This window comes from Chryseobacterium tructae, from assembly GCF_030409875.1.
GTDB lineage: Bacteria > Bacteroidota > Bacteroidia > Flavobacteriales > Weeksellaceae > Chryseobacterium > Chryseobacterium tructae.
Genome location: NZ_JAUFQR010000001.1, coordinates 3,287,272 through 3,517,957 on the forward strand (window position 1 = coordinate 3,287,272; position 230,686 = coordinate 3,517,957).

At 34.9% G+C, this 230,686-nt stretch carries 193 protein-coding genes, 1 tRNA gene and 34 pseudogenes (2 of these 228 running past the window's edge); 104 read left to right on the forward strand and 124 right to left on the reverse strand.

Annotation, left to right across the window (positions count from 1 at the left end):
• Window positions 1–1,898, forward strand: a pseudogene (locus tag QWZ06_RS16405) (nitric-oxide reductase large subunit); it begins 343 nt to the left of the window's first position.
• Window positions 1,899–1,975: 77 nt separating this feature from the next.
• Window positions 1,976–2,428, forward strand: a complete 453-nt coding sequence (locus QWZ06_RS16410) for a hemerythrin domain-containing protein (RefSeq protein ID WP_290299662.1) — start codon at window positions 1,976–1,978, stop codon at window positions 2,426–2,428.
• A 142-nt stretch (window positions 2,429–2,570) separates the two neighbouring features.
• On the opposite strand, the gene QWZ06_RS16415 is transcribed toward QWZ06_RS16410, so the two are convergent.
• From QWZ06_RS16415 to QWZ06_RS16455, 10 genes and pseudogenes are all read right to left on the reverse strand, one after another.
• The gene (locus QWZ06_RS16415; protein ID WP_494337517.1) at window positions 2,571–5,474 is read right to left on the reverse strand and encodes a DUF2723 domain-containing protein; all 2,904 of its coding nucleotides are present in this window, start codon (window positions 5,472–5,474) and stop codon (window positions 2,571–2,573) included.
• A pseudogene (locus QWZ06_RS28300) lies at window positions 5,475–6,061 on the reverse strand (glycosyltransferase family 117 protein); the annotation flags it as partial. It lies immediately after the preceding gene.
• Window positions 6,062–6,301: 240 nt separating this feature from the next.
• On the reverse strand, window positions 6,302–7,036 hold the full coding sequence (locus tag QWZ06_RS16420) for an SDR family oxidoreductase (RefSeq protein WP_290301377.1): 735 nt from the start codon (window positions 7,034–7,036) through the stop codon (window positions 6,302–6,304).
• Between the two features lie 377 nt (window positions 7,037–7,413).
• Window positions 7,414–8,085 carry a hypothetical protein gene (locus QWZ06_RS16425; protein WP_290299663.1) on the reverse strand — a complete coding sequence of 224 codons (672 nt, stop codon included), beginning with the start codon at window positions 8,083–8,085 and terminating at the stop codon, window positions 7,414–7,416.
• A 351-nt stretch (window positions 8,086–8,436) separates the two neighbouring features.
• Window positions 8,437–8,826 carry a RidA family protein gene (locus QWZ06_RS16430; protein WP_290299664.1) on the reverse strand — a complete coding sequence of 130 codons (390 nt, stop codon included), beginning with the start codon at window positions 8,824–8,826 and terminating at the stop codon, window positions 8,437–8,439.
• Window positions 8,827–8,930: 104 nt separating this feature from the next.
• Window positions 8,931–9,494: a Crp/Fnr family transcriptional regulator gene (locus QWZ06_RS16435; RefSeq protein WP_290299666.1), complete on the reverse strand. Its 564-nt coding sequence runs from the start codon at window positions 9,492–9,494 to the stop codon at window positions 8,931–8,933.
• Window positions 9,495–9,592: 98 nt separating this feature from the next.
• Window positions 9,593–10,183, reverse strand: a complete 591-nt coding sequence (locus tag QWZ06_RS16440) for a hypothetical protein (protein ID WP_290299667.1) — start codon at window positions 10,181–10,183, stop codon at window positions 9,593–9,595.
• Between the two features lie 79 nt (window positions 10,184–10,262).
• Window positions 10,263–10,751 (reverse strand): SMI1/KNR4 family protein, encoded by a 489-nt coding sequence (locus tag QWZ06_RS16445; RefSeq protein ID WP_290299668.1) that lies wholly within the window; start codon window positions 10,749–10,751, stop codon window positions 10,263–10,265.
• Between the two features lie 64 nt (window positions 10,752–10,815).
• Window positions 10,816–11,292, reverse strand: coding sequence for a hypothetical protein (locus tag QWZ06_RS16450; protein ID WP_290299671.1), 477 nt, complete (start codon window positions 11,290–11,292; stop codon window positions 10,816–10,818).
• A gap of 68 nt (window positions 11,293–11,360) precedes the next feature.
• Window positions 11,361–11,948 (reverse strand): TlpA family protein disulfide reductase, encoded by a 588-nt coding sequence (locus QWZ06_RS16455; RefSeq protein ID WP_290299672.1) that lies wholly within the window; start codon window positions 11,946–11,948, stop codon window positions 11,361–11,363.
• Window positions 11,949–12,272: 324 nt separating this feature from the next.
• Between QWZ06_RS16455 and QWZ06_RS16460 the strand changes: the two genes are divergently transcribed.
• The 5 genes from QWZ06_RS16460 to QWZ06_RS16480 all read left to right on the forward strand — a co-directional run bounded on the left by QWZ06_RS16460 (window position 12,273) and on the right by QWZ06_RS16480 (window position 17,158).
• On the forward strand, window positions 12,273–13,637 hold the full coding sequence (locus QWZ06_RS16460) for a TonB-dependent receptor (RefSeq protein ID WP_290299674.1): 1,365 nt from the start codon (window positions 12,273–12,275) through the stop codon (window positions 13,635–13,637).
• The gene (locus tag QWZ06_RS16465; RefSeq protein WP_290299676.1) at window positions 13,568–14,605 is read left to right on the forward strand and encodes a TonB-dependent receptor plug domain-containing protein; all 1,038 of its coding nucleotides are present in this window, start codon (window positions 13,568–13,570) and stop codon (window positions 14,603–14,605) included. Before QWZ06_RS16460 ends, QWZ06_RS16465 begins: the two co-directional genes overlap by 70 nt.
• Window positions 14,606–14,608: 3 nt before the next feature.
• Window positions 14,609–15,412, forward strand: coding sequence for a DUF4249 domain-containing protein (locus QWZ06_RS16470; RefSeq protein WP_290299678.1), 804 nt, complete (start codon window positions 14,609–14,611; stop codon window positions 15,410–15,412).
• A gap of 531 nt (window positions 15,413–15,943) precedes the next feature.
• The gene (locus QWZ06_RS16475) at window positions 15,944–16,630 is read left to right on the forward strand and encodes a Crp/Fnr family transcriptional regulator (RefSeq protein WP_290299680.1); all 687 of its coding nucleotides are present in this window, start codon (window positions 15,944–15,946) and stop codon (window positions 16,628–16,630) included.
• Window positions 16,631–16,759: 129 nt separating this feature from the next.
• Complete coding sequence (locus tag QWZ06_RS16480; protein WP_290299682.1) at window positions 16,760–17,158, forward strand: VOC family protein; 399 nt, start codon at window positions 16,760–16,762, stop codon at window positions 17,156–17,158.
• Window positions 17,159–17,683: 525 nt separating this feature from the next.
• On the opposite strand, the gene QWZ06_RS16485 is transcribed toward QWZ06_RS16480, so the two are convergent.
• The 6 genes from QWZ06_RS16485 to QWZ06_RS16510 form a co-directional block, all read right to left on the reverse strand.
• Window positions 17,684–18,331 (reverse strand): response regulator, encoded by a 648-nt coding sequence (locus QWZ06_RS16485; RefSeq protein WP_290299684.1) that lies wholly within the window; start codon window positions 18,329–18,331, stop codon window positions 17,684–17,686.
• Between the two features lie 5 nt (window positions 18,332–18,336).
• A complete protein-coding gene (locus QWZ06_RS16490) occupies window positions 18,337–20,052 on the reverse strand; it encodes a sensor histidine kinase (protein WP_290299686.1) in 1,716 nt (571 codons plus the stop codon).
• Between the two features lie 365 nt (window positions 20,053–20,417).
• A complete protein-coding gene (locus tag QWZ06_RS16495) occupies window positions 20,418–21,185 on the reverse strand; it encodes a LytR/AlgR family response regulator transcription factor (RefSeq protein WP_290299688.1) in 768 nt (255 codons plus the stop codon).
• Window positions 21,186–21,187: 2 nt separating this feature from the next.
• Entirely contained in the window at window positions 21,188–22,210 is a 1,023-nt protein-coding gene (locus QWZ06_RS16500) for a sensor histidine kinase (protein ID WP_290299689.1), read from the reverse strand.
• Window positions 22,211–22,275: 65 nt separating this feature from the next.
• Entirely contained in the window at window positions 22,276–23,019 is a 744-nt protein-coding gene (locus QWZ06_RS16505; RefSeq protein ID WP_290299691.1) for a hypothetical protein, read from the reverse strand.
• Between the two features lie 201 nt (window positions 23,020–23,220).
• Window positions 23,221–23,805 carry a hypothetical protein gene (locus tag QWZ06_RS16510; protein ID WP_290299693.1) on the reverse strand — a complete coding sequence of 195 codons (585 nt, stop codon included), beginning with the start codon at window positions 23,803–23,805 and terminating at the stop codon, window positions 23,221–23,223.
• Between the two features lie 307 nt (window positions 23,806–24,112).
• Here QWZ06_RS16510 and QWZ06_RS16515 point away from each other — a divergent pair.
• The 15 genes from QWZ06_RS16515 (at window position 24,113) to QWZ06_RS16585 (ending at window position 35,720) form a co-directional block, all read left to right on the forward strand.
• Window positions 24,113–24,197 (forward strand) — tRNA-Ser (locus tag QWZ06_RS16515).
• Between the two features lie 503 nt (window positions 24,198–24,700).
• Window positions 24,701–26,662: a type VI secretion system Vgr family protein gene (locus QWZ06_RS16520; RefSeq protein ID WP_290299694.1), complete on the forward strand. Its 1,962-nt coding sequence runs from the start codon at window positions 24,701–24,703 to the stop codon at window positions 26,660–26,662.
• Between the two features lie 14 nt (window positions 26,663–26,676).
• A complete protein-coding gene (locus QWZ06_RS16525; protein WP_290299696.1) occupies window positions 26,677–26,925 on the forward strand; it encodes a hypothetical protein in 249 nt (82 codons plus the stop codon).
• Window positions 26,918–27,577 (forward strand): cysteine peptidase family C39 domain-containing protein, encoded by a 660-nt coding sequence (locus QWZ06_RS16530; RefSeq protein ID WP_290299698.1) that lies wholly within the window; start codon window positions 26,918–26,920, stop codon window positions 27,575–27,577. The genes QWZ06_RS16525 and QWZ06_RS16530 overlap by 8 nt, the downstream gene beginning before the upstream one ends.
• On the forward strand, window positions 27,577–28,038 hold the full coding sequence (locus QWZ06_RS16535; protein WP_290299700.1) for a hypothetical protein: 462 nt from the start codon (window positions 27,577–27,579) through the stop codon (window positions 28,036–28,038). Before QWZ06_RS16530 ends, QWZ06_RS16535 begins: the two co-directional genes overlap by 1 nt.
• Window positions 28,039–28,264: 226 nt before the next feature.
• Window positions 28,265–29,101: a hypothetical protein gene (locus tag QWZ06_RS16540; RefSeq protein WP_290299703.1), complete on the forward strand. Its 837-nt coding sequence runs from the start codon at window positions 28,265–28,267 to the stop codon at window positions 29,099–29,101.
• A gap of 11 nt (window positions 29,102–29,112) precedes the next feature.
• Window positions 29,113–29,700: a hypothetical protein gene (locus QWZ06_RS16545; RefSeq protein WP_290299705.1), complete on the forward strand. Its 588-nt coding sequence runs from the start codon at window positions 29,113–29,115 to the stop codon at window positions 29,698–29,700.
• Window positions 29,701–29,706: 6 nt separating this feature from the next.
• A complete protein-coding gene (locus QWZ06_RS16550; protein WP_290299707.1) occupies window positions 29,707–29,967 on the forward strand; it encodes a PAAR-like protein in 261 nt (86 codons plus the stop codon).
• Window positions 29,968–30,055: 88 nt separating this feature from the next.
• Complete coding sequence (locus QWZ06_RS16555) at window positions 30,056–30,487, forward strand: hypothetical protein (RefSeq protein WP_290299709.1); 432 nt, start codon at window positions 30,056–30,058, stop codon at window positions 30,485–30,487.
• A 58-nt stretch (window positions 30,488–30,545) separates the two neighbouring features.
• Entirely contained in the window at window positions 30,546–30,806 is a 261-nt protein-coding gene (locus tag QWZ06_RS16560; RefSeq protein ID WP_290299710.1) for a PAAR-like protein, read from the forward strand.
• Window positions 30,807–30,969: 163 nt separating this feature from the next.
• Window positions 30,970–31,386, forward strand: coding sequence for a hypothetical protein (locus QWZ06_RS16565; protein WP_290299712.1), 417 nt, complete (start codon window positions 30,970–30,972; stop codon window positions 31,384–31,386).
• Between the two features lie 355 nt (window positions 31,387–31,741).
• Window positions 31,742–31,960, forward strand: a complete 219-nt coding sequence (locus QWZ06_RS16570) for a PAAR-like protein (protein WP_353959977.1) — start codon at window positions 31,742–31,744, stop codon at window positions 31,958–31,960.
• 1,201 nt (window positions 31,961–33,161) lie between these two features.
• The gene (locus tag QWZ06_RS16575; protein WP_290299713.1) at window positions 33,162–33,989 is read left to right on the forward strand and encodes a class I SAM-dependent methyltransferase; all 828 of its coding nucleotides are present in this window, start codon (window positions 33,162–33,164) and stop codon (window positions 33,987–33,989) included.
• Between the two features lie 2 nt (window positions 33,990–33,991).
• Window positions 33,992–34,225, forward strand: coding sequence for a hypothetical protein (locus tag QWZ06_RS16580; protein ID WP_290299714.1), 234 nt, complete (start codon window positions 33,992–33,994; stop codon window positions 34,223–34,225).
• 874 nt (window positions 34,226–35,099) lie between these two features.
• A complete protein-coding gene (locus QWZ06_RS16585) occupies window positions 35,100–35,720 on the forward strand; it encodes a DUF6134 family protein (RefSeq protein ID WP_290299715.1) in 621 nt (206 codons plus the stop codon).
• 161 nt (window positions 35,721–35,881) lie between these two features.
• Here the strand turns inward: QWZ06_RS16585 and QWZ06_RS16590 are convergent, their stop codons facing one another.
• From QWZ06_RS16590 to QWZ06_RS16600, 4 genes are all read right to left on the reverse strand, one after another.
• A complete protein-coding gene (locus QWZ06_RS16590; RefSeq protein ID WP_290299717.1) occupies window positions 35,882–37,009 on the reverse strand; it encodes an agmatine deiminase family protein in 1,128 nt (375 codons plus the stop codon).
• Window positions 37,010–37,080: 71 nt separating this feature from the next.
• Window positions 37,081–37,905, reverse strand: coding sequence for an AraC family transcriptional regulator (locus tag QWZ06_RS16595; protein WP_290299719.1), 825 nt, complete (start codon window positions 37,903–37,905; stop codon window positions 37,081–37,083).
• A 168-nt stretch (window positions 37,906–38,073) separates the two neighbouring features.
• Window positions 38,074–38,220 (reverse strand): bacteriocin-like protein, encoded by a 147-nt coding sequence (locus QWZ06_RS28215; RefSeq protein WP_435384123.1) that lies wholly within the window; start codon window positions 38,218–38,220, stop codon window positions 38,074–38,076.
• Window positions 38,221–38,245: 25 nt separating this feature from the next.
• A complete protein-coding gene (locus tag QWZ06_RS16600; protein WP_160138729.1) occupies window positions 38,246–38,389 on the reverse strand; it encodes a bacteriocin-like protein in 144 nt (47 codons plus the stop codon).
• Between the two features lie 529 nt (window positions 38,390–38,918).
• On the opposite strand from QWZ06_RS16600, the gene QWZ06_RS16605 reads away from it, so the two are divergent.
• From QWZ06_RS16605 to QWZ06_RS16615, 3 genes are all read left to right on the forward strand, one after another.
• Window positions 38,919–39,977 carry a serine hydrolase domain-containing protein gene (locus tag QWZ06_RS16605; protein WP_290299724.1) on the forward strand — a complete coding sequence of 353 codons (1,059 nt, stop codon included), beginning with the start codon at window positions 38,919–38,921 and terminating at the stop codon, window positions 39,975–39,977.
• A gap of 263 nt (window positions 39,978–40,240) precedes the next feature.
• Window positions 40,241–40,531, forward strand: a complete 291-nt coding sequence (locus tag QWZ06_RS16610; protein WP_290299726.1) for a DUF1272 domain-containing protein — start codon at window positions 40,241–40,243, stop codon at window positions 40,529–40,531.
• 55 nt (window positions 40,532–40,586) lie between these two features.
• The gene (locus QWZ06_RS16615) at window positions 40,587–41,195 is read left to right on the forward strand and encodes a hypothetical protein (RefSeq protein ID WP_290299728.1); all 609 of its coding nucleotides are present in this window, start codon (window positions 40,587–40,589) and stop codon (window positions 41,193–41,195) included.
• Between the two features lie 66 nt (window positions 41,196–41,261).
• Here the strand turns inward: QWZ06_RS16615 and QWZ06_RS16620 are convergent, their stop codons facing one another.
• The gene (locus QWZ06_RS16620; protein WP_290299730.1) at window positions 41,262–41,633 is read right to left on the reverse strand and encodes a VOC family protein; all 372 of its coding nucleotides are present in this window, start codon (window positions 41,631–41,633) and stop codon (window positions 41,262–41,264) included.
• A gap of 176 nt (window positions 41,634–41,809) precedes the next feature.
• Here QWZ06_RS16620 and QWZ06_RS16625 point away from each other — a divergent pair, with 176 nt between their 5' ends.
• The 3 genes from QWZ06_RS16625 to QWZ06_RS16635 all read left to right on the forward strand — a co-directional run bounded on the left by QWZ06_RS16625 (window position 41,810) and on the right by QWZ06_RS16635 (window position 43,801).
• Window positions 41,810–42,268 (forward strand): HAD domain-containing protein, encoded by a 459-nt coding sequence (locus QWZ06_RS16625; RefSeq protein WP_290299732.1) that lies wholly within the window; start codon window positions 41,810–41,812, stop codon window positions 42,266–42,268.
• A 150-nt stretch (window positions 42,269–42,418) separates the two neighbouring features.
• The gene (locus tag QWZ06_RS16630) at window positions 42,419–42,793 is read left to right on the forward strand and encodes a helix-turn-helix domain-containing protein (protein WP_290299734.1); all 375 of its coding nucleotides are present in this window, start codon (window positions 42,419–42,421) and stop codon (window positions 42,791–42,793) included.
• 117 nt (window positions 42,794–42,910) lie between these two features.
• Window positions 42,911–43,801: a pepsin/retropepsin-like aspartic protease family protein gene (locus QWZ06_RS16635; protein ID WP_290299736.1), complete on the forward strand. Its 891-nt coding sequence runs from the start codon at window positions 42,911–42,913 to the stop codon at window positions 43,799–43,801.
• A gap of 74 nt (window positions 43,802–43,875) precedes the next feature.
• Here the strand turns inward: QWZ06_RS16635 and QWZ06_RS16640 are convergent, their stop codons facing one another.
• Together QWZ06_RS16640 and QWZ06_RS16645 are read right to left on the reverse strand one after the other, a co-directional pair.
• Window positions 43,876–45,552: an alpha/beta hydrolase-fold protein gene (locus tag QWZ06_RS16640; protein WP_290299737.1), complete on the reverse strand. Its 1,677-nt coding sequence runs from the start codon at window positions 45,550–45,552 to the stop codon at window positions 43,876–43,878.
• A 172-nt stretch (window positions 45,553–45,724) separates the two neighbouring features.
• Window positions 45,725–46,102: a VOC family protein gene (locus QWZ06_RS16645; RefSeq protein WP_290299739.1), complete on the reverse strand. Its 378-nt coding sequence runs from the start codon at window positions 46,100–46,102 to the stop codon at window positions 45,725–45,727.
• 450 nt (window positions 46,103–46,552) lie between these two features.
• Between QWZ06_RS16645 and QWZ06_RS16650 the strand changes: the two genes are divergently transcribed.
• Window positions 46,553–46,846: an IS110 family transposase gene (locus QWZ06_RS16650; RefSeq protein WP_290299741.1), complete on the forward strand. Its 294-nt coding sequence runs from the start codon at window positions 46,553–46,555 to the stop codon at window positions 46,844–46,846.
• A gap of 15 nt (window positions 46,847–46,861) precedes the next feature.
• On the forward strand, window positions 46,862–47,329 hold the full coding sequence (locus QWZ06_RS16655; protein ID WP_290299743.1) for a transposase: 468 nt from the start codon (window positions 46,862–46,864) through the stop codon (window positions 47,327–47,329).
• Window positions 47,330–47,768: 439 nt separating this feature from the next.
• Here the strand turns inward: QWZ06_RS16655 and trxB are convergent, their stop codons facing one another.
• Together trxB and holA are read right to left on the reverse strand one after the other, a co-directional pair.
• On the reverse strand, window positions 47,769–48,710 hold the full coding sequence (gene trxB, locus QWZ06_RS16660; protein WP_290299745.1) for a thioredoxin-disulfide reductase: 942 nt from the start codon (window positions 48,708–48,710) through the stop codon (window positions 47,769–47,771).
• A gap of 262 nt (window positions 48,711–48,972) precedes the next feature.
• Window positions 48,973–50,010 (reverse strand): DNA polymerase III subunit delta, encoded by a 1,038-nt coding sequence (gene holA, locus QWZ06_RS16665; RefSeq protein WP_290299746.1) that lies wholly within the window; start codon window positions 50,008–50,010, stop codon window positions 48,973–48,975.
• A 7-nt stretch (window positions 50,011–50,017) separates the two neighbouring features.
• Between holA and QWZ06_RS16670 the strand changes: the two genes are divergently transcribed.
• The 5 genes from QWZ06_RS16670 (at window position 50,018) to QWZ06_RS16690 (ending at window position 53,567) form a co-directional block, all read left to right on the forward strand.
• Window positions 50,018–50,449, forward strand: a complete 432-nt coding sequence (locus QWZ06_RS16670; protein ID WP_290299747.1) for a type I restriction enzyme HsdR N-terminal domain-containing protein — start codon at window positions 50,018–50,020, stop codon at window positions 50,447–50,449.
• A gap of 93 nt (window positions 50,450–50,542) precedes the next feature.
• A complete protein-coding gene (locus QWZ06_RS16675; RefSeq protein ID WP_290299749.1) occupies window positions 50,543–50,962 on the forward strand; it encodes a hypothetical protein in 420 nt (139 codons plus the stop codon).
• A gap of 119 nt (window positions 50,963–51,081) precedes the next feature.
• Entirely contained in the window at window positions 51,082–51,696 is a 615-nt protein-coding gene (locus tag QWZ06_RS16680) for an HAD family hydrolase (RefSeq protein WP_290299750.1), read from the forward strand.
• 72 nt (window positions 51,697–51,768) lie between these two features.
• Complete coding sequence (locus QWZ06_RS27915) at window positions 51,769–52,731, forward strand: thrombospondin type 3 repeat-containing protein (RefSeq protein ID WP_353959978.1); 963 nt, start codon at window positions 51,769–51,771, stop codon at window positions 52,729–52,731.
• A gap of 92 nt (window positions 52,732–52,823) precedes the next feature.
• Window positions 52,824–53,567 carry a dienelactone hydrolase family protein gene (locus tag QWZ06_RS16690; RefSeq protein ID WP_290299751.1) on the forward strand — a complete coding sequence of 248 codons (744 nt, stop codon included), beginning with the start codon at window positions 52,824–52,826 and terminating at the stop codon, window positions 53,565–53,567.
• 95 nt (window positions 53,568–53,662) lie between these two features.
• Here the strand turns inward: QWZ06_RS16690 and QWZ06_RS16695 are convergent, their stop codons facing one another.
• From QWZ06_RS16695 to QWZ06_RS28220, 11 genes and pseudogenes are all read right to left on the reverse strand, one after another.
• Entirely contained in the window at window positions 53,663–53,806 is a 144-nt protein-coding gene (locus QWZ06_RS16695) for a hypothetical protein (RefSeq protein ID WP_290299752.1), read from the reverse strand.
• Window positions 53,807–53,864: 58 nt separating this feature from the next.
• On the reverse strand, window positions 53,865–54,236 hold the full coding sequence (locus tag QWZ06_RS16700; RefSeq protein WP_290299753.1) for a cupin domain-containing protein: 372 nt from the start codon (window positions 54,234–54,236) through the stop codon (window positions 53,865–53,867).
• The gene (locus tag QWZ06_RS16705) at window positions 54,233–54,760 is read right to left on the reverse strand and encodes a GNAT family N-acetyltransferase (RefSeq protein ID WP_290299754.1); all 528 of its coding nucleotides are present in this window, start codon (window positions 54,758–54,760) and stop codon (window positions 54,233–54,235) included. The genes QWZ06_RS16700 and QWZ06_RS16705 overlap by 4 nt, the downstream gene beginning before the upstream one ends.
• Window positions 54,761–54,762: 2 nt before the next feature.
• The gene (locus QWZ06_RS16710; protein ID WP_290299756.1) at window positions 54,763–55,365 is read right to left on the reverse strand and encodes a DUF2911 domain-containing protein; all 603 of its coding nucleotides are present in this window, start codon (window positions 55,363–55,365) and stop codon (window positions 54,763–54,765) included.
• Window positions 55,366–55,394: 29 nt separating this feature from the next.
• Window positions 55,395–55,901, reverse strand: coding sequence for a methylated-DNA--[protein]-cysteine S-methyltransferase (locus QWZ06_RS16715; RefSeq protein ID WP_290301378.1), 507 nt, complete (start codon window positions 55,899–55,901; stop codon window positions 55,395–55,397).
• Between the two features lie 30 nt (window positions 55,902–55,931).
• Window positions 55,932–56,438: pseudogene (locus QWZ06_RS16720) on the reverse strand (bifunctional transcriptional activator/DNA repair enzyme AdaA); the annotation flags it as partial.
• Between the two features lie 2 nt (window positions 56,439–56,440).
• A complete protein-coding gene (locus QWZ06_RS16725) occupies window positions 56,441–57,205 on the reverse strand; it encodes an isocitrate lyase/PEP mutase family protein (RefSeq protein WP_290299758.1) in 765 nt (254 codons plus the stop codon).
• Window positions 57,206–57,410: 205 nt separating this feature from the next.
• The gene (locus tag QWZ06_RS16730; RefSeq protein WP_290299759.1) at window positions 57,411–57,923 is read right to left on the reverse strand and encodes a methylated-DNA--[protein]-cysteine S-methyltransferase; all 513 of its coding nucleotides are present in this window, start codon (window positions 57,921–57,923) and stop codon (window positions 57,411–57,413) included.
• A 43-nt stretch (window positions 57,924–57,966) separates the two neighbouring features.
• Complete coding sequence (locus QWZ06_RS27920) at window positions 57,967–58,218, reverse strand: hypothetical protein (RefSeq protein WP_353959979.1); 252 nt, start codon at window positions 58,216–58,218, stop codon at window positions 57,967–57,969.
• Window positions 58,219–58,223: 5 nt separating this feature from the next.
• Complete coding sequence (locus QWZ06_RS27925; RefSeq protein WP_353959980.1) at window positions 58,224–58,514, reverse strand: hypothetical protein; 291 nt, start codon at window positions 58,512–58,514, stop codon at window positions 58,224–58,226.
• A 53-nt stretch (window positions 58,515–58,567) separates the two neighbouring features.
• Window positions 58,568–59,087 (reverse strand): annotated as a pseudogene (locus tag QWZ06_RS28220) (Crp/Fnr family transcriptional regulator).
• 68 nt (window positions 59,088–59,155) lie between these two features.
• Here QWZ06_RS28220 and QWZ06_RS16745 point away from each other — a divergent pair.
• From QWZ06_RS16745 to QWZ06_RS16755, 3 genes are all read left to right on the forward strand, one after another.
• Complete coding sequence (locus QWZ06_RS16745) at window positions 59,156–60,007, forward strand: hypothetical protein (RefSeq protein ID WP_290299761.1); 852 nt, start codon at window positions 59,156–59,158, stop codon at window positions 60,005–60,007.
• A 19-nt stretch (window positions 60,008–60,026) separates the two neighbouring features.
• Window positions 60,027–61,031: a hypothetical protein gene (locus QWZ06_RS16750; protein ID WP_290299763.1), complete on the forward strand. Its 1,005-nt coding sequence runs from the start codon at window positions 60,027–60,029 to the stop codon at window positions 61,029–61,031.
• A gap of 177 nt (window positions 61,032–61,208) precedes the next feature.
• Window positions 61,209–61,619 carry a hypothetical protein gene (locus tag QWZ06_RS16755; protein ID WP_290299765.1) on the forward strand — a complete coding sequence of 137 codons (411 nt, stop codon included), beginning with the start codon at window positions 61,209–61,211 and terminating at the stop codon, window positions 61,617–61,619.
• Window positions 61,620–61,680: 61 nt separating this feature from the next.
• On the opposite strand, the gene QWZ06_RS16760 is transcribed toward QWZ06_RS16755, so the two are convergent.
• The 14 genes and pseudogenes from QWZ06_RS16760 to QWZ06_RS16825 form a co-directional block, all read right to left on the reverse strand.
• Entirely contained in the window at window positions 61,681–62,736 is a 1,056-nt protein-coding gene (locus QWZ06_RS16760) for an alpha/beta hydrolase (protein ID WP_290299767.1), read from the reverse strand.
• Window positions 62,737–62,817: 81 nt separating this feature from the next.
• Complete coding sequence (locus QWZ06_RS16765) at window positions 62,818–63,993, reverse strand: PepSY-associated TM helix domain-containing protein (RefSeq protein ID WP_290299769.1); 1,176 nt, start codon at window positions 63,991–63,993, stop codon at window positions 62,818–62,820.
• A 303-nt stretch (window positions 63,994–64,296) separates the two neighbouring features.
• A complete protein-coding gene (locus tag QWZ06_RS16770; RefSeq protein WP_290299771.1) occupies window positions 64,297–66,474 on the reverse strand; it encodes a TonB-dependent siderophore receptor in 2,178 nt (725 codons plus the stop codon).
• A 411-nt stretch (window positions 66,475–66,885) separates the two neighbouring features.
• Window positions 66,886–67,380: a hypothetical protein gene (locus QWZ06_RS16775; protein WP_290299773.1), complete on the reverse strand. Its 495-nt coding sequence runs from the start codon at window positions 67,378–67,380 to the stop codon at window positions 66,886–66,888.
• A 116-nt stretch (window positions 67,381–67,496) separates the two neighbouring features.
• Window positions 67,497–67,877, reverse strand: coding sequence for a hypothetical protein (locus QWZ06_RS16780; protein WP_290299774.1), 381 nt, complete (start codon window positions 67,875–67,877; stop codon window positions 67,497–67,499).
• A 26-nt stretch (window positions 67,878–67,903) separates the two neighbouring features.
• A complete protein-coding gene (locus tag QWZ06_RS16785; RefSeq protein WP_290299775.1) occupies window positions 67,904–68,740 on the reverse strand; it encodes a hypothetical protein in 837 nt (278 codons plus the stop codon).
• Window positions 68,741–68,808: 68 nt separating this feature from the next.
• Window positions 68,809–69,600 (reverse strand): hypothetical protein, encoded by a 792-nt coding sequence (locus QWZ06_RS16790; RefSeq protein ID WP_290299777.1) that lies wholly within the window; start codon window positions 69,598–69,600, stop codon window positions 68,809–68,811.
• Between the two features lie 170 nt (window positions 69,601–69,770).
• Window positions 69,771–70,301 carry a hypothetical protein gene (locus QWZ06_RS16795; RefSeq protein WP_290299778.1) on the reverse strand — a complete coding sequence of 177 codons (531 nt, stop codon included), beginning with the start codon at window positions 70,299–70,301 and terminating at the stop codon, window positions 69,771–69,773.
• Window positions 70,302–70,673: 372 nt separating this feature from the next.
• On the reverse strand, window positions 70,674–71,120 hold the full coding sequence (locus QWZ06_RS16800) for a DUF6884 domain-containing protein (protein WP_290299779.1): 447 nt from the start codon (window positions 71,118–71,120) through the stop codon (window positions 70,674–70,676).
• 24 nt (window positions 71,121–71,144) lie between these two features.
• Window positions 71,145–71,966 carry a tetratricopeptide repeat protein gene (locus QWZ06_RS16805; RefSeq protein WP_290299782.1) on the reverse strand — a complete coding sequence of 274 codons (822 nt, stop codon included), beginning with the start codon at window positions 71,964–71,966 and terminating at the stop codon, window positions 71,145–71,147.
• A gap of 137 nt (window positions 71,967–72,103) precedes the next feature.
• A pseudogene (carB, locus tag QWZ06_RS16810) lies at window positions 72,104–75,285 on the reverse strand (carbamoyl-phosphate synthase large subunit).
• 59 nt (window positions 75,286–75,344) lie between these two features.
• Window positions 75,345–75,698, reverse strand: a pseudogene (locus QWZ06_RS16815) (four helix bundle protein).
• Window positions 75,699–75,738: 40 nt separating this feature from the next.
• Window positions 75,739–76,810: pseudogene (locus QWZ06_RS16820) on the reverse strand (carbamoyl phosphate synthase small subunit).
• A 151-nt stretch (window positions 76,811–76,961) separates the two neighbouring features.
• Window positions 76,962–77,852 (reverse strand): aspartate carbamoyltransferase catalytic subunit, encoded by an 891-nt coding sequence (locus QWZ06_RS16825; RefSeq protein WP_290299783.1) that lies wholly within the window; start codon window positions 77,850–77,852, stop codon window positions 76,962–76,964.
• Window positions 77,853–78,092: 240 nt separating this feature from the next.
• Here QWZ06_RS16825 and QWZ06_RS16830 point away from each other — a divergent pair, with 240 nt between their 5' ends.
• Window positions 78,093–78,554 (forward strand): Lrp/AsnC family transcriptional regulator, encoded by a 462-nt coding sequence (locus tag QWZ06_RS16830; protein WP_290299784.1) that lies wholly within the window; start codon window positions 78,093–78,095, stop codon window positions 78,552–78,554.
• 204 nt (window positions 78,555–78,758) lie between these two features.
• On the opposite strand, the pseudogene argH reads toward QWZ06_RS16830, so the two are convergent.
• The 8 genes and pseudogenes from argH to QWZ06_RS16870 form a co-directional block, all read right to left on the reverse strand.
• Window positions 78,759–80,062 (reverse strand): annotated as a pseudogene (gene argH, locus QWZ06_RS16835) (argininosuccinate lyase).
• 297 nt (window positions 80,063–80,359) lie between these two features.
• Window positions 80,360–81,442 (reverse strand): M20 family metallo-hydrolase, encoded by a 1,083-nt coding sequence (locus tag QWZ06_RS16840; RefSeq protein ID WP_290299786.1) that lies wholly within the window; start codon window positions 81,440–81,442, stop codon window positions 80,360–80,362.
• Window positions 81,417–82,211, reverse strand: a complete 795-nt coding sequence (gene argB / locus QWZ06_RS16845) for an acetylglutamate kinase (protein ID WP_290299788.1) — start codon at window positions 82,209–82,211, stop codon at window positions 81,417–81,419. The genes QWZ06_RS16840 and argB overlap by 26 nt, the downstream gene beginning before the upstream one ends.
• A gap of 174 nt (window positions 82,212–82,385) precedes the next feature.
• Window positions 82,386–83,345, reverse strand: coding sequence for an N-acetylornithine carbamoyltransferase (locus QWZ06_RS16850; RefSeq protein ID WP_290299790.1), 960 nt, complete (start codon window positions 83,343–83,345; stop codon window positions 82,386–82,388).
• Between the two features lie 338 nt (window positions 83,346–83,683).
• A complete protein-coding gene (locus QWZ06_RS16855; protein WP_290299792.1) occupies window positions 83,684–84,829 on the reverse strand; it encodes an aspartate aminotransferase family protein in 1,146 nt (381 codons plus the stop codon).
• Between the two features lie 274 nt (window positions 84,830–85,103).
• Complete coding sequence (gene argC / locus QWZ06_RS16860) at window positions 85,104–86,069, reverse strand: N-acetyl-gamma-glutamyl-phosphate reductase (protein ID WP_290299794.1); 966 nt, start codon at window positions 86,067–86,069, stop codon at window positions 85,104–85,106.
• A 54-nt stretch (window positions 86,070–86,123) separates the two neighbouring features.
• Window positions 86,124–87,318: pseudogene (locus tag QWZ06_RS16865) on the reverse strand (argininosuccinate synthase).
• Window positions 87,290–87,928 carry a GNAT family N-acetyltransferase gene (locus tag QWZ06_RS16870; RefSeq protein WP_290299797.1) on the reverse strand — a complete coding sequence of 213 codons (639 nt, stop codon included), beginning with the start codon at window positions 87,926–87,928 and terminating at the stop codon, window positions 87,290–87,292. Before QWZ06_RS16870 ends, QWZ06_RS16865 begins: the two are co-directional and overlap by 29 nt.
• A 160-nt stretch (window positions 87,929–88,088) precedes the next feature.
• Between QWZ06_RS16870 and QWZ06_RS16875 the strand changes: the two genes are divergently transcribed.
• From QWZ06_RS16875 to nhaA, 12 genes and pseudogenes are all read left to right on the forward strand, one after another.
• On the forward strand, window positions 88,089–88,505 hold the full coding sequence (locus tag QWZ06_RS16875) for an IS1/IS1595 family N-terminal zinc-binding domain-containing protein (protein WP_290299798.1): 417 nt from the start codon (window positions 88,089–88,091) through the stop codon (window positions 88,503–88,505).
• Window positions 88,506–88,668: 163 nt separating this feature from the next.
• Window positions 88,669–90,048: a porin gene (locus QWZ06_RS16880; protein WP_290299800.1), complete on the forward strand. Its 1,380-nt coding sequence runs from the start codon at window positions 88,669–88,671 to the stop codon at window positions 90,046–90,048.
• A gap of 207 nt (window positions 90,049–90,255) precedes the next feature.
• Entirely contained in the window at window positions 90,256–91,770 is a 1,515-nt protein-coding gene (locus QWZ06_RS16885) for an MFS transporter (RefSeq protein ID WP_435384124.1), read from the forward strand.
• Window positions 91,771–91,878: 108 nt separating this feature from the next.
• Window positions 91,879–92,106 carry a DUF6814 family protein gene (locus QWZ06_RS16890; RefSeq protein WP_160138782.1) on the forward strand — a complete coding sequence of 76 codons (228 nt, stop codon included), beginning with the start codon at window positions 91,879–91,881 and terminating at the stop codon, window positions 92,104–92,106.
• 80 nt (window positions 92,107–92,186) lie between these two features.
• Window positions 92,187–92,381 (forward strand): hypothetical protein, encoded by a 195-nt coding sequence (locus QWZ06_RS16895; RefSeq protein ID WP_290299804.1) that lies wholly within the window; start codon window positions 92,187–92,189, stop codon window positions 92,379–92,381.
• Window positions 92,374–95,076: an ATP-binding protein gene (locus QWZ06_RS16900; protein ID WP_290299805.1), complete on the forward strand. Its 2,703-nt coding sequence runs from the start codon at window positions 92,374–92,376 to the stop codon at window positions 95,074–95,076. The genes QWZ06_RS16895 and QWZ06_RS16900 overlap by 8 nt, the downstream gene beginning before the upstream one ends.
• 9 nt (window positions 95,077–95,085) lie before the next feature.
• Window positions 95,086–95,445 (forward strand): response regulator transcription factor, encoded by a 360-nt coding sequence (locus QWZ06_RS16905; RefSeq protein WP_290299806.1) that lies wholly within the window; start codon window positions 95,086–95,088, stop codon window positions 95,443–95,445.
• A gap of 74 nt (window positions 95,446–95,519) precedes the next feature.
• Window positions 95,520–97,417 (forward strand): annotated as a pseudogene (locus tag QWZ06_RS16910) (AMP-binding protein).
• A 170-nt stretch (window positions 97,418–97,587) separates the two neighbouring features.
• Complete coding sequence (gene acs / locus QWZ06_RS16915) at window positions 97,588–99,516, forward strand: acetate--CoA ligase (protein ID WP_378171039.1); 1,929 nt, start codon at window positions 97,588–97,590, stop codon at window positions 99,514–99,516.
• 480 nt (window positions 99,517–99,996) lie between these two features.
• A complete protein-coding gene (locus tag QWZ06_RS16920) occupies window positions 99,997–100,362 on the forward strand; it encodes a hypothetical protein (protein WP_290299807.1) in 366 nt (121 codons plus the stop codon).
• A gap of 109 nt (window positions 100,363–100,471) precedes the next feature.
• A pseudogene (locus QWZ06_RS16925) lies at window positions 100,472–102,681 on the forward strand (RelA/SpoT family protein).
• A 2-nt stretch (window positions 102,682–102,683) separates the two neighbouring features.
• Window positions 102,684–103,862, forward strand: coding sequence for a Na+/H+ antiporter NhaA (nhaA, locus tag QWZ06_RS16930; protein WP_290299809.1), 1,179 nt, complete (start codon window positions 102,684–102,686; stop codon window positions 103,860–103,862).
• Here nhaA and QWZ06_RS16935 read toward each other — a convergent pair.
• A pseudogene (locus tag QWZ06_RS16935) lies at window positions 103,859–104,871 on the reverse strand (YihY/virulence factor BrkB family protein). The gene nhaA and the pseudogene QWZ06_RS16935 sit on opposite strands and share 4 nt — an antisense overlap.
• Before the next feature lie 225 nt (window positions 104,872–105,096).
• Between QWZ06_RS16935 and QWZ06_RS16940 the strand changes: the two are divergent.
• Complete coding sequence (locus tag QWZ06_RS16940) at window positions 105,097–105,570, forward strand: 23S rRNA (pseudouridine(1915)-N(3))-methyltransferase RlmH (protein WP_149834933.1); 474 nt, start codon at window positions 105,097–105,099, stop codon at window positions 105,568–105,570.
• A gap of 38 nt (window positions 105,571–105,608) precedes the next feature.
• Here the strand turns inward: QWZ06_RS16940 and QWZ06_RS16945 are convergent, their stop codons facing one another.
• The 4 genes from QWZ06_RS16945 to QWZ06_RS16960 all read right to left on the reverse strand — a co-directional run bounded on the left by QWZ06_RS16945 (window position 105,609) and on the right by QWZ06_RS16960 (window position 107,933).
• A complete protein-coding gene (locus QWZ06_RS16945; RefSeq protein WP_290299815.1) occupies window positions 105,609–106,064 on the reverse strand; it encodes a tRNA (cytidine(34)-2'-O)-methyltransferase in 456 nt (151 codons plus the stop codon).
• A gap of 151 nt (window positions 106,065–106,215) precedes the next feature.
• On the reverse strand, window positions 106,216–107,028 hold the full coding sequence (locus tag QWZ06_RS16950; RefSeq protein WP_290299817.1) for a tetratricopeptide repeat protein: 813 nt from the start codon (window positions 107,026–107,028) through the stop codon (window positions 106,216–106,218).
• On the reverse strand, window positions 107,025–107,591 hold the full coding sequence (locus tag QWZ06_RS16955) for a phosphatase PAP2 family protein (protein ID WP_160138795.1): 567 nt from the start codon (window positions 107,589–107,591) through the stop codon (window positions 107,025–107,027). The genes QWZ06_RS16950 and QWZ06_RS16955 overlap by 4 nt, the downstream gene beginning before the upstream one ends.
• 3 nt (window positions 107,592–107,594) lie before the next feature.
• Window positions 107,595–107,933, reverse strand: coding sequence for a Sec-independent protein translocase subunit TatA/TatB (locus tag QWZ06_RS16960; protein WP_290299820.1), 339 nt, complete (start codon window positions 107,931–107,933; stop codon window positions 107,595–107,597).
• A 343-nt stretch (window positions 107,934–108,276) separates the two neighbouring features.
• Here QWZ06_RS16960 and QWZ06_RS16965 point away from each other — a divergent pair, with 343 nt between their 5' ends.
• A complete protein-coding gene (locus QWZ06_RS16965) occupies window positions 108,277–109,221 on the forward strand; it encodes a hypothetical protein (protein ID WP_290299822.1) in 945 nt (314 codons plus the stop codon).
• Window positions 109,222–109,294: 73 nt separating this feature from the next.
• On the opposite strand, the gene QWZ06_RS16970 is transcribed toward QWZ06_RS16965, so the two are convergent.
• From QWZ06_RS16970 to secD, 7 genes and pseudogenes are all read right to left on the reverse strand, one after another.
• The gene (locus QWZ06_RS16970; RefSeq protein WP_290299823.1) at window positions 109,295–110,095 is read right to left on the reverse strand and encodes an arylamine N-acetyltransferase family protein; all 801 of its coding nucleotides are present in this window, start codon (window positions 110,093–110,095) and stop codon (window positions 109,295–109,297) included.
• Between the two features lie 27 nt (window positions 110,096–110,122).
• On the reverse strand, window positions 110,123–111,553 hold the full coding sequence (locus QWZ06_RS16975) for a helix-turn-helix transcriptional regulator (protein ID WP_290299824.1): 1,431 nt from the start codon (window positions 111,551–111,553) through the stop codon (window positions 110,123–110,125).
• Between the two features lie 183 nt (window positions 111,554–111,736).
• Window positions 111,737–112,956: pseudogene (locus tag QWZ06_RS16980) on the reverse strand (TCR/Tet family MFS transporter).
• Window positions 112,957–113,181: 225 nt separating this feature from the next.
• A pseudogene (locus tag QWZ06_RS16985) lies at window positions 113,182–114,350 on the reverse strand (DUF8696 domain-containing protein).
• A complete protein-coding gene (locus QWZ06_RS16990) occupies window positions 114,263–114,454 on the reverse strand; it encodes a hypothetical protein (protein ID WP_290299828.1) in 192 nt (63 codons plus the stop codon). Before QWZ06_RS16990 ends, QWZ06_RS16985 begins: the two are co-directional and overlap by 88 nt.
• A gap of 84 nt (window positions 114,455–114,538) precedes the next feature.
• The gene (locus QWZ06_RS16995) at window positions 114,539–115,111 is read right to left on the reverse strand and encodes a phage tail-like protein (RefSeq protein ID WP_290299830.1); all 573 of its coding nucleotides are present in this window, start codon (window positions 115,109–115,111) and stop codon (window positions 114,539–114,541) included.
• Window positions 115,112–115,544: 433 nt separating this feature from the next.
• Window positions 115,545–118,438: pseudogene (gene secD / locus QWZ06_RS17000) on the reverse strand (protein translocase subunit SecD).
• A 216-nt stretch (window positions 118,439–118,654) separates the two neighbouring features.
• On the opposite strand from secD, the gene QWZ06_RS17005 reads away from it, so the two are divergent.
• Window positions 118,655–120,034, forward strand: a complete 1,380-nt coding sequence (locus QWZ06_RS17005) for a PQQ-dependent sugar dehydrogenase (RefSeq protein WP_290299832.1) — start codon at window positions 118,655–118,657, stop codon at window positions 120,032–120,034.
• 107 nt (window positions 120,035–120,141) lie between these two features.
• On the opposite strand, the gene hemN is transcribed toward QWZ06_RS17005, so the two are convergent.
• The 5 genes from hemN to QWZ06_RS17030 all read right to left on the reverse strand — a co-directional run bounded on the left by hemN (window position 120,142) and on the right by QWZ06_RS17030 (window position 125,215).
• Window positions 120,142–121,500 carry an oxygen-independent coproporphyrinogen III oxidase gene (hemN, locus tag QWZ06_RS17010; RefSeq protein ID WP_290299834.1) on the reverse strand — a complete coding sequence of 453 codons (1,359 nt, stop codon included), beginning with the start codon at window positions 121,498–121,500 and terminating at the stop codon, window positions 120,142–120,144.
• 220 nt (window positions 121,501–121,720) lie between these two features.
• A complete protein-coding gene (locus QWZ06_RS17015) occupies window positions 121,721–122,089 on the reverse strand; it encodes a hypothetical protein (protein ID WP_290299835.1) in 369 nt (122 codons plus the stop codon).
• Window positions 122,090–122,168: 79 nt separating this feature from the next.
• A complete protein-coding gene (locus QWZ06_RS17020) occupies window positions 122,169–122,621 on the reverse strand; it encodes a hypothetical protein (protein WP_290299836.1) in 453 nt (150 codons plus the stop codon).
• A 16-nt stretch (window positions 122,622–122,637) separates the two neighbouring features.
• Entirely contained in the window at window positions 122,638–123,648 is a 1,011-nt protein-coding gene (locus QWZ06_RS17025) for a WD40/YVTN/BNR-like repeat-containing protein (protein ID WP_290299837.1), read from the reverse strand.
• Window positions 123,649–123,694: 46 nt separating this feature from the next.
• Window positions 123,695–125,215, reverse strand: coding sequence for an amino acid permease (locus QWZ06_RS17030; protein ID WP_290299838.1), 1,521 nt, complete (start codon window positions 125,213–125,215; stop codon window positions 123,695–123,697).
• A 164-nt stretch (window positions 125,216–125,379) separates the two neighbouring features.
• Here QWZ06_RS17030 and pnuC point away from each other — a divergent pair, with 164 nt between their 5' ends.
• The 5 genes from pnuC (at window position 125,380) to QWZ06_RS17055 (ending at window position 131,376) form a co-directional block, all read left to right on the forward strand.
• Complete coding sequence (pnuC, locus tag QWZ06_RS17035; protein ID WP_290299840.1) at window positions 125,380–126,051, forward strand: nicotinamide riboside transporter PnuC; 672 nt, start codon at window positions 125,380–125,382, stop codon at window positions 126,049–126,051.
• 4 nt (window positions 126,052–126,055) lie between these two features.
• Window positions 126,056–126,709 carry a hypothetical protein gene (locus QWZ06_RS17040; protein WP_290299841.1) on the forward strand — a complete coding sequence of 218 codons (654 nt, stop codon included), beginning with the start codon at window positions 126,056–126,058 and terminating at the stop codon, window positions 126,707–126,709.
• Between the two features lie 105 nt (window positions 126,710–126,814).
• Window positions 126,815–127,582: a diaminopimelate epimerase gene (dapF, locus tag QWZ06_RS17045; protein WP_290299844.1), complete on the forward strand. Its 768-nt coding sequence runs from the start codon at window positions 126,815–126,817 to the stop codon at window positions 127,580–127,582.
• 30 nt (window positions 127,583–127,612) lie between these two features.
• On the forward strand, window positions 127,613–128,638 hold the full coding sequence (gene mltG / locus QWZ06_RS17050) for an endolytic transglycosylase MltG (protein ID WP_290299846.1): 1,026 nt from the start codon (window positions 127,613–127,615) through the stop codon (window positions 128,636–128,638).
• A gap of 131 nt (window positions 128,639–128,769) precedes the next feature.
• Complete coding sequence (locus tag QWZ06_RS17055; RefSeq protein ID WP_290299848.1) at window positions 128,770–131,376, forward strand: TonB-dependent receptor domain-containing protein; 2,607 nt, start codon at window positions 128,770–128,772, stop codon at window positions 131,374–131,376.
• Window positions 131,377–131,425: 49 nt separating this feature from the next.
• Here the strand turns inward: QWZ06_RS17055 and QWZ06_RS17060 are convergent, their stop codons facing one another.
• The 4 genes and pseudogenes from QWZ06_RS17060 to QWZ06_RS17075 all read right to left on the reverse strand — a co-directional run bounded on the left by QWZ06_RS17060 (window position 131,426) and on the right by QWZ06_RS17075 (window position 135,275).
• Window positions 131,426–131,878, reverse strand: a complete 453-nt coding sequence (locus tag QWZ06_RS17060) for an adenylyltransferase/cytidyltransferase family protein (protein WP_290299850.1) — start codon at window positions 131,876–131,878, stop codon at window positions 131,426–131,428.
• Window positions 131,879–131,890: 12 nt separating this feature from the next.
• A complete protein-coding gene (locus QWZ06_RS17065) occupies window positions 131,891–132,655 on the reverse strand; it encodes a methyltransferase domain-containing protein (protein ID WP_290299851.1) in 765 nt (254 codons plus the stop codon).
• 20 nt (window positions 132,656–132,675) lie between these two features.
• Window positions 132,676–133,695, reverse strand: a complete 1,020-nt coding sequence (gene galE / locus QWZ06_RS17070; protein ID WP_290299852.1) for a UDP-glucose 4-epimerase GalE — start codon at window positions 133,693–133,695, stop codon at window positions 132,676–132,678.
• Window positions 133,696–134,151: 456 nt separating this feature from the next.
• A pseudogene (locus QWZ06_RS17075) lies at window positions 134,152–135,275 on the reverse strand (DegT/DnrJ/EryC1/StrS family aminotransferase).
• Window positions 135,276–135,362: 87 nt separating this feature from the next.
• On the opposite strand from QWZ06_RS17075, the gene QWZ06_RS17080 reads away from it, so the two are divergent.
• Window positions 135,363–136,967: a S8/S53 family peptidase gene (locus QWZ06_RS17080; protein ID WP_290299853.1), complete on the forward strand. Its 1,605-nt coding sequence runs from the start codon at window positions 135,363–135,365 to the stop codon at window positions 136,965–136,967.
• A gap of 151 nt (window positions 136,968–137,118) precedes the next feature.
• On the opposite strand, the pseudogene QWZ06_RS17085 reads toward QWZ06_RS17080, so the two are convergent.
• Window positions 137,119–139,652 (reverse strand): annotated as a pseudogene (locus QWZ06_RS17085) (phosphoenolpyruvate carboxylase).
• A gap of 435 nt (window positions 139,653–140,087) precedes the next feature.
• On the opposite strand from QWZ06_RS17085, the gene QWZ06_RS17090 reads away from it, so the two are divergent.
• From QWZ06_RS17090 to QWZ06_RS17100, 3 genes are all read left to right on the forward strand, one after another.
• Window positions 140,088–140,654 (forward strand): Crp/Fnr family transcriptional regulator, encoded by a 567-nt coding sequence (locus QWZ06_RS17090; protein ID WP_290299855.1) that lies wholly within the window; start codon window positions 140,088–140,090, stop codon window positions 140,652–140,654.
• 56 nt (window positions 140,655–140,710) lie between these two features.
• Window positions 140,711–141,292, forward strand: a complete 582-nt coding sequence (def, locus tag QWZ06_RS17095) for a peptide deformylase (protein WP_290299857.1) — start codon at window positions 140,711–140,713, stop codon at window positions 141,290–141,292.
• 64 nt (window positions 141,293–141,356) lie between these two features.
• Window positions 141,357–141,962, forward strand: a complete 606-nt coding sequence (locus tag QWZ06_RS17100) for a hypothetical protein (RefSeq protein ID WP_290299858.1) — start codon at window positions 141,357–141,359, stop codon at window positions 141,960–141,962.
• Window positions 141,963–142,912: 950 nt separating this feature from the next.
• Here the strand turns inward: QWZ06_RS17100 and lpdA are convergent.
• Window positions 142,913–144,312, reverse strand: a pseudogene (gene lpdA, locus QWZ06_RS17105) (dihydrolipoyl dehydrogenase).
• Between the two features lie 100 nt (window positions 144,313–144,412).
• Here lpdA and QWZ06_RS17110 point away from each other — a divergent pair.
• The 18 genes and pseudogenes from QWZ06_RS17110 (at window position 144,413) to QWZ06_RS17190 (ending at window position 162,390) form a co-directional block, all read left to right on the forward strand.
• Window positions 144,413–144,823: a winged helix-turn-helix transcriptional regulator gene (locus QWZ06_RS17110; protein ID WP_290299859.1), complete on the forward strand. Its 411-nt coding sequence runs from the start codon at window positions 144,413–144,415 to the stop codon at window positions 144,821–144,823.
• 153 nt (window positions 144,824–144,976) lie between these two features.
• Window positions 144,977–146,139, forward strand: a pseudogene (locus tag QWZ06_RS17115) (iron-containing alcohol dehydrogenase).
• Between the two features lie 721 nt (window positions 146,140–146,860).
• Window positions 146,861–148,633 carry a type VI secretion system Vgr family protein gene (locus QWZ06_RS17120; RefSeq protein ID WP_435384125.1) on the forward strand — a complete coding sequence of 591 codons (1,773 nt, stop codon included), beginning with the start codon at window positions 146,861–146,863 and terminating at the stop codon, window positions 148,631–148,633.
• Between the two features lie 20 nt (window positions 148,634–148,653).
• Complete coding sequence (locus tag QWZ06_RS28225; protein WP_435384126.1) at window positions 148,654–148,944, forward strand: hypothetical protein; 291 nt, start codon at window positions 148,654–148,656, stop codon at window positions 148,942–148,944.
• Window positions 148,945–148,955: 11 nt separating this feature from the next.
• Window positions 148,956–149,129, forward strand: a complete 174-nt coding sequence (locus QWZ06_RS17125) for a hypothetical protein (RefSeq protein ID WP_290299861.1) — start codon at window positions 148,956–148,958, stop codon at window positions 149,127–149,129.
• A gap of 2 nt (window positions 149,130–149,131) precedes the next feature.
• Window positions 149,132–150,673, forward strand: a complete 1,542-nt coding sequence (locus QWZ06_RS17130; protein WP_290299862.1) for a T6SS phospholipase effector Tle1-like catalytic domain-containing protein — start codon at window positions 149,132–149,134, stop codon at window positions 150,671–150,673.
• A 1-nt stretch (window position 150,674) separates the two neighbouring features.
• On the forward strand, window positions 150,675–151,688 hold the full coding sequence (locus QWZ06_RS17135) for a DUF2931 family protein (protein ID WP_290299863.1): 1,014 nt from the start codon (window positions 150,675–150,677) through the stop codon (window positions 151,686–151,688).
• A gap of 223 nt (window positions 151,689–151,911) precedes the next feature.
• The gene (locus QWZ06_RS17140; protein WP_290299864.1) at window positions 151,912–152,934 is read left to right on the forward strand and encodes a DUF2931 family protein; all 1,023 of its coding nucleotides are present in this window, start codon (window positions 151,912–151,914) and stop codon (window positions 152,932–152,934) included.
• A gap of 60 nt (window positions 152,935–152,994) precedes the next feature.
• On the forward strand, window positions 152,995–154,050 hold the full coding sequence (locus tag QWZ06_RS17145; protein ID WP_290299866.1) for a hypothetical protein: 1,056 nt from the start codon (window positions 152,995–152,997) through the stop codon (window positions 154,048–154,050).
• Window positions 154,051–154,055: 5 nt separating this feature from the next.
• Complete coding sequence (locus QWZ06_RS17150) at window positions 154,056–154,547, forward strand: DUF4280 domain-containing protein (RefSeq protein ID WP_290299867.1); 492 nt, start codon at window positions 154,056–154,058, stop codon at window positions 154,545–154,547.
• Window positions 154,548–154,651: 104 nt separating this feature from the next.
• Entirely contained in the window at window positions 154,652–156,736 is a 2,085-nt protein-coding gene (locus QWZ06_RS17155) for a hypothetical protein (protein WP_290299870.1), read from the forward strand.
• Window positions 156,733–157,734, forward strand: coding sequence for a hypothetical protein (locus QWZ06_RS17160; RefSeq protein WP_290299871.1), 1,002 nt, complete (start codon window positions 156,733–156,735; stop codon window positions 157,732–157,734). The genes QWZ06_RS17155 and QWZ06_RS17160 overlap by 4 nt, the downstream gene beginning before the upstream one ends.
• 46 nt (window positions 157,735–157,780) lie before the next feature.
• A complete protein-coding gene (locus tag QWZ06_RS17165) occupies window positions 157,781–158,617 on the forward strand; it encodes a hypothetical protein (RefSeq protein WP_290299873.1) in 837 nt (278 codons plus the stop codon).
• A gap of 13 nt (window positions 158,618–158,630) precedes the next feature.
• A complete protein-coding gene (locus tag QWZ06_RS17170; RefSeq protein ID WP_290299875.1) occupies window positions 158,631–159,668 on the forward strand; it encodes a transcriptional regulator in 1,038 nt (345 codons plus the stop codon).
• A gap of 538 nt (window positions 159,669–160,206) precedes the next feature.
• Entirely contained in the window at window positions 160,207–160,605 is a 399-nt protein-coding gene (locus tag QWZ06_RS17175) for a hypothetical protein (protein WP_290299877.1), read from the forward strand.
• Window positions 160,606–160,615: 10 nt separating this feature from the next.
• Complete coding sequence (locus QWZ06_RS17180) at window positions 160,616–160,999, forward strand: hypothetical protein (protein WP_290299879.1); 384 nt, start codon at window positions 160,616–160,618, stop codon at window positions 160,997–160,999.
• Between the two features lie 195 nt (window positions 161,000–161,194).
• On the forward strand, window positions 161,195–161,668 hold the full coding sequence (locus tag QWZ06_RS17185; protein WP_290299880.1) for a lipocalin family protein: 474 nt from the start codon (window positions 161,195–161,197) through the stop codon (window positions 161,666–161,668).
• Between the two features lie 65 nt (window positions 161,669–161,733).
• The gene (locus tag QWZ06_RS17190) at window positions 161,734–162,390 is read left to right on the forward strand and encodes a GDSL-type esterase/lipase family protein (protein WP_290299882.1); all 657 of its coding nucleotides are present in this window, start codon (window positions 161,734–161,736) and stop codon (window positions 162,388–162,390) included.
• Between the two features lie 36 nt (window positions 162,391–162,426).
• Here the strand turns inward: QWZ06_RS17190 and QWZ06_RS17195 are convergent.
• From QWZ06_RS17195 to QWZ06_RS28310, 3 genes and pseudogenes are all read right to left on the reverse strand, one after another.
• A pseudogene (locus tag QWZ06_RS17195) lies at window positions 162,427–163,778 on the reverse strand (DEAD/DEAH box helicase).
• 127 nt (window positions 163,779–163,905) lie between these two features.
• Window positions 163,906–164,538: a hypothetical protein gene (locus tag QWZ06_RS28305; RefSeq protein WP_494337518.1), complete on the reverse strand. Its 633-nt coding sequence runs from the start codon at window positions 164,536–164,538 to the stop codon at window positions 163,906–163,908.
• 69 nt (window positions 164,539–164,607) lie between these two features.
• Window positions 164,608–165,554 (reverse strand): annotated as a pseudogene (locus QWZ06_RS28310) (ABC1 kinase family protein); the annotation flags it as partial.
• A gap of 446 nt (window positions 165,555–166,000) precedes the next feature.
• Between QWZ06_RS28310 and QWZ06_RS17205 the strand changes: the two are divergent.
• Both QWZ06_RS17205 and QWZ06_RS17210 read left to right on the forward strand, forming a co-directional pair.
• A complete protein-coding gene (locus tag QWZ06_RS17205) occupies window positions 166,001–166,171 on the forward strand; it encodes a hypothetical protein (protein WP_167386989.1) in 171 nt (56 codons plus the stop codon).
• 175 nt (window positions 166,172–166,346) lie between these two features.
• Entirely contained in the window at window positions 166,347–166,517 is a 171-nt protein-coding gene (locus QWZ06_RS17210) for a hypothetical protein (RefSeq protein WP_164975739.1), read from the forward strand.
• A 54-nt stretch (window positions 166,518–166,571) separates the two neighbouring features.
• Here the strand turns inward: QWZ06_RS17210 and QWZ06_RS17215 are convergent.
• A pseudogene (locus QWZ06_RS17215) lies at window positions 166,572–168,079 on the reverse strand (nitrilase-related carbon-nitrogen hydrolase).
• A gap of 237 nt (window positions 168,080–168,316) precedes the next feature.
• Between QWZ06_RS17215 and QWZ06_RS17220 the strand changes: the two are divergent.
• Window positions 168,317–168,619, forward strand: a complete 303-nt coding sequence (locus QWZ06_RS17220) for a hypothetical protein (RefSeq protein WP_290299890.1) — start codon at window positions 168,317–168,319, stop codon at window positions 168,617–168,619.
• Window positions 168,620–168,669: 50 nt separating this feature from the next.
• On the opposite strand, the gene QWZ06_RS17225 is transcribed toward QWZ06_RS17220, so the two are convergent.
• From QWZ06_RS17225 to QWZ06_RS17275, 11 genes and pseudogenes are all read right to left on the reverse strand, one after another.
• Window positions 168,670–169,716, reverse strand: a complete 1,047-nt coding sequence (locus QWZ06_RS17225) for a hypothetical protein (protein ID WP_290299891.1) — start codon at window positions 169,714–169,716, stop codon at window positions 168,670–168,672.
• A 173-nt stretch (window positions 169,717–169,889) separates the two neighbouring features.
• Window positions 169,890–171,418, reverse strand: a pseudogene (gene guaA / locus QWZ06_RS17230) (glutamine-hydrolyzing GMP synthase).
• A 159-nt stretch (window positions 171,419–171,577) separates the two neighbouring features.
• A pseudogene (purD, locus tag QWZ06_RS17235) lies at window positions 171,578–172,815 on the reverse strand (phosphoribosylamine--glycine ligase).
• An 89-nt stretch (window positions 172,816–172,904) separates the two neighbouring features.
• A complete protein-coding gene (gene purH, locus QWZ06_RS17240; protein WP_290299893.1) occupies window positions 172,905–174,422 on the reverse strand; it encodes a bifunctional phosphoribosylaminoimidazolecarboxamide formyltransferase/IMP cyclohydrolase in 1,518 nt (505 codons plus the stop codon).
• Window positions 174,423–174,591: 169 nt separating this feature from the next.
• Window positions 174,592–175,154, reverse strand: a pseudogene (gene purN, locus QWZ06_RS17245) (phosphoribosylglycinamide formyltransferase).
• Window positions 175,155–175,229: 75 nt separating this feature from the next.
• Window positions 175,230–176,221 (reverse strand): annotated as a pseudogene (gene purM / locus QWZ06_RS17250) (phosphoribosylformylglycinamidine cyclo-ligase).
• A gap of 279 nt (window positions 176,222–176,500) precedes the next feature.
• Entirely contained in the window at window positions 176,501–177,052 is a 552-nt protein-coding gene (locus tag QWZ06_RS17255; RefSeq protein ID WP_290299894.1) for an NADPH-dependent FMN reductase, read from the reverse strand.
• A 100-nt stretch (window positions 177,053–177,152) separates the two neighbouring features.
• Window positions 177,153–177,881 (reverse strand): pirin family protein, encoded by a 729-nt coding sequence (locus QWZ06_RS17260; RefSeq protein ID WP_290299895.1) that lies wholly within the window; start codon window positions 177,879–177,881, stop codon window positions 177,153–177,155.
• A 454-nt stretch (window positions 177,882–178,335) separates the two neighbouring features.
• On the reverse strand, window positions 178,336–179,502 hold the full coding sequence (locus tag QWZ06_RS17265) for an MFS transporter (RefSeq protein ID WP_290299897.1): 1,167 nt from the start codon (window positions 179,500–179,502) through the stop codon (window positions 178,336–178,338).
• A gap of 4 nt (window positions 179,503–179,506) precedes the next feature.
• Window positions 179,507–181,036, reverse strand: a complete 1,530-nt coding sequence (locus tag QWZ06_RS17270) for a GMC oxidoreductase (RefSeq protein ID WP_290299899.1) — start codon at window positions 181,034–181,036, stop codon at window positions 179,507–179,509.
• A 210-nt stretch (window positions 181,037–181,246) separates the two neighbouring features.
• Window positions 181,247–181,690 carry a hypothetical protein gene (locus QWZ06_RS17275; RefSeq protein WP_290299901.1) on the reverse strand — a complete coding sequence of 148 codons (444 nt, stop codon included), beginning with the start codon at window positions 181,688–181,690 and terminating at the stop codon, window positions 181,247–181,249.
• A 372-nt stretch (window positions 181,691–182,062) separates the two neighbouring features.
• Here QWZ06_RS17275 and QWZ06_RS17280 point away from each other — a divergent pair, with 372 nt between their 5' ends.
• Window positions 182,063–182,530, forward strand: coding sequence for a lipocalin family protein (locus tag QWZ06_RS17280; RefSeq protein WP_290299903.1), 468 nt, complete (start codon window positions 182,063–182,065; stop codon window positions 182,528–182,530).
• Between the two features lie 258 nt (window positions 182,531–182,788).
• Here the strand turns inward: QWZ06_RS17280 and QWZ06_RS17285 are convergent, their stop codons facing one another.
• The 3 genes and pseudogenes from QWZ06_RS17285 to QWZ06_RS17295 form a co-directional block, all read right to left on the reverse strand.
• Complete coding sequence (locus tag QWZ06_RS17285; protein WP_290299905.1) at window positions 182,789–184,171, reverse strand: MFS transporter; 1,383 nt, start codon at window positions 184,169–184,171, stop codon at window positions 182,789–182,791.
• A 14-nt stretch (window positions 184,172–184,185) separates the two neighbouring features.
• Window positions 184,186–184,707, reverse strand: a complete 522-nt coding sequence (locus QWZ06_RS17290) for a nuclear transport factor 2 family protein (protein WP_290299906.1) — start codon at window positions 184,705–184,707, stop codon at window positions 184,186–184,188.
• Between the two features lie 9 nt (window positions 184,708–184,716).
• Window positions 184,717–186,578, reverse strand: a pseudogene (locus tag QWZ06_RS17295) (glycoside hydrolase family 13 protein).
• 396 nt (window positions 186,579–186,974) lie between these two features.
• On the opposite strand from QWZ06_RS17295, the gene QWZ06_RS27945 reads away from it, so the two are divergent.
• Both QWZ06_RS27945 and QWZ06_RS17300 read left to right on the forward strand, forming a co-directional pair.
• A complete protein-coding gene (locus tag QWZ06_RS27945) occupies window positions 186,975–187,136 on the forward strand; it encodes a hypothetical protein (protein WP_353959985.1) in 162 nt (53 codons plus the stop codon).
• A gap of 17 nt (window positions 187,137–187,153) precedes the next feature.
• A complete protein-coding gene (locus QWZ06_RS17300; protein ID WP_353959986.1) occupies window positions 187,154–187,957 on the forward strand; it encodes a sterol desaturase family protein in 804 nt (267 codons plus the stop codon).
• Between the two features lie 187 nt (window positions 187,958–188,144).
• Here the strand turns inward: QWZ06_RS17300 and QWZ06_RS17305 are convergent, their stop codons facing one another.
• From QWZ06_RS17305 to QWZ06_RS17330, 6 genes and pseudogenes are all read right to left on the reverse strand, one after another.
• Entirely contained in the window at window positions 188,145–189,131 is a 987-nt protein-coding gene (locus QWZ06_RS17305; protein ID WP_290299908.1) for a bile acid:sodium symporter family protein, read from the reverse strand.
• Window positions 189,132–189,210: 79 nt separating this feature from the next.
• A pseudogene (locus QWZ06_RS17310) lies at window positions 189,211–191,365 on the reverse strand (glycoside hydrolase family 97 protein).
• Window positions 191,366–191,446: 81 nt separating this feature from the next.
• Window positions 191,447–191,875 carry a SusF/SusE family carbohydrate-binding protein gene (locus QWZ06_RS17315; protein ID WP_290299910.1) on the reverse strand — a complete coding sequence of 143 codons (429 nt, stop codon included), beginning with the start codon at window positions 191,873–191,875 and terminating at the stop codon, window positions 191,447–191,449.
• A complete protein-coding gene (locus QWZ06_RS17320) occupies window positions 191,821–192,516 on the reverse strand; it encodes a SusE domain-containing protein (RefSeq protein WP_290299911.1) in 696 nt (231 codons plus the stop codon). Before QWZ06_RS17320 ends, QWZ06_RS17315 begins: the two co-directional genes overlap by 55 nt.
• A gap of 18 nt (window positions 192,517–192,534) precedes the next feature.
• A pseudogene (locus tag QWZ06_RS17325) lies at window positions 192,535–194,114 on the reverse strand (RagB/SusD family nutrient uptake outer membrane protein).
• Window positions 194,115–194,119: 5 nt separating this feature from the next.
• Window positions 194,120–196,888: a SusC/RagA family TonB-linked outer membrane protein gene (locus QWZ06_RS17330; RefSeq protein ID WP_290299913.1), complete on the reverse strand. Its 2,769-nt coding sequence runs from the start codon at window positions 196,886–196,888 to the stop codon at window positions 194,120–194,122.
• Between the two features lie 333 nt (window positions 196,889–197,221).
• On the opposite strand from QWZ06_RS17330, the pseudogene metG reads away from it, so the two are divergent.
• A pseudogene (gene metG / locus QWZ06_RS17335) lies at window positions 197,222–199,256 on the forward strand (methionine--tRNA ligase).
• Between the two features lie 206 nt (window positions 199,257–199,462).
• Here metG and QWZ06_RS17340 read toward each other — a convergent pair.
• The 7 genes from QWZ06_RS17340 to QWZ06_RS17370 form a co-directional block, all read right to left on the reverse strand.
• Window positions 199,463–200,167 carry a class I SAM-dependent methyltransferase gene (locus QWZ06_RS17340; RefSeq protein WP_290299914.1) on the reverse strand — a complete coding sequence of 235 codons (705 nt, stop codon included), beginning with the start codon at window positions 200,165–200,167 and terminating at the stop codon, window positions 199,463–199,465.
• Between the two features lie 223 nt (window positions 200,168–200,390).
• Window positions 200,391–201,200, reverse strand: coding sequence for a siderophore-interacting protein (locus QWZ06_RS17345; RefSeq protein WP_290299916.1), 810 nt, complete (start codon window positions 201,198–201,200; stop codon window positions 200,391–200,393).
• 109 nt (window positions 201,201–201,309) lie between these two features.
• The gene (locus QWZ06_RS17350; RefSeq protein ID WP_290299917.1) at window positions 201,310–203,520 is read right to left on the reverse strand and encodes a TonB-dependent receptor; all 2,211 of its coding nucleotides are present in this window, start codon (window positions 203,518–203,520) and stop codon (window positions 201,310–201,312) included.
• 403 nt (window positions 203,521–203,923) lie between these two features.
• Complete coding sequence (locus QWZ06_RS17355; protein ID WP_290299918.1) at window positions 203,924–205,516, reverse strand: MFS transporter; 1,593 nt, start codon at window positions 205,514–205,516, stop codon at window positions 203,924–203,926.
• A 102-nt stretch (window positions 205,517–205,618) separates the two neighbouring features.
• Window positions 205,619–206,737, reverse strand: coding sequence for an HlyD family secretion protein (locus QWZ06_RS17360; RefSeq protein ID WP_290299920.1), 1,119 nt, complete (start codon window positions 206,735–206,737; stop codon window positions 205,619–205,621).
• Between the two features lie 22 nt (window positions 206,738–206,759).
• On the reverse strand, window positions 206,760–208,070 hold the full coding sequence (locus tag QWZ06_RS17365) for a TolC family protein (RefSeq protein WP_290299921.1): 1,311 nt from the start codon (window positions 208,068–208,070) through the stop codon (window positions 206,760–206,762).
• 89 nt (window positions 208,071–208,159) lie between these two features.
• Window positions 208,160–209,005 (reverse strand): helix-turn-helix domain-containing protein, encoded by an 846-nt coding sequence (locus QWZ06_RS17370; RefSeq protein ID WP_290299922.1) that lies wholly within the window; start codon window positions 209,003–209,005, stop codon window positions 208,160–208,162.
• 73 nt (window positions 209,006–209,078) lie between these two features.
• Between QWZ06_RS17370 and QWZ06_RS17375 the strand changes: the two genes are divergently transcribed.
• Together QWZ06_RS17375 and QWZ06_RS17380 are read left to right on the forward strand one after the other, a co-directional pair.
• Window positions 209,079–209,552 (forward strand): Mpo1 family 2-hydroxy fatty acid dioxygenase, encoded by a 474-nt coding sequence (locus tag QWZ06_RS17375; protein WP_290299924.1) that lies wholly within the window; start codon window positions 209,079–209,081, stop codon window positions 209,550–209,552.
• Between the two features lie 87 nt (window positions 209,553–209,639).
• Entirely contained in the window at window positions 209,640–210,497 is an 858-nt protein-coding gene (locus QWZ06_RS17380; RefSeq protein WP_290299925.1) for a DUF4349 domain-containing protein, read from the forward strand.
• Window positions 210,498–210,549: 52 nt separating this feature from the next.
• Here the strand turns inward: QWZ06_RS17380 and QWZ06_RS17385 are convergent, their stop codons facing one another.
• The 6 genes and pseudogenes from QWZ06_RS17385 to dnaA form a co-directional block, all read right to left on the reverse strand.
• The gene (locus tag QWZ06_RS17385; protein ID WP_290299926.1) at window positions 210,550–211,560 is read right to left on the reverse strand and encodes a hypothetical protein; all 1,011 of its coding nucleotides are present in this window, start codon (window positions 211,558–211,560) and stop codon (window positions 210,550–210,552) included.
• A gap of 4 nt (window positions 211,561–211,564) precedes the next feature.
• A complete protein-coding gene (locus QWZ06_RS17390) occupies window positions 211,565–211,855 on the reverse strand; it encodes a hypothetical protein (protein ID WP_290299928.1) in 291 nt (96 codons plus the stop codon).
• A gap of 7 nt (window positions 211,856–211,862) precedes the next feature.
• Window positions 211,863–212,561 carry an SAM-dependent methyltransferase gene (locus QWZ06_RS17395; protein ID WP_290299930.1) on the reverse strand — a complete coding sequence of 233 codons (699 nt, stop codon included), beginning with the start codon at window positions 212,559–212,561 and terminating at the stop codon, window positions 211,863–211,865.
• A gap of 4 nt (window positions 212,562–212,565) precedes the next feature.
• On the reverse strand, window positions 212,566–213,066 hold the full coding sequence (locus QWZ06_RS17400) for a nuclear transport factor 2 family protein (RefSeq protein WP_290299932.1): 501 nt from the start codon (window positions 213,064–213,066) through the stop codon (window positions 212,566–212,568).
• Window positions 213,067–213,068: 2 nt separating this feature from the next.
• The gene (locus QWZ06_RS17405) at window positions 213,069–213,521 is read right to left on the reverse strand and encodes a low molecular weight protein-tyrosine-phosphatase (protein WP_290299934.1); all 453 of its coding nucleotides are present in this window, start codon (window positions 213,519–213,521) and stop codon (window positions 213,069–213,071) included.
• A 115-nt stretch (window positions 213,522–213,636) separates the two neighbouring features.
• Window positions 213,637–215,090 (reverse strand): annotated as a pseudogene (gene dnaA / locus QWZ06_RS17410) (chromosomal replication initiator protein DnaA).
• A gap of 136 nt (window positions 215,091–215,226) precedes the next feature.
• Here dnaA and QWZ06_RS17415 point away from each other — a divergent pair.
• From QWZ06_RS17415 to QWZ06_RS17445, 7 genes and pseudogenes are all read left to right on the forward strand, one after another.
• Window positions 215,227–215,651, forward strand: a pseudogene (locus tag QWZ06_RS17415) (acyl-CoA thioesterase).
• A gap of 141 nt (window positions 215,652–215,792) precedes the next feature.
• Window positions 215,793–216,641, forward strand: a complete 849-nt coding sequence (gene pheA, locus QWZ06_RS17420; protein WP_290299936.1) for a prephenate dehydratase — start codon at window positions 215,793–215,795, stop codon at window positions 216,639–216,641.
• A gap of 349 nt (window positions 216,642–216,990) precedes the next feature.
• Window positions 216,991–217,263 (forward strand): hypothetical protein, encoded by a 273-nt coding sequence (locus tag QWZ06_RS17425; RefSeq protein ID WP_290299938.1) that lies wholly within the window; start codon window positions 216,991–216,993, stop codon window positions 217,261–217,263.
• Between the two features lie 83 nt (window positions 217,264–217,346).
• Window positions 217,347–217,697: a hypothetical protein gene (locus QWZ06_RS17430; RefSeq protein WP_290299940.1), complete on the forward strand. Its 351-nt coding sequence runs from the start codon at window positions 217,347–217,349 to the stop codon at window positions 217,695–217,697.
• Between the two features lie 107 nt (window positions 217,698–217,804).
• Window positions 217,805–219,412 carry a DUF2339 domain-containing protein gene (locus QWZ06_RS17435; protein WP_290299941.1) on the forward strand — a complete coding sequence of 536 codons (1,608 nt, stop codon included), beginning with the start codon at window positions 217,805–217,807 and terminating at the stop codon, window positions 219,410–219,412.
• The gene (locus QWZ06_RS17440) at window positions 219,391–220,035 is read left to right on the forward strand and encodes a DUF2339 domain-containing protein (protein WP_290299942.1); all 645 of its coding nucleotides are present in this window, start codon (window positions 219,391–219,393) and stop codon (window positions 220,033–220,035) included. Before QWZ06_RS17435 ends, QWZ06_RS17440 begins: the two co-directional genes overlap by 22 nt.
• A 113-nt stretch (window positions 220,036–220,148) precedes the next feature.
• Window positions 220,149–220,571 (forward strand): hypothetical protein, encoded by a 423-nt coding sequence (locus QWZ06_RS17445; protein ID WP_290299944.1) that lies wholly within the window; start codon window positions 220,149–220,151, stop codon window positions 220,569–220,571.
• Between the two features lie 48 nt (window positions 220,572–220,619).
• Here the strand turns inward: QWZ06_RS17445 and QWZ06_RS17450 are convergent, their stop codons facing one another.
• Window positions 220,620–221,897, reverse strand: a complete 1,278-nt coding sequence (locus QWZ06_RS17450; RefSeq protein ID WP_290299946.1) for a replication-associated recombination protein A — start codon at window positions 221,895–221,897, stop codon at window positions 220,620–220,622.
• A gap of 103 nt (window positions 221,898–222,000) precedes the next feature.
• Between QWZ06_RS17450 and yidD the strand changes: the two genes are divergently transcribed.
• Together yidD and lgt are read left to right on the forward strand one after the other, a co-directional pair.
• A complete protein-coding gene (gene yidD, locus QWZ06_RS17455) occupies window positions 222,001–222,252 on the forward strand; it encodes a membrane protein insertion efficiency factor YidD (RefSeq protein WP_290299948.1) in 252 nt (83 codons plus the stop codon).
• 446 nt (window positions 222,253–222,698) lie between these two features.
• Window positions 222,699–223,547 carry a prolipoprotein diacylglyceryl transferase gene (gene lgt, locus QWZ06_RS17460; RefSeq protein ID WP_290301380.1) on the forward strand — a complete coding sequence of 283 codons (849 nt, stop codon included), beginning with the start codon at window positions 222,699–222,701 and terminating at the stop codon, window positions 223,545–223,547.
• A gap of 93 nt (window positions 223,548–223,640) precedes the next feature.
• On the opposite strand, the gene QWZ06_RS17465 is transcribed toward lgt, so the two are convergent.
• A complete protein-coding gene (locus QWZ06_RS17465; RefSeq protein ID WP_290299950.1) occupies window positions 223,641–225,158 on the reverse strand; it encodes an NAD(P)H-hydrate dehydratase in 1,518 nt (505 codons plus the stop codon).
• A gap of 245 nt (window positions 225,159–225,403) precedes the next feature.
• Here QWZ06_RS17465 and mscL point away from each other — a divergent pair, with 245 nt between their 5' ends.
• Window positions 225,404–225,784 (forward strand): large conductance mechanosensitive channel protein MscL, encoded by a 381-nt coding sequence (gene mscL, locus QWZ06_RS17470; protein ID WP_068942591.1) that lies wholly within the window; start codon window positions 225,404–225,406, stop codon window positions 225,782–225,784.
• Between the two features lie 74 nt (window positions 225,785–225,858).
• Here mscL and QWZ06_RS17475 read toward each other — a convergent pair.
• Window positions 225,859–226,817, reverse strand: a pseudogene (locus QWZ06_RS17475) (D-2-hydroxyacid dehydrogenase).
• 85 nt (window positions 226,818–226,902) lie between these two features.
• Entirely contained in the window at window positions 226,903–227,313 is a 411-nt protein-coding gene (locus QWZ06_RS17480; RefSeq protein ID WP_290299953.1) for an LNS2 domain-containing protein, read from the reverse strand.
• A gap of 315 nt (window positions 227,314–227,628) precedes the next feature.
• Here QWZ06_RS17480 and idi point away from each other — a divergent pair.
• The 3 genes and pseudogenes from idi (at window position 227,629) to gcvT (ending at window position 229,696) form a co-directional block, all read left to right on the forward strand.
• Window positions 227,629–228,137 (forward strand): annotated as a pseudogene (gene idi / locus QWZ06_RS17485) (isopentenyl-diphosphate Delta-isomerase).
• Between the two features lie 2 nt (window positions 228,138–228,139).
• Window positions 228,140–228,610 carry a hypothetical protein gene (locus tag QWZ06_RS17490; RefSeq protein WP_290299955.1) on the forward strand — a complete coding sequence of 157 codons (471 nt, stop codon included), beginning with the start codon at window positions 228,140–228,142 and terminating at the stop codon, window positions 228,608–228,610.
• Window positions 228,611–228,619: 9 nt separating this feature from the next.
• Window positions 228,620–229,696, forward strand: coding sequence for a glycine cleavage system aminomethyltransferase GcvT (gcvT, locus tag QWZ06_RS17495; protein ID WP_290299958.1), 1,077 nt, complete (start codon window positions 228,620–228,622; stop codon window positions 229,694–229,696).
• Between the two features lie 171 nt (window positions 229,697–229,867).
• Here gcvT and QWZ06_RS17500 read toward each other — a convergent pair whose 3' ends face one another.
• Both QWZ06_RS17500 and QWZ06_RS17505 read right to left on the reverse strand, forming a co-directional pair.
• Window positions 229,868–230,056, reverse strand: a complete 189-nt coding sequence (locus QWZ06_RS17500) for a hypothetical protein (RefSeq protein ID WP_290299959.1) — start codon at window positions 230,054–230,056, stop codon at window positions 229,868–229,870.
• Between the two features lie 123 nt (window positions 230,057–230,179).
• Window positions 230,180–230,533 (reverse strand): arsenate reductase family protein, encoded by a 354-nt coding sequence (locus tag QWZ06_RS17505; protein WP_290299960.1) that lies wholly within the window; start codon window positions 230,531–230,533, stop codon window positions 230,180–230,182.
• A 119-nt stretch (window positions 230,534–230,652) separates the two neighbouring features.
• Here QWZ06_RS17505 and QWZ06_RS17510 point away from each other — a divergent pair, with 119 nt between their 5' ends.
• Window positions 230,653–230,686 carry the 5' end (the start) of an acyl-CoA thioesterase gene (locus QWZ06_RS17510; RefSeq protein ID WP_290299962.1) on the forward strand. 434 nt of this gene lie beyond the right edge of the window, so the window shows 34 of its 468 coding nt (coding positions 1–34); it begins with the start codon at window positions 230,653–230,655; its stop codon lies beyond the right edge, outside the window.

A 230,686-nucleotide genomic window follows, 5' to 3' on the forward strand; every position in this document is an offset into this window, starting at 1 on the left:
AAAATATCAGGTATTGCTGAAAAAGGAACTTCGCACCAATACTTTTGATGAAGGAAAAAATGCAATCATATTCTCCCCGGAAAGAGCAAAAGTACAGAAGCTGCTTTCTCAATATTACTCAAAATTATTCATGAATGACCCTTCCATGGCGCAGCTACGTGATCAGTATGCTATTCCAAAAAATACAGTCAAAGATAGTGGAAGAATGTCTCAAATGAGCGCTTTTTTCGCCTGGAGTACATGGGTATGCATTACAGAACGTCCCGGGGATAATGTCACTTATACCAATAACTGGCCGCACGATGAGTCTGTAGGCAATGTTCCACCACCTTCTTTACACTTATGGTCAGGATTCAGTATATTATTATTGCTGGCTTCCGTCGGGCTGTTGGTGTTCTATCATGCCAGAAATAAAGAAGAAGAAATCAGTGAAGCTCTTCCTATTGAAGACCCATTACGAAATATGAAGCCTACTCCATCTATGAAAGCTACTCTGAAATATATCTGGGTAGTTGCATTACTGATACTGGTACAGATGCTTGCCGGAGTCATTACCGCTCATTATGGAGTGGAAGGAAGCGGATTCTATGGAATTCCTCTGGATGAGTTCTACCCCAGTCAGTTTCCAGAAGCTGGCATGTACAATTAGCCATCTTCTGGATTGCCACTTCATGGCTGGCTACAGGGCTATATATTGCTCCGGCGGTATCCGGACATGAGCCGAAATATCAAAAATTAGGAGTCAATATCCTGTTTGGAGCATTATTAATTGTTGTATTAGGATCTTTAACCGGACAATGGCTTGGGGTCATACAAAAATTGGGACTGGTTGATAATTTCCTATGGGGTCATCAGGGCTATGAATATGTAGAATTGGGAAGAATCTGGCAGATTTTATTGCTTATCGGGTTAATTCTTTGGTTGGTTTTAATGGTAAGAGCTCTTCTTCCTGCACTAAAACGTAAAGATGGTGATCGTCATTTATTGCTTTTATTTACACTTTCTTCTGTGGCAATTGCTATGTTCTATGGTGCCGGACTTATGTATGGAAGACAAACCCATATGGCAATTGCAGAATATTGGAGATGGTGGGTGGTTCACCTTTGGGTAGAAGGCTTCTTCGAGGTTTTTGCCACAGTGGTTGCTGCTTTTCTGTTTACAAGATTAGGGTTATTACGATTAAAGTCTGCCACCAATTCAGTGTTATTTTCCACTATTATTTTCCTGGCAGGAGGTATTCTGGGAACATTTCATCACTTATATTTCAGTGCAACGCCTACCGCAGTACTTGCATTAGGAGCTACTTTCAGTGCGTTGGAAATTGTACCTCTTGTATTGATTGGATATGAAGCTTATCAAAACTACCAGCTAAGTAAATCTACCCAGTGGATCAAAGCTTACAAATGGCCTATCTATTGTTTTATTGCCATGTGCTTCTGGAATTTCCTGGGAGCCGGAATCTTTGGATTCGCCATCAACCCTCCTATTGCCTTATATTATATTCAGGGATTAAACACCACTGCTGTACATGGTCATGCAGCCCTGTTTGGAGTATATGGAATTTTAGGAATCGGATTGATGATGTTTGTACTTCGGGGCCTTTATCCTGATCGTGAGTGGAATGACAAATTAATAGGCTGGGCTTTCTGGTTAACCAATATCGGATTACTGGTGATGGTGACTATCAGCCTTCTTCCGATAGGAATAATGCAATCCGTGGCTTCTATTAAAGAAGGATATTGGTATGCACGTTCTGCAGAGTTTATGCAGACAGACATCATGCATTTCTTACGATGGATGAGGGTTCCAGGTGATATTTATTGGCTGCCGGAGAACTGTTGCTTGTTATTTTCATTATCGGATTAAAATTTGGATGGTCATTGAAAGAAAAACGTTAACTCATCTTCATTAAACCTTCTAGGCTTGAAAATCTACAGGGTTTAATATTTTTTATCTCTTCTAAAATTAAAACAACATGAAACGTAATGAAAATATTGTTCTTCTTTCAAGAGATCATCATTCCGGATTGCTTTGCAGCTGGAAAATAAGACAGGGAATAAAAAAAGAAATTGAATCTAACCGAATTAAAAAGTATATTCTTTATTTTTTTGAAGATCATCTGGAAGATCATTTCAGAGAGGAAGAAGAAATTCTTTGTCCTTATTTTGAGGATGAATATACAGAGCGCATCCGATCAGAACATCAACAGATAAAGGTATTGGTTTGTCAAATTAAAGATTCGGAAGCAGCTCATTTATTTTCTGATTTTGCAGACCTTCTTGAACAGCATATCCGCTTTGAGGAACGGAATTGGTTTCCCCATTTAGAAGAAAAGTTAGATCGTTCTGTACTGAATACGATAGGAAAAAAACTAGATCATATTCATACTGATAAAAAAGATATGTATATTGATGAATTCTGGAAATAGTTTCCATATATTATAATATATAAACCATTAAGGAGATAAAGCTCAGAATGTACAAGGTAAAATCAAAGATTTTAAAACGAAACTATAAAAACAAAATCCTTAGTCCTGAGTATTTATCTGACCTTAATGGTTATATTTTTTATTATTGAGTAGCTTTCATAATCGCTGTGGTGATCTGCTGTTCTTTCTTTTTTGAATAGGTAGAGTCAAAAGGCTCCATTACATTAAACAAATACTGATAAAAAGGAGCAATCTGCTGAACATTTTCAGCTTCTTTCATCGCCTTTTCTTTATCCATCTGCTGAAGCTTTTTAATAAACACATTGAATTTCTTATCTATCGGCTCTACAGACTTCAGTAAATAGTTTTGTGCTTTTTCATTTTGTCCCAACTTTTTGTAAGCTTCTACCACTGCAGAAACCACAAGGGCATATTCCATCGGTTTAGACCTCATCTGCCTTCTGGCTGCTGCGCGAAACTTGGGCGAAAGATTCAGATAATAATCATATTCATTAAAAATGTCCTTTATAAGGTTTGCAGCCATTTGAAGTCCTTTCTGTTCCTGTCCTGCCACAATAGAAGCTGTTATAATGGAACTTAATGTTCGCGGATCATTATATTTTTCAGCAGGAATTTCATTATTAACAAGATCTAGTATTTCCATTGCTTTAGCTTTCTGCCCACTTGCAACCAGTCCTAAAACGGCTCGGTTTGCAGATGTTCTGTACCCTATAATATTGGACGTAGCGGTTTCATCATAATAAATACTCAAATCTTTAAAATTTCCCCATTTAAAATTCTTTACGATATGATAAAGAGAATTAGCATCCACTCTACCTTTATCTCCATCTTCTGCCTGAAGAGTCTGAATAGGAATTAATCTATAACTAAAACCGTCAAACTGTAGATAATTATCAAGATAAAAGATATTCTGACTATCATACATTCCGCCTGAAGAAAAATTAATCGGACGTTTCCAATCGAAATTAGCTAACATATCCAACATAATAAGATGGCTTTTATAAAGAGTATTGGCTTCATAATTAATCGTTATCTGATCTACTGTATTGGGAAGGTCAGACGGATTAATAATTCCCGACTTTACAGCATTCTCCTTATTGACAGGAAGAATAAAATTGTGTACCGGAATAATATTGTATTTTTCATATTCTTTTTCCCCAAAATACATTTTCAACAGCTCGTCTTTTGCCGGAGACTTATATTTAAGAAACTTAAGCGCATCTTTTAATGTCATTGAATCCTGAGTCAGAAATTTTCTGAATTCCTGAAACTCAGTCTCGGGAGCTCCCTGTTCTTTTAACATGGCAAAAAGGCCTTCCCAGTCTTCCTTTTTCATAAGATACACCTGATCATTTACGCCATCTCGGTAATCCTCATGAGTTAATTCACCAGGAACAGCCATAGCATTATATGTTCTTCTTTTTACCTGATCGATGTTCCATGGAGTGGCCAACATGGTGAAATTTACTGTTTTTACATCGTCCCGAAGCCTTTCTGTTTCCTGAATTCCCCAAACCGGATAGGTATCATTATCTCCATAAATGAAAACAATATCATTTTTAGGTAAAGATGCCAAGATAGAATAGGCAGAGTCATATGCAGCAGATTTTCGGCTTCTATCATGGGGAACATAGTTCTGGAAACCCATCATAAAAGGAATTCCCAGCAAGACTATTCCCAATGCAATATTCACTGCATTAGATTTTATTCTGGATTGAATAAACCACAAAATTGATCCTGCCCCCAATCCTATCCAAATAGCAAAAGCATAGAATGAGCCTACCATGGCATAGTCCCTTTCTCTTACTTCAAATGGTTTTACACCCGTATAAAAAACAATCCCTACACTGGTCACGATAAATAGCGATAAAAGTGCATAAAACCTTCCAAAATCTCTGTTCAACTGAAAGAAGAAGCCAACCAGTCCCAAGATAAGGGGAAAAAAGAAGAATTTTACAGTACTTTCATTTTTAAATTTAGCCGGTATATTATCCTGATTTCCTAATAAGGCATTGTCTATAAAAGAAAAACCGGAAATCCAATTTCCATGGGTGTTTTCCAGATGTCCCTGAAAATCATTCTGTCTTCCTACGAAATTCCACATCAGGTATCTTACAAAATAATAGCCATTTTGAAAGGAAAAGAAATAGTTCATATTCTGACTCAATGAAGGTCTTTGAACATTGATAAGGTCATAAGGTTTCACCTTCATATAATCGTCAACTGTGATAGAATCATCTTCATATTTAGCTCTTAATTCATCAAAAATCTGTTTCGCCTGTGGATTGTCTGCTACATCCTCATTAGCATCATTGAACGTAAAATCAGGAGCTCCATACATCGAAATATAATTAGCCATTACCTCTTTATCTTCACTAAACATCCTAGGCATGAAACTTATATGGGACTTATTGTAGACGTAATTAAATCGTTCTCCGGTTTTTCTGTACGTTTGGGTCTTTTCATCCTTTTCGTACATATCTCCGGTTACTTTCCTTTTATAGCTTCCGTCTTCATTCTTTTCCAATCCTTTCTTATCAAGAGCTGCCGTATAATTTTGTCCATAAATAGTAGGCCAGTCTCCGTACTGTTCCCTATTGTAATAGTCCTTCATCCCAATAGCAGTATCAGGATTATTAAGATTCATAGGCGGATTGGCATTTGCCCTGATCGGAATTACCAGCCAGCATGAAAAGCCTATCATCATATATACGATGGATAAAACAATGGTTTGATAAATTTTCTTTTTTGTTTTTCTGGCATACATAATCAACCCATAACAAATGCCCGTCATCACAACAAAAGCGACAATCGTCCCGGAATGGAAAGGAAGTCTTAAACCGTTTACAAAGAAGATCTCCAGCTGCCCAAACAACGTCATAATCAACGGAAAAATAATTTTAAAAACAAATGCAAGAACGCACAATGTAACCAGGTTGGCTATGATAAAACTTTTCCAGGTAAATGTATAGTTTCTGGCGTAATAGATCAGGCATATGGCCGGAATAGCCAACATACACATCATATGTACTCCCACCGAAAGTCCAATAATAAAGAAAATAAGAATGATCCATCTTTCATTATCTGCTGCATTATATTCATTTTCCCATTTCGTAATCAGCCAAATGAGCAATGCAATAAACAGAGAAGCCATAGAATACACCTCTCCTTCTACCGCTGAAAAACCCAAAACGTATCTGAAAAATGTAAAAACATAAAGCTCCTATAACTCCTGCAAAACAGAATCGAAATTTCCTGATGCTTTGTAATTTCTTCAAAATCCTTATTGAGAAGTCTCCTTAAAAAATGAGTAATCGTCCAGAACAGAAACAAAATAGTTAATGCACTGAAAAGTGCTGACATTGCATTGATCACAATAGAATAATTACTGCTATCTCCTAATGCAAAGATACTGGCCACCGCTCCCACAATCTGAAATAAAGCAGCTCCCGGAGCGTGTGTTACTTCAAGTTTTGCCCCCGAAGATATATACTCCCCACAATCCCAAAAACTCAGGAAATGTTCCATAGTGGAGAAATAAGTAATCAATGCAATAGCGAAAAGGAACCAGCCCAGTACGGTGTTCCATTTTTTAAAAGACCAGTTTTTCATATAATATTTTCCAATATTAGTATGACAACTGACAGGAAAGGTTTATTACATCAACCTGTGATTTTTTTTTACAAAATCGTAAATGAGGCATGAGAATGGAAGCGCGGAACTGAAAGTTGTTGACATATAAATTATAGCCCAGCTATTTAAATTGACTCATGCTGACTTATATTAAATATTAAGTCTAATAGTAACTTCCAGCCTCTCACTTCCTGCTTCCAGCCATATCAATTAAACTTTTTAATAGGTATTATTCAGTCCTCCATCCAAAGGAATACTTGTTCCGGTAAGATAAGAGGAATATTCTGAAGCGAGAAAAGCTACCAGATGACCATATTCTTCCGGTTTTCCGAATCTTTTCATTGGAATTTTATTTTCTCGGTTTTTTCTGATGTCTTCCTCAGAAATACCTGACTGTTGAGATTCATGGTTCACGAGCTTTTTAATACGTTCGGTATCAAAATAGCCTGTTAAAATATTATTGACGGTAATATGATGCTGGGCTACTTCGTTGGATAAAGTCTTTGCCCATGCCACTACTGCTGACCGTATGGAATTGGAAAGGGCAAGGTTTCCGATAGGTTCTTTTACAGAAAGTGAAGAAACATTAATGATTCGTCCATTTTTCTGTTCAATCATATGAGGTAAAGCCAATAAGGTTGTTTCACAGACTGTTTTAAATAAGAGATCAAAAGCTTTCTGATAATCCGAGACCTTTTTATCAACAGCAAGTCCCGGTTCCGGGCCATTGGTATTGTTTACCAAAATATCGATGGAGTGTGTACTAAAATATTGTGTAATGATTTGTTGATAGCTTTTAAAATCTGAAAAATCAGCTACCAGATATTCATGTTTCTGATCCGGGTTTACTTTTGGTAATCTTGCTACGAAATCTTGAAGTTTTGTTTCGTTGCGAGCCATGACCGTAACATTGGCACCACATTTAGCCAGCTCAATGGCAATTCCGGCTCCTATTCCTTGTGTAGCTCCTCCTACGAGCGCATTTTTGAAGAAAGTTGAATATTCATATCCTTTATATCATTACAAATTAGCTTATATAAAGGTAAGAAAAGCCTCAGTTAAAAAAAGGGTTACCCATAGAATATTATCATTATAACCTTGATATATAATAAAAACACCAGCTAAAGCCAGTGTTATATTTGTGTTATTAGAATTTTCGTTATTACAACGCCTGATATGTGAGCTTATAAAGAATTAATCTCCTATTCGGAAAACCAACAATTGGGTAGATGTTGCAGCCAGACTCATACCTGCTCCTGAACAGTTACCAGATTGCCCCCTTCCAAGAGTTATTGTCCATGTTCTATTGGCTGGAACTGTGGTGGCGTAAGTTATGGTTCCTCCATGATTGGAAAGAGCTCCCTCAATATGTGAAGCCGTATTATGGATTCTGGTCGTTCCTGTATTGAGAGGAAATCTACAAAGTACGAGCTGATATTGCAACCTGTGGCATTATGTATAGCCTCATACACAAAGGTTATCTGATAAGTTCCTGCCGGAAAAGTAATTGTGCTTGTTCCTGCATTAAAACTCATTCCCGAAATAGAGTTTTTAACGACAGACATAGGAACTACCTGTGATCCTCCGGCACCTTGCGCCTGCAAGAAATTGGCTTGTGCTGTTTCCAGTCGGAAAACTGCCGGGTTGGGAATAGATAAAGCGCCTAATGTACCAATATTTTTTACAACTCCGGTAGCATCCACTACCATTAAGGGATCTGTGGTCGTATTTCCAGTAGTAAGTCCCTGCAAACGTAGAGGATCAGTTCCATTGATATGCAGTTTATTTGTGGGAGCTGTAATACCAATTCCCATATTTCCTGCTGCAGTTACGGCAACATCATTGGCTTGCTGAGCGACAGACGGAACTCCGGTAGCCGGATTATCTTTGGCTGCATCAATGTTAAAAACGCCTTGTGGATTGGAAGTTTGAATCCCTACTTGCGCTTGTAAGAAATAGAGATTCCCAATCAAAAGAAATAAAAGGATGTGTGCTTGTTTCATAATAAATTCTTTTTCTGATTATTATTTAAAATATATTTTACCAAACTAAGGATACAAAATTTAATTAGATACAATTTTAGCGGTATTTTCAAGTAAATCACCTTAAAGAGAATAACAAATTTAATAAATAATATTCAAAAATAATCAAATATAAGTATCAAATTATTTTTAAATAATGTTATTTAAATTTATTTATAACCCCATAAAAACAAGCTAATAAAGCAGTTAAATAAGATAAAAAACAAACAATAACAGAATTAATATAAATGTAACAAATAAACATTATGCCCATAAAAAAATCACAACCTCTGAAACATTCAAAGGTTGTGATTTAAAATATAATTTTATCAATTATTGAACAACTGTAGCTTCCAGTTCCACTTTTAGGGTTTCAAACAGGCCATTGACTTCCAGCATAGTAACCGTCTGTTCAATAGAGTGTAAGGCAATCCACTCCTGGAGAATAGGAAAATGAGGCCATAACTCCTGAGTTGAAGTGGTATAGATATTTAATCTCACAATTCCTTTGCATGCATAGCCTGCTGTTGTGATTACTTCTTCAAGATTGGCTATTGCCTGCTCCAGCTGACTTTTCATATCCTTATTGCTTGAGGTTCCATCAGGATCAATAGCTGCCTGTCCTGAGCAGTATAAAGTACTTTCTACATTTTTTACCTCTACGGCCTGAGCATAGCTTCTTTCATTCTGCCATGTCCACGGGTTGATAATTCTTTTTTCCATTGCTTTTACAGAATTTTATGATCTGTTACATGGCAAAATTGCAGAATAAAGACCTCAAAATTCTGTGATTCCAATCACGATTATAAAGTGACGAATATCACAGCTTATAAAGGTAGACGGCTTAGTGTTTCTCGGGAAACTCCCAGATAAGCAGCAAGTAATGATTTTGGGACACGCTGTACCAGAGACGGATATTTTTCTAATAATTGCTCGTAGCGTTCTTTTATTCCTGTTGTCATTGTGGAAATAATCCGTTGTTGTGCTGAAATAAATCCCAGATAAGCCTTTTCCAGAAAGAAGTGTTCCATTTTAGGATGAATACTACAAATTTTTCTGTAGTTTTCAAGAGTGAGACATAATACTTCAGTATCTTCTACACATTCCAATGACATGGTTGCTTTTTGGTTCTGATAATAAGCTGCAAAATCAGTTTCCCACCAATCTTCCATCGCAAACCCTACGATATGTTCTTTTCCGGATTCATCGGTATAAACCAATTTTAAAAGCCCCTTCAATACAAAGTAATTATAAGGTACAGCCTCTCCTTCCTGTATTAAAAATTGGTGTTTCTTGTATTTTTTATAAGCAAAACAGGAAGATACATATTCAAATTCTTTATCACTGAGAGGAAGTATTTTTTCGATATGGGTTCTTAACTGATCTGACATATTCTATTTCTTGGAACTATAAAAGTACCATTTTTTCATGAAGGAGATCAGCATCAGTATTTGTACATTAGTAATAATCTGTACTGCTTTTATATTCTTTATGTATTGCGCTCCATACAGATATAAGAAAAATTCTTTTTATCATAAAAAACTTCTACAAAAGGTTCATCCTGTAACCCGAACTGGAAAAGAAACTCCAGATCTTCATTCCATTGCATAGGTGCATCATCTTCCGGCCAGGTCATTGCCCATCCCCCCTGAAAAGCAAAAACTCCATCATTGGAGTAAATAGGATGAGAATCCATCCAGATATCAGTGTATTCATCTGTAGAGAAAGCCAACAAGCTGGAAAGATCATTCTTATCACCCTCGTTTTCAATAATCCATTGCTGAACTTCTTGATCTCCATAATGCATTAATGTTTCAAATGGCGGATAGATTTCTATCTCTCTGTTTGTTAAAGCAGTATAAGCATTTAAGTCAATGGAATTTATATTAATCGGTAAAAAAGTGAATTCTTCCTGTTCTTCTATAAGCCCCATCCATTGATCTGAGTGTTTTACGATAAAACGAAGAGAGTTATCTTCATGGGTATAAGCTGTTTTTTCATCCTGATCATTAGCCAAAATAAACAATTGGGCTTTACGGATTAGGGGTTGAGCTTTTTCCTTCAGTTGATTTATATTCATAATAAGGAGTGAAAATGGTATTAAATAATTTTCTTTCGATTCAAAAATAGCGATCTTAAAGTTCTTATTTCAGTTCATGTTAAGTTATAAAAGGATAATTTTCACTCAGCGTAGGATGAATACCATTCAACGCTTTATAAAACCCTTCTCTTATTACTCCTGGAATATCTTCATGTTCATCAAAATATGCGTCCAACTGCTGAATAACGAATGCCATCTGCAGCCACTGCTCAAAATTGATATTCATAGGCTGCAACTTTTCATCGTAATCATGATCATAAAAAAAGACTATCCCTTCTTTATCCATAAACCATTGATCCCCTTGCCCATTTCCTGCAAAGCACCAATGATCGGGCAATACAAATTCTTTATTGTTATTGAAGGCTTCCACTGCATTATATAAAATAGTTTCTGTAGAAATTTCCGTGGTTTTTATTAAAGTAACCAGTTTTTTATAGTATTCAGGGAAAGGAAAATCAACGATTTCAGGAAAGTTTTGTAAGTTTTCTTTTTCTTTGAGAATCTCTAATTCTATTTCTTCAATGGGCACTATTTTAAATAAAATCATGGTTAGGCTTTGTCTGAAGTTTGTAATGTAAATTCAATATTCAAATGGTATTTTTTCACCAGATCTACAAAGGCCTGCGTAACCAATTTAACCCCTTTATTTCATCCTGAACAGCATATTTCACATTCAAGAAAAGCGGATCTTCAAAGGCAAGTCCCATTCCTTCAAAATCTTTTACCATAGATGCTGATTTTAGAAATAAAGCAGCATATACAGGAATCAATTGCCCTTTCAGCAGGCATGGAATAAACTCAATTTCATCCTGAAGCTCGGTTTTTAAAATGGCAACTGCCTTCTCAGAAAACAAATCACCAACACCACCGGTATAGCAGGTGTAGATATCATATTGCTTCAAAAAATCATTCAGATTCAGGAGATACTGATCTGTAAACTCTTCCTTAATAGGGATACAATTGTTTCTCATCGAAAGTTTCCGACATTCAGGAAGTTGAAATTTATCAAAAATATCTCCTTTTTTATCTATCACTGAGAAATAATAATCTTCTTTTGGATGAAAGGAAAACAAGGTATATAAATTCATATTTTTTTTCATGGGTATGAGCCGGATATATTCTCAACTACTCAAAATGCTTATTATATTGCTATTATTTATTTCAATAGTGAATCAATTTGCTCATAAAAAGAGTCTTTGCTGTAATCTGCTACTCCGGTATGGTGAAGGCGGATTTCTCCTTTTTTATCCAGTACAACAGTAGTAGGTAATGAACCATTATAGAGTTCTTCCGGAATACTGCCTGCAGGCGTTATAAAAGGAACGGTAAATCCTTTGTTCTTTATATAATTTTTCCCCAGAGCAAGATTATCATCCAGATTTACCGTAAGAAATACCATATCCGGATGCGATTTATATCGATCATACAATTTCTGAACAGAAGGAAATTCTGCCCGACAAGGAGGACACCATGAAGCCCAGAAGTTGATAAAGACCACTTTATTTTTAAGTTGAGAAGGATCAATAAGAGTTCCATCTTCATTCTTTACCATCAAGCCGCTATAGGCCGCTACGTTTCCAGGCTTATCTACAGATTCGGAAATACTTGAATTAAGAATCCCAGTTGATGCTACCTGCCTCATCAACCATGCTTTGGCATCAGGATTCACCAATATAATGATCAATACAACCACCATAACAACCGTAGACCAATGCGTCCTTATCCATTTTTTTAAATCTTCCATACTTATACCCTATAAACGTATTTAACAAAAATAGAATTTTTATTGCTTTCATAGCCATAGAAAACGATCCATCATCTCTACTTTCTCAAATTAAAAGAAAAAAATAGAACAATTACTCTAATTCATTGCTATGCTTCACATAAGTTACATTATATTTGTTCCCAAATTACTTGAATGAGGATAAGAACGATGAAGCTGAAAATTAATTTATTCAATAACAGCACTTTGTCTGTAACTAATTCTCTATTCTTTCAACTAATCAACAGGAAACAATAAACTCCACTACAATATAGAAGAGATCTACTACTTTTTTAATAAAAACTAATGCAAACATCTTTTTTCAAAATTACTGCCGCCACTGCTGCGCTCTGTTTTAGCACTCTGGTGATGGCCCAACAGCAAACCCGCTCTGTAAGCGGAACAGTGAAGGATAAAAAAAACGGCGAATTGCTGATTGGTGTAACGGTAAAAGTAAGCGATGATCCCTCGATTAACGTTGTAGCCAATGAATACGGATTCTACTCCCTTTCCCTTCCGGAAGGCGACCATACTATTATTATTTCCTATCCCGGGTATCGAGATTTTGAACAGCAGATCAAAGTTGATCAAAATATAAAACTGGATCTTTTCCTTAATCAGGAAGAGCAAAAATCTAATGCTATAGATGAAGTCGTTGTTTCTGGAGTTAAAAAGGATAAGAATCTTTCAAGTGCCCAAATGGGAACGGAAACATTAAACATCAAAAGTATAGAAAAACTTCCTGTATTATTTGGTGAAAAGGACGTTATGAAAACCATACAGCTTCTTCCGGGGATCAAAAGTAATGGTGAAGGAAGCAGTGGATTCAGTGTACGAGGAGGTGCTACAGACCAAAACCTTATCCTTCTGGATGAAGCTCCGGTGTATAATGCCTCACATTTACTTGGTTTCTTCAGTACATTCAACAGTGATGCTTTGAAGGATGCCAGTATTATCAAAGGAAATAGCCCGGCTCAGTATGGAGGTCGTCTTTCTTCGGTGATGGACGTAAAAATGAAGGACGGAAACAACCAAAATTATAATGTCAACGGTGGAATCGGACTGATTAGCAGCAGGCTGAGTGTAGAAGGTCCACTTCAGAAAGAAAAGTCCTCTTTTATTGTATCAGGAAGAAGAACGTACGCGGATCTATTCCTTAAATCTTCTAAAGATTATAAAGACAACAAATTATATTTTTATGATCTTAACCTGAAAGCCAACTATCAGATCAATGAAAATAACCGTATTTATCTTTCGGGGTATTTCGGAAGAGATGTATTAGGATTGGGAGATACATTCAATACCGATTGGGGAAATACGACAGCCACATTACGATGGAACAGTATTATCAACAGTAAATTATTCTCTAATACGTCCTTTATCTACAGCAATTACGATTACAAAATCAGTCTGAAAAATAATGAAAGTGAGTTCAACTTAAATTCAAAGATTCAGGACTGGAATCTTAAGCAGGACTTTACCTGGTTTGCCGGGAATAAGCATTCTGTACGTTTCGGTCTGCAATCTATTTATCATACATTGACACCAAGCAGTGCTTCCGGAACCATTGTCAATTCATATTCAAGAAGCCCTAGATATTCTTGGGAAATGCGGTATATATTAATGATGATTTTAAAGCAACAGAAAAACTTACCATCAATTATGGGATGAGACTTTCTCTATTCAGTGTATTGGGTGGAGATACTTTCAATACGTATGAAAATGGTATACTTACAGGAAGCCAATATTTAGAAAAAGGAAAATTTGGTAAAACATACACCAATCTTGAACCGCGTATTACAGCCAATTACCGAATCAATGAAGTGAGCAGTGTGAAAGGTGGTTATTCCAGAAACACCCAGAATCTTCACCTTCTCAGCAACAGCAGCAGTGGGAATCCTACCGATCAGTGGATTGGAAGCAGCTATTCTGTAAAACCTGAGATTGCAGATCAGATCAGTGTAGGATACAGCAGAAATTTCAATAATAACAATTATGAAGTGAATGCTGAGATCTATTATAAATCCATGCAAAATCAGATCGACTTCAAAAATGGTGCTCAGATTGGGTTCAGTACTGCAGCAGATGTGGAAAGTGAATTACTATTTGGAAAAGGAAGGGCTTACGGACTTGAACTTATTGCCAAAAAGAAAAGTGGAAAGCTAACAGGCTGGATCTCCTATACCCTATCTAAAACGGAAAGAAAGATTGATGGAATTAATGATAATCAATGGTACAACGCCAGAATGGATAAAACCCATGATTTGTCTATTGTAGCGACTTATCAACTTAACCCAAGGTGGACTCTTTCCGGATTGTTCCTTTATAGCACAGGAAATGCAGTGACCTTCCCTGTCGGAAAATATGAACTTAACGGGCAGACCATATTCCAATATAACAGTAGAAATGCTGACAGAATGCCTGCTTATCACAGAATGGATCTTAGTGCTACTTATGAACCGGAATCGAATAAGCGCTTCCGCGGATCATGGACATTCGGAATTTATAACCTGTACGGTCGTGAAAATGCTTACACCATTACTTTCGAAGACAATCCAAACAATCCGGGAACAACACGCGCTATGCAGACTTCCCTATTCCGTTGGGTACCTAACATCACTTACAATTTCAAATTTTAAATCATGAAAAAAACATTCTTTATCATATTATCTGCACTAGCCTTAACCTCTTGTGAAAAAGAAATTGATCTGGATCTCGCGGACCAAAGCGGCAGCATTGTCATTGAAGGAAACGTCACTGATACCAAAGGTTCATATACTGTAAAAATTACAAAGTCTGTTGGTTTTGCTCAGCCCAATCAATATCCGGCTGTTACAGGGGCGCAGGTTATTTTAAGTGATAACGCGGGGCAAACAGAAACGCTGGAATATGCTGGTGGAGGTGAATATAAAACAAGTACTTTTATGGGAGTCCCAGGCAGAACATATACGCTTAAGGTATTGGCAGAAGGAAAACAATATACAGCACAAAGTACAATGCCTCAGGCGGTAGAACTGGAAGGTCTTGTACAGGACACCTTTATGTTTGGGAGCAAGAAAACGTACACGCTTCTTCCTGTATTTACAGATCCTGCAGAACTGGGCAACCGTTATCTTTTCAGCTTTACCATCAATAATTTAAGTAAAAAGTATATCAGTGTACTTTCTGACAATTTAAATAACGGATTACCGAATCAATGGACATTAGGGCTTCCTAATGATGACAATAAAGGCAGAGATCATGAAGTGGTGGTTGGAGATGTTATTCAGGTAGAGATGCAATCTATTGACACCAATATATTTACATATTACAGCGCACTTCTTAAGATTTCAGAGGGTTATGGAGGCAGTGTTACTCCTGCCAATCCGCCAAGCAATATCAGTAACGGAGCTTTAGGATATTTCTCCGCACATACTGTGAGATCTCTTGTTACGCAGATTCAATAGACTTTCTATAATTACCATAAAAACGGTTATTCCAACACTTTGGAGTAACCGTTTATTTTTTTACCCTATAAAGAGTAAGGAACATATTATTTTAATTTCCATTTCAAAGTACAACATTCATCATAAACCTTGCTCTAGAATATCTCTTAAAAATAACTGGATAAAATAAATAAGTAAAAAAAAATAATTTAGAAAAATGTCAGCAACCGCTGTGAAAAACATGTCAACTTAAATTTTTATCCAGTGCTCTTTTACGTTCTTATTATGAGTAAAATTTTATATTTTTATTCTAAGAATCGTCTTAAAATTCATCCAGGGAAGTCATGATTTTAAATAATAATTACCCTTTATTTATAGGGATTATTAGCTGACTTCTGCCAGCCTTACCCATTATCATTCCTAATTCAAAATCTATTTTATTACTTTTGTAAAATTAATTCGTTCAGACAAAAAATAGGGTGATTTAGATCGGTTTAAAATGTGATTTAAGTTACAAACCGGACGTTTATTCAATAGCCTTCGTAAAACATTATGATCTCAAAATTTATTTTCAACAATCAGTATCTTTTTGATGAACTTTCTCAATATGACAAGGATTTACTTCTCAAAGCCATGAAAACCAAAAACTACCGTAAAAATGAGGCTATATTCACGGATGGTACAAAACCTAATGGCATTTATTATCTTAACGAAGGAAAAATAAAAAAATACAAAGTAGATAATGATGGCAGAGAGCAAATCATTTATATCTATAGCTCCGGAGAATTTTTCGGATATTCGGCTATTTTGAGTCAGGAATCATATGGAGATACTACTTCCACCCTTGAAAACTCTGTTGTATCTTTTATTTCAAAAGACAGCTTTCTGGAAATCCTTAGCCAGTCTTCTGTATTTTCAAGACTTTTATTAAAATCTTTGAGTCATGAATTCAGTGTAATGGCTAATCTTATTGCGATTTTATCACATCGTACCGTCCGAGAGCGGGCAGCATTAAGCTTACTGATTCTTCACGACAAATATAAATCCAATGACACTCCTGAAGAAGAAGTATTGATTTCCCTCTCCCGTGTAGACCTCGCCAATATGGTAGGAACTGCCAGAGAAACCCTCGCGCGAATCCTTAATGATTTTAAACAAGAAAAACTCATTACATCGGAGGGGCGAAAATTACGTATCCTTGACTTCAAACAGTTGATTCATATTGCTAACTTTTATTAATCAACTTCCAACTCCATCTAAAGAGTCGACTTTATAAAAAATAAATTCCAATTTCAAAACCCCTACTGACATCCTGTTGTCATATACTCCTCTTAATTTTGTATCAAATTATTTTAAATATAAGATTATATGAAATTAATGTCGTTAAGAATCATTACAAAAGACATCAGCCAATCCGTTGCGTTTTATGAAAAAGCAATGGGGTTAACTGCCCAATGGTATACTGAAGATTTTGCTGAACTTACAACCAATTCAATTACCATTGCTATCGGGAGTACCCGTACCATGAAGATGTTTGGTGGTGAACATCTCACTGAATCCAACGGGCAGATCAGTACAATCATAGAATTTATGGTAGATGATGTAGATAGTGAATATGAAAAGATTAAAAATTTGACAGATCATATTGTACAGGAACCTACAACAATGCCTTGGGGGAATCGGTCGCTCCTGTTTTGTGATCCGGATGGAAACCTGATTAATTTCTTCACCCCTGTGAGTTCTGAGGCAATTCAAAAGTTTAAATAAAGTGGGAAGTTATAAGTAATGTAATGATTATTCATTTAGATTCTATTTTCTGAATCCTTTGATGGCTTTAGATATTGGATGAGAACTAAACCATTGATGATCATAAAAAAAAGGAGGCTTTTATTGCCTCCCTTTTCTTTTGTACTAATAACCAAACCTTGAATTTCTTTATGTTAATTTGTGTTTTTTTCTTTTTCTCATTTGTTTTTTTCAAGAAATCCACGTTTTAAGGTCATTCATACACTTCTATATTAATCTCATCACTTGCTAATTCATTTTCATCACTTGCGTTTTATATAACTATAGTTTATTATTTTTACAGTTATTTCAATTTACCAGCTTTAATGAAGTGAAAAAACTAAAAAAAGCATTAGCAATTCATTTGGTAAATTTTATACTACAAAGTAACGACATCGCAGGATAATATCATCTATAAACCCCGTAGATACATATCGGACGTGATATAGATATTTATCGATAAAATGAATTAGACAATGAAGAAGTGCGGAATAAGACTGCGGAATCCTATATTTTATGATGCGTTTTGATAAGGTCGATCAACTCTACAATATTTTCTATTTTTAGCTTTTCAAAGATATTTTTTTTGATTGTACTTACTGTATTTTGCTTTATATTTAAATTATTCGCAATTTCCAGATTTCCATATCCATCTGCATACATTTCTGCAATCTGCAGTTCTCTTTTGGTTAGGCTGCTTAACGGGCTTATTACATTTGGATCGTAAATAAACTGTACCAATAAATTTCTTGTCAGATCAGAAAAATATTCTCCTTTTTGGATAAAGCTCGAGATCGCTTCTCTTACCTCTTCCTCTTCACTCAGTTTGCTCAAATATCCATTGGCTCCGGCTTTGATAAACTTAAGTGCGTATGAATCCTCTTCAAGTCCCGTAAAAATAAGGATCTTGAGATCAGGGTTTATACTTTTCATTTGGGGTAAAATGTGCAGACTGTTTCCTTCGGGAAAATGCGCATCAATAATAGCCATTTCAATTCCTTTGGTCTCTATCAGTTCTACCGCCTGCTGTAAAGATGAAGTATGATAGACTTTAGCATTGGGAGCAATATCACTAATAACGATCTCCATTCCTTGTCTTACAATACTGTGATCATCGGCTAAAAGGAATATGATTTCCTTATTTTCAATTGGCATTTCCATTATTTATTATTGATATTTAAATTGATCCTGAATGTTACCTGTGTTCCTTTATGCGGTTTGCTGGAAACTGATATTTCCCCATCGAACAGCTCTACAATTTCTTTAACAAGATTCAGCCCTAGTCCTACTCCAAGGTTATCTACCTCATCTGAAACAGTTCCCTGATAATAAGGGTCAAAAATCTTTTTCAAATCAGACTCAGAGATTCCTACTCCGGTATCTGCTACTGTTGTGATCAGCGTAATTTTATCAGCACCTAGCGGTTCTGTTGTCATCGCAAGATCTACCTTTCCATTTTCGGTATATTTGTTTGCGTTCCCAAGAATATTCATAAAGATCTGGTTAATTCTGATATTATCAGAGAATACCACTACCCCTTCGGGAATTCTGTCCGTTACTGCAAATTTATTATTTCTCGTTTCCAGATAAGGAGAAATAACCTTTACAATAGAACCAATCTCATCTTTAAGATTAAAAACAGATTGTATGAGCTTTTTTTCTGCATCCTGGTTCTTAGTATATTCCAGGATCTGGTTAGACTGCAGGAGCAAAGTACTATTGGTAAATTTAATTGATTTTAGATAATCTTTGATTGTTTCATCACCTGTTGTTCTGTAAATCTTATCAATGAAAATATTAATAATTTTCAATGGTGATCTTAAATCGTGGCTCAACATTCCCAATATTCTGTTCTTGAAATTCAGATTGTTCTTGATTTCTTTATTGGCAGCATCAAGTTTTCTTTCATAGATGAAGGCAACTCTCGTAAAGTACATGATCAGAATAGATACAATAAACATTAAAACCATCAGGCCAAGTACCAAATATCTTCTGATTTTATTATTATCAGAACTTTGCTTCGTATACTCCTTTTCAAGTTCTGTTTTGAAATCCTTAATGGCATTTTCATATACATCAATCAGTCCGTTACTATACACCAATAACTTGCTGAAATTGCTATAAAATTGCATATTCTCACGCTGATTTTTGATGGCAAACTGTTGTGCTTTCTTTACTTCAGCAGCATAGTGTTTATCCATCGACTTTAAAGCCTTATCCATTTCATTTTTTACATTAGAAATGTCTATCGTCTTGTGATTCGTTAAAGTAACGACTGTACTTTCCTTTTGAACATTTACCTTCCCTGTTATGGCATCTTTCAAACGCCCCATAAAGCCTTTTTTCTTAATGGTATCAGCATAGGTATGAGTCTGTACGCTTAAGTTTTCAAAGTCATTCTTATATTTTGCAGGCTCGTATTGCTTATCTTCTATCTTTGTAGGAGGTTTCAAAGAAGTTTCGTATACAGAATCAATAAGGGTTTTCAGCTTGGTGACTTTCAGGGTATCCATTTTCTTCTGAGCCAGGCTTTTTTTCAGCCTTGGGCTTGTATTTTCATACTCCCCGATCTTATCAAAATTCTTTTTAAGTTTCCTTAATGATTCAAAATAGAGTTGCAGATCTTTATTATCCTGACTCACCATATACTTTTGGAGATGTTCCTGCGCATCCAAAAAATCTTTTCTTGAATTATCCGTAAGCCCACCCAAAGCTCTACTCTCTTCCAGCTGGGTTTTTATAAACTGCAGTTTTCTCTCATTCACAAACTCATTGTAAAAGAATACACCTATAATAATCTGTATCAATAAAACACACAGAATCAATGAGTAATGAACAACCTTCCTCAATTTAAAATTTAAGAATTTATATTTCATATTTACTGCCAGCTAAATTAACTCCCTATTTTCCTAAGTCTCTTTATTAATTTTAAACAATATAATATTATTAATAAAAATTTAATAATGTCAAAATATCATTCAATTTACAAAGTTAAATTAATTTTTGTCTATATAATAATATAAAATATTTGATAAAATAAGGCAAACCAGACCCTATTTTGCATCAAAAAACCTATAAAACCTCAGTTTTTCATTAATGTAATTCTGTTTTTTTAGAATAGATGTAAAAAACATACCTCTATCAAAAAAAAAATTAAAAGATGATTTTTTAGGGATTGGGACTTTCAATGATTCGATAACATTATTATGATTAATGTTGAATATTGAATTTCACTGATCCACTAGTCTTCAATCCAGATTCGAAAAGCAGCAGTACTTCCCTGGCTTGTAAGCAGATGATGTTTATAACCTTTCAACTGAAGGGCTAGTGTGTTTTTATTGTACCGTTCTATTCTTTCAACATGCTGTTTTTGTACAAGCTCACTACGGTTGATCCTGAAAAATGCTGAAGGATTGAGAAGCATTTCAATATCCTTCAATGTAGATTCATTAAGCAAGTGTTTTTTACCCGAAATATCAATAGCGAAAATTATTCCTTCCTCTGCTGCAAAAAATGCGATATCGTCTGTATTTAAAAAGTAACTTCCTTGATGGGAGCTAATCGTAAAGCGTTTCTTATAGCTTTTCTCCTGCTGACTGTTACTTAGCATCTGTTGAAGCTTCATTAATACATGATGTTCACCAGCATCTGATCTTCTTAGCAATAAAAATTTATCCCAGGCTTTTTTGAAACGATCCTGAGTAAAAGGTTTTAAAAGATATTCAATTCCATTAGTTTCAAAAGCATTCATCCAGAATTGGTTATATGCAGTCGTAAAAATAATCGGACACCTTATATTAACCTGATCATAGATCTCAAAAGCATTCCCATCCAATAGCTCAATGTCTGAAAAAATAAGGTCTACATTGGTGCTTTTCAAAAAGCTAATGGCTGTCTCTACCGTATCAATTTCTGCTACCACCTCTACCGGTGATTTCAACTCACTGATAAAACGCTTTAGTTTGCTTCTGGCAGGAATTTCATCCTCAATAATGACAACTTTTATCATATTTATTCCGGGATTATAGGGATTATAGCGGTGAATTTTGTTTCTGTTTCTAAAATTTCCAATTGCTGATCAGTCAGCACAGAATATTGTTCCTTAAGATTATTTAAAGCTCTTCCTGAAGTTCTTTTAAAGTTTCGTTTAGAAATTCTATTATTCGTTACAGCTATCTTTTCTCCGATACAAATGGTAATCAAAACAGGATTGGATACACTTCCCAAATTATGCTGAACGGCATTTTCCAGCAACAACTGTAAAGAAAGCGGAACTATTTCTCCTTTTATATTTCCATGATCTATATGAAGGGTGTATGCGGTCCCATATTTATATTGCATCAGATTAAAATATTTTTCAGCAAATATTAGTTCTTCTTTTACAGAAATCAGTTTTTTATCAGAAGCCTCCAATACATATCGATAAATTTCTGCAAATTCATTCAGGAAATCAGAAGCTTTATACTTATCCTCTTCTATCAGCTGATCCAAAATATTAAGGTTATTGAATAGGAAATGAGGGTTGAGTTGCGTTTTCAACTGATCAATTTTACTGTCAGATAATGCCTGCTCATAAAGTAACACCTGTTTCTGATATACTACATTCTTCTTATAATAACGGTAAGCCAAGAAGAAACTACCATACACAAATCCATCTATAAGATCTGAAAAAGCGGTAAAAACAAAGGTCTCCCTATTAAAATTTCTTTCAATAGTGCCGAATGCCAAGGCAATTAAAAAGCCGATGGCCTTCATGACCAAAAGATAAACCAACAATGAAGAACTGAAGATCTTAAAAACTTCTTTGCCACTGAAGGTTAACGATCTTTGCCACTTTTGAATAAAGAGATCCATCACAAAAAACAGAATACAAGCACTGATCAAGGTCGCTACGGCTGCTTCGGGAGTGAAAATATATTGATCCACCTTTCCTCTGACAGCAATACGGACATGAATAGACTGTACATAAGCAAACAAAAGGATAAACAGCAGGAAGTACCTGTTTTGATTGATCTGTTTTAAAATGGTTTTCATGCAGTGATCAGAGGTCTTTTTTACAAAAATAGCCCTATATTTTTTACAGGGCTGCTTCTAGGTCATTATTTTTTCTTTTCGGGAAAGGATGCTGTAATATTTCCTTTATCATCCAGGAAATCCAACTTAGCGTCATTGTTTTTGTCTACACAGAATCTGGCACGCGGAAGTCCTTTACTATCAAATAAAAACAATCCGTTATTTTCATCTTTAGTTTTACCCAACATCATTCTTGGGGTTCCCCCAATAAGTCCTTGTTGCTCATATTCCTTGTATTTTTTCTGTAAAGCCTCGGGATTCTTTTCCAATTTATCCAGCTCCTCCATAATTTCACCGGTTCTTACTTGTGATTCTTTTACCGGGCGATCATTAAAATAGATTCCGCTGGATACGGTTCTTTTTTCTCCCTTCATATAGTCTTGCGTCAATAATTGCATCACCTGATCGCCATCGTATTGATCATACGTTAAAGACAAACCCGAACTATGTCCGTTTTTGTTTTTCCTTCCATCATAAATAAAACCGCCACATTCAATTCCTTCTTCGTTGAAGAAAAGCATTCCGGAGCGCTTTTTTCTGGTCTTATTAGGAGCACTTCCATTTACTTTTTCTTCTCCGGACGGAAACCTGTCAACATTAGTAATGATCATTTTTACTGTTCCGTCTTTTTCCACTACATTGATTCTTTCCACATCAATTTCGGTAAATTTTTGATGGCCGTCTGTTTTGAATGCAGAAGCCGTTAAGAAAATGATCCCGATCACTGATGCTAAAGCAAATGTTCTTAAAAAAATTAATTCCCTGTTCATAATGGTATCGTGTTATTTGTTTTATGTTGATGATTCAAAACTATTATAACAGAATGCTTTATTCAAGGAAAAAACAATAAGCCAAGGAAATAAAGGTATGAGTAAAGGAATTTAGAAGATAAATGATCAGGTACATAAAAACAAAGAAAAAGCTCTGACTTATTTTCATAAATCAGAGCTCTATATTGTGATATGATCATATTACAAACTAACGGTATCTAAAAGCTTTTTTAGTTCTTCAAGTGAGATGTTAGTTCCAGAAGCTACTACTCCATATCTGTTTCCTTCCAGATATTGAATGCTTGTCATCTTATCATTTTCGTACATACTGTGATCAAAATAAACCAGCCAACCTTTATAGCTTTTGATGTTTGTCTTATCTTCCGGCTCTTCTACAGCCTTTAATTCCAGATAGCTTAGAAGATTTCCTTTTACCGACTCAGCTCCGGCTCCAGCTCCGTCTGTCACCATTAAATAAACATTCTGAGATCCCTTAGCATAGTTTGCTGTAGCATATGATCCTGTTTCTTTATCTTCAAAAGCGGTCACTTCTGTAAGTTTAAAACCATTGATTTCTTTTTTAAACTTAGCTTTAAAGTCATTAGAACTGATAGGTTTCAGTTTCTTCAGCTCTTTAGCCAGATTCTCAACCTTTAGGGAATCTGAACTGCTTTGTACATGTTCTGCAACTGCAGCCAAAGGCTGATTGGCAAAAACAAGATTAGATCCCAAAGTGAATGTTAATCCAATACTTAAAATACCTGCTCCCAGATAAGATAATTTCATAAATAATTAATTTTTTTTTTGTCTGACAGGGATTGCAAAAAATACACCAAATCAAAAATTCAGCGGCTAATTTGTTTTTTCACATCAATTTTTCTCGAAAAACACAACTGCTTTCCTTTTAAAAATAGGATGAACAGGAGTAAAAACAGAAGAACTCCTTCAATTTTACAAGAATTAATAAAAATAATCAATCTGATTTTTAACCCATTATTAAGTTTTGTTAAAATTTATATTGAAAAAGTTTTGCAGAAATTAAAAATCGTTCTATATTTGCACCACTGAAAACAACGATACAATCGGAGTTTAAGGAGAGTTGGCAGAGTGGTCGATTGCGGCAGTCTTGAAAACTGTTGACTGTAACAGGTCCGGGGGTTCGAATCCCTCACTCTCCGCAAGTATTAAACATAAACCTACTGATAATCAGTGGGTTTTGTTTTTTATTAAAGTTTTCTTCCCCACATTTTCCCTACATTTCTTATATAAAAAAGATAATGATTTCTAACCTCAGTACCTCATTTGGTAAATTTTTAGGCTCAAAACAGACTGCTGTAGCTCTCGAAAAATCTCCAAACTAAAAATATTTTATCTTTTTCCAGATAAATAGAGATAAGTCCGATTTCAAAAAGAGGGGGCACTACCAAGACTGAAACAACGGAGGGGGCTTGTTATTCATATGGTAGCTTGAATTACGTATATAAAGTGGTTTCAGTAGTAAAATAGGGCTTTACATTCTGGATAAAACCAAAGTTCTCTTAATATGGTTTTAGCTATCTTAACGATTAAAACTCAATCGTAGTTCTACTACACTTTTAAAAATTTAACAAAAAACATTATATCTGGCATGATATTTTATCTACCTTTAGTGATATAACATCAAAAACACACAGATATACAAATGAAAAAAAATGTCTCAAATTCTGAGAGGATTTCCGAGAACCATATTGCAGGCATTAACCGTGTGGTTAAGCTTGACATTGTGGTTAATGGAAAACCTATCAGACACTTTAAACACTTCCGTTTACAGCAGAGTGCCAGAAAACACCACTACTTTGAACTTACTTTAGCACATGACTCTCTTGATGAAGTACAGAGCCATAACTTAGAACAGGCACAGCAATTTCTAGGAAAACGTCTGACCGTTACTTTTAAATACAAAGATGCTGAAAACGAAAGTCCCGAAAGAACGTTTGTTGGTGTTGTTACGAAAGTGGCATTCAGTCAGGAAAAAATGAGCCTAGGCAATATTGTACTCAAAGGCTATAGCCCAACTATACTAATGGATTCAGCACCCCATACTCAGAGTTTTGGAGGTACTCAGTCTGTCAACACTTCCATTATTGCTGACAATATCATCAGGGAAACACTGGGAACAACTCAATTTGATTTCAGAATAGACACCCAGAATAAAAGCTACATTAATTACAGTGCTCAATATTGCGAAACTCATTACAATTACCTGACAAGATTAGCAGAAGCCTATGGAGAGCAATTTTACTATGATGGGGATGTGCTACACTTTGGAAAGCTTCCCCCTCATGAAAAGCCTATCCAACTTATTTATGGCAGTAACGTTAACGATGTTCAGGTAGAGTTAAAGGCAGTTCACACAAAACCTGAATACTTTGGCTATAACAGCAGTAGTCATGCTAAAATAAATGGCTCTAACAATGAGATTAAGCATTTAGGAGACCTATCATCCAAAGCCTATGAGCTGAATAACAATATTTTTAAAACCCGTTCACTTACACCCACTCCCATCAATGCCAATATGTTTCTGGATGTGGATGATTCCCAAAAAAGTGCAAGAGGAAGTAAAGCCGTTGAAGTTTTTACTGTATCTGGAAGTACAACAGTTCCTTTTTTATTCATAGGTTGTGTGGCAGATATAGACATGAGAAAACAGGATAGTAATGAGACCTCTCACTTTACAACTTTGATGATAACAGAGGTTAATCACGAAGTTGATGCAAGAGGATATTACACTGGAAGTTTTGAAGCTATAGCCGAGGGAACGGGCTTCATGCCTAAACCTGATTTTGTGATGCCGAAAGCAGAGCCACAGGTAGCCACTGTAGTTTCCAATATCGACCCTTTAAACCAAGGCAGAATACAGGTGCAGTTTGACTGGCAGTTAAATGATACCACTCATTTTATTAGAATGATGAGCCCTGATGCTGGTGGTACAGATGCGATAAGTCAAAATAGAGGATTCGTGGCTGTTCCAGAAATTGGAGACCAAGTAATGGTAAACTTTGAATACCATAATCCAGATTTTCCTTTTGCAATGGGTGGGATGTTTCATGGAGGTATAGGATTGGGAGGAGGTATGGATAATCGTGTGAAGTCTTTACAGACCAGAAGTGGGCACAGATTAGTGTTTACCGAAGATGAGAGTATTTTATTGACAGACAAAAGTGGAAATGAGCTAAGGTTTGATACAGAGGGAAGCAATATTAACATTACAGCTCCCGAAACCATTACTATAAAATCAAAGAACCTGAAATTTGATATTGAAGAGAATATCGAAACCAAAGCAGGAAAGAATATGGATACCAATGTTGGACAGAATATCAAGATTATTGCCAAACAAGAGATAAGCCAAGACAGTGGTAAGAAAACCATTATCAATGCTGGAACTAATACTGAAATATCAGCAAAAGCACACCTTGACCTTTACGGTAAGGAAAAATTCATAGGTTACACAGATGGACAGACTGAGTTCGGAGCAAAGGACAGAATGCATGTGTATGGAGCTAACTCATTATTAACAGCTAAAGATAAGATTGAGTATAAAGCTCCTCAAATGAATAAGCTTCCTGAAATGGGAAATTTGAATACAACAAGGAAAAGCAATTAGTAAACATCCAATGGATGGATGATGTAGTTGAAAATAATATACAACAATCCCATCGAGGAAATAAAGTAAGTGTTTTGGCATATACAAGAAACTATGAGGAAGGAGAAACTGTTAGTTTGAAAGTAATTGATAAAAATGGCAAAGAAATTAAGGATGGAGAAAAGGAGCTTACTTTATCTGGAACAGTTGATAAGGAAGGGTATGTAATACTCAAAGAAGCTGTAGAAATACCTAAAAATCAAAATAGTACACCAAATGGATGATTTAAATTTAATAATATCAGAATTCGACGAAAAGAATATTGTTGATAGAAATATCACTTTGACTGTCGATACATGTGTTTGTGACGATTGGCAGACAATAGCACCTGTAATACCTGCAAATAAATTTGTAGGCTATGCTACAGATTGTCATGTAGCAACTCATAAGCAACTTGATGTTATGGGGTACAAAGAAGGTTTTCCGCGTTACCAAATTGCTAAAGCTATAAGAAATAAAAAGGAAGAATTTATTTCAATGGAATACAATAATGATGAATTTAAGAAAGGGACTTCCTATATAAAATCTGCATTAAAAAATGGTATTCCTGTAACAGTAGGTATTGATAATCATGAAGAAATCACCCCAGGAAATCCTGATTTAACTACAGATCATTTTGTAGTCATTGTTGGCATGGGAGCAGATAGTAAAGGAAATTATTTTTTATTCTATGATAATGCTGATAGTTCTATTGGAACATCATCTGCCAACAAATTATATTGTAATTGTAAGGGAAATAAATTAGAAGGAAATGCTGATCCAAAATCAAGATATTCAACGATTACTGATCGAAGAACAGGTACTAGTACAGTTTTGGTATATACTGTAACATCTATTAGAACTTCAGTAAAAAAAACTATTTTAAAAAAGAAATAATGAAAAAAAGAATTTTATTAATCTTAGCAATTCTCTGTACAGTCATTTTATATTCACAAAAAATTGATAGCCTACAAATTGAAAAAAGCAATCATAAAATAGCCATAGATAATGCCATAATAGAAAAGGATGATATCATTAAAGATGTAATTGTAAAAGAAATCTGTTTTTATTCAAAATTTGAATCAACTGACTATACAAAACCTAGCCCCATTGAAATAGAGATAAAGAATTATATTGGATTAAAAGCAAAAATAGGTGTTAAAAAGTATAAAAAAATGAATTCTGCTATTGCAGAATACTCAATTACCCAAGATGGAAAAGTCTTTAATATTAGATCATTTAAAATATTGAAAATAAAACCAAATGAAAACTTCAAATTAAAAGCTTTACTGTATAAAATTTCAACTAATAATGGGTATAAAAATTTAATTATCATCGAAAATACAATACCAAAATAACATGATAAAATGAATGATTTAAATTTAATAATATCAGAATTTGATGGAAATAGCATCCTTGATTGGGAAGTGACTTTAGATATAAAAGGGGGCAAAAAAATATATTTTAGTCGCAGAAGTAAATTATGAAACAGGTAGTTCTTTTCTAAAATATTGTAATGATTATAAAGCAAAAATTATTGCCAATAATAAGAATAAAGAAGATTTGACATTTATCATTATAGACATGAAAGGCACAATTGAAACTATAGATAATGGAAAATCAATTTCTGTAGAAAACTATGATAAAATTTCTAAAGCAAACTATCCAGCAAGTAAAGGACATGGATTTGACTCGTTAGGTAAATCAAAATACGTTACCAAAAAAAGTATTTATGAGATTGTTGAGAAAATTGGAGCTGATGACCCTAATACATTACAGGAAGTAAATATTTTTTCGCATGCGTATTCAGGTGGACCAATTTTAGCTAATTCATCTGAAACTGATGTAATGGATATAGATATGAGGATAAAAGATATTGAGAATAAGATATTTGATTTTACAAATTTTAAAAATGCATTCACTCCAACAGGAATCTTTAAAATAGGGGGATGTCAAAGCCACCCACCTCTTAATTATATATTAAAAAGAATAATGCAAAGTGTTAATTATAAAAGAGATGGTACTAACAAAGATACTGATGAATTTGTAATTAATGATATAGAAATACCAAAAGGTCATAATCTTGGAAATTATGAGATAGTTTCTCACTATATAGATTCTAAAAACTACACTAAATTACCAAATAATAAGATTAAAATAACTTTATTGCAGGCGAAAAAAATATTTTCTTATCAATATTACACAAATTATGCAGCTTGGTTGGCCTATATGGTTGATGTAAAAGTGCAATATTCTTTACCTGCTACTTATGCATCATTTGGTTCTCCTGAAGTTTTTAGGATTTCAGATGATACCAAAATGAATGTTTCTTTTTTTGAAAAATATTTAGGTATAGCTATTGGAGAGTTACATTATGGTATATATGATAAAACTACTATTGGAAGGTTATTAACTCCGTAAAACATATAAAAATGAAAAATATAAAAATCCTCTTTAATATTTTTTTATTAATCTTTATAAATATAGCTTATGGTCAAAAGTATGATACTTTCAATTATATTGAAAAAAATGTAGATAATATAACGATTTCTACTATTAATTTTCAAGATAAAACAACTTATATTCCTACAGCTAAAGAAGATAGTATTTATCGTAAAAAAGATAGTATTTCTGGATTATCTTACTATGCGGATCCAGAAATTAAAGAAAGCATTTCTTGTACAGGAAAATCAAAATTAAATAAAAAGGAAACTATATTGTTATTTCAAAACTTACAAAAAATTGAATTAGGCCATGCTTTACCATATCAGTATGACATTCAGTTAGATTTTTACAAAAAAAATAAAATTGTTCAAACTGTTACCATTTCTTCTGAAACAAAAAATCTGGTTATAAAAAAAACAGGATGTAAAACCCATATTGATGAAAATAAACAAGAAATTGACCCTTGCTTCTTTAGGGGGATGGTTTCCCAAAGCTTAAAAAAATACATTGTTAGTTTGTTGAAAAGTAAAAAACTTTGGAATAAAGAACAACAATTTATGGAGGATTATAAATGATATACTATGTCTCAATATATAACAGATACCACCCAGTTAAAATGTGACAAAGGAGCTTCACCAGCCCCACTCACGGTGACTAGTCAATCCTTTATGAGTATTGATGGGAAGCTACAGGCTACAGAGGAAGACAAGCAACCTAACAGTAACATTAAACCCTTTGGTGTATGTAGTGTTTTAAGGTCTTCCTGCACTCCCTCACCCGTTAAATGGGACAATACCTCTGATTTTGAAATTGATGGTAAAAAAGAGCTATTGGACAAATAATGCTTCTGAAAAATATGCATTTGGAGGACATCATTATGAAAAAAGTGCTAAGGCAATGTATTTTTGGGAATTAAAGTAAATTTTAATTATGAAATGGATAGTAATTTTTACCGTGTTTTTTATTTCATTAAATGCACAAAAAACGAGATTTGATTCTGTTGTAATTAAATTAAAAAAAGATAGTATTTCTTATAACCAATATATTGAGTTTGGGAAAATTTATTGTTTAAATAGCAAATTATATGCTTTAGATGATGAATATGGTTCAAAATATAATTTATTATTTCCCCTACCCAGACTAATAAGTATTAAAGCAATAAAACAGCAATTTGCCAATTATAATAAAAATCACAAAAAGAAAAAATGTAATTGCATATATCGGTCAAATAGTGACTTGAAAAAGGTGTACATTAATTTAGTAGAAAATAAGAAAAATTACAATAGAGAACCTGAATATGACATTGAAAACTATATGAAAGATTATCTTGAGAACTATTATATAAGAATTCAAACGGAGTAAAAAGTATAAAAATTGAAGACATTAGATACATTATTAAAATCCGAGATAAATTCAAATTATGCACCAACACATCACAGATACAACCCAGCTAAAATGTGATAAAGGAGCTTCACCAACTCCATTCACAGTAACAAGTCAGTCTTTTATGAAGATTGAGGGAAAGCTACAGGCTACAGAAGAGGATAAGCAACCTAACACTAACATTAAGCCTTTTGGTGCATGTAGTATTTTAAGGTCTTCCTGCACTCCCTCACCCTTTAAATGGGACAATACCTCTGATTTTGAAATTGATGGTAAAAAAGAGCTATTGGACAAATAATGCTTCTGAAAAATATGTATTTGGAGAACATCATTATGAAAAAAGTGCTAAAGCAATGTATTTTTGGGAATTAAAATAATTTAGAATGAAATACTTTTTTTTACTTTTTTTTACTTCCGTATTTGTTAGCTGTCAAGCTCAACAAAATGCTAAAATATTGGTTATGAAGAAACTTAGTAATGACCAAAAATCTTATGAACAATATGCATTTTATGGTTTTTCAAATTGTTTAGATGAATCACTCCATCTTAAGACTTTTGATGAAAACTATATTTCAACATTTAATAATTTAGAACCATTCCCAAGACTATTTGAAAAAGAAGATATTTTAATCTCAATTAAGAAATTTCAAGACCCTTATAATTTGGAGCTTAAAAATATCTCAAAAGAAATGAAAAATGGATATTTAATTGTTGAAAAATGTACTGATATCTACAATGTTAAAAATATGAAATTAAAAACCTCATATTTAGAATTGGTGAAAAAAATTAAAGAATATAAAGTAGAGAATGATTCAGATTTAAAAAATTACATGAAAGATTATCTGGAAAGCTATTTTGTAAAGGTTCAAACAGAATAAGAGTATAGGAACAAAAGTGCAATTTTTTAAAAAAAACTTGCTTCATAATAGATGCTTGAAAACAAGCTGTAAACAAGCATATTTGTTATTTATCAGCCATAATTATCCAGTATCTTAAATGCTTCAGACTCAAAATACAAATTAAAATAATCTCAACTTATTAGATGTACCATTCGTTAATAAAACAATTTCAAATAATCATAAAATGGATGTAATGGAGAATCTTGAAGGCAATAAAGCTAACTATATTTTTGGACACTGTATGATATGGTTATATGAATCCAAAGAATTAGATAATTATATAAGAAGGCTATTGGTTTGACACAAAAAAAGAAAATCTCAAAAAAATGACAACATGCCCCAGCACATCATAGATACAACACAGCTAAAGTGTGATAAAGGAAGTTCGCCAACTCCACTCACAGTAACAAGTCAATCTTTTATGAGTATTGATGGAAAGCTACAGGCTACAGAAAAGGACAAACAGCCTAACATTAACATTAAACCTTTTGGAATGTGTAGTGTTTTAAGGTCTTCTTGTGCACCTTCACCTATTAAGTGGAAATACCTCTAATTTTGAAATTGAAGGCAAAAAAGAGCTATTAGACACCTCTACGTGCCAATGTTCTGTTGGTGGCAAAATATCAGTTGTAAAGTCAGCCCAGAGCTTTGTTCAGGAGTAAAAAAGAGTCTAGTTTTTAGCTAAAAACCCAATCTGCCTTTTTTTAATAAATAACTGATAATCATTTAATTAATACATGAAATAAAGCACTTATGTTATTACATATATAAAGAAACAAAAATTCCCTCTAAAATTGGAGGGAATTTGTCTTTTATAAAATCACTCCAAATAAAGATCATTAGCGCTGTCACACCATACTCCCACCAGCAAAGGATCGATTATAGTCATCTTGAAAACTATTGACTGTAACAGGTCCGGGGGTTCGAATCCCTCACTCTCCGCTGAGAGGGTCTTCATCATGAAGACCCTCTTTTTTTTTCGTAAATCAGCAATTTACTTTCTCTTATTCCCAAATGGTTATGCAACAATAAACCGAGCATGGTAGATGTTCGATAAATTCCGTTTTCATAGTACAGATGCTCTCGAACACCCTTTTTACAAATTCTCTTCTTTTTTGCAGGGTATCAAATACCGTATACACATGGTGCATGCCGAAATAGGTTTAACTTACCTTCCAGGACACGAAATGCCTTGTTTGGGTCATTGCTCAACCGTTCTATCACCCCTTTAAGGTTTATTATTTCGTTGTTACATACTTTTTTCTTCGACTTTCTGCATTTGGGTGCTCTTTTCGATGATATTTTTACGATTGCTCTCCATTTCCAAATTATTAATGACAATATGGAATTTTTCAGTCTGTTACCCAAAGCATGGGACAAATGTTATGAAGAAGAACAGTTGCCAAACGAATGAAGAAAAAAGAAAAGAAGGAGATTATAATTACCATTTTTACTGTTCATCAAGACCAAAGGGCATCAGAAAATTTCTATCTAATTAAAAGGAATAAGTTGTGAAAAATTTCTATTTTTGTAGTCTGTTATACTATATCTAACATATTATCTGCGTCTTAATCAAAAAAAGACGGACTCGAAAAAGAGTAATTAATGCGTGAAATCTTTTGATTTTCAATGCACAGATAATTCTATCCACTTATTTTATTAAATCATAAACAAACAATTGATTATCAAGTCGATTGTCTTATCATTTTATAATGTATTCAGCATTCAAAAATGATGATAATACAAGGAATATAATGAATAGTAAACAGTTAATAAGTAGAGAAATAGAGATATTCTACGATAAAGCATCCGAAGAAACCCGACTTGATAAGGGAATGGGTATATTTGAGTTTGAAAGAATCAAATCACTTATAGAAAAACACATTTTCTCTTCACCTTTAACAATAATTGATATTGGTGGCGGTACAGGAAAGTATTCGGAATGGCTTGCAAAGAAAGGACATAAGGTTCATTTGGTAGAGCCAGTTTCAAAACATATAAAAATAGCCCGAAACAGAGCTAATAAATTGAAAAACAAATTTTCGGTACACATAGGAGAATCTCGAAAATTGGAATTCCCAAATAACTATGCAGATCTTATTATACTACACGGTCCTCTTTATCACCTTCAAGAGAAAGAACACAGAGATTTAACCATTTTTGAAGCCAAACGTGTTTTGAAAAACAATGGAATTATATTAGGTTTCGCCATAAATTATACTGCATCAACTTTGGTAGGTCTTTTAAATGGCTTAATTCACAAAAAGTCATTTTTTGAAATGTGTAAAGAAGAACTCACAATTGGCAAACATAACCCGCCCGATGATTTCCCCTGGCTTTTAGCCGAAGCATTTTATCATAAACCAGAACAGCTAAAGGATGAATTTATAAATCAAAAATTAACCTATCTTAATACCTATGCGGTTGAAGGTATGGCGTGGCTGGACAAAGACTTTTTTGCTAATATGATGAACTGCAGAAGGCGGGAAACATTGATGGAACTTATCCAAATAACTGAAAATGACAGCTATCTTCTACCATTCAGTCCACATATGATGATTGCTGTACAAAAAAAGATATAATCATGGAAAATAAAGAGAGATATTACAACGCACTCATAGACAATGCTGGTCACCTAAACGAAATTGACCTCGGAGAAAAAATAGGATTGAACGAAAATGAAACCAACGAAATAATTACACAGCTTCTGTCTGAATATAAAATTGAATATACAGAAAACAAAACCTGTAATTACAGTCTGACAAAAAGAGCGAAGAGAAAAATATTAGTAAGTAACCGAAAGACAATATACCTATAAGAATTCCTGGGGTCGATAAAGAAAGCAATGGTCAAAGATTTGAAAAACGAACCTTTATTAGGAGAAAGAGGTAAATCCTGGTTTTTAATTTTCTTATTATTCTTGTTAAATTTTTCATATTCAGGTTCGGGATGTTCCTGCGGAACATCCCGAACCTGAATACAGCAGGATTTAAAATCTTTAGTATCTTTAGTACTTCGCTAACATGCCAAACAGCAGAGTTTAATGTTTTTAGCGTACACACCTTTAATATACTAAAATTTTAATTTTTGTAAGATGAAGAATTTATTATTACTATTTCTATTTGTGACGATGTCGTGTCAAAATAAAAATGATAAAATGAGTAAAGCGCCAATCACTGACTCAAACCCTACTACAATTACAGCAGGTAATACGCTTTCTGTACAAAAAAAGCAGATCAAGCATTATATAAAAGAACCCTTGTACTATATTTATATCATGGCACTTTTGCAAAATAGATTTTCAATAATTTAAAGCATAAGGTTCGAATCCCTCACTCTTCGCAGACACAAAAAAACCTACTGAATACCAGTAGGTTTTTTATTAGACTTTTTGATCCCGCATTCATCATTATTTCTTCTTACAAAATCACTGTTTAAAATCTTCAAAGTATAAAAGGCGTTCAGAGTTATAAACTGGAACGCAATTTCGATCTAAACACGTGATTTTCAAAACATTAAATCATTTCAATTTAATAAGTTCGTACTTATCTTACAGAACATTTCAGGCTTTTTTCATGCCTAATTTTGCATTAGATATTTCTATTCTATTATCAATCCAGAAAAGGAATACTGGTCAAAATCCATTTCGACCCTTCAACGTACATCAATAATTATTTTAAAGAATAAATACAATGAAAGCATTCCTGATTTTTTCAATATTACTGCCAGGTTATTTTCAATCCAATACCGCAGCGCTCATTACCAAAGAACATCTGAATTATTCTATTATAAAAGATGATAAAACCATTGGTAACATCCGCGTAGAACGTTCTTTGAAAAATGATATCACTGAATATCTTTTTGAATCCCGAGCTAAAGTTAAAATTCTCTACAGCATTGAGATTTATGACAAAATGGGAGTTACTTTTAAACAAAATATTCTACAGCAGGCAAAACTTTACCGGACAATGAACGGAAAACTAAAAGTAAACAATACGGCTACCTGGAACGGGAGTTTTTATAATCTTTCGGATAAGGATGGTGCCAATGGCTTTCTGCAACAATCTATTTCCTGCTCTACCGCAAGTCTCTATTTTAATGAGCCCGGAAATCTAAAATCTGTTTTTTCGGAAAAGTTCCAGAAAATGGTTCCTATTCAGAAGATTGATTCCAAAAGATACAGAATCAATCTGCCCAACGGAAATACTACTACGTATACATACAGCAGCGGAATCTGCACCCTGGTTGAAGCTAATACAGATTTTGCAAACCTAAAGTTTGTTCTTAGCACGAACCCAAATAAAAATCATTAGTACTATCCCACCATACTCCCACCAGCATGGTGGTTGATTACAGTCATCTTGAAAACTATTGACTGCAATAGATTCATGGGTTCGAATCCCTCATTCTCCTCAAAAACACACAAAAACCTACTGAATACCAGCAGGTTTTTTGTTTTTTATTGTAAGATAATCTATTTTGGTTGCTGTTGCGTCACACAATGTACCATTCCACCATTAGCAAACAGGTTACGACAGTCAATTCCAATCACTTTTTTATCGGGATATAATTGTTGTATGATGCGGTTAGCAACGGTATCATTAGGATCATTATAATTAGGTACCAAAACACGGTTATTCGCAATATAATAATTGATATAAGATGCTTTACCTACATTTTTCCCATAGGTGGTCATCACATCATACTTTGTTAAAGGAACTTTCACAAACTGATAGGCTGTACCATTTTTTTGTGTAGCATTATAAAGTTTATCCATATCACTATCCGGAACTTGCCAGTAAGCCAGATCATCAGTATTCATAGTAATAATAGTAGTAGGGTTTGCAAATCTGGCAAATCCGTCAATATGCATATCGGTGATATCAAGATTGGCTTTTCCGTCCAGCCAGATAAATTTTGTAATTCCCAGATTCTTTGTAAAAATAGCTTCTGCCTGCTGTTGGGTCATTCCAGGATTTCTGTTCTCATTAAGAATAGAGCTTTTACAAGCCATTAATACTCCATTTCCATCAATTTCAACACTTCCCCCTTCATTGATCATTACAGAATTAAGATCTATTTTTGGAATTCCACTATCGGCTGCAATTTTAGAAGGAATGGTATTACAGTTAGTATATTGGGCTTTATTTCCCCAACCGTTAAATCCCCAGTCCTGAATAAACAACTTGCCATTTTTATCTTTCACATAGATAGGTCCATTATCTCTTACCCAAACATCATTGGTTGGATATAGTTTAAAGTCGATATTGGTGAGTGGCACGCCTGCATTGGTCAACAACCCCATAATACGATTTTTTTCCGTAGCGTCATAAACAACAAGGTGCACTTTTTCACTTTCTACAAGCGCTTTAGTCATTGCTACCCAGGTAGGATCCAGTCGGTTCTGATAGGTAATACCATATTGATACTTGTGGGGCCACTGAAGCCAGGTTCCTTCGTGTGGAGCTGATTCTTCAGGCATTTTGTAAACAACAGAAGCCGGGTCAGGTGTACCTGAAGTAGGAGAAGTCGTTACCTCATCCTGAGAACAGGAAAACATGATAGCAGGTAACAATAAGAGCATGATTTTCTTTTTTTGCATAAGTGATCTATTTTTTTGATACGGCAAAATTAGATCGATAAACAGCGTCAAAGTTGTCCAAAATTGACAATCTATTTCAAAGGCAATAAAATATAAGTCAATTGTTTCTCCTGATCCTCCATATCCTCTGCGTACCTTTCATATTTTTCTATGATAGGACGATGCGAAAACTCAAGTCCGGAATTAAAAATCCACCGGGAATAAATTTTAGTATAAGTATCATCTATTGTTTCATAGGTTCCGGAATGGATAAAGCGCGCATATTTACCTCCCAATATAGGTTTTGAAGGCAATTTTTTATTCTGAGACTGGATGGTTGAGCAGGCATCATACCGACAGTTTATTTCAGTCTTAATTAAAGGTTCGTCTGCTATGACTCCAAAATATTCGGCATCGAAATTGGGAAATTCATTATGCATAAATCTTTCCCAAAGCCATTCAATTTCTTCATTATTGTAATAGGTTTTAACACTCTGATAATACACCTGTATTGGTTTAAGGTATACAATTTCGGGTTCTAACAAGACATCAGAACTTACCGGAATCAGATCCGGCTCACAAAGTAACTTCTGCTTACTTAGTTTCGCTTCTTTAGGAGATATCCCAAAATGCAGCTTGAATGCTTTTGAAAAAGAAGCTATAGAAGAAAATCCTACTTCTACCCCAATAGACGTAAGGCTTTCCTGAGTATACAATATTCGTTTATACGCATTTTCCACTTTCAGTCTTTGCTGAAAAGCGCCTATGGTTTCCCCACAGCTGTATTTAAAGATACGCTGAATATTTCTGTAAGAGTAATTTGAAATTTCTTCTAAATCTTTTACAGAAATCTGCTGATCATAATTTCTTTCAATGAAATTGATAACTTTATAAATACAGTTCAGGCTGTCTTCCATAAACAATGGCATTTTGAGAAGTAATTGGTCTGAAATAAATTGCAAATAAAGGAAATAAAATAGAGCTAGAATGTATAAATAAAATAAGTAATACCTTATTTTTCATTACAAAAAGCCTTAAATCAATGAATTTAAGGCTTTATTTACTTTGATACACAATTTAAACTATTAGCTCAATATCTCACAGGGTGCTACACAATAGACCCAAGGACATCTTTTTATTCCCGGAGGCGGGCAGCATTCCTCTGAACAACTTACCGCACCTCCGTTGATGCTCTTCAGCTGATCTCTTGAAATTTTTTTACAATTTTTCATAGTCAAGTTGGGTTACGTTTACAATTTAAGGTTGATTTCCACCGCCACATCCATCGTATGGCATACATTGCCATTTTCCGCCGATCAAACATATTTGCCCACCAGGGCAGTTGATACCTCCTTTAATTGATTTCATTTCCTGTCTTTGGATTTTTTGTAAATTTTTCATAATATTTAGATTTAATGGAAATCTAAATTAATTAAATTTTATCAATTCAAATAAATTATACGTAATAAATCATTATTGAAATTTATTATATAAATTCATAAAACACAAATACACCATTTTAAAATATGAAAAATCAGTGTATTAACAGCCTATTTCTTGCAGAAGCAGTTACATGGATCCAATGGAAGAATCGAACAAAATTTAATTCAAAAGGCTAACTCAAAACGAAATGTCTTTTTTAAAAACAAAAAAAACAAGGTAATCATTCTTGAAATTCTGCATGAAGTGGGTTTTAATTCAGAATCATCGTTCAATACTGCTTTTTAAAAAGCACACATAAAACAGGTCTATCAAATATCACAACTCATTACAAACCAATATTTTGTAATTAATCGAACGCCTTTTTTGAACTACTCGAACCTATTTTTCAGGATAAATGAGCCCGAATACTTTTATTCGGTCGCTTAAGATCAAACACTTCCCCATCTTTGTATCGAAATCATTTTTTAACATTAAAAACAACGATACAATGAAAACTTCATTCACCTTCTTTGCAGTACTATTATTCATCAGCAGCTTTTCTTTTGGACAAGATATTACCAAGAAAATAGATTCAATTATTAAAGACAATTATCAAAAAAATCCGGATGTATCCATTAGTGTCGGATTCGTCAAAAACAATGAAACATATTATACAGTTTATGGTAATTTGAATAAAGAAAGCCAGACGAAAGTTGACAAAAACACAGTATTCGAAATTGCTTCCATTACCAAAATTCTGACCTCCAATTTAATTGCTCAGGCTAGTATTGATAAAAAACTAAAACTTGATGATTATATTGATGGTTATTTATCTAAAGACTATATATTACAGAAAAACCTTAAAAACAAAATAAAAATTTCAGACCTGGCCTCCCATCAATCAGGTTTACCAGACATCGATTTTGCAAAGCTGATAGAACTTAATCCACAACAACCTGTAAGCAATGTTACTGAAAAAACACTCACAGAAATCATCAACAATTGTGGTGAGCTTATCGACTATGGAAAATACCGATATTCTACCATTGGCTATACTCTATTGGGGCAGATTCTGGAAAAGGTATATGGTAAAAGCTATGATGAGATTTTAAGAAATAAAATTTTGAATCCTGTGAAAATGAATGAGACTTTGACCAAAAATTTCGATGTAAAAAACAAAACAACGGGTTACAATCCTCAAGGTGGTACTCAGGAATTCTTCAAATGGAATGTGACCGCACCAGCCGGATTGGTAAAGTCTAATGCTTCTGATATGGTTAAATATTTAAAAGCTGTTTTAAGCAAAGGAAATCCAATATCCGAAGCAGAATTGTTGACCGAAAAGATCTACTACAAGGATGAAAAGAGAGAAATGGGACTAGGATTTAACATCAGTACTGACGATCAGAATACCATCTATTTAAAATCCGGTGATTCTATGGGACAATCTTCCATCATTTGCTACAACAGAGCTAAAAACTGGGGAATCATCATTCTTTTAAATCAAAGAAACTCAAAAATGAGACAGAACTTATTGAATGAAATCTACGAAAAGGTTTTAAAATAATCAACAAAAAAAAGAAATTAAGCTTTATATAAACAGTAACAAAAATTCATACTAAAAATGAATTCTTCAACTGGTTCCAAATAAGTTATTTATTGAAACAATACCTCAGAACCTACTGCTTTCAGTAGGTTTTTGTCTATCAGGAAAGTACAGCAATACTACATAATTCAATCAGATAAAAACCGAATAAATCACGAGGAATATCATTGTATGTATCAAATTTAAATTAACTTCGTATCACCAATAATCAGAACAATACATCTATGTTAGAGATCAGAACCAGTTGCGAAAATTGTCAGAAACCTTTACCCTACGATTCTCCTGAAGCTATGATATGTACTTTTGAATGTACATTTTGTAAAGATTGTGTTGACCAGATTTTCAAGAATGTCTGCCCAAACTGTGGTGGTGGATTAGAAAAACGGCCTATCAGACCTAAAAGTCTTCTTGCAAAATATCCTGTGAGTTCCGAAGTGATCTATAAACCAATTAATGAAACTGAGTTCAAAATCAAACAAGAGAGATTAATAGATATTCCTCTGGGACAACGATAAAATTCAAATCATTCACGTTACTGAAGTATTCATTAAGCCAATTTATTATTAAAATATGAAAAAATCATCCCTATATATTGTTTTACTCGTTCTTTTAACAACAGCCAATGCATGTGCACAAAAGACGACTGATAAAAATAATTACACCGCTCAGGTACAAGCCGAAGAAGGAGATCTCAATAACGACACATACAATGACAAAGTCGTTGTAGAAATGGATGTAAAGGACGAGACAAGACCTTTGAGAGTCCAGATATTCCTTTCACAGCCTAATAAAAAACTGCAACTAGCGGTATCTTCTACCAAAATTATTGAAAGCCAATACCCTGCTCATAAAAAGGGAAATCATAACGGAAATAACATTCCGGATTTTATCATTGAAGATGGCAACTTAAAAATACTGACGGATATTAACGACCGCAAGAGCATCTACGAATTCAGATTGAAACAAAATAATTTTGAGCTTATTAAGATCTCACACGTATCCTGGGATGGGAAAAATACGACGTCTGAATCCGAAATTGATTTATTAGCACAAACTCAGGTAGATTTTCAGCGTGATTTAGGTTCTGCTAAAATTTCAAACAAAAAGACAAAAAAGATCAAAGTAAATGCATTACCGAAAATACAGGATTTAAGTTTTGCTGATTTGGAGCGATATTAAATATCCATCACTTTCTTTTAACAAAATAAAAACCTACTGATTGCAGTAGGTTTTTGCATATATATCTTATGATGGAGTTTTCTGTACATTAAACACCGTACCTGCCGGATCAGTGATCCAATGCATATTTTCCGGAAGTTCTTCAATCTCATCACAGGTTTCTACTCCGTTTGACTGCAGATATTTCGTTGCCTCTTCAACATCAGGAACGGTTAACTGTAACCAGGTTTCAGAGTGCGTATAATTATCTACACAATCCAGCCAAATAATATTATGTCCAAACTTCACTTCATGGGTTCGGGAAACCGTAGGATTATCAATCGGCTTCTCCTCCACCGGCAGCTTTAAAATATCTCTGTAAAAAGCAACAGTCTTATCATATTTACTTTTCGGAATTTTAATCGCAATGTTGATTCCAGCTTCAAATTGAGGGGTCATATCTTATATTTTTTTTAGCTTTATAAAATTATTAAAATAATTGTCTGTAAGTCTTGTCGTATGGCAAGATATGATCAAACAAACTCAATGTATTATCTTTAATTTAGTTAAAAAACAGGAGTTCGTCAGATCGTTATTTCAACTTAAGTATAACAAAATGATCTCATTATAATATAATGAAGCTATTTTTAGACATAGATGGCGTGATGGTTCACGCCAATCCTCATAGAACTATTGAGTTAGAGGATGATGGATTTTACAGATTTGCATCTAAAGCAATATCTGTTATTAATTCTATCGAGAATGCTGAAATTATTTTATCAACATCTCACAGACATAGATTTACAATCCATGAGTGGGAAAAAATATTTGAAAAGCGAGGTATTCATTTTGTTTCTATTTCTATAATCGAAACTGAAAACTCGCATAAAATCTCTAGACGAGAAGAAATTGAGAAATGGGTAAATCTTAAAAATTATAGTGTCAATGAGATTATTATTATCGATGATGATAAATCTTTAAATGGCTTACCACACCCCCTCAAAGATAGAGTTGTTTTAACAAGCCCTTATCAGGGATTAGATAATGATAATGAAATTAAAAAAATATTAGAAAAAGGAAGCTCTTTTTTCTAATAGCTTTATCTTAAATACTATCAATAAAATCCACAATATTCTCTATCATTATCATCTGTACAATCATAAAAATTAAACTCAAGAAATGGTTTTCTCCTATAACTTGTTACCGCTATTTTTTCTATATTTGTAAAAACACGCGTGCCCACTATGGAAAAGCTAAAAAATCTAAGAAAACAGAGAGGTTATACACAACAACAGATTGCTGATATCATTGCAACCGATGTCTCTAACTACAGTAGAAAAGAGAACGGAGACGTTAAAATATATGATGAGGAGTGGGAAAAAATAGCTAAGGCTTTGGATGTTTCCGTAGAGGATATTAAAGAGGATAGAACTGCTCAGAATAATCAAAATACTACACTTAATGATAGCGCGAGCTTTAATGATAATGCAAGCATAAACTATAATCAGTTTTGCAATATTCCAAATTATCTATTAGAAAATCAGCAGGAATACATCAAACTTTTGAAAGAACAAATAGAGATTTTAAAAGCTGAAAATGCAAAACTAAAAAAGAAATAATCTTAAATATAAAAAATAAAGAACGGCTTTCAGATGGAAGCCGTTCTTTTGTTTACTACAATAAAAACTTTTCTGCATTCCTACAAGAAAATTTTATATTTGTAACATTCATCATTAATGAAGAATAGTTTAAAAACAATAACCATATTATCCATGTTCAATCAATACTTTATCAAAAAATCGATATTTACCGCATCGGTATTCCTATACTCTATTACTGCATTGGCGCAAAAATCACCGCTCAATATATTACCATCAGGTCACCTTATTGTACAGGCTGAAGTAGAGGGTAAAAAAGGGAACTTTATTTTTGATACCGGTGGCGGAGTCAACCTTTTCCTGAATAACTTCTCTAAAGATCTTAGTCACAAGGATTCCTATAATTTCCTGACCGCTTTCCGTGCTACCGGAGAACAGCTTACGGTACCCATGTTCAAATCGAAAGAGATTGTTTTGAATGGTAAAACATTCAAAGACACTTGGTATGCTACCCACAGCATGGAAATCAAAGGAATTGACGGACTGATTTCCCTGGCGATGCTTTATGACACAGAATTCATCATCGATTATACAACCAAGGAACTTATTTTTCCAAAAGAAAAATTAACCGGAAAAAAAGTAATGGATATTCAATTATCTACGAATGCTGATCAGTCGCTGGATATTACCACCTATGTCCTTCTGGACAATAAATACAAGATCAATGTTCTTCTGGATTCCGGAGCAGGTAATGATTCTTTCTGGCTGAGTGAAAGATTGATGAGTACTTTGGGCATTAAGAAAGAAGGTCTTCAGCCTATCGAAAAGAAAAGCGAGTTTAATCCGACCATTAGCAACAAATTTTACAAGGCAAGTGTAAACTCTGTTTCCAATGCGTTTGCAAAGGTCGATAAACCTAATGTGTTTTTTGTGGAAGGATTAATCTATGAAGGTAAAACCAGTATTAATTGGCTTGGGAAGAAACTTGGGTTTAATTTGAAAGAAAAGAAGATCTATATTTTAGAGTAAGTGTTCTTCAATAACAATATAGCAAAAGACTGCCTTTTAAAAAAGGCAGTCTTTTTATGGAAGATAATGGGATATTATATTTTTATTGCAATATAATTGACCCAAACCTGATCTCTGTCTTTTGTATCCTCAAAATTTTTCAACATAAATTCCCGGTTATATTTAACCTTTTCATTGAAATAAAGCTTTCCGTTGACATACACTTTTACATTCTCTTTCAGGTCAACAGCTTCAGGAGAGATATTGATTGAAAAGGATTTAATATTAGATGCTTCAACCCGGAAAACATTGTGCTCATATTCTGCTTTCATGGCTCCAAATTTTCTCGGAAAATCAAATGCATTCTTATCAACATCTTTTACTTTTAAACTATCATGGTCATCATAAGCCAGCCATTTATTAATTTTAAAATTAAGCGCTTTATGCTCATTGATATTCTTGCTTAGAGTATCTAATTTAATATGGGAAATCCAATCTGCATTTCCATTTCTATCGTCATCCAATTCCCATGAAATTTCTTTCGGGAACGGATTTCTCTTTCGGCCAGCCAGGTCTTTAAAAAGAATCTGATAGGCAGGTTCGGACTCGTTAAACTGAGGAAACCAATGCGGAAACCCATTATAGCGATATTCTTTATAATCTGCAGCTATTCCGTTCATCAATTTTGTAAAATCATTATTGGCATTAGGCGGGTAATAGTAATCCTGATCTGTTGAGAAATTGATAAAAGAACGGTTTTTAATATTATTTACAAAAGTTCCGCCTGTGAACACTTTAGGATAGGCATTAAACCCATAAAATCCAGCAAATTGTGTAGGCTGTTTCATCAGATAAGAAAAAGAGCCAGTTGCTCCATTAGAATGGCCTGATATAAACACTTTATTATCATCAACATTAATGCTCTTCTTGATTTGTTTAAGCATATCCGGAATCATAAAAAAACCATGATCAGACAACATCCAGTTGTATTGTTTGCTCGCTCTTGGAAAAACTAAAATCACATCATTCTGATCTGCGTATTTTGTATAATACCTGTTCCAACCGTCTAAATTCCCATCAGCAAACTGATAATCTATGAGCGTATTATTTCTTACTGCTCCATGAAGAAAAAAGAGCAGAGAATATTTCTTTTGAGGATTGTAGTTTTGAGGCAGGTGAATAAAAAATGAAGTTTTAGCAGAATCATTGATCTTAAATGAAATAGAATAATCACGTTCCTTCTTGGCTTGATATGGATTGAAATTTTTGATTTCTGTATACAAAGCTTCAGTACTTCTGACGTTCTTCAGTATGTTTTTACGGGTGCTGTAAAATTCATTTTCTTTTTCCTTCAATTCCGTATAAAACGTCTTTTTGTATCCGGCCACTTTTTGCTGCAATGTCTTCCATCGTGGATCTGAAAGTAAATTATTATACTCCGTTTCAGAATTCTTTCCAATAATATATGTCCAGCCTGGAAAATTTCCACCATTTCCTTTGATTAAAGAAAGTGAAGTAAGATATTCAAATGCCTTATTATTATTTTTCAATTTTGAAGCCAGAAGTGATGCATTGTAGAGCCCTTCCCCATCAATATCTTTAGGATAAAGCTTAAATGCTTCTTCATACAGATCAAATGCTTTTCTATAGCCTGCATTATCTTTGGATTCTTCCATTAAAGCTGAAGCCTTCTCAGTGAGTGTAGAGTAATTTTCCTGTGCTCTTACAAAAAAACTAAACAAGCCCAAAAGCATCAGCATATAATATTTCATAGATAAAGTTTATCCTACAAAAATAAAGACTACAAATTAAAAAACGCTGTAAAAATGGGACATAAGAATATAAAATTAAAAACAACAGAAAAAATAAATGAAGATCCTCAGCTAAAAAATAAAAACCGCTCCCCTAAGAAACAGTTTTTATCTATTATGATTCATCAACTTTTTATTCTCCTGTCGGTTCAAATAATTCAATTTTATTGCCTTCAGGATCCATAATATGAACAAATTTACCATATTCATAAGTTGCAATTTCATCCAGAATAGTAACCCCTTCCTTTTTTAACTCTTCTACCAATGCTTCAATATTCTCCACATGATAATTGATCATAAAATCCTTTTCTGAAGGTTCAAAATATTGGGTAGATTCCTTAAACGGACTCCATAATGTATATCCTTTTTTCTCTGATTCTGCCTCTCTCCAATCGAATTTTGCTCCATATGGACTGGTTTCTACTCCAAGGTGAGTCTTATACCAATCGTTCACTTGTTCCGGATCTTTACATTTAAAGAAGATTCCTCCAATTGCTGTTACTTTTTTCATGCCTGTTATTTTAAGCGTTATATTTTTTTTGAAATTTCACAAATATATCAATGTTTCATTATACATTTATTAAATTGAATGAAGTTTTCCTATACTTTTATGGCTGGGAAATCACAAAGGCGTAAAATAATATAAAATAACATGCTGTAAGGCACAAATATTAAAATGGTACACTGATGTACTTTTTAAAATCGCCACGAATACACGAATAATCTTATTAGCGCATAAAACCTATGTGCCCTTTAGTTTGTAAAAAGAAATTAAGTTTACAAAATAAAAGCATTCACAAGAAACAGGGTGAACCATTATGTGTCCAAGGATTCGAGGCCTATACATAGATTATGAACCCTGTTTCTTTGAGAATAAGGTCATTATAGAAATTTAGGTTCGAGACCTATTATCAAGGGCTTAGACACGATTCTCAATGTGAATGATAACCTCAAAAAAGTTATGAGACAAAAGTACGTTATCGGCATTGATATTTCCAAATCAAAATTAGATTGTGCTATAATGGATTCTGAGTATAAGATCCAATGTGAGCAGATCATTCCCAACACAGAGAAAGGAATATCTTCATTTTTGAAAGGTATTTTAAAGCTTCTGAAAATAACCAAAGAAGACCTTTTGATTTGCTGCGAAAATACTGGAATTTATAACCGACCATTAGAGAAGTTTTTGTTCAAAAATCAGAGTATCTGCTTTGGGTGGAACATCCTGTTAAAAATCAAAAAAAGCAGCCAGTGATTTAAGAGGAAAAAGATGATCGAAAAAGATGCCAGAAGAATTGCAGAATACGCTGTTCGCTATCACGATAAAATAATGCCTTATGAGGAATCAGAGGAAGTTATACAACGAATGAACGTGCTGGCTAAATCCCGTGATACTTTACTATTGCAAAAAACGGCTTTGGAAAATCAATTAAGGGAAGCCAAAAGTCACGATGTGTATGTGTTTAAGCTATTGACCCAAGCCTTTTCAAAAACGCTGAAAACTCTTACCACATCTATAAAAACAATAGAAAATCAGCTTTCAGAACTTATGGAAATCCAAGATGAGATTAAGAAAAAAACAAAGAACTTTTTGATTTCCATTCCTGGAATCGGAACTCAATGTGCTCTTAATTTGATCATCATTACCAATAACTTCAAATCGTTTGATAATGCTAAACACCTTGCTTGTTATGCAGGAGTTGTTCCGTTCAAAAAAATCAATCAGGAACCATCGTAAAAAAAAAGAACGTGTATCGAAAAATGGCGAATCAAAAAAACTGAAAAAAAGCTGCTTCATTTATCTGCCATGGCAAGTATACGAGCAGACAAGGAATTAAAGACCTATTTTTCTGAGAAAAAGTAGAAGAGGGTAAAAATAAAATGAGTGTTCTTAATGCTATAAGAAACAAATTAGTACATCGAATAATGGCCGTAATCAAACGAAAACAGCCATTTTTTCCAAAAGAAGAATTTTTATCAATAAAAAACACTTATAATACTTGCTTATTAACATAGAAATCTATGTGGTTTTATTTTTACCACATAGGCACATAGAATAATATAAAGTGACAAGCTCTAAATGTTTTTATCTGCATTTTTACATCTCATTCGTGCATTTGTGGCCAACAAAAAAGCGCACCCATCGGGTACGCTTTGTATCATTAAAAGCTGAATAATTAGTGTAATTCAGCTAAATATTTTTCTGCATCCATTGCAGCCATACATCCGCTTCCCGCAGCTGTAATAGCTTGTCTGTAGATATGATCCTGAACGTCACCTGCAGCAAAAACTCCCGGAAGATTGGTTCTTGAAGAACCTTTTTCTGTTACAATGTATCCGTTTTCATCAAGATCTACCTGACCTACGAAGATATCTGTATTCGGTTTGTGACCGATTGCAATGAAGATCCCTTCAACATCTACCTTAGAAGTCTCCTGAGTCTGGTTATTGATAATTACCGCTCTTTCTACTAAGCTGTTTTCGCCTTCAATACCAATTAATTCATGGTGAAATTTCACTTCGATATTCGGAGTATTTTCTACTCTGTGAACCATTGCTTTTGAAGCTCTGAAAACGTCTTTTCTAACCAATAATGTTACCTTTCTGCAAAGTTTAGCAAGATAAGTAGCTTCTTCAGCAGCTGTATCTCCTGCTCCTACTACCACTACATCTTTTCCTCTGTAGAAAAATCCGTCACAAGTAGCACAAGCGGAAACTCCACCGCCTGCATATTTTTTCTCATCATCAAGACCTAAGTATTTTGCTGTAGCTCCTGTAGAGATGATTACCGATTTGGCTAAAATCTCTTTGTTTCCAGCATATAATTTGTGAACACCGCCTACTTCTTTTGAAAATTCAGCTTTAGTGATCATTTCGTAATGTACTTTAGTTTCAAATCTTTCCGCCTGCTTCTGCAGATCCATCATCATTTCAGGGCCTGTAATCCCTGCTGGATATCCTGGAAAGTTATCAACCTCGGTAGTTGTAGTTAATTGTCCGCCCGGCTCCAAACCTGTATATAATTCAGGCTTTAAGTCTGCTCTTGCTACATAGATAGCAGCTGTGAAACCAGAAGGTCCAGATCCAACGATCACACAATCTAAAATGTTTTGCTCCATAACTTACTTGTTCGAAAAGGATTTAATTAAATTAAGACTGCTAATTTCGTAATTTTTGTCGTCTTTTTAAAGTTATTTTAATGATAGTTGTCAATAAGAGATATGCGGATTGTCAATGAAAGTGCGGGATGCAGGTTTCAAAACATTAGATAGATGCTGAGTAACAGTGTTCTAAAGTTCACAACTTGTTGTTAAGTCCCCTTATCCCCTATCTATCATCTCTCAGTCTATCATCTCTCCGTCTATTATCTATCTCTCTACCTTACACCTTCATTTTAATCTTGTCCACATTAATGATCTTATACACCAATTCTTTGATGAGCTCAGCCTCTCCCATATTCACTGCCCCTAATCCTTTTCCTTTCATATCAAATTCTCTCAGAATGGAAATCACTCTTGTAGCATGTTTCAAAGGATATAGCCTTGCACTTTCTGCATAATCTTTAACAAAATAAGGGTTCACGCCCATTTGTGAGGCTATGGTTTGTGGCGATTGTCCCGCCATCGTCTGATAAATGATTACATTGGAAAAATAATTATAAAGACTTGCCAGCATCATCACAAAAGGATTGTTTTTGGGATTCTTACCCATAAAATGAGCAATCTTAAAAGCTGTGTTGGCGTTTTTTGTACCCAAAGCCTTTTGAAGTTCAAAAATATTATATTCTTTACTGATACCAATATGGTTTTCAACGATCGTTCCGTCTAACACCTCTCCTTCTTTAAGGATAATTTTTAGCTTATTCAGTTCATTGGCAATTCTTGAAAGGTCATTTCCAAGATATTCTGCCAGAAGATGAGAAATATTAGGAGCCGTTTTGATCTTAAGTTTCACACATTCATCAGAGATCCATTTCGGAAGATTACTTTCTTTCACAGATTCGCTGAGAAAAAGAGCATTGGCTTTATCCAGAGCTTTAGCAGCTTTTTTTCTACTGTCCAGTTTCTTATGCTTGTGAGCAAAAACCAATACCGTAGAAGGAATAGGGTTTTCAACATAAGCTTCCAGAATTCTGTTCTCCTCTTCATTAAACTTTAGATCCTGAGCTTCTTTCACGATAATTACCTGCTTATCACCCATCATGGGAAACTGCCTTGCCAAAGAAAGCACTTCCTGATAAGAAGTATCTTTTCCGTAGGTAACGGTTTGGTTGAAGGCCTTTTCATCCTCTTCCAAAAAGTTGTGTTCAAGGGCTTTTACGACAACATCAATAAAGTAGGCTTCTTCTCCGTGGAAAAAATAAATAGGTAAAACTTCTTTATTTTTAATATTTTTGAGGATTAAATCTAATTCTTTCATCTTACTAATGGAACTTCCAAAACTGAATTTTCAGGAAACTTTTGATTTTAAATTCAAGAAAGACAAAGATAAGTTTTTTATTTATGATTTAGTTCGCAAAACTTATCTTCTACTCACTCCTGAGGAATGGGTAAGGCAACATTGGATACATTATTATCTTACTGTAAAGTCCTACTCTACCTCTGCTTTAATTACCGAAAAAAAGATTGTTTTAAATGGTCTGACCAAAAGAATCGATCTCTTAGTCACCGAAAAAACAGAGCCTATTATTCTGATCGAATGTAAAGCACCACAAATAAAACTTACGGAAAAAACATTTGAACAAACTGCCAGATACAACTCTATTATCGAAGCTAAGGAAATTATTTTAACAAATGGGCTTCAGCATATTAATGCGTACTATGAAGACGGACAATACCAATTTTACCGCCCTCAATAAAGATTATAAAACAATTATAAATGTATGTTAAAGCAATAGATAATGGTATGCTTTTGGGTATTTTCTAATTAGTTTTAAAATACATTTTTAGTTATGAAAAAGTTATTAATTGTGGCAGCCTTAGGAGTATTCACATTAGGCTTTTCACAAAATTATTACAATGATTACAGAGGAAGCGTTTCTTCTATAAATTGGGGTCAGCTAGCCATTTTTCTGGGCTTAAACAGAAGCCAGATCAATCAACTGACTGTATTGAATAACCGTTATCCGGATTACAACTCATGGAATCGCGTCTATGCTAAAGAACCCAACCGATGGTATAATGACCGATACTATGAAATTGAAAGAATTATGACCCCTGAACAATATAAAAAATTTTATTCAAGGTATTATAACGGACAAAATCCAAGATTAAAATATGATAACGATTACCGAAGATATCAAAACAGACCTCAAATGTATGACAGAAGGTTTGATGACCATCACGACAGACATCGAGAACATCATGGATAAACAATATTATAAACCGGAAAATTTCTTCCGGTTTTTTTATGTTTTTATCATAAAATAAAGTAGACGAATCATTCCTCAGCCCAATAAAAATTATTTAATTTTAAGGCATAATAATGTGTATGAAAATTAAAAATATAGTATTCGATTTTGGCGGTGTATTAATGGATTGGAATCCGAGATATTTCTTTAAAGATTATTTCAGGGATGATGAAAAAATGGAATATTTTCTGGAAAATATTGCTCAGGATGAATGGAATATTGAACAGGACAGAGGAAGAAGTCTTTCAGAGGGCACAGAAATCCAGGTGAAAAAGTTTCCGGAATGGGAAAAAGAGATCAGAGCCTATTACGATAACTGGACGGTAATGCTGAAAAGTGATATTCCTCAAAATGTTGATATTTTAAGAAAACTAAAGAACACAGATTACCATCTATTTGGATTAACCAACTGGTCAGCAGAAACTTTTCCTTATGCATTAGAAAATTATGATTTCTTCCAGCTTTTTGATGGAAAAATAGTCGTTTCCGGAACAGAAAAACTGATTAAACCTGATCCTAAAATCTGGCATGTTTTATTGGAAAGATATAATATCCAAGCGACAGAATCTATTTTCATCGATGATAACTTAAAAAATATTGAAATGGCACAATCTCTGGGATTCAAAACCATTCATATCTTGCCAGATACGGATTTGAAGCAGGAACTAGCCCATCTGGGTATCGAAATCCAGTAGTTTTACCATAAATATTAAAAAAATCCTCAGTTAAGTTATTTTTATTAATTTGGCTGAGGATTTTTTATAAATATGAGAAAAATTTTACTTTTACTTTTATTTTTATTCGCTGCTACAAGCTTTCATACTCAAACTATTGAAAATCAAGAAGCCTTCAAAAAATGTCGCAAAGAATTCAATAAGAAAATCTGTCTTTCGGATGAAGATCAGGACAATATCCCGTTGTATCTTGACAAATGCCCTATAGAAGCCGGTGCAGCAGAAAACAATGGTTGTCCGTGGCCTGATACCGATAAAGATGGCACACTAGATAAAGACGACCAATGTCCCGAAATAGCTGGTTCCACTGAAAATGCAGGCTGTCCATGGCCAGACTATGATAATGATGGCATCCTGGATAAAGATGATGCATGTCCCACAATACCCGGATTACCTGAAAATAGTGGCTGTCCCAGACCTACTCAGCAAGATTGTGGAAGATTTCAAAAGCAACAACAAATAAAATACGAGCAATTTCAGGAAGAACATCAAAATATTGGAGCCATATATAGTCTTCTCAATAAAAAAATCATGGAAGATGTTCTTGCTTCTCATAAAAAAGAGGCACTCAGTCGTGATTTTGGAATCAATATCGGATACATACAATTCACTTCCATATGTGGAGTGGGTTGTGACGATCCCTATCCCAGAAATATCAATAACTTTCTGATTTCAAAATTCTGGAATAAAGATATCTTCGAATACACGTTAAAAAAATACAACAAGGAAATCCTTATCAGAAGAATAGTCTTTCATGAATCTATGAATACTGAACTGGAAAGCTTAATGGGTAAAGAAACTTTTCAGTATCTTCTTCAATATCACGATAAAGAAAGTGACAATATCATCATTCCATCCAAAAATAAAATAAGACCTAAGAATTACATTCCTATATATATACAATTCATAACACCATTTAAAATCAAAGTTGTGGATCCTACCTTTCCAAAAATCTATGAATATAAAAATGGACAATGGGAATCTTATAAAGAGTAAATCCATAACCAAATATTTTTCATTAACTTAGATATCCATTTAACAATTATATCTTTTTATTCATTTTTTAACCCCAGCACAAAATAAAAAATATGATACGTTCAATCCTATTAACCACATGCATTATGGCATCAGGAACTTTTTTTAGCCAAAATCTTAAACAGGTTTCTTATAAAGACGGCTCACAAAAACTGAATGGTTTAGTCACGTCCAACGCAGGACAGAAGCTTCCCGGAGTCCTCATTCTTCCTGCCTGGAAAGGTATTGATGAAGAGGCCAAAACAGCGGCTCTTAAACTTGAAAAACAAGGCTATATCGCCTTCATTGCAGATATTTATGGAGAAGGTAAGATTCCTGCCAATAATGAAGAAGCAGCCAAAAGCTCAGGATATTATAAACAAAATTATAAAGAGTATCAAAATAGGATTGCATTGGCTTTAGAACAACTAAAAAGAGGCGGAGCCATTTCTGATAAAATTGCAGTAATTGGTTATTGCTTTGGAGGAACAGGTGCTCTGGAGTCTGCAAGAGGAAATCTTTCTGTAGCAGGAGTTGTCTCTATTCATGGAAGTCTGGGAAGGGATCAGAGCAGAAAAATTGAAAAATTGAATGCCAAAATTCTGGTAGAAAATCCAGCCGATGACAAAAGTGTAACCCCGGAAGATTATAACAACCTCATCAAGGAAATGAATGATGGAAATGCAGACTGGCAAATCATTACTTACGCGCATTCCAAGCATACATTCACAGATCCCAAATCACCGGATTATAATGAAACGATGGCCAAAAGAGCCTGGAGCCATACCCTATTGTTTTTAAAAGAAATTCTTAGATAATTATACAGGTTAAAAAGGACATCTAAAGAAAAAAGCTATCTCAAAATTGAGATAGCTTTCATTTATTCTTGTATTGTATTACAGGCTGAACACCATCAAAATTCTTTTGAAGGATCTTTCAGTTTTGTTTTTGCTTTAGCACCACAATCATTACAAATACATTCATCCTTTTCATTTTCTAAAGCATTGAAGCCACAGAAATTACAGATCCAATGGGTTACATCTGGTTCATCATCCATATACCATGTAAAAGAATTCTCTTTACATTTAGGGCAAATCTGAGTAGCTATCAATAGATTAATCTACTCCTTCCACTTCCCTATTAACCAATTCCATAGAAAAGGCTGGCAAGCAAATCGCAAGATATTCACAAGGTTCTGAAAATGGATTGCTGTAACGAATTCTCGCTCCTTTTTCAATAAGGATACTGCTTCCTTTTTCCAGAACAACGATTTCTCCATCAATTTCAAACTGTTTCTTCCCTGAAATAATGTAAGTGAATTCATCAAATTGAGGAGTTTGATGGGGCTCACTCCAATCCGGAGGAGCTACCATGTGAGCAATGGAAACAGTAGAATTTCCAGTAGAATTTCCCCAATGCTCTTCAATCAATTTTCCGTCTGTAGTAGGAACTACAAAAGGAGACTGTTGTATTTTATACTTTTTCATACCCAAGCTTCTTTTTTGATTTCGTATACAAAATTAGTTCTTGTAGGCTCTGCAAAATAGGCAACTTCTTCTTCCGCTATTTTTATTCCGCCAAGTTTTTCAAGGGCTTTCTGTGAACGGAAATTTTCTTTTCCAATATGAAAATGTACTTTATCTACATATTGCAAGATATAATCCAGCATCAGTTTCTTAACCTTTGGGTTAATTCCCTTTCCCCATGATTTTGTACCATAGAAAGTATAGCCTATAAAAATATGACTGTCTTTTTCATCAAAATTATAATAACGGCTGCTTCCTAATACATCTCCGGTTGCTTTTTCTACAATTTTAAAAGCACCTTTGCTTTCCATAGCTCCTCTAAAGAAATTTTCAAAAACTTCTCTTTGATAACGATCCTTGTTCGGGTGTTGTTCCCATACTTTAGGATCTGAGGCTACTTCATATAAAGATTCAAAATCCCCTTGTTGTAAGGGGATTAATTGAAATTCTTCACTCTCTAAAATAGGCTGAATAGAAAAATTCATGCTTAGCCTTTTTTGTTAGAGTCTGATTCTATTCTCTGGATTTCTTTCAATTTATCAGAAATCTTAATTACAGTATCCAATTTTGCTGGTTTCAATGGAATTTCAGCCTGGTTCGTATCCCATTTGATCACAAGGTTTCCTGTGTTTTCATCTGTTGGGTTCAGGGTAATTTCAAACCATTCCTGCTTATCTGCCAGTTTGTTCACTGGTACAGTAACATCTACTACATCTTGTTTAGGGTCGTAGGTATACGCTCCCCATTGTTGGAAATCTTTATTCAAAATTACTTTCCATTCTTTTTCTGTAGGAACAATGAATAATCCGTACGTTCCTGCCGGAACATTTTTCCCGCCAAAATTAACGGTCTGTCCGAATGTAATTTTTGTAGATGAGTTCGCTCCTGCTCTCCAAATCTGACCATAAGGAACTAGTTCTCCAAAAATTTTACGCCCTTTTACTCCTGGTCTTCCATAATCGATAGAAATTTTTGACATAGAAAACTGCTGTTCTACTTTCTGACGTGGGCTCACCGCTGGTACGGAATAATCCTGTGCTAAAGCGAATGCTGAAACTGAAATACAAACTGCTACTAATAACTTTTTCACGTGTAAATTTTTGCTTAAAATTACAAAAATCAAAACAAAATAGCTTTCTCTAGTTCCAATAATTTTTGTTTTCTCCAGATCCCGCCACCATAACCCGTTAGCTGCCCATTGCTTCCAATAACCCGATGACAGGGAATCAAAATGGATATTTTATTGAGTCCATTAGCATTGGCCACTGCCCGAACAGACTTAGGATTTCCAAGAATATCGGCCTGTTCCTGATAGCTTCTGGTAGCTCCATAAGGGATTTGCTGTAGAATCTCCCAAACCTGTTTCTGAAAAGTTGTTCCCACAGGAGAAAGAGGAACGGTAAATTCAATTCTTTTGCCTTCAAAATATTCGCCAAGCTCTTTTTCCAAGGTTATAAAATGAGGATTTTCCCCTTGTACAATATTAGCATTAAAATAAGTTGAAATATTCTTTAGTTCTGTAGGGAGAGCCTTTCTGTCTGAAAATTCCAGCAGACAAATTCCGTGTTCATCAGCACAAGCCACCATGGTTCCCAATAAAGTTTCAATTCTTTTTAAATCAATGATCTTCTCTGCTTTATTGTTTCCGGGTGATACTCCAAAGATATTTTTAAAGCTTTCATTAAAACCACTCAGGCTTTCATATCCTGAATCAAAAGCAACTTCAGTAACCAGCTCACCTTGCTGAAGTTTTTTAAATGCAGTATTCAGTTTAGACATTCTCTGAAAGGTATGAAACGTAACACCATGATACTTCAGAAACCACCTGCGTACAGTTGCCGGCTCTAATCCTCTTTTTACCAGATCATAATCTTTAAGTTTTAAAGTAGGATCATCTGAAATCTCCTGTAACAATTCTTTAATAGACGAAGGAGTTACATTTAGGGTTTCAAGAGGTTTACAAACCTTACAGGGACGATAGCCCTTCAACATGGCATCTTTTGTATGAGAAAAAAACTCTACATTTTCAAATTTCGGTTTACGGGCAGTACAAGTGGGACGGCAGAATATTCCGGTCGTCTTTACTCCCATCCAGAAGATCCCTTCAAAGGAAGAATCTTTTCGAAAGGAAGCATCATACATTATTTTTTCTGTAAGTTCCATAATCAGATAAAAAGTGCAGTAAAGCTTTTGTTAATGGTAATTGTATTGCTTATTTTTTCCAGTTCATCATAAATATGTCTGTTTAAAAAAGCGCCTGAAGTAATTCTTTTTACACCTGCTGATTTCAAAGTTTCAAAATCCGGAAGATCAGGTAAACACATAACGTTAATTGGAAGTGATGTTGCCTTGACAATTGCTTTAATATCCTCTTCGTCCGTCATCCCGGGAACGAAAATTCCATCAACATTAATTTTTTCAAACAGTTCAACTCTCTTTAGCGTCTCTTCCAATGCATTTTCCGTTCCCAATAAAAAAGGATCCGTTCTTACATTGATAAAGATTTCACCTCGTCTATCTTTTAGCATTGACAAAATATTGCTTAGTTTTTCAAAGAATAAGTTTCTGTCTAAAAGCTGTCTTTCTCCGTCAATAACACAGCTATCTTCCAGATTTATTCCGACTATGCCGATTTCCAACAGTTTGATAATATTGGAAACAATGATCTCATCAGTTCTCCCATACCCGCTTTCCAAATCAACAGATAAAGGTATTGAAACAGATGCTTTTATTCTTTTAATTATATAAAAATATTCTTCGAAACTCATTTGTTCCCCATCTTCATATCCTAAGCTCACCGCTACTGCTGAACTTGAAGTTGCCAAGGCTTTGTACTTTAACGTTTCGTATACTTTTGCGCTTTGTACATTCCACACATTCCCTACTAATAAAGGCTCTTCTTTCCGATGTAAACTTTTGAAACTGATCATTCTTTTTTTATTCAAAAGTAGAAACATTGTTCAGGTCACTGCAACCGAAAAATGAACAAGTATTTTTAAAAACAGAATAAGGAGGCTTGAGAATGGAAGTGGAAAATTTATTGAATTGATAAATGACTAAAATTTAAGATATAATTCTTTAGCCTTATTTAGGCTATATTTTATCACCAAATTCACTTATTAAATGATTTCTACTCTAAAATAAAATTGCTTTTTCCAATTCCAGCAGCTTTTGCTTTCTCCAGATTCCGCCTGCATACCCTACCAATTCACCGCTGGAGCCAATCACACGATGGCACGGAATTAAAATGGCAATCTTATTGATCCCATTAGCAGTACCTACAGCACGTATAGCTTTGGGATTTCCCAGCAGTTCAGATTGTTGTTTATAGGTTCTGATCTCTCCCATTGGTATTTCGCGCAGCAACTGCCAAACTTTTTCCTGAAATTCAGTACCTGTGGTGAATAACGGGATCTCAAACTGTGATCTTTTTCCTTCAAAATATTCGCCCAATTCGGTTTCGAGCTGTTGAAAATGAATATGCTCTTTTTCTACGATTTCAGCCTTCAATGTCTTTGATAGGGACTTCAGTTGCTTTTCAAAATTTTTCCTGTCTGTAAATTCCAACAGGCAGATTCCCTGATCAATCGCGCAGGCAATCATTTCTCCAAGTGGAGTCTGTATCGTTTTTTGATGTATGAATTCCATTAGTTTAAATGTACTATTTTTCCGGAATTCACACCGCTTTCTTTTATATATTCTTTATAACCTTTTCTGCCTGTACAATATGCCTTTGATTATGATAGATCACAAAACGGAAAGTATCCCCCAATTTTAAAGTGATTAATTTTGAAATACTGATGGCGGTTTTTGTTTTTTCCAGATTGATATGCTTTGCCTTTTCCAATAGATCTAATAATTGTTGTTGCTGCTGTATAAATTCATTCACAACACCCTTATTTAATTGACTATGAATCGGATTCATGATTTCGAGCGTCTTCATCTTATTCAACTTTCCTTGGGAAGCATCATATTAGCAAAATAATTTCCTAAAATCCCTGACTTAAAATCAGATTTCGGGGTTGTTGCAGAAGAAGAAATTCTATGGGAAATTTCAGGGATGTAAAAGTTTCCGTAACAGTTGAGATGTTCGAGACATTCCAATACACTCCAACTATCGGCAGATATTCTGAAATTCAGTTCATCTTCCGGTTTTAACAAAAGAGTTTCGGCATATTGCAAGTGCTGCCCGGTTTTGCTTTTTAATTCATTTAACAATATTTCGGTTGAAATTTTCATTACTGTTTTTTTACAAATTTCCGAATCGGTTTATTCTTAAATATTGATTCAACTCAAGATTTTTTAAGCCTTGATAAGGTTTCCGGTGACATCCTGAGATAATTGGCAATATATTTATTGGGGACTTCCTGAAATAGCTTTGGACTTCTTTTTAATACTCTTTCAAAACGTTCTCCCGGAGCATTAATCAACAAGTCTTTCTCTCTTTCCAGCTGCTGAAGTACAAGGTCTTCTAAAACATTCATCCAGAATTTCATATGATCTTCATCGGATTGAATAAAATCATAGAAATCCTTTTTTGAAGCCACTTTCACAGTAGTTTTTTTTTATGGCCTGAATATAAAGCTCCGATGGTTTGCCTGAAAGAAAGGAATCCAGAGAAACAATAATATTCCCGGTATATCCAAAACGAATGATTCTTTCTTCATTTTCATCCATCATAAAGATCCGAACGCTTCCTTTTTCGATACAATAAATGTCAGTATCTGTACTTCCTGAGATCTTGAGAAATTCATTCCGTTTGAATTCTCTATCTTCCCAATGAATTCCGCTTTGAAGCAATTTTTCAACCATTTCATATTATTATTTGGTGTTCCAAAGATAATGGGTAATTTTAGAGGTTGAAACACTAATCACGAATAATGCTCAAAAAAATAAGTATTCTTCTGTTCTTTTCTGCCGGTATTTCCGGTATAAAAGCTCAACAAACTATCCCTTTCCGGATGACTAAGTATAATACTATTATTGTAAAAACACTTGTCAACAAAAAAGACTCCTTAGATCTGATGTTTCAGATTGCAATGAAAGATGGTGCTATTTCGCCGCAACGAAAGCGAAAAACGGATCATATTATTTTCAATAAAGAGGAAATTAGTAAGCACAATACCATAGACATTGGCAATATGAGTTGGAAAGACATCAGCTTTACAGACAATCAATTGACAGGTCTTGAAGCTGATGGAAAGATTGGAACTGCTCTTTTTGAGGGAAAATCTTTTAAGATTGATTATGACAACAACCAATTTGTCATTTATGATAAAAAACCTGATTTGAAAGGGTTTCAGCCTCTTAAAATAGCGATGAATAACGGCTCTTTTCAAATTTCAGGCGATAATACTATTGATGGAAGTCTGTCTCATGAAGCTTTATTCATTCTTCAATCCGGCTACTCAGGCGGTATATTGTACAGTAATGATTTTGCTGAAAAACATGACCTCAACAAAAAATTAAAGATCATCGGAGAAAAGACATTAAAAAATGCCAATAATGAAAGTCTGATAACCAAACAGGGAATTCTTCCTGCTTTCAAAATTGGAGATTTTATTTTCAAGGATGCTTCTGTAGGATTTTTTGCAGGTGATCTTAAAACTCAAAATGTGAGCTATTTTGGAGCAGACATGATGCGCAGATTTATCTGGATTTTTGATTCTGACAGGAATACGGTCTACATTAAGCCCAGTAGATTTTATGCAGAGCCTTATTATAAATTATAATTGAAAATATTCTTAAATAATGAAGATTAATACAGCCATAGTGCTTTTATGTTCACAACTGATGATCATCAGCTGTAAAAAAGATGACAACAAACCGGTACAGGATCAGACAACGATCACTCAAGATTCTGTAAAAACGGTTACAACAGAAGAGGAAATAGATTTTAAGAATTTCAATATTTTTAATGTTTCTACCGTTCAGCGCAAAGAGCTTATGGATTCTTTTATTTCCGTATCCGACATTTATAATGATAAAAATGCTATTCCGGCAGATTTTCTAAACAAGCAAAAGGAACTTCCTTTTGAAAAAATGTCCTATATTGAGTTGGATGCTCCTTACAGAAAAAAAATGCTGGATGGCATTCACATTACCGAAAATGATTCCTTATATCTTTACAATTACGGGACTAATAAATTGCAAAAAATCCCTGTAAATAAGCTAAAAGCTGTGGCCTATATCTCCCCTTATATGGGCGAAGGAGATGAAATAGATCCTGAATCTTATATGCTGGGATTCCAACTCGATACTCAAAAAAGCAATGATATCTTTGATAAATATGCTAATGTAATCGCTTATTTTGGAAACAAAAATCCATTTGTAGAAAATCAGATGAAGATGATCAAATGGAAAAAAGCCGGAGCTGATATTCAGCAAAAGTATTTTCCGGGTTCAAAATTAAAATATGGTGGCACTTACCAGTCTCAATATGAAAATCTGACGTATTATGTACAGGATCTTCTTGAAGAATATGGAACTCAGGAGCGTAAATTAGTGGTCGTTAACGATCATAATGAGAAAGTATTTGAGAAAACATTTTCCATTGGAGACGGTGCAGAATTTAATCCGCTTGAAAAAACGGAAAATGATCCCTCCAATTATTATGCTCAATGGACGGGTAAACTTTTTAAAGGAAAAGCACCTGTAGTTTTTAATTTCTTAGCCCCTTCTTTTGGTTGTCCGGTGATTACATTCCTGGATAAAGAGAAAACTGAGCTTAGTATTAATTGTGACAACAGACATTAATTGTTGAACTAAAAAAACAGCTTGTTGAATATGCTCGATCAGTAATATTTGCAAGGTATTTTTTAAAGAAATAGACTTATAAGCAAATCTGTGTATTCACAGGTTTGCTTTTTTTATATAAAAAGAATCCGGAAGCAAAAAAATAGTGTAATTTTAATATCACACAAAAGCACAATTATGAAACAAAATATACATCTGTTTACCTTATGCATTTTCATTAATCTATTGATTGGCAACATTGTACTCATCATCATTTTTCCGGGTCTGATGTCTATTTATCATATTCTTATTTCTCTTTTTATATTCATCACTTATGGAATTGTGTTTTATAAACTGAATAACAGTTCTAAGAAATATGGTAATTGGAAACTGGCTGGAATTTCGGCTGGATTAAGTCTTTCATCCTTATTCATTGCATGTATTTGTACTTCCATTGGGAATCGTTTATCAACAGACGGAATCATAAGCGCCGGACTAAAAGGAGCTATTCCTATGTTTATTTTTGCGATTGTTCTTGCCTCTCCATTCTGGCTGCCTTTAGCATTATTCAATTTCACATGTCTTTACTTCATGAAACACGAAATATAAAACAATCATCTATAAAAAATGGGGTACGTTGAACTGTTGTCAACGTACCCCAATCTATCAATTATTTAATTTTTGGATAAAGCTTGTCTTTCAGCTTTATAAAATACATTTCGGATTCTTTAAAATCATTTCCTTTCATGAATTTAAGAATCACATTCAGGCAGGATTCGGAAGGAGTAAATTCTGCTCCCATTTTTCCTGAGAATTTTTTATACTCTGCTTCCAGTAACCCTGGATTTTTAGCGAGCTGCTTAATATCTGTTCTGAAACCTTTGAATATAAACTTTAGCGCTTCATAGTTTCCGGGATAAGAAACCGTTCCATGGGTTTCCCCTTCAAAAAAACGGTGTTTATAGTTCAATGTCCCATTTTTCTCTACCATGGCTTTAAATTTTTCTATGGCTTGTGTCATATCAGAATTCCAGTTTTTCTGTTGCTCTTCATTATCAGCCTGAGAAACATATAAAAACTTATTGACAGGAAAATTTTTATGTTTATCAAGATAGTCTTTTGTTCTTGAAAGTGTTACTTCATTATCCCACCACAGGCTTGGATCATTAGCAACATAGGCATTGAAATAATCCGGATGGCCAATCAAAACATTAATGGCAAACAAGCCTCCAAATGAATGACCTGCCAACACAGAGTAATCCTGCGTTCTGTAGTTTTTGCTGATGAAAGGTTTCAGCTCGTCCTGTAAGAATTTCACAAAGTTTTCACTTCCACCGCTGTCTGCAAAAAGAGTCAGAGACGGATTTACCGGGCTTTTCTTTTGAGATTTTGTAGGTGTAAGATCTCTTGTACGTTCTGTATTTTTAATGCCTACAACAATACATTCCGGCATATCAGCGTAAGGAGTTCTGGCGATAAAATCTGTCAACCCGGTATAATATTCAAAATTGATCTCACCATCTAAAAGATAGATCACCGGATATTTTGCAGGATGAATGTTGGTATCATTATACGTTTTAGGCAGATGAACCCAGATCTCCCTGTTTTCATTTAAAACCTTTGAAAACACTGTTTGTTTTTCCCCAATAGTAAGCTTTTCCTGAGCCCTTCCAAGTGTGAAGAATGAAAATATAGATAGATATATAATTTTAAACCAGTTGTTCATGATGTGATTCTTTTCTGTGTTGATGAATATTTTTAATTTCTGTATTCTTTTTAGTCGTTTTATTCCTTCTTCCCCACCAGATCAGGAAACCTGTAATGGGAAGACTGCTACAGATAATCCCGATAATAAAGTGAATATTTTCCCGAACATACCGCCCCAATAGCCTACATGCAGATCGAAATTCATATGTTCTATCACTTCATGCATCAGCACTTCTTTTGGGTAATTAATTTCGTCTCCGGTATATTTATTAACTTCTTTACTTTTCCCGTCAACAATACTTTTTAACCCAATAAATTTAGCAGCCATTACATTGTAAACTGTTGCAGAATCCTTACGTGGAATACTCATTCTGACCTGCTCTGCCTGAGGAATTTCTTTAAAGCTTCGGTCTATAAAATCTGTAAACGACAATGCTTTTTTATCCGGATCATACTTGGGATCAAATTTTTCAGCAATTTTATGAGCATCGGGAACTCCTCCAAAAGTAACCTGAGTAAGATCTGTTAAAACCTTATACGCCATAATCAATCCTGTAATGGTAATAAATACGGCTGGTAATAGAGAATAAAATCCGAAAACATTATGAAAATCATAATTCTTTCTGCGCCATTTCGTTCCTGATTTGATCTTAAATGCGGTAGTTCTTGTCGTCTTATTCCATTTTTTTGGCCACCAGAGGATCAAGCCACTGATTAACTGAATAAAAAATATAATAGAAGCCACTCCTACTACCGTTTTTCCCAATTTACCTGCCAGCAATTGTGCATGAATATGGGCTACCACATAGAAAAACTCATAGCTTTTTGTAGAACCCATCACTTTTCCGGTATAAGGATCAAGATAATGATAGGCAAATACTCCTCTTGGCCCACGACCTTTTCCTTTCGGCTTTTCTGCTTTTTCAGTATTCTTATCTTTTGGCGGTTTGGTAGCAGAAGCTACACGGAATGTTCTGTCTGCTTCTCTATAGGTATCAAAATAAAATGCTTTTCGATCCGGAACCTGTTCATGAAATTTAGCCAACAGTTCCTCAGGAGACATTTTTTTAGTATTAGCCGGAGCCTGAATATATTTGGCACTTCCTCCACAAAGGTCAACGATCTCGTCACAGAAGACGAAAACTGTTCCGGAAAGTGTAACGGCAAGGAGTATGATCCCGGAAACAAGTCCAAGCCAGAGATGGAGCCATCCTGTAATTCTTTTGGTCAGGGATTTCCCTTGTTTTTTCTTGGGGTTAGTTTTTTTATTTTCCATATCTGAAAGAATTGTCTTCTCATTGTTGTTGGAAAAGCGCAAGGGCGCGAAGATTTTTAACATGTTTGTGCTATAAGACCCAAAAGTTTTATCTTCAATACAATGGCAGGCTGTGTTATATTATCTCTCGCGGATTTAACAGATTATACAGATGTTTGAAAACAGATCATATATTCTATTGAAATTTGTAAAAATTGATATATAATCGGCTATTTCTTGCTGAAAATATTTTATTTCTTTACGCCATTGCGTTTTCCCATCAACTTTAAAGTTGAGACAACATATTTTTGTTTTTAATAGGTATTAGAATTTAAATGCGAAGTTGGCCAGGAATTCTCTCGGCTTTTGTGGCTGCCCATAGAAGTTCCAATACGTTTCATTTAATGCGTTATTCATTTTCAGACCGATTCTGTATTTTTTCTTATCATAGAAAATTGTTGCTCCTACTGTAGTATACGCTGGTGCCAGGAAATGATTTTTGATATTGATATATGTTTTATCTACAAAATTGAACCCTGCTCCGAAGCCTAAACCTTCATAGATTCCTCCCATAATCTTATAACTTGTCCAGAAGTTGGCTACGTGTTTAGGTGTCCAGGCACTTCTTTTTCCTGCATCGGGGCTTCTGTCATCAAATTTATTATCATTGAAGCCGTAGCCTGCAACAATATTCCATCCTTTAACCGGATTGGCCACAATATCTACTTCGAAACCTTGATTTTTGATATTTCCATCCTGAATATATAATCCGTCAATAGAAGGATCAGCAATCAGACGGTTTTTAATTTTCATATTATAATAACTTACTGTGGTCAGTAATTTTTTGCCTAATAAATCTAGCTTAAACCCAGCTTCTATCTGGTTTCCTTGTTCAGGTTTGTATTCTATAAAAACATTTGTGTTTCTCGGATCTCGTTGAGGGGCTACATTTTTAAATCCATTTACATAATTAGCAAAGAATGAAACCTGATCTTTCACAATTTCATACACCAATCCGAATTTAGGAGCAAATTGAGTTTGTTTGTACTCACCTTGTTTTTCAGCACCATTACTGATCAAATTTTCATTCTTATAATTATCCATTCTCAAACTGGCCATTACCAATAGATTATCAGTAATATTCAATACGTCTGATGCATATACACTGAATGTAGTCACTTTATTGATATCGAACATTGTCCCGTTTCTTGGAAGTGATTTGATAATATCACGTGAAATAGGAGTCCATGGTGATGTAGAATCTAAAATAACAACATCATCTTTCTGTTTGCTTTTATCAGGATTAATGATCCCATCTAAAGGATAGGGTACGAATGCAGAAGATGGGTTATTTCCTACTTTATATACCGGATATTGATTTTTGCTGGTCTGTTGGAAATAATCTAATCCCACCACCAAACGATTTCTTAAATTCCCAATTTTAAAGTCGCCAATAAAGTTTTGTTGAATATTATCTGTTGTGATCTTATAATTATCAAAAGGGCGAATACTTCTGCTCACCGAATTATTATCCTTGTAGTTTAATACCAAAAAAATAGATTCTTTCTCATTAGCCTCTCCTCTTTGGTAAGATGTTCTCGAAGTCCATTGGTCATTAAATTTATGGGTCACTTCAGCCATGGTTACAAAATTGGTTCTCTTTGAGCCAACATCATTACTGGTAAATGATCTGCCATGAATAGCTGCAAGATCTTTCATAGAATGTAAGGTTAAGCTTTCAGATCTTCTAACATAAGCATTAAGCGTTTTTTCCGGTGCGTGGAATTCTGTGTCTAAGGTTACAGTCGTTTTATCACTTACTTTATATAAGATACTTCCTGAGAAAAATACACCTTTGCTATATCCCGCATCCTGGAAAGAATCCTGAGAATAGGCGGCTACATTAAATCTTGCCAATGCAGTTTTTTCTTTATTCAAAGGAGTATTCACATCGGCTGTAATTCTGCTCATTCCCCAGCTTCCGGTAGTATAGTTGATGATTCCACCGAAATTTTCCTGTGGTTTTTTGGTTACTACATTCACCACTCCACCGTAGTTAGCCAGAGTTCCACCGAATAATGTTCCTGATGGTCCCTTTATTACTTCTACTCTTTCAACATTTGCAATTTCGGATTGTACTCTTGGATTTTGAACCAATCCGTTTCTGAAACTGGCATTGGAACTGAACCCTCTCAGGAAAATATCGTTACCACTGTCATTCACACTGTTGTTTACTACAACTCCGGGAGCCGAAGCCATTGCTGTATTGAAATCGGTTGCCCCCATTTCGCTAATGATCTCTTTAGGAACAAGATTATAAACCGTTGGGTTTTCGAGATTTTCAAGAGGAAGTCTTGCTACTGATTCTGATTTTTTGGTTCTGTAATTGTGGGTTCCCTGAAGGGATACCGATTGGATCTCGGCTACTTTAAGAGTGTCACTTTGTTGTGCACTGAACATGGTTACTGCTAATAAAGATGCAGAAATAATAGTTTTTTTCATTTTTATAATTAAGCTTAGTCCAGCAAAATTACTTTATTTTTATTAATTCTAAATAAAAATATGATGAATGTCATAAAATAGACCCCTTGAAAAAAGCCATTAATAAAGGGTTTTCGGAAAACCAGAAACCCTTTATTTCATCTTCGGATGATATTTACGTGCTATATTTACTTTAATTTAGACTTATATTATTAGTTTGCTTACCCAGTTCAATGTCTAATCTTTTCACTTTTTCTCAAATCATGTGTATTGGGTAAAATACTTTCATAGCTGATATCAAATTCATTTTTATTTCCCAAGTATTTTGTTTTTATATGAATTTTAGATTCATAAAGCTCAATACTTTGAGTGTTAAAAAAATGAGTTTGTGATAATTTCATCATAAAAATAATAAATGCTGATCCTGCTGGTTTATACAACTACCATCATAGACATATAATAGTTGGCACAGTGTAGCGAAGTAAGTAGTAGAATGTCTTTATTGGAATACTTCTCAAAATCATCGGAAGTATTGATTTGATATTCATAATTCAGGAGGTTCCATTTAAATTGAGGCTTCATTACTAAAAGTTCAGTTCCCATTTTATCAGTAAGCACAAATGAATCTTTGAAGACTCCTCTATGTTTAAACACGAAGCTTTCTTTTATACCATCAAAATACGTTTGTACTATTATTTCACCATTCCAGTTCATTCTGAACTTTAGCAGAACCTTTTCGTTATCCTTCAATTCAATGGTTGTACCCCAGAATCCTTTAGGTTCAACCTGAAAACAATGATCGTTAGCCAGTTCAATCACAGCATTGAAATTAAACCAACTTTTATAGGCAATTTTTCCTGTTAGTTGATTATCATTGATGAGTTCAAAGGATAAAGAATCATTGGATTTTGCGTAATATTCTGCCATGGTTGTTTTATAGTTTGGTGGGAGTTGATCAGTTTATAATAATTGTTGAATAATTTATTTATGATCCCCTAATTTACAACCTCTTATATAAATCAGCAAAAAAAATTAAATTAGATTTATTTAATGTTTTTAATAAATAACTGATCTCCATAATCAATCGTGTGCATTATGGTTATTCCATTCTCTAAATGAAAAACAAGCTGTTCTTCTTCCCCTATTGTCAGATCTATGATTTTTTGACCTTTGAAAACCAGCTCTTTTGGAAGTGCCCAATTTCTATTCGTTACCATAAAAAGAGGCTCTTTGCTGATCCAATCCGTGATAAAATCATTTCCAAAATGAAGTTTCACTGTATCGTCCAGCTCCATAACTGTTGAAAAATAATACGCAGGTGAAATGCCCGGTCTATAATCATAAGGTCCATCCTGCTTGGTAAAAAACAGATTGGATAATTTCCTCCCGAGTACCAGTCTTTTATATTTTTCTAATTCTGACATTGTATTTAATATTTAAAATAATAATATCACTGATTTTCAAACCAGTACTTCCATTTTCCAGCATCAATTCCAAATTTCCCCTGCCACCATCGTGCCGGATAACCAACATCATCATTTCTGATGGGTCTATGCTCTCTTTCAGGATAAGCAGCATGTTTTTCAGCGTATCCGAAATGTTCATCATCATGTAAGATACCAATAACCCCTAAAATTTCAAGCAATGCTACCCTTTCTCCGTCATTTGATTTGAATGTTTTGGAAATCCTCTTTTTAAGCTGGGAAATTCTGTCATTGGGTTCTGAGGTTTCAATGATCTCTTTCAGTTCATTTAAAATATTATAATCATTCTCATTGGGCTGGACGGTGGGAAGTTTTGGAAATTGCTCTACATCAAATAACACCTGGATTAAGCTATCAAAACAAGCCCCATCCTTATATTTAAAATAATTGATTGTATTAAATTCAATAGGTTCTTCAAATTCATAAGTATGAAGTCCACAAACGGCACAGATTCCTTCATTCGGTTTCGGACTGGCTATAAAATGATGCTCTGCCAATGATTTTGCAATACAGTAACTCGATAAAAATGAACGATATTCTAATTGTCTTGTACCCAAACTGTATAAAAAGGCGTTTACAACATCCTGTTTTTCAATCTTAGCTACGGCAGTTTTAATTCTTCTGCAAATTTCATCGTGGGTGATATTCTCCTCATCATACATTACATGATGCTTCTTTGCATATTCAAAATCCTCCTTAGTAATATATTGCATGTAAGAATCCCAATAAAACCAATCACTTAAGCTTTCATCCTGAGCATTTTTTATGGTTTTGAATAAAATTTTTATTCCTTTTTCGTCCATCTGATATTGATTATACTGTTACCCATTTTGTTCATCCTCTAAACACTAAACAATCAGGAGATGATTGATCATTTTGTCTTAAGGTATATTCCATGGATTGTGGCATTCATTCCGAATTGCCCACTGCAAACTCCCTGGGTATACTGCACTACGGCAAATCCTTTGTAGAACTTTACTTTAAATTCACAATCGTCAGTATCCGCCAGTTTGTAGGTAAAATTGGTTGTTTTAAGATTGATGGTATCATCATCTATTTGGGCAAGGTTTCTTCCCGGTTCTCCTGTTACTGATGTTATTCCAAAAACAGCTTTTGAGTTTGGCTGTTTCTTAATTACCAAATCTCCCTGATATCCAGCTTCGCTGTACTGGTAATGATAATGCCCAAACAGATCTTCTACTTTTGTTTCAATCCCTCTTGAAGCAATAGCTGTATCTTTCTTTGTAAGATTCAGTACCAGCTCCTTTCTGGTTTTGGGTGAAAACCAACTTCCTTTGAAATCACCTCCTGTAGGCTTTCCGGTAATAACCCCTGTTATATTTCCCGATTTCTCAAATTCTAAAATTCGGTAACTATTATCACTTTCAATGGTTCCTAAAAGCGTTATTGGCAATTTATTTTTAGTATTCAGATAGGTAATTTCACCAACAATTATATTATCATCAATCTGGTAATGCATAAACACGGGAGTCTTCCCGTTCAGAAGTCCTTTCCAGGATATTTCTTTCCCGCTCTGAATTTTTACTGATGCCAAAGTAACCGATCTTTCTGGAGTTACAGCATTAGAAACCTTAACTTTTTGATCAGACTTATTACAGGAAATAATGGTGAATAATAGAATGTAAACTAAATATTTTTTCATTTTGGGTATATTATAAAGTGATTTTCAAAACTATGCATTATATCAATTGAATTTTTAAAGGTTTTGATAATAAAATAAGTTTAAACTTCCAAACCTAACAGGTTTTTGAAACCTGTTAGGTTTAGCTCTAGTATTTCATTATAAATCATTAGCTTGAAGAATACTTATGACTAATCATAATGTCCCACATTTTTTTGAACAGATTTGACTTGATTATTTTCAAATATAATTAAATAATGTACTCCTGTTGTCATAGAATATTGAGCAAAAGGGTTTCCTAAAACGTCTGCCCTAAGTGAATCATTTTTAATTTCTGAAAAGTAAATATACTGCAATGGCCCATAAAAATCTTTTAACTCCTCAAGCTTTACTACTTTATATCTTTTATCCTTTCTCCAATTCGGTTGTGTATATTTTTCAGATAACTTCTTAATTACTTCATTTGAAAATGAATTCTCATTTTTAAAGTTTTCGCTTCTATAGATAGAATAGTTTTTAATTTTAAAGACTTTGGGAATTATTTTCACTCCAGAAGCATCGGAATTATATTCTTTGAGAAAAGGTTTCTCTAAATTCATTTTATTTGTAATAGAATTATAGGCTAATTCATATTTTCTAAAATCAGAATCAATGTCAATATTATCTTTTACTGCACAGGAGCCAATAAAAATGAGCATAAAAAGTAAACTATTGAATTTCATATTAAAACAGTAAATGTATCCATTGATTATTTAAATCTGACAATAACTCTTGTTATTTGCTACTCCTCCACTGATAGTTTTGGTTGTTGATATTCAAAGATTGTACTTTGAATTTTTATATTTTCCGGACTTTCTTTTTGTTTCCAATTGAATAATAATGGTAATATAAAAATTTGAAAGATTACATTCTCAAACCTAACAGGTTTTTGAAACCTGTTAGGTTTATTTTTCGACATTAATAAAGGTATGTTGAAACCCATGTAATAGTGGTAATACATCACGAAAACAATCAAAGTAAGCTCTTTATACTGTACAACCACCTTCAAAACTGAAATCAGTTGTAAATTTTGAGTATTATTGATTTATTCCTTATTAATTCTCTTTAAGAAACTTAAGTCTCTCTCCTATCCTTAGTCCTTCCAAAGGGTTCTCACAAAATGAGATATCTTTTATGATTGGTTTGATGTATTCCAATCCTGCCAAAACAATGAATTCATCATTCTGCAAATCCGCCTCCTTGGAGAGCTGTCCAATGATTTTCTTACCCCAATCTAATTTTTCCTTGGAGGTCAATATGGTTTGTCCTGGTCTTCTTTTAGCTTTAGAAACATTACTTAAGGTTACATCGTAAGGTTCAATTTCCTTATCAATATCTAGCAAATAATGAAGCCCCGAAAGGATAAATATTTTGTCAGGGGTTTGTTTGTTGGCATATCTCCAACTCAACTTAAATAATGGACTGATATATAAATGCTTTGCCTTGGCTTTCGCACTTCCTTGTTGGGAGGCACAACTGATCAATATTATTTTCTTTGCCATAGAATTTAAATTATGTTATTGTGATTATTTCTCTGTTATCGTCTTCAGGGTAAACTTAGCCAATTCTTCATTAGATCTTGTAACATCTGGTGAAAAAATAAGATTTCCCAATATTTGTTTTGCCTCGTCTTTTTTTCCTTCATCACTCAATATCAAAGCTTTATTAATTAACAAAATCCCTTTTGTTTCAGCATCAGGATCCTTTGAAAGTCCTTTCTCAATAGCATCTAGTCGTACAGTCTTATCATCCAGTAGTTGGGACAATTCTTTCCATCCCGGAGCAAAATCTGGGACTTTTTGGGTTATCATTTTTGCAATTTCAAGTTTCTTATTCTTATCTGCCGTCCATTCAATCTGCATATAAGCAGTATATAAACCTTTAGGAAATTTGCCTTCCTTCTCTCCCTCCAATGAATATAAAGCAGTCTTTGCTGTAAAGAACCCTTTGGGCTCCAATTCGTCCGTCTTTTTATAGAACTTCAAAGCATTATCAAAATCTCCTTTCAATAAATAAGTAAAGGCCAAATCATAAAAAGGATATGCCCAATTCGGTTGAATTTTTATTGCTTCATTAAGTTTTGCAATGGATAAGTCATATTGACCAGATTGTCCCAATTGTCTTGCTTCCTGATGCAGTTCTTCCGCTTTAGGATCAATATTTTGATTCTCCATAATTTCATAGTTTATTTTGCCTGTGGTATTGGCGATATCGCTTTTGCTCAAGGAATGTCCCAGATTATCCTTAAAAACAATATCATTCTGCACAGCATTTTCTTGTTTTTTATCCGTCTGGCAAGCTGAAAAGGTCAAAAATGCAGAGCCCAAAATGGCAGGTAATAGTTTCATACTTTCTTTTAAATTTTCTATGTTTTATCTGCTACCCAATTTACACATTTCAACAATTTAATTTGTGTATTTGTGGCATTAAAAATGAAAAGTCCCGCAAGAAAACTTGCGGGACTTCAACTATTTATTTTTCGAAATTACATCGTCTCCATTTTGAAGCTCATGCTTTCGATAACTTTTAGAATGGCTTCTACCGTATCCATTGAAGTTAAACAAGGAACTCCGTTTTCCACACTCATTCTTCTGATCTGGAATCCGTCTCTTTCTGCTTGTTTTCCTTTTGTAGTTGTATTGACCACATATTGAACTTTCCCTTTCTGGATCAGATCGATCAGGTTTACGTTTTCTTCTCCTATTTTGTATCCTATTTTGCAAGGAATTCCTTTTTCACCAAAGAATTTCGCTGTTCCTTCCGTAGCCCAGATTCTGAAACCTACTTCATGGAACCTTGCTGCTAAATCAGCGGCTTCTTCCTTGTGCTTATCTGCTACTGTGAATAAGATAGATCCGTGCATAGGAACTTTTCTTCCGGCTGCTACTAATCCTTTGTAAAGGGCTTTCTCTAAAGTAGTATCTTTCCCCATAACTTCTCCTGTAGACTTCATTTCAGGGCCTAAAGAGATGTCAACTTTGTTAGTTTTGAGAAAGAGAATACCGGTACTTTTACAAAGACTCCTTCTTTATTCGGAACCAATCCGTTTTTGTAGCCAAGATCAGCCAGTTTCTGTCCTAAAATTGCTTTTGTAGCAAGATTAGCCATTGGAACTTCTGTAATCTTAGATAAGAAAGGAACGGTTCTTGAAGAACGTGGGTTTACTTCGATCACATATACATTTCCTTCGAAAAGAACGTATTGGATATTCATTAATCCGATCACTTTCAGTCCTTTCGCCAGTCTTTGGGTATAGTCTACTAAAGTTTCGATTTCGCTTTGTGAAATGTTCTGTGGCGGATATACTGCAATAGAGTCTCCGGAGTGAACTCCTGCTCTTTCGATATGCTCCATAATTCCTGGAATTACCACTGTTTCACCGTCACAGATCGCATCTACTTCAATTTCCTTTCCTACCATGTATTTGTCAACCAATACCGGGTGCTCAGGACTTGCTTCTACCGCATGTTCCATGTAGTGCGCTAATTCTGCTTCTGCATATACAATTTCCATTGCTCTACCTCCTAGAACGTAGCTTGGACGCACCAATACCGGGTACCCGATTTCGTTGGCAATTTTTATTGCTTCTTCTTTTGAAGTGGAAGTTCTTCCTTTTGGCTGAGGAATTCCCATCTCCTGAAGCGCTTTTTCAAATTTATCTCTGTTTTCAGCTCTGTCAAGGTCTTCTAATGAAGTTCCTAAGATCTGTACTCCGTGAGAAGCTAATTTATCTGCAAGGTTAATCGCAGTTTGTCCTCCGAACTGTACTACTACTCCTTTAGGTTTTTCAAGCTCGATGATGTTCATTACATCTTCTTCAGTAAGTGGCTCGAAGTATAATTTGTCTGAGATAGAGAAGTCTGTAGAAACTGTTTCAGGGTTATTGTTGATGATGATCGCTTCGTAACCCATTTCTTTGATTGCCCAAACCGAGTGAACTGTTGCGTAATCAAATTCAACTCCTTGTCCGATTCTGATTGGCCCTGAACCTAAAACGATGATCTTTTCTTTATCAGAAACTATACTTTCGTTTTCTTCTTCATAAGTTCCATAGAAATATGGTGTTTCACTTTCAAACTCAGCGGCGCAAGTGTCTACCATTTTGTAAACCGGCATTACTCCATTTTCTTTTCTGAAGTTGAAAATCTCACGTTCTTTTACATCCCAAAGAACTGCGATATTGATATCTGCGAAACCTAATCTTTTAGCTTCAATTAATGTTTCTTTATCAAATTTATTTTCAGCGATAACTTTTTCAAAGTCAACTAATTTTTTTAGTTTCCAAATGAAGAACTTATCAATTTTACTCCATTCTACGATTTGTTCCCAATCGTATCCTCTTCTTAGAGCATCTCCGATAATGAATAATCTCTCATCATCACACACTCTGATTCTTCTTTCGATTTCCTCTGCCGTAAGAGCCTGAGCTTGTTTTGTTTTTAATCCTAAATGCTTAATTCCTGTTTCTAATGAACGGATCGCTTTCTGTAAAGATTCCTCAAGGTTTCTTCCGATCGCCATTACTTCACCAGTTGCTTTCATTTGAGTAGAAAGTCTTCTGTCAGCCGTTTCGAATTTATCGAATGGGAATCTTGGGAATTTTGTTACCACATAGTCCAGAGCAGGTTCAAAACATGCGTATGTTTTTCCTGTTACAGGGTTCATGATTTCGTCAAGCGTTAATCCTACCGCAATTTTAGCAGCGATCTTTGCAATCGGATATCCTGTTGCCTTACTTGCTAAAGCCGATGAACGGGATACTCTAGGGTTTACCTCGATGATATAATATTCGAATGAGTGCGGGTCTAAGGCTAACTGTACGTTACATCCGCCTTCAATTCCTAATGCTCTGATGATTTTTAAAGAAGCATTTCTCAATAATTGATACTCTCTGTCTGAAAGGGTCTGAGAAGGTGCCACTACGATAGAGTCTCCTGTGTGAACTCCTACCGGATCTATATTCTCCATGTTACAAACCACAATCGCGTTGTCGTTTGCATCACGCATTACTTCGTATTCAATCTCTTTGAAACCAGCGATTGATTTTTCAATAAGACACTGCGTTACCGGGCTGTGCTTTAATCCCAATTCAGCGATCTCTTTTAGTTCTACTTCAGTGGAAGCGATACCTCCACCCGTTCCTCCCATCGTAAAGGCAGGACGAACAATGACAGGATATCCGATCTCATCAGCAAAGGCAATTGCTCCTTCTACGGTGTTTACAATGTCTGATTCCGGAACCGGCTCATTCAGTTCTCTCATCAGTTCACGGAAAAGGTCTCTGTCTTCTGCCCTGTTGATCGCAGAAAGCTTAGTTCCCAATACTTCCACTTTGCATTCTTCAAGAATTCCTGATTTCTCAAGTTCTACCGCCATATTAAGACCTGTCTGGCCTCCAAGTGTTGGTAGTAATGCATCAGGACGCTCTTTTCTGATGATATGACTTACAAACTGTAATGAAATCGGCTCGATATATACTTTATCTGCGATTTCTACATCTGTCATGATCGTTGCAGGGTTTGAGTTAATCAAAATTACCTTGTAACCTTCTTCTTTCAAAGACAAACAAGCCTGCGTTCCTGCGTAATCAAATTCAGCTGCCTGACCAATGATGATAGGTCCTGAACCGATTACTAAAATTGTTTTTATATCTGTACGTTTTGCCATTTTTCTTTTTTTAGATACAAGATGTTAGATGTCAGATTTCAGACTTCCAACAAGATGTTTTACTTTTTTAAATTAGATTTGAATGTATAAATCATTCTTTGAATTTCATTCAGATTTGATATTAAACTATCCACTTTTTCTGCATCAAGTAATTTTAATTCTCTAGTCAAAATTAATTGTGTCTGCAACTCAAAAGAGGAAGCATTTGCAATTCCAAGAAAGTGATAAAATTCTTTATCATTATTTCTTCCTGCCCCTTCTGCTATGTTTGAAGGAATAGAGATTACAGATCTTTTAATTTGAGAAATCAAACCAAACTTTTAATCTTTAGGTAATTCTACACAAATGATATAAACTTGTTTTGCAAGCTCAATTGATTTCTGCCAAAAAACTAATTTTTCAAAATTATGCATGATCAAGTCTGTTATCTGATGTCTAATATCTGAAATCTTATTACTTTTTAAAGTCCTCCATCATTTGAATAAACTCATCAAACAAGTAGTTTGCGTCTTCTGGGCCAGGGCTTGCTTCAGGGTGATATTGAACAGAGAAACAAGGGTGAATTTTGTGTTTCAAGCCTTCGTTGGTTCTGTCATTCAAGGCAATGTGAGTTTCAATAAGGTCTGTACCTTTTAAACTTTCCTGATCTACAGCATATCCGTGGTTCTGAGAAGTGATTGCTACAGTGTTTTTCTCTAAGTCTAATACAGGGTGATTTCCTCCTCTGTGTCCGAATTTCAATTTAAATGTTTTAGCTCCACAAGCAAGACCAATTAACTGGTGTCCTAAACAGATTCCGAAAATTGGAACTTTCCCTAATAATCCGCGGATCATATCTAATGCATGGGGTACATCTTCCGGGTCACCAGGACCGTTGAAAGCATGATTCCGTCTGGATCCATTAATAGGATATCTTCTGCTGTTGTATCATGAGAAACTACAATGATATCACAGTTTCTTTGAGATAATTCTCTAATGATTCCTAATTTGGCTCCGAAATCTACCAACACAACTTTGAAACCTCTGTTAGGGTTTGCATAAGGTGTTTTTGTAGAAACCTCTTCCACCTGATTGATTGGGAAAGTGGTTGTCTTTAGCTCTGCAGCTGTTGCTGCTTCATCTGCATCCGCATTTACAATTTTTCCTTTCACTACTCCAGAATTACGAAGAATTCTTGTCAGTCTTCTTGTATCGATTCCTGAAATTCCTGAAAGGTTTTTCTTTTTAAATAGTTCATCTAAAGTAATCTGAGTACGGAAGTTAGAAGGAAGATCGCAAAGTTCTTTTACGATAAGCCCTTTGATTGCCGGCTCAATACTTTCATAATCATCACGGTTAATACCATAATTCCCGATAAGCGGATAGGTCATACAAACTATCTGACCACAATACGATGGGTCAGAGATCAATTCCTGATACCCTGTCATTCCGGTATTGAAAACTACTTCTCCTGCAGTTTCCAATTCTGCTCCGAACCTACTCCATGAAATACTTCACCGGACTCCAGTATTAATTTTTTCTTCATTTTTTCTATTTAGATTTTCTTTTTTATTAACAGGTCGCCTCTACGAGGCTCTTTTTATTTTTCCCAGGGGCTTTACCCCATTTTTATTAATAGGGTGTATCCCTACAATTGCTATTAACGGGTCGCTCCTACGGAGCTCGCTTGGCTCTTTTTATTTAAAGGTAAACCCTTTTTCTTCCAATGCATCCTTTAAGATGGCCATTCTGGCAAAAACCCCGTTTTCCATTTGTCTGAAGATTCTCGAACGTTCACATTCTACAAGGTCTGAATCTATTTCCACTCCTCTGTTGATGGGTGCCGGGTGCATGATGATTGCTTCTTTTTTCATGGCTTGTTCTCTTTCTTTGGTCAAACCATATCTTTTGTGATAGTCAGATGCCGTGAAACTCATGGCTGCATCGTGTCTTTCGTGTTGGATTCTTAATAGCATCAGAACATCTACTTCAGCGATCAATTCATCTACTGAAAGATAAGTACCATTGATTAATGCTCCTTCATCAAACCATTGCTCAGGCCCGGAGAAATATACTTTAGCGCCTAATCTTCTTAAAGCTTCAGCATTTGAATTGGCAACACGGCTGTGTTTCACATCGCCTACAATTCCTACTTTTAATCCTTCAAATTTTCCGAATTCCTGATAGATAGTCATCAGATCCAGCATACATTGTGAAGGATGGTTTCCTGTGCCGTCGCCTCCATTGATGACAGGAATTTTAATATTTTTCAGTTCTTCAAAATATCTGTCTTTCTTATCGCGGATCACGACAAGGTTTACTCCAAGGCTTTCAATAGTTTTTACGGTATCATAAAGACTCTCGCCTTTATTTACAGAACTGTGTGAAGCATCAAAGGGAACAACCTGTAATCCTAATTTCCTTTCTGCAATATCAAAGCTTGTCTTTGTTCTTGTACTGTCTTCGAAGAAAAGATTGGAACAAAAAACTTCGCCTTCAATTTTAGCAGTTTTTCCATTTCTGAAAGCCATCGCTTCTGTCAGTATACTGTTGATTTTCTCGGTACTTAGTTCTGTAATCGTAAACATAATCTTAATTTTTAAGCATAAAAAAAGCGAAGACAACAATCTTCGCTAATAACAATAAATATCGTAAAGGGCGCTTTCGCCCGGTAAATCTAATGATATAAATGCTTTTTTATTCATTAGGTGCAAAGATACAAAAATTTCACGAACCTCCAAAAACAAATTTTAAAATAAATTAAAACCCTTAGTATTTACCTATTCTCATTTAAAATTAATATTTTTGTTAACATTCAAATTTATTCTATGGATTTAAAAGACAAAATGATTCTCAGCATTATTCAGGAAGACTCCACTTTATCTGTGAAAGAAATTTCAGAAAAGATCGGTCTTACCTTTACTCCGACGTATGAAAGAATCAAACAATTGGAGAAGCACGGGATCATTCAAAAGTATGTAGGCCTTTTAGATCGTGAGAAGCTTGGGTTAAACATTGTTGTTTACTGTAATGTTCGTCTTAAAGAGCAATCCAAGAAAGTATTGGAAACCTTTGAGAAACATATTGGAAAGTATGATGAAGTACAGGAAATCATCAGTCTTTCCGGAGAGTATGACTATATGTTGAAGATTATTGCCAAAGACATCAATTCTTATAATGAATTTGCAGTTAATGTTATCTCAAACGTTCCTAATATCGGACAGTACCACAGTTCTATCGTCCTTCATGAGGTGAAAAAATCTACTAAATTCAAAATTGAACTTGAATAGTTCTTTTACTTTTAAGCCTTAAGAAGCTTTATGTGATTTCATCACAATCATCAATTTCAAAGATCAAAATAAAATCCAACCATTAAGACAGCTTAAGCAATTAAGATTTAAGGATTTCACAACGATAAAACATAAGGCGATTCTAAAGTAATTTTTAGATTTTTATGTCAGCTCAAGCCTTTATATATCTTAATGGTTTAGATTTTAACCTAATAATTTATTCTTCAGTTTATTGAACTGGTATTCTATTTTATCCAGGCAAAGATTTCCTATACTTCCCTGATGAGTATGATCCAGAGCGCCAGGTTCAAATTCAAATTCATTGTTTTCGATTTCCTGTCCTACTTTTACATAAGCATCACGGAAAGAACTTCCGCTTTTTACTTCTTCATTGATCTTCTCTACACTGAATAGGTATTTGTATTTTTCATCCTCAAGGATTCCATCTTTTACCTGAATATTCGGTAAGGTATAACTTAAGATTTCCAGACATTCTTTCAATGAATCAATAGCCGGGAAAAGAATTTCTTTAGTCAATTGTACATCTCTGTGATATCCTGAAGGAAGGTTATTGGTCAGTAAAATCAATTCATTTGGCAGCGCTTGAATTCTATTGCATCGTGCACGAACCAGCTCAAAAATATCAGGGTTCTTTTTATGCGGCATAATGCTGCTTCCTGTTGTAAACTCCTTTGGAAAGCTGATGAAATTGAAGTTCTGATTCAGGTACAGACATACATCATAAGCAAATTTCCCAAGTGTTCCCGCCAATGTTGCCATTGCCATCGCCAATAGTTTCTCTGATTTCCCACGAGTCATCTGGGCATACACAGAGTTATAATTCATAGACTGAAACCCAAGATTATAGGTTGTACTTTCACGATTAATTGGGAAAGACGAACCATAACCAGCTGCCGAACCCAGTGGATTCTTATTGATGATGTTTTTGTTGAAAACAGCATTTCCACATCATCTAAAAGGGCTTCTGCATACGCTCCAAACCACAATCCAAACGATGAAGGCATTGCAATCTGTAAGTGGGTATACCCTGGAAGCAATACATTTTTATGTTGATCTGCCAGCTGGATTAAAATCTGGAAAAACTCATCAGTCAGTGCTGTGATTTCACGGATTTCATCTAATAAATACAGTTTTATATCTAATAAAACCTGATCATTTCTTGATCTTGCCGTGTGAATTTTCTTTCCTGTATCGCCTAATTTTGTAATCAGGATCGCTTCTACCTGAGAATGGATATCCTCAGCTTCTTTATCAATTTCAAAAGTTCCGTTTTCAATTTCCTGTAAAATATCGTTTAACACCGCCAGCATTTGCTCGGATTCTTCCAGAGAAATAATTCCGGTTTCTGCAAGCATTGTACAATGTGCCATAGAACCTTTAACATCATATTTTGCTAAACGTTCGTCGAAGTCAAGATCTTTTCCTACGGTAAAGTTATTGACTAATATATTGGTGGCCAGGTCATCCTTTTGCCATATCTTTTTCATAAGTAATAATTGATTTTCTAAGACTGCAAAACATCGTATTACGACGCACAGCCCGATTTAAAATATTTGATTGATTTTGACAAGCCCAGCAAGACTATCCTTATTATTATTAACTATAAAAAAACATTTCCTTAATATGTAAAGTCACTTTTTAATGGTATTGTTTGCATAAATCCTTATTAAAACGTAAACTTTATTGCCTGCTGAGCATTAGTCAAAATATATTGTAGATATTCAGATGTAAGATATCAGACTGTTTATTTTTATCTGATATCTGAGGTCTAGTATCTGATATCTTTACAACACCTTTTCCAAAATTTGGATGTAGATCTCTATTCCCTCTTCTATTTCATTGATATAGATAAATTCATCCGCTGTATGAGAGCGCCTACTGTCTCCAGGCCCCATTTTCACAGAGGTACATGGAATAATTGCCTGATCTGAAGAGGTTGGGGAACCATAGGTTGTCCTTCCTATTTCCACTCCTGCTTTTACAAACGGGTGATCCATTTCTATTTTTGAAGAATTCAACCTGAAAGACCTTGCTGTAAGGGTTGACTTCATTTGAGACTGGATAATTTCAAAGGCTTCTTTATTGGAATATTCGTCAGTTACCCTTACATCCAAAGTAAAGTGACAAGATTCTGGTACTACGTTATGCTGTACACCGGCATTAATTCCAGACAAGGTTACTTTCACCTCTCCTAAATAATCTGAAACCTTTGGAAATTTAAAATTTAAAATCTCCTGCAGATCCTGCATGCATTTTACAATCGAATTATCGTCATTAGGATGAGCAGCATGAGAAGGAGTTCCTTTCATCTCTCCGTCAATTACCAACAGTCCTTTTTCTGCAATTGCCAGATTCATCTGCGTGGGTTCTCCTACGATGGCAAGTTCTATATTAGGTAACTGTGGGTACAGAGCCTCGATTCCGTCAAAACCTGAAATCTCCTCCTCAGCCGTCAACGCAATCACTAAATTATATTTTAAATCTTCTTTATCATAAAAATGTAAAAAAACCTGCGCCATAGAAACCAGAGAAGCTCCGGCATCATTACTTCCCAACCCGAACAGCTTACCATCCTTTTCAATAGGAACAAATGGATCCAATGTATAGGCTTTATTCGGTTTTACCGTATCATGGTGTGTATTTAATAAAACGGAAGGTTTAAATACATCAAAGTTCTTATTTACCGCCCAGATATTGTTTTTAAAACGCTTCGTCGGGATCTGATGCTTTTTGAAAAAGTTTTCAATCTCTACAGACGTATTGAATTCATCTTTACTGAATGAAGGAATTTCAATCAAATTTTTAAGCAATTCAACAGCATTGTTCAACAATTCTTCTTTATTATAAACAGATTTCAGTTCCTGCATGATGATTCTCTATATGGTTTTTAAGTTCTGTTTCTTTAATCAAAAACACTTTATTTACATTATTTTTTATCGCTCCAAGAGCATTTTCAAGTTTGGGTAAGATCCCTTTATGAAGTTTCCCTTCTTCTTTCAACGTTATAAAATCGTCTTCAGAAATACTTTTGATCAGAGATGCCGGATCATCCACATTTTCCAATACTCCTTTCTTATCAAAACAATACAGCAACTCCACTTCATACTTCTCAGACAAAGCCTGAGCAATCACAGAAGCAATTGTATCTGCATTGGTATTAAAAAGATTCCCTTTTCTATCGTGGGTAATCGCAGAAAATACTGGAACAAGATCCAGCTTAATAAGCTTTGAAATAAGCTTCTTATTCACACTCTTCTTATTAATATCGCCCACAAATCCGAAGTCTATCTCAGGGTGTTCTCTTTTCTTAGCTTTAATCAGATTTCCATCTGCTCCGGAAAACCCTATGCCATTACATCTCTTCTGCTGTAGCTTTTCAACAATATTTTTATTAATCCCCCCTGCATACACCATTGTTACAATATCCAATGTATCTTTATCCGTAATCCGCCTTCCATTGATCATCTTCTGCTCTATGCCGAGTTTATCTGCCAGCGTATTCGCTAACTTACCTCCGCCATGAACAAGGATCTTCTTTTCTTTAATTTCGGAAAACTGATCTAAAAACTGATCCAGCAATCGTTCATCATCAATGAGCGCTCCGCCTATTTTTATGATGTATATTTTCTGTTTCATTTTTTTACATTTATTGTAGAATAGGAATTCATTCCTATCTTGGGGTTAAATTGATTGGAATACATTCCAATCCTATGTTAAATCGTCCCTTCAGGACTCATTGGATAATTTTATCTGATTGAGGATTCTATCCTTGTCAAGGTTTAAAACCTTGACAAGGATTTTGCAAAAGAATTATTCAGCTTTCAGGCCATCCAAAATTTCGCTAAAAACAGCTTGTGCTGAAAAAATACGGTTCTTTGCCTGTTGGTAGATGATAGAATTTTCTCCATCCATGACTTCATCACTCAATTCTACATTACGGCGAACCGGAAGACAGTGCATTACTTTTGCCTGGTTGGTAGTCGCCAGCTTTTCGTTTGTAAGCATCCAATCTCCTTTTACTTCTGGCATTGCTGCATAATCATTAAAAGAAGACCAGTTTTTCACATAGATAAAATCCGCATCTTTCAACGCTTCATCCTGATCATGAATTACTTTTGTGTCTTTTGTAAAAGCAGGATCCAAATCGTATCCTTCAGGATTAGCGATCACCAACTCTACATCCATTTCCTGCATCCATTCTGCAAAGGAATTTCCTACCGCATGAGCAATCGGTTTGATATGTGGCGCCCAGGTTAAAACAATCTTAGGTTTATGATCTTTTTTCCAATTTTCTGTAATCGTGATACAATCTGCCAAACTTTGTAACGGATGACGCGTTGCTGATTCCAGAGAGATGACAGGAACTTTTGCATGTTGCTCAAACTGACTCAAAATGCTTTCATTCACATCATCTTCTTTGCTCTTCATTCCTGCAAAACAACGTACAGCGATGATATCACAATATTGATTTAAAACTTCAATAGCATCTTTAATATGCTCTACTGTATCTCCGTTCATTATCGCTCCGTCAGCAAATTCAAGATTCCATGCTTCCTGTGCTGCATTTAAAGTCAATACATTTAAACCAAGATTTTGTGCTGCAATCTGGCTGCTTAAACGGGTTCTTAAGCTTGAGTTTAAGAATACAAGACCTATTGTCTTTCCCTTTCCTTTTTCTGTTTCTGAAAGTGGGTTTGCTTTAATTTCTAAAGCTTTTTTTATGATTTCCTGTAAGTTTTCTACATCACTTACAGCGGTGAATTTTTTCATTTTGAATTGATTTTAAAGATTTCCTTTACTTATTAATTGTTAATCTAACCACAAAAGGAGAAAAGCTCTTATTTAAACACTTTAGAACACTTAAGCTAGTTTAAAATGAAACTGCATATAAAGTTCACATAAGAAGAAAATCAAAGATTTTCAAAAACTTCAGTGTACTTCTTAAGCGTTTAGTAGTTTCTTACAATCACTTAAGTGTTTAAATTCTTTTGTGACTTTTGTGGTTCAAAAACTCCGAAGGCTAGTTACTCTGTTTAGATTCCTACGGAATGACAAATATTGCGTAAGAATTTCATCTTCTCTTTTTACACTTTACCTTCTTAGCCTTTTTAATCTTCAATACTTTCTAACACTGTTTTCAAAGCATTGATAAAAAGATCCGTTTCCTCTTTTTTGATATTCAGTGCCGGAAGAATCCTTAAAACACTTTTATCGTTTGAGTTTCCAGTGAAAATATGATGATCGAACAGTAAGCTTTTCCTTATCTCTGAACAGTCTCTGTCGAGTTCTATTCCGATCATCAATCCTTTCCTTCGAATGGATTTAATATGGGGTAAATCTTTAATTTCATTTTCAATATACTCGCCCATTTGCTGAGTATTTTCGATAAGATTTTCATCTTTCATGACATCCAGAACAGCAATGGAAGCTACACAAGCTAAGTGATTTCCTCCAAAAGTAGTTCCCAGCAAGCCATTACTAGCCTGGAATTTAGGACTAATCAAAACTCCGCCAACCGGAAATCCGTTCCCCATTCCTTTAGCTGTGGTAATAATATCTGCTTGAATCCCGAATTCCTGATGGGCAAAGAAGTATCCGCTTCTTCCATATCCCGACTGTACTTCATCCAAGATCAAAACAGCATCATATTTCTCACACAGTTCTTTAATTTTAGATAAAAATTCTTCCGTCGGAATCATAATTCCGCCTACACCCTGGATTCCTTCAATAATTACTGAAGAAATTTCATTTCCATGTACTGCAAAAGTTTCTTCGAGCTGCTTAACATCATTCCATTCAGATTTAATGAATCGTTCTGAAAAGTTTACCGGAGCAACAATTTTCGGGTTATCCGTTACAGAAACTGCCGCAGAAGTTCTTCCGTGAAATGATCCTGAGAAATAAAGCACTTTACTTTTTCCATTGTGAAAAGAAGCAAGCTTTAATGCATTTTCATTAGCCTCAGCACCTGAATTACACAGGAAAAGGTTGTAGTCTTCATATCCTGAAAGTTTTCCCAGTTTATCAGCCAGTTCTACCTGCAATTCATTCTGAACAGAGTTAGAATAGAAAGAAATCTTTTCCAATTGTTCTTTCAATTTATTTTGGTAGTGCGGATGGTTATGGCCAATAGAGATTACAGCATGTCCTCCGTAGAAGTCAAGATATTTTTCACCTTTATCATCCCAAAGGAAAGACCCCTGAGCTTTAACCGGATTTATGTTGAATAATGGATATACGTTGAATAAATTCATTTTTTTGTTTTTAATTAATTTCTTTTGTCTTGAAACAAAAGAAACAAAAGTTCAAGACCTGGAAACTTCCGCTAAAAATTAGTTCTATTCTCTAAAAATTCTAAAACTTGTGCGAATTCTAAACGAGTTCTTCGATTTTATATACACCTCGCACTTCGAACAGTAGAATTTTCTTAACGTTCACAGAATTAATTTTCTTAACGCTCCATTTTCCTAAGTCGGATTTGATGTTAGTTTTTAAAACTTACGATTGACTTATTTTAATCAATTGAATTTAAAATGCTATCGGTTTCAGATTCAAGCCTGTATTTTCATCCCAACCCATCGCGATATTCATATTTTGAACAGCCTGTCCTGAAGCTCCTTTCAACAAATTGTCAATCGCTGAGTGAATAACGGCAACATTTCCACTCTTTTCAATCTGGATCACACAGCGATTGGTATTGACAACCTGCTTTAAATCAATTGCTTTTTCACTTACCGTAACAAACGGTGCCTCTGCATAAAAATCCTGATACAATTGATAGATGTCAGAAAGTCCCAAATTCGTTTTCACCGTAGAACTTGTAAAAATCCCTCTTGCAAAATCCCCTCTCCATGGTACAAAATTCAGGCTGACCTCTTTATGATTAAACAAAACTATTTGTTGTAAAATTTCATCTACATGCTGATGAGTCAATGTTTTATAAGCTGAAATATTATCATTCCTCCAGGTAAAATGGGTTGTTGCCTGGAGAGACTGTCCCGCTCCTGTAGATCCTGTAATCCCTGTAGTAAAAACCTCATCCAGCACCTCTTTTCCTGCCAATGGTAACAATGCCAATTGAATTGCCGTAGCAAAACACCCGGGATTTGCGATACTTTTTGAACCTGACAGTTGTTTTTTATTGATTTCAGGTAATCCGTAGATAAAATTTCTGTTTTCAAAATTTCCATCCAAACGAAAGTCATTTCCTAGATCAATCACCAATGTTTCTTGTTTAACCGGATTTTGAGTTAACCAATTCTGACTTTCCTTATGCGGAAGACACAGAAAAAGAATATCTACTTCTTCAGGCTGATCTGTCAGCACTTGCTCACAAACCGTCGTTAAATCCGGGTACAGATCCGAAATTCTGGTTCCCGAATTAGAACGACTATATAAAAAACTCAATGTCACATTGGGATGGAAGGCTAGTAAACGTATTAACTCGCTTCCTGTATAACCGTTGGCACCAACTATTCCTATTGTTTTCTTCATTTTTAAACTGACAGGACTTCGTCCTATCTTGGGTTAAATCGTTCCTTCGGAACTTTAGTTGATATTTTGGTTAATCTGGTGATATATATTTAAGGAATTGCTCACAATTTTTGTATATCCTTTTACATCTTCCCCCGTCCATGCTCTGTTAGCCTCTCCATAGCTTCCGAATTTATCAGACATTAAGTCATGATTGGATTCTATTCCGTTTAGAATAAATCTATAGGGATGAAGCGTTATAAATACTTTTCCGCTTACTGTTTTCTGAGAATCTGCTAAGAAAGATTCAATATTTCTCATTACCGGATCTAAGAAAAGTGCTTCGTGAAGCCAGTTTCCATACCAATCGGATAACTGAGACTTCATCATTTGCTGGTATTTTGAAAGGGTATGTTTTTCCAATAAGTGGTGTGCTTTAATAATCACTGATGCCGCCGCCGCCTCAAAACCAACCCTTCCTTTAATTCCTACAATGGTATCACCAACATGAATATCACGTCCAATTCCATAAGCAGAAGCTAATTTTTCTATTTTTTGAATAGCATATACTGAGTGTTCAAAGCTTTCTCCATTTACTGCTATTACTTCACCGTTTAAATTCAATTTCCAATTCTGAAGGCTGAGTTTTTTCTACCTGAGACGGAAACGCTTCTTCTGGGAGATAATTTTTTGATGTCAATGTCTCTTTTCCGCCTACAGAAGTTCCCCAAAGTCCTTTATTCACTGAATATTGTGCTTTATGGAATTCCATTTCATAGCCATGGCTTTTCAAAAACTCAATTTCTTCTTCACGGGATAAAGCCATGTCACGGATTGGCGTAATAATCTCAATATTCGGACACATTACCTGAAAGATTAAATCAAAACGAACCTGATCATTTCCGGCTCCCGTACTTCCATGAGCAATTGCATCTGCCCCTACTTCAATCGCATATTTTGCAATTTCCTGAGCCTGTATTGTACGTTCAGCACTTACAGAAAGAGGATATGTGTTGTTTTTCAATACATTTCCAAAAATCAAATACTTCACACAAGAGTTGTAATAATCTTCCTGAGCATCTACGCACCTGTACTCTTTTACTCCAAGGTTTAAAGCTTTTTTCTCCAACTCTTTTTCTTCTTCTTTGGAAAAACCTCCGGTATTCACAGTAACTGCATACACATCATACCCCAATGTTTCACTAAGATATTTTGCACAGTAGGAAGTATCTAAACCTCCACTAAACGCTAAGATGACTTTCTTGTTCATTGCTATATTTAATTTCTGGTTGTGCATTCACAACACTGTTTACTTTATTATTATCAGGCTGACTGTTTGCAACCTCATCTTTTTTAACATTATCAGGAACGAAAAGCATGGCTGTACAAAGACAGTTCTTACGTTCCTTTTTCATTAGAATTTCATAATTCACGCAATTCTTGCAACCGCTCCAAAATTCTTCATCCTGAGTAAGCTCAGAATAAATTACCGGCTTGTACCCCAAATCACTATTGATTTTCATTACCGCAAGTCCTGTAGTTAATCCGAATACTTTTGCTTCAGGATATTTTTCTCTAGATAATTGGAAAACTTTATGTTTGATCTGAGTAGCAACTCCACCATGCCTAAATTTGGGCGACACAATCAATCCCGAATTAGCTACAAACTTCCCGTGTGACCAAGTCTCTATATAACAGAAACCTACCCACTCTCCGTTTTCAGTAGCTACCACAGCATTGCCTTCTGAAATCTTCTTACTCAAATATTCTATAGAACGTTTTGCGATTCCCGTTCCTCTACGCTGTGCAGAATCATACATTTCCTGCTGTATTTCACTCACATACATTAGATGTTCGCATGAGGAAATTTCTATTTCCATTTATTTATCTGAATTTTTTGGCAAATTTAAAATATATTTTCTTTCAAATGCAAATAAAAAAGATATTTTTTTTGTTTTAAAAATTTATACAGGTAAAATTATCTTTAATCAAAATTATATATTTGCTAATTTATTATATATTTGCTAAAATACTATAGTTATGGAAAATACATGTCCTAAATGCAAGGGTAACAAAGTGGTTAAAAGCGGTATTATCAATAGCAAACAAAGATTTCTATGCAAAAGTTGCAACTACTATTTCACTGTAAAAAAATTAGGAAAACAGATTGATGATTATTATGTTACTAAAGCATTACAGTTATACCTTGAAGGCCTAAGTTACCGCGAAATTGAGAGAATCATCGGAGTTTCTCATGTTAGCATAAGCTCATGGATCAAAAAATACAACATCACAAGACCACCCCACTCAGAGTTCCATCCCGTATATAAAATACTGAAACAAAACGAATTGATTGAATACATTACTCAGGAAGAGAATATTAAAAACTCCGGAATTATTATCACTCAGTTTGCCGATAAGTATATGTTGATTAAATGGGAAAGGTTTAAGAAGTAGATAAATAGAGAATAAACGGATAGATAATAGACTTTACAGAGTGTTTGTTCCATTTTTACTTACATAACTATATCATTACCATTAATATATATTAAATTTTCATAAATAAATTATTAATTCCAATTTGGCTTTCGCAAAAAACAACGCCAAAAATTGATAATTTATGAAGAAATTACTTACATTCATTGGAGTAGCCTTAATTAGCAGTTCCATGTATTCGCAGGGTTCTCCTGATTATGGCAGCGGACTGAAAATAAACCTTAATCCTGAGGGAGATAAATTCATCAGATTTATTTTATGGGATCAGCTTTGGCTACGAAATAGTGCCATGAATCCCGGAAGTATGGTTGGAAATGAACCTACTGACAATACATGGAACCTGGGAAACAGACGATTACGTGCTTTAACATACGCACAGATCTCCAAACGATATATGATCCTTCTTCATTTTGGAATCAATAATCAAACTTTCATCAATGGTGGCGCTTCAGGTACTTCAGGCACAGGAGGCTATGGAAACGGAAAGAAAACCCAGATGTTTTTTCATGATGCCTGGAATGAATATGCAGTTATTTTACCTGGAGAAGCGGGAAAATTCAGTTTATCTTTAGGGGCGGGACTTCATTATTATATGGGACTTTCCCGTATGACCATGGCATCTACTCTCAACTTCCTTACGGTAGACTCACCAGTCTTCTCATGGCCATTGATTGACAATTCAGATCAGTTTGGAAGACAAATCGGAATGTTTGCCAAAGGAAAATACGGAAAACTAGAGTATCGTTTTAGTTTAAACAAACCTTTTGCAACTGATCTTACTCCAGCTAATGTAACCGATCCATCAAAAGCCGTAGCAGTAGATAACAATGGAAATCCAAGTTTTTCAAAAGCAGGATATATTGAGTACCAATTCCTTGATGAAGAATCTAACACCCTTCCTTTCAAAGTAGGATCTTATCTGGGAACAAAGAAAGTTTTCAATGTAGGAGCAGGATTTTACCATCAGGCAGACGGAACAAGAACATCCGTTAATTCGAATATTGAAAAACACGACATTACTCTTTTTGCAGTAGATGCTTTCGCAGATATTCCATTAGGAGAAGCGAAAAATAAAATGGCAGTTTCCGCCTACGCCGGATATTATAACTACAATTTTGGGCCTCACTATGTAAGAAATCTGGGTACCATGAATATTGCAGCAGCTGATCCTAATTTTACAGGTAATAAAGCTATTGCAGGGCCAGGAAACCTACAACCCACCATTGGAACAGGTAATATTATCTATGCACAAGCTGGTTTACTCCTACCAAGTCAGGCAGAAAAACCAAAAATCAGAATACAGCCTTTCGCGGCCTACACTCACAAGAGCTTCGAAGCTTTTGACAAATCTTCATCCCAGTTTGATGTTGGTGCCAATTGGTTTATAGACGGGCATCATGCAAAAATCACAACTCAGTATTCAACAAGACCTGTTTACACCAACCCTACTGAAAGCCCGTCTTCAAAAGGAGAATTCATTGTACAGTTTCAGATCTATCTATAAGACTCTAAACCATTAAGAAGAGTAAAGATTTTTAGAAAAACCAAGCTCCATCAAAGATGAAAAACATAACTAAAAGCAATGTCAGTTATCGTCTTAACGATCCTTTATCACTTCAAAACCCCTTAATGCTATAAAAAATAAACTTCAATTCAATCCTTTTTTGGATCATTCAAGATCACTTTCCATTAACATCAAAAACTAATCAATATGAGCGAAAATCATCACGAAAGTTATGAGAACATGACCGACAAGCAGAAAAACCGCACCATCTGGAGCGTTATCACCGCCTCATCTCTCGGAACATTGATAGAATGGTATGACTTCTATATTTTCGGAAGCTTAGCCATTGTTTTAGCCACTAAGTTTTTCCCGGCGGATAATCCAACAGCAGCATTTTTATCAACCTTAGCTACTTTTGCGGCAGGATTTGTGGTAAGACCTTTTGGGGCTTTATTTTTCGGAAGACTGGGTGACATCATCGGAAGAAAATACACCTTCCTTGTTACTTTACTTATTATGGGATTTTCCACTTTTCTCATCGGATGTATCCCAAGCTATGAAACCATTGGATTTCTTGCTCCTGTTTTGGTTTTAATTCTTAGATTACTACAAGGTCTTGCTCTTGGAGGTGAATATGGTGGTGCTGCAACCTATGTTGCAGAGTACGCACAACCTCATCGAAGAGGATACTGGACTTCATGGATCCAAACGACTGCGACAGCCGGACTTTTTATTTCACTGATCGTTATTTTAATCACAAAGACCACGCTTTCTCCTGAAGAATTCGATGGTTGGGGCTGGAGAATTCCTTTCTGGATTTCGATTTTAATGGTGGGGGTCTCTTATATTATCAGGAAAAACATGAAGGAATCTCCGCTTTTTGCCAAGGCTAAAAGCGAAGGAAAGACTTCTAAAAATCCTCTAAAAGAGAGTTTCGGTAATAAATTGAATTTTAAATTTGTCCTGCTTGCCCTTTTTGGAGCCGCCATGGGACAAGGAGTAATCTGGTATACGGGGCAATTTTACGCCATGAGCTTTATGCAAAAAGTAATGAATATTGATTCTACCCAGGTAGATTATTTAATGGCTACCGCTTTATTTTTAGGAACTCCTTTCTTTGTATTCTTTGGTTGGCTCTCAGACAAAATCGGAAGAAAAGCCGTGATGATGACCGGAATGCTGGTTGCCATTTTAGCTTACAGACCCATTTATGATAGCATGTTCAAAAGCGTCAGCCTTGAAAATAAAGCAGTAGCATCAAACGGGATTACAGAGAAAAGATCTGCTAAAATCCACAAAGACATCACCACAGACAGCCTTGTTACCTTCCATAAAGAAACACTTTATACAGACGGAACTTTAATTAAAAAAGACAGCACCGTTCATTGGTCCCCAAGTGGCACCATCATCAAGGATGGAAAAGCGGAAGAGCCAAAAGTCTCCCAATCTGTAATAGTGAGTGACCATACAAAATGGTATCTGGTATTTCTCGTATTTATACAGGTTATTTTTGTAACAATGGTGTATGGTCCTATTGCGGCATTCCTGGTTGAAATGTTCCCTGTGAGAATTCGTTACACTTCAATGTCTTTGCCTTATCACATTGGGAACGGAGTATTTGGAGGACTTCTTCCTGCAGTAGCTACCTATCTGGTAACTACGGGAAAGAAGCCGGCCACACCTCATGGTATCTTGAAGGATTATGGTATCCGATTGGAGTAGCCACAGTCTGTCTGATCATCGGATTATTTTATCTTAAAAATAAGAACAACAATCTTCACGATTAAGCATTAAATCACTCAAATTTTTATTAATTTTAAAACAACTAAAATGAACGGACTAAAAAAAATATTAGGTATTCTCTGGATTGCAATAGCTGTGGTCGTGGGATATTTCGGAATTACGGTAATGGGAATTCCAAAGATCACTTCCGGAAAGCAGGAGGATCTGGTTTTTGGCATTATCATCTTGTTTGTATTGATGCCAATTATCTCAGGTGGAATGGCTGTCTTTGGCTATTACGCTTTAACAGGAGAATATTCTGATGACAAAATATAGTTAATAAGAGACTCATGATAATTGGTGAATGATTCACTGTAAAGCTTCATTCATCAATTATCTTTTTCCAATCATCATTTATGAAAAAAAGACACGAACAAAAATTGGTTATCCTAAGCATCGGATTAATGATTGCTTTCAGCATCCCTATTTCATTACTTTTCAATAGTGAGCGGGAAACTTTCGGCTATCCTATGATTTTAATCTATCTGTTTGTTGTGTGGATGATCTCTATCCTGATTTCCTTTGTAATTGTAAAAAAGTACAATGAGTAGCTTCGCATTATTTTTTGTGGTTTTATTGTATCTGGCTCTTCTGTTTTTAGTTGCCCATCTGGCAGAGAAGAAAAGAAGTAAGTTTTGGATCAACAACCCTTATATCTATGCACTGTCACTGGCTGTGTATTGTACTGCATGGACTTACTATGGAAGTATTGGTGTAGCTGCTACCAGCGGACTCAACTATCTTCCGATTTATATTGGGCCTGCGATGATTATCCCAGCCTGGATTTACATCAACACAAGAATTGTAAGAATTGCCAGGGTTAATAAAATAAGCAGTCTTGCAGATTTCATTTCCTTACGATATGGAAACAGCAGAAGCCTGAGTGCCATCATCACCATTGTCTGCCTTTTAGCGATTGTTCCTTACATCGGATTACAGATCAAGGCTATTTCTGAAACCTTTCATCTGGTAACGGAAACTCCCATGTCCAAGAATATATTGACGGATAATGCCACTTTTGTTGTTATTTTAATTGCTTTATTTTCTTCGTATTATGGGACAAGGTATGTAGATGCCTCAGAAAAACGTCTGGGCATTATCTCTGCTATCGCTTTGGAGAGTTTTTTAAAGCTATTCTTTATTATTATTCTTGGCCTTTTTGTCATTTATTATGTCTTTGACGGCTTCACAGATATCTACCAAAAAGCAAGTCATTTTGAAGATTTTAAAGAAAAAAACACATTCAATGGCATTGAAGGAGCGATGAACTGGATGGTTCTGTGCATGATCTCAGCAACTGCAATCTGTATATTACCCAGACAGTTTCACACAGCAATTGTTGAAAACAGGCAGGAAAAACATATCAGAACGGCAATCTGGTTTTTTCCGCTTTATCTATTAATCTTCACTATCTTCATTTTCCCGATTGCCTGGGGCGGCAGACTTATTTTTGATGGTGAAAAGGTAAATCCTGAGTTCTACTCTATTTTAATTCCACAGCATTTTGACAATACCTTAATTACTGTTTTGGTATTTCTCGGCGGATTGAGCTCATCTATTTCTATGATTATCATCTCAGCCATTACTTTATCTATCATGCTTTCCAACAACCTTATCATTCCTTATGGTCTGCTTGGAAAACTGAAGTCTGAAAGCGAAGAACAAAACACAAGAAGTATTACCAACATCAGGAAGTTCAGCATTTTCGCTCTGATCATTATGGCTTTTGTGTTCTACAAATATTTTATTTTAAAAACATCACTGGATTCTGTAGGATTAATCTCTTTTGTTGTCATTGCACAGCTGGCTCCTGCATTTTTCGGAGCCATATTCTGGAGAAGAGGAAGTTATAAAGGCGCTTTGATTGGGCTTGCAGCCGGATTAGCAATCTGTTATTTCGGACTTATTATTCCGCAATATTACTTCTCATACAATCAGGAATTCAAAGGAGTTTTAAGAGATATGTACAATTCTTTCAACTTCTTTACCATCCCTTATCTGGCCAGGATTCCGCAAATTTTCTTTTGGTCGCTTTTGGTGAATACAGGTTTATTTACCATTATTTCAGTCAGCACCAAAGGAAATTATCGTGAAAGAAACTTTGCAGAATTATATGTAGACATTGATAAATACATTCAAAATCATGAAGATGCCTTTATCTGGAGAGGAACCGCCTATATCTCAGATATTCAAAATATTTTGGAACGATTTTTAGGCAAAAACAAGACAGAACAAGCCTTGAGAATTTTTAATTTAAAGTATAATATTGATTCTAAAACAGAGACTGCCGATTCCAGGTTCATCAAATTTTCGGAAAACCTTCTGGCAGGAAGGATCGGAACCGCTTCCGCAAAAATTCTGATTGAAGGAGTAACCAAGGAAGATAAAATATCTCTGAAAGAAGTTTTGAACATTCTTGAAGAATCCAAAGAAAATATCAGTTTAAACAAAAAACTTACAGAACAATCTGAAGAACTTCAAAAATTGTCTAATGATCTTCGAACAGCTAATGAAAGTCTGATTGTAAAAGACCGTCAAAAAGACGACTTCCTGGATTCTGTTGCCCATGAACTCAGAACCCCGATCACAGCGATCCGCTCAGCAGGAGAAATCTTAGCCGATGATGACGATATTCCTTTTGAAATTAAACAAGAATTTTTAAACAATATCATTACGGAATCTGACAGATTAAGCGAGATCATTAACGACATTCTTTACCTCGATAAGCTTCAGCATGGTGAGATCTCTTTAAACATCCAACAAAACAACATTATTGAAACTTATAAAAAAGCATTAAGCCCACTCCTTCATCTGATACAACAGAAAAACATCCATTTAAGCGAGGTTAATCTCCTGAATCAAGTTATCTTTGAGTATGACGAAGCAAGAATGATCCAGCTGCTTCAAAACATTTGGGGAAATGCTTTAAAATTCACCGATGAGCAAGGAACAATACAAACCAAATTATTAGAAAGAGATCATCAATTGATGATTACCATTTTCAACACAGGGAAACATATCCCCGAAGAAGATCTGGAAATGATTTTTGACAAATTTTATCAGTCTAAAAATCAAAATATTTTAAAACCTACAGGAAGCGGACTTGGCCTTGCCATTTCAAAAAAAATAATACAAGCTCACAACGGAAGTATAAAAGCTGAAAATAGCGGACTAGGCGTCACTTTTACCATCAGTCTTCCCGAGAAAATAATAAACGAGAATAAAAATGAAGTTGAACCCTTTTAAAAAGCCTTTATGAAAAAGATAATCATTGCAGATGATGAACATAAAATATTAATGACGCTTGAATACAGCTTTAAAAAGAACGGCTATGATGTCTACATTGCCCGTGACGGAACGGAAGTTCTGGAATTCTTAAAAACAATGGTTCCGGATGTGATCCTACTCGATATTATGATGCCGAATCTTGATGGATACAGCACTTTAGATCTTATTAAACAGGATGAAAAATTAAAAAGCACAAAAGTTATCTTCCTGAGTGCAAAAAACAACCCCAGAGATATTGAGAAAGGACTTGAAATGGGAGCTGATGCCTATGTAACGAAGCCTTATTCTATTAAAAAACTGATGCAGCAGATTGAAGAGCTATTTTAGAGAAAAATATCCTTGTCAAGGTTTAAAACCTTGACAAGGATAACAAAAAAATCACCAAACACATGATTATTGATATGAATACCGATATTTTATTTAAACAAAGCATAGAAGACAAAGAAGCATTCTGGAAGGAACAAGCCGAAGCCATACAATGGTTTGACTTCCCACAACAGATCCTCTCAAAAGATTCCAACGACTATCCGCAATGGTTTGCTGATGGAAAACTTAACATGTGCTATCTATGCATTGATAAACATATTGAAGATGGTTTCGGAGATCAGAATGCTATTGTTTATGATTCCCCAGTAACTGGTCAGAAAAATATCTATACCTTCAATCAAGCTCAAGAAGAAATATCAAAATTTGCAGGCGGGCTGGCTTCTTTAGGATTAAAAAAAGGAGATACTGCGGTTATTTATATGCCGATGATTCCGCAAACCCTTTTTGCTATGCTTGCTTGTGCACGAATTGGAGTAATACACAATGTTGTTTTTGGTGGATTTGCACCTCATGAACTGGTGGTAAGAATTGATGACTGCAAACCTAAAGTCTTAATCACAGCCACAGCAGGAATAGAGATCGCTAAAAGAATCCCTTATCTTCCTTTGGTAGAGAAAGCTATTGAACTAGCACAAGATAAAGTAGACCATATTATTGTTTACAACAGAAATTGATAGACAATCAACATGAAATGTTCGAAGGACTTATTGATTATGAAAAATTGGTTCAACAATCAGAATCCGCTGACTGCGTTCCTGTAGAATCTACTCACCCGCTTTATTTGCTTTACACTTCAGGGACTACGGGAAAACCCAAAGGGATCGTTCGTGATACCGGAGGATATGCTACCGCATTGAAATTCTCCATGAAATATATGTATGGTGTTGAACCTGGTGAAACTTATTGGGCAGCCTCAGACTTCGGTTGGGCTGTTGGACACAGCTACTCTGTTTACGGACCGTTACTAAATAGAAATACAACCATTGTCTTTGAAGGAAAACCTATTATGACCCCTGATGCAGGAACTTTCTGGAGAGTTATTTCAGAATACAAGGTTTCAGTGATGTTTACAGCACCTACAGCCATCAGAGCTATAAAAAAAGAAGATCCCAATGGGGAATTGGTAAAAAAATATGACCTATCTCACTTTAAAAAACAATTCCTAGCCGGCGAACGATGTGATGTAGCTACTCTGGACTGGTTTGCAGAACACATTAGTATTCCAGCCATAGATCATTGGTGGCAGACTGAATCAGGCTGGCCAATGCTGGGCTTATTAACCTATGACGAAAATTATAAAATAAAAAGGGCTTCTGCAGGAAAACCTATTCCGGGATATGACATCAAAATTTTTGATGAAAACGGTCTGGAATTAGATCCACATCATGAAGGTTATCTAGTGATCAAGCTCCCTCTTCCTCCGGGAGCATTGCTTGGAATCTGGAAAGATTATGAGCGCTTTGAAAATAGTTATTTATCACAATACAATGGATATTATTTTTCCGGAGATGGTGCCATACAGGATGAAGACGGCTATATTTTCATCACCGGAAGAGTGGATGACGTCATCAACGTAGCTGGCCATCGCCTTTCAACGTCTGAAATGGAAGAGATTGTTTCTTCACATCCCGATGTTGCAGAATGTGCCGTTGTAGGAATAGATGATGATTTAAAAGGCCAAATTCCTTTTGCAACTGTTGTTTTAAAAAATGGAACCAGCATCACTGAAGAAGAAATTGAAAAGAATATCATCCAAATGGTTCGTGAAAAAATCGGTGCTGTAGCCTTTTTAAAAAATGCAATGGTTGTCAAACGTTTACCTAAAACACGATCTGGAAAAATTTTAAGAAAGCTCATCAGAACATTATTGGACGGAAAAGATTTTCAGATTCCATCCACTATAGATGATGAGAAAATAATTGAGGAAATTCAGGAAAAGATCAGTGAATATAGGGGTTACCCGAAAAATTAAACATATATTTAAGTATCATTTTAACCTGAAAAGGTTAAAACACTTCCGAAAATAAACCATTAAAAAAATGAAGATGTTGAAATTATGAAGATCCAGCAAAAACGGATAAAAAAATTGCCATCATCTTTTTTATTGCAATACAATCAAAACAAACTATCAATACAATTCAAATTTCAAAAAACGAAAGGGATATGAGAAATTACTTAATAGAAGATTTACCACAATACTTTGAAGATTATAAAAAGTCGATCAAAAATCCAAAGAAATTCTGGGACAAAGTAGCCGATCAAAACTTTGTGTGGTATCAGCGATGGAGCAAGGTAGTTAAGTACGATATGAATGAAGCTAAAATCGAATGGTTCAAAAATGCCAAACTTAATATCACAAAAAACTGTCTGGACAGACATCTTGCCATAAGAGGAGACAAAACAGCTATTATCTGGGAACCCAATGATCCAAAAGAGGAAGCACAACATATTTCCTACAATGAATTATACACCCGTGTCAATAAAACAGCGAATGTTTTAAGTGATATGGGAATTAAAAAGGGAGACCGGGTATGCATTTACCTTCCCATGATTCCGGAACTGGCCGTTACCATGCTGGCTTGTGCCAAATTGGGAGCTGTTCATTCCGTTATTTTTGCTGGATTCTCTGCTGCTGCAGTCTCTTCAAGAGTGAATGACTGCGAAGCCAAAATGGTGATCACTTCCGATGGAAGTTATAGAGGAAATAAAGTTCTGGATTTGAAAAGCATTGTAGATGAAGCATTAGAAAAAACTCCGACTATTGAAAACGTTCTGGTCGTTAAACGAACTCATAATGAGATCAAGATGAAAGAAGGTAGAGATCATTGGCTGGAAGACTTGTATGAAAAAGCTTCTCCTGATTTTGTAACAGTCATTATGGATTCTGAAGATCCGCTTTTTATCCTTTACACTTCCGGTTCTACAGGAAAACCAAAAGGAATGCTTCATACCTGTGCCGGATATATGGTATACACCGCTTATACCTTCAAAAATGTATTTAATTATAAAGAAAATGATATTTATTGGTGTACCGCTGATATCGGCTGGATTACCGGTCATTCCTATATTCTTTACGGGCCATTATTGAACGGAGCGACTACTGTAATTTTCGAAGGTGTTCCTACGTATCCTGAGCCGGATCGTTTTTGGGAAGTGATAGAAAAACATAAGATCACTCAATTTTACACCGCTCCTACGGCAATCCGTTCTCTAGCTAAAGAAAGTGCAGAGTGGGTAGACAAGCATGACCTGAGTTCTCTTAAAGTTATTGGATCTGTAGGAGAACCTATTAATGATGAAGCATGGCATTGGTTCAATGATCATGTAGGAAAGAAAAAATGTCCTATCGTTGACACCTGGTGGCAAACTGAAACGGGAGGAATCATGATTTCACCACTTCCTTTTGTTACACCAACCAAACCAACATATGCCACCCTTCCTTTACCAGGAATTCAACCTGTTTTAATGGATGATAAACGCAATGAAATTACGGGGAATCAGGTAACCGGAAACTTGTGTATCCGTTTTCCGTGGCCAGGAATTGCGAGAACCATTTGGGGTGACCACCAAAGGTATAAGGAAACCTATTTTACAGCTTTTCCAGGAAAATATTTTACAGGTGATGGCGCTTTAAGAGATGAAGTGGGCTATTATAGAATCACAGGACGTGTAGATGATGTCATTATCGTTTCCGGACATAATCTAGGAACAGCTCCTATTGAAGATAGCATCAACCAGCATCCTGCTGTAGCAGAATCTGCCATCGTGGGTTATCCTCACGATATCAAAGGCAATGCTTTATATGGCTATGTAATGCTTAAAGAAAGCGGAGAAGGTCGTGATAAGGACAACCTTAAAAAAGAAATCAATCAGCTGATCTCAGATCAGATCGGCCCTATTGCCAAACTGGATAAAATACAGTTCGTTTCAGGACTTCCAAAAACACGTTCCGGTAAAATTATGCGTAGAATCCTTAGAAAAATTGCAGAAGGTGACTTCAGCAACTTTGGAGATATCAGTACCTTATTAAACCCTGAAATTGTAGATGAAATTAAAAACGAAAGAATTTAATTAAACTTAAATATTACGATTAAGAGATCATTTCTATGAAGTGGTCTCTTTATTTTTTTATCTCTCGAAGATTTTATAGATGATTTCCATGCATCGCTTAGTTATTATGAGGAATCAAGACTATCTAAGAGATTCTTCACTCCGTTCAGAATGACAGTCCGTGAAATATAATCTTCTATAAATTTAATTTGTACGACCTACTAAATCTGTATGAGAAATACATTAATCTTTATCAAAAAATTAGAGTTAAACAACGATAGCCTTTTTCAATCTTCTTTTAACAGTAAGATTTGTCTTCCTATAAAATCTTTCAAAAAAATTATTAAATTCTAAAATTCAAACACATGTTCAATAGACATCCTCAAACAATTTAACATTATTTTATAGATAAAATATTAATAGATAAATTTTATTGACTTTACAGTAAAAAAATAGGAAAATAATTATTAACTTTAATCACAACTTTAAAACCCATTAATTATGTCTAATATATTAGCTGGGCTATTTGAGCACCATAGCGATTACAAAAAGCTTGAGAGTGATCTGGAAAACTCAGGAATTTCCAACTCTGATTACATCATATACCTTAACAGTGAATCTAGTAACACCCAATACCTGGCAAGTGTTGCAGCGAAAGATAACAGTCAGGTGGATAGTGTCCGGAACATTTTCACCCAGAATGCAGTTATAAAAACGTACCTGTTCGAAAACATGAGCATTGATCAGGCTAATTACGATACCATTAAAAAATATATTGATGCCAGAAACAGGGCAGAAATTCACAACAGCCCTGATATCAGAATTAAGACATCCACTGATGGCATCAATTCAGAAGTAAAATCATAATCGACATAAAACCTAATAACCAGAAATCCGTAGTGCGTGCTGCGGATTTTTTATGTTTGAAAAAAGCAAAAAATTTCGTATTTTCGTCTAAATATAGGCATCTGCACAAATGAGTTACGATTTAGAACAAGAGAATAAAGAGATCCTTGCAAGATATAAGGATCTGATTTCTAACACATACAGAACGCTGGATGAGGAAATAACAAGCTTATCCGGAAAGCATTCGATATTGCATTGGATGCTCATAAGGATCAAAGGAGAAAATCCGGAGAACCTTACATCTACCATCCTATCGCTGTAGCTAAAATTGTAGCCACAGAAATTGGTTTGGGGGCAACTTCTATTGCCTGTGCATTGCTGCATGATGTGATTGAGGATTCTGACTATACTTACGAGGATCTGAAAAAAATATTTGGTGAAAAAATTGCCAATATCGTGAATGGATTGACCAAAATATCCATCATGAACCATCAGAATATCTCTGTACAGTCAGAAAATTATAGAAAGCTATTGTTGACGTTATCTGAAGATTTCAGAGTCATCCTGATCAAAATTGCAGACCGCCTTCACAATATGCGTACTTTGGAAAGTATGGCACCGGACAAGCAGAAAAAAATCGCTTCAGAAACGGTTTATATTTATGCTCCGATGGCTCACCGTCTTGGTTTGTATAATATAAAATCTGAGCTGGAAGATCTTTCTTTAAAATACAATAGCCCTGAAGTCTACAATGAAATCACGGAAAAATTGGAATTGGCCAAAGAAAGCCGTGAAAGATATATTGAGGAATTCAAGACTGAAGTTTCTGAACGACTGAAAGAAGAAGGTCTGAATTTCACCATCAAAGGCCGTGCAAAGGCTATTTCTTCTATTTACAGAAAAATGCTGAAGCAGGGAGTGTCTTTTGAAGAGGTTTTTGATAATTATGCCATCAGAATTATTTATAAATCGGATGCTAAAAATGAAAAATTTCTGGCCTGGAAAATCTATTCCATCGTTACAGATGTTTATCACAGTAACCCTTCGAGAATGCGTGACTGGATCACCCAGCCTCGTTCTACAGGATATGAAAGTTTACACTTAACTGTTTTAGGCCCTGATAAAAAATGGATTGAAGTACAGATCCGTTCAGAGCGAATGGATGAAATTGCTGAAAAAGGGGTTGCCGCTCATTACAAATATAAAGAAGGTTATAAACAAAGTTCTGACGACCGTAATTTTGAAAAATGGGTAACAGAAATTCGGGAAGTGCTTGAACAACAGCAGAACCTTTCTACTTCTGAACTTTTGGATAATATTAAACTGAATCTTTATTCAAAAGAAGTTTTTGTATTTACGCCAAAAGGAGAAATTAAAATTTTACCTACCAATGCAACAGCATTAGACTTTGCTTTCTCCGTTCACTCGGATTTGGGAATGAAATGTCTGGGAGCGAAAATCAATGGAAAATTGGTTCCGATTTCTTATGTTCTTCAAAATGGAGATCAGGTAGATATTCTGTCTTCTCAGAATCAGAAACCTAAATCTGACTGGCTGGAATTTGTAGTGACTTCCAAGGCAAAATCCAAGATTAAAAGCTACCTGAATTCCCAGAAAAATCAACTGGTAGAAGAAGGAAAAGAAACGTTACAAAGAAAACTTCGTCATGCAAAAATCAATTTCAATGATGAAGAAATCAATAAACTACAAAAGTTCTTTAATTTAAAATCATCACAGGAACTATTCCTTAAATTTCAAACCAACGAACTGGATGCGAGTAGTTTAAGAAAATACATTGAAAGTAAGAACGTATTTAATAATTTACTTTCCAGATTCAGAAAATCGCCATCCAAAAACACACATTATGAGGAGCCGAAAGAGCAAAACCTTGATATGATTGTCTTTGGAAAAGATGAAGAAAAACTGAACTACACTTATGCAAAATGCTGTACGGTAATTCCGGGAGACAAAATCTTCGGATTTATTACCATTTCCGATGGGATCAAAGTACACAGTGATAACTGCCCGAATGCGATTAACCTTAGAGCACAGTATGACTACCGCGTCATTCCTGCAAAATGGGTGAATGAAGAAAGCTTCAAGAACCGAGTGAAAATTGAGATCGAAGGCCTTGACAGAATGGGTATGATCAACGATATCACAACAGTTATCAGTGGAAGTATGGGAATGGACATGAAAAGTATGTCTATAGAATCCAACAATGGTGTTTTCACCGGAAACATCAATCTTGAAGTCAAGAATAAGGGGCAATTGGAGGAAACCTTCAAGAAGCTCAAGAATATTAATGGAGTCTCCAGAGTGAGACGACTACAATCATAAACATGAATTTATCTCTTTATTTTAAAAAATTTTTCAACAACAGTCAAGCGTCAGGAATTATTCTTATTTTCTGTGTGCTTATTTCATTACTTATTGCGAACTCATCAATTGCCGGAAGCTTTCAGAGCTTCCTGGACAAGGAAGTAGGAACTCATCTTTTTGGGCTGGAGTATCCTGTCAGCATCTGGATTAATGATGGTCTGATGGCCGTATTCTTTCTTTTGGTAGGTCTTGAAATTAAAAGAGAACTCGTAGAGGGTGAACTTTCTTCTTTTAAGAATGCCTCATTGCCAATTTTTGCAGCAGTAGGTGGAATGCTTGTACCAGCAGTTATTTATAGTATTTTCAACTCCGGAACAGAATACAGCAATGGATGGGGAATTCCTATGGCTACAGATATTGCTTTTTCTTTAGCTATTATTTCAATGCTCGGAAAGAAAATTCCTAATTCGATTAAAATCTTTTTGGCAGCGTTAGCCATTGTGGATGACTTAGGTGCTATTCTTGTGATTGCTATTTTCTATACTGATCAGATTCATTGGGTTTACCTCCTACTCTCTTTTGGTGTAACTGCTTTGTTGTTTATTTTAAATTTCTTAAAAGTTACCAAAACAATATTTTACATTATTCCGGGACTATTTTTATGGTATTTCCTCCACCATTCCGGAATTCATGCAACGATAGCAGGAGTTTTATTGGCATTTTCAATTCCAACCAATGCTTCTAACGTGGAAATTTCACCATTAGAAAAACTGGAACATCAGCTTCATATCCCTGTAAGTTTCCTCATTATGCCTATTTTCGCCTTAACGAATACTAATATTACCTTTTCGAACGAAATGGTGGCAGGGGTAACAAGTACATTAGGATTGGGGATTATCTTTGGATTGATTCTTGGGAAGCTGATTGGAATTAATCTATTCTCGTTGCTTGCCATTAAATTAAAGCTTAGTTCATTACCTCAAAACAGTAACTGGACTCAGATGATTGGTGTAGGATTGCTCGCAGGAATTGGATTTACGATGTCAATTTTTATTGCTTTATTATCCTTTAAAGGAGAAATTGAGATTCAGGACGAAGCCAAGTTTGCCATTCTGATCGCTTCCTTTATTGCCGCAATTTTAGGATTTACGATTTTAAGCGTTAGCTCCAAAAGAAATATGGAACCGGAAGAAGATTAATTCTTTTTCTGGTTTTCCAGCTTTCTTCTATGCTCTTCATCATTCTCAAAATCAGGTTCTGTAACCTGTGAGTGATATTGAATTGTTCTTTCCGAATCTCATCAGACATCAACTTCTCTATTCTAAGCTTTCTAATAGCCATATTCAATTCATTACCAAAGAGTAACAGATATACGTTTACATTTACCCAAACCATCAATAGAATCATGCTTCCTATAGATCCGTAAAGAACGTTATAGCGGGCAATATCCTTTACATAAATTGCAAAAATATATGTTGTAAGAAAAAACAATACAGTGGTAAGTATCGCTCCCGGAATCGCCTGTCTGAATCTTGTAATTTTCACAGTTCCCAACCAATAAAATAAGGTTAAAAGAATAAAATAAAACAATGGGAAGGATACAAAACCAATGATACTGGAAAGATTATCTACCAGCCATGTCACATCATAAGCTGGGGTAAACAGCTTCATCACGACTTCCACATAGTAGACCCCAAAAAGCGTTAAAAAAACCATAGTAATAAAACCTATGGTAATAAAGAATGAAAGGATAAATTCCTTTACATCACTAAGTTTTTCTTCTGTATTTTCATTAAATCCATTAATCAGAGAGAAAGTACCGTTTGTTGCAAAAATGAGTGCCAGTACAATAGTCAGATTGCTGATTCCCTTCATATTAGGAATAATATTAGTTTCTATATACCCTCGTACATCGCCTTCCATATTAGATGGGAAAACGTTATGCATCAGAACATCGAAAATATAGAACTGCAGCTTGTCATAATGTGGCATATAAGGCAATACCGAAAGCAGGAACAAAATAAAAGGAAATAAACTCATGGTAAAGCTCCAGGAAATTGCAGCTGCTTTTCGCCCTATTTTTCCTTTGAAAATTCCGGAGATATAGATTTGAAACATTTGCCAAAGCGATATTCCTAAAACCGGAATATGGATGTTATCAAAAAAATCTTGAATCTTCAGAATAAAATTAGGAACTTTTATACCCATCTATGTGCTTGTATTTTTACAAAGGTAGGGGAATTAAATTAAATAAGACAGAAAAGAGATTGGAGATGAGGAGGATGGAGACAAGGAAAAAGAAACATGGAATTGAGATTTGAAATTATTGAAAGTTGTGCACAACCCTGAGCCCTAAGCCCGGAAACAACTGCCGGATTTCATATTGAACCTTGATCATAAAAAACCTATCTTTGCCGCCTGAAACTTCTTACAATGCGAATCAGTTTACTTTGTATCGGCAAAACAGACGATAAGGAAATTACATCTCTGATCAATTATTATCTTAACCGTCTTCCCAAGCACTGGAATTTTGAAATTACCGAGATTCCAGATGTTAAAAATGCAAAAAATCTATCCCCTGATCTTCTTAAAAAAGAGGAAGCTAAGCTTTTTCTAAATCATATTGATAAAAACGATCTTGTTGTTATCCTTGACGAAAAAGGAAAACAGTTTACAAGCCGTGAATTCTCACAAAAAATAGATACATGGATGAATTCATCCGTAAAAAAGGTACACATCCTCATTGGGGGTGCTTATGGTTTCTCCGAAGATATGTATAGCAGAGCCAATGAAAAGATGTCATTATCAAAAATGACTTTTACCCATCAGATGATCCGTTTATTTATTGTGGAACAGCTTTACCGCGCAGATCAGATTCTGCAGGGAAAACCTTATCATAATGATTAAAAGTCATTTCTTTTATTAAAAATACGGTAAATAGCAGATTACTTTTTTAAACCGATCTGTCTTTTGGCTTCTCCTACAACGAAAGCAACAGAGTTGGCAATATTAAAACTTCGGATCAGCTTTGACATTGGGATGGTTAAATGTTTCTCGAATTGGCGTAAAACCTCTTCACTCAATCCAACGCTCTCTTTTCCAAAAACAAGCCAGTCACCATCCTGAAAATCATTTTCCAGATATGATTTCTCTGCATGTGAACTCATTAAAAAAACACGGGATGGATCAGGAATACTTTTTACCCATTCCTCCGTATTAGCATATTCAGTAACATCAAGATGCACCCAATAATCTAATCCGGATCTTTTCAGGTTTTTATCATTAATTACAAATCCAAAAGGATGAACTAAATGTAGTTTACATTCTGTTCCCACACACAAGCGTCCGATATTTCCTGTATTATTAGGGATTTCGGGCTCTACAAGAACAACATTTAACATGTCTATTTTTTTATATGAATAAAAACAACTAAAGGTTGATGTATAGCCTTATTCTGCTGTTTTCTATTGCTGGTTAATATTAGATTTTACGATAAACAAACCTGCTTGCTGGATTTGTATTGTAAGGATGAAAAAGAGCTATAGAGTTGTATTATTTTTTAATACATTTAGCATAATACTCTGCTAATATAGCTTTTTCGTAGCCTAAGCCAACTGCTTTATCAAGATTTTCGCAAGCTTCTTTAGGCTTAGCTGTATTAAACAAAATCAATGCTTTAGTTACATAGGATTGGGCAAATTTTGGATCAATGGAAATAGCTTTAGTAACATCTGTAAGAGCTTCTTTATTCTTTTTCATTCTTAAATAAACATCTGCTCTTCCGTTATATAATAAAGATTCAGGTTTTTCTGCAATGAGTTTATTATAATCCTTCAGCGCATCTTCCAGTTCACCATTATTCTTTTTCAAATTAGCCAATCCCGTTTTTGCAAAAAGGTTATCCGGTTCAAAAGTCAGGATATGATTAAGATCTGCCTTAGCCAAATCTTTTTTATCCTGCATTTCGTAAATTTTAGAACGAGTGAGATATAAATCAGGGCTTTTGTCATTTACTTTAAGCCCCTTTTCTACATACTCTATTGCTTTTTTCTTATCTCCTTTCTGGCTATATAATGAAGCAAGATTTTCATATACAGAAACAGACATCGGATTGGTCTTTAAGGCCATATCATATGATTTAAAAGCAAGATTGGACTTCCCTAGTCTTCTTTGTGCCGTTCCCAAATTGTTATAATACTCAGATTGAATTTTGCGGATCTGCTCTTTTTCTGCCAGTTTAGAATATTGTTCTTCAGCACATTTATAATCTGCTTTTTTGAAACATTCTTCAGCCATTTTTTTATCCTGGGCAAAGACATTTAAAGAGAAGCTAATGGAAACTAAAAGTAATAAAGATTTTTTCATGAGGTTATATTTTGCTTGTTGATCACTTTTCTGGCGAGTGCACCAAATATCACTCCCAATAAAGATCCAACAAACGCTCCCACCAAAATATCAATTGGAAAATGCACTCCTAAATATATTCGGCTGTAGGAAACCACTATAGCCCATACAAATATAGCATAAGGAAACCATTTTAGTTTATTTTTAAGCAAAATACTTAAAAAGGCGGCTAAAAAGAATGTATTAGAAGCATGAGCAGAATAAAATCCAAACTGTCCACCACATTTTACAATTCTCATATAGTGTTCCAAACTAGGATCATGACAAGGTCTCAACCTTGCGACTCCATATTTGAATACACTGGCAAGCTGATCGGAAACCGTTGCTCCAAGTGCTAGAAATATAAGAATAAAAACTAGTGATTTTAGTTTATAATTTTTGTATAAAAAATAAAGGAATATAATATAAAGCGGCACCCAGATCCAAGTACTGGATATCAACATCCAAAACTGGTCAAAGGCAGGATCGCCCAAATTATTAAGGTATAAAAATACCTGCTTATCTTCCTGAATAATTTCCTCCATATTTTATCGGCTTACAGGCCCTTCGTAGGTTTCATCATCGGCAGGCTTTGGTTTTGGAGGCTCCTGAGTTTCTGAAGCAGGTTCTGTAAGAACATCCTTTTCGATATCCTTCATTGGATTGAAATCTTTGGCAGCGTCTTTTACCTTTTCAATTTCACGTTTGATCTCAGAAACAGGATTATCTGTTTCCTTCATAATTTCAGTTTTGATATCTTCTACTGCGCCACGCATTTTTCTAACGCCCGCACCTAAGTCACGCGCGATCTGAGGCAATTTATCCGGTCCGAATAATACAACGATTGCTATTGCAATCAGTGCCATTTCTCCAATGCTTAATTCCATGCCGTAAAATTACGAAAGATTATACATTTATTTACGGTAAACTAAAAATTTAAACAAATTTTAAGATTTTGAAGAAAAGTTAGACTTAATATCCAAGCTTTAAAGCTTTTAACCTTTCAATTATTTTAAATTTCAACTCCAAATTTCCTTTTCTTCATCTATTATCTTTTATCTATTATCTCTCCATCTATTGTCTCTTTGTTTTTTATCTCCTGCATTTAAACCCTATCTTTATCAGCATCAATAGGTTTTCTTTACAAATTAACAAATAATTAATTCAAAATATTGAGAATTACGCAATATTTAATTATATTTACTAAGCACAACCTAAATTAAATATATTATGAAAAAATTAATTACTGCCTTTAAATGTATGGCCGTCTTATCGGTCTTAGCCCTTAGCAGCTGTAGTGACGAGAATAATGAAATCTCTAAACAAGAAACTACTCAGACTAAAATCACCACTGCTGATCTGAAGAAGGAAACCACTCCTATTTCATCTGTCGTTCCCGAAATTGTACAGTCTCAGCTGAATGAATCTCAAAAGAGTCTTGAAAAATATTTGAAAAGTGACTTGCAAATCGCCGGTGTAAATGTGGTTGGAAAAATTTCAACTCAAAAGGGAGTTGAGCTCTCTCAAAACCTTATTTCCGATAAAGATCAGTTTATTGCCGTAGGAAATCTTTTAGATCTTTCCACAGTAAAATTGGGAAGAATTGGTGACTTATATGTAGGTGATGATCTTAACATTGCCCAGACTGGATTAAAAGAAATGGTGACTTCAGAAATAAAAGCTGGAACCAATGTTATGGAAATTATCTGGAGCAATAAAAGCGGAAAATTTACCACTCTTTGTTTCTATAATGATTCAGGGATTATCTGGGACAATGTTCTTGGTGGACTTATCATGATGGATACAAGAAGTACTGTTGAGAACTCAAATACAGCAGCAGCAAAAGTACTTTCTAAATGGTATAAGGAATGGTGGACCGCAAACTGGCTTTGGGGATCTAAAAGAGGTGAAATGGGGTATCAGATTACCATTTACTATTCCGGTTCATCGGTATCCAATGCAGATGTTAATGACTGGGCCAATATCAGCTTAGGAAAAGCAAAAAGCGAAAGCAAAATTATCAAAAGAACGGGCGCTTATGGACAATGTCAGTATGCGTTGGGACTTTGTACACCAACTGGATCTTTAAGTTTTAATGCCAGCAAATTCTCAGTATCATTTTCTGGATTAGGCAGTAATATGGTGAGCAATGGAGTAAAATCATTATATCCTTAGTTTCATAGAATATAAAATTTTCAAAATGATAAAGGGAAGTCTGTTAGCAGCTTCCCTTTATTTATATAATATATTAATTTATACTTTTTTGCTTTAGAAGTTCAATTGCATTTTCCTTCAAACCAAAAACATCTTTCAGCATTTGAAAAAGCTGGGTTTCATCGTCAATAGAAATAGATTCTTTTCCTTCCGCATTTTTTCTGATATTTAAGGTATTGTTACTAAATGTATACCGTGCAATGGGGTCAACTTTTGAAAAAACCAGATTTTTCTTGAAATTAGATTCAGGATATGTGGACAGATACCAATTGCAGATGTCAAGATCAAGAGCTTCTACCTGCTCCAGTTCAAAACGATATACCGGCAACCATTTTTCTCTCCAAGTCCAGAGTGTGTAAGCTCCATTTTTTTGTGAAATTTTAAACGGCTCATTAGGAGTTTGTTGTGGCTCTTCTACATTCAAAAGTAACGGACCGGTAAGTGTCGCAGTTCCAAAGCCACAGTCTACAATATATTTTTGATTATTCAACTCAACAATCAGCAATAAGTGTGTTTTAGCAGCGCTGCTGTTTTCATCTTTTCGCCATAATACCCTACCCAACTGCAATTCAACTTTAAAGCCTAGATATTTCAACACTTCACTCAAAAGTAGGTTTTGTTCATAACAATACCCACCTCTGGATTCCATTACCAATTTCTGAAAAATATGTTCTATCTCTAATGAAGGAACTTTTCCTGTATAGGGGTCTATATTTTCAAAAGGAATATACTGAGGATGCAGTTGATGAATTTCTTTTAAAACGTCCATGTTAGCCTCCCAATCACCAGAATAGTGAATCCTTGCCAGATACTTTTCTAATTTTGTATTGTCCATTATTCAGTTTTTTTAAGTTGATTAGGTTTAAGTGAGTCTATTAAAAAAATCATAGATATCTTCATCACTGGAAATGCCTAACCTTTTTCTAATCCGGCTTTTCTTTTTTTGAACCGAAACATGCTGTATCGTCAAAATTTGAGCAAGCTCTTTTGATGAGAAATTTAGCTTAAGCATAGCACAAAAAGCAATTTCCGAATTCTCCAGATCAGGATTGATTTTCTGCAATTTAGAAACAAAATCTGGATATAAATCTGCAAACCTAAGCAAGAATGCAGAATCATTTTTTTTAGCCAATTCTATAATCTCACCAAAAAGCTTATCCTCCATCCGAAGCTTTAAGTCTTCTATTCCGTCTTCCAATAATTCTTTTTTCCCTTTTAGCAATCTCACCCGCCAATAAATAAAAATACTAAAAAGAACTAACAAGACAATAGCAGATATAATGTAAAGAATTATATTCTTTTTATCCTTTTCTTTAGCTTCTGATGTAAAATTAGCATTTAATAAACTTACAATATCCGGCCTGTCCCATTCCAGATTTTCTTTTGCCTGATTAACTTTTACAAAATAATATTGTTTTTCTTTTTCATTATTCTCCCGGTTTGCAAGGGTAGTCAAATCGGCATAAACATAGACATAGCTATTAGATTTGAGAAAGTCTGGCTTATCTTCCAGGATCTTTAATGCTTTCAGATGATATTCTTTAGAGGTCTTAAAGTCTTTAATTTCCCTGTAATAAGCCCCTGCAATAGAATAAGTAAGAGAGGCGTCTATGGATTCACTTTTAGGAGGTAACATTTTCAAAGCATGTTTAATATGCAGTCCTATAGAATCAATATTCTTAGTATAAAATAGATGATGCTGGGCAATAAAAGTATCCCCAACAGGAGTATACTTTATTTTTAAACCCTTGTGTAAATAAACTAATGCACTGTCATTTTTATTGAGTACATCTAATATGATTCCTTGTGATAAATAAGCTTTATTTAAAAGAAAAATCTTTGTTTTCGGATCAGAGATCTTCTTTGAATAATAAATTGCTCTACTATTATAATCAAGGGCATATGCATAGAGATCAACAATTAAATGCAATCGTGAAAATTCATTAAAACAAAAAGCTTTGATCAGGTCATTTTCTGATGTACTAAGAGCTTGTCTGGCTTTTAAATACAGAGGCATAGCTTCTTTATATTTTCCTGCTCTGATATTAATAGAAGACATTACGGCATAACACAAAGCTTCTCCATCTTTATAGTTATTTTCTTTTGCCTGCTGAAGATACTGTGTACTGATTGATATAATAGCCTTATAATCTCCTTTTTGACGGAGATCTTCATATTTATTAATCAAAGGAATATCAAATGATCTGGAATAGTTATTTAATAAATACTTATTCCATGAGAAAAAAAGGGATACAATAAGCAATAGCAATATCACTCCTTCGGTAATATTCAAGAAAGTCTTTCTAAAAACCAACCTACTCATAATCTAATTTCAATCTTTGTATATTCTAGGTATAAATATAAAGTATTTGTGGTATTTATCATATCCATATATACCTACAATAATGAAATTAGTATACAATGCATACATCTGTCATCCAAAAAGCATTTAAAAGAATAATTTTCTCTCTGCAATTTATATTTTCTTTTTTTTATTAAAAACTGAATAGGTGACCACTACACTAATAGCCATTAAAATGAATGCTAAGAAAAAAGGAGCTCCTGAAAATTTAAACGGGGCCTCATCGTGTGTGAAGAAGTAAAACAGATTGGTCATCATCGGAGGACCTATAATTGAAGTAGCACTCATTAAGCTTGTTAATGCTCCTTGCAGCTCACCCTGTTCGTTAGAAGGTACACTTTTCGTAATCACAGACTGCAAAGCCGGTCCACAAATCCCTCCTAAACAATATGGAACCAAAAAGGCGAACATCATCCAGCCTTCTGAGGCAAACGCAAACAACAACAATCCTATTGCATACATGGTAAGACCATAATAAATACTCTTCTGCTCTCCCAGCCTTGGGGTAGTCCATCTGATTAAAGCCCTTGTACTAATCCTACCAGTAGACCTACAACTCCTAATGAAATACCAACCATTCTTTCCGTCCAGTTGAATTTATACATGGTAAAGAAGCTCCAGTTACTTTGTACAGCATGTCCTGCAATATAAATCAAGATCAAAGCTGTAATAAGTCCCGAAATTTCCGGGTGTTTTCCTAAAAACTTAAAAGATCCTACCGGATTTGCACGTTTCCAATCAAACTCTCTTCTTTTATCCTTATCCAAACTTTCAGGAAGAATAAAATACCCATACAGGAAATTAAGAAGACAGAGACCTGCTGCTGCGTAAAAGGGAACTCTTGCTCCATAATGCCCAAGAACTCCACCCAAAACAGGGCCTATAATGAATCCCAAACCGAAGGCTGCACCTATAAGTCCAAAGTTTTTTGCCCGGTCTTCATCTGTAGAAATATCTGCAATATAGGCGCTCGCTGTAGTTACGCTCGCTCCAGTAATCCCCGCAATAATTCTTCCCAGAAACAGCCACCAGATCGTTGGGGCAAGTGCCAGGAAAATATAATCTACAGCAAATCCAAAGAGTGAGATCAAAATAACAGGTCTACGCCCATATTTGTCACTCAGGTTTCCTACCAATGAAGAAAAAATAAATTGTGTAAATGCGTAGGCAAATCCCAGCCAACCACCATATTTAGCAGCTTCGCTGATATCAGCATGAATCAATTCCTCAATTAATTTAGGAACAACAGGGATAATGATTCCCCAGCCTGTTATATCAATCAATAAAGTAATAAATATAAAGCCTATCGCTGCTTTTTTCTTTGAATTTTCCATGATGGTGCAAAATTAAACAAATCTTAAAAATAATGGTTCTAAATTGCACTATGTTAAACAAGTATAACACTGAACAACAGAATCATATTAAAAAACCACCCGTTTTTATATTATTTTAAACAACAGAAAGAAGAGAAAATTAAAGATATAGCAACTATAAAACAAAAAGACCTGGTTTCAAGTGAATATGAAACAGGTCTTTTTTACTATACGTTGTAAAGAAAATTAGTTGCTGTTAAGTTTTGTAGAGATCATGCGGTTGGATATGATACACTTGATCAGACAGCTCTTTTTCAAAGTGACTTTTACTACATTACCATACTGATAAGCTGTAATATCACCGTTAAGGGTTGATCTTACTCCACGACGATAATAAGTGGTCTGTGATACGGCTGGTGCATCATATGTTGTAGCAGTAGCGTTGGTAATATTCGTAAAGTTATATTATCCGCCGAACTCTGCCATTGATAGCTAGCCATTCCTGTAACCTGTGCAGCAGCAGTTTCTGTAAAAGCAGCCGGATCACTATTGATGTCCAAACAAACCGTTTGATCAGCAGCTACAGTTCCAGGGTTATTCACCGCATTTACAAAAAGTCTTCCTGTATTGGAATTTGCCTGAAAAGAACAGGTATAGAAGCTGGATTTGGCCACTACTCTATACTGATTATTATTAAATCCTGCAGGAGCATTATTAATATTCAATGTTGAACTGGTAACATTGCTGTAATTCCCTCCATTGGCCAGATTCGTCCATGTAGAGCCATTTAATACCTGCCATTGATAGGTAACATTCGCTGGGGTTTCATCAATATCTGTATTGCTGATCACAGCAGTCATGGTAGTAGATCCCCCTACAGGTACAGTCCTATCAGATGGCTGAGACAAATAAGTCATCGGATCTATATAGTATTCTGAAAGGATATTGTAGACCTTCATTTCATTAAATGTAAAACCAATCCCAAAATCTGAATAAGATAACCGGACTTCATCCCAGGCTACAGTAGGAATCACCTTGATAATTTTTCTGCTCTGGCTGTCACCGAAATCAAAGAAAAAATGTCCTCCTACCGGAGTTGAATAGACTTCCTGGCCATTATTAAAAAATCTGAAACTAGCATCATTGAAGCTAGCATTAAAATTAAACCCTTCAGAAGAAAAATCTATGTAGACAGGTTTATTAGCTGGAAAATCACTACCAGTAGTTCCCACACTGATATAGATAGGACATATACCCGCTCCGATACCCGGTTTAAGGGATGCATATGAATTAACGTCAATATCAGTCATATTACTGGCATTAGCTGCTACAGCTCCCACTTTAAACAGGGAGGAAAGAACGTAATAAAATTGGCATATTGAGCAGAAGTATTGGTATCCAATAATCTTCCACATCCGCCCATGGGCAGGGAAACCATTTCCTGAGACATCATTTTGCCTGACACAAAAAGGCATAATGCTATAAGCATATAGCGTAGTATTGAATTTGTTTTCATCATTGATAATTTTAAGCTGTTAATTGTACACGAAATAATACTCATCCCTAGCTAGGCATGATTGCAATGATTTTATGTTACCTAAAATTATTTGATTACAAATACAATATTAACAAAGGAGCAGGCTGTAGCTGTTCCTACCACATCATACTTCAGTATACCATTAGCATCAATGCTTACATTCTTTAAAACACTGCCGTCAAAATCCGTCACATAATAATACAGATCTGCGGCATTTACAAAGAAAGGTATCGCTGCAGGAGCTCCTGTACTGATGACCTTTGGTGTTGAAAATTGCGTTTTATACAGCTGGTACAAATCCAAAGTCCTTCCTGTGCCTAGCGTAGAAGTATCAATACTAATGGATGGCATGTAAAAGAACTTAACGATGTTTCCACTGATGGGAACCCAGTTGGGAGCAGCAGGAGTTCCAATGTTCTGTGTCAATGCCTGTCTTTTCAGATCATAAACCAATAAACCATTTGCCGGAGTGGCTACAGTAGTTAGATCAGAAATTCTAGGGATTAATACACCTTTATTGGTGCCAGTAACATCTAAAGCAGAACTTTTATCAGGGCTGGGAGTGCCAATCCCTGTCTGTGCAGTAATAATGCCGCCAGCACATAGTGCCGCAGCCACGAATAATTTTTCGAATTTCATTTTTGTTTTGTTTTATGTAAATATATAATAATTTACTACATAACTCTATATTTTTTTGTTTTTTTTCGTTCAAAACAATTATTAATATGAAATATTAATAAAACGTCTATTATTGAGGTATTGCATGAAATTATTAATCTCTAAAAATAGATTTATTTTTAAATAACTCTACTTTATGTTAAATCCAGCGTTTTTTTAGGTTTAAAAAATTGACTAAAAATGCACAATTTGAGAAACACCCGTAATGAATTACAAGTATGAGTAATATAAAGTGTCTAATCATTAATATTGCTTTTATATGGCTTATAAACCCTAAATGCTGTTTTTAAATCCTATAGGAATACATTCATTATAGAAAAACCCTAAAAGAGATTGTTGGGAATAAAAAAAGCCTTTCTTTCGAAAGGCTTTTACTAATTTATTGTAGTTTGTATTATTTTGAAGCAAGCACTTCTTTCTCGGAAGTTGTTTTTCCGTGTACATCTTCTTCTTTTCCTGTCTTAAGGAAGTCATAGGCAATTGCCGATGCAATAAAGATAGATGAGTAAGTACCGAATCCAATACCGATTAACAGAGCAAACATAAATCCTCTCAGGTTATCACCACCGAAGATAAAGATCGCAAGGATCACCAAAATCGTAGTGAATGAAGTGTTGAATGTTCTACCTAATGTACTTGAAATCGAGTCATCAAATAATCCAGCTAATGTGATCGATTTCTTCTCTCTCAGGTATTCTCTAATTCTGTCGAAAATAATTACCGTATCGTTAATAGAGTATCCTAATACCGTAAGGATCGCAGCGATGAAATCTTGGTTGATCTCCATGTTGAACGGCATATATTTATGAAGTAATGAATACGTTCCTAAAATAATTACCGCATCATGGAATAATGCTGCAACAGCACCTAAAGAGAACTGCCATTTTCTAAATCTGAATAAGATATAGATAAAGATACCTGCTAAAGCAGCAACAACTGCAAGAATACCGTGAGTCTGAATATCATCAGCTACAGTAGGTCCTACTTTTTCAGATGAAATGATACCTGCATGATCTTTATCTGCAGATTTAAAGTCATTTAAAGTAATATTAGCAGGAAGATCTCCTTTTAATCCTTCATATAACTTCTGTTCAATTGTCTGGTCAGCCTTTAAAGATTCGTCTTCAATAAGGTAATCTGTAGAGATCTTCAATTGACTAGCGTTTCCAAAAGTTTTAGCTTCTACAGAAGAGTTTTTACCATCTTCAGTTTTGAATAGTTTTACTAATTTTTCTTCAACATCGTTCGCATTAACTTCTTTATCAAATCTTACAACATAGTTTCTACCTCCTGTAAAGTCGATACCATATTTGAATCCATGAGTTACCATAGAAACAATACAGATCACTGTTAATACAGCAGAAATAATATATGCATATTTTCTTTTACCGATGAAGTCGATCCAAGTATTTCTGAATAAATTTTTCGTAGGTGGAGTCCATACAGAAAGGTGTTTCCCTTTGTTCAGTCTGCTAAAGATCATTACTCTAGATAATAATACAGAAGTAAACAACGTCATGATAATACCGATCATCAATGTCAATGCGAACCCTTTAATAGGTCCTGTTCCAAAGAAGAACAATACAACAGCAGTCAATAACGTAGTAGAGTGACCGTCAATAATTGCACTTAATGCATGCTTGAAACCATCTTTATAAGCTTCTAAGATGCTCTTACCAGCAAATAATTCTTCTTTTGTTCTTTCGTAGATAATTACGTTCGTATCTACCGCCATAGCCATCGTCAATACGATACCAGCGATACCAGGAAGCGTAAGAGTAAAGTCTCCGGAATCCATAATTCCGAAAATATAGAAAAGGTTAATTACCATCGCAATTACAGCGTACACTCCGGCACCACCGTAATAGAAAATGATATAAACAATGATAATTAAGAATGCGATTGCAAATGAAATCATCCCTGCGTTGATAGACTCCTGCCCTAATGACGGACCTACCTGAGTAGCCTGAACTACTTTAGCACCAGCAGGCAATTTACCAGCACCTAGAACGTCTACCAATTCTTTAGCTTCTTCCTGAGAGAAGTTACCAGAGATTTGAGTTCTCCCGTTAGGAATAGCACCTACAACGTTTGGAGCAGTGTATACTCTGTTATCAAGTGTTACAGCTACTGGTTTTCCAACGTTTTTCTCTGTTAATGTTTTCCATTCTTTAGCTCCTTTAGAATCCATCTGCATGTCTACTACTACTCTTCCAAGTTCGTCGTAGCTGATGTTTGCCGTTTCTACTGCACCGTCTACCGGAGCTTTTTGGTTGATGTTACTTCTAATTGCATAAAGCACTAAGTCATCAGGACTTGTAGCTTCAGGCTTGTAACCCCACATAAACTGTGTATATTTAATGTTTGCAGGACGTGCAGCCATTCCTACCTTGCTGTTCAAGATTTTGTTTACAGCAGCAGTATCAGACAATTTTACGTTGGCAACACCATTAGTTCTTAATTTGTCAAGCTGTAAAAGGTTCATGAAGTTCACATTCTTTGCAACTCCCATAGAATCTCCTTTTGCAGCAACCATAGTTGTTAATGTCTGGAAATAAGGTGCAATTTCAGGAATTTGCTGTACTTCCCAAAACTGAAGTTTTGCAGAAGTCTGAAGCATTTTCTTCACTTTGTCGATGTCCTTCATACCAGGCATCTCTACAGAAATTCTAGCGGTACCAGGTACTCTCTGAACGTTTGGCTGGATCGCTCCAAGCTTATCAATTCTCGTTCTGATTACCTCGAAAGCTGTTCCTACAGAAAGATCAATTCTTCTCTTCACAATACTTTCACCTGCTCATCAGTAGTATTATACTTGATTTCAGATAAGTTTGTGTTTCCGAAAAGTTCCGGATCAGCAAGCTTTAGGTTTGTTCCTTTTGCTTTGTTTACTGCATCGAACTGTTCAAAGAAGTTGTCGATGTAAGATTTTGTTGAGTTTTTCTGAGCTTCATCAGTCTTATTTAAAGCATCAATAAGAACAGGATTTGTAGAATAATTGGTTAAATCATTTACCAAATCTCTTTGGTTGATTTCCAATAGAACATTGATCCCTCCTTTTAAGTCAAGACCCAATTTCATTTCCTTGTCTTTAGCTTTTGAATAATAAAGCTTCGTATACCCAAGATTAAGAGTATCTTCCTTGATTCGTTTGATCTCTTTCTCGTTTCCTTTCGCAGCTTCTATCTGCGATTCAATTTTGCTGGCGTACCAGGTTGGTAATAGCTCGTTTAAGCAAATCAACCCCAGGACAATAGCAACAATTGTAATAAGCCCTTTTCCTTGCATTTTGTTATAACTACGTTAAATTAAGTCGGCAAATATAATGATTTTCTTGTATTTTATGAATTTTTAACAACAGAAATGGTTTATTTTCAGATATATCAGCATTCTGATTTCCATTTAAGATTTAACAATTATTTCATGCTATCATAGTGAAGTTTTCAAAATCTGATTGGTATAAAATTTTCATTCATATTCCAATACACTAATTATCACAATATTATGAAAAATTTACTTTTTACCCTAAGTATCTTTTCTTCCTTAATCGTTAATGCTCAAAGCATTAATTTGGAAGAATTTGCCACCGGATTAACCAGCCCGGTCGAGATTACGAATGCCAATGACACTCGGCTTTTCGTTGTTCAACAGAACGGTATGATCAAGATTCTCCAACCCAATGGAGCTATTAATTCAAATAACTTTCTGAATATTTCATCAAAAATTACTTTTAATGGTGAAAGGGGGCTCTTAGGACTCGCCTTCCATCCACAATACTCAACTAATGAGTATTTTTTCGTGTATTATAACAATACCGCAGGAAATATTGTATTGGCAAGATACAGCGTCAATCCAACCAATCCGGATGTAGCTGATCCCAATTCTGAAAAAATTCTCTTGAATATTGTAAAACCATTTGCCAACCATAACGGAGGAAGCATTCATTTTGCTCCTGATGGAAAACTATGGGTAGTAACAGGAGATGGTGGAGGTGCCGGAGATCCCAACAATAATGCTCAAAATAAAAATTCATTATTGGGAAAAATGCTGAGAATAGATGTGAATGCTACCGATCCTACTCCATACAATATTCCTTCTGACAATCCTTTTGTAGGTGCTGGTGTTGATGGAGCAGATGAAGTATGGGCTTATGGACTCCGCAATGCCTGGAAATTTTCATTTGATCTCAATACAGGAAACGCCATGATTGCCGATGTTGGCCAGGGAGCAATTGAAGAAATTAACAAAATGCCTGTTACACAAGCCGGAATCAATTATGGATGGCGTTGCTATGAAGGAAACAATTCTTACAATACAACAACAGGATGTCCAGCCCAATCATCTATGACGTTTCCTATTGCCGTATACGATCATTCCGGAGGTAAATGTTCCATCACCGGAGGGTATGTTTACAGAGGAACACAGTATCCTTCCCTTCAGGGAAAATATTTCTTTGCAGACTACTGTTCCGATCAGATAGGTATCCTGGACACTAGTAATTCAATCACATGGACTACTCCCTACAGTGGAAACGGTTTTTCCACTTTCGGACAAAACTCTCAAAAGGATTTGTTTGTAGCAGCTGTTAACAGTGGAAAGATTTTCAAAATCACAACAGGAACTTTAAGCACTTTTGAAAATAATCTTTCGGAAACCATAAAAATTTATCCTAATCCTGCTTCCAGAGAAATCTTTATTGATGGAATCAAAGATAAAAAAGCAACATTAGAACTCATCAATGCGGAAGGAAGAAAAGTATTGGAAAGGGATAAAATCACGAATGGCAAAAGCATTGATATCTCAGGTTTACCTTCCGGAGTTTACTTTATCAATCTGAAATCAGGAAACCTAAAGTCTTACAGCCAGAAATTAATTATCAAATAAGATGATCTGATACCAAAATTTCTAAGCAATACAATGAACTTCTAACTTTTTAATCGTGAATTCATGATTACAATAAAAAAGCGATTCAATGTTGAATCGCTTTTGTTTTATATTGTCATTGAGAAAATTCTCGTTTCCGGCTTATTTCTCATCATTCTAAGATCAAAAACCATGGCTACATTTCGGGTGAAAGCTCTGCCTGCTTCTGTAATTTTAATTTCCTTACCAAAAATCTCAACCAATCCGTCATTTTCCATTTCCTTCAGCATTTCTAATGCATTATCAAGTTCCGGGAAAGAATTGATGGGAGTAAAGGTAGTTTCAAGCTGGCACATCAGATTTAAAATATGTCTTCTTACAATCAGATCCTCTTCATTTAAAACGTGTCCTTTTACGACAGGAATTTTACCTTCTTCCACCATAGTCTGATATTCTTCCACTGTTTTCACATTCTGCGCAAAAGCATACCATGAATCTGATATAGCAGACATTCCAAGCCCTACCATTAGTTGGGTATTGCTTGAAGTGTACCCCATAAAGTTTCTGTGAAGTTTTTTATGGATCAAAGATTGGTACAAATCATCATGTTCTAATGAGAAATGATCCATTCCAACTTCAATATACCCTAAATCCTGAAGTAATTTTTTCCCATCTTCATACAAACGGCGTTTTTCTTCTCCACTTGGAAGATCATTTTCATCAAAACCTCTCTGCCCTACTCCTTTCACCCATGGAACGTGTGCATAGGAATAGAACGCCAGTCTATCCGGCTTCAGTTCCATCGTTTTTCTGATTGTATGCTCCATCGCTTCCCAAGTCTGGTGCGGAAGTCCAAATACCAGATCATGACTGATTCCTCTGTACCCAATTTCCTTAGCCCACTCGGTTACGTTTTTCACATTCTCAAAAGGCTGAATTCTATTGATCGCTTTCTGTACTTTAGGATCATAGTCCTGAACACCAAAGCTTACTCTTCTGAACCCAAGATCATATAAAGTCTGAAGATGTTCCTTCGTCGTATTATTGGGGTGACCTTCAAATGAAAACTCGGGATGTTCTGCAATCTCTACCGTAGTAAAGATTCCTTCCAATAACGTTTTTAAATTTTCAGGAGAGAAAAACGTAGGAGTTCCGCCGCCAAGGTGTAATTCCTTCAGCTTAGGTTTTTCATTAAAAAGTTCAAGATAAAGCTTCCATTCCTTTAAAACACTTTCCAGGTAAGGAACTTCAACACTGTGCTGTTTTGTAATACGTTTATGACATGCACAGAATGTACACAACGCCTCGCAGAAAGGCAAGTGAATATAAATAGAAATTCCCTCTTCTGCATTAGTCTCATGGAAAGACCTGATTACTGTTTCTTTCCATTTTTCCGAAGAAAAAGTAGATTCATCCCAATAAGGAACGGTAGGATAAGAAGTGTAACGAGGTCCAGGAATATTATACTTATCTATTAAAGAGTTCATTTTTAAAAATAAAATTTTATAAGGTGGGGAAATTTAACATTGTTAAAATTCCATCCTACAAAATTAACCATTAGTTATGAATTTTAACCTATGAATTATATTAGGTTGTATTTTATAATGAGTCTAAATACGCTGGCAGAGCTCATTACAAGGATAATGATAAATTCTATTAGTTTTATTTATTTTTTTGATCCGGATTTCCTGTCTATAAAATATAATCTCACTCGTATAAAGGAGCCTTAATCTGACTGGAATCTTTTTGAAGAAAATCAAGCCATGCCGTAGCAATAATTTTAAAATCTTCCAAAGGAACTACCCTATCCAGATCTTTTATGCCAGGATATATAAATACAACTCCCTCAGGGGTCATTTCTATTTTACAGGTAAAAACTGTCCAGTCATTATCAACAGGAAAAGGATTACCATTCAGATAATGATCCGTCATTTCCAGTAAATCATTGATATCCATTGGTGACCTTAAAAAAGTAAACAGTTCTTCCATGGCTCCACCTCCTGAAAAAAATGGTGTTCCCAAATTAGAAATGATAAACTCTATATCATATATTTTTAAAACGTCTTCTGTTTTCATCCTTTTTAGAATCATTATTTAAATCAAACATTACATCCCTCAATCTCATTCAGTAAATCAATAAATATATTGGAAATTCTCACAGGTAAGGGTCAATCTTCAAATCATGATTATTATAGGCCCAGGTTCCATTCAGTAAATTAATAAGTGCATCGAAAATTCTCACTAATTCTGAAGTAGCAAGTGGAGAATTATTGATGCTTTTAAAAAAAGTATCTTCACTAGGTATAGCCTCCAACTCTTTCACTGAGATATATTCTTCTTTAAGCAATCCTAACTTCACCTTCTCCAAAAGTACGATCATAGCCTGAATTTCATCCTCAGTTTCTACAAATTTCTCCCAACCTAACCACATAATCCCCGTAGAATACCCATCAATATGAAACCTTGTCACATATAAGAACTCCTCTTTATCTGTAAAAACATATTCCGGTTTAACCAATTCTTCATAAATGTAATGAAACATTATTTGCATAAAATGTTCTGCAATCCAAAAATCGCAGTCTTTATAACTCATTTTACTGATCGGCATTATTCTTTCTTAATGTTTATTTAAGTTTCATCTTCACAATTCTATCCTTCCCAGCAAAAACTACTCTGTTTCCATCAATCCATTGGCCAACATATAATCCTTTCTCATCAGAAATTTTCTTCCAGGTCTTTCCAAAATCAGAAGAATAACTGATGTGTTGATCTCCTACGGCAATAATCTCCTTTCCTTTAGATCCTGGCTTAATTTTCACACAGGTCATATATCCCGCATTCTGCCCGGAAGCCTGAATCTGCCATGTTTCTCCGCCATCGTGAGTCGTAGCAATATTATTGATGTTGGCGTCCTGCTTGGTATAATCTCCACCTACTGCAATTCCAAAATTATCTCCATAAAAATCTATAGAATACATTCCCTGAGAAGATTCTCCTTGAACAAATGGAGTGTTGAAAGCTTCCAACTTTCCATTTTTTAAATTCATTCTTAAAATCCTTGAGGCTTTCCCTCCTGTGGCAATCCATAGGTATTTCTGAGAAGAAGAGATATTGGTATTACTTGCAGCGAAAGCAGCTTCTCCTTCGTTCAATTTAAAATCACTTTTAAACGGGCTCCATTTTCCATCCTTGTACACAGCTAATTTCAACAGATTATCTTTATCGGCATCACTGAATGTATACGCAAGCTTATCATTTACAAAATGCAGGGCATCATAGAACGCCGTTGGGGCATTATCAGTATAAACGACTTCTGATCTAAGATCATTTTTATCAATTTTAAAGAAACGACCGGGACTTACTATATTGATTGCATAAAAAGAATTGTTATTCTGTCCCAAAGTTCTGAACTCAAGCTTTTCTTCTGATAGCTTTATCTGTTTTTGTTTCTTATAATCTTTAAGATCTACAAATCCAAATTTGGAATCAGTTCCGCTGTACCAGACTTTGTTATTATAGAGCTCAAGAGCTCTAATGCTTATTTTATCATTAAGAATTGTTTCAATGCTTTCCACCTGTTGGGAAAAAGCCGTCATTCCTATAGACAGGAATATAATAGAAAATAATTTTTTCATAAGTTATTCGTATTTAAACGCAAAAAAACCGCCGAAGCGGTTTATATTATAGTTCATCTTTCTGATATTTCTCAGGATTATTAAGCTTACTGTTTCTTTTACCATAAAGGAAATAAACAACTCCACCTAATAATAACCATATTCCGGAAAGTTCTTTTGCATGATCACTAAGGTTGTAGATAAGATATAAATTGATAACCACTCCTAAACCTACTACTACTTTATAAGCAGGAACTTTGAAAGGTCTTATCAAATCAGGTTCTTTCTTTCTCATTACCCAAACTGCAATACAAACCAATGTAAACGCAAACAGGGTTCCAAAACTTGTCATATCTGCCAAAGTAGAAATAGGGGTAAATGCAGCAATTAATGCTACGATAATTCCCAATAAAATAATTCCTTTGTAAGGTGTTTTTGTTTTAGGGTGAAGTTCTCCAAAGAACTTAGGAATCAAACCATCTTTTGCCATTCCGATAAAGATTCTGGATTGTCCCATCATCATTACCATTACTACAGAGATCAATCCTACTGTAGCAGCAATTGTTACGATATTACTTGCCCAATGTTTTCCTGCAATTTCAAATGCATAAGCCACAGGTGCTTTAATCGCGTCCGGATATTTTCCGTTTGGATTAAAGTCTGTATAATGCATCATTCCTGTAAGTACAAGAGAAACACATATATATAAAGCTGTACAAACCAATAATGAAGCGATGATCGCAAATGGCACATCCTTTTTAGGGTTAATAGCTTCTCCCGCCTGAGTAGAAACGGCATCAAAACCAATATAGGCAAAGAAAATAGCCGCTGCACCAGAAATAATACCTTTGATTCCATATGCTGAGACCAGATCTCCTTCAGAATTTTTGATGGTAATCTGATCCGGAATAAAAGGATTCCAGTTTTTCACACCATCTGCTGCTGTATACAGTTCAGGGTTTGAGAAAATAATATAAGCTCCTGCGATCACTACAAAAATAACAGCAGAAGTTTTCATCAGAACAATCAGGTTATTAGCTCCTGCAGCTTCTTTAGTTCCTTTTACCAATAAAGCTGTAATCAAAAGAACAAGAATAAATGCAGGCAGGTTCATAGAAAAACCCTCTCCTGTAAAACTGGCCGGATCTGATGTAAGATAAGCTGGTAAATGAACGCCAAAGATTTTCAAAAATTTGGTAAAATACCCGGACCAACTCACGGAGACGGCCATACTCGCCATGGCATATTCCAGGATGAGACACCATCCCATTGCCCAGGCAAAGATCTCTCCTACTGTTCCATACGCATACGCATATGCAGATCCCTCAACGGGAATAATGGAGGCAAACTCCGCATAACATAATGCTGCAAAAACGCAGGCGATTCCTGCTATAATAAAGGAAATTGCAAGTGCTGGTCCTGCATGATAATAGGCTCCTGTTCCTGTAAGAACAAAGATTCCACCTCCAATGATAGCACCTACTCCTATTGCTGTTAAACTCCATTTTCCAAGGACTTTCTTCAGCTCACTTTTCTTCATATCTGCCTCATAGGCACTTAGTGGTTTTTTAACCCAAATTTTCGACATGTTTTTTTATTTATTAAGGATTTACGAAAATATAAAAAATTTAGGAATCTCCACGTTTATCGTTAAACTTTCATCATTTATTTTACATTAAAACTTCAAAAACCCAAACAACATATTGTTTAATTCATTTTAAAAAGTCCATATTTTTGTTTATTTTTGAACGCATGAATTTATATGATCTTTTTGTAAAGCCTTATGAAAGCTATGATTCTTTACAAATTGTGCTTGAAGCATCGGGTGCTATTTTCGGAACTATGAGCGTATATTTTTCAATTAAGAAAAATATATGGGTATACCCTACAGGCATTATTTCAACCCTGATCTATGTATATATTCTTTTTAACTTCGGGTTACTAGGTGACTGCCTCATCAATGTCTATTATACCGTGATGAGCGTTTATGGCTGGATATTATGGGCCAAAAATTCAGAAGATCATATCCATGTGGATGTTACATGGGCCACAAAAAAGGAATGGTATTATGCCTCCATACTTTTTATTTTGAGCCTTATATTGGTTACTCTTATTTATTATTATAAGCCTTATATTGACAATCATTTTTCAATGGAAGGAACCAACCTAGGATTATATCATCTGGATTGGGCAAATTGGATGGATGTTTTTACAACTTCAATATTTTTAGTAGGAATGTGGTTTATGGCCAAACAGCGCATTGAGAACTGGATTTTCTGGATTATTGGAGATCTTATTTGCATCCCTATGATGATTTTTAAGGGTCTTGGTATCACTTCGGTTCAATATTTGGTATTTACAATAATGGCTATCTTAGGATACCTTAATTGGAAAAAAAGTTTTAAAGAAAAAAAAGTACAATAAAGTCATGAAAAATTTATTAAAAATAGCAGTTAGTATCTTTGCTATTAGCAGTTTAACATCTTGTCTGGCTTATTCAGACGGTTATGGTAGCAACGGTTATGGTGATCCATACTATAACAACGGATATTACTACGCTCCTTCCGGATATTACGGTAATGGCGGATATTATGGTAATGACGGCTATTATTATAGAAACAATATCAATTACTACTATGATAATGGTATGCCTTACTATTATGATAATTATAATAACTCCAGAAGAAAAGTATATGTAGAAAGAAGAAATACAACTCCTACAGTTACTTCACAGAGACCTAATAACGGTTTCCGTACTAACAATAGTAATAATGGATCTTATAATAATGGAGGTTACAGAAACTCCAACAGCAATAGTGGTGGTGGATTCAGAAATTCAAACAGCGGTTCTCAGAACAACCAGGGGAATCAGAATAACCAAGGAAACAGTGGATTCAGAAATCAGAACAATAGTTTTGAAAACAGAACACTGAATGCAGGTGGATTTAGAAATTCCGGCAGCACCAACACAGGCAACAGCAACGCGGGTAGTAACTCATCCAGTGGTGGTTTCAGAAACAACTCAAGCAACCAAAACACCAGTTCAACCAGAGAACAAAACAGTGGCGGAGGCTTTAGATAGAATAATTATAAATAACGATTATAAATAAGGAAACGAACAGTTAACACTGTTCGTTTTTCATTTAAAATATATTAATTTTGTTTCTTTATTTAGACAAAAAACAATATGGAATTTTATAAATATCAGGGAACGGGAAATGATTTTGTAATGGTAGATAACCGTGATCTTCAGTTTCCTAAAGATAAAAATATCATTGAAAAACTATGTGACAGACGCTTCGGAATAGGTGCTGATGGGCTTATCCTTCTAGAAAACGATCCTGATTATGATTTTAAAATGGTCTACTATAATTCAGATGGTGGAGAAAGTACAATGTGTGGAAATGGCGGAAGATGCCTGGTAGCTTTTGCTTTTTTTCTTGACGTTTTTGAAGATAAATGCAAATTCATAGCAATAGATGGTGAACATGAAGCAGAAATCCATAACGGAATCATTAAACTAAAAATGATTGATGTGGACACTATTTCACATGATGGAAATGATGCTGTTATGAATACCGGCTCGCCTCATTATGTAAAATATGTTGAAAATCTTGCTGATTACGATGTTTATACCCAAGGACACGGCATCAGAAATTCAGAAAATTATAAAGAAAAGGGGATTAATGTCAACTTTGTAGAAAAAATTTCAGATAATGAAATTTTTGTAAGAACCTATGAACGAGGCGTTGAGGACGAAACTTACAGCTGCGGAACCGGAGTTACCGCTTCCGCTTTAACTTTTCTTCAAAAAGACAATCTAACTTCCGTAAAAGTTAAAACCCTAGGCGGCAATCTTAAGGTATATGCTGAAAAAAGCGGCGATTCATTTTGCAATATCTGGCTGGAAGGTCCCGCAAAGCAAGTTTTTAAAGGTAAGGTAGAACTTCTTTAAATTCAAAAACTTTTAATCAATAATATAGGAATGAAAAAAGCTATTCTCATTATCATTCTGCTGGTTTTTGTAGTGGCAGGATTTTTTGGTTTGAGATTTTATAATAAATACTTCGGAAATAACGTAGAAAAGGAAGGTTATGTTTTGATCCCTCATAAGGCAAACTTTAATCAGATCCTGGATTCTATTGCTCCGTACATTAAGGATCGTGAGTCTTTTGAAATTGTAGCTAAAGACAAAGGCCTCCCTGCCAATTTTAAAGCGGGACGTTATCATATCCAAAGCGGGAAAGGAAATACTGATCTCGTTAATATGATTAAAGCAGGCAACCAAACAGCAAATTCATTCAGAATCGGAGATTTTGGGGATATGTACCAGATGATTGGCAAGGTTACCAAAAAAACAGAACTGGATTCTCTTCATTTTGTGAATGATCTGGACGCTGTTGCTCAGGAAAAAGGATACAAGAATGTTGAGGATTTAAAAAAATATTTCTTCATTGATACTTATAATTTCTTCTGGACAGTAAGTCCAAGAGAGTTTTTTGCAAAATTTGAAGATCAATACAATGAGTTCTGGACAAGCGAGAGAAAAAACAAGGAACAGCAATCTGGACTTACAAGAGAGCAGATTTATGCGCTGGCTTCTATTGTCTATAAGGAATCCGGAGGAAAGAAAGATGAAATGAAGACAATTGCCGGATTGTATTTAAACCGTTATAGAAAAGGAATGAAACTTCAGTCTGATCCTACGGTGATTTATGCCATCAATAAACAGACAAATTTTAAAGAATCTATCAAAAGAGTATTATATAAACACCTATCTACTCCATCTCCATACAATACCTATGCTAATGCAGGTATCCCCCCGGGACCAATTTGTGTAGTGGATAAGAACTCAGTAGATGCTGTTTTGAATGCGGAAAACAACAATTATATATTTATGTGCGCTGACCCTGCAAGGTTTGGATATCATAAGTTTACAGCAAGTGCGGAAGAACATGCTGTAAACGCAAAGGCTTATCAGGACTGGCTTAATTCAAAAAATATAAAATAAACTCAGCAGACGTCTGAGTGTTATCAAGAAAAAAACAATAATTAAATCATAATATTCTAAAAATCAACCCAATACTGATTTGAAAGATATTTAGGGTTATCCTTTCACGATTTTATACAAAAAAATAACCTATGAAGAATAAGACAGAAATTGTCAATATTTTCACAAGAAAAGCACTAGGACTTACATTCGTACTTTCGGCAGCTGCAATGGCATTTGCACAAGAGAAAGCCGGCGTTACGGGGATCATTGTCAATAAAAAGAATCAACCGGTTCCTTACGCCTCAGTAACCTTCAGTAACAAAGCTAACAAATCATTAAGTGATGCTGTATTGACCGATGAAAAAGGACAATATAAATTACAGCTTACACCCGGAAGCTATGATATTACGGTAGAAGCTATTGATTACAAAAAAAGCACCATCAATAAAAACATTACCGGAGCTGGTAATATTGGTGCTTTATCTATTGAAGCTTCAAATACATCTACATTAGATGGAAAAACACAGGAGCTTCAAGGGGTTGTTATTACAGCATCTGCAGCTAAGCCTTATAAGGTAGAGCTGGATAAAAAAACCTACGATCCCTCTCAGGATATTGTGAGTAAAGGAGGAAGTCTTCAGGATGTTCTGACAAATGTACCATCAGTTACGGTAGATACCGATGGAACGGTTTCTATGAGAGGAAGTTCTAACGTAAAATTCCTGATTAATGGTAAACCTTCTTCCCTATTAGGCATTGATGACGGAGCGAATGCTTTGCAGAGTATTCCTGCTGACCAGATTGAGAAAATTGAAGTAATCACTAACCCTTCTTCAAAATTTGAAGCCAGTGGAACTTCCGGTATTCTAAATATCATTCTTAAAAAGAGTAAAAAGATTGGGTTTAACGGAAGTGTGGTTGGAACATTGGGATATTTCCCAAGAACATCCCTTAACGCCAATCTAAGCTGGAGAAAAAACAACTGGACCTGGTTTGTAAATGGTGGCGGTGGCTATACAGAAAACAAGACGAAAAACAATTCTGAAACCACTTACCATAATATTAAATTCCCAACCATAGATCCTATTCCAACTACGCAGGACGAAATAGATAAAATTCCAACCATTGCTGTTCATCAGTCTCAAAACTCGGTCAATAAAACATATAACAAAAATTATAATTTGAATGCCGGTTTTGTATATGATATTTCAGACAAAACATCCATTAACTTAACAGGATTAGTAAGAACTTTTGAAGGGGATGGAAATGAGCTTGTCAACACTTATGATACTTTCTATAAATATACTGGAAACACTTCAAATTTATGGAAACTCATGAACCCTTACACATTGAGGGATGCTAAAAGTATCTTTAACAATCTTGCCTTCCAGGGAGATGTAGGATTGGATCATAAATTTGATGATAAAGGTCAAAATTTATCTTTATCATTAAGTTTACAAAGAAACAGAAGTAATAATAATGCTGACATTCTGGAGAGTTTAGATTATGTTCCTTCTGTACAGGATATTACAAGAAGGCATTCTGTAAGCAAAACCATAATAGGAAAAGCAGATTATGAATTACCAATAGGTGAAAATTCAAAACTTGAAGCCGGTTACAGACTAGATATCAATAACAATACTTATGATAATTTTGTAAGCAGTACGTCTAATAATCCTCTTATTCCTAATTATAACAACAATACGGATTATAAGGAAATGTTCAACGCATTCTACTTGCAGTTTAAGAGTAAGATTGGAAACTTTGCGTATCAGGTAGGATTAAGGGATGAAATTTCTAATATTAAAATCAACTATATCAGCCAGAATCCTGACAAACCGCCGATTGATAAACCGAAGAATTACAATAATTTATTCCCAAGTGTATTCTTAAGTTATGATATTGCGAAGAACAATCAAATCTTAGTTAATTATTCCCGCAGAATAGACAGACCAAGATCTTTCTTTATGGTTCCTTTCCCGAACTACACGAATAATCAAAATATTTTTGAAGGAAATATCGATCTGAATCCATCTTATGTAGATTCATATGAAGTAGGTTATAACCTGACTAAGAAGAAGTTTACCTTAAACCCTACTTTCTATTACAGACATGCCACAGACGACACTAAAATGTTAGTCTACAGACCGGATGAAAGAGAAAAAGTATTCTATACTAAACCTGAAAACTTAGGAAATGATGATCGTATTGGTTTGGATCTGAACTTTACCTATGATCCTTTTGCATGGTTTAAAATTATGGGTAGTGCCGATATATTCAGATACAAAACAACTGGAATTGCTTCCTATCTGACGACAGATATCAATGGTTTATCTCAGACAAGGACGTTAAATTTTAATGGTAGTGGTTTCTCTACAAGATTACGTCTTAATACAACGTTCAAATTGGATAAGACATTAAGCGTACAGTTGCAAGGGTTTTACAGAGGAGGACAAAAAACAGACAACCAGGATAGAAAAGATATGTATGCTTTGAACTTTGGAGCATCTAAAACAATCTGGAAAGGAGACGGAACAATTTCTTTCAATATCCAGGATATTTTTAATACAAGAGGTATGGAGACGTTTAACTACACCAGTGACTATACGAGAAGCAGCTATATGCAATGGCAGCCAAGACAGTTTTCTGTGTCTTTAACCTATAGATTCAAACAGGGTGAGAAAATAGAACAGCCTAAGAGAAAAAAGGATATTAATTCTAATACAACCGGTGACGAACAGCAAGGCCCGATGTAATACAACAAAAATCCCGAAAAGTAACTTTTCGGGATTTTTTATTCTAATTTTATTTTACTTTTTCTGTTCTATCTGCTTTTTCTTTTTCAGCTTCGTAAATTCTTTTTCTTAAGTCGCTGGTAGAAAACCTATGATCTCTTTTGTTATAAAAAAGCTCAATTCCCTTGTCTTCACAATATTGTTTTCCAGTAAAGTCTCTATCCATGTAATCATCACCAATGATTCTTACATCAATTACAAATGATTTTAAAATATCAAGTAAATCCTCTTCGGTGTAATAAGGAATAATTTCATCTACGGCATTTACTGCTTTCAACTGAATATAACGCTCAACAATCGTTTGACTTGGCTTATTCTTATTCGGACGGTCATGGGATGGATCGATCTGCAACCCAACAATCAGATAATCACATACTGTTTTTGCTTCTTCAAGCATTTTGATGTGCCCTGCGTGTAATAAATCAAATGAGGAAAATGTAATACCTATTCTTTGTGTCTTCATATTAATGTTAAATTAAAACTTCGCTGAAATAAATGTTCTTTTAAATGGGTAAAAGACGGGTGATTCAGGGAAGATGTTTTGTAATTGTTGTTTATAATCGTTTTTAAATTGTTCTTTCATTTCATCAGGAAGCTTTTCTATATAAGGAAGCATAGCTGTTCCGGAAGCCCAGGTAAATACGGCCTCTGCATTTTCTAGAACATGGGGAAATACTTTCTCATACACGGTAATTTCTCTTCCTTTATGATCAAATAATATCCGGGCGTAGTCTTCAATCGTTAAAACGGTATACTCTCTTTCCCAGCCATTATAAGCACTTTTATAAGGTTCAGTGCCGGCAATCTTTCTAAGAAGCTGATGGACTATATATTCATGGTTAGAAGGAATCTGTACAGCTAACTGTCCTCCTTCCTTGATCTTACTGATAATTCTTGGAAAGAGCTCCTTATGGTTACTACACCACTGGATTGCTGCATTGGAGATAACCAGATCATAGGTATCTCCTAAATGAAGCTGCTCTTCAATACTTCTTTTTTCAAAATTCAATCGGCTTGTCTTGAATTGAGCTGCTTTTTCAAGCATTTCCTCGGAAGAATCTATTCCCAGAACTTTTGAGTTTTCAAGATAATCCAAAAGCTTAGACGTTAACTCCCCAGTCCCACATCCCAAATCTATAACAGATATTCCCGTTCTTGATTCGACAAGCTTTAAAAGATCAAAGAAAGGTGCTGAACGTTCTTGTTTAAACTGATCGTATACTTCCGGATTCCAAGCCATAATGATTGTATTTTATGATTTTAATCTCTCGATTTGATATATTTTTGCCATTCCCAAACTGTCTTTAGAGCTTCCTCCAATGATGTTTCAGATTTCCAGCTAAGTTCTTTCTCTGCTTTAGAGGGATCTGTATAAGCAATGGTAATATCTCCTTCTCTTCTGTCACAGATCTGATAAGGAACATGTACTCCATTTGCATCTTCAAAAGCCTTTACAACGTCTAAAACAGATGATCCTTTTCCTGTTCCCAGATTATAGGTATCTACTACTACTTCTCCGGATTGGTCTTCTATTAATTTTTTCAAAGCCGCTACGTGAGCCTTAGCCAGATCAACAATATAGATATAATCACGAACCGCAGTTCCATCCTCTGTCGGATAATCATTGCCCCAAATACTCAGTTTTTCACGAATTCCTGCAGCTGTTTGCATTACGTAAGGGACAAGGTTATTGGGAACACCAATTGGTAATTCTCCCAGTTTTGCAGATGGATGTGCTCCAATAGGATTAAAATATCTCAACAATGATATTTTTCTGTTATATGCCTTTGCAAAATCGATTAGAATTTCTTCTCCCATTTGCTTGGTTTTCCCGTAAACGCTTTCAGGCATTTTCAAGGGTGTATTTTCATCAATCGGCATCACATCTGCCTGTCCGTACACCGTACATGATGAACTGAAAATAAAGTTTGAAATTTCTCTTTCTTTAAATTCCTGAAGAATATTAATTAAGGAAAACAAATTGTTTTCATAATAATCCACAGGCTTTTCCTGGCTCTCTCCTACAGCTTTGAAAGCTGCAAAATTTATACAGCCATCAATTTTATGTGCATCAAAAACCTGGGAAAGAAGTTCTTTACGCTTCAGGTCAAAAGGATAAAAAACAGGTTTTTTACCTGTAATTTCCTCAATATTTTTTAAAATAAACCTCTCCGAATTGGATAAATCATCTACAATAACAACATCAAAGTTATTATTAAGAAGTTCCACTACAGTGTGAGAACCAATATATCCAAGTCCTCCGGTAACAAGTATTGCCATTTTTTAATCTTCGTGTTTTCCTATATTTTCTATTTCATTTTTTTCTATTTCTCTATAGTTTAGATAGTAGATATAAAAAAGAATAAAACCCGTAACTAATGTATTAAAAATAATTACAAAGTTGTAATATGAATTGTTAATGTAACTTTTAATTAAGGTATAATTCGCAAAGCAAACTAAAATAAAGATCAATACTGCAAAAAAATTGAGAATGGTCTTTGTATATTTTAATTTGCAAAAAATGACTATCCCTGCAATTAAATTCACTATGATGTAAAAAGAGTATTTCAGAATATTTTCAAAAATACTCTCTTTATAGTATTCAGTGTAAGACGAGGAATTATAGGATGTCACTGTATTTATTAAATAAAGTGAATAAATCCCGGTAATAAAAAGATGAAATCCTAAAAAGAATTTATACTTTTTACCTTTCAGAAAAAATTCCTTCATGCTTTTTTATCCCATAAACTCAAGGACAGCATCGGTGATATACTTCAACTGTTCTTCGTCTAATTCCGTATGCATTGGTAAAGAGATTACCTGATCCAAAAGTTTATCTGTATTCACAAAGTCAGCAGCATTGCTTTCCTGGAAATATGCTTTTTGCTTTCTTAGTGCTACCGGATAGTAGATCATTGCCGGAATTTCCTTTTCTGTAAGGAACTTCTGAAGATCATTTCTCTTACCGTTCAGGATTCTCAATGTATATTGGTGGAATACATGAGTAGAACTTTCAGATCTTTTCGGTGTTAAAATATTTTCATTTCCCGCAAATGCCTCGTCATAATAATCAGCCGCTTTTCTTCTTGCCTCGTTATAGGAATCCAAGTGAGGTAATTTTTTTCTTAAAACAGCAGCCTGAATACTGTCTAAACGAGAATTCACACCTACCTCATCATGATAGTATCTTTCGTACATCCCGTGGTTTACAATCCCTCTTAAACGGTGTGCCAGCTCATCATTATTGGTGAAAATAGCTCCTCCGTCACCATAACATCCAAGGTTTTTGGATGGGAAGAAAGAGGTTGTTCCTACTGTTGCCATTGTTCCGGCATATTTTGAGGTTCCGTCAGAGAAAGTATATTCTGCACCAATTGCTTGTGCATTGTCTTCAATTACGAATAAGTTGTGCTCTTCAGCAATTTTCAGGATTTCTTCCATATTCGCACACTGTCCGAATAAATGTACAGGAATAATTGCCTTTGTTTTTGGTGTAATAGCCTTTCTTAAAGCTTCTGTTGAAATCGTAAATGTATCATAATCAACATCTACCAAAACAGACTTTAATTTAAGCAGATGAATCACTTCTACTGTAGCTGCAAAGGTAAAATCTGCAGTAATTATTTCATCCCCTTCCTTCAAATCCAGCGCCATAAGGGCAATCTGTAATGCATCAGTTCCATTAGCACATGGAATAACATGTTTACATCTAAATAAGACTCCAATTCATTCTGGAAAGACTTCACTTCAGGACCGTTGATAAAAGCCGCGGAATCCATTACATTTAAAACTGCATTGTCTACATCATTCTTTATTTTGTAATACTGACTTTGCAAGTCAACCATCTGAATTTTTTTCATAAATAAATTATTTCTGTAAAAATAAGGATTTTAAAATCCTTTCAAAAATTTTATTGATTTTGTTTTTATCTTTATACAAAAATTTATATGAAAAAAATTTTACTCTTTTGTTTCCTAGCAGGTTACTCTTATACCAGCGCACAAACTCAGCTTGTTTTTGTGTATTTTAAGGATAAGCCTAATAAAGCTGCTTTTTTTGCTAATCCTCTTTCTGAACTTAGTCAAAAATCCCTTGACAGACGCACAACATTAGGTGTATCGCTTAATGATCAGGACGCTCCTATAGAACAGTCTTACATCCAAAATCTTCAAAATCTAGGATTTACTGTTACGGATTATTCTAAGTGGCTTAATGGTGCTGCCGTAAATGCTACGGCTCCACAAATTGCCCTTTTGAAAACACAGCCTTTTGTACTTTCTGTCGAAAGTTTTGCCAAAAACGGAGCAACCATTGTAAAGTCGTCACCCGTTAATAAGTGGAATAAGCCAACCAATGCACAAAAAACGCTTACAACTTTTGAATATGGTTCAGGCACGGCGCAGATAGACCAAAGCAATATAAGACCCCTTCATCTTGCCGGATATACAGGAACAGGGATTTCCATCGCCGTTATTGATACTGGATTTCCCACTGTAAATACCGGAGCTGCATTTCTAAGATTAAGAAACAATAACAAAATAAAAGGGGGATATAACTTTGTCAACAAATCCACGGACATCTACAACTCTTCTCTGAATGCACATGGTACAACTGTTTTAGGTGTTATGGGTGGCTATTTGGAAAATGTATTTACAGGTTCAGCTCCTGATGCTGATTTTTATCTCTACTGTAGTGAAAATACAACGGCAGAAATTCCTGAAGAAGAACTCTATTGGATAGAAGCTGCTGAAGAAGCAGATAGAAAAGGAGTAGAAATTATCACCACATCTCTTGGGTATAATGTTTTCGATAACCCACAATATAGTTACACGTTTGCTGATATGAACGGGAATACCTCCTTTATTACAAGAGGAGCTGGAATTGCCACAGAGAAAGGGATTTTCGTTCTTGTTGCCTCGGGAAATTCAGGGGATAAACCTTGGCATTACTTGCTCACTCCAGCAGACAATTCTAAAGTATTTACTATTGGTGCTGTAGATTCTGCAGGAAGTTCTTCTGTATTTTCATCTTATGGCCCCAATTCACTTGGTGTGGTTAAACCCGATGGAAGTACACGCGGAACGGCTACAGCAACCGTTTTAGGTGATACAACCTATAGTACTAACGGAACTTCCCTTGCTACTCCCATTGCTGCAGGAGGTGTAGCCTGTCTTATTCAGGCATTTCCTACCATGAACAGAGATCAGCTTAAAGCAAAACTAAGACAGACAGCCTCACTGTATCCTAACCATACAGACCAGATGGGATATGGTATTCTTAACTTTGGAAGTCTTTACAACAGTGTGTTAAATACTTCTGAAGTTGTACAAAAACAAAAATTCGTCTTGTTTCCGAATCCTGTTAAAAATATCTTGAACATTGCGTCAGAAAATGACATCAATTCGTTGGAAATTTATGACAATCTGGGAAGATTGATCAGAAAAGTAAACCATGAAAAATCAGTAAAAGTTGATGACTTTGCAAAAGGAGTTTATTATCTTAAAATCCTCTCAGAAGACAAAGTTTACTATGAGAAATTTATAAAAGAATAATTAAAAACGGCCGTTTCAAATGAAACGGCCATTTTTAATTCACAAACTTAGTTTTTGGGATAACTCAAATTTAAATCTCACATTTGTTTATCCTGACTCATCCTAAAATAGAAATCAACAATAAGAATAGTAAGCTTATTGTTCATTCTTTCTAAGCCGAATTCCTGCTTGCATTAATATTTCCGAACAATGATCTTGTCACCAGCTTTTCATAGGCTTCTTTATTCCCTTCTCCTTTCTGGATTTTCATCAAAGCATATTGCTGAATACTCAACAACGGAAGAACGATTTTCTCACGGATTTTTACAGATTTTCTGGAAAGCGGGTCTTCTTCCTGAAGCATTTTGAAACCTGTAAGCTCCAACATAATATCTCTTGAAAGCTCATATTCATTGAACAGGATGTTCCAGAAAGCTCCGAATTTAGGATTGCTTTTAATATAATATGTCAGTGGGAAATAAGATTTATTCATACTCATCATTGAATTCAAAACCAATGTTTTAAAGAAATCTGATCCTTTATATAATTCTCTAACCTCTTCAAACCTTCCCTGCTCTTTCATCTGCTGCATCGCATATCCAAAACCAAAAAACCCGGGAACATTCTGTTTTAATTGTGACCACGATCCTACAAATGGGATCGCTCTTAAGTCTTCAAACCTCAGCTCACTTCCGCCACCTCTTTTGGATGGGCGGCTTCCGATATTGGTTTTTCCGTAGTATTCCAATGTACTCATCTCCTGAAGATAAGGAACAAACATGGGATGTGCTTTCAGGTCTGAATACTTCTGGTAACTGATATTCGCAAGTTCGATGATCAATGCTCTTTCTTTTTCTGTAAGATCTTTTTTAGCATTTTTGAATACATCATTTTCTACTCCAGCTGTTAGAAGCTGTTCAAAATTATACTTTGCCTGTTCTTTATTTCCGAAAATACTAGTGATGGTTTGCCCCTGAATCGTTAGCTCGATTTTATTATTGGCAATTGTTTTTCCCTGGGAAGCGTAGAAATCGTGGGTCTTTCCACCACCTCTTGCTGGTGGTCCGCCTCTACCGTCAAAAAATACCACTTTGATATTATTTTGCTCTGAAAGTTTCGTAAGCACCTCTTTAGCCTTATAAATTTCCCAATTCGCTTTTAAGTATCCACCATCCTTAGTTCCATCAGAGAATCCAAGCATAATTGTCTGTTGATTTCCTCTTCTTTCAAGGTGCTTTTTGTAGACAGGATTCTGGTACAGCTCATTCATCACGTGTTCTGCATTATCAAGACCTTCCATTGTTTCAAAAAGCGGTACAATATCCATATTGATCTCCTCATCCTGATAGCCACAGACCTTAAAGAATGCGTAAACATTCATTACATCTTTCACTGCATCAGAATTGGAAATAATATAACGGTTCATTCCTCTCAATCCATTCAGATTCTGAATTTCAGTAACCTGAGATACGGTTAATAAAGTATCTTTACAATATCTTCAAAATCATCAGCATTTACAGAGTTTGACATTTGAATCAGCTTATTGAATTTCTGTTCATAATCTGCTTCTTCATTCCCATATACTTTAGCAAAGACTTCATCGATTACTTTTTGATGAATTCTACTGTCCTGGCGAATATCTAAAGTTGCAAAGTGAGTTCCGAAAATCTTCACACGATCTCTGAAATTAGCTAAAAGATCTAAGAACAAAGAGTTGTGTTCATTGATCAATATTTTTTCAGCCTCATCAGTTTTCTTTAAAATATCTTCTGAAGTAATTGTTTTTCCATTAAAAATAGCTATATATAGCTCTTCGCTTAATGCCGTCAATACCTCAGAAACGCCTCTAAAGCTTAGCCTCCTTCTGATAAACTTCAAATGACTGTAATAAGACTTCAAAATTGCGGAGCGCAGTTCTTCTGCCACTCTTTTAGTTACATCGGCTGTTACAAAAGGATTTCCATCACGATCTCCTCCCGGCCAGAAGCCAAGCTGAATAATATCCTCATGCAAATGAAAATGTCCGTTCCCGAAAGTCTTTTTAATTTTCGTAAACAACTCACCAATCGTATCATAATACACATATCTCAGATAGGAAATAATACTCAAAGCTTCGTCAATAGGGGTAGGTTTTTCTTTGTTCACAAAAGGAGTTTTTCCTAATTGTTGTAAAAGCGTATCAATCTGCGTAACGGAATCACTGGTAATGGCTCCTCTAAGATCCTGAATAATTCTCTGCACTGAACTTGGATAAAACTGAGTTGGGTGTGCTGTAAATACAACTTTCACACTGAAATCCTTTAATTTTTCACGTACCTTTTCAATTTTATGATCCTGAAATGAACGTTCAAAAAGATTAGTCACGGTTCCACTATCACTCTCAGAATGCAGATTTGGAAAAGCGGCATCCTCGATACTGTCGAATAAAACCACTTGCCTTTCTATATATTGAATGATCTTAAAAAGCAGTTCAAGTTTCTGCTCCTCGGTCTGAAGATCGGTATGGTTTTTAAAAAACTCTTCAACAATTTCTTCGGGAGTTTTTCCTGCATCATAGCCGGTTTTGCTTTCCTCATAAAGAAAGGGAAGCAACATCCCGATATTGGTCATTTTATCATAAGGCAGGCTCATAAATAATGAATTGTAGATCTGGAATTTATTTTCCACGATCTGCCTGAATTTTTCTGCGCGTTGGTCGTGTCTCATAGTAACAAATGTAAGTGATTTTGGAATTAGTTAGATTGACAAATGACAAAAAATTATGGAGCTGGAAGAATGAAGCAGGAAGTTAATTTTAGTTGTAGTATTACTGAATGTCATCATAAAACTACTTTAAAAAGATGAAAAAGGTCATAATGATTCTTTATGACCTTCACAGATTCTTTCCTAAGTTTCTTTTTTCCTATTTACAATTTCTCCAAATCAAAAAATCTTATTCCGGGGTGGCATTATACTATCATTTTAAATCTTATTTAAAAATTTTATTGGAAACCGAAAATTAAAAATAATGACAGTAATTACAGCTTATTTACCTTGAAAAAGCTAAGTATGCCATAAAATCTTCTGTTCAACATTTCGTAACTTTGAACTTTAATTAATTCTTATAGGCAACTTTATCTGTTGTATTAAAAATTGTTGAATATGGGTTACATTAGGGAATATTACGAACAAATCGTCAAGCTACAGGAGTCCGAATGGGAATTTATCGCAGGATATTTCCATAGAAAGGTGTATGCTAAAAATGAGATCATGACTCAGCAAGGCGATACAGAAAACTTTCTGTCTTTTATCGAATCCGGATTGGTAAGGTTTTATATTCCTGATGATGAACATGGCTATACCTTTAGTTTCAGTTTTGAAAAGGAGTTCACTTGTGCCTATGATTCTTTTCTTACCCAAACACCTTCTGAATATGAGATGCAAGCATTAGGTGAAACTGTTGTATGGCAGATTTCTTACAATGACTTACAGAAAATATATAACCAAACGAATGTGGGAAATCATTTGGGACGTTTTGCTTCTGAAAAGCTATTTCTGGCCAAAAGCAAAAGAGAACTTTCTCTATTGAAGCTTACTGCCAAAGAACGTTATCTAAAATTATTCACGGAACAGCCTGAATTGTTGCTGCGTGTTCCTCTAAAATATATTGCTTCTTATATCGGAATTACTCCACAGGCTTTAAGCAGAATCCGCAGACAGATTAATTAACATAGGTTCATTGTATATTTTTCCTTTTCTGCTGAACTTTGCAGAAAATCATTTCAATGAATTTACCTATTGTTGCCTATGGAAACCACATTTTAAAACAAAAATGTGTACAGATTAACAAAAACAGCCAGGAAATCCAGGATCTCATTTCCAATATGTGGGAAACCATGGAAAACTCTAACGGATGCGGACTTTCTTCGTCCCAGATCAATAATCCTTTACAGCTTTTTATTGTAGACAGTCAGGTTACTTTTGAAAATCTTGATACTGAAGGGCAGCTTCTTTATTTTGAAAAAAATGATAAAGGGATAAGGGAGACTTTTATCAATGCTAGGATTATTGATACTTCTGAACCTACCTGGGAAGACTATGAAGGCTGTCTAAGCATTCCCGGCCTGGCTCAAAAAGTCGAAAGACCATGGGAAATTACTATTGAATATCTTAATCAGAATTTTATCAAACAAACCAAAACATTTACCGGATTAACGGCAAGAATCATACAGCATGAGTATGACCATACGCAAGGTGTTTTATATATTGATCACTTGAAACCGCTGACCAAAAAAATGATTGAATCCAAATTGAAAAAGATCATTAATGGAAATATCAAAACAGGATATCCTATGAAGTTTTTATAATCTACCCAAAGCATTAAGAAGCATCAGTAAATTTTGTAAATTTGTCCTGAAAACACGTTTCTTTATGAAAATAATCATCACCCTTTCTCTGATCTTTTCCAATCTGCTTTCTGCCCAAATCACGGTTCCGGATGATTATAAGAAAATCCCCAATATTCTGGATACTACTGAATATCTTTATCCATTCATCATTCCTAGCAAAGAATATGATTACTGGAGGGTCTTGACCAATGACAGCGATCCAGATAAAGCTATCATTTATGAAAGCCAGGCTCCTCTTTACATGACAATTAACGAACCTGCTCCTGAAAAGGGATTTTTCCAGAAATGCATTGGAAATAGTTGCTTTTCGTACATCGTTGCATGTAAAAAAGACAGACCTGTTTATTTTTTCACTGAAGAGCAACTAAGGAATTTTATAGGAACAGTTGACAATCTTCCGGAAGCTATTTTACTGGCTCACACTTATGGATACTCCATCGATACTCAAAACCGCTTTACAGGATCCTATAAAATTGATGATCATTCTATTTCTTTGTATGCATTACAAGCTAAAGGATGTCCGGTAGTTAAAGAATCTTTTTTAATTAAAATAAACAGAAAAACCGGGAAACTCACAGCCAAAAGTAATGGAATCTATTCTAAAAATGAGGATTGTACTACTTTATAATTTGTCCAGATACATAAAGGCACGAGGATTTATCTTAAATTAAGTTTTTTAAGTTCCAAAAAAATCTATTTGCCCTTTAGTTTGCAAAAAGAAATTAAGTTTACAAACTAAAGGAGACATAGACTCTTATACATAAATAATAATTATTCGTGCATCCGTGGCGATTATTTAGCAGTATACTATTTTATCGCAGATAAAATCCTAGCGCCTTAAAGCAGTGTCAAAGGAAAAAAAATAGCGCCTTTGCGTTTACCAACATTCACCTTTTCTTCATGTTTATTTTGTTGGAAAACGCGAGGGCGCAAAGGTCTTAAGTAAGATAAGATCCATATTATAAGACGAAAGAGAATCAAAGACCCTCGGCAAGAGTTACACAGAACACACTTTTTGCCACGAATTCACTAATCATTTTATTCGTGTATCCGTGGCGATTATTTAGCAGTATACTATTTCCTAGTGCCTTAAAGCAGTGTGAAAGAAAAAAAATAGCGCCTTTGCGTTTATTAACATTCCCTTTCTTCATATTCATTTTGTTGGAAAACGCAAGGGCGCAAGGGTCTTAAGTAAGATGCATATTGTAAGGCGCAAGAGAATCAAAGATCCTCGGCAAGAGTTACACAGAACACACTTTTTGCCACGAATTCACTAATTATTTTATTCGTGCATCCGGGGCGATTATTTAGCAGTATACTATTTTATCGCAGATAAAATCCTAGCGCCTTAAAGCTGTGTCAAAGGAAAAAAAATAGCGCCTTTGCGTTTATTAACATTCCCTTTCTTCATATTCATTTTGTTGGAAAACGCGAGGGCGCAAGGGTCTTAAGTAAGATCCATATTATAAGACGCAAGAGAATCAAAGATCCTCGGCAAGAGTTACACAGAACACACTTTTGCCACGAATTCACTAATTATTTTATTCGTGCATCCGTGGCGATTTAAAGTAGTCAGGATCAAATATTAACAGCTCCTTGTCCAGAAGCTATAAGATAAGCTTCTTTCAATGCTTCGGAATACGTTGGATGCGCATAAGAAATACGATACATATCTTCTGCTGTCACCTCATATTCCTGCGCAATAACACCCTGTGCAATTAGGTCAGCAGCTCTTGCCCCAATAATATGAACTCCAAGAACTTCACCATATTTTGGATCTACCAACACTTTTGCAAACCCATCCATATCCATAGCAGCCCTTGCCCTTGCACTCGCCGAAAACGGAAATTTCCCGACATTATATGCTATATTATTCTTTTTAAGATATTCTTCTGTATATCCAACAGATGCTACTTCGGGCCAGGTATACACAACAGATGGAATACGATCGTAATGGATATGATGTTTTTGCCCATTAATTGATTCTGCTACTAAAACGCCTTCTTCTTCCGCTTTATGGGCAAGCATTGCTCCTCCAATTACATCTCCAATTGCATAGATAGTAGAACAGATGTCTGATTGTTTTCACCCACTGTAATAAATCCGCGATGATCCAACTGTACGTCAGTATTTTCCAGCCCTAATCCTTTTGTATAAGGGCTTCTTCCCACAGCAACAAGAATATAATCTGCTGCCAATTCATTTTCTGTCCCGTTTTTATCTTTAAAGAAGACCTTGGCTTCAGACTCTGAACTTTCCGTTTTGTACACAGATTGCCCCAAACGAACTTCAACACCTTCTTTTTTAAGGATTTTCTGTAGATTTTTTCCTAATTCATGATCCATGGCAGCGATCAGATGATCTGCATATTCAAGAATAGTGATCTTGGTTCCGATCCTGTTAAAAATGGAGGCCATTTCTACCCCAATCACTCCCCCGCCAATGATGATCATAGAGGCAGGTTTATTTTTTAAAGATAAGGCCTCAGTAGAAGTGATAATTCTCTTTTTATCAATTTCTACCCCTGGAATAGTTGATGGTTTCGAACCGGTTGCAATAATATAGTTTTTGGCAGTAATCTCTTTAGATTCTGCTTCGTGAACAACTTTAATGGTAGTGTTATTGATAAAACCAGCTGTACCTCTCAAACGAGTAATGTTGTTCTTACTCATCAGAAAATCGAGTCCGTTGGTATTCTTACCGATTACTTCCGATTTTCTTTTGTACATCTGGGTAAAATCAAGTTCTAACTTATCAAGCATGATGCCATGCTCTTTAAATTTATGCTGGGCTTCTGCATAATGGTGGGTACTATCCAGCAAAGCTTTTGTGGGTATACAGCCAACATTGGTACAGGTTCCCCCCAATGTCTCATATTTCTCAATAATTACTGTTTTATAACCCAATTGAGCGCTTCTTATAGCAGCAACATATCCTCCAGGGCCTGAACCAATTACAGCGATGTCATAATTTTCCATTTGATTTATTAATTTTTTATGGTTAAATTTACTTGCAAATTAAAAGCAAAATTAAGACAAACACTTTCATTTTGCAAGTAATATTTTTCAAATTAAAATAATGAGTAAAAAAAGATCAGAATGCCCTATCAGTTGTTCCCTGGAGATCTGGGGTGATAAATGGTCATTATTAATCATCCGTGATCTGATGCTTAAGAAAGAATGTACTTATGGAGAGTTTCAGAAAGCGGATGAAAAAATTGCTTCCAATATTCTGGCAACGAGGCTTCAAAATCTATTGGAAAACGGCATCATCGATAAGAAGAACCATCCGGACAATAAATTAAAGATATTATACCATCTTACAAAAAAAGGGATTGATCTGGTTCCGATTATTGTTGAAATAAACCTTTGGGGAGATCAATATCTAACAATTCCGAATGATAGAAAGAAGCTTCTTGACGATATTAAAAAGGATAAGGAAGATTTTATTAAAAGAGCGAAGGCGTACCTTTCCGATGATGTTCAATAAATACAATTAAATAAGATAAACCATTACGGATAGGCAAACGTAAGACTAAAATTTTGATAGCTTTCATTAAATTTAATCATAGTAATTTTAAAATTTCATTAACTTATTTTTCCCTTTTCATTCCGTAAATTTGAATAAAATAAATTTAGAATAATGCTTAATTTCGAATTTAAAAATCCGACCAAAATACTTTTTGGAAAAGGCGAAATCGCTAAAATCTCCAATGAAATCCCTAAAGACGCTAAAATATTAATGATCTATGGTGGTGGAAGCATCAAAAACAATGGTGTTTATGACCAGGTAAAAGACGCTTTACAAGATCATGATGTATATGAATTCGGCGGAGTTCCTGCCAATCCTGAATACGAAGTATTAATCAAAGCAGTAAGCTTTATTAAAGAGAATGGAATCAATTATCTTCTTGCTGTAGGTGGAGGTTCTGTCATTGACGGAACGAAGTTTATCTCTGCGGCAGCTAACTATGATGGCGAACCTTGGGATATCTTAAGAAAGCAGGTAAGAACTTTGAAGGAGAAGGAATGCCTTTTGGAAGTATCTTAACCCTTCCGGCAACAGGCTCTGAAATGAATTCAGGATATGTAATTTCGAGAAGAGAAACTAATGAAAAGTTATCTTCCGGAGGCCCTGGACTTTTCCCACAATTCTCTGTTTTAGATCCTGAAGTAATCAGATCTATTCCTAAAAACCAGATTGTAAACGGACTTACCGACGCCTATACTCATGTATTGGAGCAATATATGACAGCTCCGTCTTCTGCAGATCTTCAGGAAAGAATTGCAGAAAGCATCTTGATCAGTCTTCAGGAGACTGCTCCAAAAGTATTGGCAGATGATTTCAACTACGATGCAGCCGGAAACTTTATGTGGTGTTGTACAATGGCGTTAAACGGGCTGATTCAGAAAGGGGTTATTACAGACTGGGCAGTGCATGCAATGGGGCATGAATTAACAGCTTATTTTGGGATTGACCATGCCAGAACCCTAGCTATCATCGCTCCTTCTCACTATCGTTATAACTTCGAAGATAAAAAAGGGAAACTTGCTCAATATGCTGAAAGAGTATGGGGAATTAAAGAAGGATCTCTTGAAGAAAAAGCAGAACTGGGAATCAAAAAGCTTGAAGAGTTCTTCCATAGTCTTCATATTAAAACCAAACTTTCTGAATATACAGAAGATTACAAAGGTACTGCTGAAAGAGTAGAAAAAGCTTTTACAGAAAGAAACTGGATGGGTCTTGGAGAGTATAAAAAATTGACTCCTCAGGATGCTTCCAAAATTGTAGAAATGAGCTACTAAATAATTTCTAAATACAATTTTGGCTGGCCAAAATGAATATAAACTTTATAATAAGAGCAGGATTTATCCTGCTCTTGTTGATTCTGAACATTGATAAATTCATGAATAACCGTTATGCATTATAAATTAAAAAAGAAAACAACGGAACAGGATTAAACATTGTTCTTCCGGCTTAGTGGTCAGTAGATGATCAGTTGTAATTAAGTAAAGACTTTTGAAGGGTTCAAAACTAGATTATTAACTAAAAGAATGATTCTTATTGTTGTCCAATTTAGTAATGAAGTATACTTCAATCGAAATATCATACAATATACAAGGGGTGATTGAAATTAAATTATTGGCTTGCACTCATGTTTTAAGACCTGTTTCATAAATACTTTTCCTAAAACAACTGATTTCTAACGAAGTAGGCTTTGTCGTAGAACTACTACAATTTTCGAAAAAACTATTGATTCATTTTGTGGTGAATTTTTATGGCAGTATATTAGTCTTACTAAATCATGAAATATTGACTGTAAAAATACATTAAACATTTCTTGTAAGGAGTATAGTAAAGTACTCAGACTGATACTTTACTATTCTGAAACATTCTCATACCCGTCTTTAGGAAAAGGAAATGGAGGCCCACAATTTTGTCTGACCGTGTATGAGCTGATTAAGGCCAACTCATAAATGGGTATACTCATTTTATATTTAAAAACACAACTGTAAAAAATTATGTATGTTTCAAAAATTCAAAGGAGATCCATCCAAAGTAAATCTTCCTAAAGCTGTTAATAAAAATACAGCTGATCTTAGCCAGGGAATTGATCCAAAAAAGCAAGCTAAAGATGCAGAGCAGAAATTTATGAACCAAAATCTGGTTCCCAACCAGCCCGCTACTGTTGATAAAAAATTATGGGACAAACAACCTACCTCAAAAATCCATAATGCTGCCGCGATCCCATCAAGTGAAGTAACAGGAATCAACCGTGTTGTAAAATTACAAATTGTAATTGATGGCACTGTTATTAAATATTTTAAACACTTTAAATTAGTACAAAGTGCCAATAAGCATCATGAGTTTAACCTCACATTGGCTTATGATGTCTTGGGAGATGCAGAGAATCATAACATGAAGCAGGTACAGAGTTTTTTGGGAAAACGTATCACTGCTATTTTTAGTTACAAAGATGTAGAGAATTCTCCGGAACGGAATTTCGTGGGTGTGATTACTGAAGTGGGTTTTGCCCAGGATAAAGGAAGTCTGGGAAATATTGTCCTTACCGGTTTTAGCCCCACTATGCTTTTAGATGCGGCTCCGCATACCCAGAGTTTTGGCGGAAAAGAACCTGTAAGTCTTAATACCATTGCATCTGAAGTGCTAAAAGAAGGATTGGGTGAAAACAAATTTGATTTCAGAGTAGATGCAAAACATAATAATGTTAATTATAGTTCTCAGTACGAGGAAACCCATTACAACTATCTGGCTCGTATAGCAGAAGCGTATGGCGAACAGTTTTTTTATGATGGTGAAGTAATGCATTTTGGAAAGCTGCCACCCCCGGAAAATACACTTACCCTTGTCTATGGAAGCAGTGTAAGTGATATTAGTGTGAAGATGCGTGCCCTACACGTGAATCCAATATTCTACGGGTACAATAGCAGCAGAAATGAAAAGCTTCAGACAGGGAGTTCAAAAATTGATCATAAATCGGAAGTCGCCAAACAGGCGTACGAAATTTCAAAGAAAACATACACCACTCCCTCTTTAAGAGTAGCGCCTATTCAGGCCGTTAATTTTATGGATGTGGAAGACTCTCAAAAAGGAACTGCCGGAAGCAATGCCTCAGAAGTGTTTATCACTTCGGGGACTACTTCTGTTCCTTTTTTATATCCCGGTTGCTGTGCTAATTTGGAAATGCGCAAGCCTGATTCCAATGAAACAATGTATTTTACGAAAATAATGATGCTGAATGTGGTACATGAAGTGGATGGGCGGGGTTATTACGAAGGTAGTTTTGATGCTATAGCTGCCGACTCCGGGTTTATACCAAGACCTCAATTTCAGGTACCTAAAGCAGATCCTCAGCTAGGTAAAGTAATATCCAATACCGATCCTCTGAATCAGGGACGAATACAGGTACAGTTTGACTGGCAAAACCATAATACCACCCACTTTATAAGAATGATGAGCCCTGATGCAGGAGGAACCGATCAGGTGACCCAAAACAGAGGATACATCGCCATTCCTGAAGTTGGCGACCAGGTAGTAGTCGGATTTGTACACAATCATCCCGACAGGCCTTTTGTAATGGGAGGTATATTCCATGGGGAAACAGCATTGGGAGGTGGTATCAATAACCACATGCGCTCTATACAAACCAAAAGTGGAATTAAAGTCCTAATGAATGATGATGAAAAGAGTGTCACTATTCTGGATCCAAGTGGAAATACCTGGTTTATGGATGGACAAGGCAGTATAACGGTAACAGCTCCTAAGAATTTACGGTGAATGCAGGAGAAAACATCACGATGAAAGCTGGAAAAGAAGTATCTGTAGATGCGGGAACCCATATTACCCAATCTGCAAACGAAGATATAACTTCTACTGCCGGAAAAGATATTGCACAAACCGCTTCCGGAGATATCAGAGAAATGTCAGATAACCGCACGGAATTGGTAGAAAAAGACTTTAAAAGACAATCTGAAACATCCAGTGAAGTAGCCCGGGAAATAGCCATGTTCAGTGAAAAAGAAAATATGACCATGCAAAGCGGGAAAATTGTGGAGTTTAATAGTGCTGAAAAATCTAAGTTATTCTAAAAATCACAGGTATGGCCATACGGAAAACAGCTAAAAATATCTCCATTGAAGTTAAAGATTCCTATCATTTAACCGTAGGAAATAAAGTGGAAAAGATAGCAGAAAAGATAAATGTAGAAGCAACCAGAGATAATCTGACGCTTGCTAGTAATAAGAAAATAGTATCAAAAGATAACGCTAAATAATTATGGCAAACTTCGGAGATTATACACCGCCACCGCCGCCCAAGGGAACTATCGATATTAGGATTGGGGTGTTTTTTGATGGTACTATGAATAACAGGACGAATACAAACGCCAGGCTTGGAAAAGCAGATGATAAAAAGAAAGCTGCTAAAGCCAATAAACGGTATGGTGGTGATGACAGCAGCTATGAAAATGATTGGTCTAATATTGCCAGGCTGGAAACAGCCTATACTGAAAATGTCGAAAAATTTATCTCGAAAATTTATATTGAAGGAATTGGTACGGAAGACTATGAAAGAGATAGTTCCTATTTTACCAAAGGTGCAGGAGGTGCTTTTGGAGCGGGAACTACAGGTATTATTGCCAAAGTGTTAAAAGGTTGCGAAAAAGCAGTAGAGAAAATAGGATTATTATCAAAGAATAAAAGAGTCAACTGTATTTACCTTGATGTTTTTGGTTTTAGCCGGGGTGCAGCGGCAGCAAGAAACTTTGTGTATGAGATCACCAAAGAAAAATATCCTGCCACTGAAGTTTGGGATGATAGCGGTGATTCAAGTGGCGGAATGGAAAAAAGAGATGCTCATAATAACAAAACAGAGCTTAAAGTGCTTCCAAAATATGGTCATTTCGGACTAAAACTCACTCAGGCAGGTATAGATGTAGCCACAACAAGAGTAAAAGTTGAATTTGTAGGATTGTTTGATACCGTTTCGTCCTATGATCCCAGCACGACGGGAGCATTTAAAAATTTTGAAAATGATGTTGGTGAGCTCAATCTGAATGCCATTAGTAAAGCAAAAAAAATATTTCATTTGGTAGCGGCCGATGAGCACAGGGTCAATTTTATGCTTACAAAAGTAACCGCAGCCGGAGGAGATGAATATATTTTGCCGGGGGTACACAGTGATGTTGGCGGGTCTTATCAGCACGATAAATCTGAGACCGTTCAGTTGCTCGATTTTGATAATGTTTGGGGAGGGCGCACTGATAAGGACTGGGATACCATACTTAATAATGACTTAAATAATCTTATTGCCCAAGGCTGGTATATAGAAAAAGAATTGAAAAGGCCCAACAGTTGGCACGAAACTTATGGAATACGCCCACACCTCAGCAACAGATACAGTTTTATACCATTACATATCATGGCGGAAAATGTAAATAAATTTCAAGAAGGCTTAATTAGCTTAGCACGATTAGGTGAAAAGAAATTTATTATTCCCAATGGAAAAGAAGAAAAAAACTATCCTTTAGATTTAACTGCTGTAAAAAAGAGGCTGGATGATTATATTGCAGGGAAAAAGCCCAAAATGTGGTATTGTACCAACAAAGAAATAGAATATTACAGAAAACAGGTTGCAGAAAAGAAGATGACGGTCGAAAAATTTAATCTCTTGGTTCATGACCACAATATGCTGCTAGAACTAAGGCGTAAATACTTCCATTGGTCTGCCAGATATGGTGAAACAGGTTTTGAACCTAATTTTGAGTTTAAAGATAAATTTAATATTCACAGATTTAGAAAAACTGCTAAAGATTCGTAAAATGAAGAATTATTTTTTACAACTTATTGTATTACTCAGTATAACAATATCATGTCAAAACAAAATGGAAGAAAAATTTGAATGGTTGCCCACCGAAAGTGCACCTCTACTCTACCCCATGAATATTTATAAAGGAAATTTATATTTTGACGATGGAGGAAGCGTTTATATACCATGTTCTCTTATCGCCCATAATGGATGGGGTAATGGCGGATCTCTACATACCCAAGGGGAAGATTTAAAACCTGTACCTGTAAAATTAGAAATTACCTGGGCATCATTTACGGAAAACAAATTCTACACAGGCAGTTGGATTTTACCGAAAGAAAAAATGCTCAAACTATTTAAAGAAGGAGTAGTATGGTATCGTACCCGAAAAAAAGAAACTTACAAAGAAATTTTGGTAGGATGTGCACCTGGAGGAGTGGTGGTCGTGTGGATGCGAGGAGCTGGGCAGCAAGTAGAGATAGGACGCTATCAGGCCCATGAGACGCATGTGGCAATGAGTGATTATGTACCTGAAAACCCGACTATAAGCCAAAAAGATTATTTTGATACAAGTAAAGAATTACCAGAAGTATTAGAAAATATAAAGAAAAAAGGAGGGATTGAGTATGGTCTTTGGGATAGTTATCGCAAAAAATATACTTGGCGTACCCGTATAGAAATTCCTAATCATACTTTTGATAATACCAGTTATGAAATGTTCAATGGAGAAATGGAAGAGTTGTTTGACGAATCCCTCAAAAAAAATGAATTTAAAGAAAGAGCAGTACCCAAATTATTAGATTTTATAATAGCTGATGCTAAAGGGAAAAGAACTGTTTGGGAATTCGAGTATTTAGATGAAGAAGAGATTATGGGTTTATTCAAACAGGCAGATCCCAATAAGCCGATAGAAATCATTTTACGCATGAATGAGGATTTCAGTAACCGTAGTTTAATTTTTAAACAAGGCGATAAAGAGATTCCGATCAAAAAAGTAGATTTAGATAATATGTGGGAATATAAATAGTAGCAATAAATAGACAAATAGTAATAAGATTAAGACTTCCATGAGTCTTTAAGACGTGACGAAATAGTTTTTGAGTTTAAAGATCTAATATTCGCAGATTTAGGAAAACTGATAAATACAGGCATTGGAGTTGAATATTTATAAACCGAGTAGTTACTTATGAACCCAACTACAAAATTTTAGGCAAAACCATTGTAAGATTTCGTAAAATAGAACTCAACTCATGAAAAAAATATTAACAATTTTAGTTTTATTATCATTAATGTTAATCTCTTGCCAATCTCCAATGAAAAAATACGAATGGTTGCCCACTGCTAATGCTCCGGAGCTTTACCCAACCTATATCCATGATGGCCATTTTTATTTAGAAGATGGTAGTAGCGTTTATATTCCCACTGCTGCTGCAAATAACAATGGTTGGGGGAATTCTGGTTCTACCCATTCACAAGGCGAAGACTTAAAAGCATTGCCCGTAAAAATGGATATTACCTGGGCATCCTTTAAAGAAAATAAATTCTATACAGGCAGCTGGGATATGCCTGTTGATACCCTAAAAAAACTTTTTGAAAAAGGAACTATTGATTGGCGCACTGGTAGAGCTTCAAATTATACTGAAATAATAGTAAACTGTGCACCAGGCGGTATAGTGGTGGTTTGGGTATATGGTGATGATCAACAAATAGAAGTGGCTCGTTTTCAAGCAAAAGAAACCCATATAGATATGAAAGTTCTGGTACCTGGTAACCCTGATGTATCTCAAAAAGAATATTTTGAAGTTTTGGGAAAATTAAAACCAGAATTTGAAGAAGAGTTTAAAAAGAAAGGCATTCAATATGATATTTGGGACATTTACAGGAAAAAATATAATTGGCGTGCAAAAACCGAAATCGAGGGACATCAATTAATGAACATAGGATTTAAAATGTTCAATGGTGAAGAAGAAACCATTTTTAATAAAAACATTGTTGAACCCATTAAAGAAAACCCTTTTAAGCCAAGAGCTGTCCCTAAAGTATTAAACTTCATTTTTGAAGACAATAAAAAGCTTCAAACTGTTTTTGAAGTCAAACCGTTTGACGAAGAAGAAATTATGGGCTTATTCAAACAGGCAGATCCTAAGCAGCCAATAGAGATAATTTTGCGTATGAAAGAAGATTTAAGTAATAGAAGTTTAATTTTTAAACAAGGCGATAAAGAGATTCCGATCAAAAAAGTAGATTTAGATAATACGTGGGAATATAAATAGTGATAAAAGCAAATAATAATATTCCATTGGCCTGTCAGATATATTAATAAAATATTTTAAATGCAAACCTTCAACAAACATATCATCCGGGAAAACGAAACTTTAAAAAGTATCGCAACACTCTATGATCTGTATGAAGGAGATTTGAAATTTTTTCATAACAACCATTGTGAAACCAAAGACATTATTTTAATTAATCTTAAAGAACAAAAAGAACTTTTTATTCCGAGAACTGCTGTACTTGATAGAAGTAAAGTTGTACATTTTAAACATGGGAACAAATTGATGTTTCATCCTGAAAATTCATTCTATGAATATGGAGTCAATATCAATATCGAAAATGGGGGTCATAAAAATGAATTAAAATATGAAGCATCTGTTCGTTGGTTAAAAACAGAAAACAGGTTTCATTATTTTGAAATAGATCGTACTTCCGAATTTTTTATTAATGAAGAAGAAACCAATGATATAGCCGATATTTTGGCTTACAAAACCTCCAAAGTTTTATATCCGCTTTACATTTCTGTTGATGAAACCGGGAAATTCAATGCAATTGAAGATTCAGATGGCTATAAAGCAAGATGGGAGACTGTAAAAGAAGATGTTTATAAGGAATTTGAGGGCGAAATTGTAGACCTGTATTGTAATAAAATAGAAAATAGTATCAATGAGCCGGAATTATTAAGCCTGTATCTGAAAAATGATTATTTTCTAAGAACACTTTTCTTTGGAATCTATCAGTCTTTTGGGGATAATTATAAAATTCAGGGCTTAGAAACGTTTCCAATAACAGGTAATCCCAGAGAGCCTCAATACAAAATAGAGTTAGAAATTGATCCTCTTAAAGATGATTCTAATTTAATCAACATCGAAGGAAATGGAATTTTGCATGAAGAACGAAGCATTCAGGACTTCATCAATAACGTACCTTTTCCTTTTTTAATAGAAAAGGAACCAGAAATAAATACAGAAGGTTACTTTAGACTTCAGTCTTATGTGAACGCCGAGACATCACTTCCGGAATTTTTGTATCTGGAATGTGAAATTCAATTGCAAAAACCGAAGAAAGTATCGGTTTTAATTAATGTTTTAGAAAACACCAAATCTACAAACTAAGAAAAATGTCTGAAAAACATATCGTTGTTCAAGGAGCTCTGTGCAAATGCCAGTTTGGACAAGTTCCCGACAAACTAAAAGTACTTTCTCATACCAAAGAATATGCGAATGATAAAGAGGCATCCAAGAAACTAATTGTCACTACCAAAGAGATTGGAGGTGCCACTTTAGAAAAAAACACTTTTGGAAACTGTCCGAAAATGGGAAATCCCCCCCCACCCTGCAAACCCATGATTACAGAATGGCAGAATTTTTACGAAGGTGTTATATTAAGTAATGGTGGAAATATTATTCTGGAAGACAGCAAAGCCGTTTGTGCCATTGCAGGAACCGCTTGTATAAATATTATAGATCATGGGCAGCGGGCAGAAGCCAGCCAGCAGAATTTTGAAAATGCAGATAAAGATGTACAGCAGCAGATCAATCCATTGGTGAATCCTGAAGAAATGTACAATAAGCAACCCATCAACGAAGGCATTATAACACAAACTGAATGATATGGCAAAAGGAGTAAAAAGTTTAATAATGACGAAAGGTCATTATTTTTGATAAATCATCTATAGTAGCCAAAAGTATGGTCATTACTCCCGATGAAAAGGCAGTGATTGAAGTGAAAGAGTGGCTTCCGGGTACTACAGCACAAGACAAAACAAAAAACTTAACATGGTTCTTATTTGATGCTAAAAAAAAGCTGATTAGAAAAGAAGCAGGCATAACTTATGGTATCACGATTCCTAAAAATCTTTGTGGTTCATATACCTATTACATTGATGCGAGCCTTTCAGGAAAGTCAGAATTTAAATCAGGCATTTATATAAGAGGAAGATGCGACCAGAAAATTAAGACCAGCAAATGGTGTACACAAAATGATGGAGCCGATGTGCGAAAAACATATACTTTTTCTTATGGACACATTATTCATCTGAACTTGGAAACCGAAGGAATGAATGGAGATAGTGTCTATGTAGATATTTTCCGGCGCGTAAAAGGAGGTGGTGGAACAAAAGATGACCAGCACATCCATACTTATACAGACGTAAAGGTGATAGACGGAGAAATAAATCTGCAAATAGGAAATACCTATCTATGGCACGCAAGAATAGGAAAGCCGGGAAGTCAGGAAGAATTTTATGTGAAAGTAAAAGCAGGCGGAAAATATATAACAGATGGTAAAGATGATATACATGCCCGTTTTTTAAGAATAAAAAATACCATCGTAAGCAAAGCGATAGAACCTTCCCAATCTAATACTCCTGCAAAAGTAGGAGACACGAATAAAAGCATATCTTCAATAGGTCTTATTTCTTTGGAAAAAATTGCGGTAAACACAACTTATGATGTATGTAATGATGAACTAAATAATTTTAGTGATTTTAAGAATTTCTGGATATTAGAAGATAAAGGCAATTATTATCATTGGCTTAAAAAAAGAACAAATCCATTAGACACAGCCAAACCAAATCCCATACCTGTTACGATTACGAGTTTAGATAAATTTATTTTTTATGCCACCTTCAAAGCCATTTTCCCAATTGATAATTTGAGCATACGAGCTAAGGATAAGGCCAATAAATATGTTTTTCAATCTGTTCCCATAACTAAACAAACAAAAGGACAGGAATTTGTAGTGAAATTTGCAAGTGATAATGCTCCTTATGCAAATACAGTAGAATATTTTTCAAATTTTGCCCTAACTTTTGAATGTTCAATAGATGGAAAATCCTGGATATCTTGTGGAAACTCACAATTTTGTTTGTATATCACTCATGGTAACCCGGGATATTCTCTCCTATCCGGATATTTTCCTGATCCAATTGAAGGAATGGATATTACGAACGCTAAAACTGGAAAAAAAACAATTCTAGAAACAATGTTATATATTGGTTGTAGATATTCTAAAGGGGCAAAAACAGATGATGGAATTATTGAAGGAATCTTTAAACATATTGCAACAAAAAATGTAAGAAGAGTTAGAAATAATATTTCCCCTATGGGATATTGGAGAAATACAAGTAGCCTACATGATTCTAAGATGCCTTTCAGAAATGGAAGAGTTTTATTAAAAACAGGAGAAGCACGCTGTGGAGAATGGACTAGTTTTTTAAGAGATATTTGTAGAATTCAATCCGATGTTTTATTCCCAAGTGGTGTTTTTTCAGATTTTGTTATTTTTCCTGGGCTTTCAGATTATGTTTATGATGCAGGGAAAAACTTTCCAGTTGATATAAATAAAAGAAAAAGAGGAATTTTAACTTCAAATGATTTCAATGCTTGTTTTTTAGTGAGAAATTGGACATCTATAGCAGGTAAAGCGCCTATAGATAATGGCGGTAGCGCCCAAGATACATCAAACGAGCCATTAAATATGTTTTGGGATCATGTTTTTTTAAAATATAAAAATCAATATTTTGACCCATCTTATGGTCTTCATGATAAAACAATTTTTGCAGATGATAAAGCATTATTAGCATCTTATTCAAAAAAAGCCTTGTCAGGAGTTTTATATGTGAACAACAATTCTAAAAATACTTTGATAGATGCAATTGTCTATAGACCAAAAGCTGGAGAGTTTTTGGATCCTTTAAATCCCTATTCTTTAGGTCATCCGCCTAAACAGAAACTTAGATATTCAGTAATAAATTCAAAAATGGAAAACATATTATTTCCAAAAATAATTATATCATGAAACTACTTTCAATTTTAACTATTATAATAAGTTTTGCGACTTGTGGTGCATGTCAAAAAACAACAAATAATCCTAACATTAAATCTCAAAACATGAATATCAATTATTCTGAATCTAAAAAGATTTATTCTAAAAAAATTAAAGAAGATTTAACCATTGAATTTTTTAGAAAAGAAAGTAACCAAGATTTTATATGGGAGCTTTACATAATTACTCCTAAGAAAAAAGAAAATATAAAAAAAATATTAATAAAGAAGGATGAAATAAAAAAATCATCAGGATTTGCACATGGAATAAGAGAAGGTTATCAAGAAAAATTAAATGTTTTAGATGCTTTATTAAATGATTCACAAAATGAACTCATCGTGCTTTTTGATAAGTTTGGACAAATTGATATTCATATTTTTAAATTAAATATTGATTTTAACAGTAATCAGTTTGAAAATACTATACACATTAAAAATTACACTTTTCTTCCTATGGATACTCAATTGAAGGGTGAGAAATTTCAAGACTTTAAATTGGAAAATGGCACCTATCACTTGCTATTGTTACCTGAATCCAATTATAACACATACTTGTTTTATGATATTAATAATGATGCAGTAAAGGAATTAATTTTTAATGTTTCCGATTCTCAAAAAAATGCTGTTTCCATAAAAGAAGATAGTCAAAGTCCTATCATTCATGCAAATTATAATACCAAGAATATTGTGGAAGGAATTTTAAAAGATGTAGTTCAAAAATCACCTTTCAAAAACAATACCTTTAATTATCACTATAATATTGAAAATATATGGTCGAAAAAAAGTTATGAAGAAAGTAAACAACATTTGGGAAATCAATTCTTTTTTATCGATATAAATGGTAAAGCAAAAATTATGATGTATGATGGTGCAAGAAGTTGGTATATAAGTGATTATAATTATTTACTGTATAAAGATAAAAATGCAAAAAACATAGATAATATTATAGAAAAAATTAAATTAAGCCCATAAAGATTGGCTTTACATCTTCATTGATTTTAAATAATAAAAAACAATTATGAAAAAAATACTTTTCTTAGTATTCATTTTTTTGGTAATACTCGTTTCAACCAAAATATTGTTTTTCCCAATGAAGACCAAGACGAAATCAGATATAAATGCAAACACTGAATTAATTTTTTCAAAAGAATTGGACAAACAAATGTCTGTAGAATGCTATGTAAATAGTGATAATGATTTTTACTATTGGGAATTTAATAGAAAAGGCAAAGAAAATAAGACGATTGATAAGCTTAAAATTAGTAAACTTAAATTGGGAGAATATAGCCGATATGCTAACAGACCAAAATTTTATAACCGATTTAGAATTCTTTCTGTTTTTAAGGATGCAGATAATTTGGTATTTCTTATTGATAAATTCGGACAGGTTGATGTGCATATATATTCACTGATAGAAAAGAACTCTAAAACAATTATTCCAGTGAAAAAATATAAATTATCCCCAATGGATGTAGTATTATTAGGTGAGGATTTTCAAGATGTAAAAATTGTTGACAACACTATTTATACACTTTCTGTATATCTACGAGGAGGAGGTTCAATGTATTATTTCTCGAAAGTAGATCTTAATAATAAAAAAGTTATGGAAGGCTTTGTAAATGTTTCTACAGAAGATTTTGTAACCAATCCAAATAATGAAACCAAACCGATTGTTCAATTAGAAGATGGTAACTATAAAGAAACTGGGTCTGACTTTAAATTTTCTTTATTTAATAACAATCAAATAAAAATTGAGGAAAATAAAGTAAAGTCATTTGTGACAAAAATAGATTTCAAACCTCCACACATTGATAAAAATGAAGATGTTAATAAAATCATAGAATATCTACCTTAAAAGGGATGGGAAAATGAAAACAATAATCAAAATATCAGTGCTGATAATTTTATCTTCTTGTTTTGGACAGGAGAAAAAAAATAGTGTTATGGAGATATTGTATAGCAACAAGACCAATAAGTTCGAGTTAAGGCTGGAATACAAAAATTCTAATTCAAAAAACTATTGGTATTTAAAGGCAATTAATTCAAAAAATGATACTTTATTGCTGGATAGTTTTGAGTTAAATGATGAACCTAAAAATGCCGTTTTTCATAAATATGGGGATATCAGAAAGCAGATGATGGTTGGAGATTATACTTTGGAAAATGATATTTTTTATATTGTTCTCTATAAAAATTCAAATGTTTTTCTTCAAGAAAGTAAAATTAATGGTAATAATGTTGATAAAAAGGAATATAAAATAGGTGAAGATAAGAGAGGGAGTTATGAAAATTTTGGTGATCCTACTTTCAAAGCTGAAATAAAAAACATAGACAATCAATTTTTTATATCCTCCCAATATTGCCCACTCATAAAATTCCAAAAGCAAACAAAAGAACTTAATAAAATTATATTTTTTGACACAACAACTTCAAATTATATAGATTCTTTTGCAGAGAAGAATAACTTTAAATACAATGAAAAATTCATAAAAACAGTTATTCTTCCCAATAATTTAAAACCAATATTTTCAGAATATATAAAAAATCCGAAAGGTAGTACAGAAAATCATCTCAGTATATTCAGAGAATTAAAATATTCAGAAAAGTACAGTTATTCTTTATTTCAAATAGAAGATCTTAATATGGATAATGCCAATTTAAGAAATGAAGAAATATCTGATTTTATGCTATTCAGCAATATTGATATTAAAGACAATGAACAAGTAAAGAATGCAATTTCGTATGTATTAGATTCTTATAATAGTTCGACCAATAAATTCATCAAAGATTATTTGGGATATCTAAAGAGAATAGAAAAGAGGAAGTGTTTTGTTTTTTTTACAAAGATGTTTCCGATAAAATTAATATTATCAGGTACAACAAGGATAACTCATATTGGATGTTAGGTAATTATAAAGAAGAAAAACTTGTTCAGAAAAATTAATTGATATTAAACATTTAGATGTTTGGTATAGGGAATCTCAATCATAGAATACCTACCTTAAAAGAGACTTATTACCTTGTTTTTGTTTTTTGAATATATTAAATCCACATTCTTTAGGTTACTCATCTAAGCAAAATTAGATATTCAATAATAAATTCAATACTGGAAAACATATTATTTTCAAACATAGCTATATCATGAAACTATTTTCAATTTTGATAACTATAATCAGTTTTATGATTTGCAATGCATATCAAAAGACCATAAATAATTCTGGCATTAAATCTCAAAACATGAATATCAATTATTCTGAATCTAAAAAGATCTATTCTAAAAAAATTAAAGAAGATTTAACCGTTGAATTTTTTAGAATAAAAAGTAACAAAGATTTTATATGGGAGTTCTACATCTTTTTATTTCATGAAAGATGATATCAATAAAGCAAATGGTTTTAATGAATATTTGAATAGTAAATAAGCGTAATATCTATAGTAAATCTTATGAATATATATAGACTTTTAATTCTTATCTTCTTGCCATTCTTATTTATAAATGGCAATAGGCAAACGAAGCTTGAAGGTAAAACCTATGTTGCAGAAATTGGTGCTACTTGTAAGGATGGGATTGGAATGATATACACATCCAGAATTCTAAAATTTGATAAAAATACAGTAACAAGCTCTTACAAAGTTGTTGCTTCTGTTTCCAAAGAAAGGAAAAACACATACGAACAGATGTATGACAATTTAACCAAAGTCTATAAATGGAAAATTGAAAAAAATGTTTTGATATTTGAAAATTGTAAAGAATTTGGTACGTTGAAAATTCAAAATTCAAAAATAATTGGGTATGACAATGATTGGATGAAAGCTATTGAATTTAAAGAACAAACCAAATAAAAAATTAACAATGAAAACTTTTCTTACGATTTTTAGCATTTTGATGTTGAGTATCTATTGCAAATCTCAAGCAATTAAGAAACCTGTTAATGGCTTTTATTTTAAAAATTCAAAAGAATTTACGAATAAAGGAAACATGATTTGGAATAAACAAGGAGACTTTGCAGTAATAAAATTAGGATATTGGCGAGGTGATTGTTGTGGAGGGGTAGCTATGGCTGAACAAGTTACTGGCAAAATCAATAAGGACACAGTATTTTACAACAAAAATTATAAGCGAGACCCTAATTGTGATAGTAAAATTGGACTCTGTGGAAACGCAATTGATTTTGTTATCGATATCAAAAGATACCCTAATTACAGAAAATTAATTTTTAAAGAAATTGTAAAATGACAAAACATTTTGATAGACAAGAAAAGATTAACGGTTTAGTAAAAGTAAAAATTCACAATACCAACATTTTCGGTTTCTCTCAAATTTAGAATCAATTAATTCGACTTATTCACAAACATTCGTTTAAAAAAAGATCATTTCATTATAGATATTTCAAATTTATTTATATTTTAGCATATTCTTAAATTTGTGAAAATGAAAAAACAGCTACTTTTATTTGCCTTTTCAACTCTGGCACTTGCTTCTTGTAATGACGATAACCTTAAAGCCTATGAAATGGATATTATGAAAGGGGATTGGAAAGAAGTAAAAACAGAAATTATTTCAGGAAAAGATAATAAAACTGTGCTTAAAACAATACTTCCGGAAGGATGTAGTGCTAAAAATACACTTTTCTTCAAAACAGACTTTTCCACGAGCTATACAGCTTATGATGGGGATCCAGACGGAACCAACTGTCAGATTGCTGCTAAAAGCGAAGGAAAATACACTTACGACGCTGATTCTAAGATCTTAAACATTCAGTTTAGTGGTGAGGATGCCGGAGATATGAAATTCAAAGTCGATATGCTTACTGCACAAGAACTTAGATTAGCACCGCAATATGGAAACTATGATGTAGATGGAGATAAAGTGATCGACATCACTTACGTGACTTACAAAAGATAAAATATAAACTCCCGTCAATCGGGAGTTTTTTATTACTTTTATCTCACATTTTAAAACTGAATACAATGAAGAAGATTCTATCAGCATTTCTACTGCTGTACTTTACTATTGCCTTTTCGCAAGAAAAAAAACCGATGTTTTGGCAGGACATTCAAAATTTCAAAAAAGAAAATCAAGAAAACCCACCGCCTAAAAATGCTATTCTATTACTAGGAAGTTCATCTTTTACCAAATGGACGGATGTAGCAGAATATTTCCCTACCAAAACTATCATTAACAGAGGGTTTGGAGGTTCAAGACTCACCGATCTCAACTATTTTGCTGATGATCTGTTGTCTCCATATCAGCCTAAGCAGATCATTATCTATTGTGGAGAAAATGATTTTGCAGACAATCATCAGCTGAAGGCCCAGAAAGTTGTTAAAAGATATAAGACCTTTTACAAAAAGATACGTGCAAAATTTCCAAATATAGAAGTGGATTATATTTCAATGAAATACTCTCCCAGCCGGGAGGTGCTTTGGCCACAGATCAAAGAAGCCAATGCCAGGATTGAAGCTTTCATGAAAAAGCAACCTCATTCAGCATTTATTGATGTCACCAAAGCCATGGAGGATGCTAACGGGAATGTAAGAAAAGATATTTTTGTGGAAGATATGCTTCACTTTAAACCAGAAGGATATCAGATTTGGACTAAAGTGATGACTCCTTATATGAAATAAAAAAAACTCCCGATTTATTCGGGAGTTTTTTGTTTATTATTTCTTTTTCTTTGATTTAGAGATTGCTTTTTGCTGTGCTCTGTTGGCTCCAAATTTCTTAGGTGCTTTTCTTTTTGAAGGACCACCCCAGTTTTCTTTGGTATTCTTAGCTTTTTTCTCATGGAAAGCTGCACCTCCATCATTCAATTTTACCTGTGCAGGGTTTTTCATCACCACCTCATCTTTTTCAGAAGCAATTTTATTAGGATTAATTTTAACACCTTCAGGGAAGTCATTAAAATGTAAATCTTTATCCATCAAAAGCTCTATATCAAGAATTAAAGGCTCTTCTTTTTTAGTAACAAATGTCACTGCCTTCCCTTCTTTATCTGCTCTACCTGTTCTACCGATTCTGTGAATATACTGCTCAGGGATATCAGGTGTTTCAAAGTTGATAACATGGGTAATATTTGAATATCCAAACCTCTGGCCATTACATCTGTGGTAATTAGCCCTCTGATTTCTTCATTTTCAAAACTTTTCATCGCCTTAAGTCTGTAATTCTGAGACTTATTAGAGTGAATCACATCAAACTGTTCAGGGAAAAGCTCATCAATTTTAGTAAAAAGAAGATCTGCGTGTTTTTTATTATTATTAAAAATCAACACTTTAGACATATCTTCATTATTCTTTAATAAGTGCTCAAGTAAATTGATCTTTGTATTAAAGTTTTCTACTTTATAAGCAGTTTGTTCAATTTTTTCAAGTGGTGTTCCTGATTTTGCCAATGAAATTTCAATCGGGTTGGCAAAATATTGATCCAACATATCATCAACTGCCTCAGTCATGGTTGCAGAGAAAAGAATATTTTGTCTCTTCTCTTTCATCATTTCAAAAATATGAGTCAATTGAGGTCTGAATCCAAGGTTAAGCATTTCATCAAATTCATCAATGATAAGCTTTTGTACCTCTTTCAGGGAAATAGCATTGTCGATAGCAAGATCCATTACTCTACCAGGGGTTCCCACCAAAATATCGCAACCATCATTGAATAACAATTTCTGGGTATTGATATTTTTACCACCATAAATGCCAATAACTCTTGCAGTGATATTTTCTGTTAGCTTCTCAAGAATCTCTGCTACCTGTACCACCAATTCTCTTGTTGGAACAAGTACCAAAACAGTTGGGTTTCCAGTCTTACTGTATTTCCAAGTTTTAAGAACGGGTAAAAGATAGGCCAATGTTTTTCCTGTTCCGGTTTGTGCAATTCCCATTACATCTCTCCCGGAAAGGATAGGCTTTAAACTTTTTTCCTGAATAGGTGTAGGCTCAAATAATTCTAAATCCGCTAAAACATCAAGAACTTTAACCGGCAGGTCAAAATCCGCAAAAGTGAGTTTTTCCATTTTGCAAAGATAGGTATTAATATTATAATGTAAAATCGGGTTTTAAGCAACAGACGATAAGGTTTGAAAAAAAATAATAACCAAAAAACTTCATCTAAGACTCAAACCACATTACTCTTCCCCTTTATCACTTTCTCGTTACCCTTAATAAAAGGATTAAAACTAAAATAATTGAGAAAGCAAAACCTAAAATCCCAACTAAAGACAACTCTCCTATTCTTGGCCCTGATTCTGAAACAAAAACAATTGCCGTAGCAATAATATTCGCTCCCAAAATCATTGCTAAAATCAGATTAATGACACTTGATTTTATCAATTGGTTGGTCTTCTCTATATTTTTAATCTCACTGGAGACTGTAAATTTATTTTCATCCAGTTTTTGAAGTACCGAACGAAGCTCTCTTGGAATTTCATCTACATTGTCTGTAAAATTCATCATCCGATCCATTCCTGTTTTTAAAAGGTTTTTCGGATTGATCTTTTTAGTGAAAATCTTTTTAGTATAAGGATGAAGACTTTTGACAATATCCAGATCAGGATTGATATTTCTTCCGACTCCTTCTATGAGACTAATTCCTTTAAATAAAAGATAAAAATAATCCGGCATATATAACCTGTTGTCCTTCAGGATATCCTTCATTTTATTGATAATCACCTGAACGTTGATCTCCTGTAATGAGGAACTATGCACGAAATTCAAAATGTCTTCTACATCGTTTTCAAATCGTCTTTCATCAGGGATCTCATAGCTTATGGCCATTTTTTTGAGATAACGAACTATTTTATGTGGATTCTTGGCAACAAAACTCACAATAAGATTTTCAAGAATCTCTTTATCATTGGGCTGAATTTTTCCTACCGCCCCAAAATCAATAAAAACAATTCTGCCATCTTTTTTCACTAAAATATTTCCGGCATGCGGATCGGCATGAAAGAATCCGTAATCTAAATCTGAGAGACAAAGAGCCTTAATCCCGCTTCAGAAACTTTTACAGGATCAATATTATTTTCTAACAGGGCAGATTTATCCGTCACTTTGATCCCATCGATGAATTCCATACAAAGAATATTATTGTTGGAAAATTCATCATACACTTTAGGGACATAGGTTTCTTTGTTATTTTTAAAATTGAGTCGGAACTGTTGGATGTTATTTTTCTCATTAATCAGAGATACTTCTTCTAATAATGATCTTTCGAAAGTGGAAATAGCCTGTTTAAGATTAAGCTTCTCTCCTATTTCTGAATAAGTAGAGATTAATTTTTCAATATCCTTGATTAATAATAAGTCATCTTCAATGACTGATTGTACATCGGGTTTTCTAAGTTTCAAAATCACCGGACTTCCATCCAGTAAAACGGCTTTATACACCTGTGCAATAGAAGCTGTGGCTAATGGTTCTTTCTGAATTTCCAGGAAATGATCTTTCACAGAGATATTAAACTCACTTTCCAGTGCATCTTCTACCTCCATATTTACTACTTCTACCTTATCCTGAAGCTTCTGAAGCTCTTGAATGAGTTCCGGCGGCAACAGATCTTCCCTGCTGCTGAATGTTTGGCCAAGCTTTACAAAAGTAGGTCCTAATTCTTCTAAAGCCAGTCTGATCCTTTCGTAAACGGTTCCTTTTGAAATTATCTCATCCGAATTACCAGAAATATCTTCCTGTTTATTTCCACCATTCATTCTGGCCAAAATATCTTTAAAACCGTATTTACTTAATACAGAAATCAATCTTGCTGATCTTTTCAGCTTTCTTTGTTGCTTATCAAACATAATGTATCAATAGTAAGTGCAATTTACTCCAAAAACTATTCCTAATGCTATATTGCCTTAGGTTAAGAGTAAAAAAATTGGGTTAAGTGGCTGGAAGTTGCAAGCTTGGGGTTGGAAGTTACTTTTAGCCATACGATTACTATCTGTGTTCTTATTTAGTTCTTTAAAAACGAAACTAGAAAAAGAATTATTCTTTATAGTTTTTATTAATTTCAGTCTCCAATTGCTAACTTCATACTCATCTTAGTAAAATTATCAGCTTGAATTTAGCTGATTTCATAAAAAACATCTGCAAAATCACTACATAGAGATTAAAAATATCATCATATAATCAGCATTTTAAATGATTAATTCTAATCATAATGAAAAAACAATGCTATATATAACAATAATTTATATATTTATAAAGTACAAACATTAAAACAAACCAATAAAAGTATTACAACATGAAAAATTTACGCAACAGCAAACTTTCAAGAGGACAATTAAAAGGTATTGCAGGAAGTGGGAGTATTCCCCCAATCAAAAACTGTACATCCGAATGCTGCCCTACTGATGGAAGACAAACATGCCCTTGGCTTATGTGTCCTGATGTAGTTTGTCCACAGTATTCATAAAATACCCCATTAAATTTTAGGTAAAAGAGAACAGAGTGCTTGTTTATTCTGTTTTGTTTTATAAAAAACAAATATTTATGCTTGATTTTCTATAACAGTAAAGAGCATAAATTACTATTTCTAATAAGAATAATCTTCTTTTATTTTACACAACTAATTAAAAATAATATTAAAAATGAAAAATTTACGTAACAGCAAACTTTCAAGAGAACAATTAAAAAACGTTTCAGGAAGCGGAATCATCATTGGTGGCGGTCAATGCTCACGTCAGTGCTGCCCTACAGACGGACTTCCAAAATGCCCGGGAATGATTTGTCCTGCGGTAGTTTGCCCACAGTATTTATAAGATACATTTAAATTTTAGGTCAATAAAAACAGAATGCTTTCGCATTCTGTTTTGTTATTTAAGATAGGTTTCATAAAGGTCTTTTCTTCGGTCTTTCATTACCTGAACGGAACCATTATGATGGAGATCTTTCAGAAGGTTTAAATCGACATCTACAATCAATGTCATTTCCGTATTGGGAGTAGCTTCCCCTTTAACTGCATTGGATGGAAAAGCAAAATCAGAAGGAGTAAAGACAGCTGCCTGCCCAAACTGGATATCCATATTATTCACTTTCGGAAGGTTCCCTACACAGCCTGCTATTGCTACATAACATTCGTTTCTATTGCTCTCGCGGCAGCACAGTGACGTACTCTCATATAAGCATTCTGCGTATCAGTGAGGTAAGGTACAAATAAGATCTTCATTCCTTGGTCTGCCAAAATCCTTGGTAACTCTGGAAATTCCACATCATAACAGATGACAAGACCTATTTTCCCACAGTCTGTATCAAAAACTTTGATCTCATTTCCTCCTTTCATCCCATAATATCTTTTCTCGTTGGGTGTAATATGGATCTTTCTGTATTCATCCATGCGACCATCACGGTGAAGAAGGTAACTTACATTATATAAATCATTCGTATCATTATCAAAAACAGGCATACTGCCGGAAATGATATTGACATTATAGCTAATGGCCAGTTCAGAAATTTTCTTTTTGATCTCTTCGGTAAGCTTGGCAAGCTCTATCATACTATCTCTTTCCGAAAGACTATTGAAAGGAGCCAGCAAAGGGGTATTAAACAACTCCGGGAAAAGAACAAAATCAGATTTATAATCTCCCATTACATTTACAAAAAATTCTACCTGCTCATAAAAGGCTTCTATATCTTTGAAATGCCTCATTTGCCATTGCACCAATCCAAGACGGATGATGCTGTCCTGCATCGTATTCGGATTTTTGCTGTAATAAATATTATTCCACTGCAGAAGAACTGCATTCTCTCTGGATGCCTCATCTTCGGGAAGATATTTTTTCAACACCCTGATCGGAAGGAAATTATTGGAAAGCTGAAAAGACAACACAGGATCATAAATTTCCTTGTCCCTCACTCTTCTGATGTATTCTCTTGGAGAAAGTTCGTGGCTGTATTTATGATAACTTGGGATTCTCCCACCGAGAATAATAGATTTCAGATTTAAGAGCTCACAAAGCTCTTTTCTTGCGTCGTATAGTCTTCTCCCAAGACGTAATTCACGATATTCAGGATCTACAAAAACTTCTATTCCATATAAAACATTTCCTTTTGAAGTGTGGGTATTAAAGGTATAATTCCCTGTAATATCACTATAAGTATGATCATCTCCGAATTCGTCATAATTCACAATAATAGAAAGCGCCACAGCAGCCAGTTTTCCATCTACCGTAATACAGATTTGCCCATCAGGAAACATTCTTGTTAGTTTTTCTATACTTCTTTTAGACCATATGGATTCCGACATCTGTGGATACGCTCTTTTCATTGTTGCCGCCAACTCATCATAATCCTGAACGGTCAGGGGTCTTGTTTCTATTTGCATTCGATGTAATTTTACTTAAATTTAGGAAAAATATTTTACTTGAACCCTTATAGAAAAGCAGCCCACAATCATTTCTTTATTTTTATGTAGCAGGCACAGTACTGTCAAATTACCTTATCTATCACAAACATATAGTATTCAAACTAATACACTGTTTATTAATCGCTACCAATGTTTTACTTATCATTTTTTCATTGAAACAATTACCTAAATAAAGACATCATTATATCATAAATTATGGAAGAATTAATTTCTCAAAAAATTAAAGAGTACGATACAGAAATGAAAAACTTTGAAATGTCATTTACTGATCACCCATTATCACTAGATGATTTAATTAGTTTATATAGGTTTAGAAATGAAATAGCCAGCAGTGAAGATGTAAAAAAATTAACACAACAAATTCATGATGATTTCTGTCTGATCAAACAGCAATCTCACGAAAATATTAAGTTTGTTATTGCCAGATATGATGGAATCAGCAGGATATTTGTTTTCAGTGAGGATTATTCTAAAATTTTCTCAGATTTTGCACTTTAACAAAAAAATCCCACCCAAACGGGCAGGATTCATATTTTAAGGCAATTATTTTATTTCTGTGAATTAACTTCTCTCATAATCTCAAATTTTCCACTAAAGTAATCCAGTCGACACTCATATTGTTTTGACTTTCCTTTTATGATCAAAATTCCAATTACTCCACCTACTAATCCTCCAATCATCCTTCCTGTTATTCCTCCAGAAAATTGTCTTTCGCCGTTTGGAAGCTCATGAAGTTTTGAAATAAAATAAAAATCTTCAGAAGTTTTTCTCATTGGATATAATTCACCAGCATACAATATAAAAGGTCTTCCCTGATAAACAACAGCATAAGAATCTATTTTTGCATTTTTCTTTTTGCCTTTACCATCAATATATGTGGCTTTGGTAATCATTCCCTGTTCCATTTTTATTTCATCAATAGGCTGGTCAGGTGCTTGCCTACTGAATGATTTATAATTTTGATACACTCCATCCGTCAGCTTTTGATTAACATATAAAGGAAGCCTTGATTTTGCTATTTTATCATAATTATTGATATCTTCCAAAGTATATATCCTATCATCAATAGGACTGGCAGAAGTGGCTTCAAATACAGATTTTTGAATATAATCTAAAGACTTCTTTTCCATTTCCTTTGTGACATCCATTTTATACAGTACCAATGTAGTATCAATTTTTTTGACCAACTGGTACTTATTATCCTTCCCTCCGAAAATCAATCCTTTGAAATCAAAATAGCCATATTGAGTAAAATCAATAGTTACTTCCTGATAATTCAAATCTCTTAGCTGAAAAAACAACTCCTGATCCTTTGCGGAAGCTTTATCAATTCCTTTATCAAACATCCCGGTTAACTGATCTTCAAAGCTTGGACTAAACTTAACTTTTGCTTTTCTGTCTGAGACTCCTTTCATTACGATCCCGTAATCTTCCGGATCAACTCGAGTATCCTGAAGTTTAATTTTATTATAATTGGAATTGGAAATGGTTTGTGTTGGATCCGGTAATTTTAATTCTTCAATAATAAGCTTTTTAGACTGTGCAAATATTGAAGTTACTGTCAATAGCAATAACAGGATAATTGTATTTCTCATATATTTATATTTCAATGGATTTTTGTTTTTCTAGTAACGAGAATCCACATCAATTAGTATTCATGGTTATTTTATGCTAAATAAGTGCTTTTTTCACAAATAATAAAAATATTTAACAAAAAAATCCTACCCGAATGAACGGATAGGACTTATATTTAAATTCAAGTCAAAAATTATTCCCACTCAATGGTTGCAGGTGGTTTGCTTGAAATATCATAAGCTACTCTATTGATCCCTCTTACTTCATTGATGATTCTACTGGAAACAGTATCTAAGAATTCGTAAGGAAGTCTGCTCCAGGTTGCCGTCATAAAGTCGATTGTGTTAGCAGAACGAACTACAGCTGTGTATTCGTAAGTTCTTTCATCACCCATTACTCCAACAGATTTACAGGAAGTAATACTACGAAAGCCTGAGATACTTTTTCGTAAAGGTCGTTTTTGTACAACTCTTCAATGAAAATATCGTCAGCTTCCTGAAGGATTCTTACTTTTTCAGCATCTACAGCGCCCAATACTCTGATTCCTAATCCAGGACCAGGGAAAGGGTGTCTGTATACCATGTGGTGAGGAATTCCTAATTCTTCGCCCACTCTTCTTACTTCGTCCTTGAAAAGCTCTCTTAACGGCTCTAATAATTCGAATTCCATATCTTCAGGAAGTCCACCAACGTTGTGGTGAGACTTGATCACTGCAGATGGTCCGTTTACAGACTGGCTTTCGATTACGTCAGGGTAAATTGTTCCTTGAGCTAAGAATTTAGCGCCTTCAATTTTGTGAGACTCTTCATCAAATACGTGGATAAATTCGTTTCCGATTAATTTTCTCTTCGCTTCCGGATCGTCTACTCCTGCTAATTTTGAAAGGAATCTTTCTTGAGCATCCACCATTTTAATGTTCATATGGAAATGCTCTCCATATTGATCCATTACTTTTTTGCCCTCATCCTTTCTCAATAATCCAGTATCTACGAAGATACAAGTCAACTGATCACCGATTGCCTTATGAATCAAAACTGCCGCTACAGAAGAGTCTACTCCTCCGGAAAGACCAAGGATCACTTTGTTATCGCCTACTTTTTCACGGATTTCTTCAACTGTTTTTTCAATATAGTTGGTCAGTTTCCAGTTTTTCTCTGCATTACAGATTCCAAATACAAAGTTTTCAAGCATTTTTCCGCCTTCTTCCGTATGAGAAACTTCAGGGTGGAATTGTACGCAGAAGATCTTTTTATCTTCGTTGGAAATAGAGGCAATTACTCCTGATTTTGCATTTAATTCAAAACCTGCAGGCAGCTCTCCTACTTCATCAAAGTGACTCATCCAAACGACTGAGTTCTGAGTTACTCCTTTTAATAAAGAACTTTCTTTAACGATCTCAAGATTAGCCTTTCCATATTCTCCTTTTTCTCCCTTGTTTACTTTTCCTCCTAAAAGGTGAGCCGTCATCTGCATTCCATAGCAAATTCCCAAAACAGGTACTCCTTGTTCGTATAATTCTTTTTCAACCAGGTGAGCATTTTCCGCGTTTACAGAACTTGGCCCTCCTGAAAGAATAATTCCTTTTGGCTGTTTTGCTAAAATATCTTGTAAAGGTGTATTGAAAGGTAAGATTTCAGAGTACACACCCATCTCACGGATTCTTCTTCCGATAAGCTGGTTGTACTGGGATCCGAAATCTAAAATAATAATACCGTTGTTCATTTTTGATAATTGATTTGTTTGAAAGATATCAGATTTCAGATATTAGACATCAGATTTTTGGTCTGAACACTGCTATCTTGCATCTGAACACTTTTTCTAATATTAACTGTTTTACAAAAAAAGACCTGGAATGACTCCAAATCTTTTTTCATGATTTTATTAAAACTTTCCGATGTCTTCTCTATAGAAGCCGTAATCGAAATGTACGTGACCTGCATCTTCGTAAACTTTCTTGCGGGCATCATCGAAAGTAGCACCTGTAGCTACAATGTTCAGTACTCTACCGCCATTGGAAACCACTTTGTCTCCTTTCTGATAGCTCCTGCGTATAATAGTTTACTATGTTTCATTTTGTCTTCACCTGTAATCTCGAAACCTGTTTCGATGTTTCTTGGATATCCTCCTGAACACATTACCAGACAAATTGCTTTTTCGTCTTTAAACTTAAGTTCGATATCTTTTCCTTCCATACAGTCCTGGATTACATCAAGAAGATTGTTTTCCATCAAAGCCATCAATACCTGAGTTTCAGGATCTCCGAATCTCATGTTGTATTCAAGAAGGTAAGTTCCGTTCTTCGTTACCATTAATCCGAAGAAAATGATTCCTTTGAAACTGAATCCTTCTGCTTTAAGACCTGTAATAGTAGGCTCTAAAATATTTTTTTCAAAATCAGCATAGTGCTCCTGAGTGAACTCCGGGCTTGGAGCTACTGAACCCATACCTCCTGTATTTGGCCCTGAATCTCCGTTTCCAGCTTTCTTATAATCTTTTGCAGCAATACAAGGGAATAATTTTTCACCGTTTGAGAAAGCGATGATAGATGCTTCAAAACCTTGTAAATACTCTTCAATTACTAAACGAATTCCAGCATCACCGTAGATTCTTCTGATCATAAAATCGTGGATGGTAGCTTCAGCTTCTTCAAGGGTATCACAAATAACAACACCTTTTCCACCAGCTAATCCACTCGCTTTGATCACTAGAGGATACTGCTGAGTCTGAATATATTCTTTAGCTTCGTTATATGAATCAAATACTACAGCTTTAGCTGTTTTGATATCATAGGTCTGCATAAATTTCTTAGAGAAAGCCTTACTTCCTTCCAGGCTTGCTACCTTCTGTGTAGGTCCGAAAACCTTAAGATCATGTTTCTTAAACTCATCCTTTAATCCTGCTACCAATGGAGCTTCAGGACCTACGATCGTTAAATCAACCTTTTCTTTAATAGCGAAATCTCTAAGTTCTTTGATTTCTGATAAATGAACATTTTTCCCTATTACATCGGTAGTAGCATTCCCGTTGGCAAAAAACATTTTAGAAATTCTTGGGTCATTCTGAAGCTTTGCTGCTAAAGCAGATTCTCTACCGCCTTCACCTATGATTAATATTCTCATACTTTATTTATTATCTAGTCTTATTCTACAAATATATAATTTTGAATGCTATAATTACAATCCCTAATTATTTTTTAACTCTATTTTAATTAGTGGAAAAAGTGTCTAACACCTGTAAACATCATTGGGATTTTATGCTCATTAGCCGCTTCAATACTGTCCTGATCTTTTACACTTCCTCCTGGCTGGATGATCGCTTTGATACCTTCCTGAGCGCAGAAATCTACAACGTCACGGAAAGGGAAAAATGCGTCAGAAGCCAATACTAAATCTCCTGTGAATTTTTCTTTTGCTCTTTCGATTGCCTGCTGTGTAGCCCAGATCCTGTTCACCTGGCCGCCTCCGATTCCGAAAGCTTGGATTCCGTTGGAAACCACAATAGCGTTAGACTTCACATATTTTACCACTCTCTGGGAGAAAAGCAATGCCTTTTTCTGTTCTTCTGTAGGCTGAGTTTCAGTGACTACTTTGATGTCATCAGAGAAATGCAGATCGTTATCCTGAACCAAGATACCGCCATCTACTTTTACCCAAGTCTTCTTGTCAGAAACAGGGTTTACAATTTTGATGATTCTTAGGTTTTTCTTTTTTCTTAAAACGTCAAGAGCTTCTTCGTCAAAATCCGGAGCCATTACAATCTCAAGGAATGTTTTGTTTAGCTCCTCAGCTGTTGCAGCATCAATCTTATAGTTCATTGCAACAATTCCGCCAAAGATGGAAACCGGATCACATTCGAAAGTTTTTTGATAGGTTTCCAATGCTGAAGTACCAATTGCTACACCACAAGGAGTAGAATGTTTTACCGCACAACAAGCCATTTCTTCTTTGAACTCAGTCACTACTTTCCAGCAAAGATCCATATCACGTAGATTATTGAAAGAAAGCTCCTTACCACCAAGCTGTTCGAAGTCTTTCATAGCTCCGTTCTCGAAAGTAGAAACATAATAAGCTGCTGACTGATGAGGGTTTTCTCCATATCTAAGATCAGAAACTTTTTTATAAGATGCGTTTAAATATGTTGGATATTCCTCATCTAAAAGCATTCTTGAAATAGCAGCATCATAAGCTGATGTAAGATTGAATACTTTTCCTGCCAACTTTTTACGGGTTTCGATATAAGTATCTCCGTTTTGCTCCATTTCCAATTTTACTGTTGTATAATCTTCTACATCAGTAATTACAGTAACGGAATCAAAGTTTTTCGCAGCAGAACGAAGCATTGAAGGTCCACCGATATCGATAAACTCCACTTTCTCATGTAAAGAAATGTTCTTATTTACATTTTCAAAGAAAGGATAAAGGTTTACGATAACCATGTCAATCAGACCAATTCCGTGCTCCTGAACGGTTTTCATGTGCTCTTCGTTATTACGAACCGCTAACAATCCACCGTGAACTTTTGGATGTAAAGTTTTCACTCTTCCGTCCAACATTTCAGGGAAATTGGTTACCTCATCAATCTGAATTGGATTTAAACCAGCGTCTTTCAAATGTTTGAACGTTCCTCCTGTGGAGATCAACTCATAATTCTGAGCTTCCAAAAACTGCGCGAATTCAATTAATCCACTTTTGTCAGAAACACTGATTAAAACTCTCTTTTTACTCATTACTTTCAATTTTTACTTTTCACAGTTATTTCAAACTGTATCCGGGTCTTTCACTTCCGGATTACTTTTTATTTTACTTAGATTTTTTAAATCAATGTAACAATGAGATTCTTCGCTATGCTCAGAATGACAATTACAAGTATTTGTAAATTGGTACATTGTTATATTATTAATTTCCCAGGACTTTATTGATCGCCAAAGGAAATATTTCATATTCAACCTGATGAACTTTCTGAGCTACTGTTTCAGGAGTATCCTCTGCTGTTACTTCAAAAGCTTTCTGAAGAATAGCTTCTCCTTCATCAATACCCGGAGTTACAAATGTACTGTTGCCCCACTCTCTACTTCTTTGGCTTCAATAACAGCATGATGAACGTTCATTCCCCACATTCCTTTTCCGCCGAATTTAGGAAGCAATGCCGGATGAATATTGATTATTTTACCGGTCCAGTTTTCACAGAATTCAGGTTTTAAAATGGATAGAAATCCTGCCAATACAATAAGGTCTGTATCTTGTGGGATTACATTAGCCAATTCACTGCTGAAATTCTTTCCTCTTGGAATCAGTATGTTTTTTATATTATGATTTTTTGCTCTTTCCAGTCCGTAGCATTCTCTGTCTGCCACCACTAAAACCACTTTTGCGTTTTGGATCTCTCCGGCTTCAATGGTATCAATGATTCTTTGGAGATTACTTCCTGAACCGGATACAAGTACAACAATGTTCTTCATTATTCAGATGTTAGATGTCAGATATCAGATATCAGACCTAAAGTCTGATGTCTGGTGTCTGAAATCTGATGTCATTTATAGTGATAAATTGATTTTCTCTGCTCCTTCAGTGATTTCTCCGATTTCGTAAGCATCATCTAAAAGGTGTAATACTTTTTCAGCATGTTCAGCATCTACTACGATTACCATTCCTACCCCCATATTGAAAGTACCATGCATTTCTTGACGAGCAATTCCACCTCTCTTCTCCAATTCAAGCATTACACTTGGAATTCTGATTTTGGAACCGTTAATGGAAGCACAAAGTCCTTCAGGGATGATTCTTGGAACGTTTTCGTATAATCCACCTCCTGTGATGTGAGCAATTCCACCTACTTTTACTTCTTCCAATACTTTATGAATATCTTTATAATATAGTCTCGTTGGAACTAAAAGAGTTTCATATAAAGGTTTTCCTTCAAACTCTTCTTCAAAGTTCGGGAATACTTTTCTTACTAAAGAGAATCCGTTTGAGTGGAATCCTGAGCTTGGTAAAGCGATAATTTTGTTACCTGCTTTGATGTTAGAACCATCAATAATTTGGTCTTTTTCTACGATACCTACACAAAATCCGGCAACATCATAATCTCCAGGCTGGTACATTCCCGGCATTTCAGCAGTTTCACCACCGATTAATGCACAGTTATTATCCTTACAAGCTTCCACCATTCCTAAAACGATTTCGGCTGCAATTTCAGAATCCAGCTTTCCACAAGCTAAATAATCTAAGAAGAATAAAGGTTTTGCACCGTGACAAAGAATATCGTTAGCACACATGGCAAAACAATCTACTCCGATAGAGTCATATTTCTTGGTGTCTAAAGCTACTTTCAGTTTCGTTCCTACTCCATCTGTTCCTGAAACAAGAACCGGATTTTTGTATCCACCGATCTCATAGAAAGCACCAAAGCTTCCCAAATGGTTCAATACATTGGAATTGTGGGTTTCACCCACTGCTTTTTGATCTTGTCAACCGTTTTGTATCCTTCTTCTTTGTCTACTCCTGCTGATTTGTAAGTGTTGCTCATGTGTCTGCTTAGATTTTTTAGATAATAGGTTTCAGATCTCAGATTGTTGATGATCCGGTGTCTGCCACCTTACTATCTTTTATATTTCAATTTACTTTTTATTTCAAATTTAGAAAACAAAAAAGCCGACAATCTTTTCAGATTATCGGCCGTTATTTTATCTCAGAATTTCAGAGCCCACAATTTTCCCTTTATGAGAAAAACATTGTTTATAGGAGGTCTGAATTTTCATCTCTTTTCTTTTTGCAAAAATAGTAATTTTAAATGAATATTCAAATTCTATTTTTCAAGGATGGTTTCAATAGCCGCAATCTTCTTTACTTTTTCCTTTAATTCACTGTCTTTCTCAGCGTTAGAAATTTTTTGTTCAGCTTTATCAAAGTTATCATTGAAGAAAGGAAGTGAGAAAGTTTCTACCACATTTCCCCCGTGGAAAGGGAAACGCTTGGATGCTGCTTCCAAAACTCCTGCTCCACCTCTACCTCCAGGTGATGTAGACATCAATAGCATTGGCACTTCATTCCAAACGGTTCTGTCTTTGATTCTAGATACCCAGTCGAACACATTTTTGAATGCTGTAGAGTATGTTCCATTGTGTTCTCCTAAAGAAACCAATAGTACATCTGCACCATCAATTTTAGCAGCAAAATCATGCGCTTCCTGAGGAACTCCACCTGCTAATTCTCTTTCATGCTTATAGATTGGCATTTCGAAAGGATTCAAATCAATCACTTCTACTTCTGCTTTATCAAATAATGTTGATGCGTAGCCTACCAACTGCTTGTTCATTGAAACTTCTGAGTTACTTCCTGCTATTGCTAAGATTTTCATATATAGTATTTATTTTTAAGTTATACAGAACCAATTCCTTCTAAAAATTGTGGTGGTGATTCTATATTATTTTTAATTTTAAGAATACAAATTTAGTTTTTTATTTAAGATAAGAAGGCAATTCCATTGGGACTTCCATCAATAATACTTCTGCATCTTCTACCGCTTCGATATTAAAACTTTGGGTATCCCAGATCCCTAATCCATCTCTTTCATTCAGGACACGGTCTCCTACTTTTGCGCTTCCTTTTAAAACAAATGCATATACTCCATTTCCTTTTTTGTTCAGCATATAATTTTTACCGTTTCCTTTTTTGAAGTTGGCGATATTAAACCAAGCATCCTGATGAATCCAAACTCCGTCGTCATTTTTATTAGGGGATAAGATTTGTTGGAATCCATTGATTTTTTCGCCTTCTTTGATACTTTTTTGATCATATCTTGGTTCTACGTCCAATTCTCTTGGGAAAACCCAGATTTGTAAGAACTTTACTTCTTCATCTTTATTTTTGTTGTATTCGCTGTGTTTTACTCCGGTTCCGGCACTCATTACCTGAATTTCTCCCTTTCGGATCACCGCAGTAGTTCCCATCGAATCTTTATGTTCTAAATCTCCCTCTAAAGGAATTGAAATAATTTCCATATCCCTGTGTGGATGTGTTCCAAATCCCATTCCCTGAGAAACGGTATCATCATTCAATACTCTCAGCACCCCAAAGTTTGTTCTGTCTGTGTTTTGATAATTGGCAAAACTGAATGTATGGTAAGAATTTAACCAGCCATGATTGGCGTGGCCTCTTGAATCTGCTTTATGATATATTGTTTTCATTTCTGTGATTATTTATGGTACAAATGTAGGGGATGTTTGGATGAAAAAAATTGATATAGGATAAGAAAGGAAATTGATGATTGAAAAAAGTTGCTGGAATACTCAAAAACACCAAGGTTCCCTATAGTTTGGGTATCTTTTTAAGACTTAGGAAAGCTAAAGATTTTCGGTAACAGTTATGCTGACTTTTTCTCACCAAATGCACTAACGAATTTTATTCGTTAATTAATGGCAATTATTAGGAGCATACAATTGTAGCACAGATTATTTTGTTTAAAACCTACGAAATAATTATATAGGTTTTGGCTAAAGCCAATCGGAATATGTTTTTAATCTGAAAGTGGGCTAAAGCCCACTTCTATTGAATTGTATTACTATTGCTTTTATTATACCGTTAATTCTAGATTTTAACTTTCTAACTCTTCATTTCTCGCTACCATCTGATCTTCTTTTCTTAAAATGCTTCTTTAATTTTAGATCCTTTCTTCAAATAAAAGAATAGAATACAAATAAACAGCATAAATAGGATCAAAATTCCAAGAATGACAGAAATATCATTAGAAAACCGCCCCAGAACATTCGTAACAACTCCCGTTCCTACCTGATTGGCCGCCATAAGAAACCCGGAAACCAATACGGAATATGCTGGAAATTCCACAGTTCCCCATCCGATAGAACCAGGAAATATGCTTCCCATAAAAAAGCCTATTAAGAACATCATGATCAATAGAATATGGATATTAGGATAAATCAACAATAGTAAAAGTAAAAGACCGACCCAAAGTGGGGCGGTTATAAAAAACAAAGACAAATCAAATTTTTTAGAAAATATTCCGAATAAAAGCCGGTTAAGGGCAATTCCAGCCCAGAATAAAGATAAGCCAAGGCTTGCATTGCTATTATCCAACCCTTTATTTTTAAGAATTACCCCTCCGAAACTTCCAAAAGTACCTTCTACACAACCATACAAAATGATCGCTGCAAAAAATATCCAGAGTTTTCCAGGGATTTTAAAATGGCCAGGAAGCTCAAAAAATGTTCCTTTTTCAATCTTCAGTAATAAAAAAACAATGAATACTAGACTCACCACAATGAATATTAATCCAGGAACGTACATCCAGTGTTTAATATCTCCAATAAGATTCATCATCAATGGTGAAGTTGATGTCCCCAATCCTACCAGAAACTGAAGAATTAAAATGGCTGAAGAATTTTCTTTCTCAAATAAACTAGCAGCCAAAGGATTGAGTGTTGTAATGGAAAAACCAAATCCCATTCCTGTACATGCAACCAAAATTAAGAGCATGGGAAATAACAATGATTTCTCGGTTATAAAATAATGCAGAAACCATAAAGATCCTGTTGAAGCAAGCATTAACACTATACCAACGGCAAGAATAACCTTTGGCCCCCATTTATTAACTAAAAACGGAGCACTTAAACATGAAATAATAATACAGATTACCTGGGGCACAAATAAATTGCCAAACTGAGATGCGGAAAGGGCAAACAGGGAAGAATCCATAAAAGCATTTCCGAGTGCCGGGAAAACTACAAAGTTTACCCCAGTCAGAAAAGCCAACAAGAAAACAACTGTAATTATAATTCTTCTGGAGCTCATATATTTACTTTAGAACCTGACTTTTGAGATACTCTCCCACCCTTAATGCCATCGCAATAATTGTAAGTGCCGGGTTTACGGCACCACTGGAAACAAAGAATCCACCATCCACGATGTACAAGTTTTCCAGATCATGGGCTTTACAATAAGAGTCAACTACTGAGGTTTCCGGGTTATTTCCCATTCTTGTTGTTCCGTTCTGATGGGCAGGTGAAGCAATGTCCATTCCTTTACTGAAGTAGTATCCTTTAAACAGGAAACTTTCAAATTTCCCTGATGCTTTTAAAGCTTTGATTAATTCTGCCTTTAAGAATTCATGCCCTTTCTGGTTATTATCCGTGTAACTAATTTTAATTTGTCCGTTTTCGACCGTTATACGGTTTTCAGGATCCGGTAAATCTTCTGAGGTCAGCCAGAAATCAACGGCATGTTTCGCCATCAAATCAAAGGTAAATCCGGGAGCCGGGATTGGACTGTCTGCTTTAATCTGGTTCTCGTCTGACTTTCCGAGCATCTGGATATGTCCTAAGGGAAATTCATATCCTCTGGCAGCATGGTAAAAATCATTGATCCCGAATGTTTTCCCAAATTTAGTAGGATTGGGTTCTGTATATAAAGCAATCAAAGCTGTATTTTGATGGAACATATAATTTCTTCCTACCTGATCTGAGGAATTGGCAAGCCCCTTAGGAAATTGTTCGCTTTTACTTTCCAAAAGTATTGCAGCTGAATTGATAGCACCCGCTGAAAGAATTATCAGATCTGCTGTCAATGTTTTTGTTCCTTCACCTTGCTCTATAATCACCTCAGTTATTCTATGTCCTGAGCCATCCGTATTGAGTTGTACTACTTTTGCGTTCGTCATCAATTCAACATTGGAATATTCTAATGCTTTTGACAATGCGCAAAGATGTGCATCTCCTTTTCTTTCGGAAGCATCAGGAAAACCATCAAAACGATCTAATGTATAAGGAGCATTAGCCGTGACATGAGGCTCAAAATTAACTCCTATCGGTAATTCAAAAGGATGCAATCCATAATTTGTCAATTCATCAAAAATCTCCTGAATCCTTGGTTCGTGTGGTAATGCAGAGTGAGGATAAGGCTCCGAATCAAACGGTTCTGTAGGATCAGCTCCCCTTTTTCCATGCACATGAAAAAGTTTTTCCGCTTCCAAGTAGTAGTCTTTTAAATCATCATATTGAATAGGCCAGGCAGGTGAAACGCCATCGTAATGCTGAATTACCTGAAAATCTTCTTCTCTTAAACGAAATAAGGCGGCTCCATAAAACTTAGTATTCCCACCCACATTATAATGCATGCCCGGTCGAAAGGCTTTCCCGTGTTTATCCAGCCAAAGATCAGTTGTTGTATACCTGTTTTTCTGAAAGACTTCTATAGAACTCCAATTTTCTTTTTCTACCGGAACATAATCTCCTCTTTCCAGAATGAGTATTTTTTTCCCACTATCTGCTAATTTATAAGCCATAGTAGATCCTCCTGCTCCGGTTCCTATAATGATGATATCGTACATTTTTTTGAATTTGGCGTATCTAATTTAGAGATAAATAAGACAGAACAAGCTTAACAAAATGTTAATTTTCAATCTATTGAACGGATTTTAATATAGCGTTTTTAATACATCTAATGAGATATTTTATCACTCACAGATCAAACAGATTTCGCAGATTTTAATATTGTATCTGAGCAAAAAAGCTCAATTTATATTTAAAAAATTTTCTTATTATCTTTTAATTATTATAGTATAATCTGTATTGTAGACTCTGGTCTTTATATTCATTTGACTTAAAAGGTCTTCGGCATCAAGCCTTATAGTCTTCCAAGACTCATGTGTGTCTAAAAAATCCCAACCCCATATTTCATTAGGAATATCATCCACCTTCTTTTTGAACACTAAAAGTTTTTCTTTAAAAGATTGATCAATTAAATTATTTCTAAACACCGTTTCAAATAAAAGTGGTAAAAAAGCATAGTCAAGCTCTTCATATAACTCTGTCAGTGGATCAATTAAAATAGGAGTCATTTTATCCAACTTTTCTACATTATAAGTATAGAGAATTAATGAATTGATGATATTCGTATAGAAAAAATCTACACGTTCATCATATTCAGCTAATTCTTCACTAGTAAGTCCAAGGTCATTGAATTTATTATCTTCTTTTGACATTCCTTTCTTCTTTAGCTTAATTAAAAATACAATTAATTCCTTAGCTTTTCATTTTTTCATAGGAGATTATAAATATAAATAAGTTTTGTCCAAAGCTCATCAGAATAAGTTTTAAATTTTAAATATGAAAACGGGCTAAAGCCTACTCTTATTGATTTTTATTGATATGATCTTATAAATATTCAATCTATTTCTACTCAAGCTTATTATCCTCTTCTCTATCCAAAAAACTCTAAATGCTATCTGACAGATTCAAATTTCACAAACACTCCATTAAACACCATGTCTATATCGAATTAAATCTATATACTTCACCATAAAGGGTATTATAAAACTTGTTATATTTGTCCGTCAACACAAATAATAAAAAAAATGATCAAGAAAACTTTATTTTTAAGTATTACAGCGATAAGTCTATTAGCATGTAGTAATAACGACGAGAACAACAACACGCCAGAAGCAAGCATTGTCGGTAAATGGCAGCCTTCCAAATATATGGCTTACTCCGGAAAAGACGGCAGTATCATTACAAGTGAATCATCTGATGCAAATGTATGTGATAAAAAAGGATCTCTAGACTTTGTGGCTAATGGAAAACTGCATCAAATTGCCTATTCTGGAAATACAGAAACACAATGCAAAATTGATCTCGAGGCTACCTCGGACTATACCTATGATGCTGTTACTAAAAAAGTTCAGGTGAAACATACTGACGGAACCGTAGAGGTTAATACTTTAAAAAAACTGAATGCTACTGAATTAGAAGCTATTCAGGAACTCACAGATGTGAATGGAGACGGAATAAAAGATGAAATAACGGCCATCTACAAAAGATTATAATTAAGAAAGCCACCTGAGTCAGGTGGCTTTCTTAATCAGGCTCATGTATTGGAATATTGCACCAAAAGCTTTCTCGGCCTGATCTTAAAATTGCCAATAAATATATTCTTATTATAAATTTTGGCTAAAGCCGTTGGAATGTATTTAAAATAGGAAAGCGGGCTAAAGCCCGCTTCTATTGAATTTTATCATTATCATTTTATTTTTATAGAGAATATGGTTTTGCCTTATCTCATTTCTCTATCTAGCAACTATCTTTTAAAAATGTACCTGCTTGATTTCGTCTTCGATCTCTTTAGGGGTTTCATCTTCAGATTTAACGAAGATCATGGTTACTACAGCACCGATTAACATACAAACACCCCCAACAACTACATAATCCATAGCCTGTTTACCAAAAATACCGCTCACAATAGGTCCACCAAACAAACCATTAATAATCTGTGGGATGACAATAAAGAAATTGAATATTCCCATATAAACTCCCATCTTTCTTTGAGGGATCACTTCAATTAACATGGCGTAAGGCATTGCGAGGATACTTGCCCACGCAAATCCTAATCCGATCATTGAAATCCATAAGTTATCAACTTCCTTGATGAAGTACATGGAAATCAATCCTAATCCACCACATAACAGCGCTAAAGCATGGGTTTGTTTTTTACCAATCCATTTCGCAATAGGTGTTAGTAAAAAAGCAAACGGAATTGCCCAAAGATTATACATTCCAAAGAGTTTACCTGTTAAATCCCCAGCATCATTGAACGCTTTTGAATGGGTGTCTTCAGGAGAAAGCCCTAAATGATGGGTCGCTAAGGCACTCGTGGTAAATACCCACATGGTAAATAATGCAAACCATGAGAAAAACTGAACAATTCCCAGATTTTTCATTTGGGTAGGGATGCCAGCAAAGTCTTTGAAAATATCTGAAAATTTAGATTTTTCATGTTCTATTTCTTTACCATCTTCAAACGCTGCAAATTCTTCCGGAGAATACTCTTTAGTAGTAATAATGGTATATAAAATGGATATAATCAGCAATACTGCGCCTACATAAAAAGAATAGATCACATTATCTGCAACGAAACCTTTAGGAGCTACATTGGAAACTCCCAATTTCGTTAACCAATCCGGTAAATAAGAACCAAGTACAGCTCCAAATCCAATGAGAATAGTTTGTACCGAAAACCCGATTGTTCCCTGATGCTTAGGAAGCATATCTCCTACTAAAGCTCTGAAAGGCTCCATCGCCACATTCACGGAAGCATCCATCATCGCGAGGAAAATCACCGCCAGCAATAATGCATTGGCTGCGAACATCTGCGTTACAGAAGCCGCATTAGGAAGCAAAACCAGCCCTATGGCACACAAAATAGCTCCAATCAGGAAATAAGGTTTTCTTCTTCCTAACGGGCTCCAGGTATTGTCACCCATGTGACCGATAATAGGCTGAACAATTAACCCTGTGATGGGTGCTACCAACCAAAACCATGATAATTCGTGAACATCCGCACCTAAATTGGCAAGAATACGGCTTGCATTTCCATTTTGTAATCCGAATGCCATTTGGATCCCAAGGAATCCCATACTCATATTGATAATCTGAGTAAGTGAAAGTTCCGGTTTCATTTTTCCAGCCATCGTTATCTTTATGCTTATTTTGTTTTTAATTCTTTAATCAAAACATCTTCAAGAGCTGTTTTTTCAGCTACCACTTTATCTACAACATCATTGGGAACCGTCATAGAAAGGACATATTGTTTCACTTTCCATTGTCCATTAATCTTTTCTACTACTCCAGAACCACGGCAGATCTTCATTTGGGTATCTAATAGCTCATCAAACCAGGCTAACTTTCCATCTTTACTGAAATGGATATTTCTTTTCAATGCGGTAAAATTCCAAGTTTTCTTTTTATCAAAATGAGGTTTTGCCCAAACCATGAACTCTTTTTTATTCCAGACTTCTGTGGCATCTGTTCCGATAAAGGTAGACTCGTCAGCAAAAAAATTGAAATAGCCCATATAATCAGCTTTTGCCGCAGCTACATTAAAAGCATCAAGCATGGAACCGATCTCTGATCTTTCTTTTTCAAATGTTTTATTTGATTGTGCTGAAACGATTGTAAATCCAAATAGAAGGAGGATCAATGTATGAACAGCTATTAATTTTTTCATAGGTATTATTTATTTTTCAAGTTCAATAATCAATGGTGTTTGGGCTGGGATTGTTAAAGTATTCTGTAGTAGAAATTCTTTTCCTGAAATAACTTCTTTCCCTTTAGAAAATCCTTTTAATGATTCTTCAAAATATTTTAAGTCTAACGTCTGATCCTTTTTATTATTGTTGATGATGACCATTACACTTTCTTTATCATTATATCTGAAATAGGTAAATACCCCATCTTTTGGAACAAAGTTTTTCGTTTTCCCGGTATGAATGACCTCTTTTCCTTTTCTCCAGTTCAGTAATTTCTGGGTAAACTGATAAAATTCTTTTTGTTCAGGAGTTTGAGTTGTCGGATTGAAAGCATTTTGCTGATCAGACTTCCACCCCCCCGGAAAGTCTCTGCGAATATCAGCATCTCCGCCTTTTTCTTTATCTCCTCGCATCCCTACTTCCGATCCATAATAAATTTGTGGAATTCCACGAACTGTTGAGATAAGAGCCAATCCCATTTGTAAACATTCGGATCTGCATTGAAGATTTCATTCCATCTTTCAGTATCGTGATTTTCAAAGAAAACCATCACATTATTGATATCCGGATAAAGGAAATCACTGCTAAAAGAGTCATACAGCTTGATCATTCCAGCATTCCAGCCTTCTTTTTCTTTAAACGCCTTCGGCATGTCTCCAAACAACATAAAATCCATTACAGATGGTAGATTAGAATTGTATCCGGCCGCTTCTCCTGTCTTAGAATTCTTTTGCCAGGCTGAAATTTGTCCTGCGGTATACAACCAAGACTCTCCTACAATATTAAATTTCGGATATTCATCGGTAATGGCTTTGGCCCATTTCGCCATAGCTTCCTTATCATTGTAAGGATAGGTATCTACGCGGAATCCTCCTAATTCTGCATATTCAATCCACCAGATTGCATTTTGGGTTAAATATTTTAAAACTAAAGGATTTTTCTGATTAAGATCCGGCATTGTTTTATCAAACCATCCATCTAATGCATATTTCTTATCAATATCCGAAGCGTTGGGATCAAATTGGGTAGATGTTTTATAATTAGATCTTTTAAAGCCATCTTCTCCTTCTTTGAACCAGTGAATCCAGTCTTTTGTTGGAAGGTCTTTAATCATCCAATGCGAAATACCCCAGTGATTGGTAACGTAATCCATCACCAGTTTCATATTTCTTTTATTGAGTTCCTGGGAAAGTTTTTTGTAATCTTCATTGGTACCATAGCGGGCATCAATTTTATAGAGATCGGTTTGAGCGTATCCGTGATAGGAATAGACTTTTTCATTGTCTTCATTCACTGGTGTTAACCAAACGGCTGTTGCTCCCAGGTTTTGGATATAATCCAGGTTATTCATGATTCCTTTAAGATCTCCACCATGTCTTCCATTGGGTAAGCTACGATCAGATTTTTCTGTTAAACCTGCAACAGAATCATTTTTTTCGTCACCATTGGCAAAACGATCGGGCATAATCAGATACATCACATCCTTTGAAGTATAAGATTCTCTATCTGCGGATCCGGAATTTCTCTGTTTCAATTCATAGATATAGGAACCCAGCTTCTTTTTACCTTTTTGAACATTGATGGTAAACTTCGGAATATTGATTTCATTAGTATTGACCGTTATGAAAACATAGTTTGGATTATCTACTTTTTGGATGTCTTTAATTTGTACACCATCTGATAAACTGATTTCATTGTTGGCAATTTCTTTTCCATAAACAAGAATCTGAAGTTCAGGATTTTTCATTCCCTTCCACCAGAAAGAAGGTTCTACTTTTTCTACTCCTTTTGATTGTGAAAAAGCTATTGAAGCGGCGGATAGGGCAAAAAATGTATATATTTTTCTCATAACTTAATCTTAGTCTTGCATTTAACCATCATTTGTGCACTATAAAACGTCATCAGAAACACTGTTCATTATTTTGATAACCAGCAAGTTACATTAAAAAATACAACAATTTAAGTATGAATGACTTAGCAGCAAATTACGAAAAAATTTTAGAGTTATTACAAAATAATGAACAGAATTATCTTTTATCCATCAATATTTCAGAGTATTTGATTTTTATTATAATTAAACAGATTATCCTCCAATATTTAGGAGTTCATTTTGGAGTAAAACAAAGATATTTCACGATTCAGCACTCTATTTTTTATTAAATTTTCATTAAAACATAGATAAAAGTCAATATTAAATCTAAAAAATTCCCATTTTATCCGTTTAATGCTTAATTTTACAGAAAAAATGTTTGATTTTAGTAAAATGTTTGAAAGTGATGGGCCGGATATTGTTTATCCTTGGGCCATTCCTATGTTTGCGGGTATTATCTTTATAGAGATGGCATATAGCCACTTTAATAAAGAAAAGCTTTATGAAACTAAAGATGTGGCTACTAATGTGCTTTAGCACTTTTAAATTATAGCTTGGATATCATTATGAAAGGTTTCTCCATGCTTGTTATGATGTTCTTTTACTATCATCGTATTTTTGATTGGGAAGTTGGGATATGGTATTGGATTGCAGTATTCTTGGCTCAGGATCTGGCCTACTACGTCCACCATTATGTAGATCATCATTCCCGTGTCTTCTGGGCAGTACATATTACCCATCATAATTCTGATTATTTCAATATTACCACGGGATTCAGAAGCCCTGTATTTCAGCCCTTGTACAGGTATTTATTCTTCTCTCCACTGGCGTTAATAGGATTCCATCCGCTGCATGTTATGGTAGCTTATTCTGCTATTCAGATTTATGGAACTTTTGTACATACACAATCCATCAAAAGCATGGGCTTTCTTGAATACATTCTGGTAACGCCTTCTCATCACCGTGTGCATCATGCTTGTAACATCAAATACCTGGATCGCAATATGGGAATGGGATTGATTATCTGGGATAAAATTTTCGGTACTTTTGAAAAAGAAGATCCTGAAGTACCTGTTAAGTATGGTATTTATCCTAAAATGAAATCCAAAGATCCAGCTACCGTTCTATTTTACGAATGGAGAAGAATAGGAAAAGACTTGAAACAACCAGGACTTTCTTTCAAAGATCGTTTGAAATACCTCTTTTATTCACCAGGATGGAGACATGATGGCACTGGCAAAACAGTGAAACAATTCCAGAGAGAATACAAAGAAAAGATAAAAAATAGACCTTTACCAGCTCAGCCTGAGCAAGCGGAAGCGATGGAAACAAAGGAACCGGAATATACTCCGAATTAGAATATAAAACCCCCAAGCTGCTTAGCTTGGGGGTTTTAATTATGTGCTTATGTATAATTTTATAGTGTTGTCAATCTGACGAAAGAAGAACATCATGTATTTCTCAGATTCTTCATTTCAATTCATTGCATTCAGAATAACAGAGCACAATAGCAAAAAGTTGTATATAGCTATAATTATTAAGATTTTATTCTTTATTACCTATTGACTTTTCTGCAATTCTACTTGCCAGCCAGCTCACATAAAACAATTGAAAACTGTGATACACCATAACCGGAAGCAGAAATAATACGGTCTGATCTTCAGGAATATTCAAAACCAACAGAAAAAGACTTCCGTGAACTAATGATTTTTTTGAGCCACAGAAAGTTACCGTAATGGTATCCTGAGCATTGAGTCCCATTTTCCCGGAAATGAATTTAAGGATATTATATACAGCAAAAAAGAGAAAAACGACACTGAAAGCCAAGATCAAAAACATCACCGGCGGAACTGAATTGAAAATATTTTCTATAAATGCTGTTGAGAAGCTTTCGTAAACAATTAATAAGATGATAAGTTTATCAAACTCTGCAATGATGCTGGCATATTTTGTCACCCATTTTTTGAAAACCGGATTCAATAAAACACCCAGAATAATTGGCAAGAGAACTTTCATCAAAAGCTGCTGCAATACTTCACCATGATCTCCTGAACCTGATTCTGAAGTTAAGAAAAAGCTCATCAAAAGAGGAGTCATCACAATTCCTATCAATCCGGATATAGAGGCATTGAAAATAGCTGAAGTTACATTCCCTTTTGCAATAGACACCATTACTACAGACGATGAAACGGTAGAAGGTAAAGCAGCCAGGAAAAATACAGAAAGCCATATATCATAATATTCGGAACCTTGGACCAAAGGGTAAAAGAGCAATACCAATAAAGGGAAAAGAATAAATGTTCCAGTCTGGATCAGCACATGCAGTTTCCAGTTGGAGATATCTTTTACCACCTCTTTTAAATTCAATTTTAGCCCATACAGTAAAAAGATTGCAGCGATTCCCCAGTCTATAAAGGCTGAAAGATTAAAATATTGATTGTAGGATTTATCAAAAGGAATCAGTTTTGCCATTAAAACCATTCCGATCAAGAGAAGAAGAAAAACGTTTTGTTTATTAAAAATTTTAGCCATCAACATTAAAATAAAGTCTTTTACCAATAAAAAAATCCTTAAAGGTTTTGCCTTTAAGGATTATAAAATTAAGAAATATTTATTTTACCGGTTTGATAGAGATGGCAAAACCACCGCTTCTCACCATTTTAAAATTAATTTTCGATTTGCTGGTAATCTCTTTCTTGTAGATATTATAGCTTTGAGGATTGTCAATATAATCTGCATCTTTTCCATCTTCATAGATTGTAGCCTCATATTTTTTACCTTTATCCAGGAATGAGAAATCTACGGTGTACTCACGTTTGTTTTCGTCAGTAATACCTCCTACAAACCAATTTTCTGTACCTTTTGCTTTTCTGGCAGTGATTACATAATCTCCCGGTTCTGCGGATAGAATTTTCGTATCATCCCAGTCTGCAGCTACATCCTTGATAAATTGGAATGCATCCATATGCTTTTTATAGTTTTCAGGAAGATCCGCTGCCATTTGAAGTGGCATGTACATCGTCACATATAATGCAAGCTGCTTCGCTAATGTAGTTTTTACGAAACGTTGGTCTCCAGGGAAATAATAATCTAATTTCGTTTGGAAAATTCCTGGAGTATAATCCATAGAACCTCCCATCCATCTTGTAAACGGAAGCACCGTCTGATGGTCAGGCTTGTTTCCACCGAATGCTTCATATTCTGTTCCACGTGCTGCTTCAGCAGAGATATAGTTTGGATAGGTACGGCTTTCTCCTGTAGGACGCACAGACTCGTGAGAGTTTATCATGATCTTATAATCATTTGCTTTTTCAGCAATTCTATAGTAATGGTTGATTGTCCATTGAGAATAGTGGTGCTCTCCCCTTGGGATAATATCTCCTACATATCCTGTTTTCACCGCATCATAACCATATTTGTTCATTGTCTGGAAAGCTTTATCAGCCCATCTTTCATAGTTCGTTGCAGAACCAGACGTTTCATGGTGCATGATCAGCTTAATTCCTTTTGAATGTGCATATTCATTCAGCATTTTGATATCAAAATCCGGATAAGGGGTAATGAAATCAAAAACAAACTCTTTAGAATGTCCGAACCAGTCTTCCCAACCAATATTCCAGCCTTCGATCAATAATCCCTGGAATCCATTTTCAGCAGCAAAGTCGATATACTCTTTAACTTTTGTATTGTTTGCTGCGTGTTTTCCATTTGGAGTTAACTTGGTAAAATCTGTTTTATCCAAATGAACATTCTCTGCTGTAGAATACGCCCATTGAGATTTCCCAATGATCATTTCCCACCAACTCCCATGTATTTTGTAGGGTGAATGTAAGATGTATCAGTATATTTTGTAGGCTCGTTCAGGTTAAAGATCATTTTAGAATCCATTACCTCTTCAGCTTTTGGAGCTACGATAATTGTTCTCCAAGGCGTTACTGAAGGAGTCTGGATGTATCCTTTTGCCCCCTGTCTATCAGCTGTTAAGTGGGTCTTGAACTTAAAGTTTTGCGCGTCTACTTCCAGATGTGAAGCCGGATAATCCAATACTGCTGCTTCTGCAACGTTGATGTATAAAGGTGATTTTCCTTCTTTTTTAAGCATTAATGGAGACTGAACTGCATTTTTCACCAAGCTCTGAGAAGCGTTGGCATCATATGCTTTATCCCATTTTGCTGGAATTTCAGAAACTTTTGTTTCCTGATACTGATATTCCTGAGAGTCGTAATCTGCTACGATCCACCAAGCTTTCATATCAGTTGGGAAATCGATTTCAGAATCTTCCTCTCTGATCACGAAATAATTAAGATTTTTCTGTTGTGGAAACTCGTATCTGAATCCAAGCCCATCATTGAACAATCTGAATTTCACCACAATACTTCTGTCTGTAGAAGCCTGATTCAGCGTAAGTGCCAATTCATTGTAGTTATTGATATAATTTTTCTTTTCTCCCAAAACCGGCTGCCAGGTTTCGTTTTTGGAGTCTCTTTTTTCATCTACCTTCGCAAAACCGTTGTTAAGGTCGTATTTTGCGTCTTCTGGTTTGGCAATTTCAGAAGCAAATTTAATGGCTGTGTCTTTAAATAATCTCAATCCCAATTTAGAATCTTCTACTACTACCGCACCGTTGTATTTAAGGTTATAGAAAGGAACTCCATCTTTCAATTGGAAATTCATTTCAAATTTACCGTCCGGTGATTTAAAGATTGTGCTTTCACACCTACAAACATCATTGAGAGCAAGAGTGCTCCAACTGTAATTTTCTTCATAATGACTATTTATTAACTTAAAAAAATAAAGTGCTGCGGTAAAGCAGCACTTTGCTTTATTTTAATTTGATTTTTATTGACTTAAAATACTGGAATTAATGAAAACTCTCCTGTGATGTCATTAAAATAAACATCATAATTAAAATCTTCTTTTACAGGAATATTTCCACCATTAATTTCTGCTACTCCAAAAAACTCTTGAGCAGCTCCCCAGTTAGTACCCCAATCATGATCAGCTCTGAACTTTAGGTCTCCAGCATTTAATGCTACTTTCTTTTTCAACCAGATATGAGGATCAAAAGTTGATTTTTGTAAATCGACATCTGTATTCCAATCTCCTGAAGCTGTTCCAATCATCGAGACTATTGTATAAGCTTTAGTTGGATTAGGTATTGCTACTAATGTGTAGCTTAACGAATTAATATCAATAGTTAGTTTATAATATCCTGCTGTTTCTACCGGAATATTTCCCGAAGAGCCACTTGCGTCCAATGTTCCTGCTGCTCCCATTCCATATTGGAAGTCCCATGATCCAGGTGTTTGATTAGTTTTATTCCACCTTTTGCAAAATATCCGGTATAGGAATATTTCCCTGCTGTAGCGGATTTCTGTAAAGGGTATAATTTAGTATTAGTCGCTACATTATCCCAACCTCCTGCAGTAGCATCACCAATCAGAAAAAGGTCTGTATAATTATATACCGGTCCTAAAATATAGGGAGTTACCTGTAACTTTATTACATTGGAATAAAATTTAGCACCTCCTACTGCCGTCATAAGTCTTACTTCTATTTCATTAACAACATTAGCCGTTCCACCAAGACCTAATATTAGTGCATTCAACTGTTTATTGGTCATGGAAAAAGGAGATGATACAACATCTATTAATTTACTATCTTGGAAATTCTTTCCTTTCATTCCAAATTCTATCTGTTGTGTAGAAACAATAGAAAGATTGAAAGTAGATTTCGCCCATTTAAAGTTTACCGCAGTAACATCTACATTATTTTTGTCTAAAACAATTGTTGTTTTATCCGCAGAAATACTGCTTTGCGAAGTTTCATTAAGAATAGCCTGGTCTTCATCTTTTTCACAAGAAACAAGTCCCATTCCGATAAAAGCTATTGCTAATATTTTAAATATATTTTTCATTTTGAGCAATATTTTAAATTAATAACCAGGATTTTGAATCAAGTTAGGATTCGCTATAATATCTTTTGCAGGGATAGGATAAAGATTTCTGTAATCTTCTACACTTTTCCCATCTTTAACTCCTCCCTTCCAAGGCCATAAATATGAACTAGTAGTAAATTTGTTATAACGAATAAGATCTGTTCTTCTTGTCATTTCCCAACCAAGTTCTCTGCCTCTTTCATCTAATATATAATCAGTATTAATTGAAGCTACTGTCGAAGCTCCCGCACGGGATCTTAAAGCATTTACATATCCAAGAGCAGTAGCTGTATTACCTCCACTTCCACCTCTTAAAGTAGCTTCTGCATACATTAAATAAACATCAGCTAATCTAAATATAGGAATATCCGTATCACAGAAATTTCCTGATTTATCAGATCCTGGTACACCTGTACTTGTCAAGTTTTTATATTTAACAAATGCATAACCATCAGTAAAAACTCCAAGATCATTAATTTCAAGATTTTGTCCATCTGTGTAGAATTTACCTCTCTGATCAGAAGGTGAGCCTGCAAATAGATTCACATAGGCCTTGGTAGTCCTTAAGCCACCCCAACCTCCACTGATACCGAAATCAGAACCGGGCATACTTCCTCCTACACCAGCATGAATAAGATAAGTGGTTCCTCCTGACGTTTGAATATGAACTCCATCAAAAGCAACTGGTAGGATAATTTCTGGATTATTCTTATCATTATCAGCAAGGAATAAATCAGCATATTTTGTTTTCAGAGAATATCCTGCCTGTATTACTTTATTACAATAAGTGATACAATCTGTATAATGATTAGTGCCATTATACACCTGTGAATTAAGATATAGACGAGCTAGTAGAGACCAAGCAGCGGCTTTATCCACCCTACCATAAACATTTGATTTAGCATCTTTCAACTCTCCTGTTACTGCAAGAAGCTCACTTTCAATAAAATTAAAAAGCTCTGCACGAGTGATTCTTTTAGGAGGATTTATTGATCCTGGTAAGTAACTTTCATCTACAAAAGGAACATTACCAAATAGATCTAATGCATAATAATAAGACAATGCCCTTAGGTATCTTGCTTCAGCTCTCATATATTTAGCTTCAGCTAAATTAGTTCCGGTGATATTATTTGATGCTAATTTTTCATCTGTTACATTTCTCAAAAACTCATTACTTGTAGCAATCTGAGTAAAAATTCGATAATAAGCACCTTCTACAAATTCACTAGAGGAATCCCAAGTCATTTTATGGATAGTTTGCAAGGTTCCATCATTCCATGCTATTACCGCTTCATCTGTTGGTAAAGTCTGTAATGTATACAATACTCTTGTATACTGTGAAAAGTTCCCGTCAATCCCATTAATATCTGAGTTTCCACCATTAGCACCCTGTCCTCCATTGGCAAACCACCATATATCTTTGCTAATGCCATAGGATAATTTGCAAAATCTTTAAAAACACTAGCTGAAGTTATATCTGTAATAGGCTCTTGTTCTAAATCACTTACACAAGATGTTACAGTAAGCACGCTAAATAGGGCTGCAACTGCTATTATATTTGTTTTAAATCGTTTCATTTCTCTTAAAATTGATAGTTAAATCCTAAAGAATACACTTTTGGCATCTGATAATACCCGTTGTCAATATTTCCAAATACTTCAGGATCTATTCCTGAATATTTTGTAATTACAAATACATTTTGAAGCATTGCATACACTCTTATATTACTTCCTTTATAAAAAACATCTTTAAAGTTATATCCTGCATTGATATTATCCAACCTTAGGAAAGATGCATTTTCTACAAAAACATCAGAGAAATATTGTGGACTTGAAAACTTATGTTGTGCTGTAGTAGAATATACATTCTGTAGATAATTATTGGTTGTGAGTGATTGAATAGAGCTATTCGCAGCAGCATTATTATATACATAATTACCTAACACAGCCCTTGCACTTAAACCGATATCCCAGTTATTATGAGAAAATTTGGTATTAAAACCTATAATAGCATCAGGTTGTGTTGATTTATAATAATACCTATCATTAACATCAATTTTACCATCTCCATTTCTATCAACATATGCTCCATCTATTGGCTTTCCATTAGTATCAAAAACCTGTTGGAATACATAAAATGCATTAGGTTGATATCCTACAGTATGTGCCTGAATCGTATTATTAACACCTCCTTCAATTCCTCCTACTAAGATTCTGTAGGAAGTATCTGCTCCATTGATAAGTTTAGTAATTTTAGATTTGTAATGAGTTGCATTAAAAGATACTTCCCATGTAGTCTTTTCTTTCTTTATTGGAACAAACGTAACAGAGCCTTCTATCCCTTTCGTTTGCATATTTCCCACATTGAGAAGATTATGATTACTTAAATCACCAGCTGCAATAGGTGCGTCTACAATCAAATCTTTTGTATCTTTCTGGTAGACATCTATGGAACCGGTAATTCTATTATTCGCAAAGCCAAAGTCTATACCTGCATTTTTTGTTGTTGTAATTTCCCAGCTTAAATTTGGATTATAAATTTCTGGTCTCATCATAAAAAAGAACTGATCCCCAAATTGATATTCGGCTCCACTAGCACTTAAATTATAAGCAGCATAAGATGGGTAATTTCTTGGTTTATTTGTATCTAGTGTAGGAAGTTCCTGCTGTCCGGTTTTACCCCAACCTGCTCTCAATTTCAACACATTAATTCCTGTATCTTTAAGAAAGTTTTCTTCATTAATTTTCCAAGCTGCAGAAACTCCCGGAAAATTCCCCCATACATTACTTTTTGTCCCATTATAGAATCTTGAAGAACCATCTCTTCTTATGGAAGCTGAAAGAATATATTTGTTAGCGATTGTAAAAATACCTCTTCCATAAAAGGATAATAATACATTTTTAGTTTCAAAATCATTAGTAAATGAATTTTGTCCCCTTCCTTTAAATGTAGTTGATCCAGGAATAATTGTATGAAAATCCTGATATGAGTAACCAGCAGTAAGATCAACAGTTGTAGAAATAGAATTTATTGTTTTTAAGTAACTTAAATAAGTCTCCAACAATTTATTCTTTTTCTCCATAGTATACTGATTATATGTACCCAAGTCTGTAATACCTGCTCTATAAATAGGACTTACTGTCTTTGCTCCATTACTTTTGGAATAGTCATATCCAGCATTCACATTAACATGTAAATCAGGTAAAAAATGCAACTTATAATCCAATTGGATATTTCCAAGTCCTCTCCATACAGAAGATACATCACGTACACCATTTAATAGCCCTAAGGGGTTAGAAGTACCATTTACATTAAGACCTGTAATTTTATTATTAGAATCCAACCACTCATAGAATCCACCATAGGCCGAATTACCAGAATATATAGGCTGTGTTGGATCAAAATAAGTAGCAGCTTTAATTACTCCACCATCAACAAATCTATTATCTGAAAAAGTTCCCTTAACATTAACATTTACTGTTAAATGATTATCAAAAAACTTAGGATTTAAATTTAAGCCTACGGAAGTCCTTTTAAATGAGTTCGTTTTTACAATACCATTTTGATCATTATATCCAATCGACAAACGGTATGGCAGCCATTTTACTCCCCCGGAAAATGCCAAGTTATTATCTGTTCCCCAAGCAGCTTGATAAATTTGGTTCTGCCAGTTGGTATTGGATGTTCCTAATCTTGCAGCATTAATAGCAACAGATGGATTGGTTTGTGCAAGCTCATTTACAAATGATCTGTATTCATTTGCATTAAGAACATCTACATTTTTCATTTTTGTCGAAACAGAAGCCATTGTTGAAAAATTGACCTTGAATCTCCCGGCAGATCCTTTTTTAGTGGTAATTAAGATAACCCCATTAGAAGCTCTGTTACCATAGATCGCTGTAGCCGAGGCATCTTTAAGAATATCAAAACTTTCAATATCGTTCGGGTTAATCAATGATAATGGATCTGAAGCTCCATTTACTCCTGTAAAATCTTGTGGTACGCCATCAATTACAATAAGTGGGGAGTTTTCACCATTTAAAGAAGAAGTTCCTCTGATTCTAATCTTAGTTCCAGAACCTGGAGCTCCACTATTGTTTGTGATCTGCACTCCTGGAGTCTTTCCCTGGATCAGTTGTCCTGCAGAAGTTGCTCCTCCATTAAAATCTTTAGCCGTAACTGAAGTAATAGATCCTGTTAAATCTGTTTTCTTCTGTTTACCATATCCGATCAATACAACTTCGTCGATTTTCTTTTCCTGAGGAATAGAATCTTTTGTCTGCGCGTGCATTACTGTACTTGCCAGTAAAAAAGCGGGCGCTATTTTTAATACCGTTGTAAAATTCTTCACAATTTTATTTTTATAGTTTCGTTTTTCAATCTATTTCTGGCCTGAAGCCAGTCTTGCAATTTAAAAAAAAATTAGAATTATTATAATTTTAATATAAATTATGATAAAATTATGTATATTACGAAACCGTTTTTAGTTAAAATTTTACCTATCAATATTTTACACGATAGTATGCTATGCATAATATTTACTTTAGATTAACAAAAAGTTAAACATTCGTTTAACTTAATTTCATATTCAAGCTCGGAAAATGACAACATTCATCATAATAACTCCACAAAGAGCGGTATTCAAGAGATAATCCTTATCTTTGTAGTCAAAACTTTACTATAAATGTCAAACAGAAAGATGATTACGGCAGCTTTGCCTTATGCAAACGGTCCGGTTCATATAGGGCATTTGGCAGGTGTTTATATTCCTGCGGATGTTTACGCAAGATTTCAGAGAAGATTAGGAAAAGATGTAGCGTTTATCTGTGGTTCAGATGAGCACGGTATTCCTATTACCATAAGAGCTAAAAAAGAAGGAGTTACGCCTCAGGATATTGTAGACAAGTATCACGGGATTATTAAGAAATCTTTTGCTGATTTGGGAATTTCATTTGATGAGTATTCAAGAACCACTTCCCCAAAGCATTATGAAACCAGTCAGGATTTCTTTAAAGTTCTTTACGAAAAAGGAAAATTTACTGAAGAAGTTTCTGAACAGTATTTTGATGAGCAGGCAGGAGAATTCCTTGCAGATCGTTATATTGTAGGAACTTGTCCGAACTGTGGTAACGAGAATGCTTATGGAGATCAGTGTGAGAAGTGTGGTTCTACCCTTTCTCCGTCAGAATTGATCAATCCGAAATCAATGCTTAGTGGAAATGTTCCTATTCTTAAAGATACAAAGAACTGGTATTTACCTCTTAATGAATACGAAGACTTCTTGAACGAATGGATCATTGAAGGTCATAAAGATGACTGGAAACCTAATGTATATGGCCAGGTTAAATCATGGTTAAATGATGGTCTGAAACCACGTGCCATGACCAGAGACCTAAATTGGGGTGTTCCGGTTCCACTTCCAAACGCAGAAGGAAAAGTTCTTTATGTTTGGTTTGATGCTCCAATTGGATATATTTCATTCACCAAAGAATGGGCTGAGAAACGGAAAAGACTGGAAAGATTACTGGCAAAATGAAAACAGTGACCTGGTACACTTTATCGGAAAGGATAATATCGTATTCCACTGTATTATCTTCCCAGCCATGATGAAAGCTCACGGAGATTATATTATGCCTAAAAATGTACCTGCTTTTGAATTCCTGAACCTTGAGAATGATAAAATCTCTACTTCAAGAAACTGGGCAGTATGGGCACATGAATATGTAGAAGACTTCCCTGGACAACAGGACGTTTTAAGATACGCATTGCTTTCATCGGCTCCTGAAACTAAGGATAATAACTTTACATGGAAAGATTTCCAGACGAAGAATAATTCTGAATTGGTAAACAAATTTGGTAATTTTATTAATAGAGTTATTTCCTTCACAAATAAGAATTTTGAAGGAAAAGTTCCAGATGGGATCTTAGATGAAACAAGCAAAGCTGCAATGAAAACAGCAATTGAAGATGTTAAAAATTACCTTGAAAAATATGAGTTTAGAAATGCTTTAAATGCATTTATGGGCTTAGTAGACTATGGTAATTTATATCTTCAGAACGCAGAACCTTGGAAAACTATTAAAAATGATCCAAAAGAAGCTGCACAATCTTTATTTGTAGGAGCTCAAATTGCAGCAGTAATAGCACAGCTATGTGAACCATTTATGCCATTCTCTGCAGAAAAACTATTTGAATATTTCAATATTGAGAAAAAGAACTGGAACGATTTAGAAAACACTGAAATTCATATCGCAATTGGACATAAAATTGAGGAAGCTCCTCTGTTATTCAATAAGGTTGAAGACAATGTCATTGAAGCTCAGATTCAAAAGCTGGAAGACACCAAACAAAGCAATAAGAAAACCAACCCTAACGCTAATCCAATGAAAGAAGAAATCACTTTTGATGATTTTACTAAAATAGATCTTAGAACAGCAACCATTTTAGAAGCTGAAAAAGTAGAAAAAGCAGATAAATTACTGAAACTGACTGTTGATACAGGAGTAGATGTAAGAACTGTGGTTTCAGGAATTGCAGAAAGCTTCACTCCTGAAGAGATAGTAGGAAAACAAGTAATGATCTTACTAAACCTTGCTCCAAGAAAGATCAGAGGTATTGAATCTCAAGGAATGTTGTTATTAACGACTAAACCAGATGGTAAATTATCTTTCGTAACACCGGATGACAGTAATGTCGAAAACGGTATTGAGATCGGATAATTATCTCTTATTATAAAGATTAAAGGCTGTTTCTATAAGAAGCAGCCTTTCTTTTTGATGATAGCGTTATTGATATAAAATATTCTCTCGCAGATATAACAGATTTCGCAGATCGTTCCAAAATAAGTTTTGGCTAAAGCCAATCAGATAAGGTAAAAAAATAAAGCGGGCTAAAGCCCGCTTTTATTAAATTGCATTAAAGCATTTTATTTTTTAGTCAGTTTTGCTAAGTAAGAATCTTCATCCTTCAAAACATTTTCTATCTTAAATCCATTGTTCTCAGCCGCATTTTTTAAGGTATTGAAATCAAGATACAGCCATGTGATCGGTTTTTCAGATTCTCCTTTATAATGAACAATATATTCAAGTTCTCCGTAATATCCACCGGCAGGAATATATACTCCGCCGTCTTTATCACGGTCAAACATATAAAGAATATCTGTACTATCGATCAGGATCTGGCCTCCTTCATTCAGTAATGCTCCTAATTTTTGAAGATAAGTATCAATCTTAGATAATCCTTCAAAAATTCCGGTACCATTCATTAATAACAAAACAGTATCAAACGTTTCTCCTGAAAAATCAAGAATATTTGTACAAACGGCCTTCTTAATTCCTCTTAATTGACAAACCTCAACAGATTTGGGTGAAATATCCAAAGCTGTAACCTCAAGATCAGCTTCATCCTGAAGATACAAAGCATGCGAACCGGCTCCGGCACCAATATCCAAAACTTTCCCTTTGGAGAGTTGCAATGCTTTCTGCTCAATGTCATTCATTTCTTCAAAATCCCTGAACAAATAGTCTACAGGTAGTTCATCCAGTTCAGAAATTGACGTTTCAGTCTGCAGGTCTGCAGGATTCTCGTCATGATAAAAATCCCAGATGGCTTGGCCCATTAAATCTTTCATAGTGGCAAAGATACGGGTTCGGGGTTCAATGTTCAAAGTTTTTGATTGAATGTTACGAGTTGCGGGGTTCTTTTGTTGCTAGTTCTTTTTTGTTGCTGGTTAGTTAGTTAATGATGAATCTTGATTAATAATTTTACATTAAAAAAATCAGTATTGACATCTACAAACCTCATCCCTATTTCATGGGATATTTCCCTAACCCCTACAACCTACCGTCTTCTACCTATTCTATTGAATCTTTTTCTTCGTGTCGGTCTGCCTGTGACTCATTTTCTGCTTTACCTGCTTTCCAATAAGAAAATGCGTAGAGTTCTTTGGATGTCCAATTCTTTTCTTTTCGAAGATAGGTACGGATTTCTTTAACGCTGGAAAATTCACATGCTACATATCCGAATTTTGAAGTTTCAGGAATCTCAATACTCTTTATTACATCTGCAATTTCACTGCTGATTTGAGGTTGAGAATTGTGAAGCCATTTAAACTCAATATCCGCTTTGGTTTCCAGAATCTGCTCATCTTCTTTTCCATGAACCTCAATAATACAGATTCCCTTTGCCGTTTCCGGAAGGGTTTCTAAAATGGCACTCAAAACAGGAATTGCAGTAGCATCACCCGCTAATAAATACCATTCCGCTTCAGGATACAGCTCTTTTCCATCCAGGCGCATCATAACACCAAGTTTTCCCCCTGCTTCTGCTTCTCTTGCCCATTTTGAGGCCGGCCCGCCGTCTCCGTGATCTGCAAAATCTATGAACACTTCATTCTTTTCCAGATCAATCCCCCTATGGGTATATGTTCTGATAGACGGAGCCACTTCTTTGGGTGGATATACCCATTCATCATTTTCTATCGTCGGAAAATGTACTTCGTTTAATCCAACCGGAGGAATAGCAATTTTATTATTATCTCCTATTGTGGTATTTTTAAACAAATGAACTTCAGGAGAATACAGATACACTCTGATAAAATGGTCAGTGATGTATTCTTTTCTGGTTACTTCGGCAATGAACTGCCCTGTTGAAATTTGAGCCATAACTGAAATGTTTTTAAAATTAAAATCCGGCTTCCGATCAATATCAGAAACCGGATTTGTAGAAAGTATTTGATCTAGATTAAAGCATTATTACCTTAATCTTATTTTTTTAAAATTCAAAGGTATAAGACAGATTAAATGTTCTGCCTCTTCCTTTATAATTAAACAGATCCGGAATTCCATAGCTTGAATATAAAACCTGTGAACGCTTGCTCCAGATGGTCTGATAATCTGTATTAAACAGGTTCTGAATCCCAAGGTTGAATTTTCCAAAGTTGAATCTGTAGCCTATCATAAGGTCAGAGGTATTGTACCCCTCCACTACATTCTTAAGCTCGTCCGTTTGTTTAAAATTCTGTAACGACTGGAATCTGAATGACCAGTTTTTTACATTATATCCAATATACGTCACCAATTTTGACGGTGAAGCATTGTATATTTCCTGTTTCTGCCATTCTCCTTTGTTGTCTACCTCAGATTTAATCAATAATCCGCTTGCTCCGAAATACACTCCGTTGTTCATGGAATAGGAAATCTCAGCTTCAATTCCCATATTTCTTAATTTCAGATCGTTAACAAGAATCTGGAATGTATTTTTATCTACCGCTACAGTTTTGTCAGAATTACTTAAGAATCCGGCAACCTGTGCTCTCAATCCACCTTTATTAATACGGTATCCTACTTCAAACTGATTGGTTTTGATGGCCTGTAAAGGCTGCTCTTTGACATTGATACTGGAAACTACATCCCAATGGGTTCCGTTCAGTTTATAGGTTCCTATTCCATAATATTTAGCAGGATCTGCTAAGCTTGCCCCTTGGGAAAATGTTCCCCATACCTGGTGCTGCTCACTGATTTTATACAGTAATCCAGCATTGGCTAATGTGACGTTATACGAGCTTTCTCCTCCCGGAATGGCTGAAGCAGAGGTTCCATATCCCATAGCAATCTGTGTCTGTTGTACAGATCCTACAAAATCATCCATTTTCACATTGATATGCTGGTAACGAACTCCTGCATTAAGCTGCAACTTAGGAATGATATTATATTTTGCCTGTACATATCCTGCATAACTTTGTGAATGGTTGGTAGGATATCTTCCCAATCTATATTGAGTTTCATTGATTAATCCACCACTTGACATTGTTTTGGTAATGTCATACACCGACTGAGTTCCTTCAAATTTTTCAAAATCTATATCTGCTCCATAAGTAACATTCAACCCTTTCCATGATTTTGATAATAGAGCTTTAATCCCTGAATAATAAGTATCTTGTTGTGAGGAAGACATATAAGCCATACTCCCTTTTTCCAGCTTTACATTTCCAGGAAAAGGATAGAATCCTAATTTCTCACCCCTCGTCGCAAGCTGAACGTATAGATCCTGCCCGCCCAGAATATTATTTCCATTATAGGCTAATGTTGCCATATAACGCTCTGTTCCTACATTTTTATCGGAAGAAAAGCCATCCCTCATTTGTAATAAGCTTCCGTCTTTCTTTGTAAAAGCGTTTAGGTTTTCCCCTAAATACAAACTTCTATCGCCATTGAATTTAGAATTATAATATTGAACAGAGGCTGTTATTTTATGCTTATTATTGAACTGATAACCTCCGGTCGCCAGGATGTCAATCGATTGGTTGTACTGAAGATCGGTTTGGGTAATGTCTGTAAACAGCTGCTTCTGATCAGCTCCATATACTCCACCATTCTGTTGATAGGCAACTCCCAGCCTTCCAAAGAACTTCTCTCCTTTTCCTGCAATAGATTGTGCTGCACGGAAATCATGGTCATCTTTCCCCATAAATCCTGTACGCACACCCAATTCAGTTTCTCCACTGATTCCTTTTTTGGAAGGTGTTTTAGTAATAATATTAATGATCCCACCGGTTGCATTTCCACCATAAATTGAACTTGCCCCGGAAAGGACTTCAATTCTTTCAATATTAAACGGATCAATGGCATCCAGCTGCCGGCTGATTGCACGGATACTGTTTAAAGAAACCCCGTCTATCATCACCAAGGCAGAACGTCCTCTCATGTTTTGACCATAGTTTGTTCGCCCTTGTGGGCCAATATCCATACTTGGAATTAAAATGGACAACATTTCCTTAATGGGAACTCCACTTTTGGCCTGTTCCTGGATCTTTTCTTTCTGAACTACCCAAACGGTACCGGGAATTTCAGATATTTTGGTAGGTTTCCTTGATGCTACGATGACAACATCTTCTATACCTTTAGAGGCTATAGAGTCTTTAACTGTTTGGGAAAATAGTAATCCCGATGCTAATAGACCTATGAATGCATACTGCTTTTTCATTCCTTCAAATCAAAGTTTTATAATCGGGCAAAGATAAACCTTATTTAGAACTAATAAAAATAATAAAAGATGAAATTTTCCTTTTTTTAAAGATGGAAGCTGGAAGAAAGGAGGATGGAAGTTATTTATGTCATCAGTATAGCTATAACTACTTTTCAATAATTTTCTTACATTGAGCAACAGTCTTTAACCGTCTATTATAGCTTCCTACTTCCAGCTTACTGCCTTATAAAACTTAAGTTCAATAGGCAATAGTACATCTATAAAAATTGAGATATAGATGTTAACCGTCTATCATAACTTCCCTCTTCCAGCCTCCAGCTTCCCTCCTGTTATCCCCAAAAAATCATAAGATCCCAGCCCAATTAAGGACCAGGATCTTACTGTGAAAAACAAGGTATCTTTACATCGCAGGCCCAGCTGCGTCTTTTATTTCTTCTAATAATTTTTTGCGTTCACGAAGTCTTCTTCTTGCAATTACAGATTTACCCCCAAGAACTCTAACGAATCTAAAGTATTGGAATCGTTTGGCTCCGAAATGATGAGTAATCACATAAAGCAAAACTCCAAAACCAATAAGGATAATATATCCGAATATCTTTTTAGTAGCTACCAGAATCGCATTAAGCTGAATGGCTTTCATATTGGCCATCACATTCTGTGGAGTTACCGTCATGCCATCCATATAAACCGCAAGATCTCCTATTGCAGTAACCTGAAAACGGTACTGTAACCATGAATATAAGGTTGAAAATATACCTACTGCCAGAAATGTTCTCCAAACCAATACCAATCCGATGGCTGCCAGCATTTCATCCATTTCAAGTTTATCCAGAGTATAAAACCATACCGAGATAAACAGCGAACACATTCCATAGCCTTTTAAAAACATAGGTAAGTACCAGTTATCATAATTGAATTCCAGAACCATAGAAAAGTACAAGATAATCGCATATCCTATCATTCCTGAAAATCCTGAAAAAATATACATTTTCAATGGTTTTTCTTTTTTAAACCAAAATATAGCAATTACCCCAGCCACAATGATTCCCGGAATCATCATCATGCTCAATTTCGCATTCGTTAGCTGATCATACCCTAAAACTCCTACAGCAAAAGTATTCTGAAGAGAAGCCGTTCCTAAGAACATCCCCAGCCAGAACAGCATAAATAAACCGTTCTGCACATTACTTTTTGTAAAAATTTTAAAAGAAAGATAAGGTCTCTTTAAAGTTAACTGACGAATGGAAAGCAATGCAAAACTTACAAAAGCGGCAATACTTGAATTAATGATATTCTTTGAATTCAACCAGTCCTGTTGTCTTCCGAATGCATACACATAAGCCGAAAACATAAAGGTCGAAATGAAAAGCAGGATACTCAGCCAGTCAATATAATGCAATGGAACTTTCAGGGCAAAGTATTTGTTATGCATGAAAATCCAGTGTATCAAAGCTAAAATAAAGCATAAAACTGCTGTAAAAACATAATAATGCTGCCAATTATAAAGAAGAGCAAACTCCGCTGAATAATACACAGCCACCTGATTCATCACAAGAACAAATGTATAAAATGCTCCATAAAAAATTCCTCTGTTCCCAATCATTACCATCAATGGCAGGAAGAGTTCTATAGTTACCATCATCTTCATAAATCCTATCAGTAAAGCGGAAAAAACGAAGATCATCGGTTGTAAAGTAGTAGAATTGATGTAGCTTAGTAATCCTAAAAGAACCAATAGCAGCACCATTTTGTCTCTTACTTTAAACCTCATTTTAATTCTGATGACAACCGGCATACAGGCTCCCATTCCTATCGTGGTCGCGTAATTCGCCCACATAAAATATTCTGTCATAGCTCCGGTACCACTCACCAGAGAACTTATGTTCCCTGTATACACCCCACCAATCGGCATTACTACGGCAAGCAGCAATACAATCAGCAGGAGCTGTACGGGTTTCGGTACCCAATCGCTATATAATCCTTTGTTGTACATATTTTAGATATTAGATTACAGATATCAGATAACAGACTTTACCAATTCAGCCTTTAATCTTTATTCCACATATCAAGTCTGAAATCTGACCTCTGATATCTTTTAGTCTTTATTAATATTCACATTCATATTCATCCCTGCACTCAGTTTCTCAAGATTTTCTTTTTTATTAGAAGCAGTGAACTCTATTCTTACAGGAATTCTCTGTTGTACCTTGATGAAGTTACCGGTAGAGTTATCTGTTGGTACATTTGAATATCTTGACCCGGTCGCTGCAGAAACAGCAGTTACTACTCCTTCAAACTGCTTTCCTCCCAAAGCATCTGCCGTCATCATCATTTTCTCTCCTACTTTAATATTAGGCATTTGGCTTTCAAGGAAGTTGGCTGTTACCCATTTCTGACCGTTTAACACGATCGTTGCCACTTGCTGACCCGGTTGTATTAATTGTCCTTCCGAGATCGTTCTTCTCCCCATCACTCCATCATAAGGAGCAGTGATTACAGTATAAGAAAGATTAATTCTAGCCATATCCAACGCAGATTTTGTTCTTTTAATCTCTGCATCATTGATTCCTAGTTTGCTTTTCACTTCTGTTGTAGAAAGGTTTGCGGATTGTTTCTGATTCACTAAAGTCTCGTAGGAAGCCTTTTGAGCATCATACTCAGTTTTCACCTGATCATATTGTTGTCTTGTCACTGCCTCTGCAGATAGAAGATTTTTGTATCTGTTCAGGTTTTGCTCAGCATTCCAAAGTCTTGCTTTTGCTCCTGCAATATTGGATTCCATAACATTTACGTTATTGGAAACCGTGTTTACGGAAGAACTTGTTGCTGTTTTCTGAGCCATTGCATTTTGGTAAGCAGCTTCAGCCTGCCCTAATTGAGTAAGGATTTCACGTTCATCCAAAACAACCAATGTATCTCCTTTTTTTACTCTTTGGTGCTCAATAAATTTAATTTCTTTGATATAAGCAGAAACCCTGGTATTAATTGGGTTAATGAATTCTTCTACCTGTGCTGCTTCTGTATAGGTTTTATTCCCAATATGGAAATATTCACGGATGAGCCAGAATAATCCAAAACCGATGACCAGAAAAACGATAATATTGGAAATGATCGCTCTGATTTTATTTTTCTTGTTCTGTTTCTTTTTGCCATCTCCGCTTGGTCTTGCTGGAGTTGGTGTTGTATTTTGAGTAGTTTGTTCCTTGTTTTCCATTGTGTTGATTTCAGTTTAAAAATTAAAGAGTTCCTGTAGATTTCAAAAGGTTATAATATTGATACAAAACATTGATTTCTGCATTAGCATAATCCAGTTCTGACTGTAATTTCTGGTTCTGTGCATCAATCATTTCAGCCTGCACAGCCAATTGGTTCAGATATTTGGCTTCGGTAATTTTGTAGTTTTCCTCTGCCAGCCTTTTGGAATCATTAAGGATGTCTGCCTGCTGAATAGCTTCCTGATATTTGGTATATGCTGCATTCACACCCATATCTACATTCTGCTGTACCAAAGTCATTGCATCATTGGCCTGATTTTTCTGCAGTTCACCTAATTTTACTTTTTCTTTTGTTTTATAGAGGGTATCGATATTGTAACTAAGAGAAACTCCTGTCTGCCAGCCCCCTGAATACATATCCAAGACAGGGTTTCTCGTAGTAATTGGTCTTTGTAGTGTATATCCACCGAATCCAGCCAGAGTAGGCATATTATCGGTTTTTATAATCTCAATATTCTTATCGGCAACCGCAATATTTTTTTGTGCTGATCTCAGCATTGGATTGCTGTCGTGAGCAAGACTCATATAATAATCCATTCCGATTCCTGCTTCTTTATTTTCAAGATTTTCAGTAGGAACGATTTCTGTGTCAGAAGATAAACCTAATGTAATATTTAAATTATAATTAAGGATTTTTCTATTATTGGAAAGCGTCAGAATTCCCTGATCCAGATTTTTAAGAGCAAGCTCACCACGAATCACTTCGTTTCTGGTCACCATACCCTGCTGATAGAACTTCTGGATATTTTTAAGACGTTCCTGAGCTAACTTTTTGTTATTCTGAAATACTTCTTCCTGATTGATAATTTTATAAACATCCAGATAATTTGAAATTACTAAAAATCTCACATCCTGTTTGTTCTTTTCAAAATCCAACTCGGAAAGCTGTTCACGAAGACCTGCCATCTCAATAGATTTGTTAACCAATCCACCTTTGAAGATCAGTTGCGTTGCCTGAACTGCATACGAACTTCCATAATGAGGCATTGGAATCTTTGTAGAGTTTGAAAAATCTTTATCAATGGCTACTGCGTCACCTAAATAGAATTGGCTTGTAGAAGCTGTGATGGTTGGAAGTTTCTGAAGCTTAACAACATTGATATTTTGCTTGGCAATATCAATATTCTGAGCCGAAACCTTCAACTGCTGATGATTCTGGATAGCCAAATCGGCCACCTCACCTGCGGTCATCTGTTTTACCTGTTGCGAAAAAAACAGCGCAGGAAAAGCTGCTATCAAAACTGATAGTGCTGTTTTTATTTTCTTTGTCATTTTACCTTGTTTTACAGATGCAAAGTTAGGGCAACAACAAATTCAATCAAATGTTTGAATTCTGGAAAAAGATGTTCAAATGTAGGATTTTAGTTTTCGAACTGATGTCTGTATTGTCTTGGGCTTACTTCCAGATGTTTTTTAAAAAAGTGAGAAAATGCGTATTGATCACTAAAACCAAGGATAGAAGAAATTTCAGAGACCGGTTTACTGGAAGAGTTTAAAAGCACTTTTGCTTCGTTAATTACAATTAAAGCAATAACATGACTGGCCGTCTTCCCTGTTACTTCCTTCACTACCGACGAGAGATGTCTGGTTGTAATAGATTGCCGCTCGGCGTAAAACTCAACCGTTCTTTCGGTAAGATGATATTCGGAAAGGTCTGTCAGAAAAACGAAAACGATTTCTTCCTGTCTAGACATCTGATTCATAGAATTATTGTCTTCTTTGGAAATAATCCCTGCCATCTGATAACAGAATACAGAGAAAAGATGTTCTACCATTTCTTTTTTATAGAGCATTTCGGTTTCAGAATCAAGAATGTATTTCAGGAAGTTGACACTTTTCCACACCACCTCCATTTCATCTTCAGGAAACGGTACTCCTTTATTCATCTGTTGTCTGAAGTATCTATAAGTAATCAGTCTGTTGAATTTCAAAGACAATGCAGAGATGAATTCTCTTTTATAGGAAACCATCCTGGATTGAAAATCGTCACTCACAGCCACTACTTCATAGATAGTTTGGGGATCAGTCACCATAAACATATTGGCAGAAACCTCCAGATCACTGAAATGCTGGCGAAGTTTTATCGTCCCGGATTTAATAAAAATAAAGGCAGGATTTTCGGGCCGGAATGGTTTATCTACGGCAATTCTCTCAAAAATATTACGTTCTGTAGAGATTTCTACTCCGAACTTTTCTAAGGCAGACATAACACAAATGTAAGCAAACTTCTCACTGATTACAAAATTTTATTATTTTAGCACCAATCCAATTCCTGTCAGTATGAGAAAGGTTGATTTATTATTTGCAGAGTATAGTAAAAGCCATAGAAATGCGACTAACAAGTTCATTCATTGGTTTTGTGTGCCTTTAATCTTTTGTTCTATTCTAGGATTCATTTCCCTGATTCCTTCACCCCATTTCTGCATTTCTTACTTTGGATGCATCAGCATCATTAGTTTAATAGCCATTGTACTTATAAGCTTGTATTATATGAGATTGTCTTTGCTCATTGGGCTGATTATGATTGTTATAATGCTGTTGGCAGAACATTTCATCTACCTTACCAATATCAGCTTGAATAAACAGTCCTGGGTTATCTATCTTGGCGTTTTTGTCATTACCTGGATCTTTCAGTTTATTGGGCATAAGATTGAAGGAAAAAAGCCCTCTTTCCTGAAGGATATTCAGTTTCTATTGATTGGCCCTATCTGGCTTTTAAGTTTCGTTCTTAAAAAAACAGGGATCAGATATTAACGTCTTGGCTTATTCTTTTAAATGATTTCTGGATGTTTGCTTTTCTAAGCATGGTTTTTGATAGTATTCATGAAAAATTAACTTTCCATGAGAACGATACTATTACCTTTATTATGCCTTATTCTTATTAACTGCAGTAAACAAAAAGCTGATAAGATATTATCTGCAAATGCAGATATAGCAGAAATGATTATTGAGGATAAAGTTGCAGGCAATACTCCACCTCCACCTCCTTCTGCTGCAGAGGAACCTGATAACTCTAATGCCACAACATCTTTAAAAGATAGTATCTCCAGAAAAATCATTAAAAACGGAGAAATGAGAGTTCAGGTGGGAGATATTAAGAAAGCCCAGAGTCAGGTAAATGACATCCTGAAAAACAACAGGGCTTATATCGAGAAAGAAGAGTTCGAGAATACAGATATCAATGAAAATATGAATCTTACCATCCGGGTGCCTCATAAGAACTTTGATGCGCTTGTAAACTCATTTTCCGATGGCGTAGGTTCGGTATTGTCTAAGAATATCTCCTCCAATGATGTTACAGAGGAATATACTGATGTATCCATAAAACTGGCTAATAAAAAAATATATCTGGAAAAGTATAGGGATATGCTCAAAAGTGCTGCTACTACAAAAGATATGTTGGAAATTCAGGAAAAGATCCGGGCGTTAGAAGATGAGATTGATGTAGCTGAGGGAAGACTTCGTTTTATTGATGACCGGGTGAATTACAGCACTTTAAACCTAAGTTTATATAAAGCAAAAATAAGAAGTTCTGCCACGTCAAAAATTGGATTTGGAAGTCGCTTTGTAGATTCCCTGACGGAAGGCTGGAACAGCTTTATAGCCTTTTTATTAGGAATTATTTCCTTCTGGCCTTTCTTCTTACTCATTCCTGTTATCGTTGCTCTTTGGAGAAAATGGAAAAAGAAAAAACAATAAATTTCTTTATAAATTAACAAAGCCGAAACTCTATTGAATTTCGGCTTTTATTTTAATTTGCATATTTCGTGGGAAGATCCGGATACACATCTTTTAACGGAATCGCTTTCCCTGCTTTAGAGAGTTCGGCTTTTGGAAAAGCGTTTTTAAACAATTTAAAAGTAATCACCATAGGTTCATTCCCCTTTATCTGATTTAGCTCTTTAAAAGCATCCAAAATTTCCTGACTATCGAAAGAATAATTGCTCCCATATCTCTGTGTATTTCCCCAGTCTATTAAAAATCTATTGGGAAGATTTCTTGGCTTCACCTCTTCAAATGTTTCATCATCAGTTTTCATTGGTTTATCATCAAATGCATAAGCTGAAATCTCCGAAATTTTCTCAGCATTCTCAGTTTCAATTTTTGCTATCCATGAATATTTTTGAGTAAGAAGATCCGAATACTCTGAAACTCCTTTCAGAGAAGGAAAATCATTATATTCATCACCTGAATACTTTCTATAAACCAACATTTTTAATGTCCCCGGAAATTCTTTTGCCTGAAAATTTCCTATTACTGCTGATTCAACACTCTTACTCCCCGATTGTTCAATCTTCAAAGAGATTTTTCCTTTCGATTGAATCTCCACTCGTAAATTAGCTCCCAACGTTTTATTTTTCAAAGAACTTTTCATTTTTTCCAAAGGAAGTTTTGTATTCAGCTGATAGAACTTTTTCTCTTCAACAGAATAATATTTAATAGATAAAGAATCAGGCAGCAAATCATCCTGAGTCCAAAAATACGCAGAATCAGACCCTTTTTTTGAAACAATTAATTGAGGAGAATCGTGCTCTAATCTATTTTCAGATTGATTAAAGGTATTGATAAAAACACCATCAAGAATCTTTAGCATCCCGGATTTCTCATCTTTTGAATTCGGTTCTACGCTTATGATTTTTGCTGACCAGCTCAGTTTATCAAATTCCTTCTTTTTCACTAAAGTAATTCCATACAAAATAACCAGCAAAATAAAAACGCCTGCCAGACAAAAATTCAGATAATCTATGACCGTTTTTTTCATATTCTTAGTGGTTAAAAGATCTTCCTAATGCTCCTAAAAAACTTAACGTAATAAAGACTAGAATAGAAATACCTACCATAAAAAAAGTAAAATACTTAAATCCTTTTTTATACTTAGATTCTCCGATCAACAAAGTAAGAAAAACAGAAATTCCCGGAATAAAAAAGCAAGCAACAGCCAAGGATAGTCCATCCCCCATTTTAACCCCAAAATCTATATAATCAAGATAGTAAATAAGCAATACCTTAATACAAAACAATAGAAAAACGGTAAGAAATGGGTTATTCTTCATCATTATTTTTTTATTTTCCTAATAAGAATACGGCAGGAACTTTATGCAACTCAGGCTTTTGTTTTTGCCAGTCTTTTATTGTTTTTGTTTTGATAAATTCGTGTTCCGGATCATTGATATTGGCAGCGATACAAAGCTTGGTATTGGGAGATAAAAACTTTAAAAGGTCTTCAATAAGCTGATTATTTCTATATGGGGTTTCCATAAAGATCTGTGAATACCCTGTTTTCTGAACCAATCCTTCAAGGTTCGTCATCTGCTTCTTTTTTTCTCCTTTATCGATGGGAAGGTATCCATGGAAGGTAAATTCCTGCCCATTAAACCCACTGGATATTAAAGCCAGAATAATAGATGATGGCCCTGAGATAGGAATAACACGGATATTTTTTTCATGACACCATTTTACCATCAGGTTTCCCGGATCTGCAATACAAGGCAATCCTGCTTCTGAAAGCAATCCGAAATCCTGTCCTTTCAGCATAAGTTGTTGAGCTTCTTTAATATCGGCATTTTCCGTATACTTATCCAACAAAAATAGTTTCAGATCTGATTGTTTCTTTTCAGGAGCAAAGAATTTAACGACCTTTCTGGCGGTTTTCTCATTTTCCACAAAGAAGTAATCCGTTTGCATGATATATTCCTTAATAACAGGTGCAAAATGAGTAATAGAGGTATTTTCTGATAAGTAGGCAGGGAGTAAAAAAAGCATTGTTTTATTTTTTAGTTCTTTCGTTTAATGATGGTTGTGGGAAGTATTTTGCAAGATCCATGGAGAAGGTTACAGAGGTTATTTTCCAAATTCCGTTAATCTTCATCAGCGTCCAGATTTCTTTTCCCCAGTTTTCCATTTTTCCTTCATACCAAAAACTGTAATCGAAATTGGCAGAAGCTACCGCTCCATCTTCAACGATTTTAATATTGTCAAATTTTTCTTCAGACTTGTCGTCTTTAAAGCCTTTGATGAAAGCTTTATAATCATCAGCAAAATAATATTCTGCTTTAGGATTTTTCTCCAGACGTTTCGCCTGTGTCCTGTCTTTATAGATTCCAGTCCAGAGCACTGGTTCCTGAAATAGCGACAGGTATTGAGCTTCATTTCTTGTTTTAATACTTTCCATAAAGTCGTTCATTACTTTAAGGATTTCGTTTTCATCTTTCGTTTGAGCGAAGGAGAAATTAAAGCTTACGATGAGTAGTAATAGCAGTTTTTTCATGGTTATGTTATTAGGATTTGCTTTCTGATGGCATCACATCCTTTCTCCAAAAGCTGGAAAACATGTTCAAAATCTTGCATATCTCCCCAATAAGGATCCGGAACCTCAGCATTTTTATGATCACCTAATGCTTCTAAAAATAATGATATTTTCTGACGTTCTTCTTCATTTTTAGCTTTGGAAACAACATCTTCAAACACATCTATATCCATACAGTAGATCTTATCAAAAGTTTCATAATCTGCCCTTGTGATGGGTCTTGATTTCTGTTTGGAAATATCAACATGATGATTGGCGGCCGTTTTAATAGCTCTTTTATCAGGGTGTTTACCTTCATGCATAGAAATCGTTCCGGCGGAATCTACCACAAAATTTTCCGGCACTTTTGTTTTCATAATTCCCTCTGCTAAAGGACTTCTGCAAATATTTCCAAGGCAAACCATCAGGATTTTCATAGTCTGATATTTAATAAATTAATCGGCAATCAAAATGGATTGCTGTAACAAAACTAAATAAAAAATGAAGAATACGACTATTCTTCATTTTTAAATATTTTAGATTAAGATCATCTTACTGCTTAATTCTTTCGGTAAGATCTTTAACGTATTTCTTAATTTCTTTATCAATCTTAGAAACATCTTTGATGGTATCACAAGCATACATTACCGTAGAGTGATCTTTTCCGCCCATTTCTTCACCGATTTTAGTGAATGTGGAGTTGGTAAACTCTTTTGAGAAATACATCGCCAATTGTCTTGGTAAAGCGATCTCTCTTTTTCTTGTTTTGGATAGAAGCTGCTCTTTTTTGATTCCAAAATAGTCGCACACCACTTCCTGAATATAAGGAATATTGATGACCTTCTTTTGGTTAGCCGCAATTCTGTTGATCGTTTCCTTTAATAGCTCAAGACTTAAATCTCTCTTGTATACTGTAGAATAGGCAATTACTGAGTTGATAACTCCAATCAATTCTCTTACGTTTGTTTTTGTTTCAACCGCAAGGAAATCAAGCATATCTCCTGGAAGAACGATTCCGTCTCTGCTTAATTTATCTTCAATGATCTGTCTTCTTGTAGATAAATCCGGAGATTTGATTTCTGCAGAAAGTCCCCATTTGAAACGAGAACAATTCTGTCCTGAATATCCATAATGTCTGCTGGTGCTTTATCGGAAGTAAGAATGATCTGTTTTCCATTTTGATGCAAGTGATCAAAAATGTGGAAGAAACTATCTTGAGTAGCTGATTTTCCTGATAAGAATTGAATATCATCAATAATCAGGACATCTACCATTTGATAGAAATTTGCAAATTCTGTTTGCTTATGTGCTTTTGCCGCAGAAATAAACTGCTGGATGAATTTTTCTGAAGATAAATAAAGAACTACTTTGTCTGGAAACTGATTTTTTACTTCAAGACCAACTGCCTGACCTAAGTGAGTTTTTCCAACACCATACCCGCCATATAAGAATAAAGGGTTGAATGCGGTAGCTCCCGGTCTTTTAGCAATAGATCTTGCCACGGTAGCTGCAAATTTATTACTTTCTCCTTCTACATAACTATCAAAAGAATAGTCTGGTTTCAGATTAGAATCAATATTTACTTTTCTAATTCCAGGGACCACGAAAGGGTTTACAATATTAGCTGAGAATCCTTGTGGCATTGTTTCCTGTGTTTTTGGAGTAGGAACACTTTGTCCCTTCATGTTCATGGTAACCGGCTTTTCTTCACCTTTTGGTCTGTTTTCCATTACAGAATACCATAACTTCACTCCTTTTCCTACATTTTTCTTCAGGGCAGCAGAAAGTAAGGACAAGTAATTATCCTCTATGTATTCCTTGTAAAAATCGCTCGGTACGATAAGTGTAAGGTTATTAGCTACTAATGAAAGTGGCTGTACCTTATCAAATAACATATCGAAAGATTTTTCAAGTTTTTTCAGGTCAGAATTATCTTCAGCTGCGTTCAGGTTATCGCGCATAAACTGAAGGCATTTCTGCCATATCATCATTAAATTGTCATCCATTTTTATGCCCTGATTATTCTTTTGTTTGTACTGTTTTTAGAAGGGAGACAAAGGTCTAATTTTTTCTTTTTAAAAAATAATATTGCGGGTATTGATTATTTAAAAATATATTTGTATGTATAATTTAAGACCTAAAATGATACACACAACACACTCAATACGAGTACGTTACGCAGAAACAGACCCTATGAAATATGTATACTACGGTAACTACGCTGAGTACCTTGAAGTTGCCCGGGTTGAACTCTTCAGAAACATAGGAATTTCATACGATGAAATTGAGAACCAAGGAATTTGGCTTCCTGTTTCGGAGTACAAATTAAGTATATTCGCCCAGCTTTGTATGACCAAATTCTAGAAATTCATACTTATATTAAAAAAATCCCCGGAGTAAAAATTGAATTTGAATATGAAATTTACAATGAAGAGCATATTAAAATTACGGAAGCCTCTACTACCCTCTTCTTTTTAAATGCCCAAACTAATAAAATCATGAAGTGTCCGGATTTTCTAATGGAAATAATTGAAGCAAACTGGAAGAACACACCAAAAGATGCATGATAAGCGATTGAGGTAGAAAGCATAGAACTTGGAAATGGAAACCCTTCATCATTAACCATTAACTATTGCCTCAGAACCTCATCTATTTACTAATTAATTCGCACCTTTGCACTTGTATTAACCCATACTTATATCAATATTATGAAGATTGCATTTTTGGGGCCTCATGCCAGCTTTACTCAACTTGCCGCTGCACAACTTTTTCCTAATGACGAGCTTTTACCACAAGCCAGCATCCTGGATTGTTTTGGTGCAGTAGAAAGCGGAGAAGCTCTCAAGGCTGTTGTTCCTTTGGAAAACTCCATAGAAGGCACTGTATCAATGACGCTGGATTATTTGTATAAGACCCCGTCTATTAAAATTGAAGCAGAGGCTGTAATGCCCATTGCTCATCACCTGATGATTCATCCTGAAAATTCTATTGAGGAAATCGAAAGGATTTATTCACACCCACAAGCGCTCGCTCAGAGTTTTCATTTTTTAGATACCCATTATAAAGGAATTCCTAAACAGGATATTTCTTCTACAGCTGCTGCTGCTAAATTTGTTTCGGAGAATAAAGATTCCAAAATAGCTGCAGTAGCCAATCAATTTGCCGCTAATTTATATGGATTAAATATCGTCAACCGCAATATTCAGGATTTTGAACAAAATCACACCCGGTTTATCATTATTTCTAAACAACAAAATAAATATGATAACAGCCAACTGGAAACATTAGGCGAGAAATCCGGGATGCTTATTACCCTTCCTGAGGATCATCCTGGAGGACTACACCAGGTTTTATCGGTTTTTGCATGGAGAAAGATGAACCTCAGCAAAATTGAATCCAGAACATTAAAGACCGGATTGGGTAATTATTTCTTTTTTATTAATGTAGAAGGCCCTTGGGAAGATGTACTTCACGGGAATGCATTAAAGGAACTTGAATCTATCAAAGCAGATGTTGATTTTCTTGGAAATTATAAAGAATTCCTTTTAGAAAGCTAAAAAAAATACATATCAACTTAAAAGCACTGTTACTACAACAGTGCTTTTTTTATGTGAAATATAGTAAAAAAACAATTCATTACCCCTCGATATCCTATTGACAAGTATCAATAACTCCAAATAATAACCCACAATAGGGGGAAATTTTATTTTCTCAAAAACCTCATATACACTAGCTTAACAAAAATGGAATAAAAATAACTCGTAATTAAAATATGTAACAATATACATTAAAATACAAACATACGTTTAAAAATATTACATCATATTAACATTAAAAGTGAAAATTTCATAATGCAGAGTATAATATTTTTGTATCTTTGTTAGCAACTAAATAAAAATCTTGATCATGAAAACTAAACTTTACAGCCTAGTATTAGCGTGTGCAACGTTGCCACTGTTTTCCCAAGTAGGAATTAATACTTCTGCTCCAACAGCAACGTTGGACGTTAATGGAAATATGAGAGTTCGAAATACACCAGCCGCTACCACAGTACCTGGATACCAGCTTCTAGTTCAGGATAATTCAAGCACAGAAGTATTTGCAATGGATCCACAATTGTTAATAGGGGCTGCTAATGTAAATTCAGGCATGTATTCTGCTAAAAATCAACAGGAATAAGCCTTGTAAATGTTTCGCTTTTTCCAGCAACCTTCAAACCAGTCAATTTCCTGACAGCAGAAAGAACAATAGGATCAGCAGCTATGTTTTCTGATTCAGACAGTTCATTTATTATTCCATCTACAGGAGTGTATATGTTAGGATATACTTTCAGATACGGAACAGGATTACAGGCAGATCTTCTTGTAAATGGTTATGGTATTGGAATAGCAAGAACAAGAAGTGGAGTGGGTACAGTTATTGACACCCGAGCGTTTTCAGGTCTTGACTTACTTGTAGCTAAGTTAACACTATCTGAAGCCAGTATCAATTCATTATATTCCTTTCAGGCCGGAGATAAAGTAAGTTTTGGTCTCACAGGAAGCAACGTTTTATCATTATCGATTGCGGGCTCCAGTGTTTCTTCTTTCTATATCTATAAAGTCTCTAATTAATAAGAACATATTGTTAGTTATCTATATCGTTAGCCCATCGCAGTATTGTGATGGGCTAATTTTTTAATGCCATTTTAAAATTCTTTATATTTGATGAAAACTATATAATGAATGAGTATTTTGCAGTTATCCTAATTATAGTCATTGCCATTATTTTCAATAACCTGAACACGAAGATCCGGAAACTTGAAAAAGAGGTATCAGACCTCAATTCCAAAATCAATAAAAAAGCACCACATACTGAGATACCCCAGGAAGCTCCTCTTGCAAAAGAAACTATTATTCCGTCACAAACACAAATTCACGAACCTCAGAGAGAAACCATCACTCCGGATGAAAATACGGAACACGCACCACTCATTCAAAAAGACTGGTTACATCCTGTTTTTGAATTTTTAAAACAAAATATTCTTACCGTTATTGGGATTTTCACCTTAGTACTTGGGATTGGTTACTTTGTAAAATATGCTATTGACAAAAACTGGATCGGAGAAACTGCAAGAGCAGGAATTGGTCTTTGTACCGGAACAATCATTATACTTGTTGGGCATTTCCTCAGAAAGAATTATAAGACGTTTGCCTCCATTATTACAGGAGGCGGAATTGCCGTTTTATATTTCACAACCACCATCGCCTTTCAGGAATATCATCTCTTCACTCAAAATACCGCTTTTGTCATCACTTCAGTGATCACAGCCATTTCCATTATCTTATCTTACTATTATAAAAGTGAAGTTTTGATCATTTTTTCATTGATAGGAGGTTTCACAGCCCCATTGATGATCAGCACAGGAGAAAGCAACTACTTGTTTCTTTTCACTTACCTCACTCTATTAAATATCGGAATGTTGGCTGTTGCTTTTCTTCAGCATTGGAAAAGCGTGGGCTGGACTGCCTATGTATTTACCAGTATCTATCTTTTTTACTGGACTGTAGATTTTCCTGAGCTTTTAAGCGTTACTTTTTACCTTATCAGCTATGTTATTTTTTACATTTTTGCCCTACTCGATTATTTCAGGAAAGACCAACTTTCCGTTTATGATATTCTCATGCTGGCTTTAATCAATTGCTCAAGTGTTATCGGGTTAACTTATATCTTTAATGAATTGCAGTATGAACCTGTTATTATCTTCCCACTTATTTTTGCATTGGTAAATACCATTCTCCTATTCAGAGAATATGGAAAACGCAATTTCGGAACTTCTTTTTCTGTGTTTGCCGGAATTACAGTGAGTCTGATTACTATAGCTGTTGCTTTACAGTTTAAAACACATCTCATCACCAGTGTTTGGGCGATAGAAGCCTCCCTACTCCTTTTCATATGGAAAAAGACCGGTCACAAAATCTTTAAAACATGTTTTCATGTTCTTTTCCCATTGGTCATTTTCGCTCAGATCATTACCTGGTGCGAATATTTCAACGCGAAGGATCTCAACATCATTTTCAATCCGGTATTTTTAACAAGCCTTGTCACTATTGTTTCAACAGGGATTAATTTATATCTATTAAAAAACAACAATAAAGAAACAAACACAGAGATTAATCCTTTTTTCGAGGATCTTATTACATTAGCAAGTTATGGAGTAATCTATACTGCTGTTCTTTTAGAAATCATCTACCATATTAATGATATGCCATGGGCTGTAATAACTAGCGTAGGATTATTATACAGCATCTTTATATTTTCATTTTATTGCTGTTCAGAAAAAAACTGAGTATTGCCAATGACCTTGAAACTGGACTGATCTATCTTTTCATGATTCTTATTATGATTAATATTTCCGTTTCTACCTCATCAATCGTTACTGATATTTTATCAAAACAACTTCAGAACAGTTTTTACTTATTGCATTTACTTCAATGGATTCCTTTTATATATGTATCTGTAAAAATAATTCCTGATACAAAATTCCACCAATCGAAAATATCCTATTGGATTATTTCCCTTGCCTTTATTGTTTCAGTCAGTTGTGAACTTCATCATTTATATGTTTTAATCGTTTCTAAAGACCTACCAGATTCTTATGCTGCAAAAAATCATTTTAATATTCTTTATTTGCCTATTATCTGGACGATTCTTGCCAGCCTATTTATCTATATCGGATTAAAAAGAAATATTCAGGAATACAATAAAGTTGGCTTTGCTTTGATTGGATTGATGGTTGTAAAACTTTATGGTTATGATGTTTGGCAAATGGATAATATCTCAAGGATCAGTGCATTTATTGCCCTTGGAATTATTTTACTATTGAGTTCATTTACTTTTCAGCGCCTTAAAAACATCATCAAAAACATGGTTGATAAAAAAGAAGAAAACCAAAGAAATCAGGATTTATAATTGGATTAAATGTTTTTATTTCTAAATAAAATGTAAAACATTTCAATATTTAATTCACATTTTATAAAAAATAACTATATTTATCACGTTTTTAACAGTTACATATTCTGATTATGAAAAAATTACTCTACTCTTTTTTAATACTGTCTTCTGCAACTTTATTTGCACAAAAAAAGCTTGCAGTTGCCAATAATACGATTGGAACAGAAGACCTGTTCAAATCGAAAGGCACCCACATGCAGGTTGTGAAAACATATACTACTTCAGCCAGCCTTCCTGCCAATTTGAAAAAATACAGCTCTGTTTTTACAAACGGAGTTACTGAGTATAAATTCACCAAAGGTCCTAATACGTTTGATGTGATCACATTAGCTGTCCTGAACGAGCAAAGTGGCATTCCTAGCAACAATTCTGTTTTTATTGATGGTAATGAATTTACCGATTCATCTACTAAAATATTTCCGAAAATTGTAGCTAAGACTGAGATCAAAAATTATAACGGAAAGCCTACTTTCTATATTTATACAACCAAGTAATTTTTAACAATACAAAAAAGGATAGCATTGATTGCTATCCTTTTTTATTTAATATTTCTTTCCCCACTTCTTCTTGAGCTCTTCATAGATTTTTTTTTCTGTGGCATTATTCCCAGGTTCGTACAACTTCACATCTTTGATCTCCTGAGGAAGAAAATCCTGATCTACAAAATTACCCTCGTAAGAATGGGCGTATTTATATTCTTTTCCATAGTCCATATCTTTCATCAACTTAGTAGGGGCATTTCTTAAATGAAGTGGCACAGGTAGATTTCCCGTTTGTTTCACCAATGCTAACGCTTCGTTAATCGCCATATATGCGGAATTGCTTTTAGGAGAAACAGCCAGATATATTGCGGCCTCACTTAGGATAATTCTTGCTTCGGGGTTTCCAATAACATTCACAGCCTGGAAGCAATTATTAGCAATCACCAATGCATTAGGATTGGCCAGCCCAATATCTTCAGCAGCAAGAATGAGCATTCTTCTTGCAATAAACTTAATATCTTCCCCTCCGGCAAGCATTCTTGCCAACCAATATACAGCTCCGTTGGGATCACTTCCACGCATCGATTTAATGAACGCTGAAATAATATCATAGTGCTGTTCCCCATTTTTATCATACAAAGCCATCGTCTCCTGAAGTACTTCCAGCACATCAGAATTGATAATCTCTTTGGTTTCTGAATTTCTATACTGATTTAAAACCAATTCTACAGAATTGATCAATTTTCTCGCATCACCTCCCGAGTATTGAATAAGGGCTTCTTTTTCAAGAACTTTAAAATCGGCTCCTTCCTCTTTATTATATCTTTCAGAAGCAATATCAACAAGTTCTTCAAGTTTTTCATAACTTAAAGCTTTCAAAACATACACCTGGCTTCTTGAAAGCAGAGCAGATACCACCTCAAAGCTTGGATTTTCGGTAGTAGCTCCTATCAAGACAATCCAACCTTTCTCTACAGCATGCAACAAAGAGTCTTGTTGCGATTTATTAAAACGGTGAATCTCATCAATAAATAAAATAGGAGATTTTCCTGAAAACAAATTCTGCTTTTTAGCATCATCAATAACATCACGAACATCCTTTACTCCTGAAGAGACAGCTGAAAGTTTATAAAATTTTCTCCCTGAGCTTTCAGAAATAATTTCAGCCAGAGTCGTTTTCCCTGTTCCCGGTGGACCCCAAAAAATAAGGGAATTGAGACTATTGTTTTCAATCATTTTTCTGATCGTCCCTTTTTCGCCGGTAAGATGCTCCTGCCCTAATACATCCTCCAGGGTTTTAGGTCTTAGTTTCTCGGCTAATGGAATATTTTGATTCAAAGTACTTTTATTTTTTTTAGATCAATATTTCAGATTTCTACCCTCTGAAACTTCTAACAAAATTAAACTAATTTTCATTTTTTTACCCTATTTTTGCATTGTTTTGAAACTTACATTCAATAAAATCATTACATTTCCTTTGGTAATTTTGATAAAATTTTACCAATGGTTCATCTCGCCCCTACTTCCTAAAAATTGTCGTTACGAACCCACCTGCTCTCATTATATGATAGAGTCTTTAAGGGTTCATGGTATATTTAAAGGATTCTGGCTGGGATTCAAGAGGATTTTAAGATGTCATCCCTGGGGAGGAAGTGGCTATGACCCTGTTCCCCCGAAACATAACCATCAATAAAAACAAACTATTAAATCAATAGAAAAATGAATACTATTTTTTTCAGAATTTACCTTGTCATATTTGCATTGGTTACTCAGTGCCTTTTTGCACAGGAATACCCTGGGGGTTTATCTGACGGAACTTTAGATATCAACGGAAACAATGTTCCTGTAAAAATCTATTCCACTACAGAATTGGGAGACCTTAGTGCTTTTCCGGACAGAGGAATTAAAGATAATGTTCTGGTCATTCTTAACGAATCCAATTTTGAACCTGCTTATTACACTTACAGCTCTTCAACATTGGCGAGATTCAAGGATTCACAATACCAGTTTTTCGATAAAAATTTCAAACTGATCAATACAGCGGTTACCAAAGATAATATTACAACATTTAAATATGCGGTAAAATCTGCAAAACCTATTGCTGAATCTGATAAAGTTGCTCTTAAAACATCCTTTAAAATATGGGATCCTTCAAAAGGAATTCATCTTGGAGCGTTTACTTTACACTTTTACAGCTTAATGTTTGTTCTTGCATTTGGTTTAGGATATATTTTAATGACCAGAATCTTTAAAATTGACCATGTGAATCAGAAATACCTGGAACCACTTTTCACATGGACCTTAATAGGAACAATTCTTGGTGCAAGATTAGGACATGTAATTTTCTATCAACCGGAATTATTTAAAGAGGATTTCTGGAGTGTATTTCTTCCTATAAGCACCAAAAACGGAATTAAATTCACTGGATTTTCAGGATTAGCAAGTCATGGAGCAACCATTGCATTGATTCTTACCACTCTTTACTATTCATTTAAGATCATCAAGAAAAATCCTTTCTGGGTATATGACAGATTAGGCATTGTAGTGGCATTAGGAGGTGCATTTGTAAGAATGGGGAACTTCTTCAATTCAGAAATCGTAGGAAAACCTGCAGACCCTAATTCTCCATTTGCTTTACTTTTCCCACAACAAAGCAGCGAATACGGACTTACAGTTCCACGGTATCCAAGTCAATTATTTGAAGCGGTAGGCTATGTTGCACTCTTCATTTTGTTATGGGTACTTTATAGAAAAACGAATAAAAAGTACCAACAGGGATGGTTATTTGGATTATTCTTTATCATCCTTTGGGCGATCAGATTCTTCGTAGAATTCCTGAAAGAGCCACAGGGAGATGAATTCATTCAGATAGGAGGTTTAAATACCGGACAGGTTCTGTCTATTCCATTTATGATTGCCGGAGTAATCATCATGGTTGTTTCTAAGAAATTCAAAATTACTGAGGCTGAAAATGCAAAACCTGAATAATCAGGATATTCAGATCATCTCGGTTTAAAAATAGAAAAGGCAAATTTGTTTCATACAGATTTGCCTTTTTAAAGTTTAATTCGGTTTATTATTTTATAAATTTCGCTCTGTTTTTTTATTTAATTCTACAAAAACATTCCCCAATTCATTGATGACATCTGTTGGAAGCATAGATTCTTTCGAGTACTTTTTTGCCGCAAAGTCAGCAGCCTTTCCATGCAGCCAAACTCCTAAAATAGAGGTTTCTTTTTCCGAATACCCTTGTGCTAAAAGAGAAGTCAGGATTCCGGTCAGAATATCACCACTTCCTCCTTTGGCCAATCCGGCATTTCCGGTCACATTATAATAAACATCTCCTTCAGGAGTAATCACTTGTGTATGATGATCTTTCAGTATAATATAGATATCGAACTCCCTCGCTTTTTCTTTTGCTAATTCTAATCTTTTAAAAGAGTTTTCCGTTTTCCCAAACAGCCTTTCAAATTCTTTAGGATGCGGAGTCATAATTGACCTTTCAGGAATTAACTGAAGGTTGTTATGATTTTCAGAAATTATATTCAATGCATCGGCATCCAAGACTAATGGAGTATGATAATCTTTCAGAAAACTCAGGAGTCCCTTTTGAGTATCTTCATGTGTTCCTAAACCGGGACCTATTCCTACTGTTGTTCCTTTATCGGGATTAAAACTCTTTATATAGTGTTCTCCGCCTTCTATAAACATTGCTTCAGGGCAGGAAATTTGCACAATTTCATATCCACATTGAGGAGCCAATGTAAAAGTAAGCCCAGCACCGGTTTTCAATGCTGATTTTGTTGCCAATACAACCGCTCCGATCTTTCCATAACTTCCCCCAACAATAACTGCCTTACCATAATTTCCTTTGTGTGCGAATTCATTTCTCGATTTAAAAAGAGATTGAACAAAGTAATCATCTATTACAAAATAATTGGTTTTTGTTGTGTCACTATAATCTTTACTTAAACCAATATCCAAAACGATCACTTTTCCTGTGTATTTTCCAGTTTCCGGATGGAGAAAGCTTCTTTTCCAGCATTGGAAAGTCAGCGTATAATCAGCTTTTAAAACAACAAAATCACCCTCAAAAGTCTGATCAGCAGACAATCCTGAAGGAAGATCTATTGCTATTTTAATATGATCTTTTTTGTTGATCCAATCAACCATATCTCCATACCCTTCATCTAAAGGTCTCGATAATCCAGTTCCAAAAAGAGCATCAATAATAATAGTTTTATCATCAAACTTGTAATGCTCAATCTGACTGAAAGATCGAACGAAAATTCCAGAAGTACTTCCCAGCCTTTTAAGATTCACCCATGCATCTTCTGAGAACTCTCCTTTGATATCTTTAATAAAAACATCAACGTCAAAGCCTTTCAGATACAACATTCTCGCTACAGCAAACCCATCGCCGCCATTATTTCCATGACCACAAAACAAAACCACCCTTCTATGAACTTTACAATGTTCGGAGATCCAATTGGCGGCAGCCATTGAAGCTCTTTCCATCAATTGAATGGAAGATACAGGTTCATTGGAAATAGTAAACTGATCCCAACTCCGAATTTGTCCAGCTGTGAAGATTTTCATAAGTAAATCTGGTTTTTAAATAAATTATAAAGGATATTTCATTATGCTAAACCTCCGATAACAAAAATACAGAGACATCATTAATGAAATAAAATATAAGGATAAAGTTACAATTTCCATTAAAATGGATAATACAGATTTAGGATAAAAGCAAGCATTTTTGGAATAAAAAACTACAAAAAGTAGTGTTTTTTACATTTTTTAATTATATTTTTGTGTATATACTAATTAAAAAAATATAAATTATGGGATTTGTTAAGGAATTTAAAGAGTTTGCCTTTAAAGGAAATGTTCTCGATCTTGCTGTCGGTGTAATCATTGGTGCAGCATTTGGTAAAATTGTTTCATCTTTGGTGGAAGATGTTATCACTCCTTTGATCTTAAACCCTGCACTTAAAGCTGCAGGTGCGGAAAATATAGCTAAACTTACCTGGAATGGTGTTGCTTATGGAAATTTCCTTTCTGCTGTCATTAGTTTCCTATGTATTGCTATGGTTCTTTTCTTTATCATTAAAGGAGCTAATAAAGTTAACAAAAAAGAGGCTCCTGCTCCTGCCGGACCTACAGACGATCAAAAGCTATTAGCTGAGATCAGAGATTTGTTGAAAAGCAAAAACAATATATAATCTACTCTGTAACAGTTTACAATATAAAAGCACCTTCAAGAAGGTGCTTTTTTACTTTTATCTTATGGATTCAATTACTGAATCTGTAAAATACTTGAAATCTGATCAGCCAGAGAAAGTCCTATTCTATCCTGAGCTTCTAAAGTAGAAGCACCTGTGTGAGGCGTCAGGGAGATTTGGAGTGATTAAGGATCTCTTTAGAAGGTGTTGGCTCGTTAATGAAAACATCCAGTCCTGCAAACTTTACTTTACCGGAATCCAAAGCTTCCATTAAAGCAGATTCATCAATGACTCCACCTCTGGAACAGTTTACAATCGCTACTCCATCCTTCATAATCTCAAACTCATTTTTACCAATCATATATCCTTCTTTCTGAGCCGGAACGTGAAGAGTAATAAAATCTGAATGCTTCAATACTTCCTGCAAAGGTTCTGTTTCTATATCTACGTTGATAAACTGATTGTTATAGAACTTCACTTTAATACTTGCTCTTCCCACATTGTTATCTGCTGCAACGACTCTCATTCCAAGTCCAAGGGCAATTCTTGCTACCTCCTGACCTATTCTTCCCATTCCGATAATTCCGATGGTCTTTCCTCTTAGTTCAATTCCTGCCGCATATGCTTTTTTAAGCCCTGCAAACTCAGTATCACCTACCAAAGGCATCTTTCTGTTGGAATCCTGAAGGAATCTGGCTCCGGAAAATAAATGAGCAAAAACAAGTTCAGCAACAGACTCCGAAGACGCTGCCGGTGTATTGATGACATGAAGGCCTTTTTCTCTTGCATAGTCTACATCAATATTATCCATACCTACACCTCCTCTTCCTATAATTTCAAGAGAAGGGCAACCATCGATAATATCTTTCCTTACCTGCGTAGCACTTCTTACCAATAAAGTACGCACTTGGTGCTCATTAATATAATCTACTAAAAATTCCTGTGGAACTTTTGCAGTAATAACCTCGAATCCCTTTTCTGTTAATGCATCAATTCCAGATTGATCCAGGCCGTCATTAGCTAAAACTTTCATAAATACAACTATGTTTTAAAAGTAGAAAGATTTAAAAATTAAAGGATGTACTCCATTCAATTTTTAAATCTCTCATTATATTATTTTATTCTTCGTCTTCTTTGAATACTTCAATGGTTACTTGCTTTTCTACCAGGTCTGTAAATCTTCCCTTGTATCTTGTAGCTCTTACCAAATGATTATCGATCCAGTGATAATTACCTCCTCTCGGTTTTCCGCAGAGTACGCTGTGGTATTTGAAACCATGCTTATCCAACCAATCGATGGTGATTTGCTTTAAGTTTTCTGTTCTTGAGGTAAAGAAACAAATCTGATGCCCTTCATCATACCATTTATTAACGGTTGCCAAAGCATCAGGATATGGTTCACAGGTAACCATTCTTTCTGGTTCTTCATTAGGAACGTCATCTGTAATGGTTCCATCTATATCGATTAAGTAATTTTTAACTCCATCCTTAAGAATAGGACTAATGTGCTCTACGTATTCTAATTCCATCACGAAAATTTGTGAAACAAAGTTAAGTCTTTTATACCTACCAAGTGTATTAATCTTGGTTTATGTTAAAAATTTACTACAAAAATCGTTATTTAATAAATAATATAAACATTTTATTCATTATTTCAGGCCTTATGATTAAAAATTTTCATTTACAATTTTAGTTTTAGGTATTGGTATTGATAAAATTTGGAGATTTAGCGAAACTTACTTTATATTTCAAATTTCTTTTTCATTCCCTTCCTTATCATTCAAAAGATAGAATGTTTTCTGAAAAATTTCCAAAATACATTTATTACACTTACATTTGTAGAAATGGAAGAATTTGTAGTTTTAGTAAATCCTGATGATGTAGTTTTGGGTTTGATGGAGAAACAGCAGGCTCACGTTAATGGCCTGTTACACCGTGCTTTTTCTGTATTTCTGTTTAACAACAATGGCGAAATGCTGCTTCAGAAAAGAGCGTCAGGAAAATACCATTCTCCCAACCAATGGACCAATGCAGTATGTTCACACCCAAGAATTGGGGAAACTTATCTGGCCGGAGCCCAACGAAGGCTCAAAGAAGAATTGGGAATTGAGACTGAACTGTCAGAAAAATTCAACTTCATTTATAAAGCAGATGTAGGTGGTGATCTCTGGGAGCACGAGCTAGATCATGTCTTTGTAGGAAATTATGAATCCGATTTAATCTGAATAAAGAGGAAGTGGAAGAAGTAAGATTTATTTCTCCTGAAGATCTTGATAAAGAAATTTCTGAAAATCCTGAACATTTTACTGCATGGTTCAAAATCATCCTTGAAGAATATAAACACCATTTTTAACGATGAAAAAAATACTTCTTTTTACTACCATACTATCAGGAAGTTTGTTTTTTGCCCAAAAGACAAATTCTTATGATAGCCCAAACTACTCTATCAACGTTCCTGAAGGTTGGAGATCTACTAATGATAGTGATATCGTTAATATTTTCCCTACCAATGAAATTGGAGCCATTACCATTTCCGAATACCACGACTTGAATTTGCCCAAAGCCGAAACAAAGAAATTCATTCTGGCTCTTTATAAATCGCAAGATGAAGAAAAAAAGGTAAAGGAAAATAGAAGTAAAAAAGGATACACGGAATATTATTACGAATATTTTGATGAAAAAGAAAAACTATTCTGGATTACAAGAGCCTTTCAGAAGGATAAAGACTTGTATCTGGTCACCATTAATTGTGGCCAAAAATTCTGGAATGGAAACTATATGACCCTATTCAATGAGACTTTTAACAGTTTTAAAATAAAGAAATAAAAATTAAATATGAAGAAAACAGCTTTGTACGACAAACATGTTTCCTTGGGAGCTAAGATCGTACCTTTCGCAGGTTTTGAAATGCCTGTACAATATTCAGGAGTAACGGAAGAGCATTTTGCAGTAAGAGAAAAAGCAGGATTGTTTGATGTTTCCCACATGGGTCAGTTTTTTATCGAAGGTTCGGGATCAAAAGATCTTTTACAATTCGTGACGACTAACAATGTAGATGCTCTTGAAAACGGAAAAGCTCAGTACTCATGTCTTCCAAATGAAAACGGAGGAATTGTGGACGACCTTATCGTTTACAAAATGGAAGATGATAAATATTTTGTAGTAGTCAACGCTTCCAATATTGATAAAGACTGGAATCATATCTCAAAATACAATACGTTCGGAGCGAAAATGACCAATGCTTCTGATGACATGTCATTATTAGCCGTTCAGGGTCCTAAGGCTACTGAAATTCTTCAAAAGCTTACTGATGTAAACCTTTCTGAAATCCCTTACTATAACTTTACAGTAGGAAGTGTAGCAGGAGTAAATGATATCATTATTTCCAATACAGGATACACGGGAAGCGGAGGTTTTGAGATCTATTTCAAAAACGAAAGCGCAGAAAAACTTTGGGATGAAATAATGAAAGCTGGTGAAGCAGAAGGAATTATTCCTTGTGGATTGGCTTCCAGAGATACTTTAAGACTTGAAAAAGGATTCTGCTTATACGGAAATGATATTGATGATACAACTTCTCCCATTGAAGCTGGTTTAGGATGGATTACTAAATTTGATAAAGAATTCGTTTCTAAAGATACTTTTGCAAAACAAAAAGAGGAAGGTGTTACAAGAAAATTAGTAGCCTTCGAACTTCAGGATAAAGGAGTTCCAAGACACGACTACCCTGTTGTAGATGCTGAAGGAAATGTAATCGGAAAAGTAACTTCAGGAACTCAGTCTCCAATGAAAAAGATCGGTTTAGGTCTTGCTTATGTAGACAAGCCTCACTTCAAATTAGGTTCTGAGATCTTTATTCAGGTAAGAAACAAAAACCTTCCTGCAAAAGTAGTGAAAGCTCCTTTTGTATAATGAATCTCATACAATATAGAATAAGAGACTATCTTCGGATAGTCTCTTTTCTTTTAATTATTTTATTTCAGAAATAGGAAATTTACACTCTTAGTTTCCTTAAAATTTCAACCCAAAATACTTTTGAACTGAATAAAAAAGAGACTGTAAAACCTTACAATCTCTATATTCTTATCTGCAGTAACAGCAAAGTGATCTGTCCGGAGTACACATATCTCCTCTTCCTGGATGATTGGAGACTACACCTCCTGCTTCACCACAAAGTGTAAAACAATTAGGAACAATAACTTTTCCCCCACCTTTAATTTCTTTTAATGCTAACCTGTTAAGTTTCTGGGCTTTAAAAATGTTTTGATTCATAATAATAGTTTTTGATTATTTAAATATAAGAATAAAAACATTAAAATATTATATACCAACATTTTAAATAAAAAAATAAGCTCCGCAAGCGGAGCCTAAGTTTATATTTATTGAGCTAAATTATTATTCTACTCCAAAGAATGTTCTTAGAGCCTCTATGTTATTTTTATCATTCCCTATAAAAATCTCTTTATCTGTGATAAAAACTGGACGCTTTAAGAAGGTATAGTGATCCAATAATAATTCTTTGAAATCTTTTTCTCTCAAAGACTTTACATCCAGACCTCTCAATTTAATCTGAGTAGATTTTTTGCTGAACAAAGCTTCGTATGATTTCGCCAGCTTATGCATTTCTTCTAATTCTTCTTTGGTAATGGGTTGCTTTTTAATCTCGCGAAGTTCCCAGTCTGTAAGGTCAAATTGAGCTAAAATTTTTCTGCAGGTATCGCAGGTATTTAGGTAAAATACTTTCTTCATTATTATTCTTGTCTGTTATTTGTTAAAATTCTACTTCATTATTTATTTCGTCTTTCAAAAGTAGGATTTAATCTAAAACTTTGAAAATTATTAAATAACTTTATTCAAATTTTATAAAGATGCAGAACAAACCTATTACTTTTCAATTTATTT

What these genes read in the sequence shown, in the direction of transcription:
- QWZ06_RS16410 (WP_290299662.1), top strand. Translation starts at nt 1,976, where the DNA reads ATGAAACGTAATGAAAATATTGTTCTTCTTTCAAGAGATCATCATTCC.
- QWZ06_RS16415 (WP_494337517.1), bottom strand. Translation starts at nt 5,474, where the DNA reads ATGATGTGTATGTTGGCTATTCCGGCCATATGCCTGATCTATTACGCC.
- QWZ06_RS16425 (WP_290299663.1), bottom strand. Translation starts at nt 8,085, where the DNA reads ATGAAACAAGCACACATCCTTTTATTTCTTTTGATTGGGAATCTCTAT.
- QWZ06_RS16430 (WP_290299664.1), bottom strand. Translation starts at nt 8,826, where the DNA reads ATGGAAAAAAGAATTATCAACCCGTGGACATGGCAGAATGAAAGAAGC.
- QWZ06_RS16435 (WP_290299666.1), bottom strand. Translation starts at nt 9,494, where the DNA reads ATGTCAGATCAGTTAAGAACCCATATCGAAAAAATACTTCCTCTCAGT.
- QWZ06_RS16440 (WP_290299667.1), bottom strand. Translation starts at nt 10,183, where the DNA reads ATGAATATAAATCAACTGAAGGAAAAAGCTCAACCCCTAATCCGTAAA.
- QWZ06_RS16445 (WP_290299668.1), bottom strand. Translation starts at nt 10,751, where the DNA reads ATGATTTTATTTAAAATAGTGCCCATTGAAGAAATAGAATTAGAGATT.
- QWZ06_RS16450 (WP_290299671.1), bottom strand. Translation starts at nt 11,292, where the DNA reads ATGAATTTATATACCTTGTTTTCCTTTCATCCAAAAGAAGATTATTAT.
- QWZ06_RS16455 (WP_290299672.1), bottom strand. Translation starts at nt 11,948, where the DNA reads ATGGAAGATTTAAAAAAATGGATAAGGACGCATTGGTCTACGGTTGTT.
- QWZ06_RS16460 (WP_290299674.1), top strand. Translation starts at nt 12,273, where the DNA reads ATGCAAACATCTTTTTTCAAAATTACTGCCGCCACTGCTGCGCTCTGT.
- QWZ06_RS16470 (WP_290299678.1), top strand. Translation starts at nt 14,609, where the DNA reads ATGAAAAAAACATTCTTTATCATATTATCTGCACTAGCCTTAACCTCT.
- QWZ06_RS16475 (WP_290299680.1), top strand. Translation starts at nt 15,944, where the DNA reads ATGATCTCAAAATTTATTTTCAACAATCAGTATCTTTTTGATGAACTT.
- QWZ06_RS16480 (WP_290299682.1), top strand. Translation starts at nt 16,760, where the DNA reads ATGAAATTAATGTCGTTAAGAATCATTACAAAAGACATCAGCCAATCC.
- QWZ06_RS16485 (WP_290299684.1), bottom strand. Translation starts at nt 18,331, where the DNA reads ATGCCAATTGAAAATAAGGAAATCATATTCCTTTTAGCCGATGATCAC.
- QWZ06_RS16490 (WP_290299686.1), bottom strand. Translation starts at nt 20,052, where the DNA reads ATGAAATATAAATTCTTAAATTTTAAATTGAGGAAGGTTGTTCATTAC.
- QWZ06_RS16495 (WP_290299688.1), bottom strand. Translation starts at nt 21,185, where the DNA reads ATGATAAAAGTTGTCATTATTGAGGATGAAATTCCTGCCAGAAGCAAA.
- QWZ06_RS16500 (WP_290299689.1), bottom strand. Translation starts at nt 22,210, where the DNA reads ATGAAAACCATTTTAAAACAGATCAATCAAAACAGGTACTTCCTGCTG.
- QWZ06_RS16505 (WP_290299691.1), bottom strand. Translation starts at nt 23,019, where the DNA reads ATGAACAGGGAATTAATTTTTTTAAGAACATTTGCTTTAGCATCAGTG.
- QWZ06_RS16510 (WP_290299693.1), bottom strand. Translation starts at nt 23,805, where the DNA reads ATGAAATTATCTTATCTGGGAGCAGGTATTTTAAGTATTGGATTAACA.
- QWZ06_RS16520 (WP_290299694.1), top strand. Translation starts at nt 24,701, where the DNA reads ATGAAAAAAAATGTCTCAAATTCTGAGAGGATTTCCGAGAACCATATT.
- QWZ06_RS16525 (WP_290299696.1), top strand. Translation starts at nt 26,677, where the DNA reads ATGGATGATGTAGTTGAAAATAATATACAACAATCCCATCGAGGAAAT.
- QWZ06_RS16530 (WP_290299698.1), top strand. Translation starts at nt 26,918, where the DNA reads ATGGATGATTTAAATTTAATAATATCAGAATTCGACGAAAAGAATATT.
- QWZ06_RS16535 (WP_290299700.1), top strand. Translation starts at nt 27,577, where the DNA reads ATGAAAAAAAGAATTTTATTAATCTTAGCAATTCTCTGTACAGTCATT.
- QWZ06_RS16540 (WP_290299703.1), top strand. Translation starts at nt 28,265, where the DNA reads ATGAAAGGCACAATTGAAACTATAGATAATGGAAAATCAATTTCTGTA.
- QWZ06_RS16545 (WP_290299705.1), top strand. Translation starts at nt 29,113, where the DNA reads ATGAAAAATATAAAAATCCTCTTTAATATTTTTTTATTAATCTTTATA.
- QWZ06_RS16550 (WP_290299707.1), top strand. Translation starts at nt 29,707, where the DNA reads ATGTCTCAATATATAACAGATACCACCCAGTTAAAATGTGACAAAGGA.
- QWZ06_RS16555 (WP_290299709.1), top strand. Translation starts at nt 30,056, where the DNA reads ATGAAATGGATAGTAATTTTTACCGTGTTTTTTATTTCATTAAATGCA.
- QWZ06_RS16560 (WP_290299710.1), top strand. Translation starts at nt 30,546, where the DNA reads ATGCACCAACACATCACAGATACAACCCAGCTAAAATGTGATAAAGGA.
- QWZ06_RS16565 (WP_290299712.1), top strand. Translation starts at nt 30,970, where the DNA reads ATGAAGAAACTTAGTAATGACCAAAAATCTTATGAACAATATGCATTT.
- QWZ06_RS16570 (WP_353959977.1), top strand. Translation starts at nt 31,742, where the DNA reads ATGCCCCAGCACATCATAGATACAACACAGCTAAAGTGTGATAAAGGA.
- QWZ06_RS16575 (WP_290299713.1), top strand. Translation starts at nt 33,162, where the DNA reads ATGAATAGTAAACAGTTAATAAGTAGAGAAATAGAGATATTCTACGAT.
- QWZ06_RS16580 (WP_290299714.1), top strand. Translation starts at nt 33,992, where the DNA reads ATGGAAAATAAAGAGAGATATTACAACGCACTCATAGACAATGCTGGT.
- QWZ06_RS16585 (WP_290299715.1), top strand. Translation starts at nt 35,100, where the DNA reads ATGAAAGCATTCCTGATTTTTTCAATATTACTGCCAGGTTATTTTCAA.
- QWZ06_RS16590 (WP_290299717.1), bottom strand. Translation starts at nt 37,009, where the DNA reads ATGCAAAAAAAGAAAATCATGCTCTTATTGTTACCTGCTATCATGTTT.
- QWZ06_RS16595 (WP_290299719.1), bottom strand. Translation starts at nt 37,905, where the DNA reads ATGGAAGACAGCCTGAACTGTATTTATAAAGTTATCAATTTCATTGAA.
- QWZ06_RS28215 (WP_435384123.1), bottom strand. Translation starts at nt 38,220, where the DNA reads ATGAAAAATTGTAAAAAAATTTCAAGAGATCAGCTGAAGAGCATCAAC.
- QWZ06_RS16600 (WP_160138729.1), bottom strand. Translation starts at nt 38,389, where the DNA reads ATGAAAAATTTACAAAAAATCCAAAGACAGGAAATGAAATCAATTAAA.
- QWZ06_RS16605 (WP_290299724.1), top strand. Translation starts at nt 38,919, where the DNA reads ATGAAAACTTCATTCACCTTCTTTGCAGTACTATTATTCATCAGCAGC.
- QWZ06_RS16610 (WP_290299726.1), top strand. Translation starts at nt 40,241, where the DNA reads ATGTTAGAGATCAGAACCAGTTGCGAAAATTGTCAGAAACCTTTACCC.
- QWZ06_RS16615 (WP_290299728.1), top strand. Translation starts at nt 40,587, where the DNA reads ATGAAAAAATCATCCCTATATATTGTTTTACTCGTTCTTTTAACAACA.
- QWZ06_RS16620 (WP_290299730.1), bottom strand. Translation starts at nt 41,633, where the DNA reads ATGACCCCTCAATTTGAAGCTGGAATCAACATTGCGATTAAAATTCCG.
- QWZ06_RS16625 (WP_290299732.1), top strand. Translation starts at nt 41,810, where the DNA reads ATGAAGCTATTTTTAGACATAGATGGCGTGATGGTTCACGCCAATCCT.
- QWZ06_RS16630 (WP_290299734.1), top strand. Translation starts at nt 42,419, where the DNA reads ATGGAAAAGCTAAAAAATCTAAGAAAACAGAGAGGTTATACACAACAA.
- QWZ06_RS16635 (WP_290299736.1), top strand. Translation starts at nt 42,911, where the DNA reads ATGAAGAATAGTTTAAAAACAATAACCATATTATCCATGTTCAATCAA.
- QWZ06_RS16640 (WP_290299737.1), bottom strand. Translation starts at nt 45,552, where the DNA reads ATGAAATATTATATGCTGATGCTTTTGGGCTTGTTTAGTTTTTTTGTA.
- QWZ06_RS16645 (WP_290299739.1), bottom strand. Translation starts at nt 46,102, where the DNA reads ATGAAAAAAGTAACAGCAATTGGAGGAATCTTCTTTAAATGTAAAGAT.
- QWZ06_RS16650 (WP_290299741.1), top strand. Translation starts at nt 46,553, where the DNA reads ATGAGACAAAAGTACGTTATCGGCATTGATATTTCCAAATCAAAATTA.
- QWZ06_RS16655 (WP_290299743.1), top strand. Translation starts at nt 46,862, where the DNA reads ATGATCGAAAAAGATGCCAGAAGAATTGCAGAATACGCTGTTCGCTAT.
- trxB (WP_290299745.1), bottom strand. Translation starts at nt 48,710, where the DNA reads ATGGAGCAAAACATTTTAGATTGTGTGATCGTTGGATCTGGACCTTCT.
- holA (WP_290299746.1), bottom strand. Translation starts at nt 50,010, where the DNA reads ATGAAAGAATTAGATTTAATCCTCAAAAATATTAAAAATAAAGAAGTT.
- QWZ06_RS16670 (WP_290299747.1), top strand. Translation starts at nt 50,018, where the DNA reads ATGGAACTTCCAAAACTGAATTTTCAGGAAACTTTTGATTTTAAATTC.
- QWZ06_RS16675 (WP_290299749.1), top strand. Translation starts at nt 50,543, where the DNA reads ATGAAAAAGTTATTAATTGTGGCAGCCTTAGGAGTATTCACATTAGGC.
- QWZ06_RS16680 (WP_290299750.1), top strand. Translation starts at nt 51,082, where the DNA reads ATGAAAATTAAAAATATAGTATTCGATTTTGGCGGTGTATTAATGGAT.
- QWZ06_RS27915 (WP_353959978.1), top strand. Translation starts at nt 51,769, where the DNA reads ATGAGAAAAATTTTACTTTTACTTTTATTTTTATTCGCTGCTACAAGC.
- QWZ06_RS16690 (WP_290299751.1), top strand. Translation starts at nt 52,824, where the DNA reads ATGATACGTTCAATCCTATTAACCACATGCATTATGGCATCAGGAACT.
- QWZ06_RS16695 (WP_290299752.1), bottom strand. Translation starts at nt 53,806, where the DNA reads ATGGATGATGAACCAGATGTAACCCATTGGATCTGTAATTTCTGTGGC.
- QWZ06_RS16700 (WP_290299753.1), bottom strand. Translation starts at nt 54,236, where the DNA reads ATGAAAAAGTATAAAATACAACAGTCTCCTTTTGTAGTTCCTACTACA.
- QWZ06_RS16705 (WP_290299754.1), bottom strand. Translation starts at nt 54,760, where the DNA reads ATGAATTTTTCTATTCAGCCTATTTTAGAGAGTGAAGAATTTCAATTA.
- QWZ06_RS16725 (WP_290299758.1), bottom strand. Translation starts at nt 57,205, where the DNA reads ATGATCAGTTTCAAAAGTTTACATCGGAAAGAAGAGCCTTTATTAGTA.
- QWZ06_RS16730 (WP_290299759.1), bottom strand. Translation starts at nt 57,923, where the DNA reads ATGGAATTCATACATCAAAAAACGATACAGACTCCACTTGGAGAAATG.
- QWZ06_RS27920 (WP_353959979.1), bottom strand. Translation starts at nt 58,218, where the DNA reads ATGAAGACGCTCGAAATCATGAATCCGATTCATAGTCAATTAAATAAG.
- QWZ06_RS27925 (WP_353959980.1), bottom strand. Translation starts at nt 58,514, where the DNA reads ATGAAAATTTCAACCGAAATATTGTTAAATGAATTAAAAAGCAAAACC.
- QWZ06_RS16745 (WP_290299761.1), top strand. Translation starts at nt 59,156, where the DNA reads ATGCTCAAAAAAATAAGTATTCTTCTGTTCTTTTCTGCCGGTATTTCC.
- QWZ06_RS16750 (WP_290299763.1), top strand. Translation starts at nt 60,027, where the DNA reads ATGAAGATTAATACAGCCATAGTGCTTTTATGTTCACAACTGATGATC.
- QWZ06_RS16755 (WP_290299765.1), top strand. Translation starts at nt 61,209, where the DNA reads ATGAAACAAAATATACATCTGTTTACCTTATGCATTTTCATTAATCTA.
- QWZ06_RS16760 (WP_290299767.1), bottom strand. Translation starts at nt 62,736, where the DNA reads ATGAACAACTGGTTTAAAATTATATATCTATCTATATTTTCATTCTTC.
- QWZ06_RS16765 (WP_290299769.1), bottom strand. Translation starts at nt 63,993, where the DNA reads ATGGAAAATAAAAAAACTAACCCCAAGAAAAAACAAGGGAAATCCCTG.
- QWZ06_RS16770 (WP_290299771.1), bottom strand. Translation starts at nt 66,474, where the DNA reads ATGAAAAAAACTATTATTTCTGCATCTTTATTAGCAGTAACCATGTTC.
- QWZ06_RS16775 (WP_290299773.1), bottom strand. Translation starts at nt 67,380, where the DNA reads ATGGCAGAATATTACGCAAAATCCAATGATTCTTTATCCTTTGAACTC.
- QWZ06_RS16780 (WP_290299774.1), bottom strand. Translation starts at nt 67,877, where the DNA reads ATGTCAGAATTAGAAAAATATAAAAGACTGGTACTCGGGAGGAAATTA.
- QWZ06_RS16785 (WP_290299775.1), bottom strand. Translation starts at nt 68,740, where the DNA reads ATGGACGAAAAAGGAATAAAAATTTTATTCAAAACCATAAAAAATGCT.
- QWZ06_RS16790 (WP_290299777.1), bottom strand. Translation starts at nt 69,600, where the DNA reads ATGAAAAAATATTTAGTTTACATTCTATTATTCACCATTATTTCCTGT.
- QWZ06_RS16795 (WP_290299778.1), bottom strand. Translation starts at nt 70,301, where the DNA reads ATGAAATTCAATAGTTTACTTTTTATGCTCATTTTTATTGGCTCCTGT.
- QWZ06_RS16800 (WP_290299779.1), bottom strand. Translation starts at nt 71,120, where the DNA reads ATGGCAAAGAAAATAATATTGATCAGTTGTGCCTCCCAACAAGGAAGT.
- QWZ06_RS16805 (WP_290299782.1), bottom strand. Translation starts at nt 71,966, where the DNA reads ATGAAACTATTACCTGCCATTTTGGGCTCTGCATTTTTGACCTTTTCA.
- QWZ06_RS16825 (WP_290299783.1), bottom strand. Translation starts at nt 77,852, where the DNA reads ATGTTTACGATTACAGAACTAAGTACCGAGAAAATCAACAGTATACTG.
- QWZ06_RS16830 (WP_290299784.1), top strand. Translation starts at nt 78,093, where the DNA reads ATGGATTTAAAAGACAAAATGATTCTCAGCATTATTCAGGAAGACTCC.
- QWZ06_RS16840 (WP_290299786.1), bottom strand. Translation starts at nt 81,442, where the DNA reads ATGCAGGAACTGAAATCTGTTTATAATAAAGAAGAATTGTTGAACAAT.
- argB (WP_290299788.1), bottom strand. Translation starts at nt 82,211, where the DNA reads ATGAAACAGAAAATATACATCATAAAAATAGGCGGAGCGCTCATTGAT.
- QWZ06_RS16850 (WP_290299790.1), bottom strand. Translation starts at nt 83,345, where the DNA reads ATGAAAAAATTCACCGCTGTAAGTGATGTAGAAAACTTACAGGAAATC.
- QWZ06_RS16855 (WP_290299792.1), bottom strand. Translation starts at nt 84,829, where the DNA reads ATGAATTTATTCAACGTATATCCATTATTCAACATAAATCCGGTTAAA.
- argC (WP_290299794.1), bottom strand. Translation starts at nt 86,069, where the DNA reads ATGAAGAAAACAATAGGAATAGTTGGTGCCAACGGTTATACAGGAAGC.
- QWZ06_RS16870 (WP_290299797.1), bottom strand. Translation starts at nt 87,928, where the DNA reads ATGGAAATAGAAATTTCCTCATGCGAACATCTAATGTATGTGAGTGAA.
- QWZ06_RS16875 (WP_290299798.1), top strand. Translation starts at nt 88,089, where the DNA reads ATGGAAAATACATGTCCTAAATGCAAGGGTAACAAAGTGGTTAAAAGC.
- QWZ06_RS16880 (WP_290299800.1), top strand. Translation starts at nt 88,669, where the DNA reads ATGAAGAAATTACTTACATTCATTGGAGTAGCCTTAATTAGCAGTTCC.
- QWZ06_RS16885 (WP_435384124.1), top strand. Translation starts at nt 90,256, where the DNA reads ATGAGCGAAAATCATCACGAAAGTTATGAGAACATGACCGACAAGCAG.
- QWZ06_RS16890 (WP_160138782.1), top strand. Translation starts at nt 91,879, where the DNA reads ATGAACGGACTAAAAAAAATATTAGGTATTCTCTGGATTGCAATAGCT.
- QWZ06_RS16895 (WP_290299804.1), top strand. Translation starts at nt 92,187, where the DNA reads ATGAAAAAAAGACACGAACAAAAATTGGTTATCCTAAGCATCGGATTA.
- QWZ06_RS16900 (WP_290299805.1), top strand. Translation starts at nt 92,374, where the DNA reads ATGAGTAGCTTCGCATTATTTTTTGTGGTTTTATTGTATCTGGCTCTT.
- QWZ06_RS16905 (WP_290299806.1), top strand. Translation starts at nt 95,086, where the DNA reads ATGAAAAAGATAATCATTGCAGATGATGAACATAAAATATTAATGACG.
- QWZ06_RS16920 (WP_290299807.1), top strand. Translation starts at nt 99,997, where the DNA reads ATGTCTAATATATTAGCTGGGCTATTTGAGCACCATAGCGATTACAAA.
- nhaA (WP_290299809.1), top strand. Translation starts at nt 102,684, where the DNA reads ATGAATTTATCTCTTTATTTTAAAAAATTTTTCAACAACAGTCAAGCG.
- QWZ06_RS16940 (WP_149834933.1), top strand. Translation starts at nt 105,097, where the DNA reads ATGCGAATCAGTTTACTTTGTATCGGCAAAACAGACGATAAGGAAATT.
- QWZ06_RS16945 (WP_290299815.1), bottom strand. Translation starts at nt 106,064, where the DNA reads ATGTTAAATGTTGTTCTTGTAGAGCCCGAAATCCCTAATAATACAGGA.
- QWZ06_RS16950 (WP_290299817.1), bottom strand. Translation starts at nt 107,028, where the DNA reads ATGAAAAAATCTTTATTACTTTTAGTTTCCATTAGCTTCTCTTTAAAT.
- QWZ06_RS16955 (WP_160138795.1), bottom strand. Translation starts at nt 107,591, where the DNA reads ATGGAGGAAATTATTCAGGAAGATAAGCAGGTATTTTTATACCTTAAT.
- QWZ06_RS16960 (WP_290299820.1), bottom strand. Translation starts at nt 107,933, where the DNA reads ATGGAATTAAGCATTGGAGAAATGGCACTGATTGCAATAGCAATCGTT.
- QWZ06_RS16965 (WP_290299822.1), top strand. Translation starts at nt 108,277, where the DNA reads ATGAAAAAATTAATTACTGCCTTTAAATGTATGGCCGTCTTATCGGTC.
- QWZ06_RS16970 (WP_290299823.1), bottom strand. Translation starts at nt 110,095, where the DNA reads ATGGACAATACAAAATTAGAAAAGTATCTGGCAAGGATTCACTATTCT.
- QWZ06_RS16990 (WP_290299828.1), bottom strand. Translation starts at nt 114,454, where the DNA reads ATGATGAAAACAAATTCAATACTACGCTATATGCTTATAGCATTATGC.
- QWZ06_RS16995 (WP_290299830.1), bottom strand. Translation starts at nt 115,111, where the DNA reads ATGAAATTCGAAAAATTATTCGTGGCTGCGGCACTATGTGCTGGCGGC.
- QWZ06_RS17005 (WP_290299832.1), top strand. Translation starts at nt 118,655, where the DNA reads ATGAAAAATTTACTTTTTACCCTAAGTATCTTTTCTTCCTTAATCGTT.
- hemN (WP_290299834.1), bottom strand. Translation starts at nt 121,500, where the DNA reads ATGAACTCTTTAATAGATAAGTATAATATTCCTGGACCTCGTTACACT.
- QWZ06_RS17015 (WP_290299835.1), bottom strand. Translation starts at nt 122,089, where the DNA reads ATGAAAACAGAAGACGTTTTAAAAATATATGATATAGAGTTTATCATT.
- QWZ06_RS17020 (WP_290299836.1), bottom strand. Translation starts at nt 122,621, where the DNA reads ATGCCGATCAGTAAAATGAGTTATAAAGACTGCGATTTTTGGATTGCA.
- QWZ06_RS17025 (WP_290299837.1), bottom strand. Translation starts at nt 123,648, where the DNA reads ATGAAAAAATTATTTTCTATTATATTCCTGTCTATAGGAATGACGGCT.
- QWZ06_RS17030 (WP_290299838.1), bottom strand. Translation starts at nt 125,215, where the DNA reads ATGTCGAAAATTTGGGTTAAAAAACCACTAAGTGCCTATGAGGCAGAT.
- pnuC (WP_290299840.1), top strand. Translation starts at nt 125,380, where the DNA reads ATGAATTTATATGATCTTTTTGTAAAGCCTTATGAAAGCTATGATTCT.
- QWZ06_RS17040 (WP_290299841.1), top strand. Translation starts at nt 126,056, where the DNA reads ATGAAAAATTTATTAAAAATAGCAGTTAGTATCTTTGCTATTAGCAGT.
- dapF (WP_290299844.1), top strand. Translation starts at nt 126,815, where the DNA reads ATGGAATTTTATAAATATCAGGGAACGGGAAATGATTTTGTAATGGTA.
- mltG (WP_290299846.1), top strand. Translation starts at nt 127,613, where the DNA reads ATGAAAAAAGCTATTCTCATTATCATTCTGCTGGTTTTTGTAGTGGCA.
- QWZ06_RS17055 (WP_290299848.1), top strand. Translation starts at nt 128,770, where the DNA reads ATGAAGAATAAGACAGAAATTGTCAATATTTTCACAAGAAAAGCACTA.
- QWZ06_RS17060 (WP_290299850.1), bottom strand. Translation starts at nt 131,878, where the DNA reads ATGAAGACACAAAGAATAGGTATTACATTTTCCTCATTTGATTTATTA.
- QWZ06_RS17065 (WP_290299851.1), bottom strand. Translation starts at nt 132,655, where the DNA reads ATGGCTTGGAATCCGGAAGTATACGATCAGTTTAAACAAGAACGTTCA.
- galE (WP_290299852.1), bottom strand. Translation starts at nt 133,695, where the DNA reads ATGGCAATACTTGTTACCGGAGGACTTGGATATATTGGTTCTCACACT.
- QWZ06_RS17080 (WP_290299853.1), top strand. Translation starts at nt 135,363, where the DNA reads ATGAAAAAAATTTTACTCTTTTGTTTCCTAGCAGGTTACTCTTATACC.
- QWZ06_RS17090 (WP_290299855.1), top strand. Translation starts at nt 140,088, where the DNA reads ATGGGTTACATTAGGGAATATTACGAACAAATCGTCAAGCTACAGGAG.
- def (WP_290299857.1), top strand. Translation starts at nt 140,711, where the DNA reads ATGAATTTACCTATTGTTGCCTATGGAAACCACATTTTAAAACAAAAA.
- QWZ06_RS17100 (WP_290299858.1), top strand. Translation starts at nt 141,357, where the DNA reads ATGAAAATAATCATCACCCTTTCTCTGATCTTTTCCAATCTGCTTTCT.
- QWZ06_RS17110 (WP_290299859.1), top strand. Translation starts at nt 144,413, where the DNA reads ATGAGTAAAAAAAGATCAGAATGCCCTATCAGTTGTTCCCTGGAGATC.
- QWZ06_RS17120 (WP_435384125.1), top strand. Translation starts at nt 146,861, where the DNA reads ATGTTTCAAAAATTCAAAGGAGATCCATCCAAAGTAAATCTTCCTAAA.
- QWZ06_RS28225 (WP_435384126.1), top strand. Translation starts at nt 148,654, where the DNA reads ATGAAAGCTGGAAAAGAAGTATCTGTAGATGCGGGAACCCATATTACC.
- QWZ06_RS17125 (WP_290299861.1), top strand. Translation starts at nt 148,956, where the DNA reads ATGGCCATACGGAAAACAGCTAAAAATATCTCCATTGAAGTTAAAGAT.
- QWZ06_RS17130 (WP_290299862.1), top strand. Translation starts at nt 149,132, where the DNA reads ATGGCAAACTTCGGAGATTATACACCGCCACCGCCGCCCAAGGGAACT.
- QWZ06_RS17135 (WP_290299863.1), top strand. Translation starts at nt 150,675, where the DNA reads ATGAAGAATTATTTTTTACAACTTATTGTATTACTCAGTATAACAATA.
- QWZ06_RS17140 (WP_290299864.1), top strand. Translation starts at nt 151,912, where the DNA reads ATGAAAAAAATATTAACAATTTTAGTTTTATTATCATTAATGTTAATC.
- QWZ06_RS17145 (WP_290299866.1), top strand. Translation starts at nt 152,995, where the DNA reads ATGCAAACCTTCAACAAACATATCATCCGGGAAAACGAAACTTTAAAA.
- QWZ06_RS17150 (WP_290299867.1), top strand. Translation starts at nt 154,056, where the DNA reads ATGTCTGAAAAACATATCGTTGTTCAAGGAGCTCTGTGCAAATGCCAG.
- QWZ06_RS17160 (WP_290299871.1), top strand. Translation starts at nt 156,733, where the DNA reads ATGAAACTACTTTCAATTTTAACTATTATAATAAGTTTTGCGACTTGT.
- QWZ06_RS17165 (WP_290299873.1), top strand. Translation starts at nt 157,781, where the DNA reads ATGAAAAAAATACTTTTCTTAGTATTCATTTTTTTGGTAATACTCGTT.
- QWZ06_RS17170 (WP_290299875.1), top strand. Translation starts at nt 158,631, where the DNA reads ATGAAAACAATAATCAAAATATCAGTGCTGATAATTTTATCTTCTTGT.
- QWZ06_RS17175 (WP_290299877.1), top strand. Translation starts at nt 160,207, where the DNA reads ATGAATATATATAGACTTTTAATTCTTATCTTCTTGCCATTCTTATTT.
- QWZ06_RS17180 (WP_290299879.1), top strand. Translation starts at nt 160,616, where the DNA reads ATGAAAACTTTTCTTACGATTTTTAGCATTTTGATGTTGAGTATCTAT.
- QWZ06_RS17185 (WP_290299880.1), top strand. Translation starts at nt 161,195, where the DNA reads ATGAAAAAACAGCTACTTTTATTTGCCTTTTCAACTCTGGCACTTGCT.
- QWZ06_RS17190 (WP_290299882.1), top strand. Translation starts at nt 161,734, where the DNA reads ATGAAGAAGATTCTATCAGCATTTCTACTGCTGTACTTTACTATTGCC.
- QWZ06_RS28305 (WP_494337518.1), bottom strand. Translation starts at nt 164,538, where the DNA reads ATGGCCATAAGCTATGAGATCCCTGATGAAAGACGATTTGAAAACGAT.
- QWZ06_RS17205 (WP_167386989.1), top strand. Translation starts at nt 166,001, where the DNA reads ATGAAAAATTTACGCAACAGCAAACTTTCAAGAGGACAATTAAAAGGT.
- QWZ06_RS17210 (WP_164975739.1), top strand. Translation starts at nt 166,347, where the DNA reads ATGAAAAATTTACGTAACAGCAAACTTTCAAGAGAACAATTAAAAAAC.
- QWZ06_RS17220 (WP_290299890.1), top strand. Translation starts at nt 168,317, where the DNA reads ATGGAAGAATTAATTTCTCAAAAAATTAAAGAGTACGATACAGAAATG.
- QWZ06_RS17225 (WP_290299891.1), bottom strand. Translation starts at nt 169,716, where the DNA reads ATGAGAAATACAATTATCCTGTTATTGCTATTGACAGTAACTTCAATA.
- purH (WP_290299893.1), bottom strand. Translation starts at nt 174,422, where the DNA reads ATGAGTAAAAAGAGAGTTTTAATCAGTGTTTCTGACAAAAGTGGATTA.
- QWZ06_RS17255 (WP_290299894.1), bottom strand. Translation starts at nt 177,052, where the DNA reads ATGAAAATCTTAGCAATAGCAGGAAGTAACTCAGAAGTTTCAATGAAC.
- QWZ06_RS17260 (WP_290299895.1), bottom strand. Translation starts at nt 177,881, where the DNA reads ATGAAAACAATATATCATAAAGCAGATTCAAGAGGCCACGCCAATCAT.
- QWZ06_RS17265 (WP_290299897.1), bottom strand. Translation starts at nt 179,502, where the DNA reads ATGAGCTCCAGAAGAATTATAATTACAGTTGTTTTCTTGTTGGCTTTT.
- QWZ06_RS17270 (WP_290299899.1), bottom strand. Translation starts at nt 181,036, where the DNA reads ATGTACGATATCATCATTATAGGAACCGGAGCAGGAGGATCTACTATG.
- QWZ06_RS17275 (WP_290299901.1), bottom strand. Translation starts at nt 181,690, where the DNA reads ATGTCAAAAGAAGATAATAAATTCAATGACCTTGGACTTACTAGTGAA.
- QWZ06_RS17280 (WP_290299903.1), top strand. Translation starts at nt 182,063, where the DNA reads ATGATCAAGAAAACTTTATTTTTAAGTATTACAGCGATAAGTCTATTA.
- QWZ06_RS17285 (WP_290299905.1), bottom strand. Translation starts at nt 184,171, where the DNA reads ATGGCTGGAAAAATGAAACCGGAACTTTCACTTACTCAGATTATCAAT.
- QWZ06_RS17290 (WP_290299906.1), bottom strand. Translation starts at nt 184,707, where the DNA reads ATGAAAAAATTAATAGCTGTTCATACATTGATCCTCCTTCTATTTGGA.
- QWZ06_RS27945 (WP_353959985.1), top strand. Translation starts at nt 186,975, where the DNA reads ATGTTTGATTTTAGTAAAATGTTTGAAAGTGATGGGCCGGATATTGTT.
- QWZ06_RS17305 (WP_290299908.1), bottom strand. Translation starts at nt 189,131, where the DNA reads ATGGCTAAAATTTTTAATAAACAAAACGTTTTTCTTCTTCTCTTGATC.
- QWZ06_RS17315 (WP_290299910.1), bottom strand. Translation starts at nt 191,875, where the DNA reads ATGGGAGCAGCAGGAACATTGGACGCAAGTGGCTCTTCGGGAAATATT.
- QWZ06_RS17320 (WP_290299911.1), bottom strand. Translation starts at nt 192,516, where the DNA reads ATGAAAAATATATTTAAAATATTAGCAATAGCTTTTATCGGAATGGGA.
- QWZ06_RS17340 (WP_290299914.1), bottom strand. Translation starts at nt 200,167, where the DNA reads ATGAAAGATTTAATGGGCCAAGCCATCTGGGATTTTTATCATGACGAG.
- QWZ06_RS17345 (WP_290299916.1), bottom strand. Translation starts at nt 201,200, where the DNA reads ATGGCTCAAATTTCAACAGGGCAGTTCATTGCCGAAGTAACCAGAAAA.
- QWZ06_RS17350 (WP_290299917.1), bottom strand. Translation starts at nt 203,520, where the DNA reads ATGAAAAAGCAGTATGCATTCATAGGTCTATTAGCATCGGGATTACTA.
- QWZ06_RS17355 (WP_290299918.1), bottom strand. Translation starts at nt 205,516, where the DNA reads ATGTACAACAAAGGATTATATAGCGATTGGGTACCGAAACCCGTACAG.
- QWZ06_RS17360 (WP_290299920.1), bottom strand. Translation starts at nt 206,737, where the DNA reads ATGGAAAACAAGGAACAAACTACTCAAAATACAACACCAACTCCAGCA.
- QWZ06_RS17365 (WP_290299921.1), bottom strand. Translation starts at nt 208,070, where the DNA reads ATGACAAAGAAAATAAAAACAGCACTATCAGTTTTGATAGCAGCTTTT.
- QWZ06_RS17370 (WP_290299922.1), bottom strand. Translation starts at nt 209,005, where the DNA reads ATGTCTGCCTTAGAAAAGTTCGGAGTAGAAATCTCTACAGAACGTAAT.
- QWZ06_RS17375 (WP_290299924.1), top strand. Translation starts at nt 209,079, where the DNA reads ATGAGAAAGGTTGATTTATTATTTGCAGAGTATAGTAAAAGCCATAGA.
- QWZ06_RS17380 (WP_290299925.1), top strand. Translation starts at nt 209,640, where the DNA reads ATGAGAACGATACTATTACCTTTATTATGCCTTATTCTTATTAACTGC.
- QWZ06_RS17385 (WP_290299926.1), bottom strand. Translation starts at nt 211,560, where the DNA reads ATGAAAAAAACGGTCATAGATTATCTGAATTTTTGTCTGGCAGGCGTT.
- QWZ06_RS17390 (WP_290299928.1), bottom strand. Translation starts at nt 211,855, where the DNA reads ATGATGAAGAATAACCCATTTCTTACCGTTTTTCTATTGTTTTGTATT.
- QWZ06_RS17395 (WP_290299930.1), bottom strand. Translation starts at nt 212,561, where the DNA reads ATGCTTTTTTTACTCCCTGCCTACTTATCAGAAAATACCTCTATTACT.
- QWZ06_RS17400 (WP_290299932.1), bottom strand. Translation starts at nt 213,066, where the DNA reads ATGAAAAAACTGCTATTACTACTCATCGTAAGCTTTAATTTCTCCTTC.
- QWZ06_RS17405 (WP_290299934.1), bottom strand. Translation starts at nt 213,521, where the DNA reads ATGAAAATCCTGATGGTTTGCCTTGGAAATATTTGCAGAAGTCCTTTA.
- pheA (WP_290299936.1), top strand. Translation starts at nt 215,793, where the DNA reads ATGAAGATTGCATTTTTGGGGCCTCATGCCAGCTTTACTCAACTTGCC.
- QWZ06_RS17425 (WP_290299938.1), top strand. Translation starts at nt 216,991, where the DNA reads ATGAAAACTAAACTTTACAGCCTAGTATTAGCGTGTGCAACGTTGCCA.
- QWZ06_RS17430 (WP_290299940.1), top strand. Translation starts at nt 217,347, where the DNA reads ATGTTTTCTGATTCAGACAGTTCATTTATTATTCCATCTACAGGAGTG.
- QWZ06_RS17435 (WP_290299941.1), top strand. Translation starts at nt 217,805, where the DNA reads ATGAATGAGTATTTTGCAGTTATCCTAATTATAGTCATTGCCATTATT.
- QWZ06_RS17445 (WP_290299944.1), top strand. Translation starts at nt 220,149, where the DNA reads ATGAAAAAATTACTCTACTCTTTTTTAATACTGTCTTCTGCAACTTTA.
- QWZ06_RS17465 (WP_290299950.1), bottom strand. Translation starts at nt 225,158, where the DNA reads ATGAAAATCTTCACAGCTGGACAAATTCGGAGTTGGGATCAGTTTACT.
- mscL (WP_068942591.1), top strand. Translation starts at nt 225,404, where the DNA reads ATGGGATTTGTTAAGGAATTTAAAGAGTTTGCCTTTAAAGGAAATGTT.
- QWZ06_RS17480 (WP_290299953.1), bottom strand. Translation starts at nt 227,313, where the DNA reads ATGGAATTAGAATACGTAGAGCACATTAGTCCTATTCTTAAGGATGGA.
- QWZ06_RS17490 (WP_290299955.1), top strand. Translation starts at nt 228,140, where the DNA reads ATGAAAAAAATACTTCTTTTTACTACCATACTATCAGGAAGTTTGTTT.
- gcvT (WP_290299958.1), top strand. Translation starts at nt 228,620, where the DNA reads ATGAAGAAAACAGCTTTGTACGACAAACATGTTTCCTTGGGAGCTAAG.
- QWZ06_RS17500 (WP_290299959.1), bottom strand. Translation starts at nt 230,056, where the DNA reads ATGAATCAAAACATTTTTAAAGCCCAGAAACTTAACAGGTTAGCATTA.
- QWZ06_RS17505 (WP_290299960.1), bottom strand. Translation starts at nt 230,533, where the DNA reads ATGAAGAAAGTATTTTACCTAAATACCTGCGATACCTGCAGAAAAATT.